Source organism: Pantoea vagans (assembly GCF_004792415.1).
GTDB lineage: Bacteria > Pseudomonadota > Gammaproteobacteria > Enterobacterales > Enterobacteriaceae > Pantoea > Pantoea vagans.
Map to the genome: position 1 here is coordinate 2,180,173 of NZ_CP038853.1, position 228,892 is coordinate 2,409,064.

The following is a 228,892-nucleotide window of genomic DNA, read 5'->3' on the forward strand; positions in this document are numbered from 1 at the left end:
CGGGCGCTGATGTTGATGTTGTCGCGCACCGAATGCACCGGAATAATGCCCTCGGCTTTGCGGTCTTCCGGGCAAAGCATGATGCCCGCACGGATAGCGTCGATGGGTTCGCGCAGCGGCAGCGGTTTGCCGTCCAGAATCACCTGACCGCCACGCAGCCGCGTGCCGCCAAATAACCCTTTCAGCAGTTCACTGCGTCCGGCTCCGACCAGTCCAAACAGCCCGACGATTTCACCAGCATGGACTTTCAGCGAAATCGGCGTCCGCACGCCCTTTGCTTCGACCTTGTCCAGTTCAAGCCGCACGTCGCCTTTAGCGCGTGGTGAGTAGCCATAGATATCACCCAGGTTACGGCCCACCATCGCCTGCACCAGATCGTCGTGATGGGTGTTAGCCATGTCAGTAAAGGTCCGCACGTAGCGGCCATCTTTAAAGACGGTGATGGCGTCACTGAGGGCGAAGATCTCTTCCATGCGGTGTGAAACGTAAAGCACCACCCGGCCCTCCTCGCGGAGCTGACGGATAACGCGGAACAGGTTGTCGATTTCACGCGCCGACAGCGAGCTGGTTGGCTCATCAAAGGCGATAATGCGCGCGTTACGCGCCAGCGCTTTGGCAATCTCTACCATCTGCCACTGCCCCAGCGACAGGTATTTCAGCGGCATATCAGGGTCGATATCCATGCCGAGATTTTTCAGCTGCAGGCCCGCCTCAAAGCGCATCAGCTTACGATTGACCAGCCCATGTTTGTGCGGAATCTGACCGAGGTAGATGTTCTCCGCCACGCTCATTTCCGGCACCAGATGCAGTTCCTGGTAAATAATGGCGACGCCCGCGTCCAGCGCATCTGTGGTGCGCTGAAAGCTCATCGGCTTGCCTTTAATACGAATCTCACCGCCGCTCGGCTGATAACTGCCGCTGAGTATTTTTAACAGCGTCGATTTGCCTGCGCCGTTCTCGCCCATCAGCGCATGGACTTCACCGCCCCGGCAGTCAAAGGAGATATCCTGCAACGCTTTCACGCCAGGGAAGGTTTTACTGATGCCATGAAACGACAGAAATGCTGAATCAGTGTTCATGTTGGTCCTCACTCTTTCGCGCCACCGGCCTGTCAGGGCGGGCGGCGCGAAATCGGCTATTAAGGATGCCGGGCTGCGGACAGCCCGACAGGCTCAGGGTTACATCAGTCCTTTTTTCGCCAGTTCAGTTTTGAAGTTGTCACGGGTAATCAGCACCACATCGGTAACTTCGGTGAATTTCGGTGGCTCTTCACCTTTGCTGACCCAGTTGTAGAGCATCTGGCTGCTTTTGTAGCCGTGGATATCCGGGCTTGGCAGCAGCGAACCGTAGAAGCCGGTCGCTTTGTCTTTTGACAGTTCACTGATGGCATCGACGCCGTTGATGCCGATGCCGATGACGTCAGCCGCTTTGAAGCCCTGTCCTTCGGTGGCACGTACGCCGCCCAGCACGGTGTTGTCGTTCATGCCGACAACCAGCCAGTGTTTGACTTCAGGATGCTGAACCAGCAGGGAGTTACCGGCGTCAAATGCGCCAGGGATATCGTTAGATTTGGTGGGAACCTGGTAGATCTGGGCTGCCGGGAAGCCTGCGGCTTTGATCGCGTCCATTGAGCCGCCGGTACGACGACGTGCGGTATCAAGTTCGTTCGCGGTTATCGCCATCACGCCGGTGGTTTTTACATCCCAGCCGCGTTTCTGCATCTCTTTATAGAGTTCCTGACCCTGGCGCTCACCAATTTTAGTAGCCGCCATCATCACCAGCGGCACGGTGTCCATTGGCTTGCCTTTGGCGGTGACGAACTGGTCATCCACGGCGATGACTTTCAGACCGTAGCCACGTGCTTTCGCCATGATGGCCGAGCCGAGTTTCGGATCGGGGGTACAGATGACAAAACCTTTCGCGCCGTTGGCCGCCAGGCTGTCGATGGCATTCAGGGTTTTTTCACCATCCGGCACGGCAATTTTGATGACATCAAAGCCAAGATCTTTGCCCGCTTTGTCGGCGAATTTCCATTCAGTCTGGAACCAGGGTTCCTCTGGTTGCTTGACTAAAAAACCCAGCTTCATGGTCTCGGCGATAGCGGATTGTGACATAACCGCTGCCAGGCCGATGGCCGCGAATGCTTTAGTGAATTTATGCATGATGCTCTCCGGTACCAGGTTATTTTTCGCTGCTAATAACGAATCGGTGTAAACGCTACCAGTTAATTTTCTTATGTGGGTACAGCCATAAATCAGTGCGTTAGGCTGGCATGTGCTGACAGACTGTCCAGACGCTGGGCTAGTTTTAGCGGTATTAGCGAAGAAAAATGTAGAGCGGTATCACACATTAAAATCACGACAAAATGATCCATATATTCAGCAAATTTAACCGGAGCGTAACTTTTGCAATGGATCACAAAATCACTGCCGATGACAGAAAAGTGCATATTGTCAGCCAGCGATGACTAACTGTTCCGGCGCGCTGAACCCAGGATACAGGAGTTAACTAACTACAGGAGATTCCGATGCGTGCTGGAGCCATCACACTTGGGCTAGACTTTGGTAGTGATTCGGTGCGTGCGCTGGCCGTGGATTGTCATAGCGGCAAAGAGCTGCAGAGTGCGGTGTGCAGCTACCCGCGCTGGCAGCAGGGCTTATACAGCGATCCGCACATGAACCGTTTTCGTCACCATCCACAGGATTACATCGACGCCATGGAGCAGGCGCTGCTCGGCGTGCTGAATGCACTGAGCGACGATCAACGCGCCGCCGTGATCGGCATTGGCGTTGACAGCACCGGTTCAACCCCGGCGCCCATCGACCGCGACGGCAACGTGCTGGCGCTGCGCCCGGAGTTTGCGGAGAACCCCAACGCGATGTTTGTGTTGTGGAAAGATCACACGGCGATAGAAGAAGCCGAAGAGATTAATCAGCTGTGCCACAGCGGCCGCTTCCAGGATTACAGCCGCTATATCGGCGGCATTTATTCTTCGGAGTGGTTCTGGGCCAAGATTCTGCACGTGTCACGTGAAGATGCGGCCGTGCGTGAGGCCGCCGTTTCCTGGGTCGAGCTGTGCGATTGGGTACCTGCCCTGTTAAGCGGCACGACCGCGCCAGATAAGCTGCGCCGTGGTCGCTGTGCGGCCGGGCATAAAGCGCTGTGGCACGGCGACTGGAACGGCCTGCCCGATGTCGATTTCCTTAATGCACTCGACCCGCTGTTAACCCAGCAGCTCGACTCCCCGTTATTCACAGAGACCTGGACCGCGGATCTGCCGGTCGGCACGCTCAGCCCCGAGTGGGCGCAGCGTCTGGGCCTGACGCAGACCGTCACGCTTTCCGGTGGCGCATTTGACTGCCATATGGGCGCAGTCGGTGGCGGAGCTAAACCTTATACGCTGGTGAAAGTGATCGGCACCTCCACCTGCGACATCCTGATTGCTGACACAGAAAAGGTCGGCGATCGCGATATTAAAGGCATCTGTGGTCAGGTCGATGGCAGCGTCGTGCCCGGCGCTATCGGGCTGGAGGCCGGTCAGTCTGCCTTTGGTGATATCTACGCCTGGTTCAGCCGTTTACTGGGCTGGCCTTTACAGCTGGCGGCGCAGCAGCATCCGGAGCTGAAGCCTCAGCTGGCGGAGATGCAGAAAAACCTGATTAAAGATCTGACCGAAGCCTGGGCCGCCAATCCGCAGCTCGACCATCTGCCGGTGGTGCTGGACTGGTTTAACGGTCGCCGCACGCCAAACGCCAATCAGCGTCTGAAAGGGGTAATTACCGACCTGAATCTGGGCACCGATGCACCCGCGCTGTTTGGCGGTCTGGTCGCGGCAACCGCGTTTGGCGCACGCGCCATTATGGAGTGTTTCGAGCAGCAGCAGATCCCGGTCGAGAGCATTCTGACCCTCGGCGGCATTGCGCGGAAATCTCCGGCGATTATGCAGGCCTGCTGCGATGTGATGAACCGGCCACTGGATATCGTCGCCTCTGACGAGTGCTGTGCGCTGGGTGCGGCCATTTTCGCCGCCGTCGCCGCCGGTGTTCACGCCAGCGTGCCCGATGCACAGCAGGTCATGGCCAGCCCGATTGCCGTGACGCTGCAGCCCGATCCGGCGCGCGTCGCACGCTATCAACAACTTTATCAACGCTATCAACAATGGTGCGTGACGGCAGAACCGCAATACGCCGCCCGCCCCGCTTCCGCTACGAGCCTGGCCCAACAGGCGTAATTGTTGCAGGCAGTCTGGACACGGACAGCGCGAAACAGCCAGCGTACACGGAGTACGTGAGGATTACTCGCTGTGCTCGCCCCTTCAGGGCCGCACTTCAGGGCGTTCAGGTTGCTAAAGCAGCCTGTGTGAGCACTGCCCGGGTTCAGACTGACAAATAAATTAGCCTGCTAAGGTAGGCGCTAAGTAAAGGAGTGGTTTTATGGAACAGTCAAACAGTTACAGCGTGTGGTTTGTCATCGGCACGCAGCACCTCTATGGGCCGGAGACGTTACGCCAGGTTGAACAGAATGCACGTCAGGTCGTTGAGGGGTTGAATCAGGCCGGTTTACCCGTGCGTCTGGAGCTGAAACCGCTGGTGAAGTCACCGGATGAAGCGCTGGCCCTGTGTCGCGACGCCAACTATGACAAGCAGTGCGCCGGGATCATTACCTGGCTGCATACTTTCTCTCCAGCAAAGATGTGGATTGGCGGCCTGAGCGTGCTAAATAAGCCGCTGCTGCAATTCCATACCCAGTTCAATGCGGAGATCCCGTGGGACAGCATGGACATGGACTTTATGAACCTGAACCAGACCGCGCACGGCGGCCGTGAGTTCGGTTTCATCGGCGCGCGCATGGGCCTGCAGCACAGCGTGGTGACCGGTCACTGGAAAGATAGCGCCAGTCAGCAGCGTCTGGGTAACTGGATGCGTGCAGCGCTGGCAAAACAGGCCAGCCAGCAGCTGAAAGTCGCCCGTTTTGGCGACAACATGCGTGAAGTGGCCGTGACCGAAGGCGATAAGGTTGCCGCACAGATTCAGTTCGGCTATTCAGTGAATGGCTGGGGTGTAGGCGATCTGGTTGAGGTGATCAATGGCGTCAGCGATGGCGACGTAAATGCGCTGATCGACGAGTACGAAAGCCTGTATCGCTTTACCGATGTTGCTGCATCTGGCGGCGAAAAACGTCAGAACGTGCTGGATGCCGCGCGCATTGAGCTGGGTCTGAAGCGTTTCCTGGAAGCGGAAGGCTGCCACGCTTTTACCACTAACTTCCAGACGCTGCACGGCATGACACAGTTGCCCGGTCTGGCGGTTCAGCGTCTGATGGGTCAGGGTTATGGCTTCGCCGGCGAAGGTGACTGGAAAACCGCTGCGCTGCTGCGCATTTTCAAAGTGCTGGCTGGCGACCGTAAAGGTGGCACCTCATTTATGGAGGATTACACCTATCACTTCTCACCGGGCAACGATCTGGTGCTGGGCTCGCACATGCTGGAAGTCTGTCCGTCGATCGCCATTGAAGAGAAGCCGTTGATTGATGTGCAGTTCCTCGGCATTGGCGATAAAGCCGACCCGGCGCGTATGATTTTCTCAACACCAGCGGGTCGCGCGGTTAACGCCAGCGTGATTGATATGGGTGACCGTTTCCGTCTGCTGGTTAACGTGGTGGATGCTATCGAGCAGCCAAAACCGCTGCCGAAGTTGCCGGTTGCTCGCGCACTGTGGAAAGCGCAGCCTTCACTGGCGACCGCTTCCGAAGCGTGGATTCTGGGCGGCGGTGCGCACCATACCGTGTTCAGTCAGGCGCTCACGCTTGAGGATATGTATCTGTACGGTGAGATGAACGATATCGAAGTGCTGGTGATTGATGAGCACACCACCTTGCCAGCGTTTAAAGATGCGCTGCGCTGGAATGAAGCGTATTACCGGTTGAAACGTTAATAGGTGATTAAGCGGCGCTTTAGGGGTTCTGAAAAGATACTGCTTCAGGATTGATAAAGTGCCGTTTTTTAGAAAATAAGTGCTATTCAGTCGGGAATGGCGGGCGTTCCGTAAAGTCGCCGTAAATACATCCCTGTAGGCTCGGCCGCCGGACTACTCGCCTCATCCATGAGGCTCGCCCGCAAGCGGGCCAACGCTTCGCGTTGTTCAAAAACGCTCCCGGCGTTTTTGTCCATGCGGCGGACGCTTTACTCCACTGCCCGCCATCCCCTCCTTTTTGTGATACCTGAGCGAAAATTTTCAAAGTTCAAAACATCTAGTCTGTAAGCAAAACCTCCTGCGGCGGACGCTTTACTCCACTACCCGTCATCCCCTCCTTTTTGTGGCACCTGAGCGATTTGTTTTAAGGCTCCGACCATTCCTGGCAGCAATTAAAAATCTCATGTACCAGACGCCTTACTTCACTGCTGATTTTAGCCTGCTTAATCTCAACTTTGCGTTCGCACGTTTAATTACAGCAATGATCAAGCCCAACCGGGAAGGAATGGTATGCCTGAAGAGCAAAGCGTCCGCGCCAGGGATGGCGCGGCCGATCCGCATGGATGCGGGAACCCTTTGCGATCAGGCATACCTTTCCTGACCTTACACCTGAGTCCCATAGCGATTGTTTTCCCGGTAATACATAAGAGCACCGGTCTCTTTGCTAAAACTCAACTCTTTCATCATCTTGCACTTTCCTCCACCAGCCTGTATTGCTATATACCTGATAAAAAAAGGTTAAAGCGCCATGCAAATTGCCGATCTGAACCAGCATCCCGACTACGCCTCACAAACTGCACAACTGCTGCATACAGAATGGTCACATCTCCCTGCATGGTCGGATCAGCCCACTCTCCTTACGCGTTTAACAAAACGGAATCAGACCGGCTCGTCGGAATTTACCCTCGTCGCCACATCGGACGGCGAAAAGGTTATCGCGACCTGTAGCGTCATCCGTTTTGAACTGGACGACATCGCGGCAAGGGAATACTGGATTGGCGAAGTGGTGACGGATAAAAAATTCCGGGGCCGGGGCGTGGCGAAAGCCTTGATCCAGCAGGCGATTGCCCGGGCAAAACAACAGCAGATTGGCGAGCTCTGGCTCTATACCCCCGATCAACAGGCATACTATCAGCGTTCAGGATGGCGGGCGGTGGAACAGCGGCAGGTAGCGGGTGAAGACGTCACGGTGATGGTGCTGCATCTGGCACAATAAATGGCGGCTCCTGAGAGCCGCCATTCAGCCATTTATTCAGCCAGGGATTCGCTTAACCGGTGCGTTCTGCTGACGATCCCAGATCACCGTCAGTAACCGCTGCAGCGCGATAAATGCGAACAGCAGAATCCCGATGGCGATCTTGGTCCACCACGAACTCAACGTGCCGTCAAAGTTAATCCAGGTCTGGATCAGCCCCTGAATCAACACACCAAACAGCGTGCCCAGCACCGTCCCAACACCACCCGACAGCAACGTGCCACCGATCACCACCGACGCAATCGCATCCAGCTCCACACCCAGCCCGGCCAGCGCATATCCTGCCGAGGTATAGATCGAGAACACGATGCCAGCCAGCGTCGCCAGCGTGGTGGAAAGCATATAAATCTTGATGGTTGTGGCTCGGGTCGAAACGCCCATCAGCTGAGCCGATGTCATATTGCCGCCGATGGCGTAAACCCGGTTACCAAACCGCGTACGGTGCGCCAGAATAATCCCGCCTAACACCACCACCAGCATAATCACCGCCAGCAGACTGAGACGCCCTCCGCCCGGCACTTTCCACGCCAGACTGGACAGCAGGGTGTAAAACGGATGATCGATGGGAATCGAATTCTCGGACACCAGATAAGAACAGCCGCGCAGGAAAAACATCCCCGCCAGCGTAATGATAAAGGCCGGGATCTTCAGGGCATCAATCAGCCAGCCCATCATGGCACCGAACAGCGCACCCAGTGACAGAATCAGCGCAAACGCCAGCAAGGGATTGATATGGAAATCACCAATTGCCCGCGCCAGAAAAACGCCGGTAAAGGCGATCACCGCGCCAACCGACAGATCGATACCACCCGACAAAATCACAAAGGTCATGCCGACGGCGATAATCCCGAGGAAGGCGTTATCGGTCAGGATATTGCAGATGACCCGGGTTGAGGCAAAGCCCGGGAACTGACTCAGACAAAACAGGTAACCCGCCACAAACACCAGCAGCGTGATCATCAGCGGAAGATGACGTTTAATCATGTCGGGCGTCTCCGTTTCAACATCGCAATAAAGCGCGGTGACTGCAGCAACAGCACACACATCACCACCACCGCTTTCACCACCTGATTCAGCTCCGGCGGGAAGCCGGAGAGCAGAATCCCGGTATTCATCGACTGAATAATCAGTGCGCCAATCAGCGACAACACCAGATTAAAGCGGCCACCCATCAGCGATGCACCACCAATCACCACGGCGAGAATCGCATCCAGCTCCAGCCATAAACCGGCGTTATTGGCATCCGCGCCGCGAATATCGGCCGCGACAATCAGACCCGCAACGGCGGCACAGACGCCACTGATCGCATAAGTCGACATCACCACCAGCCAGCCGGTTACCCCCGCGTTGCGGGCCGCACGCAGGTTAATCCCCACCGCTTCGATAAACAGACCCAGCGCGGTCTTGCGCGTCAGCAGCCAGACCGCCAGCGCCACCACCAGCGTGATCCAGACCGGCACCGGCAACATCCACAGCGAGCCGTTACCAAACCAGCCAAGGCTGTCACTGTCGAACGTCACAATCTGCCCCTGCGTAATCAGCTGCGCGATACCGCGCCCGGCGACCATCAGAATCAGCGTGGCAACAAACGGCTGAATACGCAGCAGCGCCACCAGCACCCCATTCCACAAACCACAGGCTAAACCGGTTCCCAGCGTGCAGAGAATAATAAACGGCACACCGTGTCCGGCGACGGTCAGTGTGGCGGCGGTCGCGCCCGCTATCGCCATCACCGCCCCGACGGAAAGATCGATGCCGCCGGTCGCGATCACCAGCGTCATGCCAATCGCCAGCAGGGCAACCGGGGCCGCACGGTTAAGAATATCGATCGGGCTACCGAACAGACGCCCATCCTGCAGGTGCACGGCAAAAAAGTTATTGGCTACCAGACTGTCGATCAGCAGCACCAGCAGCAGCGCGGCAATTTGCGGCATCCCTGGCGGGAACTTCAGCTTACGACGTGGAGGTTTTTCAGATGTCATAGGAGACTCAAACATGTTTAGCTCCTCCGTCCGCGATAGCATTGACGATCGACGCCACCGAAAGCTGCTCCAGCGGAATTTCGGCCACCTGCTTCAGATCGCGCATGATCAACACCCGATCGGCATAACCGACCAGCTCTTCGAGTTCAGAGGAGATCACCAGCAGCGCCAGACCATCGGCGCAGAGGGATTCAATTAAACGGATAATCTCGGCGTGTGCGCCTACATCAATGCCGCGCGTCGGTTCGTCGAGGATTAAAAACTGCGGTTTAGTCACCAGCCAGCGCGACAGCAACACCTTCTGCTGGTTGCCGCCCGATAACAGCTCCACCGGCTGCTCGGCGTGCGGCGTGCGAATACCCAGGCTCTTAATAAAACGATCGGCAATCGCCTGCTGCTCGCGCTTCTTAATTGGCCGTAACCAGCCGCGCTGCGCCTGCAAGGCCAGAATAATATTTTCGCGAACGGAGGCCGCGCCGATAATCCCATCCGTCTTCCGATCTTCCGGGCAAAACCCCATGCCGAGCTGCGAGGCTCTCGCCGGATTAGTAATCTTCTGCACTTTACCTTTGATCTTCGCGGTCCCGCGATCGGCCCGACGAATACCAAACAGCACTTCAGCGGTCTCGGTGCGGCCTGAACCCAGCAGACCGGCCAGGCCGACGACTTCACCGGGACGCACCGCCAGGTTAAAGGGTTCGATGGTCCCCTTCCTGCCGTAATCTTCAAACGACACCACCGGCTGATTACTGCGCAGCGTGCTGCCCTGACGCTGTAATGCAGTCTCCAGCAGCTCACGACCCAGCATCAGCTTAATCAGTTCAATCTGCGGCAGCGTGGCGGTATCGCGAGTGGCGATAAACTGCCCGTTACGCAGCACGGTAATCCGGTCAGTAATGCGGTAAACCTGGTCGAGAAAGTGGGTCACAAAAATCAGGCTCATCCCTTTGGCTTTCAGCTGCGCCATCAGGGTAAACAGCATTTCGACTTCGCTGGCATCCAGGCTGGCTGTCGGCTCATCGAGGATCAGCACCTGGGCCGAAAGATCCACCGCGCGACAGATGGCAACAATCTGCTGCATCGCCACCGAGTAGTGACCCAGCGGACGTGTCACGTCGAGGGCAAACCCGTAGTTTCGCATCAGCGCATCGGCATCACGCACCATGCGGCGACGGTCGATCATACCAAAGCGACGCGGCTCTCGACCAATATAGAGGTTATCTGCCACCGACATGTTCGGCAGCATATTCACTTCCTGATAAACGGTCCCGATGCCCATCTCCTGCGCCTGCGCGGTGTTATGCGGGGTAATCGGCTCACCATTCAGGGTAATCGTGCCGGCATCACGGCTGTAAACGCCGGTCAGCACCTTAATCAGGGTCGATTTGCCAGCACCGTTTTCCCCCAGCAGCGCCATAATCTCCCCTTTGCGGATATCAAAGGAAACATTGCTCAGCGCTTTAACGCCGGGAAACCCTTTGCTGACGCCGCTGATGGATAACAGCGGTATTTCATTTTGCGTCATCATTCTGCTCACTCCGCCTTACGTCATGAAAAACCGCCCCGGGGGGCGGTCTGCGGCTGGTCTGGGGCGGGTCTGCGGATCAGTAACCCATACCATTTTTCTTATCCAGCTCCGTCTGCGCGTCAGCAGGCAGGAACAGCTTTGACTCGGTCTTGATGACTTTAGGTGGCAGCGTGCCATCTTTTTTGAATTTCTCCAGGGCATCAAACGCCGGGCCAGCCATGTTCGGCGTCAGCTCCACGTTAGCGTTGGCTTCACCTGCCAGCATCGCTTTGTAGATATCCGGCACACCATCAATTGAGCCGGTCAGAATATCTTTGCCCGGTTTCAGGCCCGCTTCTTTAATCGCCTGAATGGCACCGATCGCCATATCATCGTTATGTGCGTAAACCATGCAGATGTTTTTGCCGTTGTTCTCAGCCTTGATAAAGCTCTCCATCACCTCTTTACCCTTGCTGCGGGTAAAGTCACCGGACTGCGAGCGGATCACTTTAATGTTTGGATGGTTGCTGATCGCTTCAGCAAAGCCTTTCTTACGATCGATTGCCACGCTGGCCCCGACGGTGCCCTGCAGTTCCACCACGTTACACTGCTTGTCGCCCACGGTTTTCACCAGCCAGTCGCCAATCAGTTTGCCTTCCAGAACGTTGTCCGCCGTCACCACGGCCTGATAGAGCGATTTGTCTTTCACCACGATGGCGCGGTCCAGCAGGTAAACCGGGATTTTGGCGTCTTTGGCTTCTTCCAGCACCGGCTCCCAGCCGGTCTGTACGACTGGCGCGATGAAAATGGCATCAACGCCCTGGGCAATAAACGAACGTACTGCCTTGATCTGATTCTCTTGTTTCTGCTGCCCGTCGGCGATTTTCAGGGTGATTCCGCGTTTTTTGGCTTCGCTTTTCGCCACGCTGGTCTCAGCCGAACGCCAGCCAGATTCCGAACCGACCTGCGAGAAGCCGACCGTCATATCTGCAGCGAGCACCGGGCCGGTTAACGCGGCGCTGACCAGCGTGGTCAGAAGTAAACGTTTCCACATAGTTTTTAATCCTCTGAAAGGCGTTTGCTGTTTAGGGTAGAGAGCCTGCTTAGACTGGACTAAAAAAGCGTGCATAATGGCGACACACTTCACAAAACAGAGCAATTTAAAGGAGTTACGTGAAGCCGGACGGGTTCGCTGGCTCGCGCGTTATGGATAAAACGGCTGAGTAATAAAACAACGCTAGTTAAATAATTGTAATAAACAGAATCGCTTATGCTTAACGTCACTGGAAACGATTACAGACAGGCGTACAAAATGGGTTATCCGGTCTGCGATGAACAAAAAATGGGTTTTGTGATTGCCCGCACAGTCGTTCACGCGTGCTGATTGGGCGCGAAACGTTTCTATGCGTGTGGTTTCAAAAGGATTAATTTTTCTGCCCTGAAATTGTCACAAAGAAGGCACTGACGCAGCGGCTGGCATGAAGGGACGAAAAATGATATTTAAGATGCGCGTTTAACGCTGCATTCCGGCATGGATATCTGTGAGCTGGTACGCTGTTTAAAAGCATCGCGCGGGCAGGCTGGCAGAGACAGCATTGAAAATAGGAGATTTGGACTTTTAGCGGCTGATAAGGTGCTTTAGTCTGATTTTCGCTTTTTTTAACCCGTCCGATCTGGACAGCCCTGGCTTGCCCCCTATACTGAGCACTCCTTTGTACTTCTATCTGTTATGGCAATGATGACTGCGCACGATTACCTGCTTAAATTCCGCAAAGTAAATAATTCAGACAGTCTGGAAAAGCTTTTCGATCACCTTAACTACTCCCTTACAAATGATATGGAAATCATCAATATGTATCGGGCTGCCGATCATCGTCGTGCCGAACTGGTTTCTGGCGGACGGTTATATGATCTTGGCTGTGTCCCTAAAACGGTGTGGCGCTACGTGGTCTGATTTCCGGCTGATTAATCGCTCTCTTTACCTCTGACCTTGTCCGGATGGGCGTGCCCCTCTGGACATGTTATTCTGCTGCGCTTCGATTCCCCGAGACAGGAATAACCACATGAATGAACAGGTTGCTGCGCCGCGTATTGGTGGCTGGCTTTTGCTGCCGCTGGCCTGGCTGATAATGACCCTGTTAACCACCGTTCTGGTGCTGGCGATGTATCTGACCCCCCTCTTTAATCCGGAATGGCGTGTGGCGCTGTTTTCACACGGCAGCACTCTGCTCTCTTACTGGGCCATTTCGCTGCTTACCGCCGTGGCGGTCTGGGCCTACAGCCTCTGGATCAGCTGGCTTTTCTTTAAGCGCTCGCGCCGTTTGCCGCGCCACTATCTGCTCTGGCTGCTGATAACCGTGCTGCTGGCGCTGAAAACCTTTGCCTTCACGCCGGTTGCCGATAGCCGTGCTCTCCAGACGTTACTGCTGTCACTGCTCGCGGCGGCGATATTTGCGCCCTATTTCAAACGCTCAAAGCGGGTAAAAACCACCTTTATCGCGCCGTAACGCTGTGAGTTATGTCAGGAATTTAATTCTGAGTGCGGTCTGCCGCCTTGCGGGAGGCGCGGGTGTTGAGATACGCCGCGCTATCAATGATAATAAGCCGCTTTCCGGCTCCCAGGCGAAAAAATGACCGATTATCTGCTTCTCTTTGTTGGCACCGTGCTGGTGAATAACTTCGTATTAGTGAAGTTTCTCGGCCTCTGTCCTTTTATGGGCGTTTCCAAAAAACTGGAAACGGCGATTGGCATGGGCCTCGCCACGACATTCGTGATTACGCTGGCCTCTATCTGCGCGTGGCTGGTCAACCATCTGATCCTGCTGCCGCTGGATCTGGTCTATCTGCGCACCATGGCCTATATCCTGGTGATCGCTGTCGTCGTACAGTTCACCGAAATGGTGGTGCGTAAAACCAGTCCGTCGCTCTATCGTTTACTGGGTATCTTCCTGCCGCTGATCACCACCAACTGTGCGGTGCTGGGCGTGCCTCTGCTGAGCGTTAACCTCAACCACACCTTTATGCAGGCCGCGCTGTATGGTTTCAGTGCCTCTATCGGCTTCTCGCTGGTGATGGTGCTGTTCGCCGGGATGCGTGAGCGTCTGGTGCTGGCCAATGTGCCTGCCCCGTTTAAAGGCAACTCCATTGCCCTGATTACCGCGGGCCTGATGGCGCTGGCGTTTATGGGCTTCAGCGGTCTGGTGAAATTCTGATGACCGCGATCTGGATTGCTGTTGCCGTATTAAGTGCCCTGAGCCTGGTGTTCGGCGCCCTGCTGGGTTACGCCTCGCGCCGCTTTGAGGTCGAAGAAGACCCTATCGTTGAGCAGATTGATGCCATTCTGCCGCAGAGCCAGTGCGGCCAGTGCGGCTACCCTGGCTGCCGTCCCTACGCTGATGCGGTCGGCAACAACGGTGAAGCAATCAATAAATGCGCGCCGGGCGGTGAACAGACCATGCTCAAGCTGGCTGCGCTGCTTAACGTTGAACCGCAGCCGATTGATGGCGATGAAACGGCAAAAGAGCCGGTGCGTACTGTGGCGTTTATCGACGAAGCCAACTGCATTGGCTGCACCAAATGTATTCAGGCCTGTCCGGTGGATGCGATTGTCGGCGCAACCCGCGCCATGCACACCGTGCTGAGCGATGTCTGCACCGGCTGCGATCTCTGTGTCGCACCCTGCCCGACTGACTGTATTGAAATGCGTCCGGTCGCCACCACGCCAGCTAACTGGAAGTGGGATTTGAATACCATTCCTGTACGGGTGATCCCGGTAGAAACTCATGCTTAATCTGTTTAACTTCCTGAAAAAAGAGAAGGTCTGGGATTTTCAGGGCGGTATCCATCCGCCGGAAATGAAAACCCAGTCCAACGGCACGCCGCTTAGCGAACTGCCGCTGCCGCACCGGTTTATTATCCCGCTGAAACAGCATATCGGCCATGAAGGTGAGATCTGCGTTGCGCCCGGCGAGAAAGTGCTGCGCGGTCAGCCCCTGACCTTTGGTACCGGCCGCATGCTGCCGGTCCATGCGCCCACCTCTGGCGTGATTGAGGATATCGGTCAGCATATGACCGCGCACCCGTCGGGCCTGTCCGAACTTTGCATCTTCCTGACGCCGGATGGTGAAGACCGCTGGATGCCGCTCGATCCGCTGCCAGACTACCGTCAGCATCCGCGCGCCGACATCGTGCAGCGAATTCACGATGCGGGCATTGCGGGTCTGGGCGGCGCGGGCTTCCCGACCGCCACCAAACTGAAAGGCGGCCTGCGCGGGGTTAAAACCCTGATTATCAATGCGGCAGAGTGTGAACCTTACATCACCGCTGACGATCGCCTGATGCAGGACTACGCCGCCGAAGTGCTGGAAGGCAGCCGCATTCTCGCCTGGGTTTTACAGGCTGAGCGGGTGTTGATTGGCATTGAAGATAATAAACCTGAAGCGATCGCCGCGCTGAAACAGGCGCTGGGTAGCGAGCGCGATCTGCAAATCAGGGTGATCCCGACCAAATATCCTTCCGGCGGTGCCAAGCAGTTGACCCGCATTCTGACCGGCATGGAAGTGCCACACGGCGGACGCTCAACCGATATCGGCGTGCTGATGCAGAACGTCGGTACCGCCTGGGCCGTTAAGCGGGCCATCATCAACGGTGAACCGATCACCGAACGCGTGGTGACACTGACCGGCGAGGCGATTGCCCAGCCGCGTAACGTCTGGAGTCGTCTTGGCACGCCAATCAGCCATCTGCTGCATCAGGTCGGATTTACGCCTGCGCCGCGTCAGATGGTGATCATGGGCGGTCCGCTGATGGGCTTTACCCTGCCATCGCTGGATGTGCCGGTGGTGAAGATCACCAACTGTATTCTTGCGCCCTCTGCCAGTGAGATGGGCAACAATGACGAAGAGCAGTCCTGCATACGCTGTTCCGCCTGTGCCGATGCCTGTCCGGCCAAACTGCTGCCGCAGCAGCTTTACTGGTACAGCCAGGGCGGCGATCACGATAAAGCGCGTGCCCACCATATCGATGACTGCATCGAATGCGGTGCCTGTGCCTATGTCTGCCCGAGTAATATCCCGCTGGTGCAATATTACCGTCAGGAAAAAGCGGAACTGCGCGCCATCGATCTGGAAGCGAAACGCACGCTGGAGGCCAAAGCCCGCTTCGAAGCGCGTCAGGCGCGCCTGGAGCGTGAAAAACAGGCCCGTGAAGCGCGTCATGAAGAGGCGAAACAGCGAGTTGCCCGCACCGATACCAGTGAGCTGGCAGCAGCCAAAGCGCGGGTGAAAGCCCGTCAGGCCGCTAAACCGGATGAAGCGACGCTTGAAGCGCAGCGTGAAGCCCGCCATGCGCAGGCGCGTCTGCGTCAGGCTGAGGCGCAGGCTGAAACCCAGCCGGTAACGCGTCAGTCAGTCGATCCGCGTAAAGCGGCGGTTGAAGCCGCGATTGCAAGGGCAAAAGCGAAGAAAGTCTCACCGGCTGATACAGCAGCTGACGCCAGTGTCGATCCGCGTAAAGCCGCCGTCGAGGCCGCTGTAGCGCGCGCCAAAGCGAAGAAAGCGGCTCAGGCGGAAAGCACTCATGCGACGGCTCCGGCTGCATCGGAGAGTGTTTCAGAAGCCGCACCAGACGCCACTGCTGAAACCGACCCGCGTAAAGCCGCGGTTCAGGCCGCTATCGCCCGCGCCAAAGCGAAGAAAGCGGCTAAGGCGGAAAGCGCTGATGCGACGGCTACGGCTGCATCGATGAGTGTTACAGAAGCCGCCGCCGAAACCGATCCACGTAAAGACGCAGTACAGGCCGCTATCGCAGGTGCCAAAGCGAAGAAAGCGGCACAGGCTGAAGGCGCTGATGCGACGGCTACGGCTGCACCGGAGAGCGTTACAGAAGCTGCCACTGAAACCGACCCGCGTAAAGCCGCGGTTCAGGCCGCTATCGCCCGCGCCAAAGCGAAGAAAGCGGCCCAGGCTGAAGGCGCTGATACAACGACTCCGGCTGCATCGGAGAGTGTTACTGACGCTTTGCCGGACGCCACTGCTGAAACCGACCCGCGTAAAGCCGCGGTTCAGGCCGCTATCGCCCGTGCCAAAGCGAAGAAAGCAGCTCAGGCGAAAGGCGCTGATGTGACGGCTCCGGCTGCATCGGAGAGCGTTACTGACGCCGTGCCGGACGCTGCTGCTGAAACCGACCCACGTAAAGCCGCGGTTCAGGCCGCTATCGCCCGTGCCAAAGCGAAGAAAGCGGCACAGGCTGAAAGCGCTGATACTGCAGCGTCGCAGAGCGTGACTGACGCCGCGCCGGACGCTGCTGCTGAAGCTGCACCGGACGCCGCCGTGGAAACCGACCCACGCAAAGCCGCCGTTCAGGCCGCTATCGCCCGTGCCAAAGCGAAGAAAGCGGCGCAGGCTGAAAGTGACGCCGATGCCGCTTCGCGTGATGCCGCAGCGCTCGCCACCGCCGCACACTTTGCAGTAGAGAAAGCGGAACAGGCGCAGGAGCAGGCAAATAACGCCAATGCTGAACCTGAACAGGCACCTGAACTGAATCAACCTGATGATGCGCGCAAGGCCGCTATTGCCGCCGCCATCGCCCGTGCCAAAGCGCGTAAAGCGCAGTCGTCTACGACGCTTGAGGATTAAATGGCTTTTCGTATCGCAAGTTCTCCTTATACCCATAACCGCCGCAGTACCGGCAACATCATGCTGCTGGTGGTGCTGGCGGCGGTGCCAGGTTTTGCTGCACAGTGTTATTTCTTTGGCTACGGCACCGTTTTACAGGTCTTACTGGCGACCCTTACCGCCTGGCTGACCGAGGCGGCGATCCTGCGTCTGCGTAAAGCACCGGTTGCCAGCACGCTGGCGGATAATTCGGCGTTGCTGACCGCCATCCTGATCGGTATCAGCCTGCCGCCGCTGGCCCCCTGGTGGCTGGTGGTGATTGGTACGCTGTTCGCGGTGGTCATTGCCAAACAGCTCTATGGCGGACTGGGCCAGAACCCGTTTAACCCGGCGATGGTTGGCTATGTAGTGCTGCTGATCTCCTTCCCGGTGCAGATGACCAGCTGGCTGCCACCTGACACGCTACAGGCGATTAAACCCGGCCTGATGGACAGTCTGAGCATGGTGTTCCAGGGCCACACGCTGGCGGGTGACACCATGCAGCAATTGCAGATGGGTGTGGATGGCATCAGCCAGGCGACGCCGCTGGATACCTTTAAAACCGGCTTACGTGCCGGTCACAGTGCCGAACATCTGCTGGCGCAGCCGATTTACAGCGGCGTGCTGGCCGGGCTCGGCTGGCAGTGGGTGAACGTCGGTTATCTGGCGGGCGGCCTGTTCCTGCTGTGGAAGAGTGCGATTCGCTGGCATATCCCGGCCGCTATGCTGCTGTCACTGGCGTTCTGCGCCACGCTGGGCTGGTTCTTCTCACCGGAATCACTGAACAGCCCGCTGATTCATCTTTTCTCGGGCGCCACCATGCTGGGGGCGTTCTTTATCGCTACGGACCCGGTAACCGCGTCGACCACCAATCGTGGTCGTCTGGTCTATGGCGCGCTGATCGGCCTGCTTGTCTGGCTGATCCGCAGCTTTGGCGGCTATCCTGACGGCGTGGCGTTTGCTGTGCTGCTTGCCAACATCTGCGTGCCGCTCATCGATTACTACACCCAGCCGCGCGTTTACGGCCATCAGAAGGATTAAGCGATGCTGGAAACGATTCGCAAAAATGGCGTCACGCTGGCGATTTTCGCCGCGATTACCACGGCCGCTACCGCTGTGGTGAATACGGTCACCAAACCGACGGTAGAGCATCAGACCCAGTTACAGCAGAAAAATCTGCTGGATCAGGTGGTGCCTGTCGAGCTGTATGACAACAACATCCAGCAGGATTGTTACGTTGTCACAGATACAGCGCTGGGTAACAGTGCGCCGCATCATCTCTTTCTGGCGCGTAAAGGTGGCAAACCGGTCGCGGCGGCACTGGAGACAACGGCGCCTGACGGCTATTCTGGTGCGATACAGATGCTGGTCGGTGCCGATTTCCAGGGTAAAGTACTGGGCGTGCGCGTAATCGAACACCATGAAACGCCTGGCCTGGGCGATAAGATCGAACTGCGCATCTCTGACTGGATCAACAGCTTTAATGGCAAAGTGGTTCAGGGTCCGTCTGATAAAGCCTTTGCGGTTAAAAAAGATGGCGGTGACTTCGATCAGTTTACCGGCGCCACCATTACCCCACGCGCGGTGGTCAATGCGACGAAACGCACCGCGCTGTTGATGAAAACGCTTCCGGAGAGACTCTCTTCGTTACCGGCATGTGGAGACACAAATGAGTGAAGCTAAAAGTCTGCTGGTTGGTGGATTGTGGAAGAACAACTCGGCACTGGTGCAGCTGCTGGGTCTCTGCCCGCTGCTGGCGGTCACCGCGACCGCCACTAACGCGCTGGGTTTAGGCCTTGCCACCACGCTGGTGCTGACCCTGACCAACAGTTTTATTTCCGCCTCGCGCCGCTGGGTCCCATCGGAAATCCGTATCCCGATTTATGTGATGATCATCGCCTCGGTGGTGAGCTGCGTGCAGATGCTGATCAACGCCTATGCCTACGGTCTTTATCAGTCGCTGGGGATTTTTATCCCGCTGATCGTGACCAACTGCATCGTGGTGGGCCGTGCTGAAGCCGTCGCCTCTAAAAGCAGCATCCCGCTCTCGGCGCTGGATGGCTTTGCCATCGGCATGGGCGCAACCTGCGCCATGGTGGTGCTGGGTTCGCTGCGCGAAATTATCGGCAGCGGCACGCTGTTTAACGGTGCCGATCAGCTGCTTGGCCCGTGGGCGAAATCGCTGCGTATCGAAGTGGTTCATTTCGACTCACCGATGCTGCTGGCCATGCTGCCGCCTGGCGCGTTTATCGGCCTGGGCATGATGCTGGCGTGCAAATACCTGATCGATCAGAAAATGAAACAGCGTGCAGCGCTAAGTGCTCAGGCGGCTGAAACCGCTGCGCCTCAGAACGCCGTCGGGAAGCCTGTGTGAATCATACCAAACGCACCGAAATCCTTCACCGGCTGCAGCAGAACAATCCGCATCCGACCACCGAGCTGAACTTCAGCTCGCCGTTTGAGCTGCTGATTGCGGTACTGCTCTCGGCGCAGGCGACCGATGTCAGCGTGAACAAGGCCACCGCAAAGCTCTATCCGGTGGCCAACACGCCCGCTGCGATGCTGGCGCTGGGCGTGGATGGCGTAAAGGAATACATCAAAACCATCGGCCTGTTTAACAGCAAAGCGGAAAATGTGATTAAGACCTGCCGCATTCTGCTGGAGCAGCACAACGGCGAAGTGCCGGAAGATCGTGCGGCGCTGGAAGCCCTGCCCGGTGTAGGCCGTAAAACCGCTAATGTGGTGCTCAATACCGCCTTTGGCTGGCCGACGATTGCCGTTGATACCCATATTTTTCGCGTCAGTAACCGCACGAAATTTGCGCCGGGTAAGAATGTGGAAGAGGTGGAACAGAAGCTGCTGAAGGTGGTTCCGGCTGCCTATAAGGTTGACTGTCACCACTGGCTGATTCTGCACGGCCGCTACACCTGCGTGGCGCGCAAACCGCGCTGCGGCTCCTGCCTGATTGAAGACCTCTGCGAGTATCCCGACAAAGTTGAGTGATTTGATAACTGACCCGCTGCGGCGGGTTTTTTATTGTCTGCCTGTGCCCGCTGCGTGACGTCTTCTGCGCGATCCCCCCTTTTCACCACGCTTTCTGACACGAAGGAATACCGGCACAGTTTGTCGGGTTGTTACATTGATGTTGATGATGGAAAATCGCCGCCCCTGACGATAAGAAAATGTTATGACACGGTGAGTAACGTAATGAAGAAAAGTCCTTCTGCTGGAAGGTATCCCCTGCGCCTGTTTCTGGCGCGGCTCTGGCCACATCCGCTGGCAGTGAGTAAAAAGCATATGGTGATCGCCGGACTGGGTGCGGGCATTGGCCTGGTGCTGACCAGCCTGCTGAGCCACTGGATGCTGGGCGAACTGAACCTCTGGTTTGTCGCCCCGGTTGGCGCATCAGCTGTCCTGCTTTTTGGTTTGCCTGCCAGTCCGCTGGCGCAGCCGTGGGCAATCGTTGGCGGCAACAGCCTGTCAGCGCTGGCAGGCGTCACCGTCAGTCAGCTGATACCCGATCCGGCCATCGCCTGCGGCGTCGCGGCCTGTGTGGCGATCCTGCTGATGTTCCAGCTGCGCTGTCTGCATCCGCCGGGCGGCGCGGTGGCGCTGACCGCTATTCTGGGCGGGCCATCGGTGCAGCAGCTGGGTTATCAGTTTGTCCTGACGCCAGTTCTGCTCAACTCACTGACGCTGGCTCTGCTGGCCCTGCTGTTCAACAATCTGGCCGGTCGCCGCTATCCGCATCCGCTGGCCCCTGAAGAAGTCAAACCCGAGCCGGTTGACGTGCCGGTCCCGCTGACGCGCGCCGATCTGCATCAGGCTTTACAGGGCGGCGAACTGCTGGATATTGACGAAGATGATTTGCAGGCACTGCTGCTGCGTGCGGAAGAGATTGCCCAGCGTCGTCAGTTTAGCGGCTGAAGCCTGCCTGCTGTTGACGCGTCCCGTTCTGCCGGCACACTCCGCGTGGCCGAATGACACACACAAGGTTGATCGCTGCCACAGTTTTGCTCAGCCGCTTCGCCTCGCCTTTCCGGTAACATCCTGATAACACACCCCTCCAGGCCGGACGCCCATCCGGTCCTGGGCGGATGCCTATAGAGCCCGCCTTTTCAGCGCCCTACACTTTGCTCTTCTTTACGTTTCTTATGAGGAAGAACGATGGATAGCGCCTTGTCCCCGCAGCACGATGAGCTGATCGCCTCCGCCATCAAAAAATTCTTCACCCATATCATCCCGATGCTGGTGGTGATGCTGATCATTAATCAGATCGACCGCGCCAACATTGGCTTTATTAAAGCCGAACTGCGTACCGATGCCGGGATCAGCGCCGCCGCCTTTGGTCTGGGTGCGGGCCTCTTTTTCATTGGTTATGCGCTGTTTGAAGTGCCGAGTAATCTGATGATGAAACGCTTTGGCGCACGCGTCTGGCTGACACGCATCATGATTACCTGGGGATTGGTGGTGGTCCTGACCGGATTCGTCACCTCACCCATTCAGTTTTACCTGCTGCGCTTCTTACTCGGCGTCGCCGAAGCGGGCTTCTTTCCCGGCGTGCTGTTCTATTTCCGTCAGTGGGTGCCGAATGCCTGGCGCGGCCGGGCTACCGCGATGGTCCTGAGTGCCACGGCTGGCGCCTTTCTCTTCTCCGGTCCGATCACGGGTGCCATCCTGATGATGCACAACTTTCTGGGGATAGCGGGCTGGAAATGGGTGATGTTCCTTGAAGGCGGCGCCTCGGTGCTGGTCGGGATCCTCGCCGCCTGGGTGCTGGTATCGCGTCCTGCTGATGCGCGCTGGCTGAGTGATGCAGAGAAACAGGCGCTGGTGCAGCAGCTGAACAGTGAAGAGGCACAGCGTGACGCGCTTAATCGCGAGCCGGGCAAAATGTCGCTGTTACGCAATCGCAGCCTGCTGTTCTTCTGCGCAATCTTCTTCACCATGACCATGACCGGTTATACGCTGGTGTTCTGGCTGCCGCAGATTATTCAACGCATTCAGGGATTCAGCAGTTTTGGCATCGGGATTCTCACCGCCGTGCCCTGGCTGTGCGCCATTATCGCCATCAACCTGCTGAGCCGCTTTTCAGACCGCCACCGTGACAGACTCGATAAAGCGCTGGGCGTTGCCATGCTGGTCGCCGCCTGTGGCACCTTTATGGCCACGCTGGGTTCCCCGTGGTTTGGATTCCTTGCGATGATCGTGGCCTGTATCGGCTCCAAAGTCAGCGCCACCTTTTTCTGGCCGATGCCGCAGGGAGAACTGCCCGCCTCGATTGTCGCACCGGGCATTGCGCTGGTGAATTCTGTTGGCAATCTTGGCGGCTTCTTCGCACCGACGGTGTTTGGCTATCTGGAGATGAAGACCGGTTCCACTACCGGCGGCCTCTATGCGCTGACCAGCGTTTCGCTGCTGACCGGGCTGTGGCTGCTGCTGCGCCGCAGGCCATCCCCGCCTTCCCTTGATCCTATGGAGAATCACCATGTCAGACAGTCCAGTCATTAAAACAATGCGGGTGGTGCCGGTCGCCGGGTATGACAGCATGCTGCTGAACATTGGTGGCGCGCATAACTGCTACTTTACCCGCATCCTGGTGATCCTGACCGATTCCGCAGGCCGTACCGGCGTTGGCGAAAGTCCCTGTCACGCTTCGACGCTGGCGCTGCTGGCACGTTTTCGATCGCAGATTGAGGGCAGCGAACTGATGCGGCTGAATGCGACGATCGCCACGCTGTTTGCCAGTGACGCACGCCATCAGCAGACCGCGCATACCGATGACATCCACATTCCGCAGATGAACCCGGAGAAGTTCTACAACGCCACCGCGGCGATTGAAGCGGCCCTACTTGATTTGATGGGCCAGCACCTGAATCTGCCGGTTGCCGAATTACTTGCCAGCGGCAGGCAGCGCGATCGGGTGCCGGTGCTCGGCTATCTGTTCTATATCGCCGACCGCAACCTGACCAGCATGAACTATCAGACAGGCCAGTCTGGCGGTGATGCCTGGCTGCAACTGCGCCATGAAAAAGCGATGGATGCGCAAGGCGTAGTGCGGCTGGCTGAAGCCGCAGCGGAACGCTATGGCTTCCGCGACTTCAAACTCAAGGGCGGCGTACACCACGGCGAAGTAGAGGTAGAGACGGTCAACGCCCTGCTGCAACGCTTTCCGCAGGCTCGCGTCACGGTCGACCCCAACGCCAGCTGGTCGCTGGACGAAGCCATTTATTATGGTAAACAGCTGGCGGGCCGCATTCCCTATCTGGAAGATCCCTGTGGCGCGGAACAGGGCTACTCCGGCCGGGAAACGCTGGCCGAGTTTAAACGCGCCACCGGTATTCCGGTCGCCACCAATATGATCGCCAATGACTGGCGACAGTTGCAGCATGCGTTACAGCTCAATGCTATCGACATTCCGCTGGCCGATCCGCACTTCTGGACGATGCGCAGTGCGCATACCGTGGCGCAGCTCTGTCAGGAGTGGGGGCTGACCACCGGCTGCCATTCAAACAACCACTTTGATGTGTCTCTGGCGATGGTGGCGCATCTGGGGGCGGCTGCACCCGGCGATCGTCTGACGGCCTTTGATACGCACTGGATCTGGCAGGATGGACAACAGCTGACGCAGCATGCGCCGCAGATTCGGGATGGGCATCTGGAACTGCCAGAGGGGCCTGGGCTGGGTATTACCCTGAATATGGAACGGGTCGAAGCGGCACATGCCCTCTACAATTCGCTGCCGGATAAAAATCGTAACGATGCGCTAGGCATGCAGTTTCTGATTGATAACTGGTCGTTTAACGCCAAACGCCCGGCGCTGCTGCGCTGAAGAACAGCAGCCTGTGACAGTGTCACAGGCTGCCCACTTTCTAGCGCTGCGCCAGCGCCGCCTGCATCCAGGCAATCACCAGCGGAGACTCTTTTTCCTGCAGCGCAGCGCGTTCTGACTGGAACAGGGTGGCAACAAAGAAAGGATGATCCGGCAGCTCCACACCGCGTACGTCCCCCGCTTCATCCCAGGCAGTAATACGCAGGGTGTTATCGCCCAGCGCCGCGCTGAATTCCGGGTTGACGCCAAAGTTACAGTGATAGCCTTCATCGCTGTCCAGCGTGCCGTAGGCCGCAGCAATACGTGAACCGGGTTCGAACCTGACCGCGCCGCGCTGCTCCACCAGCGAGCAGCTCAGCGGGGCTATGACCATGCGCCCGCCGGTGTCGGTTTCGGCATGACTCGCATCGTGCCAGCCCAGTACATTGCGCGCATACTCGATGACCGCATACTGGAATCCCCCGCACGACCCCAGGAAAGGCTTTCCGCTTTCCCGCGCCCAGCGAATGGTGTCAAAAACGGCCTCATCATTATGGTAGGGACTGCCAGGCACGACCCAGACCGCGTCACTGCGCCTGAGGTCGGATTCAGCGAGTTTTTCGCTGGCAATCCATTCAGCTTCAACCGTAATGTTCAGCAAGCGGGCAGCACGTTCAATAGCAAGAGGAATGGCCTGATGGGCAACCGCATCGGCGCGGTAGTCACCAGCCAGAGATAAACGCAGGGGGGACGACATAAACAGATCCTTCTCGGGGAAATTGAGAGGTTACAGGAATGTTAATTTCAAGTCGAGCATCCTGAACGCCGCGTCATAATGCTGCCACTCGGTACAGAGACCATCACCCCTTCACCAGAGCCTGCTCCCCATTTCTTCTGCGGAAACTTTTTGCCGGTTTATGCTGCCGGCAGGCTTTTCAGCTTCCCTGCGCAGCAACGCAATCGGTTTCTTGTTTTGCTTTCTGAATTAAATCGCGGGTTTGTGCTCTCGATCAGCAATTGTATGCTTTGCCGCCAAAGGGGACGCGTTAACGTTTATTTTTTCGTCACATTGCCTGGATAATGGCCTGAAACCTCCTGTAAATGCTGCTGATAAAATCTGCGGCAAACGTTTCATCTGAATTATTCTCCATTAGCAGTTAATGTTAAATTCATCCAGCGCCTCGCTCGCATTCAGTTGATTTATACTGATATGCTCTTTTTCATCAATATTAAAATCTGATCAACAGTTTGTTATAAGGTTTTTAACCCTGGATTATCAGCTCAGGCCGGTTGTCAGAAAATTCTTGCCCTGTCGCCCGTAATCAGCCAAATTAGTCGCCGCTTTTCCCTTCTAATAACAATCTCGCGCATGAAAAACTCACATGACGCGGACTTAATTGCTGTCCCGAAACAGGGTATGAAAAAACTGAGGTACATGTGTCAACTGCAAACAAACACACTGATGAGGCTGTCAGTCTCAATGCGTTTAAACAGCCGAAGGCGTTCTACTTAATCTTCTCGATTGAGTTATGGGAACGTTTTGGCTTCTATGGCCTGCAGGCCATTATGGCGGTTTACCTGGTGAAGCAACTGGGATTGTCTGAATCAGACTCCATCACCCTGTTCTCTTCATTCAGCGCGCTGGTTTATGGACTCGTCGCCATTGGCGGCTGGCTCGGCGATAAAGTGCTGGGCACCAAACGTGTGATTGTGCTAGGCGTGCTGGTACTGGCACTGGGTTATGCGCTGGTAGCATTCTCCGGTCATAACGTCAGCATCGTCTATATCGGTATGGCGACCATCGCCGTGGGCAGCGGACTGTTCAAAGCGAACCCCTCTTCGCTGCTCTCCACCTGCTACGACAAAGATGATCCGCGTATCGATGGTGCCTTCACCATGTTCTATATGTCGATCAACATCGGTTCACTGTTTTCGATGATGCTCACCCCGTGGTTAGCGGCGAAATATGGTTACAGCGTTGCCTTCTCGCTGTGCGTTATCGGTCTGATCATTACCCTCTTTAACTTCCTGTTCTGCAAACGCATGGTTAAGGATTACGGTTCTAAGCCCGACTTTGCACCGCTGCAGGTCGGAAAACTGCTGATGACGCTGGTTGGCGTTGTAGTGCTGATCGCACTGGCGAACTGGATGCTGCATCATCAGGTCATTGCACGCCTGGTGCTGGCTGTAATTGCGCTGGGTATCGTGCTGGTGTTTGCCAAAGAGGCCTTTGCACTGCAGGGCGCAGCGCGCCGTAAAATGATTGTGGCCTTCCTGCTGATGGTCGAAGCGATTCTGTTCTTCGTGCTCTATATGCAGATGCCAACGTCACTCAACTTCTTTGCTATCCGCAACGTTGAGCACACGATTCTCGGCATTACCTTTGCGCCCGAGCAGTTCCAGGCGCTGAACCCGTTCTGGATCATGCTGGCCAGTCCGCTGCTGGCGGCGCTCTACAACAAGCTGGGCGATAAGCTGCCGATGCCGCATAAGTTTGCCTTTGGTATGGTGCTCTGCTCCGCTGCGTTCCTGGTGCTGCCGGTGGGCGCGAAGTTTGCCAGCGATGCCGGTATCGTTTCTGTTAACTGGCTGATCCTGAGTTATGCGCTGCAGAGTATCGGTGAACTGATGATCTCCGGCCTCGGCCTGGCGATGGTTGCGCAGCTGGTGCCTCAGCGTCTGATGGGCTTTATCATGGGCTCCTGGTTCCTGACCACCGCAGGCGCGGCGGTCATTGCCGGTAAAGTGGCCAACCTGATGGCGGTGCCTGAAAACGTGACCGACCCGCTGATTTCGCTGGCGACCTACAGCCGCGTATTCCAGCAGATTGGTATCGTAACCGCTGTCATCGCTCTGCTGATGCTGATTACGGCGCCGTTGCTGAACCGTATGACGCAGGATCCTGACGCGAAAAAATAACGTGCAGGCGTCATCGCTGCCGTGACACGAATCAGCCGGGCTCTGCCCGGCTTTTTTTATTGCTGACCCTTTCCCCTCATCGATCCCTGATCCTTATCACTGGTAATTCCACCCTGAGCCTTTACTATGCTGTGATCCCATTGCAACAAGGAGTACATGGTCATGAAACTGTTTTGCAAAGCAGGAGCCTGCTCTCTTTCTCCCCACATTGTTATGCGCGAATGCGGGCTGGACTTCACGCAGGTGAGTGTTGATCTGGCCACAAAACTCACTGAACGGGGCGATGATTTCCGCCAGATTAACCCTAAAGGCCAGGTGCCCGCGCTGCAGCTCAGCGACGGCACCGTGCTGACGGAAGGTGTTGCCATTGTGCAGTACCTGGCAGATCTCAAGCCCGATCGCCATCTGCTGGCACCGGTCGGCAGCCTGACGCGTTATCACACCGTGGAGTGGCTCAGCTTCATCGGCAGCGAGCTGCACAAAAGCTTTGGGCCGCTGTTTCGTCCCGGTTACTCCGATGAGGTGAAAGCACAGACGCGCAGCCAGCTGGAAGCGAAATTCCGCTATGTCGATGCGTCACTGCGCGACAGACAGTGGCTGATGGGGCTGCATTTCAGCGTGGCGGATGCGTATCTGTTTGTGGTGACGCGCTGGGCAAAAGCGCTGGGACTGGATCTGTCCGGCTTTACGGCGCTGGAGGCGTGGTTTGATCGCGTTGCCGAACGTCCTGCGGTGCAGGCGGCGCTGAAAGCGGAAGGCTTAGCCTGAGTGAACAGGGCCGGTTAACCGGCCCTTTTGCATTACAGCTTTTCTGCCGCGAAATGCTGCGTCGGACTGGCAATGGCATCCTGGGCCGCCACCAGCTGCAGCTCATACTCGCCCATCTGATGGGTTTTCAGCATCACCTCATAGACCGCCGCAGTGACGTGCTCCAGCGCATCCTGCAATGATTTGCCGTGCAGCAGATTCACCAGCAGCAGACCGCTGGTGAGATCGCCCACGCCGACCGGCTGACGCACACCAAAATCGACCAGCGGACGGCTGATGTGCCAGGCGTCTTCCGCCGTTACCAGCAGCATCTCAAAGCGATCGCTGCGACGACCGGCGCGCGCCAGGTGCTTCACCAGCACCACGCGTGGTCCCTGGGCAATCAGCGCCCGCGCCGCATCGACTGCTGCGTCGACGTCGGTAACGGTGCGTTCGCTCAGCATCTCCAGCTCAAGCAGATTCGGGGCGATAATGTCGCTGGCCGGCATCGCCATTTTGCAGTGAAACTCCGCCACGCCGGGTGCCACGATGCAGCCTTTCTCGGGGTGACCCATCACCGGATCGCAGAAGTACCAGGCATTCGGGTTAGCTGCTTTGACCTGCCGAACAATCTGCAGAATCTGCTCGCCCTGCTCTGCCGAACCCAGATAGCCGCTCAGCACCGCGTCACAGGTCTTCAGGCGGTCAATATCCGCAATACCTTTAACGATGTCGGTTAAATGCGTTGCAGGCATCACCGTGCCGGTCCAGTGGCCATATTGTGTATGGTTGGAAAACTGCACGGTATTCAGCGGCCAGACGTTTGCCCCCAGGCGGCGCATCGGAAACTCAGCCGCCGCGTTACCGGCGTGACCAAAAACAACGTGCGACTGAATCGCTAAAATATTTTTCACTTGTTTGCCCTGTCCTGCCTTGCCATAAAAAAGGGCCGGAAACCGGCCCTGAAATCTTACTGCCAGTTAATCAGGCAGTAATGTTTCTTGCCGCGACGCAGCAGCGTAAAGCGGTTAAACAGTTTGTCGCTGTCGCTGAAGCGGTATTCCGCATCAGACTGCTTTTCACCATTCAGAGAAACGGCATTGGAGCCGATCATGGTGCGTGCCTGACCGCGAGACGGCACCAGCTCAGCTTTCACCAGCGCCTGCTGCAGATCGTCGTCAGCGCCCAGCACGATAGTGGGCATACCATCCTGCGCCAGCTGTTCAAAATCGGCTTCGGTCATGTCGCTTACGGAGCCTGAGAAGAGGCTGGCCGTAATACGTTTTGCCGCCGACAGACCCGCTTCGCCATGCACCAGACGCGTTACCTGCTCAGCCAGTACATACTGCGCACGTGGCGCGGTGCCGCTGTTTTTGTCCTCTTCTTCCAGCGCGTTGATCTCTTCAATGCTCAGGAAAGTGAAGAACTTCAGGAAGCGATAGACGTCAGCATCCGCGGTGTTGATCCAGAACTGATAGAACTTGTACGGGCTGGTTTTCTTCGCATCCAGCCAGACTGCGCCACCTTCAGTTTTACCGAATTTGGTGCCGTCAGACTTAGTGATCAGCGGAACGGTCAGGCCAAACACCTGGTTCTGATGCAGACGACGGGTCAGGTCGATACCGGAGGTAATGTTACCCCACTGATCGGAACCGCCAATCTGCAGCGATACGCCGTGACGCTCGTTCAGGCAGGCAAAGTCATAGCCCTGCAGCAGATTGTAGGAAAACTCGGTAAAGGAGATACCCTGATCGTCACGGTTAAGACGCTGCTTCACCGCTTCTTTATTGATCATCTGGTTAACGGAGAAGTGTTTACCGATATCCCGCAGGAAGGTCAGCACGTTCATGCTGCCAAACCAGTCGTAGTTGTTGGCGGCGATGGCGCTGTTGCTGCCGCAATCGAAGTCCAGGAATGGCGCCACCTGCTGGCGGATCTTCTCAACCCATTCGTTGACGGTGTCGCTGGTATTAAGTTTACGCTCTGCGGCTTTAAAGCTCGGGTCGCCAATCAGGCCGGTTGCACCCCCGACCAGCGCCACCGGCTGATGGCCGGCATCCTGAAAACGCTTCAGGCAGAGCAGCGGTACCAGATGGCCCAAATGCAAGCTGTCAGCAGTGGGGTCAAAGCCGCAATAGAGCGAAATTGGCCCCTGCGCCAGTTTCTCTGTTAACGCGTCTTCATCCGTCACCTGGGCGATAAGGCCCCTCTCCTGCAATTGTTGTATCAGGTTACTGCTGGTCATTACTGACTCCAAATTGATCAGACTGCACCTATGCTGGTACACAGCTTTCCGCTGAGTTGCGGAATCGAAAAAAATGAGGGCTATAGCATAAAGCGCTGACGCCTTCTGTGCCAGCGCTGATAGGGGGAAATCATGCAGATTCAGGGTGCCAGACGGTCGATTTTCCAGCCGTCGTGATCGCGCTGATAGATGAAACGATCGTGCAGACGATGTTCGCCTCCCTGCCAGAACTCCACGGTGTGAAATTTCACCCGGTAGCCACCCCAGAAGCTGGGCAGCGGCACGTCGCCCTGCTGGAACTTCTGCTTAAGCTCAAGGAACTTTCCTTCCAGAATGCCACGGGCCGAAATCCGGCTCGACTGCTTCGACACCCAGGCCCCAATCTGGCTGTCGCGCGGACGGCTGTGGAAATATTTCAGCACCTCCAGCGGCGACAGTTTCTCCACTTCGCCCAGTACCATCACCTGACGCTCCAGGTAGTGCCACGGGAAGTGCAGGCAAATGCGCGGATTGTGCGCCAGCTGCAGCGCCTTGCGGCTGCCAAGGTTGGTGTAAAACACCATGCCCTGCGCATCGAAGTGTTTCAGCAGCACGATGCGCTGCCACGGCTGGCCCTGCTCATCCACGGTGGCCACGGTCATTGCCGTGGGATCGGGCAGTTTTGCTTCACACGCCTGGCTCAGCCACTGTTCAAACAGGGCTATCGGATTATCCGGCAGATCCTTACGACGCAATCCGCCGCGGGTATATTCGCGCCGCAGATGGGCAATGGTGTGTAGCGTTTCGCTGTCGCTCATAATGCTCGCCTATTCAGATAAAGAGTCAGCTGGCAGGTTGCAGCTCACAATCGTTCACGACGATTTTATCGTTACGTTCGATAAATGCGCCGTTTCCTTTGGACCAGAACACATAGTTGTTGTCGCTGTAGCGTGCGCCGGAAGCGGATACCGTCTGCTTCAGCGTCAGCGGCTGGCCATCCATAATGAAGCTCACCTGCTCTTTCGCCTCATCCAGCGTCACGGTCAGGGGCAGGGTTCCGCAGCGATAGTGCAGGGTCTGCGGCGACGGTGGCTGTTTATGCATCAGGCTACAGCCCGAGAGCAGCAGCACCGCGGCAACGGTTAATCCTTTCAACATAAGCGGGTCTCCTTCACGAGTGAAGCTGGCATTATAAGAAGGATTTGGCGCGAAGTAAGTGGGAATCCACGCCAATCTGGTGGATGCTGTCAGGCAGCCTCAATTATTGCGCGTTTTCAGGCGGTTGTCTGAATGCACAGGCCGCGTTCTCAGGCTACGCTCTATAGATCTTAAGCGAGGAAAACAAACATGAAATTTGATAACGAAGATGCATTTAAGCTGGCCGTGGCGTTTATGAACCACAAAGAGAATGCCACCGTCGCCAGCAGCTACTTTAAAACCTTTATCGACACCTACCAGAAATTTGACCGCTGGCTGAGCGCATCCGATCCGGTCAGCGCCATGAAAGCGGAAAAAGCGGCAGCCAAAGCCGGCGAAGACTCCCTTCTTTGATCCCTTTCCTTACTGGCCCGATAGTCATCAGGATATCGGGCCTGCGGACATAATCAGCTGTTAACGCGGGTACAGACGATTACCCCAGCGCGACTCTGGCTTTAACAAAGAATAGCTGTTCCGGCTGCTGTGCTTATTTCCTGCATTGGCGTCACGTTTATTCCGGCCCGGTAATGCCGCTGTTAAAACGGCATAAACAGTCGTGCACATTTGCAATAAATGCTATTCCCTGCCGTCATTCCCCAGAATAATCGCTACACCCCCCTTTTTTTGTCTAAAAAACCGGCAGCGAAGCGTGACAGGACCAGCAAACTCTATAAAGCCGTCTATGCTGTAAACGTCTGGTTATACTTCATGGAGTTGAAAAAAATGAAAATGAAATCCCTGTCAGCCATTGCTTTGCTGGCGCTTTCTTTAGGTACGCTGGCAGGCTGCGCCTCGAATCAGTCGATTAAGACCACTGATGGCCGCACTATTGTCACTGATGGTAAACCGCAGATCGATTCAGATACTGGCCTGGTTTCTTATCGCGATGCTCAGACAGGAAAAACTGAGCAGATCAATCGCAATGAGATCAGTAATATGAGTGAACTCGACAACTAATATAAGGTGAATAAGATGAAAAAAGCGCTGATTTTACCTCTCGCCGCATTGATTGGTATGACCGTATTAACCGGCTGCACCCGTACCAGTTATGCGATTCAGACTAACGATGGACGCACCATTATTAGTGATGGCAAGCCTTCTGAGTCAGATGCTGGCCTGCTGGCCTACACTGACGCCAATGGCGTGAAGCAACAGATTAATAAAGCGGACGTTAAAGCGGTCTCTGAAGTACCGAAGAAATAAACCGGGCACGCTCGTCCAGTTAATAAAGCCGCCCACGGGCGGCTTTATTTTTGCCTGCGCTTAGCACGGCATGTGGCACGACTGAATTTCCCTTACACCTGCCGATTCTAATCAGAAATATCCGTTATGCTTTGGCAATAATATGGCAGGCAGCATAACAATAACCGCGATTCACCTGCCTGTTGCTTATCTGAATTTCAGGCAACCACTATCCTTTTTAACCAGCTTAATAGCTCACGCTGCTTTACCCGTAAAACAGACATCTTTTTTTATTGTTTTTTATTAGAGACTTATCGCTTCGCTTAAAGGTTCATTTTATTTTTAAAAATTTAAACCGCGTTTATCGGCGGTTTCCGATCTTTTAGTCCGGATTGCCTTTAACTAGACTATTCATATCGTTATTCAATCGGGAGGTCGCTGATGGTTTACCATGATAAAACAATCGGTCATAGGATTCTTGGTGAAGCCGCAATCAATCTGGCGTTTGAAGAGCAGGAGATTACCCTGGTATCACTGATTCGCCAGCTGAGTGAAATGGCTGAAAACGAACGCAGCGATGAGCGCGTCGCGCAGATTGCTGATGCACGCAACTGGCTCAAAGGCTTTATCGAGGCCTCAACGCGCGACCGCGCCGAATTAAACTGGCTGGTCGAGACCGGACAGGCGCCGGTCTTCCTTAAAGATTATCGTTAATGATGGCGCTGTCGGTTCAGGGTGCCAGGCCTCGCCTGGTGCCCTTCCGCCTTTCCCTGCACCACGCCAGTTTTTGCATTTTTCCTGTTTATCACTGAACGCTATGCAGATAGCACAAAAACTCCCTCTTCTGCGCTGAAATAGCTATACAGGCTCGCTTTTTTTGTATAACTTTGCCGCGAACCGATCGTTTTTCCATCACCTGACAGGAAATTACCCATGTACCCGAACCAGAGACTGCCGCGGACGGCAGACGATATTGCCCGTTATTTTAATGCGGCAAGCCTGCCCTCACAGCAGGAAACGCTGGGCCAGGTGGTGGTGGAAATTCTGCATGCGGGCGGGAACGTAAACCGTAAAGCGATCTGCACCAAACTTCTTCGTCGGCTGGAAACAGCGTCTACGCTGGAAGATGAGCGCCACTACCGTGCTCTCATCAGCCTGCTGTTTGGCCGTTAAGCAGCAAACGCTCTCTGCCAGCGACTTCCGTTAGTGCGCCAGCGGTTCCCCGCTTTCTGTCACCTGCTGTTGCAGCGGATGTTTCGCTGCGCGGGTTTCAAATCCCCCCTGGGCAGCAAAAACAGAGCAGCCAATAGCGGCTACGAGTGTCAGTAAGATTGAGGTTTTCACGAAGCAGGCCTTAATTATTACGCTACAGAATAAAACGTAAAAGCCTGGCACATAAACAGCGCCGGGAAAAGCGCACTGCAGACTTTCTCTGTCCGACAAAACGCGGGCGGAGAAATGCCGGTTTATTGATTGACCCGCCCCGTAACGATTACCCCAGTACTTTTAATGCCAGCGCCAGCGTCTGCTGTTCGTTGCTCACATCGCTGACCTTGCCTGCCACCCGCATACCGTATGCAATGCAGAGGATTAGACCGGCTGCCGCTTCACTGTCCAGCGTGTTATCGATTGAACCATCCCGTTGCCCCAGCTCCAGCAGCGAGACCAGGAAGCGCTGATTACGCCGGACTACTTCATCAATACGCTGCGCCAGCGCCTGATCCATCGTCTGCAGCGCAATGGCGCTGGCGACGACCAGACAGCCGCGCCGCCCTTCGATAGCACGCGCCGAGTCGAGATAGAACTGCAACAGCTCGGTTATTTTTTCCCGTCCGCTGATACAGGGTGCCAGACGACGGCGCAGCTCGGTATTTCTAAGCAACAGATAACGTTCAAACACCAGCAGAAAGAGCGAGCGCTTATCTTTAAAGGCCTTATAAATGCTCCCTGCGGAGAGGTTCATCGCCTCACCCAGATCGCTTATTGATGTGGCGTGATACCCTTGTTGGCGGAAAACGATCATGGCGTGATCCAGAGCCTGTTCAATATCGAACTCTCTGGGACGTCCCCGCTCTTTGTTTTTATGCGCTGTCGCTGTCGTGATCATTGTTACCGGTCTGGGAGGTACGTTCCTGTCAGAATCAGCCCGGATTCTATCCCAGGCACGGGTAACAAGTATAGATAGCGGCGATCGGCCAGCGACCTGACACTGACGGATGTCCGTTTCTGTCGCCTGATGATCAAGGGAAATAATCAGTTGTGCCCTGCAACCCGACACAGGTTACAGGGCAAACCGGTCACGACTCATTCAGATAATAACGCGGTCTCTTTGCGGCGATCTGCCCGTTGCTGCCTGCGTTGCTGGGCGTTTATTTTGATGAGCCATAACATAAACTGCTTAATAAGCAGGCTGGCGTGGCTCTCATTGTCAGCAAAGCATAAAAAGAGTCGGGTTTTGATATTGCTGTTGTCGTCGACCGCATAAATCTCATAGTCGTCGTGGTGGCGGGATTGAATGATTGCTGTGAAATGTATTGCAGGCCAGAGCATTACTCCGGCTTCAAACTCTCTGAAATCCATTATATTTACCTGGTTATTTTTTAAAATGCCCGATGAAAAACTACTCAATCGGGCCAGGCAAAGCATAACTTCCAGTCACTTTAATCGCGTGATAAAAAAAGCTTTTAACAGACGCTGCTACGTCAGCAACAGAGGAGGCCGGACCCGCGCCTACTTAACCGCCACCACCGGCAAATCCGCTACCCGTGTGGTATAGGCAGGTGACAGCATCTCGCGCTTCATCGCCCAGACCTTGTTGATCCCCTGCCCGGCAAACCACAGCTTTCCGCTGCCGGTTTTGTTAATTTTATCCATCAGCTGCATCAGCTCCTGGCTGTTGCGGCGCGGCTGATGCTCATCAAACAGATCAAGCTGGGCCACGCCCTGACTGAAAAAATCCCCCAGCACGATGCCCGCCTTGATATAGCGATATCCCTTAATCCAGATGTTATCCAGACACGCCATTGCAACGTTGATGATGTCGCGGGTGTCCTGCGTCGGGATCAGCAACTGGCCGGTGGACTGATTGCCATAAAAGGGTTCGTCAGTTGCGTGCGGGCTGGTGCGCAAAAATACCCCTATCTGACGGCAATACTGGTTCTCACGACGCAGTTTCTCTGCCGCGCGCTCCGCATAGGCACAGACGGCTTCGCGCATCTGGTCATAATCGGAGATGCGGCTGCCAAACGAACGCGAACACATGATTTGCTGCTTATCCGGTGTCACTGACTCCAGTTCCAGGCAGGATTCGCCACGCAGTTCCCTGACGGTACGCTCCATCACCACGCTGAACTGTTTGCGAATAGATTCGGTGCTTTGATCGGCCAGATCTTTCGCCGTCATAACGCCCATGGCGTTAAGCCGTTTGCCGATCCGGTGCCCCACGCCCCAGACGTCAGCCACATCGATCAGTGCCAGCAGCTTTTTCTGTCGTTCGGGGTCCGACAGATCGACAATGCCGCCGGTTTTGCTCCACTTTTTGGCCGCAAAATTCGCCAGCTTGGCCAGCGTTTTGGTCTGTGCAATGCCGACGCCGACGGTCAGATGGGTCTCTTTGCGGATCCGTTCTTTGACCTGACGGCCAAAAGTCTCCAGCGCCATGCAGTTCTGCACGCCGGTGAGATCCATAAACGCCTCGTCGATCGAGTAGATTTCTACCGAGGGGGCCATCTCTTCGAGGATGGTCATCACCCGATGGCTCATGTCGGCATAGAGCGCATAATTTGAGCTGAAGACCTGTACCGCGTGACGCGTCAGCTCTTCGCGCATTTTAAAATAGGGCGCGCCCATTTTAATGCCGGCTTTCTTTGCCTCGGCGCTGCGCGCAATCACACAGCCGTCATTGTTGGACAGCACCACCACCGGTTTGCCTTTCAGATCCGGCCGGAAAACGGTTTCACACGACGCATAAAAGCAGTTCACATCGACCAGCGCGAACATGGTCAGTGCGTCGATTTAATAACAAAGGTCACAACACCAAACACCTCCAGCGCATCTTCAGTCTGGATAGCGATCGGTTTAAATTTGGTATTCATCGGCATCAGTTGCAGGCAGGGATGAAGCTGAAGACGTTTAACGGTAAATTCACCGTCGACGGCGGCTACCACGATATCGCCGTGTGAGGCGGTGAGCGAGCTGTCGACCACCAGCATGTCACCATCGTTAATGCCCGCCTCAATCATCGACTCGCCGCTGACGCGAACAAAATAGGTGGCGCTGGGATGCTGCACCATCAGCGCATTGAGATCGATACGTTGTTCGACATAATCCTGCGCCGGGGAGGGAAATCCACACGGCACACGTTCGATATAAAGCGGTAAAGGCATAACGGCGCGAATGTCCGCAGGTTTAATGAATTCCACAATTTCACTCCTTTCTCAGATTACTGTATATAAATACAGTAATAGCTAATCCCCCATTTAATCAAGTGACACGGAACATTTTTAGGCAAAGGAGTTGATGGTAATGCACTTTTTTACCCCTCTTTTTTCTCACTGCTGTGAGAGTAAGCAGAAACGGGTTACTTTTGCCGCAGTACGGGAATATCAGCGTTTTTTTCTTTCAGTAACTAATCTTATAAATTCACCCGCTGATTATTTTTACTTAAGGAAAATCTGACAACGACTCTGTGGCATTCGCTGAGGTTTGAATATTCAACGCGGGCTGGTTATTCTGCCTTTTTTAAGGCCTGGAGGGGTTATGGCAGACAACGATCGAATTAAACATCTGGAAGAGGCAGTTGCGCAGTTAACGGTTGAGACCACGGTATTAAAAGCGATACTCGGTCAGCAAATTGCGCTGAATAATCTCAACTACAAAGGGAAGTTTGACGATGTGCTGGCCGCCCTGGCAAAAGAATATGCCGAACGCGGTCTGGAGGAAGGCAACAATCAGGCAATCCATGACGCCCTGCGCCAGTATATTAAATATGAGCCACCCGCAATGGAATAGGACTTTCCGGCAGCGTCCGCTCACCGGACGTTACCGGCTCCTGAACACTGCCATCCCCTGACCTGCCCCGTCCCCGGGTTAGGGTTTACGCCTGGCTATCACTCTCCAGCGCATCCTGAATCGCATCGGCCAGATTACCAATTTCATTCGCCACGGCCTGCAGGTCCCAGGAGGCTTTTGAGCCGGTTGCTGACGTTGAAGCGCTGACGGACTCCTTTGCCACTGACAGCGCCGCTGCTACAGCCACTGAACGTTTATGTTGTTCCTGAGTCACGCCCGCAGGCGGAATCGCAAAATAGTCGTGAACCATGATCATTTCCTTGTGATGAATAAGGGCTCAACCTTAGCCTTCTGCATCAGGTGTGGGAAGTGAATTATGTGGCATGACCTGTCAGGCGGACAGGATTGCAGCAGTCGTATTGCGTTGTCCGTTTTTCCTGCGCCAAAAACCTGTACGGCCTGTACAGGTTTTTGGCTGAAATGTCTGGCTGAATGGCTATTGTATCGTTTTCGCACGGCGGAAAAAGAGAGGCGTTACGCACCAGCGGCCGCTATCATCCTGCGAAAAAAATCCTTTAACACCCTGAATTAACTCAGATAAAGACTGAAAACCCGACACACTTCCGTTGTCTGCCTGCCCCTCAACACCTCTGACCAGTGATCTTTTGTCAAATTTTATTGTACAACTTTGCCATTCTTGTATAACTTTATCTCGTGATGTTAAATCACTTGTAACGAAAGGTGCTTTGCACCGCATCTGAAGGTGTTGTGGATTTCCACCTTCAGATGCAATTTTTTTTGCGTCAGCCGGTTACCGGATCTGAATCAACGCATACTCCCCCAATTTCTTATGAGGCCTGACATGCAAACAACGATGAATACAGAGTCTCAGATTTCTGATTACTTCATGAACTCTGGTACAGCGCTGACGACTGAAAAACAGGTTATCGCCGCGGTCCATGCTGAACTCGCACGAGCCAAAGCCCATGTCTCCGATAAAGACATCGTGCTGGGCCTGATTCACCACCTGGAGAGCGAGCGCGACGTGGTTAAGCAGGATATTTACCGTCAGGCTCTTGAACATGTTCTGCAGCGTGCAACGGCTACCAGCGAAAGCTAAAAACCTGTGTCTGTTATGACGGAACGCGAATTAGCACGGATGCTTTTCCACTTCGGAATCGGCCCCTTTTAAAGGGGCTTTTTTATTGCTGCTGCACTGCATCACCCGCCTCTTTTTTACCTCCCGCATTGCCTGCCCTGCCGGACCACATATAGCGCTACTATTTACCGTTTTTGCCGCTTATTTCACCTTAAATTGCGATTAATTGCTCTCGGTTCGCTTTATTTATCCAATATCTGTGTCCAGGCTTTTTCTGCATCCACTGCAAACACAGACGAGGAAAATAATCATGTTTCATCATTCATCAAAACTTCAATTCCCGGTTCGTGTAGAGAAGCCCGATCCAGAGTTTGCCATGCTGTTACAGCAGGCAATCGGCGGCGTCGAAGGTTAGATTCGTGTAGCGATGCAATACTTTTTCCAGGCGATGGGCGCGCGGGGCGATGCGCGGATTCGGGATCTGCTGATCTCGACCGCCACCGAAGAGCTGAGCCATATCGAAATGCTGGGCTACGCCGTAGCGCTGAACCTTGAAGGCGCGCCGCTCTCTTACCAGGAAGCGTCAGCGAAAGATCCGGTCGTTAATGCAATTCTGGGCGGCATGAATCCGCGCCATATCCTCTCTTCCGGTCTGGCGGCAATGCCGGTGAACGCCAACGGCATGCCGTTCGACATGAGCCACATCTACGCCTCTGGCAACGTGGCGGCCGATATGCTGGCTAACGTCACCGCAGAAGCCACCGGCCGCGTACTGGCTACCCGCCTCTACAACATGACCGAAGACAAAGGCATGAAGGATTTCCTCTCCTTCCTGATCGCCCGTGACACCATGCACCAGCAGCAGTGGCTGGCGGTAATCGAAGAGATGGGTGGCCTGAACGCGTCACTGCCGATCCCGAACAGTTTCCCGCAGGAACATGAGGCGCAGGAGCACTCTTACTACTGCCTGAATACCTCGCTGGATAAACCGCTGCCGGAAGGACGCTGGAGCAGTGGCCCGGCTTACGATGGTCATGGTCAGTTCAGCGCGAAACAGCAGCCCGAGATTCTGGGTGATGAGCCGCTGCTCGGCAATGCCCGTCCCGGCTCCGGTGCGCAGTCAGAGCAGATTGACGGCGTTACGCCACCGAAACCTTAATTACCCGCCTGTCAGGGATCGATGCCCTGACAGGTTTTTCCCATCTTTTTTATGGAGGAGACGTCATGTCATCCACTCAGCGTCCACAACCCCCTTTCGAAGAGCAGCAGCAGACGTGGCCCGGCAGCACCGCCGCGATGCAGCCACAGCCCGATCATGGTGAAGAGAGTTATCAGGGTTCAGGCCGTCTGGCGGGTAAAAAAGCGATTATTACCGGCGGCGATTCCGGCATTGGCCGGGCCGTGGCGATTGCTTTTGCCCGGGAAGGGGCTGACGTGCTGATCTCTTATCTTGATGAGCATGAGGATGCGCAGGATACCGCCCGACTGGTTGAGGCCGCCGGTCAGAAAGCGGTTTTGGTGCCCGGTGACATTACCGATGCGTCACACTGCAACGCGCTGGTCGATAAAGCCGTTGAAGCCTTTGGTGAAATTAACATTGTGGTGAATAACGCGGCGTATCAGATGACGCGCGAATCGCTGGATGAGATCGGCGACGACGAGTTTGATCGGACGATGAAGACTAATTTGTACGCGATGTTTTACATCACCAAAGCGGCCACAAAACATATGCCTGCAGGCGGGTCGATCATTAATACGGCCTCGATCAATGCTGACCAGCCGAAACCGAAACTGCTCGCCTATTCCGCGACTAAAGCCGCCATCGTTAACTTCTCCGGCGGCCTGGCAGCCCTGCTGGCGGAGAAAGGCATCCGTGCCAATGCGGTCGCACCCGGTCCCATCTGGACACCGCTGATCCCGTCGACCATGCCGGTTGAACAGGTGAAAAACTTTGGCAGTGAAGTACCGCTGCAGCGTGCCGGTCAGCCTGCTGAGCTGGCACCCACCTATGTGATGCTGGCCAGTGATGAAGCCAGCTACATTTCCGGGGCGACCATCGCCGTTACGGGCGGCGTCGCGATTATTTAACGTCCGCCGATTCCCTGGCCCCTTCGGCCAGGGGATCCTTTAGCAGCTTCTGCGCGACGCCCCACTGCCAGAGCGGTTCCCGCGCCAGATTTTTCATTTTCACTTCGCACATGATGTCGAAAGCCTGAAACGACAGCGCCCACCCATTCAGCGTCGGATTGAAGAAGAAGTCAGAGTGCGCCCGCAGTTTGCTTTTGCTCACGCCCAGCTGCTGCTGATCGGGCCAGCCCTCCTGCGGAATAATCCCCTCCTGCGAAATCGAATAGTGAAGCACCGGTCGCACGCCGCGCCAGGAGTCGATTACCCTGGCCACACGCGCGTCATCCGGCTGAATAAACTCGCTCTCTTTCACCCAGTGATGGTGGATATCCAGCACAACCGGACAGAGGGGGGCCGCCTGCAGCACATCATCCAGCGAGCAGGAGATCTCATCATTCTCCACCGTCAGCATCAGCCGCGCCTCCGGGCTGAGCTGATTAAACGACTGCTTAAAGCCGTCGAACCCCGCCTTACCGTTCATATGAATGTTGATTTTAAAATCCTGGAAGGTCTTACCGTAGCCCATCAGACAGGCGCAGAGCGTGTGATACTCCACATCCTCCAGTGCGCGCACCACCACATCGGGATTATCGGAAGCCAGCACGGTATATTGTCCCGGATGGAAGGAGAGCCGGATATCATGTGCCCGTGCCAGCTCGCCACAGCGGGCAAACAGCGGATAGAGCTCAGGCAGGAATTCCGCAAACAGCGGCGTCGCTTCGGGCACCGTGTAAAGTGGCAACAGATCGCTGCCGATACGCATCATTCGCAGCGGCGGCGGTAAGGTGGCCAGATGCTCAAGCGTCAGATAGAGGTTATTGAGATTAGTAACGGTGATCTCATGAACCAGCTGATGACGTTCAGCGTGCGGTAAACTCAGAAATCGTTTACGGGTGGTCGCGCGAAACGGGAAAAACTGTTTGCCATCGCTATTGAGATACTTACATGCAAAGCCTAATTTCATGACTGCTCCTGATTAATGCTTATCAGAAGTGTAACAGGCCTCTGGCGACCAGCCAGTCGCGGGCCACAGCAGCAGACTGAATAATGACAGGGAGAGAGACTATGCAGGGTCACGCGATCCAGCGCATCGCTATCGACGCGGCTGAACGGCTGCCCGCCGCCGAATCAGGCTATCCATTCGGGCCGGAACATCAGGTTTATAAAGTGTGTGGAAAAGTGTTTTTACTGCTGACCGAACTGCGGGGCGTGCCGATTATCACCCTGAAATGCGAACCACAGCAGGCGGAGCTGCACCGGGTGATCTATCCCTCCATCACTGCCGGTTACCATATGAATAAGCGCCACTGGATTACGGTGTATCCCGGCGACGGTCTCTCGCCAGGCCTGATTCAGCAGCTGGTTGAAGAGTCATATCAGCGGGTGGTGCGCGGCATCCCCGCCTCACGCCGCCCGGTGTGGGTGGGATAAAGGCGGCGGAGAGGATGGGCGTTATCCCGCGTCAGCGAGAACGTGTATTTAATGGCAGGGATAATCCAGATCAGGGGCAGAATCGGTTCCTGCCATCATCTGTCGGTCAGAGGGAGATCTGAGGATTTTCAACGCCACAGGCACGGGCATAGCGGGCGAGTGTTTCAACTGTGGCTTTATCTGCGCGGCGTTCGGTGCGTGAAACCGCAGAGGGACTGACACCGAGAGCCTCCGCGACCTGGGCGCTGGTCATTCCCGCACTTTCACGCCATCTGGCTAACTGCTCGCGCAGATGCTCTGCCCTGACTTCAGCCTCATAATGCTCACGAACAACCGGATCAGATAAAATTTCTTTGCGGGCCGTCGTCCACGAAACTGATTTCTTACTCATCGTTCAACATCTCCTCTAAACGGTGCGCCGCGGCGATCATGACTGCTGAGCTGAGCATAACCGCTCTGTACCCGCTGTGACCAGCGGGTCATCAGCCCCGCCCTGGCACTCAGTGGTGCAGCATCTCATCCACCACTTGTGCGTTCGTCATCTGGTAAGGGTAATAGGTTGGCCAGTTGTCCATCTCCGCCAGCAGGGCCTGCTGAGACTGGTTGCCCATAAAAATATGGAAATGGGCGGACTTTCGCGGCCCGATGGTGTGGTCGCTGAACTGCACATATTTCGGCGCCTGACTGCTGGCGTCCTGGCACTCGAACAGGTAGCGCACCCCTTTCTTCCCGGACGTATAGGTCAGGATTTTGTGGCCTGCATAGTGATAGTGGCAGGCGCTGACCTTATCGCCGACGTGGAACTCCATCACGCCATTTTCGATCCCAATGGTTTCGACGTCGGTAGCATAGCCTTTGCGATAATAGGCCTTGTACTGTTCTGCCGTTTTACTGTTGTCCTGCTGCGCTTTCTTCTGCCAGACCGGGTCCAGTTCGCCGCTCTGCAGCAGCGGATAGACCGACTGCCAGATTCCATCCCAGTCAGAGAGCGGACGATCTTTCACATCGCTGTCAGCGAAAACCCCTTCAGCCGCCTTCTGCTCCATCGCTGACAACGGTTTTCCATGGGCATGCGTACCATGTGCCAGCGCCTGCTGACTGATTAACAGCGCGCCGACGATTCCCATCCATTTACCTGCATGATTTTTCAAAGCCCGATCCCCGATTAATGTAACAGCCAGAAATGTTATGATATAACATTTCACAATTCAACCCTGATGAACACTTCCCGGCATTAATTTTATTTAATGGTCAGGGGCCTCTTCTGGTACATCCCACTCACCGGTAACAAGCGGAACTGTCGTGACATAAAAGTGGGTTGTTACTATAGCGGGCGCGGACTGACAGGCCGCTAAGCCAGACGGCACAAGGCGTGAATAAGCGAAGCGATAATGAGGGCTGAGAGATAAGCGTGCGTTTTGAACCCGATAAAAAAGGCGCTGCGGGGTGGTTTAAATCGCGGATTTAACCTCAGCATTGTTCAGGTTGTTCTATATTTAGTGTCGCCGAACGTAAAATAACAGCTGGAGCATGGATTAATGTCGAAAGAAACCGAGAAGAAACCCCTGAGCGAACGCGCGCCGACCACCGGCCCGGAATCATCAGAGCCGGGGCTGGGATCGCTGGCACCGAAAGATGGTTCACATCAGCCCCCAGCCGAACCGACCCCGCCAGGCAAACAGCCTACCGCCCCGGGCAGCCTGAAAGCGCCACAGACACACAACGCCAAACTTGACCAGCTTGAAGCCAGCCGCAAAAACGGCACCGACCGCCCTCTGACCACCAACCAGGGCACACGCATCGCCAACGATCAGAACTCACTGCGTGCCGGTTCGCGTGGTCCGACCCTGCTGGAAGACTTTATTATGCGTGAGAAGATCACGCACTTTGACCATGAGCGTATCCCGGAGCGTATCGTGCACGCCCGTGGCTCTGCCGCACACGGCTATTTCCAGCCTTATCGCTCCCTGAAAGATCTGACCAAAGCGCAGTTCCTCAGCGATCCCGAGCAGACCACCCCCGTCTTCGTGCGTTTCTCCACGGTTCAGGGCGGCGCAGGTTCTGCCGATACCGTGCGAGATATCCGCGGTTTCGCCGCCAAGTTCTACACCGAAGAGGGTGTGTTTGACCTGGTCGGCAACAACACGCCTGTGTTCTTTATTCAGGATGCGCACAAATTCCCTGACTTTGTGCACGCCGTGAAGCCAGAGCCGCACAACGAAATCCCGCAGGGCCAGAGCGCCCATGACACCTTCTGGGATTACGTCTCTCTGCAGCCGGAAACCATGCACAACGTTATCTGGGCGATGTCTGACCGCGGTATTCCGCGCAGCTATCGCACCATGGAAGGCTTTGGTATTCACACCTTCCGCCTGATCAACGCCGAAGGCAAAGCGACCTTTGTCCGCTTCCACTGGAAGCCGGTGGCCGGTAAAGCCTCGCTGCTGTGGGATGAGTCGCAGAAACTGACCGGTCGCGATCCCGATTTCCATCGCCGCGATCTGTGGGAAGCGATTGAAGCGGGTGACTTCCCGGAATATGAACTGGGTCTGCAGCTGATCCCGGAAGAAGATGAGTTCAAATTCGACTTCGATATTCTGGATGCCACCAAGCTGATCCCGGAAGCGCTGGTGCCGGTAGAGATCGTCGGCAAGATGGTGCTTAACCGTAACCCGGACAACTTCTTTGCCGAAACCGAGCAGGTGGCGTTCCACCCAGGTCATATCGTGCCGGGTCTGGATTTCTCCAACGATCCGCTGCTGCAGGGTCGTCTCTTCTCCTATACCGACACGCAGATCAGTCGTCTGGGCGGACCGAACTTCCATGAGATCCCGATCAACCGTCCGACCTGCCCGTACCATAACTTCCAGCGTCAGGGCATGCATCGTCAGGATATCGACACCAATCCGGCAAACTACGAGCCGAACTCGATCAACGACAACTGGCCGCGCGAGACCCCACCTGCTGCAACCGGTGGCGGCTTCGAGAGCTATCAGGAGCGGGTTGAAGGTCATAAAGTGCGCGAGCGCAGCCCGTCGTTCGGTGAATATTATGCGCAGCCGCGTCTGTTCTGGAACAGCCAGACAGAGGTTGAGCAGCAGCACATCATTGGTGCCTACTCGTTTGAGCTGAGTAAAGTGGGTCGCGCCTATATCCGTGAGCGCGTGGTCGATCATCTGGCACGCATCGATACTAAGCTGGCGCAGGGCGTGGCGGATAACCTTGGACTTGCGCTGACTGATGAGCAGCTTAATATCCAGCCGCCGGCAGCGGTGAACGGCCTGACCAAAGATGACAGCCTGAGCCTTTATGCCATCCCGGATGGTGAGATTAAAGGTCGTCAGGTGGCGCTGCTGCTGAGCGATGGCGTGAAAGCCGCTGATGTGCTGGCGATTCTGCAGGCACTGAAAGCGGAAGGTGTGCACACCAAACTGCTGGCACCGCATATGGGCCAGGTGCGCGCGGATGACGGTTCAGTGCTGCCGGTTGATGCCACCTTTGCCGGTCTGCCTTCTCTGACCTTTGATGCGGTCATTGTGCCAAATGGCAATATCGATGCTCTGCTGCTAAGCGGCGATGCCCGTTACTTCCTGCTGGAAGCCTATAAACACCTTAAGGTGATTGGTCTGGTGGGCGACGCACGTCGCTTTAAAGCGCAGTTCGGCCTGGAAGATGCCGATCAGGAAGAAGGCATTGTGCAGGGCGACTCCGCTGAGATCGCGCTGATGTCGGAGTTCACGCAGGCGATGAAAGCGCACCGCGTCTGGTCCCGCAGCCAGAAGGCACAGTCCGTTCCGGCCTGATGCGTTGAGTAAATAAAAAACCGCCTCCAGGGGCGGTTTTTTTATGGCTGCTGATAAACCTGAATCAGGGTAAATCTGGCAGCAACGGCCAGACTCAACGCGCTGGGAACACGGACAGAAGAGGAAAGCGTCCCGCGTCAAGGACGGCGCGGGCCGAGCAGTCATGGATGACATCTTTTGCGTCTTTCCGATCTGACCGTGTTCCCAGTACAGGCACGATCACACAGCCAGAAATCGGTTCACCCTTATTATCAGAAGGTCTGCCAGTTCTCATTGTCTGTCACAGCGACAGGCTGACGTTTTGGCACAGCAATCGCCTTCGCAACCGGCGCGGCAGAGAACGCTGCGTGCAGCGTGCCGGTTTTGAATACCGACACCGTTTTACGCAGGTAGCTCGCCTGCTCTTCCAGCGAGGCGGCGGCAGTGGCGGACTCCTCCACCAGCGCGGCGTTCTGCTGCGTCACCCCATCCATTTCTGAGACCGCAATGCAGACCTGCTCAATGCCCCGCGTCTGTTCGGTCGAGGAGGCCGCAATCTCTTCAATCAGCTGCGTCACACGACTCACCGACTTCACAATGCTCTCCATCGCGGTGCCCGCCTGTGCAGCATGACCGGCACCGGTTTTGATCCTCTCCGCTGAGCGGTCAATCAGTCCGCGAATTTCCTGTGCGGCGCTGGCGCTGCGTCCGGCCAGCGAGCGCACCTCACCCGCCACCACCGCAAATCCACGCCCCTGTTCACCGGCACGCGCGGCTTCAACCGCAGCGTTCAGCGCCAGAATATTGGTCTGGAAGGCGATGCTGTCGATAATGGCGATAATACCGGCGATCTGATTCGAGCTTTCGCTGATCTGATCCATGTTGGCAATCACCCGGGCAACGGTCTCACCGCCCTGCAGTGCCGTAGCTGACGCCTCTTTCGACACCGTGGTCGCCTGCTGTGCATTGTCTGCGTTGAGCTTCACCGTCGAGGTGAGCTGCTCCATGCTGGCGGCGGTCTGTTCCAGCGCGGCTGCCTGCTGCTCGGTACGGGAGGAGAGATCGGTGCTGCCAGCAGAAATTTCCGCGGCACCGGTGAAAATAGAGCGGGTGGCGTCATCGACCGAAGTAATGGTCACGACCAGCGCATCACGCATCTGCTGCAACTCCTGAATCAGCTGGCCCATCTCGTTGCGGCCCTCATGCTGAATCGCAGAGGTTAAATCCCCGGCCGAGATAGCGCGCATGTGAGCGGTCAGTCTGGCCAGGGGGTTAATCAGCAGCTTCTGCAGCCCCACCCAGACTGCCACCCCAATCACGCCGGTGATAAGGCCGATGGCCAGCAGCGCCCAGAGTGCATCCGTCAGGCTGCGCTGGTTGTGCAGAGAGGTATCTTTCATCAGCTGGATGTTCACTGCACGCCAGGCCTCATAGGCCGTGTCGAGCTGATCCTGTGCCGCCTGCGCTTCAAGGTTGCCATAGGCCGGGTAGTTGCCCTGCTTCAGAAAGGTGACAGAGGCCAGCATGGTGTCACGCATCTGCTGATAAGCAGTCTGAACCTGCGTCGACTGGGCTTCACTCTGTCCTGCTTTACGCGGCATCGCCTGCCACGCTTTAAAATCTGCATCCGCCTTTTCCGCTGACTGACCCGCCTGCTCCAGCAGCGCCGCCATCGCCGCCAGCGATTTAGGGTCCTGCTGATTTTTCAGGAAACGGATCGCCACGCGGTTGATGGTGACGCGGGTTTTAATCAGGGTTTTCACCGCATCACTCAGGTGCTGCTGCTGCAGCGTCAGCTGCTCGGCCGCCACGAAGTTTTTGTCGGCTTTTGACACACCGTTGTAGAACAGAAATCCGGTCAGGGTCAGTAACGTAATAAAGACGGCCAGCACCGCCAGAATACCGTGAGTTATTTTAAGATTTTTAAGCATGTCCGCAGACTCATATCAGAGAAGATAAAGCTGTTATCGGCCAGCGAGGAATTTATCTGAGCGCAGTCGCAGAGAAGCCTGCTCTCCGCACCACACCGGATGCTGCCAGCACGTCGTACTGCGCTGAAAAAAGGGTGTGACGCCGCCTGAACGCATTCGGCGCTTAACAAGCGACCCCGTGCTGTGGTTGAATTCGCCCCTTACATTTTTCGCACGTGGTTAACATGCATTACATTCAGAGTCTGATGAGTTTTATTGAGGGAAACCGGGTGCTGTCGATCGGCTTCAGCCTGCTGCTGCTGATCATGGCCGGAATGGTCACTCACCTGATCTGCAAATTTTTCATCGTCAAAGTGATCAGGAAGGTCTTTTTCAGCAGTCATAAAAAAGACGTTCCGCTGGATAAAGATGTCCGCCTCTCTCAGAAGCTGTCAAATTTTGTGCCGGTGATTGTGGTCTACAATTTCCTGCAATTTATGCCCGGCCTGCCTGAAAATCTGAAAGTGGCGATTCAGACCATCTGCGGCATTCTGTTTTTTGTCTATCTGTCGATCTTCTTCAACGAAGTGCTGGAGATTGTTAACAACTCCTACTCGCGCAAATCGAAGCGTAAGAATCACTCGATCAAAGGCTATATCCAGATTGGCAAAATCCTGGTGCATATCATCGCCGCGATCATGATTCTGGCGATTATGTCCAACAAGTCGCCCGCGATTATTATCTCCTCGCTGGGTGCGGTCGCTGCGGTACTGATGCTGATCTTCCAGCATACACTGCTGTCGCTGGTGGCGAATATTCAGCTCTCCTCCAACGATGTCCTGCAACTGGGCGACTGGATTGAGATGCCGGACAGAAACATCAGCGGCGAGGTGATCGATATTGCGCTGCATACCATCACCATCCGCAACTGGGACAACACCATCTCGCGCATTCCGACCAAGAACTTCCTGACCGAAACCTACACCAACTGGCAGGCGATGTTCTCCTCGGGCGCGCGCCGCATCATGCGCAGCTTTTATCTTGATCAGAAGTCGATCACCTTTGTGAATCAGGAGATGCTGCAGGCGATGAGCCAGCTCCGCCTCGCGGGCGAAACGATCACTGAGCTGCTGGATGGACGGGATATCAATGCCGTCGGCGACCGCTGGTTTATGGAGAACGGCATCACCAATCTGATGGTGTTCCGTAAATTCCTGAGTGCCTGGCTGGCCCAGCGCGATGACATTATGAAAGAGATGTATATCGTGGTGCGGCCGCTGAAGCCGTCGCCGGATGGGCTGCCGGTGGAGATCTACTGCTTCACCTCATCCATTTTCTGGGCCGATTATGAAAATACTCAGGCGGCGATTTTTGAGTATATCTATGCCATGTCCCGGTTCTTTGAACTGCAGATTTACCAGCATCCGGCCGGGTCTGATTTCGCCCGTCTGGCGCAGCCGCGTCCCGTCAGCGGAGAGGCAGAGCCAAACGGCATGCCGTAAACCGTGACCTGCTGTGGCGGTCCCGCACCGCCACGGTAGCTCGCTGTGGCTCAGATCATTAACTTTTACTCAGCGCATAGTTCAGCACTTTGTCATTCTTCATCTGCACGGTCAGCGTCTGCCCTTCGGTAGTGTTCAGGGTGCGCGCCTCACTGTAGGTCCACTTCAGCAACCGCTGACCGTCCGGGTAAGGCGTCTCACTGTCAGGCTGACCAAACAGCGAAATCAGCTGGGCTTTGGTCGTCTGACCGGCATGAATGTGCTGCAGATTACGGTTGTCCAGCCGGTGTCCGACCCGGTTAGAACAGGCGGAAATCAACAGCAGCAGCGTGACTAACAGAACGCGTTTCCTCACGTAATATCCTTTTGAAATGTTCAGCGCCGCAGATCCTCCAGCGTGACCTGCGCGATCGCGCTTAAGCTTATAGCGAATCCGCGCCATCCGGCAGGATTTTCTGGGCCTGCCCCCCATGATTTCCCCCGGTCAGAGGCCGATTCAGAGCAATTAACGCAAATTAATGCGCCTGAACGGCCTGCCGCCCTGCGACTGCAACATCTTAGTCTATGATTACTCTCTGTATGCCGCGTGGAAGCGGTCTCACTTTTTCCTTCCCGCCGCATCACGCTGAATACCAGTCCAGCTTCCTGGCTGAAGAGGCGCGCCAGCCCACCTGGCATCCGGGTCTCACTGATTGCTTTACGATTTTTTGACGCTTACGTCATCGACATCCTATTCGCGCGGTGGTCACCATCGCGTATTTCCAGGCTAAATGAGGCAACTGAATGGAATCCAAATCTTTTTCTAAAAGTTGGGGCGCTGAACGGGTTGCCAGTGACGAGGTGCGTTTCCGCCTCTGGGCAACCGGTCAGCAACGCGTGACGCTGCGTCTCGCCGGTAAAGATATTGAGATGACACCGCAGGCTGACGGCTGGTTTGAAGCCCAGGTTACCGGTGTGGCGGCGAATGCCGAATATGATTTTGTGCTGGCGGATGGCACGGCCGTGCCCGATCCCGCCGCCCGCGCCCAGAAAGCGGAGGTTAACGGTCCCTCACTGGTGATCGATCCTGACGCGTATCAGTGGCAGAACACCGGCTGGAAGGGTCGTCCGTGGACGGAGTCAGTGGTCTATGAACTGCACATCGGCACCTTTACCCAGGAAGGCACCTTCCGGGCGGCGATAGAGAAGCTGCCGATGCTGGCCGAAACCGGCATCACCATGATTGAAGTGCTGCCGGTATCGCAGTTTGGCGGCAATCGCGGCTGGGGCTACGATGGCGTGCTGCTCTATGCACCGCATGCGGCTTACGGTTCGCCGGATGATTTTAAAGCCTTTATCGATGCGGCACACGGTCTCGGCCTGTCGGTGGTGCTGGATATCGTGCTGAACCATTTCGGCCCGGAGGGCAACTATCTGCCGCTGCTCGCGCCGGACTTCTTCCATAAAGAGCGCCAGACGCCGTGGGGCGCCGGTATCGCCTATGACGTTGATGCGGTGCGCCGCTATATCGTGGAAGCGCCGCTCTACTGGCTGCAGGAGTTTAATCTGGATGGCCTGCGCTTTGATGCCATCGATCAGATTGACGATCCCAGCGAAAAGCATGTGCTGATTGAGATTGCCGAGCGCATCCGCGCTACCATTACCGATCGCCCCATTCACCTCACTACCGAAGATTGCCGAAACGTCACCTTCCTGCATCCGCGCGACGACAACGGAGATGCTCCGCTGTTTAACGGCGAATGGAACGATGACTTCCATAACGCCGTACATGTGCTGGCAACCGGTGAAACCCACGCCTACTATCAGGACTTCGCTGACCAGCCGGCGCAGCGGGTAGCGCGGGCGCTGGCAGAAGGCTTTGTCTATCAGGGCGAAGTCTCAGCACAGTCGGGCGAGCCGCGCGGCGTGAAGAGCAGCAGTCAGCCGCCGGTCGCCTTTGTCGACTTCATCCAGAACCATGACCAGACGGGCAACCGCGCGCAGGGCGAAAGGCTGGTCTCGCTGGCAGGGGCAGAGCGGACGCAGGTGCTGCTGGCCATGCTGCTGGTCTCGCCACACATTCCGCTGCTGTTTATGGGCGAAGAGTATGGCGAAACCCGACCATTCCTGTTCTTCACCGATTTCCACGGCGATCTGGCTAAAGCGGTGCGTGAAGGTCGCGCCCGGGAGTTTGAAGGCCATGCCGGTCACGGCGAAACGGTGCCGGATCCTAACGATGTCACCACCTTTGAACAGTCGAAACTCGACTGGCAGCGCACAGAAACGCCGGAAGGTCAGCAGTGGCTGGCACTGACGCGTCATCTGCTGGCGCTGCGTCAGGAACATATCGTGCCGCTGCTGCAGACCGCTGGCGGTGATGCCGGTCAGGTGGTGAAAACCGCAGACGATTTCCTGGCGGTGCGCTGGGACTTCCCGCAGGGCACGCTGTCACTGGCGTTGAACGTCGGCGACAGCACGCAGCCGATTCCCGATTTGCCGGGTGAAACGCTGTTTGCCTGGCCGCAGACCGCAACCGAACTGATTCCCAACGCTATCGTGGTGCGTCTGGCTAAGAGAGAAGCAGAATGACTATTCCAACCGCAACGTACCGCATCCAGTTCCGCAACGGCATGACCTTTGACCGTGCGGCGGCGCTGGTGCCCTACCTGAAACAGCTGGGCATCAGCCATCTTTACGCCTCGCCGATCTTCAGCGCCACCGCTGAATCAACCCACGGCTATGACGTGACCGACGTAAACCAGATCGAGCCATCGATTGGTGGCCGGGAAGGTTTTGACCGCATGGTGGCCGCGCTGAAAGCGGCCGGGCTGGAGCTGATCCTCGACATCGTGCCGAATCATATGGCCGCCTCGCTGGAGAACCCGTGGTGGCACGACGTCATTGAACATGGCGAACAGAGTCGCTATGCCACTTATTTCGATATCGACTGGTCTCGTCGCCTGACGCTGCCGTTCCTCGGTGACACCTTTGAGGCGGTGCTGGAAAACGGTGATATCAGCGTGCAGCGCGATCCGCAGACCGGCAAACCAGCGCTGGCCTACTTCGACAATTTCTATCCGCTGAAACCTGAGACCTGGCAGGATCGCGAAGAGGCGGTGCTCGCCCTGCGCGACGCCGCAGAGATCGCCGAGCTGCACGACCAGCAGCCGTGGCGACTGATGTCCTGGCGCGATGCGCCCAGCGACCTCTCCTATCGCCGCTTCTTTGAAGTGACCGGTCTGGTCGGCGTGCGCGTGGAAGACAAAGCCGTCTTTGATGCCGCGCAACAGCTGATCCTCGAACTGGTCCACAGCGGCGCGGTGCAGGGATTGCGCGTCGACCACGTGGATGGTCTGGCCGATCCGCGCGGCTATCTGGAGCAGTTACGCCAGGCTGCCGGTCCCGACTGCTATCTCACCGTGGAGAAAATTCTTGGTGACAATGAACAGTTACCGGACGAATGGCCGGTTTCCGGCACCACCGGCTATGAGTTTATGGCCGCGCTCGCCAATCTGCTGGTCGACAGCGCTCGCCTGAGCGGACTGCGTAAAGCCTATCAGGCCGTGATTGGCAAAACCGTCGACATGAAAGCGGAGCTGCGTGCCGCCAAGCTGCTGATGGCGAACCGCAACTTTGCCGGTGAATTTAACCGCTTACTGCAACTGGCACTGAAGATTGCCGCTGCAGAGGGCACGACTCAGCCGGAAGCGGAGCTGAAAAATGCGCTGCGTGAGCTGCTGGTCGCCTTCCCGGTTTACCGCACTTATGGCACGCCACAGGGCCTGACGCCCGCCGATACCGCGCTGCTGGACCAGGTGGTCAGCGAAGTGAAAGCCAGCGACCACGCGCCGGACACGCAGGCGCTCGATTTCCTGACCCGCATTCTGCGTGCAGAGCTGGGCGATTCCGCCCGTGACGATGCCACGCAGTTCCGCACCCGCTTCCAGCAGCTGACCGGCCCGCTGATGGCGAAATCGGTCGAGGACACCCTCTTCTTCCGCCAGCACATGGCGCTGGCGCTGAATGAAGTCGGCGCTGAACCGCTGGCACGCCACTTCTCGCTGGATCAGTTCCATTCAGAGATGCAGGCGCGGCGCGAACATCAGCCCGATGCGCTGTCGGGTACCTCAACGCACGACACCAAGCGCGGCGAAGATGCCCGTGCGCGGCTCTATACCCTGACCGAAGCGCCACAGCGCTGGGCGGAGTGCGTCAGCCGCTGGCGGGAGATGAACAAAGATCACGTCGTACGCCTGAAAGATGGCCCGGCACCGGAACCGGCCGTGGAGTGGATGCTGTATGAAGCGCTGGCCGGCGTCTGGCCGACCACCCTGCAGCCGCAGGATGCGGAAGGTCTGGCGGCGCTGGAAGCCCGCTTTGTGGTCTATGTTGAGAAAGCGATGCGTGAAGCCAAACTGCGCACCGACTGGGCCGACAATAACGATGACTATGAAGAGGCGGTGCTGAGCTATGCGCGTCATCTGCTTGCGCCTGGCAACAGCGCCTTCCTGAATGATTTCTGCCAGTCGCTGCAACCCTTTATGCGTGCCGGCCTGGTCAACAGCCTGACCCAGACCGTGGTGAAGCTTACCGCACCAGGCGTACCCGATATTTATCAGGGCAGCGAGGCGCTGGACTTCAGCCTGGTCGATCCCGATAACCGCCGCGAACCCGATTTTGATGCGCTGGCGGCGATGCTTAACACGCCGCAGCAGGACGGCAGTGAGGCGCACTGGCTGCGCGGTCAGGTCAATCAACAGGCCATTGTGAAGCTGTTAACGCTGCGTCAGCAGCAGCCAGAGCTGTTCCGCCACGGTGACTATCTGGCGCTGTCGACAGAGGGTGAACATCAGGACAAGGTGCTCGCTTTTGCCCGCACCCGTGAGGATCAGGCGGTCATCGTGATTGTCTCACGCCGGGTCTTTAACTCACTGCCGGAGAATCTCGATCAGCCGCCCGAGGCGCGCTGGGCTGATACCCATATCGCCCTGCCCGCCTCGCTGAGTCAGCGCCGCTATCAGGATGTGCTGAGCGGTAAAACCCTTGATGCAGGCGACAAGCTGCCGCTGACAGAACTGGCGTCGCAGTGGTGCGCCGTGCTGGTGGCACAGTAAATTTCGGGAAGAATTTAGTTTATTACGCGTCAATCTGTTCACTGAATAACGAGGCATAAATGTCAAACAGTCAGCGTTTTGAAATTACGGCGGGTTACAGCCATTTGCTGGGGGCCAATTTTGATGGTCAGGGCGTGAACTTCGCCCTGTTCAGCGCCCACGCCGAGCGGGTTGAACTCTGTCTGTACGATCCCAGCGGTAAAACGGAAATTGCCCGGCTGGAGCTGCCGGAATATACCCACGAAGTGTGGCACGGCTATATTCCGGGCCTGAAGCCCGGCGCGCTCTATGGCTATCGCGTCTATGGCCCTTATGACCCGGAAAATGGTCACCGTTTTAACCCGAACAAGTTGCTGCTCGACCCGTACGCCCGTGAACTTGCGGGCGACATCGCGTGGAACGAGGCGCACTTCGCGTACGATCTCTACCATGACGATAAAGATCTGACGTTCGACACCCGTGACAGCGCCCCGTTTACGCCTAAGTGCCGGGTGATCGACCCGAATGAATTCGACTGGCAGGATAAAAACCGCCCGAATGTGCCGTGGCCGAAAACCGTCATTTATGAAACCCACGTGAAAGGCTTTACGCAGCTCAACACCGCACTGCCGCCGGAGCTGCGCGGCACCTTTGACGGTATGGGTCACAAAGCAACCGTCGACTACATCAAAAGCCTGGGCATTACCTCCGTCGAGCTGCTGCCGGTGCACTGGTTCCCGGACGATCAGCATCTGCTGGATAAGGGACTGAAAAACTTCTGGGGCTACAACACGCTGGGCTTCTTTGCGCCCGCGACCCGCTACTTCGGGCCACGCGGCATTCAGGGCTTCCGTGACATGGTGCGCGCCTTCCATGATGCCGGTATTGAGGTCATCCTCGACGTGGTCTACAACCACACCGCCGAGGGTAATGAGTTGGGCCCGACGCTGTCGTTTAAAGGCATCGATAACTTCTCCTATTATCGTACGATGCCCGACCAGCATCGTTACTACATCAACGATACCGGTACCGGCAACACCGTGAATACCTCGCATCCGCGCGTGCTGCAGATGGTGCTCGATTCGCTGCGTTACTGGTCTGAGTCGATGCATATCGACGGCTTCCGTTTCGACCTCGGCACGATTCTGGGCCGCGAACCGGATGGTTTCGACCCGCGCGGCGGCTTCTTCGATGCCGTGATGCAGGATCCCATTCTGTCGCAGAAAAAGCTGATTGGTGAACCCTGGGATATCGGTCCGGGCGGCTATCAAGTAGGCAGCTTTCCGCCCGGCTGGGCAGAATGGAACGATCAGTACCGTGATACGGTGCGTGACTACTGGAAAGGCAACAACGTCTCCACCGACTTTGCCGCCCGCCTGCTGGGTTCCGGCGATCTCTACGACCAGCACGGTCGTCGTCCGTGGGCCAGCGTCAACTTCATTACCGCCCACGATGGCTTCACGCTCAACGATCTGGTGTCGTACAACGACAAACATAACGATGAGAATGGCGAAGACAACAACGACGGTCACAACGACAACCGCTCCTGTAACTACGGCGTTGAAGGCCCGACCGATGACGAGGGCATTAACGCGGTGCGCGAGCGTCAGAAGCGTAACTTCCTCGCCACGCTGATCTTCTCTCACGGCACGCCGATGCTGCTGGCAGGCGACGAGTTTGGCCGCAGCCAGATGGGTAACAACAACGGCTACTGCCAGGACAGCGAAATCTCCTGGGTACACTGGGACAACCTGCCAGAGTCCGCGGAGGCGCTGCGCGAGTTCACCCGTCAGATCCTGACATTGCGTGCTCAGCAGCCGTTGCTGCGCCGTGAAAACTGGCGTGACGGCATGGATATCAAGTGGTTTAACGCCGGTGGCGGCTTCCAGCAGAGTGAGCAGTGGGATGAAGGCTCAACGCTGGGCGTCTATATCGGCCGGCCGGATCTGCAGACCGAGGAAGGCATCTGGCATGACGTTCTGATGCTGCTTAACCCGTTCGAAGGCAATGTGCCCTTCCGCATTCCGCAGTTTGGCGAAGGTGGCTGGGTGCTGGAGCTGACCACCAGCGATGTGGCGAAGCGGGGTCTGGTGATCACTAAAGAGAAGGATTTCGAGCTGGAAGGACGCAGCTTCGCCCTGTTCAGACGTCCCTAGTCGCTGAGCAGGTTAACAATCCGGCATCAGGCGCAGCGCATTTCGCGCTGCGCTTGTTTTTTTGCCGATCGCTGCCAGGCTTAACCGGTTGTTAACAGTAACAATTGATGCTGATAAGGAGGCATAATGTCCAGATTTACACAGAAAGTTGTGGTTGTGACAGGTGCCGGATCCGGCATTGGCGAAGCCAGCGCGAAGCGTTTCGCTGAAGAAGGGGCATCCGTGGTGCTGGTGGGACGCACCCGCCAGAAACTGGAAAAGACGCTGGCTGAAATGACGGCGGGCGATCATCTGGTGGCGGCCTGCGACGTCTCAGAGGCCGGACAGGTTAAACAGCTGTCAGAAACGGTGCTGAAGAAGTATGGCCGTGTCGACGTGCTGGTGAATAATGCAGGCGTTATCGTGCAGGGCCGTATCCATGAAGTCGACCTCGACGCATGGAAAACCCTGATGAAAACTGACCTTGATGGCGTTTTCCACGGTGTTCACTACTTCATGCCAGCGCTGCTGAAGAGCAAAGGTAACGTCGTCAACATTTCCTCCGTTTCCGGCTTAGGCGGTGACTGGGGTATGAGCATCTACAACGCCGCTAAAGGGGCGATTACTAACTTCACCCGTGCGCTGGCGATGGATTACGGTGCGGATGGCGTGCGGGTCAATGCCATCTGCCCCGGTTTCACCTTTACCGATCTGACCGAAGATGCCAAACAGGATCAGGAACTGCTGGAGCGTTTTTACGATCGCATTCCGCTGCGTCGTGCCGGTGAAGCGGATGATATCGCTCGTGCAATTCTTTTTATTGCCAGCAATGAAGCCAGTTATATTACCGGCGTCAATCTGCCGGTTGATGGCGGACTTACCGCCTCAAATGGCCAGCCTAAACAGGCATAAGTATCAGGGCAGCGTATTACGCTGCCTTTTTTATTCTGAACGCCCCGCCGTGTTAATTCCCTTTATTCTCTTTTACTGCTGCCATTTAATTTCAGTGAATTAATGTTTTGGCGTATGGCGGGTTGGCGTTGCCGCGCGCGCCGGTTTAATTGCCGTACTGGTACTGGTCGGGCAAATAAAGGTGCTCAGGCAGGCATTACACAATATGGCATTAGCGTGATGGACTTTCGCCACCGCCAGCGCCTGCTGTCGGGTATAAAGCGAACCAATAAAAACGCGTTTATCGTTCTTTGACAGATTAACGCAACCTTCTTTGTGTAAAATCCATCCACCCATGGGACGCGGGCACAGATAATAATAGCTGGCTTTGAGCATGGTAGTCATCCTGATAGTTGCTGTATGTGTCGTAAAAAACGAACCAAAATTCGTAAGAGGTTTTATTTGTAATCTGAAGCTTTATTAAACTAACTGAGAATTATCCCTAAAACCACTTTATTGCGTAACTCAAACCGACTTTGAGAATATGCCCTTTTCGGCCCCTGGTATCGCTTCAGTCATTCAGCGCGCTTAACGTTCCCGTCCCGGTTTCCAGCCCCGCTTTCATTTAAGGTACTAATGCATCAGTAAAAAAATTAAATTCAGATTAATCGTTACAAAACAGAAGGTTGATTAGACTTCCGCTGTAAACGGCCAGATATGTTACGGCAGTTATGATTAGAGCCGCAACAAACGACATTAACCGCCGCAGGGGTACTTATGAGTATTGATAAACTGAGGCTGAAAAAGCGTGAACGCGGCAGAGCGCTTCTCGTTTAGCGAAGCGCTAAGACATGCAGAGTCGGGGGTTTATCAATAACGGCGGGCGTAATTAACGGCGACTGGCTTGAAAAAGTAAAACGATCGGTTTACTTTTAAAGAATGAAAAAGAGAGATGATATCCTTCAGGCCGCCGAGCGGCTCTTCTATACCCACGGCTTTCACGCCACCAGTACCGATCAACTCTGTCGCGAAGCGGGCGTTTCGACACGCACGCTTTATCATCATTTCGCCTCCCGCGAAGCACTTACCGCCGCGGTGCTTGACGCCCGCGAGCAGCGCTTTATGGCGGAGTTGCTGCCAGCGCAACAGCCTGAGGCAATCGCCCATCTGTTTATGGTGCTGGGTGAGTGGACGACGTTAAACGGCGCGCGTGGCTGCTTCTTTCTGAAAGCTTGGGGGGAATATGCCGAGCGGGATAGCGGGCTGGCATCTCAGGCACTGGCCTTTCGCGCCACGATGCGCGCTTACATTACGCAATGCGTGACGCATCTGGGCGGCGACGTTAATCAGCAGCTGAGTGATGCCATCTGGATACTCTTTGAGGGAGCGATTACCACCGCGCTGATTACCGGTCCTGCCGCTGTACGACAGGCGGCACAGGTCGCCAGCCAGTTATTGCAGCGTGGTGCGGTCAGATGAGGTCACCCGCCGCGCTGGCGCTGACCGGCTTTAGCCTGATTGCTGTGACTTACGGCATGGCGCGCTTCTCGTGGGGATTGATGCTGCCTTCGATCTCAACCGATATCCCGTTCAGCCCGCAGCAGGCGGGCTTGCTGTCAGCCTGCAGCTTTGTGGCCTACTGCCTCACTATTCTCACCGCGGCCGCACTGGCAGACCGCTATGGTGCCCGACTGACCGCCCTGCTGGCGGCCCTGAGTGCCGCAGCAGGGCTGCTGCTGCTTGCCTGCGCCTCCTCACCGCTACTGCTGGCGACAGGACTGTTTGTTGCCGGATTGAGTTCAGGGCTGGCCTCGCCTGCTCTGGCCGCGGCTGTCAGTAACCGGATTGCGGCTGCCGATCAGCCGCGCATCAATACCCTGATCAACGCCGGCACCAGCGCCGGTATCATTCTGACCGTGGTGATCCTGAGCGTGCTGCCAGGCGGATGGCGGGCCGCCTGCCTGCTATTCGCCCTGCTGTCACTGGCCTGTCTGCTACCGGTGATGCGCGTGCTGTCGGTTCATGCTGCCGGCAGCGCTGCTAAAGCGCGACGCTGGCACCAGCGTCTATACCGTCGCGCTATGCGCCGGCTGATGGCCATAGCGCTGGTTTCAGGTCTGGTCAGTGCGGCCTGGTGGAGCTTTGGGTCGGCGCTGCTGCGCCAGCATGTCGGCGTTGATGCAGAGACCGCCCGTTTACTCTGGCTGGTTGCCGGAGGTGCAGGCATTGTGGGTGCAGCAACCGGCCCGGTCGCTGCCCGTATCGGGCTGAACGCGGTTTACCGGCTGTCACTGTGCGGAATGGCATTGCCACTGCTGGTTCTGGCCTTCAGTCACGGTGAATCTACCGGTTTACTGGTTGCGGTGGCCTGCTGCGGCGCAGGATACGTGACGCTGTCGGGCGTATTGCTGGTATGGGGAGCACAGGCCACGGCTGAAGAGCCCGCGACAGGCGTCGGTATCCTGTTTTTTATGCTGGCAGTCGGTCAGGTTGCGGGCTCTCTGCTGTTTGGTCAGCTTTACGCCGCGCTGGGTGCCGGTACGGCATTAACGCTGTTTGCGCTCAGCGCCCTGCTCCTGCTGTTTATTACACCGTCGCATAATAGTGAAGCATCAGATTAATAGGCCGTAAATAACGAACATCGTCGTAAAGCGTGGCGGGAATTAACTGATAATGTTATTTACCCGACAGCGTGAAACAGAACTGCCCGGCTCATCAGAAATGAAAATGTCACTTTTATAATTAAGCGGATAAAGGCCGCACTGAAGCTTTTCAGATCGCGCGGATATTTTTAATCCGTGGATTCACCTTCTGCTGAAGTAAATCTTCAGCGGGACCCAGATAATAAGGCACCGCACACTGCTTACCATCTTTGGTAAAAATAATCTGGTTATCCTGCAGGAATAACGCCGTAAAATGGCCCAGCACGACGCCATTTAATTCGAAGCAGTGATTTCGTGCTGCACGCAGCCCCTGCTTACTATTCAGAAAATCAACAAATCGCATCACGCTGCGCCTCCCGTTAATTAATTCACCCTATCGGAACGGCACAGATAATAGCCTTAACTCCGGAGCGGATCATCCGGCTGACGCTGTTTTCAGAATAGGCTTAACCGCCATTCAGAAGCGGGACTCAACCGGCGGGGATAACTATTCCCTTTTCACCAGGAATAGTCCTGGAGGAAGCGCCCGTAATAAAATTGCTGACGCGCACGAGATTTATATTGCGCGCTCTGAGCGCCCGCTATACCGTTGTTTTTCAACAGGTGCAGACGATCAGGGCAAACCTCATGATGGAAATTTTTGATGCAGATGAACGCCACATCCCGGCGATTCAGCAGATTTACGCCTGGCATGTCCTTAACGGCACCGGCTCATTTGAGACCGTGCCCCCTGACGCTGCAGAAATGGGCGAGCGGATGCGTAAGATACAGCAGGCGGGGCTGCCGTGGTTCATTGCTGTCAGCGACGGCGACGTACGTGGATTTTGCTATCTGGCACCTTACCGCCCGCGCCACGCCTACCGCCATACGCTGGAAGACTCGATTTATATTGACCCCGGCTTTCAGAAGCGCGGTGCCGGTTCACGTCTGCTGGAGCATGCCATCCAGTGGGCGGAGCAGAAAGGCTACCGCCAGCTGATCGCCAACGTCGGCGACAGCGAGAACCGGGGTTCGATTGCCGTGCACCAGGCAGCAGGATTTGAGATGACAGGTATCCTGCGCTCGGTGGGGTTTAAACAGGGCCGCTGGCTGGATACCGTTTTTATGCAACGTTATCTGGGAACAGGCGATACCACGCCGCCAGTAGACTAAAATATTAGCGTCAGATTAAGAAAGTCATACTGGCCCTCGTTTTCCCCAGGATAAGCTTCTGGTAAGGTGCCTTAACAAAAAATAAAAAATTCCGGAAACCTTTATGTTGTCGACAATCATCTATCGCAGCCACATCACTGAACATGTGCAGCTCGAGACCCTGAATGATTTGGCGCGGAAAGCGAATAAAATCAACAAATCGTCCAGTGTCACCGGAATTTTACTGTTCAATGGCACGCATTTTTTCCAGCTTCTGGAAGGCCCGGAGGCGGCGGTAAAGGCGGTCTATAGCCGGATTTGCCAGGATCCGCGCCACCACAATCTGGTCGAACTGCTGCGCGATTACGCCCCGGCGCGACGTTTTGGTCATGTTGGTATGGAGCTCTTCGATCTGCGTCTGCACGATCAGGAAACCGTGCTGGAGTCAGTGCTGGCAAAATGCACCACGAAATATCAGATGACCTATGCCGATCGCGCACTGCAGTTCCTGCGCACCTTTGTAGAAGCACGCGAAAAAGAGAACTATTTCGAGATCCCTGCAGCAGGCGGCTGGACGTTTATTCGCGATGAGACAGAGCAGCGCGAAGGCGATGCGGCGCTGGTGGCTACGGATGAAGTCAGCTTTGCGTTTCAGCCTATTGTTGATCCCTTCGCCTGCGAGATCGTTTCACTGGAAGCACTGCTGCGCGGTCCGCAGGGAGAATCGCCGCTCGACTATTTTGCCCGACTGACACGCGAGCAGCTTTATCAGGTCGATCTGCAGTCGAAAAAGATCGCTTTTGCTCAGGCGAAGAAGCTGGGGATTGAGGGGATGACCCTGTCGATCAATCTGCTGCCGATGACGCTGGTAGAAGTGCCCGACGCCGTCCCCTTTTTGCTGGATGAGATTGCTGCCCAGGGGCTGGTGCCCGAGCAGGTCATGGTTGAGTTCACCGAGAATGAAATCATCTCGCAGCCGGAAGCGTTTGAAGCCGCCATCAGGCAGCTGAAAGCGGCCGGTATCAGCCTGGCGCTGGATGATTTCGGTGCCGGATTTGCCGGGCTGTCGCTACTGACCCGCATTCAGCCCGACAAAATTAAGATCGATCGCGCCATCATCTCTGACGTGCATAAAAGTGGGCCGAAACAGGCGATCATCCATGCCATTCTGAAATGCTGCGCCTCACTGGAGATTGGTGTGATCGCCGAAGGCATTGAACAACCGGAAGAGTGGATGTGGCTGGAAGCCGCGGGCGTAACCCAGTTCCAGGGATTCCTGTTCTCTGAGCCTGAACTGAATGGCGTTGCGGCCGTGGCCTGGCCAGAGCTGATTTAACCTCCTGCGATTTGGATGATTTTACGCCTCCCTGCCTTGCTGGATCACCCGGCGGCTGCTAAATAATTAACAGCGCCGGAGGATCATCTTTCTGTCATCTTCCCGCGTCACAGTCAGTCATGACCCCATCAGTGATTAAATGTTTAGCAGTCAGATGTTCAGTGTTTAGGCCAGCGCTACGCGCCATGCGTGCGACGTGACTCCAGGGACAGCATTTGAGGAACTGAATGAAGCAAATCATCCGCGGTGATAAAGAACCCTCCCATATTCTGGCAGCGACCCGTGCGCTCGAAGCGCACTACGCCCGCTACGGTGAAGGTAATAAGTACCATCCCATCATCTATTCCATCGCCTACCGCAGCCGGTTTTATCAGGTTGAGGTGATTACCCGACGTGAAACCATGGTTGCCACGGTGATTACCGGGGTTCGTAATCTGACGCATCTCTCCGGCGCTGCCTGACGGCCGCCTGCTCGCCTGCGGGGGCATACTGTCCCCGCATCCCCGCTTAACGCCGGTAGAGGGAATTGGCCGGATAAATTGCGCCTATCACGCTTTTCTCCCGTGCGCCCGTCACCGCAGGCAGATTGCCCGGCAGACCGGAGAGCGTACGAAACGCCAGCCAGGCAAACGCCAGCGCTTCCATGTCATCACCACTGATACCCGCCGCATCGGTGGTCGCCACTTCCGTTCCGGGAAGGTGTGCTGCCAGCCGCGCCATCAGCAGCGGATTGCGACTGCCGCCGCCGCACACCAGCAGACGATCGCAGCCATCATTGAGTAACACCTGCTGTGTAATAGTGATGGCGGTCAGCTCTACCAGCGTGGCCTGCACATCCTGCGGTGCCAGACCCGGGAAATAGCGCAGATGCTGCTCCAGCCAGCCCAGATTGAAGTGTTCGCGCCCGGTGCTCTTCGGCGGCGGCAACGCAAACCAGGGTTCGCGCAACAGCGCCTCCAGCAGAGCCGGGATCACCGAGCCGCTGCGCGCCCACTGCGCATCTTTGTCATAAGGCTGACCCTGATTGCGCCATATCCAGGCGTCCATCAGCATATTGCCGGGACCGGTATCGAAGCCGCGCACCGCCTGTCCAGGGATCAGCAGCGAGAGATTGGCGATGCCACCAATATTCAGCACCATGCGGCGTTCTGCGGCATCCATCAGCAGCGCCTGATGAAAAGCAGGCACCAGCGGCGCGCCCTGCCCGCCCAGCGCCATGTCACGGCGGCGGAAATCACCCACCACGGTGACGCCGGTTGCCGCGACGATCTGATTATTGTCACCAATCTGCAGCGTATTTGGCGCGTCACTCTGGGGCTCATGCCAGACGGTCTGACCATGACAGCCAATCGCCGTGATATCGCTGGCCTCCAGCGATTCGCGCTTCATTAATGTCAACACGGCTTCAGCGAAGAGCTGGCCGAGGCGGGTATCAAGCTGGCCGAGCTGTGACAGGGTCAGGGACTGTCCCTGGCAAATCTCCAGAATGGCCTGACGCAGCGCAGGTGGCATCGGATGGCAGTAACTTGCCTGCTGCGCCACCATATTCTCATCAATGGCGGCCAGCACCACATCCACGCCATCCAGGCTGGTGCCTGACATTACCCCGATATAGCGTCCTGATTTCATAACCATTCCTTACTTCCGGCGGGAAGTGCGATTCATCTGCGGCTAGCCTGACAAATAATGATCGCTAATTCTATGATTAAATTCTTTTTATCCGATCGTGCTGACCCGTAACGTGACGGGACTATTTTTAAACGACGATTGAATTATTGTTGATCTTACATAGTCTATGCTTCGTCCAACCGTGTTTTATTCGGACAGGGATTAATTTGCCAGTTTTGTGTCTTATACTGTGTGCAGGATATAGCGATAAACGTGGCGCCTTCTCGACTAAAGGAGTTTCAAATGATTAAGCGTGTAATTGTGGTCGCTCTGGCCGGTGCGATGCTGGCAGGTTGTAGCAATACCAGTACGCTGTCGGGTGACACCTACAGTGCCAGTGAAGCCAAGCAGGTGCAGAGCGTGTCGTACGGTACGTTAGTCTCTGTGCGTCCGGTGAAAATCCAGGGCGGTGATGAGAGCAACGTCATCGGTGCAATCGGTGGTGCGGTGCTGGGTGGCTTCCTGGGTAACACCATTGGTGGCGGCACCGGACGTAGCCTGGCAACAGCCGGTGGTGCGGTTCTGGGTGGCGTAGCAGGCCAGGGTGTTCAGGGCGCAATCAATAAAACCGATGGCGTTGAGCTGGAAATCCGTAAGGATGATGGCAACACCATCATGGTGGTTCAGAAACAGGCCGCCTCGCGTTACTCTGTTGGCCAGCGTGTTGTTATGGCGTCCAACGGCAGCCAGGTGACGGTTTCACCTCGCTAATGCTGCAAAACAAAAAACCGACGCCCGGGCGTCGGTTTTTTTATTTCTCTTTGTGCTGAAGTTCGAGAATGTTTTTCTCAAGCCGGGCGATCAGCGTCACCATCTGACTAATCTCTTCCCGACTGATGCCGGACAGAATGTCATCCCGCGTCTCATCAATCACACTCTCAACCTGTTCGATAATCGGCTCCGCCTGCTGCGTCAGCTTAATGCGCTTGGCGCGACGATCGTTGGCGCAGGTCGAACGGGTAATCAATCCTTTCTCTTCCAGTTGATCCAGCGTCCGCACCAGTGAAGGCTGTTCAATACCAATCGCCTTGGCTAACTGAATCTGCGACTGTTCGGGCGGCAGTTGATGAATATTGTGCAACGTCACCCAGTGAGTCTGAGTCAGCTCAAGCGGCTTGAGCCGCTGATCAATCAACGCGCGCCAGATGCGCACCAGGCGAGATAAATCCGTTCCGAGGGGCGTATCCATTTCATCTCCTTATAATTAGCTTGCTAGCTATCAAGCCAGATTTTACACTATTCTGCGAGTTTACAGGACAAATTACAAATCCCGGACCAGGCTAGGATTACGCGGCAGCGCGTTCAGTCTGCCGTTTGGGTTAACGAAGGATGTTATCACGTGCTCACTCCTGCTTTTTCAGGTGCGAAACCGCTAACCGATCTGGTCGTGGGCGCCTCGCTTTTTTTCCCGCCGATTTTCAAAGCGGTGCTGCTCGGCTTCTTTTTCTGGCTGCTGATTCACCCGCTGGTACGCGGCTGGATCTACTCCGGCGACGTCTGGCATCCCACCCTGTTTGATCTCTCCCTGTTTGTGCTGTGCGTTACCGCCGCACTCTGGCTCATCGGTCACGGATAATCGATATGAAATTTAACGCGGTAAAATACTTTTCAACGCTGATTGTGTTTGCGCTGGCGCTGCTGGCCGGTGGCTGGCTGTGGAACTACTACATGCAGTCGCCCTGGACGCGTGACGGGAAAGTGCGGGCAGAACTGGTGGATATTACGCCTCAGGTGTCGGGCCGGATTACGCAACTGAAGGTCAGAGACAATCAGTTCGTGCATCAGGGCCAGCTGCTGTTAACGCTGGACCCGGTGCCATGGCAGATTGCACTCGACAACGCTGCCGCCCAGCTCAGCAAAGCGCAGGCGGACCTGGCGAAAGCGCAGCATGAATATCACCGGCGCAGCAGCCTGCCGCGTAACATCATCTCCGCCGAGGATCTGGATGCGGCACGCTTAAGCGCAGAAGCCGCCGCCGCCAGTGCCAAAGCCGCGCAGGCGGAGCTGGAGCGGGCACGCTGGAATCTGCAGCAGACAACGCTGACCGCACCGACAGATGGCTGGATCACCAATCTGACGCTTCGTCCCGGCAACTATGCGACAGCGGGGTCGCCCCTGTTTGCGCTGGTCGACAGCCACTCTTACTACGTCATGGGCTATTTTGAAGAGACCAAGCTGCGCCATATTCACGCTGGCGCGGCGGCTCAGGTGGTGCTCTACAGCAATGGCATGCGGCTGCAGGGCCAGGTGGACAGTATTGGCCGCGCTATCTATGACCAGAGCATTGAGACCGACAGCGGTCTGGTGCCCGATATCAAACCCAACGTGCCCTGGGTGCGGCTGGCGCAGCGGGTGCCGGTGCGCATTCGTCTCGATCCGCTCCCGGCTGATGCCAGCCTGGTTGCGGGCACCAGTTGCACCATCACAATCCAGCCATGAATGTTCAGTGGCTGGCCTGGGATCAACTGCCCTGGATTAAGGCGAACGGCGGTCAGTGGCGCTATGCGTTGCGGAATGCTATCGCGATGTGTCTGGCGCTGAGCATCGCCTATGGCCTGGATCTTGATGAGCCTTACTGGGCGATGACCTCCGCCGCCGTGATCAGCTTTCCTACCGTGGGCGGCGCGATCGGTAAAAGTCTGGGCCGCATCGTCGGCAGTCTGCTCGGGGCCACCGCCGCGCTGTTGATTGCCGGACATACCCTGAATGAGCCCTGGCTGTTTACCTTTGCGATTGCCGGCTGGCTTGCGCTCTGCACCGGCATTGCAAACCACTACCAGAACAATGTCGCCTACGCCTTTTCGCTGGCGGGTTACACCGCCGCTATTATCGCCTTCAGCAGCGTCAATATCACTGATATCACCTCGCTGTGGACGATCGCCCAGGCACGCGTCTGTGAGGTAATCTCCGGTATTCTCTGCGCCGGTTTGATGATGATGGTGCTGCCAAGCACCTCCGATGGCGAAACGCTGATTACCTCCCTGAAACAGATGCATGCGCGATTGCTGGAACATGCGGTATTACTGCTGCAGCCCTCGGCCAGCGATACCATTCGCACCGCACATGAAAACGTCATCAGCCAGATCCTCACCATGAACCTGCTGCGCATTCAGGCGTTCTGGAGCCACTACCGTTTTCGCCGACAGAACAACGTCCTGAACTATGTGCTGCACCAGCAGCTGCGACTTACCAGCGTGCTCTCCAGCCTGCGCCGCATGCTGCTCAACTGGCCTGACGCGCCAGAGGCGCTGTTTGAGGCGCTGCAGCAACTGCTGGCGGAGCTGGCAAAACCGGCATGTGATAAATATCGACTGGCGCAAATCCTGCGCAGCGTGACACCCGCAGCGGATGGCGACTACCGGCAGCGCGCCTTTTGTCAGCGGCTGCGCTACTTCTGCTGGATGTACCTCAACGTGCTGCGCTGGATCCGCCTGCTGGATCGCGCCGATGCCGATACCCGTTTTCAGCCGCCGCCGGTTCCGGCGCTGGCGCGTGACAGTGACAGTGCCGAAGCGGGCTGGAGCGCCCTGCGCACCTTCTGCGTGATCGTCCTGGGCTGCGCCTTCTGGATTAACACGCAATGGTCTTCCGGAGCCTCGGCGCTCACCCTGACCGCCATTGCCTGCGTGCTCTATGCCTCTGCTCCCTCACCCGGCGGCAGCGTGACGCTGCTGCTGAAAACGCTGCTGTGGCTGTTTGCATTTAGTTTTGTGATGAAGTTTGGACTGATGGTGCAGATCGGTCAGCTATGGCCGTTTTTACTGTTTCTGTTTCCGCTGCTGGTGACGCTGCAACTCTTCAAGCTGCAGCAGAAACAGCGCGCCGGGATATGGGGGCAGTTCATCGTCTTTATGGGCTCGTTTATCGCGGTGACTAACCCACCCACCTGGGATTATCAGGACTTTTTTAACGATAACATCGCCAAAGTCTGCGGAGTGCTGCTCGCCTGGCTGGCGTTTCAGATTCTGCGGCCCAGCTCCGATGCGCGGCGCAGCCGGCGGCATATCCGGGCACTGCGGCTGGCGTTTCTCGATCAGCTGCGGCAACGACCCCGGCTCAGCGAGAGCCGCTTTGAATCGCAGATTTATCATCGCATCAGCCAGCTCAGCCATAGCCGGGATGAGCAGGCGCGCGTCTGGCTTCTGCGCTGGGGCGTGGTGCTGCTCAACTGTTCGCATATCGTCTGGCAGCTGCGTGAATGGCGCGCCGGTTCAGCAACGCTGATGGCGTTTCGCGATAACAGCCTGCAAAATTTACAGCAGATTATCAGCAGCCGCGGCGTACGGCACAGTTCGCTGGATCAGATGCTGACGGAACTGGAAGCGACCATTACCGCGTTACTGGCGCTGCAAAACAATGAGGCCAGCGAACTGGCGGGGATTATCTGGCGATTACGCTGTTCGCTGGCACAGCTGAAGCAGGCTGTGCCGGAGTGATTACTGGCAATACTGCTGCTGTTGCCGGTTAAAATCATCCTGCAGCTGTTGCAGCGTTTTATGGCCCTCGAAGCGGGTTTTATCCATCTCGGTCATCGGTTCAATCACCAGCGCTTTCTCATCAGGTGAGAAGATAAAGCGACGCGTCAGTTCGGTGCCGGTGAAACTCTGGCCGTGAATGCCGCCGCACACCATGGTCATGGTGCGACGATAGATCGTGGTGTCAGTGAAATTGGTTTCAGTGGCGCTGCGAAAAACCTGATCGCACCCCTGCGCTTCCAGCTTGCGCACCATGTTGCGACTGAGCCATTCACGACCTTTGGCGATCTTTTCACAGGTGACACGCATCTTGCTGGTATCAATGGTGCGCTGAAGCTCCCGTCCGGTTTCAGTGACCAGCTGCGTATCATTGGGTTTATCGCATCCCACCAGCAGCAGACACAGCAGTAATGCACCCTTGAGTTTCATTTTCCCGCTCCTTTCCTCATCACGCTTTCTTACCTGAATCAATATCATAGGGGGGAAATGACGGGGATGGTATAACAATTCATAAACAGGCGGGATAAAAAGGGCGGCTATCGCCTGCCGCCCGGAAATTCAGATAACGCCGCAGGCATAACGCGCCCCGCCGCCGCCCAGCGGTGCAGGATGATCAGCATGATTATCTCCGCCGGCATGCACCATCAGCGTTTTGCCTTTGATCTCTTTTAACGACTTCAGCCGTGGCGCCAGCACCGGATAGGTGGCACTGCCTTTCTCATCGACATAGATCGCGGGCAGGTCGCCCAGGTGACCTTCAGCATACGGCCCCAGATGTTTGCCGCTGTTAGCCGGATCCAGGTGACCGCCAGCCGCACCGGCGGCGACCACTTTCCCCTCAGATTCACCCGGCTCACAGCTGCCTTTAGCATGGACATGAAAACCGTGAATGCCCGGCTTCAGTCCCTGCAGGTCCGGCGTAAACTGCAGACCATACTGGGTCTCGTCAATCTTAACGGTGCCTAGCGATTTGCCAATCCCTTCAGCGGTAACCTGATGGATTGTAACCTGCTCGCTGGCAGCCTGTGCTGAGCCGCAGGCGATCAGCGCAAAAAGCGCAACTGCTTTCATTTTCATGGTGACTCCATTTGTATCCCAGGGTTTGAGATAAGTCTGGTCGCTGTTGCACTATTTTGCCGAAGATTGACGCAGTTTTACGCTTCAGGGCACATCAAATCCCAGCGCCGCTTTGCGAATACGGAACCACTGCTGCCGCGACAGGGATAAATCCAGTGCTCCGGCGGCTTCGCTGACGCGCGCTGCTTTGCCTGAGCCGATGATCGGCAGAGGCCGCGACGGCAGCATCAGTATCCAGGCATAGACCACCTGCTCCAGACTGGTGGCACCGGTTTCCTGCCGCACCACCTCCAGTTCATTACGCAGGGGCTGGAAGTGAGGATCGTTGAACAGACGTCCGCCGCCGAGACAGGACCAGGCCATCGGACGAATGCGCAGTTGCTGGCACTGATCCAGCGATCCATCCAGCAGTACGCTCTGCTGCACGGGTGAAATCTCCAGCTGATTCGTGACCAGCGAGAACGGCAGACGGGATTGCAGCAGTGAAAACTGGGATGGTGTGAAATTCGAGACGCCAAAATGCAGCACCTTGCCGCTTTGATGAAGTGCCATAAAGGCTTCAGCCACTTCGTCAGCCGCCATCAGCGGATCGGGGCGATGGATCAGCAGCAGGTCGAGACGATCGGTGTGGAAATGGCGCAGCGAGTTTTCAGCACTCTGCAGGATATGATTTTTGTCGGTAATGTAGTGGCCAATCTGATGTTCAGGCCGGGCGCGGGTGGCAATGCCGCATTTGGTCACAATCTGAAGCTGATCGCGCAGTCCGGGAGCCAGCTTTAGCGCCTCGCCAAAGGCCGCCTCACACTGGTAGTCGCCGTAAATGTCAGCATGGTCAACGGTGGTAATGCCGAGCCTCAGATGGTGCTCAATAAACGCAACCCGCTCCTGCGGCGACATGCCCCACTCCATCAGACGCCAGTACCCCATAACCAGCGGTGAAAAATCGGGGCCCTGTAAAGCGATGGCCTGCGGTTCTAACATGACGTTCTCCCTGTTGCGCGTTGGCTGTAATTAGTGTGTCAGAGAGTATAACGGAAAGCGGAAAGTCGTCAGAATAACTCCGGCTGTTGTGGCTCGGGTGGCTCCTCGCCTTTCTGCTGCCGCTGCAGGCGCAGACGACGCTGCTGACAGAGACGAATGACTTCCCGCTTTTGCGCATCGCTGAAGCGCAGCCAGTTGAACCGCTCATCGCGGCTGCGTAAACATCCCAGGCAGTAGCCGCGCGCATCGGTCTGGCAGATGCCGCGACAGGGGCTGGGAACCGGGAAAAACTCAAGCTGCTCGGCCACCATGACTCCGGATTAACAGAATAAACAGTCCAGTAAAAAGCGTAGCCTGGATGCGCAGGAATTAAGCTTTGCCCCGTCAGAATTATCCTTTTCTCTCACGGGTGAGTGAACACTCTGTGCCAAATGCACGGTGCAGCGTTGCATTAGACCAACCGGTCTACTACTCTCTCTGCCATGAATAAGACGCTACAACGCAATGAAACCCGTGAACACCTGCTCCAGACAGGTGAACAGCTCTGTCTGCAACGCGGCTTTACCGGAATGGGCCTCAGCGAACTGCTGACGCAGGCGGCGGTGCCGAAAGGCTCCTTCTACTACTATTTCCGCTCTAAAGAGGCGTTTGGCGTGGCGTTACTGGAACGCTACTTTGCGCGTTATCTGCAGGATGTTGAGTTACAGCTCAACCAGACAGACGGCACATCGCGTGAACGTCTGCTAAATCATTTTCGTGCTGCGGTTGAGCTGTTTGTGCAGCAGGGACACATTGTCGGTTGTCTGGGCGTCAAAGTTTCTGCTGAGGTCTGCGATCTCTCTGAGCCGATGCGTGATGCACTGCAGCAGGGTGCAGGAAAGATTACCGCGCTCTATGCCCGGACGCTGATTGCCGCAGAGCAGCAGGAGTCGCTGAGCCTGCCGCAGCCCCCCGCGCAGATGGCAGAGTTGCTGTCGCTGCTGTGGCTTGGCGCCAGTCTGCAGAGCAAAATTTCCCGCGAGGCGCAGCCACTGCGTCTGGCACTGAGTACCATCGAACAGTGGCTTAAAAGCCACTGATTTTTAAAAAACGTGTTTGTAGACGACTGGTCTACTAATCAGGAGCTATTATGGCGAGTACCCAGCTGTTTCGTCCGCTGAAAGTCGGCGCAATTACCGTCCCAAACCGCGTATTTATGGCACCGCTGACCCGTCTGCGCAGCATTGAGCCAGGCGACATCCCTACCCCGATGATGGCGGAGTATTACCGTCAGCGCGCCAGCGCCGGTCTGATTATCACCGAAGCAACCCAGGTCTCTTTCCAGGCAAAAGGCTATGCCGGTGCGCCAGGCTTACATACGCAGCCACAGATTGCCGCGTGGAAAGTGATTAACGAAGGTGTCCATCAGGCGGGCGGTCATACCGCCGTGCAGTTATGGCACACCGGTCGTATCTCGCATAACAGCGTGCAGCCGGAAGGCAAAGCACCGGTAGCGCCATCCGCCATTGCTGCGGGTACGCGTACGTCACTGCGTGCTGAAGATGGCAGCGTCTATCGCGAAGACACCTCTGTACCGCGCGAACTGACGGTGCCAGAGATCCAGCAGATCGTGGCCGATTTTGGTCAGGCTGCGGCGAACGCACGTGAAGCAGACTTCGACCTGCTTGAGCTGCACTCCGCGCACGGCTACCTGATGCACCAGTTCCTGGCTCCGGGTTCAAACCAGCGTACCGACGAATATGGTGGCAGCATCGAAAAACGCGGTCGCTTTGCGCTGGAAGTGGTCGATGCGGTGATCGCCAACTGGTCAGCCGATCGCATTGGTATCCGCGTCTCGCCTATCGGCAGCTTCCAGAATCTGGACAACGGTCCGGATGAAGAAGAAGCGGCGCTGTGGTACATCGGCGAGCTGGCAAAACGCAACATCGCCTATCTGCACCTCTCTGAACCAGACTGGGCCGGCGGCAAGCCTTACACCGACGCCTTCCGTCAGAAAGTGCGCGATCTCTTCCCGGGCGCCATCATTGGTGCCGGTGCTTACACCGTTGAGAAAGCGGATAATCTGATTGGTCGCGGTCTGATCGATGCGGTTGCGTTTGGTCGTGATTACATTGCTAACCCGGATCTGGTTGAGCGTCTGCAGCAGGATGCCCCACTTAACCCACAGCGCCCGGAAAGCTTCTACGGCGGCGGCGCGGAAGGTTATATCGACTACCCGACACTGTAATCTGTTTGGGCTGCCGTCCGGGACGATGACGGCAGCCATTATTCAATGGCGATTTTCGTCGCTATACTTAGCGCCTGGGTCATCCGGCGATGGCGTTTTATTTAAAAGAGGATGTTATGCGTTTACTTCATACCATGCTGCGCGTTGGCGATCTGCAACGTTCAATCGATTTCTACACCCGTGTGCTGGGCATGCGCGTGCTGCGTCAGAGCGAAAACACCGAATATAAATATACCCTGGCGTTCGTAGGCTACACCGACGAAAGCGAAGGTGCGGTGATCGAGCTGACCTACAACTGGGGCGTTGATAAATATGACCTCGGCGATGCTTATGGTCACATCGCGCTGGGCGTCGATGACGCAGCAGCAGCCTGCGAACGTATCCGCAAAGATGGCGGCAACGTGACCCGTGAAGCAGGCCCGGTTAAAGGCGGCTCCACCATTATTGCCTTTGTTGAAGATCCCGATGGCTACAAAATCGAGCTGATCGAAAACAAAGATGCCGGTAACGGCCTGGGCAACTAAACCTGCCTCTCAGCCCGCCTGACCCGGTGGGCTGAATCCCTTTCTCTGCGCTTCATCTGCTGCACCCGTCCCCGTTTTTTGCCATAATACGCGCTGCCCTTTTTCTGCAACGAGATCCTGATGTCTGAATCGAATTCCCCTAATGCACTCAATCAACGTTTCCGTGGCTTCTATCCGGTGGTGATCGACGTTGAAACCGCCGGTTTCAATGCGCAAACCGATGCGTTACTGGAGATTGCCGCTATCACGCTGAAAATGGATGAAGAGGGATGGATTCAGATTGACCAGACGCTGCATTTCAACGTCGAACCCTTTGTCGGATCGCTGCTGCATCCGGAAGCGCTGGCCTTTACCGGTATCGATCCGAGTAATCCGCTGCGCGGCGCGGTAAGTGAATATGAGGCGCTGCACGCCATTTTCAAAATGGTGCGCAAGGGCATTAAAGACAGCGGCTGCAATCGCGCCATTATGGTGGCGCACAATGCCACGTTTGATCTGAACTTTATGTCAGCGGCAGCAGAACGTGCCAGCCTGAAGCGCAATCCGTTTCACCCGTTTGCCACCTTTGATACCGCAGCGCTGAGCGGACTGGTGCTGGGTCAGACGGTGCTGGCGAAAGCCTGTATTGCGGCGGGAATGGAGTTTGACAGTACCCAGGCGCATTCAGCGCTCTATGACACTCAGCAGACAGCGACCCTGTTCTGCGAGCTGGTGAACCGCTGGAAACGGTTAGGTGGCTGGCCTCTGCCCTTCGCCGGGAGCGACGCAGACGCCACGACATCTGCATAAGGGATGCCACAATGAAAGAGGCCGACATGATGTCGGCCTTTTTTTATTCTGCTTCTTTAAACTTTTCTGCAGTCTCTTTGATCAGCGTCTGCAGTTCACCACGCTGTAACATCTCAACGATGATGTCGCATCCACCGACCAGCTCGCCATCGACCCAGAGCTGTGGGAAGGTCGGCCAGTTGGCGAATTTCGGCATCTCGGCACGAATGTCCGGGTTCTGCAGAATATCCACGTAAGCAAAACGCTCACCGCAGGCTGACAGCGCCTGCACCGCCTGTGCAGAGAAACCGCAGCTTGGCAGTTTCGGGGAACCTTTCATGTACAGCAGGATCGGGTTTTCTGCGATCTGGCGCTGAATTTTTTCTACAGTACTCATAATTGCCTTCCTTAATTCGTTACTTCGTGTTTGTTTATTGTAGCGACTTCGCAGCGTGACTGAAAATGAGATTTTGCTCGCTGCCCGATTAAATGACCATCATTGTTAAGTCCCGCGCGCAGGACATTTAACTTCAGGTATTAACAGCTGGTAACAGTTTAATAATTCGTAATAATTCCGTTGGTATAACATGCTGAAAATGTTCATTTTCAGTGCAATCACGTGGTCTGCAAAGATTAACATTAAAAGGCATTACAGTTTTAGGCGAACTGGACTAGAATGGCCTGGGCACTGATCCTGGATCAGATTAATCTCAACTTTGTCGCGGTGCGTAGTGGCCCTGACAACTTAACTAATTAATGGACTATGCGTTTAATCATTACGCTTTTTATGCTGGCCTTTGCGCAACTGTTTTTCAACATCGCCGCTGCGTCGCCTCACGCGCCGGTGAACGTCAGTACGCATAAAGCAGAGAAAAAGAGTGCGCGCGACGATGAACGCCGCAAGCGTCGCCCGGTAAAAACGGTGACGAAAAAAACTCGTCTCAGCCCTGATCAAAAACTTAAAACGAAAAAACAGAAAAAAGTCGAACTCACTGCAAAACAGACGCCTGCTAAGAAGACCTCGCTCAAAACCGCCCGTATCAGCAAAAGCAAAGAAAAAAATAAAGAGAAGAAACGCTATGGGCATCAGCGCCAGCTGAAAACCGCTGAGGTCACCACCCGCGAGCCAGGCACGATTAAAATGAGCAAATCCCACCGCCAGCGCTATCAGAAGGCGCGTGAGACCGCAATGACCAAGCTGATGGGGCAGTTGGGTAAACCCTATCAGTGGGGCGGCACCTCTCCACATACCGGTTTTGATTGCAGCGGTCTGGTCTGGTATGCCTATAAAGATCTGGTGAAATTTAAGATCCCGCGTACCGCTAACGAGATGTATCACCTGCGTGACGCCGCGCCGATCAAGCGTGAGTCGCTGGAGAAAGGCGATCTGGTCTTCTTTCGTATTAATGGCCGCGGCACAGCGGACCACGTCGGCGTTTACCTGGGCGATGGCAAGTTTATTCAGTCGCCGCGTACCGGCAAAGATATTCAGATCAGTGCATTAGGGGAAGATTACTGGCAGCGCCACTATATTGGTGCCCGTCGGGTGATGACGCCGAAAACGATACGCTAAGCAGCAGAACAGTCAGAAAAAAGCCGGGATAATCCCGGCTTTTTTTATTAGTGCAGAATGGCAGTAAAACTAAAGGCCACGATCATCAGCAGACAGCCGACAGTGGTCATCAAAGCCAGTTTCAAATCGGTACTCATTGCTTGCTCCTTAGTCACACACTTTGCAGGGATATAGCATTTTCCCACAGGGTCCGGTAAAAATCTCGTTTTATCCGTTCAGCCTTGTTAGAATCCCGCCTTTGTTGCGCAACGCGCGCAACCCTGATTCCGTTTGCGCATCTTTTCAGGCGTTTTTTCTCCGCCAGCGGCCTGTTTACCGGCCAGAAAAGCCGCATTTTTGCGGAAAAAACCCTGAGCAGACGCAAACGTTTAACATTACGCTTATCATAGAGTTAGGTAAGCACTGGAGTCCGATTTTCATGGCAACAATTAAAGATGTGGCGAAACGCGCTGGCGTCTCAACGACCACCGTTTCGCACGTCATCAATAAAACCCGCTTTGTCGCTGAAGAAACACGCGAGGCGGTCTGGCAGGCAATTAAGGAACTGCACTACTCGCCAAGTGCTGTGGCGCGCAGCCTGAAAGTAAACCACACCAAAACGCTGGGCCTGCTTGCCACCTCCAGCGAAGCGCCCTATTTCGCTGAAATTATTGAAGCGGTTGAAAACCACTGTTTTGACAAAGGCTATACGCTGATTCTGGGTAATGCGCATAACGACCTGCAAAAACAGCGCGCCTACCTCAGCATGATGGCGCAGAAGCGCGTCGATGGTCTGCTGGTGATGTGCTCTGAGTATCCGGACGATCTGCTGCAGATGCTGGAAGAGAACCGCAATATCCCGATGGTGGTGATGGACTGGGGCGAATCGCGCGCCGACTTTACCGATACGGTTCTTGATAACGCCTTCCAGGGCGGCTATCTGGCGGGACGTTATCTGATTGAACGCGGACACCGTGATATTGGTGCTATCCCCGGTCAGATGGAGCGCAACACCGGTGGCGGACGCCATGCCGGTTTCCTGAAGGCGCTGGAAGAAGCGGGTATTCAGCCGCGTGCCGAGTGGATTGTGCAGGGTGACTTTGAGCCGGAATCAGGCTATCAGGCGATGCAGCAGATCCTGTCGCAGAAGCAGCGCCCTACGGCGGTGTTCTGCGGCGGTGACATCATGGCGATGGGGGCCATTTGCGCGGCCGACGAGATGGGTCTGCGCGTGCCGCAGGATATTTCGGTCATCGGCTATGACAATGTGCGCAACGCCCGCTATTTCGCCCCTGCCCTGACCACGGTGCATCAGCCTAAAGCCCAGCTGGGTGAGAAAGCGCTGGATATGCTGCTTGACCGCATCACCAGTAAGCGCGAAGTATCACAAACGATCGAAGTCCATCCGACGCTGATTGAGCGCCGTTCAGTGGCGGATGGTCCGTTCCGCGACTATCGCCGCTAATCCTCGCTTAACCACTCCTGATTAAGCGTTTGCGCATCACCCAGATAGCTGAGCAACCAGCCTGTTGCCGGTGATGCGCGATCTTCTGCCCAGCTGACGCAACAGGGGCTGTCCGGAAATGCTACCGGCAGCGTCAGTTCAACCAGCTCGCCGCTGTCGAGCAGTGGCCTGGCCAGATGACCCGGCACCATCGCCACACACAAGCCTGCCTGCACGCATTCCAGTCCGGTTTGCCACTCCGGCACCACCAGCCTGCGCTGGTTATCCAGCGTCCATGTCATACGACGCGGCAGTGCGCGTGATGTATCTTCCAGCACCAGTGACGGCCAGCTACGCAGCGTGTCATCATCGATCTGGCTCGCCTGCGTCAGAGGATGATCGGGCGCGACCACGCAGCGCCAGTTGAGCGTACCCATATCGCGAAACGCAAACCGTCCGCCTACCGGAATCGCCTGGGTGGCCCCAATCGCGACTTCCACCCGACCGTCGGCCAGCGCATCCCAGACGCCGTTAAAAACTTCATAGCTGATGATCAGTTCCATATCGGGAAAGTGGCGATAGAAGTCTCTAACCAGCTGCCGGGTGCGCTGAGGTTTGGCGATACGGTCAACGGCAATGCTGAGCTGCCCGCGCCAGCCGTTGGCCAGCTGCTGACACTGCCGCCGGGTGGCAAGCATTTTTTTGATGACGCTGCGCCCTTCCCGGACAAAATGTTCGCCTGCTGGCGTCAGCACCACTTCGCGATGCTGGCGTTCGAACAGCGGCACTGCCAGCCAGTTCTCCAGCTGACGCACCGTGTAGCTAATGGCAGAGGGCACCCGATGCAGCTCCTGCGCGGCGGCGCTGAAGCTGCCCCCGCGGGCAACCGCGTCAACGACCTCTAATGCATATTCTGACCACATAATCTGCCTTCAAAAATTTTAACAGCAACCGGCAAATATTACCGTTTCACAGCGGCAAACGCACCTTTTAAACTCTGCCGCGTTTATCCTGCAAAAATGAGAATGAGATGCTGTCGAATAAAGGATTTATACCCTATCTTGCCCTGCTAAGCATGCTCGGCTTTTTAGCCACTGACATGTATCTGCCCGCCTTTGGTGCGATGCAGCAAACGTTTAATACCTCGCCGGGCCTGATCAGCGCCAGTATGAGTCTCTTCCTGGCGGGCTTCGCCTGTGGTCAGCTCTTCTGGGGACCGCTTTCCGATCGCATTGGACGTAAACCGGTGCTGCTGGCCGGACTGGCCATGTTTGGCATCGGCTGTGCGGGCATGCTGTGGGTGAATGATATCACTCTGATGCTGGCGCTGCGCTTTGTGCAGGCGATTGGCGTCTGTGCTGCGGCCGTGAGCTGGCAGGCACTGGTTGTGGATCGCTATCCTGCCGCGCGCGCTAACAAAGTCTTTGCCACGATTATGCCGCTGGTTGCGCTCTCCCCGGCGCTGGCCCCATTGCTGGGTGCCTGGCTCATCGGCCATTTCCACTGGCGTTCGATTTTCCTGGTGCTGACGCTGATTGCGGTGGCGTTGATTCTGACCACGCTGCGCCTGCCCACCGTACGCCAGGAAGCACGCGAGAAAGGAGCCCAGCCTGGTTTTTTCACCCTGCTGAAATCACGGGTTTACAGCGGCAACGTGCTGATCTACTCCGCCTGTTCAGCCAGTTTTTTTGCCTGGCTGACCGGCTCGCCGTTTATTCTGGCGGATCTGGGCCTTTCACCCGCCGATATCGGCCTGAGTTATGTGCCCCAGACGCTCGCCTTTTTGATTGGCGGATTTGGCTGTCGCGCCCTTCTTAACCGCTTTAATGGCGCTCAGCTGTTACCGTGGCTGCTGGGCATTTACAGCCTGAGCATTCTGGCGCTGTTTGCTGTCGCGCTGTCAGGCGGCAGCACGCTGGTGAGCCTGATGGTGCCGTTCTGCGGTATGGCGCTGGCTAACGGTGCGATCTATCCAATTGTGGTTTCCAGTGCACTGACACCCTTCCCGCACGCCACCGGTAAAGCGGCTGCATTGCAGAACACCTTACAGCTAGGACTCTGCTTCGCTGCAAGCCTGGCAGTCTCTGCCGGATTAACGCATGCACTGTTTACCACTACGCTGATGATGACGGTGACGATTCTGCTGGCGCTGGTGGGTTACGTCATGCAGCGCACTGCGAGCGCACAAACTGTTGTTGCCTCCGCGCAACCTGCCTGCCAGGATAATCACTGACACACTGACTTTTTCGTTAGCATCCTAACAATAAGTCATTGAATATTGACCCGCGTGAGCATATACTCATCCGGGTCAACAAATCTGTAATAAATCAACAATATAATAACGTAATAATCTGATTGGCACCCTGTTGCCGGGACGGTATTCGCGCGCGTTATTCTTACCCTGACCGACCTGCTGCAGGCTATTCCAGTCCTCTGTATCACACAGTCAACCGGTGTGCGGATTCATCCGTACCGTTTCTCAATGCCTGACGAAATTGACTACTCTTTGTTCAGGTTCAGATTGGACAGGTGGTGGAAAAGCTATGAGTTCATCTTATGCAGAAGCAGTGAGCCCTGAAGAAAACCATTGGTATCGCATCGTCCACGAGATGCTGGAAAAAGCGGATATTGAAATTAATGGTTCACGTCCCTGGGATATTCATATTAATCATCCCGGCTTTTTTAAGCGTGTTCTGCAGGAGGGATCGCTTGGGCTCGGTGAGAGCTATATGGATGGATGGTGGGAGTGCGACCGGCTGGATATTTTCTTCCATCAGGTGCTGAAACATAAACTTGATCAGCAACTCCCGCATCACTTTAAAGATACGCTGCGCATTGCCGCTGCCCGCTTAACCAATCTGCAGTCGAAAAAGCGGGCCTGGATTGTCGGTAAAGAGCATTACGACCTGGGTAACGATCTCTTTTCACTGATGCTCGATCCCTATATGCAATATTCCTGTGGCTACTGGAAAGAAGCCACGACCCTGGCGACGGCGCAGGAAGCCAAGCTGGATATGATTTGCCGTAAATTAGCGCTGGAACCCGGAATGTCGCTGCTGGATATCGGCTGTGGCTGGGGCGGACTCGCGGAATTTGCCGCACGTCATTATGGCGTCAACGTGCATGGCGTGACGATTTCCGCCGAACAACAGAAACTGGCGCAGCAGCGCTGTAGCGGATTAGACGTCACGATTCTGTTGCAGGATTATCGCGATCTGAATGAGCAGTTTGATCGCATCGTTTCAGTAGGCATGTTCGAGCATGTCGGGCCGAAGAATTACGCCACCTATTTTGATGTGGTCGATCGTAATTTAAAGCCTGACGGAATTTTTCTGCTTCACACCATTGGCGCGATTAAAACCGATATGAGCGTCGATCCCTGGATCGACAAATATATCTTCCCCAACGGCTGCCTGCCTTCAGTGCGTCACGTAGCGGATGCCAGCGAGCCGCATTTTATTCTGGAAGACTGGCATAACTTTGGGGCCGATTACGACAAAACGCTGATGGCCTGGCATGAGCGCTTTTTGCAGGCCTGGCCGGAGCTGGCTGATAACTATGGCGAACGCTTTAAGCGGATGTTCTCCTATTATCTCAATGCCTGTGCCGGCGCCTTCCGCGCGCGCGATATTCAGCTGTGGCAGATTGTGTTCAGTCGCGGTGTTGAGGGTGGATTACGGGTGGCGCGGTAGGGAGTGTCAGTTTGTTAAGAGGGTGATCCCGTGCTGAAGGTTTTAAAAGACTGGCCTGTTTTGAGAGTGGAACTGCACAGGGAACACAGTAAGATCGGAAAGTCGCAAAACCCGTCATCCCTGACATGCTCGGCCCGCGCGATTACGCACCTCATCCCTGAGGTGCGCCCGTTGCCGGGCCAACGCGTTACGTTGTTCAAAAACGCTCCCTGCGTTTTTGTCCCAGTTGCGGAACGCTTTCCTCTTCTGACGGTGTTCCCTGCGCTTCGGGCTATTATACCGCTGCCAGAATCACACGATTTGGCTTTCCAGCAGTCTTTGCGGGTTGTTAACTCTCGGCGGCAGGCTGGCCGGTCAGCATACTCATCGCCGCCGCGGCATCGCGCTGGGCTAACACCCGCTCAACGGTCTCTACGATTGCCTGTGTGTGCGGATCGATCTCAATGTTGACCCGGTCGCCAAAGGTCTTCGCGCCCAGAGTCGTGCGCTCCAGCGTTTCCGGAATCAGATAGACGCAGAATTTGGTCTTTGTCACATCACCTACCGTCAGGCTGATGCCGTCGATGCCGACGAAACCTTTATGCAGAATATATTTCATCTGCATCGGATCCTGGATTTTAAACCAGACTTCGCGATTGTGTTCTGACTGGATAATCTTGCAGATTTCAGCGGTGGTCATAATATGACCTGACATCAGATGACCGCCTATTTCGTCGCTGAATTTCGCTGCACGCTCAATATTCACCACATCGCCCTGGCGTAAATCACCAAGGTTAGTCACGCGCAATGTCTCTTTAATTAAATCGAAACTGACGCGGTCACCTTCGATTGCCGTTACGGTCAGGCAGCATCCGTTATGGGCTACGGATGCGCCCAGCGCCAGGCCTGGCAGGAGCTCTTCCGGCAGTCGGACAGTGTGGGTACGAAACAGTTCTTTTTCTTCAATGGACACGATTTCTGCGGTGCCCTGCACAATACCGGTAAACATAGTCTTTGCCTCTGCGAAGTTTACGCTAGTTTATCACAGCTCCGGTCGGCTGATAGATTTCACCCCACCTCACCCCATTAATGGGGTTCAAAACTCATTGTGTGACAAAGATTGGCGAATTCTGTTACCCCGGTTACACTGGTTCGCGCTATTCCCCGGGCTTTTCTGCCCTTTTAATTCATTCAATAAGTCAGGTGTTAACGTGCAGAAGTATTTAACAGAAGCGCGTCAATTGCTGGCCCTTGCGATTCCGGTCATCCTTGCTCAGGTGGCCCAAACCGCAATGGGATTTGTGGATACCATTATGGCCGGCGCAGTCAGCGCCACGGATATGGCCGCCGTTGCTGTCGGCACCTCTGTCTGGCTTCCGGCCATCCTGTTTGGTCATGGTCTTCTGCTTGCATTGACGCCCACCGTTGCGCAACTCAACGGTTCAGGCCGCCGCGAACGCATCGGCGAACAGATCCGCCAGGGCTACTGGCTCGCCTTTTTTGTCTCGCTGCTGATTATGGTGCTGCTGTGGCACGCGGGTTATCTTATCCGGGCGATGCATGACATCGATCCCGCGCTGGCGCTTAAAGCCGAGGGCTATCTGCATGCCCTGCTGTTCGGCGCGCCAGGCTATCTCTTCTTTCAGGTGCTGCGAAATCAGTGCGAGGGGCTGTCGAAAACCAAACCCGGCATGGTGCTGGGTTTTCTGGGCCTGATGTTTAACATCCCGCTGAACTATGTCTTTATCTACGGCCACTTCGGCATGCCAGCGTTGGGTGGTGTCGGCTGCGGCGTGGCAACGGCATCGGTCTACTGGGTGATGTTTATCTGCATGCGCTTCTGGGTACGCCGGATGGGCAGCATGCGCGATATCCGGATGGAGAGTCGCTGGTCGCCGCCTTCGCGTCCGATTCTGAGCCGCTTAATGACGCTGGGATTGCCGGTGGCACTGGCGCTGTTCTTTGAAGTCACGCTCTTTGCTGTTGTCGCCCTGCTGGTTTCGCCACTGGGCATCGTTGACGTGGCTGGCCACCAGATTGCGCTGAACTTCAGTTCACTGATGTTTGTGATGCCGCTGTCGCTGGGCGTCGCGACCACCATCCGTGTCGGCTATCGCCTGGGGCAGGGCTCCACCGAGCAGGCAAGAGTCGCCGCCTGGACCGCCCAGGGTGTGGGCATCAGCATGGCAGCGCTGACCGCGATTTTTACCGTGACGTTTCGTCATCAGATTGCCCTGCTCTATAACGACAACCCCGAAGTGGTCACACTGGCGGCGCAGCTGATGCTGCTGGCAGCGATTTATCAATTCTCAGACTCGATACAGGTGATTGGCAGCGGGATTCTGCGTGGATATAAAGACACAAGGTCCATTTTCTTTATTACCTTTATCGCTTACTGGCTGCTGGGACTGCCCGCCGGGTATCTGCTGGCGCTGACCGACTGGCTGGTGCCCCGGATGGGACCAGCGGGCTTCTGGTGCGGCTTTATTATCGGTCTGACCTCAGCGGCGGTCATGATGATCTGGCGCATCAGACGCTTACAGCGGTCACCTGCGGAAATCATCCTGGCGCGCGCGGCGCGATAACCGTAAAAGCGGGTTATTTATGGCCCGCAATGACGAAAAAAACGACGGTTAGCACAGTTGCTGCTCAGTCATGGCGAAAAAACTATTTTCCCCTTGCCAGGCTTCTGCGCTGCCGTTAATATTCGTCCCCGCTGTCGCCCTGACAGCATGTTGCGCTCTTAGCTCAGTTGGTTAGAGCACCACCTTGACATGGTGGGGGTCGATGGTTCGAGTCCATTAGAGCGCACCAAGTGCGTCCGTAGCTCAGTTGGTTAGAGCACCACCTTGACATGGTGGGGGTCGGTGGTTCGAGTCCACTCGGACGCACCAATATTCAGTATGCGCTCTTAGCTCAGTTGGTTAGAGCACCACCTTGACATGGTGGGGGTCGATGGTTCGAGTCCATTAGAGCGCACCACTTTCAGAATTTCTTCAGCTTGCGCAACTCTCCCTTTTATTGATCTGCATCGCTTCCCCCTCTGCTTTTTGATTGGTTTTCGCATACTTAGCGTCTATACTGTCCCGCGTTGCTTACTTGAAAGGTTTCAGCGATCACGTGCTTACTGCGATAACTCAAATGATTTGCGCAACAACAGCGTGGTGGTTACCAACCGTAACCGCACAACTTCCCTGCACGCCTGGCCTTCGTCACCTATTCTTACTCAGTACTGCCCATTTCAGTCTCAATCAGAATTTTCACTTCGATGCGCTGCCATCGGATTTCGCCCTTATTCATCCATCACAACTTACAGAAAATCCGTCATGAAAAAGACTAAAATCGTTTGTACAATCGGCCCGAAAACCGAATCCGAAGAGATGCTGACTCAACTGCTTGAAGCGGGCATGAATGTTATGCGTCTTAACTTCTCTCACGGCGACTACGCTGAGCATGGTCAACGCATTACTAATATGCGTGCCGTCATGCAAAAAACCGGTCGTCAGGCGGCTATCCTGCTGGACACCAAAGGCCCTGAGATCCGCACCATGAAGCTGGAAGGCGGCAACGATGCGGCGCTGAAAGCAGGCCAGACCTTTACCTTCACCACCGACCAGAGTGTGATCGGCAACAGCGAGCGCGTTGCGGTGACCTACCCGGGTTTCACAGCCGACCTGAAAATTGGTAACACCGTGCTGGTCGATGATGGCCTGATTGGCATGGAAGTGACCGAAGTCACCGAAAATACCGTCGTGTGTAAAGTCCTGAACAATGGCGATCTGGGTGAGAACAAAGGCGTTAACCTGCCGGGCGTCTCCATCCAGCTGCCTGCACTGGCTGAAAAAGATAAGCGCGACCTGATTTTTGGTTGTGAGCAGGGCGTAGACTTTGTCGCCGCCTCGTTCATCCGTAAGCGTTCAGACGTGCTGGAAATTCGTGAGCACCTGAAACAGCACGGCGGTGAGCATATCCAGATCATCTCTAAAATCGAAAACCAGGAAGGCCTGAATAACTTCGACGAAATCCTTGAAGCGTCTGACGGCATCATGGTTGCGCGTGGTGACCTGGGTGTTGAGATCCCGGTTGAAGAAGTGATCTTCGCGCAGAAGATGATGATCAAAAAATGTAATAAAGCACGCAAAGTGGTTATCACCGCGACGCAGATGCTTGATTCAATGATCAAGAACCCGCGCCCTACCCGCGCAGAAGCCGGTGACGTGGCGAACGCAATCCTCGACGGTACCGATGCAGTCATGCTGTCTGGTGAGAGCGCTAAGGGTCGTTATCCGCTGGAGTCGGTCACCATCATGGCGACCATCTGTGAGCGTACCGACCGCGTCATGAAGTCACGCATCGACAGCCAGAGCGACACCCGCAAACTGCGTATCACTGAAGCAGTCTGCCGTGGTGCGGTAGAGACGGCTGAGAAGCTGGAAGCACCACTGATTGTGGTCGCGACCGAAGGCGGTAAGTCTGCTAAAGCCGTACGTAAATATTTCCCGAACGCCACCATTCTGGCACTGACGACCAATCAGACCACCGCACGTCAGCTGATCCTGAGCAAAGGGATTGAGACGCGTCTGGTCACTGAAATCGCCTCAACCGATGATTTCTATCGTCTGGGTAAAGAAGCGGCGCTGGAAAGTGGTTATGGTCAGAAAGGGGATGTTGTGGTGCTTGTATCAGGTGCATTAGTACCAAGCGGAACTACCAACACCGCCTCTGTACACGTACTGTAAAACTCTTTTTTGCCATTATTTTAAAGCGCCTTAACGAGGCGCTTTTTTTATTTCTGCTTAAACCAAATCCCGGAAAATTCCAATCGAAAATAACTATTCAAATACTCTTAATATTAAGGTTAATCCGATTAAATCTCTCTGTTTTCGCTAAATTTTTTTATCATATTCTGGGATTCGCTGCTTCTTTGAGCGAACGATCAAATTTAAGCATCTTCTCATCAAAAATTTATTCTCAACTTAAAAAGCTTTGTGTAATACTTGTAACGCTACATGGAGATTAACTCAATCTAGAGGGTATAAATAATGAATCGTACTAAACTGGTACTGGGCGCGGTAGTTCTGGCTTCAACTCTGCTGGCTGGTTGCTCAAGCAACGCTAAAATCGACCAGCTGTCTTCAGACGTTCAGACTCTGAACGCTAAAGTTGACCAGCTGAGCAACGACGTGAACGCAGTGCGTTCAGACGTTCAGGCTGCTAAAGATGACGCAGCTCGCGCTAACCAGCGTCTGGACAACCAGGCTCACTCTTACCGTAAGTAAGAGTTCTGGTTTAAAAATGGCGCCTTTAAGGCGCCATTTTTTTTGCCCAAAATTCAGTACCCTTTCAGGCACTCATCCTTTCAGGGCTGCGCAGCTTTACCTTCGGCCTGCACATCCGGGCTATTCGCGTCTGCAGAGGCACTCTCCAGCCCCGCAGGCGGCACGGTATCACTCTGCACCGGCTCGCCACTGCTGACCAGTACAGGCATGCCTGAGCGTCGCGTTAAGCTGGCTTTAATCAGCGCGCTATCGCTCTTCTCACTCTTCATGAATTTCTTCAGGTCACTGCCGATCGCAATGGGCATAGTCTGCGGATCGTCTTTATCATTGCGCGACAGCGGCTGATGCACTTCCACGTAGCGTTTTCCATCCGGCTCCACCGCGTACTTAACCGGCTGATTGATGATCTGAACACGCGTCCCTTTTGGCGCAGCGTTAAACAGCGCTTCTATGTCCTCTGAACGCAGACGAATGCAGCCTGAACTGACCCGCATGCCGATGCCAAACTTCGCATTGGTACCGTGGATCAGATACTGGCCGGTGCCACGTGCCAGACGCATGGCAAACTGCCCCATCGGGTTATCCGGTCCAGCGGGTACCACGCCAGGTAATGTAATGCCCTCTTTGGCGTAACGCTTGCGGATGTTCGGGGTGGGCGTCCAGGTGGGATTCGGGATTTTCTGGCTGATCTGCGTCACCATGACTGGCGTTGCCGCCCCCAGTTGGCCAATGCCGATGGGATAGACGATGACCTTATCTTCCCCTTTGGGATAGTAGTAGAGACGCAGCTCGGCCAGATTCACCACAATCCCTTCGCGCGGCGTATCAGGCAGGATCATCTGCAGCGGCACCGTCAGCTGGGTACCCGCTTTGGGCAGCCAGGGATCGGTACCGGGATTCGCCTCCAGCATGCCCAGTAGCCCGACCTGGTAGCGGGCCGCGATTGATTCCAGGGGTTGTTTATCATCAGGAACCTGAGTCAGAACGTTTTCGCCAATCAGGCGACTGTCAGGCGGTGGCAGCGGGTATTCGGTGGCGAATGCGGGTGCAGAGAGCCCAAAGCAGGTCAGCAGCAATGCACCGGCTAAACGTAAAGCAGGTTTCATGCAATTTTCTCGTCAGATAAAAAAACAGACGCCGGATGGCGTCTGTCGAGTGTAACTTAGCTGAGGTTCTGAGCGGTATGGCGAATAGACCGAATCATCGCCTCCAGCCCCTGTGACCGGGTGGGCGTCAGGTGCTGCACCAGGGCCAGCTCGCCAAACCAGTGGCGAACATCCAGCGCCAGAATTTCGGCGGGTGGCAGGTTCTGATACAGACTAAATACAATAGCAATCAGACCTTTAACGATAGCGGCATCGCTGTCACCTTCAAATGCGATGGTGCCATCTGCCTGCGGGGTCATTCTGATCCACACCTGACTCTGACAACCCGAAATCGCGTTTTCCGGCTGGTGTAATGTTTCAGAAGATTCCGGAAGCTTTGAACCCAGTTCGATAATGTAGAGGTACTTCTCTTCCCAGTTAGCGCAACGGTTGAAGTTGCGAACCAGTTTCTCTTTTTCAGGCAAATTCGCCATCAGTGACTCCGTAAAAACTGTTCAGCCGCCCAGCAGACGATGAATACGCGTCAAACCGGCAGCCAGACGATCCACTTCCTCTTCACTGTTGTAGAAGGTGAAGGAGGCACGGCACATCGCCGGGACATTGTAGTGCTGCATCAGCGGCATCGCACAGTGATGTCCGGTGCGGATGGCAATACCGTATTGATCCAGGAAACTGCCGACATCGAAGGCATGATGTTTGCCCAGGTTGAAGGCAATAACACCGGCACGTGACTGCGGGCCGTAGATCTGAATATCCGGAACGGTGCCCAGCTTATCGAGCGCATAGTTCATCAGTGCCGTCTCGCGCTGATGAATGGTATCCAGTCCCAGCGCCTGCACATAGGCCATCGCCGCGCCAAAGCCGATAATGCCACCGGTATTCGGTGTGCCTGCTTCAAAACGCCACGGCGCACTGTTCCAGGTGGTGCCGGTGGGCAGCATGACCTGACCGATCATCGAACCGCCGCCTTCCCACGGTGGCATCTCATCCAGCAGCGCTTTGCGCCCATAGAGAATACCGACGCCATTCGGACCGTAGAGTTTATGGCTGGAGAAGACGTAGAAGTCGCAGCCAATATCCTGCACATCCACTTTGTCATGCATCACGGCCTGCGCGCCATCCACCAGCGTAATCACGCCAGCGGCTTTTGCCTGGGCAACGATGGCTTTAACCGGGTTAACGGTGCCGAGCACGTTTGACACGTGCGTCACGGCCAGCAAACGCGTGCGGCTGTCGATCAGCCCCGCCAGTTGCTCCAGCGCCAGTTCACCGTTGTCATTTAAGGGCAGCACACGCACTTCTGCGCCAGTACGCTGCGCCAGCATCTGCCACGGCACGATATTGGCGTGATGCTCCATCTCCGTGATGATCAGGTTGTCGCCAGACCTGAGGTTACTGCTGCCCCAGGTATTCGCCACCAGGTTGATGCCTTCGGTGGTGCCTTTAACGAAGATAATCTCTTCCTGGGACCCGGCATTAATGAAGCGGGCAGCCTGATCGCGCACGTTCTCCATATCACTGGTCGCCTGCTGGCTCAGCGTATGGATACCACGATGCACGGCCGCATAGCCGTGCTGATAGAAATGACTCTCGGCGTTAATCACCGACAGGGGACGCTGTGCGCTGGCTGCACTGTCAAGATAGGCCAGCGGATGACCGTTGACCTCACGCTTCAGGATAGGAAAATCAGCCCTGATGCGTTCGAGATCGAAGTTCATCATACGTCGCCTCCGGGAAAACGTTGTGCGATACGCTGCAGTACGGCCTGACGCATCACTTCATTTTCAAGTGTCTCGGTGAGTTCAGCTGCAAACGCATGAATAATCATGGTCTGTGCCGCATCCTGCTCAATACCGCGAGAACGCAGATAGAACATCTGCTCATCGTCGATACGACCAATGGTAGCACCGTGGCTGCATTTAACGTCATCCGCGTAAATTTCGAGCTGCGGTTTGGTGTCGACTTCAGAAAGCTTGCCCAGTAACAGGTTGTTATTGGTCATCTGCCCGTCTGTCTTCAGCGCATGCTGTGCCACTTTGATATGACCATTAAAGACCGCACGTCCTTTGTCACGCACGATGGTTTTATGCATCTGGCGGCTGACACAGTGGCCTTTGTTGTGCTCCAGGTAAGTGCGGGTATCCGCCACTTCCTGTTTCACCGGCAGTACCAGGCTGTTAATTGCCAGCGTGGTATTTTCGCCATTCAGCTGCGTACTGGTGTTGTGACGCGACAGGCCCGCACCCAGCAGGAAGCTGGTGCTGCTGACCTGGCCATCGTTGCCAATCACCAGATCGTTATGCGCAAAGTGATAGCTGGCGCTGCTTTCAAAGGCGAGCTTGGTGTGAGTCAGTTTCGCATTGTCACCGATCGCAAAGGTAAAGCGCGTGCCAGTGAAATGGGCGCGCTCATCCAGAGAAACGTAGTGCTCAATGACCTCCGCTTCGGCACTCTCTTCCAGCTGCAGGTGATGGCGGTAATGAACCGTGTTCATGCCCGTCTGCTGACCGCTGGTGATGTGCAGCAGATAGACCGGACGTGCAGCGGCTTTACCGCGTGCCAGACGCAGGGTCGTCACCTCTTCTGCCAGGCTCTCAGTCAGATGCAGGAAGACTTCCGGCTGAACCGCAGCGGGCAGCGGACGGCGCTCGGCGGCCACGCTGTGCTGAACCTCAAACAGTTCGACGTCGCGGCTGCTGAAGGCGGGCTGGAACTGACCATCGACATACACCAGACGGATTGCATCCAGCGGCAGCGCCAGTGCATCAACCTGTTCAGCGCTCAGGGTCTGGGGCGCATCGGGCAGCACAAACTGCTGGGACAGCAGGGTGTCCAGCGGGGTGTACTTCCAGTTTTCATGCTTGCGGGTTGGCAGACCAACACGCATCAGTTGCTGCCAGTGCTGCTGTGCCTGCAGAGAACGCACGTCACCGCGCGATTCAAACAGGTGATGCCACTGTTGCAGCGCAGAATCACTCTTCGTCGGTAAGCCAGCCATAACCTTGCTCCTCCAGCTGTTTCACCAGCGAGAAGTCGCCAGATTTCACGATTTTGCCCTGATACAGAACATGAACGAAGTCTGGCTTGATGTAATCCAGAATACGCTGGTAGTGGGTCACGATGATAAAGGCACGCTTCTCATCACGCAGGCTGTTAACGCCATTCGCGACGATTTTCAGCGCATCGATATCCAGACCGGAGTCAGTTTCATCCAGGATGCAAAGCTCAGGTTCAAGCGCCGCCATCTGCAGAATGTCGTTACGCTTCTTCTCACCACCGGAGAAGCCAACGTTAACAGAACGGGTCAGCAGATCTTCCGGCATCTTCAGCAGATGAATTTTCTCTTCAATGAAGTCCTGGAAATCAAAGCGATCCAGTTCGTCCTGCTGGCGATATTTACGCACCGCGTTAACCGAGGTTTGCAGGAAGAACTGGTTGCTGACGCCCGGAATCTCTACCGGATACTGGAAGGCCATAAAGATGCCTTCACCGGCACGCTCTTCAGGGGCCAGTTCCAGCAGATCTTTACCTTTGAAGCTGACCGAACCGCCGGTCACTTCATAATCTTCACGGCCTGCCAGCGTCGCTGACAGCGTACTTTTACCGGAGCCGTTCGGCCCCATGATGGCATGCACTTCGCCCGGTTTAATTTCGAGATTCAGGCCACGCAGAATGGCTTTATCTTCAACACTGACCTGCAAATCTTTAATGCTTAACATTCTTATTCCTTCACATTGCTTCCGGCAAGGCGTGTGACGGCATCAGCCCACACTGTGCTCAAGGCTGATGGCTAACAATTTCTGGGCTTCCACAGCAAATTCCAGTGGCAGCTCCGAGAATACGTCTTTACAGAAGCCGTTCACGATCATCGAGATGGCGTCTTCTTCACTGATACCGCGTTGCAGACAGTAGAACATCTGATCTTCGCCGATACGTGAGGTCGTGGCTTCATGCTCAAGCTGGGCGGTATTGTTGCGGGTTTCAACATACGGGAAGGTATGTGCGCCGCAATCAGGGCCGATCAGCATTGAGTCACACTGCGTAAAGTTACGGGCATTGGTGGCGGTTGGCATGATTTTCACCAGACCGCGATAGGTGTTCTGACTTTTACCGGCCGAAATCCCTTTAGAGATAATGGTCGATTTGGTGTTTTTACCAATGTGAATCATCTTGGTGCCGGTATCGGCCTGCTGACGACCGCTGGTCAGTGCCACCGAATAGAACTCACCCACCGAGTAGTCCCCGCGCAGAATGCAGCTCGGGTATTTCCAGGTGATCGCTGAACCGGTTTCAGACTGGGTCCAGGACATCTTGCTGTGGTCACCTTCACACAGCGCACGCTTGGTCACAAAGTTGAGGATACCGCCCTCGCGTTCGCCGCCAGGGAACCAGTTCTGAACGGTCGAATATTTCACTTCAGCATTTTTATGGATGATCACTTCTACCACGGCGGCATGCAGCTGATAGCTGTCACGCACGGGGGCTGAACAACCTTCGATATAGCTGACGTAGCTGTCTTCATCGGCAATCAGGATGGTGCGTTCAAACTGACCGGTTTTCGCCGCGTTGATGCGGAAATAGGTCGACAGCTCCATCGGGCAGCGCACCCCTTTCGGGATATAAACGAAGGTGCCGTCAGAGGCGACCGCCGAGTTCAGTGCCGCAAAGAAGTTATCGTTAGCCGGAACCACCGTACCGAGATACTGCTTCACCAGCTCCGGGTGTTCCTGAATCGCTTCGCCGAATGAACAGAAGATAATCCCCTGCTCCGCCAGCTTGCCGCGATAGGTGGTTGCCACAGAAACGGAGTCAAAAATGGCGTCAACCGCCACTTCCCGTCCTTCACGTACCGGCACACCCAGCTGATTAAAGGCGTTCTCCACTTCCTGCGTCAGATAGTCGCTGGCTGGCGCACTGCCGGAAGCCTGGGTCACACCCGGCTCTGAGGCACAGGTGTCATCGCAGTTACCGCAGGAGGGGGCGGAGTAGTAGCTGTAATCCTGATAGTCGAGTTTTTCGTAGTGGGCTTTCAGCCAGTGCGGCTCTTCCATTTCAAGCCAGGCACGAAACGCTTTAAGACGAAACTCCAGCATCCACTCTGGCTCGTTACGCTTGGCCGAGATCGCCCGCACCACATCTTCATTGATGCCGTTGGCAAATTCTTCGGTCTGCAGTTGGGTAAAGAAGCCCTCTTTGTAGTTGAGCTTGCCTTCCCAGATTTGTACATCGTCAGATGTTTCGCTGTGTCGTGACATATTTCACTTACTCGACGCCAAAGCTCTCACCGCACCCGCAGGCGTGCTGAGCTTTAGGGTTATTGAATTTAAAAATCTGATTCAGGCCTTCACGAACGTAATCCAGTTCAGTGCCATCAACGAATGGCATCGCCTGTAGTGGCACAAACAGCGTTGCGCCGTGGAATGAGAACTGCAGATCGTCTTCGACGGGTTCTTTCACCAGATCCATGACGTAGCCGAACCCGGCGCAGCCGGATTGTTTTACGCTCAGACGCAGCCCCTTGACTTCAGGGTCCTGAGCCGCCAGATTGAGAATTTGTTGCGCTGCGGTTTCAGTCAGCGTCAGACCTTTCCAGACAAAATCGTCGGGTGAGAAAGAGTCTGTATTAACAGATGCCATGTTGATACCTCTTGAGTCCGGACCTTTTCAGGCTATCCCCCTATGGTAGTGATCTGAACAATCACTTCAACCTCTTGTTTTGCAGGGATAATCATCTTGTGCTGTTTTATTTGCTCAATTATTAAGCATAGCTGCTTCCGTTCATCCTGTGTGAACAGAGTCAGCCACAATAAGCCAGTGATAACCTATTAATAAATCACTCTATTTGAAATAACCATTTTTGATAAAAATGCTTATTGATAGGTTACGCCTTTCTCTGATGTAAACAGATTGTTATTTCCGATTATACCGACAGGCAGGATAAATCGATAAATTTTTCTGTCCTGCAATTGCAATCCCGACATAGATGAATATGATAATTATTATCATTAACATTCAGGGTGATGCCATGATGCTTTCTGTCTCCGCCTGGCTGCAGCATAAAATCGACGAATACCAGTTTTCGGTGCGTGATATCACCGTCGACTTTTATATGGCGCAGGCAAAACTCGACCGGGCCGACTGCACGATTCATCAGCTGCGTCAGTTTAACGATGCCTGTCAGGATATGGCAGAAGTCTGCCAGTTGAACGGTGACGACCAGAGTTACCTTCATGCGATGGGTAAACTGCATCACCGGCTGGTGCAGGAGATGGGAAACAACGATCGCGATCGCCTGTTTCGCCTTCAGGCCTATCAACTGGCGCGATTGTCCCTGACCCGCCTCTGCCATCAACTGGCCATGGTCGGAGAGTGGAACAAAGCCACCGTGCTGCAAAGTGACTTCGTGCGTCACGCAGGCTGGATATTCTAATCCAGCCACGGCGTGACGTCGCGCACAATTTTTTTACATTAGCGTTAACAATGCCTGAAGCGGATGGCGCATGCCGTTGCCTTCCACACGCTTGACCTGGCTGCGGCATGAGTAGCCGGTGGCCAGACAGCGCTGGCGCGGCAGTCGCTGAAGCTGCGGATGCCAGGAGAGCGCATAGATCCCCAGCGAGTTTTCGAGGTTCTGACTTTCGTGGCCATACGTGCCCGCCATGCCGCAGCAACCTACATTGATGTTCTCCAGCTTTGCGCCAAAACGGGAGAATATCGCCTGCCACTGGTTGGGTGCTGAAGGCAGCGCGGTTACCTCGGTGCAGTGCGCAAACAGATACCAGGACTCCCCGCCCGTGGCCTGCACTTCACGTTCTGCCAGGGCACGCTCTAACCATTCATGCACCAGCAATACGCTGAAGTCGCCGCGCGATTCACCCAGCGTCTGACGATACTCATCGCGATAGCAGAGCACGGTAGCCGGATCGACGCCGACCATCGGCAGTTCCAGTTTGGCGACCCGATTAAGAAAATCGGCGGTACGGGCTGCCGTGCGGGCGAAACGTTGCAGGAAGCCTTTCACGTGCTGCGCTTTACCGTTTGGCGAGAAAGGCAGCAGCACCGGGCGATACCCCAGCTTCTCAATCAGCCTGACAAAATCGTTCACCAGCTGTGCCTCATAGAAGCTGGTAAAGGGATCCTGTACCACCAGCACACAGCTGGCGCGCTCCGTGGCTGACAGTCCTTCCAGCTGTTCCAGCGTCATGTTCATGGCGGGATGACCGCTGAGCTGCTGTTTCAGGTTAGGAGACGAAAGCAGCGGCAGATCGACCATGCCGATATGCGTTTTGCTTAACTCTTTCACCCACGGCTGGCGCAGGAAAAAGTTAAATACTTTTGGCGCCTTCGCCATCAGAGGCGCATAGCCTTCGACCGCTGCCACCAGGTGATCGCTGACCGGGCGCAGATAACGGGTGTGATAGAGCTGCAGAAAGCGCGAACGGAATGCGGGCACGTCAATTTTAATCGGACACTGGGTGGAGCAGGCTTTACAGGCCAGACAGCCGGACATCGCCTCTTTCACCTCGTGCGAGAAGTCATACTCCCCTTTGCTGGCGTGCCAGCTGTTGCGGGTACGGGCGATCAGCCCGCGTAGCGACAGGCTGTTTTCCGGCAGCTGCTTTTCCAGTGCCAGCGGATCGACGCCCTGCCCGGCCAGCAGTCGCAGCCATTCCCGCGTCAGCGTTGCCCGCCCTTTTGGCGAGTGAATACGGTTGCGGGTGATCTTCATTGACGGGCACATCGGGCTGCGGGCATCAAAATTGAAACATAACCCGTTGCCGTTACACTCCATCGCTCCACGCCATTCATCCCGGACCGTTAACGGAATCTGCCGATCGAATGTTCCGCGCTTCACCGCATCGACCTGCATCATTTCGTCGTTGCTGTTAAAGGGCGTACAGATTTTGCCCGGATTCAGGCGGTTAAGCGGGTCAAAGGCCGCTTTGATGCGGCGCAACTCATTAAAAAGCGTCTCGCCGAAGAATGCCGGACTGTACTGGGCGCGGAACCCTTTACCATGTTCACCCCACAGCAGGCCGCCATAGCGTGCGGTCAGCGCTACCACTTCGTCGGAGATCTGTTTCATCATCATCTCCTGCTGCGGATCGCACATATCCAGCGCCGGACGCACATGCAGGACGCCTGCATCGACGTGACCAAACATGCCGTAGCTCAGGCCGTGGCTGTCGAGCAGCGCGCGAAACTCGACAATGTAGTCCGCCAGTTTTTCCGGCGGAACGGCGGTATCTTCGACAAACGGAATTGGTTTAGCCCGGCCTTTCGCATTTCCCAGCAGGCCCACCGCTTTTTTACGCATGTTGTAGATGCGCTCAATGCCCGCCAGATCGTTACAGAACTGATAGCCAATCACGCCGCCCTGCTGCTGCTGCATCAGCGCATCAAGCCGGGCACACAGTTTTTCGATCTGCTGATCGATGAGTGCGGCGTTGTCACCGGCGAACTCAACGATGTTCAGACCCAGCATCTCTTTATCGGGTACGTCAGCAATCAATTCACGCACCGAGTGCCACACGATATCTTCCCGCGCCAGGTTCAGCACTTTGGAGTCAACGGTCTCAACTGACAGCGCCTGCGCGTCCACCATAAAGGGCGCGTTACGCAGGGCGGAATCGAAGGAGTCATATTTAATGTTTACCAGCCGCCGCACTTTCGGCAGCGGGGTGATATCGAGACGCGCCTCAGTGACAAAAGCCAGCGTGCCCTCAGCGCCACACAGCAGGCGCGTCAGGTCGAAGGTTTGCATATCGTCGCTGAAGACGTGGCGCAGGTCATACCCGGTCAGGAAGCGATTCAGCTTCGGAAACTTTTCCAGAATCAGATCCCGGTGCTCGCGGCAGCGCGTCAGCACCTGCTGGTAAATACGGCCTTCGGGGGTGGCCGTCTGCGCCAGCGTTTCAGCCAGCGCGGTGGCCATTGGCCGCGTATCAAGAATATCGCCGCCCAGCAGCACGGCGCGCAGGCCCAGTACATGGTCTGAGGTTTTGCCATAGACCAGCGAACCCTGACCCGACGCATCGGTATTGATCATGCCGCCCAGCGTGGCGCGGTTACTGGTGGACAGTTCAGGCGAAAAGAAAAAGCCGAAAGGCTTCAGCCAGGCATTCAGCTGATCTTTGATGACGCCAGCTTCAACCCGTACCCAGCCCTCATCGGTATTGATCTCCAGGATGCGGTTCATGTAACGCGACATGTCCACCACAATGCCCTGATTCAGCGACTGACCGTTGGTGCCGGTGCCGCCGCCGCGCGGGGTAAACACCAGGCTGGCAAAGCGTGCTTCTCCGGCCACGCGGGCGAGCAGCGCAACGTCCGCCGTCGAACGCGGAAAGAGCGCCGCGTCGGGCAACAATTGATAGATGCTGTTATCGGTGGAGAGTGAAAGACGATCGGCATAGCTGGTCGCCATGTCGCCGGTAAAACCCTGCTCTTTCAGCGACTCAAGGAACGTCAGCACCAGTTGAACGAGGCCCGGTGCCTGCGAAATCTGTGGGATCATGATTGTCTGACCGAAGGTGTTGTAAACGTTTGCGTTTATACGTGAGCGATTTCTCGTTTTATCATATTTTTTCTGCGGCTGCCCTTTTTTCAGAAAAGCCAAAAACCTTTCTCCGCGACGCTGTTTAAACCCTGGCAAATAGATCATGATAAAAACGGGCATCCGAATGCCCTGAAATGAAGGATTAAGACGAGGTTATGAGTCAATGATGAAAAGCCAGTACCGGGATATGGATTTACCGCAAATACTCTTCACCCTGATGTTCATTCTGCTGCTGATTGTCGCCTGTTTATGGGTGGTGCAGCCGTTTATTCTGGGCTTTGCCTGGGCCAGCATGGTGGTGATTGCGACCTGGCCATTGATGCTGAAATTCCAGCGCCTGTTGTGGGGACGCCGTTCGCTGGCGGTGATCGTGATGACCATGCTGCTGTTGCTGCTGTTTATCATTCCTATCGCACTGCTGGTCAGCAGTCTGATCGATAACAGTGCCCCGGTCATCGCCTGGGTTACCCAGGGACATACGATGCCGCAGTTGCTGTGGCTCAGGGATGTGCCGATGGTCGGCAAAAAGCTTTATGTCAGTTATGACACGCTGGTGGCGAGCGGCGGTGCCGGCATCATGGCTAAAATCCAGCCCTACATTGGCCGGACTACCGGCTTTTTTGTCGCACAGGCCGGTCATTTCGGCCGCTTTATGATCCATCTGGGCGTGATGTTGCTGTTCAGTGTGCTGCTTTACTGGCGCGGCGAGCAGGCTGCCCAGGGCATCCGTCACTTTGCTTTCCGCATGGCGGGACGACGCGGTGATGCCGCCGTGCTGCTGGCGGCACAGTCCATTCGTGCCGTGGCGCTTGGCGTGGTGGTGACGGCGCTGGTGCAGGGCGTGCTGGGCGGTATCGGTCTGGCGATCTCCGGTATCCCCTATGCCACGCTGTTAACGGTGCTGATGATCCTCTGCTGCCTGGTTCAGCTCGGCCCGCTGCTGGTGCTGGTCCCGGCTATTATCTATCTCTACTGGAGTGGCGATACCACCTGGGGAACCGTGCTGCTGGTCTGGAGTTGTGTGGTGGGTACGATGGATAACGTCCTGCGTCCGATGTTAATCCGGATGGGTGCGGACCTGCCGATGATCCTGATCCTCTCTGGCGTAATAGGTGGCCTGTTTGCCTTCGGCATGATTGGTCTGTTTATCGGCCCGGTGGTGCTGGCCGTTTCCTACCGTCTGGTTTCCGTCTGGGTGCATGAAGCACCCGCGCCAGACAATGATCCGCTGGCCGTGGCTGATGCGCTGGCCGATCACGATGGCACCCCGCCAGCCGTCTGATTCACAGCAATGACACGCTGTGTCACTCTACCCCGTAAGCATTGATTAGTGCGGTTAATGATGATTAACCGCACCCCTTCTCAGAGACTCGTCTAATTTTGTTTTCCATTAGCGATTTTTAAGAAAAAAGCCATCTTTGGCCTTTATTTGACCTTTCTGGCCTAAAAAAGATTACTTTCTGCACTGTTTCTTAAGTCAAACGGCGAAGTAAAGGTGACAAAAGATTATCGGCTTTAAACTAATAAGAGGATTCTTAAAGACGCCAGCCAGCGGTATGAATAACATGTTTCCTATGTTCGAAATCAAGCTATTGATTTTCAGACAACCTGATTCCCCTGAGTAGAGTAAAGAATTGCTGTGTGTAGTCTTTGCCCATCCCCTGTGATGGGCTTTTTTTTTGCCTGAATATGACCAGCTATAAACAGAAAAAGGCCCGCAGTGCGGGCCTTTCATCATTTCTGTAAGTGTTGTCAGGCGGTTTTATTTAACTGTGCCAGACTCACCCACGTTTCCACTACGGTATCCGGGTTCAGCGACAGGCTATCAATGCCCTCTTCCATCAGCCATGCGGCAAAATCCTGATGATCGGACGGTCCCTGCCCGCAGATGCCGACATATTTACCCTGCTGCTTCGCGGCCCTGATCGCCATGGAGAGCAGGGCTTTCACGGCTTCGTTACGTTCGTCAAACAGCGCAGAGACGACGCCGGAATCGCGATCCAGCCCCAGCGTCAGCTGGGTCATGTCGTTGGAGCCGATTGAGAAGCCATCAAAGTGCTGCAGGAACTGCTCTGCCAGCAGCGCATTTGACGGGATCTCGCACATCATGATGATCTTCAGCCCGTTCTCACCGCGCTTCAACCCCTGCCGGGCCAGCTCTTCCACCACGGCCTGCGCCTGATCCACCGTACGCACAAACGGAACCATAATTTCGACGTTGGTCAGGCCCATCTCGTTGCGAACCCGTTTTACCGCTTCACACTCCAGCGCAAAGCAGTCGCGGAAGTTATCCGCCACATAGCGACCTGCGCCACGGAATCCGAGCATCGGGTTTTCTTCTTCCGGCTCATAGCGTTCGCCGCCAACAAGGTTGGCATATTCATTGGTTTTAAAATCGGAAAGTCGGACAATTACGCGTTTCGGTGCAAATGCCGCACCAAGCGTGGCAATTCCCTCCGTCAGGCGAGCGATGTAAAACTCCACCGGATTATCAAATCCTTTCATCATTTTACGGATCTGCTGTTGCAGTTCCGGCGTCTGCTGATCAAATTCAAGCAGCGCTTTCGGGTGGACGCCAATCATCCGGTTAATAATAAATTCCAGCCGCGCCAGGCCAACACCTTCGTTCGGCAGACAGGCGAAATCGAAAGCACGATCGGGGTTACCTACGTTCATCATAATCTTCAGCGGCAGTTCAGGCAGCGAATCGACCTGCGAACTGGTGACGTCGAAGTCGAGCAGCTGATCATAGACGTAGCCGGTGTCGCCCTCGGCGCAGGAGACAGTGACCTGATGGCCCTCTCTCAGCCGATCGGTGGCGTCGCCACAGCCTACTACCGCCGGAATCCCCAGCTCACGTGCGATGATCGCCGCATGGCAGGTTCGTCCGCCGCGGTTAGTGACAATGGCTGATGCTTTTTTCATGATCGGTTCCCAGTCCGGGTCGGTCATGTCCGTTACCAGCACATCGCCTTTTTCAATGCGGTTCATTTCGCTGATATCGTGGATGACTTTTACTACGCCTGCGCCGATACGATGACCGATGGCTCGCCCTTCAACGACGACGCTGCCCTGCCCCTGCAGCGTATAACGCTCCATCACCTGGCCATTTGAGCGCACGGTTTCAGGACGCGCCTGAACAATAAACAGCTTGCCGGTGTGGCCATCTTTGGCCCACTCAATATCCATCGGCCGCTGATAGTGCTGTTCAATCAGCACTGCCTGCTTCGCCAGCGCCTGCACTTCCTCATCGTTCAGGCAGAATCGGTCGCGTTCGGCCTCAGGCACATCTTCGATGCGTACCTGTTCGCCATGCGCCTGAGAATCGGCATACACCATGCGCACCTTTTTCGAGCCCATATTGCGACGCACGATAGAGGGACGATCGGCCGCCAGCGTTGGCTTGTGAACATAGAACTCATCCGGGTTAACAGCGCCCTGAACCACCATCTCGCCCAGTCCCAGCGCGGCGGTGATGAAGACCACCTGATCAAAGCCGGACTCGGTATCAATGGTGAACATCACACCTGACGAGGCCAGGTCCGAACGCACCATGCGCTGTATGCCAGCAGAGAGCGCCACGCCACGATGGTCGTAGCCCTGATGCACGCGGTAGGAGATAGCACGGTCATTAAACAGTGAAGCAAAGACATGCTTGACCGCCACCATCACGGCGTCGATACCCTGCACATTCAGGAAGGTTTCCTGCTGGCCGGCAAAGGAGGCGTCGGGCATATCTTCGGCGGTGGCAGAAGAGCGGACGGCAAACGACGCGGCCGCATCATCGGCAGAGAGTTGCTGATAAGCGTCCAGAATGGCGGACTCCAGTTCCGGCAGAAACGGCGTTTCCACCACCCACTGACGAATCTGTTTACCCGCTTTTGCCAGCGCATCCACATCATCAATATCGGTCTCATCCAGCAGCGCATAAATTCGCTGGTTCAGCCCGCTTTGATCGAGGAACAGGTTAAAGGCGTACGACGTGGTCGCAAAACCATTGGGCACGGAAACGCCCAGCGACGACAGATTCGTTATCATTTCACCTAAAGAGGCGTTTTTGCCGCCTACCCGATCAACATCATGCATACCAAGCTGGTTATACCAGAGCACCAGTGGCTGTTCCTGAGTGGACATCGCGCTTATCCTTTATCAATTATCAATGAATGGACACAGAGAGTGAGCTGTTTTCAGCCTGGCATATCACCCCATCAATAACGATCTGTTGAATCGTTAAAGCAGAATTTCAGCCGCAGTTTCGGAATTGTGAGCGGATTATTTTGCTGTTGCGCAAAGTCGCTAATTTTCGCTAACTGACTGATGTGACAGTAAATGGCAGATTTTCAGCCACTTAAGCATTCTGTTTTGTTGCGCAACAGACGCAGGGCTATTTGTAGCCCGATTGCGGTTTGAAAAGAATTCCGGCGACTCGAAACGCCTTTTCATTTTTATTAGCGTGATGAAACTGCAGACAAATAATCCGGACAGACATTCCAGAAATTAAAATCAGAGATGATTTATTAAGTCGCATCGCTCATGCTGATGGCTCACTCCTGGCTGAGGCTGAATTCATTATGACAACTGACAGAAGCGTTTTTTATATCTCCGATGGCACAGCGATTACAGCTGAAGTCCTGGGCCATGCGGTGCTGTCGCAGTTTCCGGTCAATATCACCAGCCTGACGTTGCCATTTGTGGAAAACGTCCAGCGGGCGCTGGCGGTTAAAGCCCAGATAAACGCGCTCTATCAGCAGAGCGGCGTGCGGCCGCTGGTGTTCTTCTCCATTGTCACGCCAGAGGTGCGAGACATTATCGTGCAGAGTGAGGGGTTTTGTCAGGATATCGTGCAGGCGCTGGTGGCTCCCCTTCAGCAGGAGCTGGGCTTATCGCCTGCGCCGGTGGCACACCGCACCCACGGACTGGACGCCAGTAATCTGGGGAAATATGACGCACGTATTGCGGCGATCGATTACGCCCTGGCGCATGATGACGGCATCTCGCTGCGCGGGCTGGAAGATGCGCAGGTTATTCTGTTAGGCGTTTCGCGCTGTGGCAAAACACCCACCAGCCTCTATCTGGCGATGCAGTTTGGTATTCGTGCCGCCAACTACCCCTTTATTGCCGACGATATGGATAATCTCAAACTGCCGCCCGCGCTGCGCGCCCATCAGAATAAACTGTTCGGGCTGACCATCGATCCGGAACGGCTGGCAGCGATACGGCAGGAACGGGCGGAAAATACCCGCTACGCCTCAATGCGTCAGTGCCGGCTGGAAGTAGGCGAAGTCGAAGCGCTGTTTCGTACCCATCAGATCCGCTATCTCAACAGCACTAACTACTCGGTCGAAGAGATTGCCACCAAAATTCTCGACATCATGGGCCTGACGCGCCGTATGTACTGAAGGGGAATCGGATTGAAGATGTAAAGCGCCGCTGCCGTGGGTTTTGATTTCATTATCAAATCACGGGTTGAATTCGCAGACTAATGGTTTATTGTGACCACCATCACTTCCCGGTATTTCACCGCTGCGAAGAACCGTTTTCGAGAAACTCATGAACAAAACCGACGAACTGCGTACCGCACGCATTGGTAGTCTGATTACCCCCGCCAGTCTGGCGGCTGAACATCCTGTCTCCGCGGCGATTGCCGACAACGTCACCGCTGCCCGTAAACGTATCGCCCGTATATTGACGGGTGAAGATCCCCGCCTGCTGGTGGTGATCGGGCCCTGCTCGCTGCACGAGCCGAAAGCAGCCCTGGAATATGCCGCGCGTCTGAACGCGTTACGCAGCCGCTATGAAGATCGGCTGGAGATTGTGATGCGTGCCTACTTCGAGAAGCCTCGCACCGTCGTAGGCTGGAAAGGACTAATTTCCGATCCGGACCTGGATGGCAGTTACGATGTGAACCGGGGTATCGGCATCGCCCGCAAGCTGCTGATTGATATCAACGCGCTGGGCCTGCCCACCGCCACAGAATTTCTGGATATGGTGATCGGCCAGTTTATTGCTGACCTCATCAGCTGGGGCGCGATTGGCGCACGTACCACCGAAAGCCAGATCCACCGCGAAATGGCCTCAGCCCTCTCCTGCCCGGTCGGCTTTAAAAACGGCACCGATGGAAACGTGCAGATCGCGGTGGATGCGATTCGCGCCGCACGCGCCAGCCATATGTTCCTGTCGCCGGATAAACTGGGCCAGATGACTATCTACCAGACCAGTGGCAACCCGCATGGTCATGTGATCCTGCGAGGCGGTAAACAGCCTAACTATCATGCCAGCGATGTCGCCGCCGCCGCGGAAAGTCTGGCGGCCTTTAATCTGCCGCAGCAGCTGGTTATCGACTTCAGCCACGGCAACTGTCTGAAGCAGCATCGTCGTCAGATGGATGTGGCGGCAGAGGTAGCTGAGCAGATTAAATCAGGATCGCGGGCCGTTGCCGGTGTAATGATTGAAAGCTTCCTGGAAGAAGGCAATCAGAAAGTGGTAAGCGGTGAACCGCTGGTTTATGGCCAGTCGATTACCGATCCCTGCCTCGGCTGGCAGGAGAGCGAACAGGTGCTCGCCCTGCTGGCCGAGGCGGTTTCTCACCGCCTCTGAGTCTTTATTAGCTGGAGCAGCTCACCTCTAAGGTTTTGCCCCAGTCTGGCGGCCGCTGACGATACTCAGCGGCTGTCTGATCACTGAAGGGCTGCTGTAACGCCTGATGCAGACGGGCCAGCGCCCCCTGTTCTCCCCGCTCCGCCTCTTCAATCGCCTGCTGCGCCAGATAGTTGCGCAAAATCACCGCCGGATTCGCCGCCTTCATCACAGCCTGACGCTCCGCATCGCTAACCTGCTCATCCACGAGACGATTGCGGTAGCGCTGATACCAGCCATCAAACGCCTCACGATCGATGAACTCGTCGCGCAGCGGTGAGCGGCTTTCAGCCTGTTGGGTTTCACTCAGCAGCCGGAACGTCAGGGTGTAATCACTGTGCTCCTGCGTCATCAGCGCCAGCAGATCGGTCAGAATCTGATTGTCGCTGCTCTGCTGCGTCAGCAGACCCAGCTTCGCCCGCATCCTCTCACCCCAGACCCGCATCAGTTCAGGTTCATAGGCGCTCAGCGCCGTTCGCAACTGCTCAGTGGTCAGCAGACCCGACAGCGCATGCGCCAGCCGGTTAAGATTCCACATGCCAATCATCGGCTGATTTTCAAAGCTGTAGCGCCCCTGATAGTCGCTGTGATTGCAGATGAAGTCAGGCTGATAATCATCCAGAAAACCAAACGGGCCATAGTCGATGGTCAGGCCAAGAATCGACATATTGTCAGTATTCATGACGCCATGCGCGAAGCCCACGCTCTGCCATAACGCAATCAGGCGCGCGGTGCGTAACACAATGTCGGTAAACCACTGTTGATAGCGGTCCGCTTCCTCTTCCAGATGCGGCCAGTGATGACGAATGGCGTAGTCGGCCAGCTGCTGCACTTTCTCCTGCTGCTGGCTGTAAAAAAAATGCTCAAAATGACCGAAACGCAGGTGGCTCGGTGAAATGCGCATCAGCATCGCGCCACGCTCAGTAGTTTCGCGGTAGACCGGCTCATCGCCTATCGACAGGGTCAGTGCGCGCGTGGTGGGGATACCCAGATGGTGCAGCGCTTCCGAGGCGAGAAACTCACGGACGCTGGAACGGATCACGGCACGACCATCGCCCATGCGGGAATAAGGCGTCAGGCCTGCACCCTTGAGATGCCAGTCAAGTTTGCTGCCATCATCCAGACGCTGTTCACCCAGCAGGATACCGCGCCCGTCACCGAGCTGACCCGCCCAGACACCAAACTGATGGCCACTGTAGACCTGCGCCAGTGGCTGCATGCCGGGCAGCAGTGCCTCACCGTGCCAGACATCGTGACCGTGACCTTCAAAGAGCGCGCTATCGAGCCCCATTGAGGTTGCAAGCGGTGCGTTGTGATACAGCAGGCGTCCGCCTGCCAGCGGCGTGGGGTTCAGCGCGGTATAACACCCGGTCAGCTCACGGAACCAGGTGTTGTCAAAAGAGGCCTTGCCTGCGGACATTGTTTCTCCCATGCGATACTCAGCGATACGTAGGTTAGTCCTTTAGTGTAACGCTGATAGCAGGGATTAACAGGTTCTGTCAGCCGGGATGCTGAGAGGAAGGCATGCGCTCGTCGGCACAGAGCAGTGAACGCAGTGCGTCAGATTTTACCACCGGGAAGAGCGCACCCTGAAAATCGGTACCATTCAGCTGGCTGACTTTATCGAACAGCACTTCGTCATCAATGCCGCAAATAATCAACCGGTCACAATGGGCGCGGAAATTATCAATAATGCTCTGAATAAATGGCACAAATGAAGCGCGTTTTGCCAGCGAGTGAATAAACTCTTTATCCAGACAGATGCAGCTGAATAAATTATCGTAGACCGCATTAGAGGGTGTTTTGCCCGCGCCAAAATGAGAAAGCGCTAAATTAAACTCAGCATGCAGGCTCGCCAGCAGCGGATTATTCTTGCCCAGTTTGAGTTGCGGAAACGTTTCAGTGATATTCAACAGAATGAAGGGAAGCTGTTTTATTTTGCGCATGACTAATTCACTGGCAAGCAGCGTCCGGGCCATGCCTTCATCAATACGGATAAAGGCTGACACGGAATGCGCTTCAAATAATCCGCGATTCTGCTCCAGCAATCCAATCTGGCTTTGCAGCAGGCGTAACTGCTGCGACTCATCAAGCTGGGGAAGCAGCAGATCCTGAGGCAGGGTGATGGGCGCACTTTCATGCACAAACTGCGTTACCAGCTCGACAGCGGTCAACCGTCCGTCAACATCACAGACAGGATAAAACCAGATTTCCGACTGATAGTCGGCCGAGAGATGAATTTTCATTTTAATGCCAGAATATGCGGCGATAGGGATATCGTATAGGAATGGTCAGCCGCAGGCAATAGTGCCAAATCATTGAAGAGACGACCTTCTTTACGCTTCCATTGCCGTTTGGCAACAGCCGAACACGCTTAAGCCAAATAGTAGTGATAAAACACCGGTTATTAGTGGAATAAAATCAGCGATTATTCTGTTTATTAAAATCCCCGCCCTAAACGTTCATTTAAAATAAAACTTTTACTCGTTGTTTTAACTCTATTTAAAATTGGACTTAAGTCTGATTTCGCGAAGCTGCTGTTAAATACGGCGAGCCTGCCAGAACACTTTTCGCCAGTAGACATTGTCGAGTGAGGAGCGAATGACGCCCTGACTGGTCGAGGCGTGGATAAAAGCATTATCGGTATCATAGATGCCCACATGCAGGCCATTTTCACCGCGTCCGGTTTTGAAAAAGACCAGATCGCCTGGCAGCAGTTCATCTTTGCTGATGCGGGTGCCAATATCGCTTTGGGCTGAGGTGGTGCGCGGCAGTTGCAGTGCAAATTTATCGCGGAAGGTCAGATAGACAAAGCCGGAGCAATCAACGCCGTTACGACTCATGCCGCCATAACGATAAGGCGTACCGCGCCAGTGACCGAGCTGATCGTTCAGTTCCGCTATCACGGTGATTGAATCGGAAAGACGGCCATTAATCGGCGGGGCGTGATGACTGCATCCCGTCAGCAGCAGAACTAAAATCAGCAAACCCAGGCGCATCGCCAAATGTCCTTATCAGAAGTTGCAACCGGCATAATGTAGCGGTAAAGCCCGCCAGGTAGCAAGTGTCAGGGCAGAACGGTCAGCAGCGTGCGTCCTTCAAGTTCAATCTGCCGGAAAGCAATCTGGTAGAGCGGTGTCAGGCGCTGCGGCGTCAGAACCTCTGAAGGTTCGCCCTGCGCGATCACCTGCCCGCTATCCATCAGCCAGACCCTGTCTGCCTGCTGCAGGCTGTGGTTAAGATCGTGACTGCTGGCGACAACACTAACACCCGACGCACACAGCGCCGCAATCAGATCGTCCACCGCTTTTTGCTGGCCGATATCCAGCGCCGTCAACGGCTCATCAAGAATCAGCAGCCGCCCGCAGGGGTTGATGTGAGGATCGATCTGAGCACAGACGGCTGCCAGCCGGACGCGCTGCCATTCCCCGCCGGAGAGCCGGGTCAGTGAACGCGATAACTTATCCTGCAGCTGAAGCCGCTGCAGCAGCATGCTGAGACAGGCATCGGCCTGTGGCCCCACCGGTTTCAGGTGCAGACGCAGATAGTGCCAGACCGGCATCTGACTCAGTGGGGCCTGCTGCTGTGGCAGCCAGCCGCGCACCCTTGACAGTGCCGCGCCGTTCCAGTTACTCAGCGGCTGTTCATCCAGCAACACCCTGCCGGAGGCGGATTGCAGCCCCGCAATGACACTCAGTAAGGTGCTTTTACCGGCTCCGTTCGGGCCTGCAATGTGCAGCAGCTGACCGGCGGCAAGCTCGCCGGTCAGTGGCAGCAGCCGTCCGGGGACGGCGGACTGTTGCAGGCGCAACAGCATCTATTTTGCCAGCGCCTGTTTAATCGTTTCCAGAATGATGGGATCTTCCGGCGTCATGTCAGGTGCAAAACGCTGGATCACACTGCCGTCACGGCCAATCAGGAACTTTTCAAAGTTCCACAGGATGTCGCCCTGCTCTTTTGGCGCGCGCCCTTTACTCTCCATACGCTCGTAAAAACCGCTGCCTTCCGGACGCACCGCGTCAGGCCGGGCCGCAATCAGCTGCGCATAGAGCGGATGCCGCGCCGGGCCATTAACCTCGGTTTTGGCAAACAGCGGGAACGTTACGCCATAGGTGGTACTGCAGAAAGTTTTGATCTCCTCACTGCTGCCCGGTTCCTGCTCCAGAAACTGATTGCAGGGGAAGCCGAGGACGCTGAAGCCCTGATCCTGCCAGGCTTTCTGCAGATTCTCCAGCTCTTCGTATTGCGGCGTCAGGCCACATTTCGAGGCAACGTTGACGACCAGCAGGACTTTGCCCTGCCACTGTGACAGCGTGGTTTTTTCCCCGTCGAGCGTAACCAGTTCAGTCTCATAAATGTTCATGCTTTTTCCTGTAATGGATGCGGTTGTGGATGCAGAGCAGCCAGCCGAAGCTAGCGCGAAGATTTCACAAGTAAAATAATAAACAGTGGCGCGCCCAGTGTCGCCGTCACGACGCCTATCGGCAACTCCGCTGACGTCAGTGCCAGACGTGCTACGATATCAGCGGCCAGAAGCACCGCTGCGCCCGCCAGCGCCGATGCCGGCAGCAGATAGCGATGATCGCTGATGCCGCTCAGACGCAGCAGATGCGGGATAACCAGCCCGACAAAGCCAATGGCGCCAGCTATCGCGACGCTGATGCCCACCAGCCAGCCCATCGCCAGCACCAGCAGGTTACGCCAGAAGAAAAGTGACAGCCCGAGCTGACGGGCGGACGTCTCGCCCAGAGCCAGCAGATTGAGAATCGGCCCGGTCGCCCCCAGCGCGAGCATCACCGGCAGCAGTGCCAGCATCATCCAGCCATAGCGCCAGTCAATGCCGCTGAATCCCCCCATCATCCAGTACATCAGCTGACGCAGATCGAGACTGGTGCTGAAGTAGACCGCCCAGGTCATGATGGCACTGCAGATAATCCCCAGCGCCACGCCAGTCAGCAACAGCCGGGTGACCGAGAGCTGACGATGGGCAAAATGCAGCAGGATTAGCGTAATTATCAGCGCACCGGCCATCGCCGCCAGCCCCAGACTCCACAGCGAGCCGCTGCCTAGCAGAACGCCGAGCACCAGGCCGATACCCGCGCCGTTCGAAACGCCGAGCAGACCTGGCTCCGCCAGCGGATTGGTAAACAGCGCCTGCATCACCACGCCGCATACCGCCAGCGACGCCCCCACCAGGACGACCGCCAGACTGCGGGGCAGCCGCAACTGCCAGACAAAGAGCTGTCCGCTATCGCTGAACCACGCAGAGGGCGCGATCCAGCTGTCCCCGGCACAGAGGCTGAGACAGAGCAGTGCAGAGAGCATAAGGGCGAGCGCAATCAGCCATTTCTGGCCGCGTTGATCGGCCTGGCGCGCGAACGTATCGAGCAGAGACATAAGCGGGATTAGCTGGGAAAACAGTGATTTGATTGTAGAGGGATTGGTGAAAAAAGAAAGGCTGATGAGGCGGTCTGCACCGGGATGACGTGAACATTAACGAGCACAGGAAGCAGAATCCCTGTTTAACAGAACCATGAAAAAAGGCCGCTTTCGCGGCCTTTTTGAAACGCTGAAATTCAGTCAGTCTCTTTGGGTGTAGCGTTCTCTACGCGGCTTTTCAGCTTCTGTCCTGGACGGAACGTTACTACGCGACGCGCAGTAATCGGAATATCTTCACCCGTTTTCGGGTTTCTGCCAGGACGCTGGTTCTTGTCACGCAGGTCAAAATTACCAAACCCAGACAGTTTTACCTGTTCTCCATTTTCCAAAGCGCGACGTACCTCTTCGAAAAACAGCTCTACTAACTCTTTGGCATCGCGTTTGCTCAGCCCGAGTTTCTCAAACAGGTACTCTGACATCTCAGCTTTTGTAAGCGCCATAGGTTCAATCCCTCAAGGTTGCCTGGAATCGCTCTTTTAATGCCGCAACGCATTTGCCAACGGTCGCGGCAATCTCCTCTTCTTCGAGTGTCCGGCTGGTATCCTGCAAAATCAGGCTGATTGCGAGGCTCTTGTAGCCCTCAGAAACGCCCTTACCGCGGTACACGTCAAACAAGTTTACGCCAACTACCTGATTTACGCCAACTTTCTTACACTCCGCAATGATATCTGCTGCAGGGACGTTTTCAGCCACTACAACGGCAATATCACGGCGGTTCGCCGGGAAGCGAGAAATCTCGCGCGCGTCAGGCAGGACGCGGTCTGCGACCTTATTCCAAAGCAGTTCAAAGACTAAGGTGCGGCCATTGAGATCAAGCTTACGTTCCAGCTCAGGATGTACAACGCCGATAAATCCGATATGTTCATTACGCAAATAAATCGCCGCGCTCTGTCCTGGATGCAACGCCGGATTCGCCTCAGCCCGGAAGCTAATCTCATCCAGTTTGCCGGTTAAATCGAGCAGCGACTCTAAATCGCCTTTCAAATCATAGAAGTCAACTGTCTGACGCGCCAGATCCCAGTGCTCTTCAACGCGGTTGCCGCTGATGACGCCAGCCAGCATAAGATCCTGACGGATACCTAAATCCGCCTGCGTATCTGGCACAAAGCGTAAGCCGCTCTCGAACAGACGTACACGGCTCTGCTGACGGTTCTGGTTGTAGACCACCGCACTGAGCAGACCGGTCCAGAGTGACAGACGCATGGTCGACATATCACTGGAGATCGGGCTTGGCAGTAACAGCGCCTCTTCACCCGGATGCAGCAGCTGCTGGATTTTCGGATCGACGAAGCTATAGGTAATCGCTTCCTGATAACCTTTATCCACCAGCAGGTTTTTGGCGCGTTTCAGCGACAGATTCGCTTCACGGTGACGGGTCATGACCAGACCGGCCTGAACAGGCACATCAGGAATATTGTTGTAGCCATAAATACGGGCCACTTCTTCGACCAGATCTTCTTCAATGGCCATATCGAAGCGCCAGCTCGGCGCGACGGCCTGCCACTGCCCCTCACCTGCCGTCACGTCACAGCCGAGACGCGTCAGAATGTCGGTAACCTGCTCATCCGCAATCACGTGACCAATCAGACGGTCCAGCTTTTCGCGACGCAGCGTAATGGTCGCCGGGACAGGCAGGGCTGCCTGATGGGTCTGATCGATGATCGGGCCTGCTTCACCGCCGCAGATGGACAGCAGCAGCTGGGTAGCACGCTCCAGCGCGGTATGTTGCAGCGCCGGGTCAACGCCACGCTCGTAGCGATGAGACGCGTCGGTATGCAGACCGTGACGACGGGCGCGGCCGGTGATAGAGAGCGGATCAAAGTAAGCGCACTCGAACAGGATGTTCTGCGTTTCGCCGTTCACACCCGAATGTTCGCCACCAAAGATACCGGCCATCGCCAGCGCTTTCTGATGATCGGCGATCACTAAAGTATCACTCTGCAGGGTGGCTTCAGTGCCATCCAGCAGCGTCAGCTTTTCGCCCTCTTTCGCCATGCGCACCACGATACCGCCATCAATACGGTCAAGGTCGAAGGCGTGCATTGGCTGACCCAGCTCCAGCAGAACGTAGTTGGTGATATCGACGACCGGATCGATAGAGCGAATGCCGCAGCGACGCAGCTTCTCTTTCATCCACAGTGGCGTAGCTGCCTTAACGTTAATTCCTTTCACGACACGGCCCAGATAGCGCGGACAGGCTTCTGGCGCGTCAATCTGAATCGGGAACGTGTCGTTAAGCGTCGCCGCAACCGGCTGCATCTCCGGCACGTTCAGGGGCAGACCGTTGAGCACGGCAACATCACGGGCGATACCGATCAGACCCAGACAGTCAGCGCGGTTAGGCGTGACGCTGATTTCGATGGTGTTGTCGTCCAGCTGCAGATAAGCACGGATATCGGTGCCAACGGGCGCGTCAGAAGGCAGTTCGATAATACCGTTGTGATCGTCGGAAATACCCAGCTCGGAGAACGAGCAGAGCATCCCTTCAGAGGGCTCGCCACGCAGTTTAGCCGCTTTGATTTTGAAATCACCGGGCAGCACAGCGCCGACGGTCGCGACGGCAACTTTCAGTCCCTGACGGCAGTTCGGCGCGCCACAGACGATATCCAGCAGGCGATCGCCACCGACGTTGATTTTGGTGACACGCAGCTTGTCGGCATTGGGGTGCTGACCGCACTCAACGACTTCACCAACCACAACGCCGTGGAACGCACCGGCGACGGCATCAACGCCGTCCACTTCCAGACCGGCCATGGTGATTTGTTCAGACAGCGCAGCGCTGTCCAGGGCTGGATTTACCCATTCGCGTAACCAGAGTTCACTGAATTTCATTGGATATCCTGCCCTTACTTAAATTGTTTGAGGAAACGTAAATCATTTTCGAAGAAAGCACGCAGATCGGTCACGCCATAGCGCAACATGGTCAGACGCTCCATGCCCATACCAAAGGCGAAACCGGAATAAACTTCCGGATCGATGCCGACGTTGCGCAGCACGTTAGGGTGCACCATGCCGCAACCCAGCACTTCCAGCCACTTACCGTTTTTACCCATAACATCCACTTCTGCCGATGGCTCAGTGAACGGGAAATAAGAAGGACGGAAGCGAATCTGCAAATCTTCTTCGAAGAAGTTGTTCAGGAAATCGTGCAGCGTGCCTTTCAGGTTGGTGAAGCTGATGTTTTTATCCACGATCAGCCCTTCCATCTGATGGAACATCGGCGTGTGCGTCTGGTCGTAATCGTTACGGTAGACGCGGCCTGGCGCAATAATGCGGATAGGCGGCTGCTGAGCCTGCATGGTACGGATCTGCACGCCAGAGGTCTGCGTACGCAGCAGACGCGTGGCGTCGAACCAGAAGGTATCGTGATCGGCACGCGCCGGGTGGTGCGCAGGAATATTCAGCGCATCGAAGTTATGATAATCATCTTCAATTTCCGGCCCTGTTACCACGCCAAAGCCTAACTCGCCAAAGAAGGTTTCAATGCGATCCATGGTGCGGGTGACCGGATGCAGACCGCCATTCTCGATACGACGACCCGGCAGAGAGACATCAATGGTCTCTTCAGCCAGACGGGCATTCAGCACCGCGGCTTCCAGTGCATCTTTACGGGCATTCAGTCGATCGGTAACCTGCTGTTTCGCTTCGTTGATTACCGCACCCGCTGCAGGACGCTCTTCTGCTGGCAGCTCGCGTAGCGTCGTCATCTGCAGTGTCAGATGTCCTTTCTTACCCAGGTATTCGACGCGCACCGCGTCAAGGGCGGCGATATCCGTCGCCCCGTCGATGGCCGCCGTGGCGCTGGCCACCAGTTCTGCGAGTTGGGACATAGTTTCCTCTTTTTCCAGTCAGGCTGGTCAGTTCTCGTTGGGACCTGCCGGTCCAATATGCTAGCGCCAGAAACAAAAAAGCCTCCACGAGGGAGGCTTTTAGCGCGATTTTTCGTTTCTTCTCTTATGCGCAAAAGCCCCCGAATGTCAGGCGCTAAAGTAAAAAAAGAAACGGAAAATAGCAGCATTCATGCTTGCGGTTACCTTGTCATGCGATACAGGGGGTCTATTGAAAAGCTCAGCGACGAAAATGTCAATCTTTTGCGTAAGTTACAGGCAATAAAAAAGGGAGCAAGCTCCCTTTTCCATCTGACTTACGCCAGGGCTGATTTCGCTTTTTCGACCAGTGCAGAGAATGCCACTTTGTCGAATACTGCGATGTCGGCCAGGATCTTACGGTCAATCTCAATGGCTGCTTTTTTCAGACCATTGATGAAACGGCTGTAAGACATGCCGTTCTGACGCGCCGCTGCGTTGATACGCGCGATCCACAGCTGACGGAACTGACGCTTACGCTGACGACGGTCACGGTAAGCATACTGACCAGCTTTGATAACAGCCTGGAAAGCAACACGGTAAACACGTGAACGTGCACCGTAATAGCCTTTAGCTTGTTTTAAGATTTTTTTGTGACGTGCGCGAGCAACTACACCACGTTTTACACGAGCCATTTAGCTCTCCTGTTTAATATTCTGAATTAATAAAAAAAATTTACTTATGCGTACGGCAGGCAGGCAATAACCAGACCCAGATCGCCTTTTGACACCATGCCTTTAGGGCGCAGGTGACGTTTACGCTTAGTAGATTTTTTAGTCAGAATATGACGCAGGTTTGCGTGTTTACGCTTGAAGCCGCCAGAAGCGGTCTTCTTGAAGCGCTTAGCCGCGCCACGTACAGTTTTAATCTTTGGCATTTTAAAAATATCCACTTCGCATTGTTAATAACATGACCCAGACAGGCGAACAGATAACCGCTCAGCGCGAACGCTGCGCGGTTATTGCTACTTGAAAGCCTACTGTTTCTTCTTAGGAGCGAGCACCATGATCATCTGGCGGCCTTCGATCTTCAAAGGGAAGGATTCGACAATGGCCAAATCCAGATCTTCACACAGGTCTTTACGGACGCGGTTAAGCACTTCCATACCGATCTGCTGGTGCGCCATCTCACGACCGCGGAAGCGGAGCGTGATTTTGGCTTTATCGCCATCTTCCAGAAAGCGAATCAGGTTGCGTAGTTTGACCTGATAGTCGCCATCATCGGTTCCAGGACGGAATTTGATTTCCTTAACCTGAATAACTTTTTGCTTCTTCTTCTGTTCCTTAGAAGATTTGCTTTTTTCATAGAGGAACTTGCCGTAATCCATAATACGGCAGACCGGCGGTTCGGCATTCGGGCTGATTTCGACTAAGTCGCCGCCCGCTTCCTCGGCTTTTTCCAGAGCTTCGCGTAATGTGACAATGCCAATCGGCTCGCCATCCATGCCCGTTAAGCGCACTTCAGTTGCGCGGATTTCACTGTTAATTTTGTTCGGACGCGTCGGTAGTACTCGTTTTCCGCCTTTAATACTTTATTCCTCCAATTGGTGAAGATTTCGGCTGCGAATCTCTTGTTGAAGTTTCTCAACAAACAGATCGACATCCATCGATCCCAGGTCTTTACCACGGCGGGTGCGAACGGCAACTTTGCCAGATTCCACCTCTTTATCACCGCAGACCAACATATAAGGGACGCGACGTAATGTGTGCTCGCGGATTTTAAAGCCTATCTTCTCATTTCTCAAGTCTGCCTTCACACGAATGCCAGCATTCTGCAGCTTACGCGTCAAAGACTCAACATATTCCGCTTGTCCGTCGGTAATATTCATTACCACAACTTGCAGCGGTGCCAGCCAGGTTGGGAAGAAACCGGCGAATTCTTCGGTAAGAATACCGATGAAGCGCTCCATCGATCCCAGAATCGCACGGTGAATCATCACTGGCGTCTGACGGTCGTTGTTTTCACCCACGTAGGTTGCTTCAAGGCGTTTTGGCAGGGAGAAGTCTAGCTGAACTGTTCCGCACTGCCAGGCGCGATCAAGACAATCGTACAAAGTGAACTCAATTTTAGGGCCATAGAACGCGCCTTCGCCGGGCTGGAACTCAAACTCAATGTTGTTTTCGTTCAACGCAGCGGCCAGGTCTTCCTCGGCACGATCCCACATCTCATCTGTACCAATGCGCTTATCAGGACGGGTGGATAACTTCACCACAATCTTTTCAAAGCCGAAGGTGCTGTACATGTCATAAACCATGCGGATACAGCTGTTCACTTCGTCACGCACCTGCTCTTCTGTACAGAAGACGTGTGCATCATCCTGGGTAAAGCCGCGAACGCGCATCAGACCGTGCAGCGCACCCGATGGCTCATTACGGTGACAGCTACCAAACTCTGCCATACGCAGCGGCAGGTCACGGTAGGATTTCAGACCCTGATTAAAGATCTGAACGTGTCCAGGACAGTTCATCGGTTTGATGCAGTATTCACGGTTCTCAGATGAGGTGGTGAACATTGCTTCTTTATAGTTTTCCCAGTGCCCGGTTTTTTCCCACAGGACGCGGTCCATCATGAACGGACCTTTCACTTCCTGATACTGGTACTCTTTTAATTTGCTGCGGACAAACACTTCCAGCTCGCGGAAGATAGTCCAGCCGTCATTATGCCAGAAGACCATACCAGGTGCTTCTTCCTGCATGTGGTAGAGATCCAGCTGCTTACCAATCTTACGATGGTCACGCTTCGCCGCCTCTTCCAGACGCTGCAGATAGGCTGCCAGCTGCTTTTTGTCTGCCCATGCGGTGCCATAAATACGCTGCAGCATTTTGTTGTTGCTGTCGCCGCGCCAGTAGGCACCGGAGATCTTCTGCAGTTTAAAATGATGGCAGAACCGCATGTTCGGCACGTGCGGACCGCGGCACATGTCGACATATTCTTCGTGATGATACAGGCCAGGCTTATCGTCATGGCTGATGTTTTCATCAAGAATGGTGGTCTTGTAGATTTCGCCGCGCGCCGCAAAGACGTCGCGTGCTTCCTGCCAGCTGACCTTTTTCTTCACCACATCGTAGTTGGTTTCAGCCAACTGATGCATGCGTTTTTCCAGCAGGTCGATATCTTCCTGGGTCAGGGTACGATCGATGTCGACATCATAATAGAAGCCGTTATCAATGACCGGGCCAATCGCCATTTTGGTATCCGGCCACAGCTGTTTAATTGCGTGCCCTAACAGGTGCGCACAGGAGTGACGGATGATTTCCAGACCCGCTTCATCTTTTGCGGTAATGATCGCAACAGCGGCGTCGTCGGTGATGGGATCAACAGCATCAACCAGTTCACCGTTAACACGGCCAGCGATACAGGCTTTCGCCAGACCCGGACCGATGTCCAGCGCAATATCCATGACACTGACAGGGCGGTCAAACACGCGCTGGCTGCCATCAGGAAGCGTAATTACAGGCATTTCATGTCCTTATTTGCAGTGGTAAGCCACACGAAAGCTTACATGCAACGTAATGTAAAATGAGTGACCTGGCGTGATATCAGACCCACATTGTCGGAATGTCGCCAGGATTGCAGTGCGGAGCAGATGATAGCAGTTTTCGCCGACGAGAAAAACCATCCCCTTTTCGCTAAGCCATGGAGCGAACAAAAAAAAGCGGCCTGACACACAGTGTCAGACCGCCGGGCATGGCGCAGGCAAAAATGCGCTTACATAGCGTAAGAGAGCATGATTGAGGTTTTGGTGTCGGTGCGATCTGGCGCAGACTCAGCCGGATTGTTGTTCCAGGTGACGTTGTAAGCCAGCTTCAGCGCGAAGTGGCTATTGATAGCGACCTGCAGGCCGGTTTCAGAGTTCACCGTGGTGTCTTCACCGAAGCTGCTCAGCACGGATACGCCCTGAATAAATTTGGTGGTATCGGTCAGCTGCCACTGATAGCTCACAGCGCCATAGCCCAGCGCCTTGGTCTGATGACCGCCAGCGTGGTAATCGTCATAACGTACACCCGGACCAAATTCCGCACGCAGCGAGTGCACCGGACCGTTCAGGATCTGACGACCGTAACCGGCAGTCAGCACGTCACGTGAATCGTAACCATTGAAACGATCGCTTAACCAGCTCGCCTGGCCAAACAGGTAGTCATAGGAGTTGAGGTTATAGCGTGAACGACCACCGATGTTGTACGTCTCTGAAGAGCGTTCATCATTTGACGAGGTGTTCGCTGCGTTACCCCACAAGCTGTAGGCCATAGATGACTGATACCAGGTCATATTGGTCTGAGCAGTCAGCGATGAACTGGTGGTGTTACCGGTTTGCGCCAGGTATCCCGCAGAAGCAGAACCTTCAAATGGCTTTTTAGCCGTGGAAGGGTCATCCATTGAGGTGAATACGGCGTTATCGGCCAGTGCCTGGTGACAAAACGCTCCGGCGGAGAGCAAAAGAACAGCAGACAGCTTGTTATAGGCTTTCATTAAATGTGATCCGTGCGACTGTTTAAAAAACGGAGAGTCTGAAGCGTTTTGCCGGGCATTCAATGCAATTTACGGTAAGTTTTGTAAAAAATTATTAACTTACACAAAATGCCTGGAATCACCCTGACAACCCATGTTAATTGGGAATCATCTTATTAACGTCGCGCATTATAGTGCTGCCCAAATGAAAAGCCAGACGTAACGGCAGAAAGATTTTTACGTCATGGGCAGGGCTCCTGACACTGATTTACGCTGTGCGTCACGACAGATACCCAGCATCTCTTTCATAATTCGCCTGAATTTTCACCATAGTCTACGCTCAGTTCAGTTTCTCTTTCCCGGAGGTGCCTTATGAGCAATACTGCCCTGACCCGCTATATCGTGGCCTTTCATTATCAGGAGTCGGGATTAAGTGACATCCTGGAGCTGACCAGCGCGATGACCGCCGCCGGTTTCACCACCACGCTGGCCGATGAAAATGGCCATCCCCATGAGCTGGGCACGAACAGTTATGGCATTGTCAGTACGCTGGACGCTGAGGATCTGCGACAGCAGGTTGCAGCTGCCGGTGAAAACGCCCTGGGTCAGAAACCGGATGTGACTGTCATGACCTTTGAAGAGTATCTGCGGGACACTGCCAGTCATCGCCCCGCCACCTCAGCGCCGGAATAAAAAGGTGCAATCACGCAGGTTTTAGTGAATATTCAGGCATCAGCATCGGACTTACGCAGCGAACAACGAGGATAGCCCTATGTGGTCAGCCATCAGTCGTCTGTTAAGCGAGCAGTTAGGCAACGCCGAAATCACTCAACGTCACGCCCTTGCAGGTGGTGATATCCATCCCACCTGGCATATTCGCTACGGTGACCATGATGTCTTCGTTAAAAGTAACAGCCGCGAGATGCTGTCGCTTTTTACGTGGGAAGCCGACCAGCTTGCCTTGCTGGCGCGCACCGGCACGGTTCGGGTGCCAGAAGTGTATGGTGTGGGTCATCATCGCGAGGAAAGCTTTCTGTTGCTGGAGTACATCAGGCCACAGCCCTTTGATGAGCAGAGTGCATATCAGCTGGGTCAGCAGCTGGCGCACCTGCACCAGTGGAGCGAACAGACGCAGTTCGGCCTCGATTTCGACAATAACATCACCACCACGCCCCAGCCCAATAGCTGGCTGCGGCGCTGGTCGGTCTTTTTTGCCGAACAGCGCATTGGCTGGCAGCTGCAGCTGGCGGCCGAAAAGGGGATTCAGTACGGGGATACCGAGCTGATTATCGCCTCCGTGCAGCGGGTGCTTGCGTCACATCATCCGCAGCCGTCGCTGCTGCATGGCGATCTCTGGCCCGCTAACTGCGCCAGCAGCGGCAATGGCCCCTGGCTGTTCGATCCCGCCTGCTACTGGGGCGACCGTGAGTGCGATTTAGCCATGCTGAGCTGGTACCCTGACCTGCCCCGCCAGATTTATGACGGTTATCAGGCCGTGTGGCCCCTGCCGGATGGTTTTTCGCAGCGTCTGCCGGTCTACCAGCTCTACTATCTGCTGAACCGGGCTAACGTGTTTGGCGGGCACTGGCCTGGCGATGCGCAGTTCGCCATTGGCCAGTTGCTGGATGAGGATGCGCTCGGCACCCGTCAGGCCAGGCCGGCCTGACGGCGTTCACGGTCAGATAAAGCCCAGCAGCGACAGCGCAAAATATCCGGCTATCGCAATCACCACTGGCAGGACATAAAGCGGGAAGATCTGCAGGAAGATGGTGTGACGAGGAACGCGCACCTTCTCTTCCAGTTGCTGACGGCTGCGTCCTTCACTGCCCTTTGCCTGCTCCAGAATCATCTGATCTTCAATGCCCTCTTTGACGTGACGTGCCTGCCGTCCCATCCGCGCGCCTGATGATTCCAGCGCCAGCCCGACAAAAATCAGAATGTAGATCAGCCAGAAACCCAGATTCATCTGACCGTTAAATTCCGGTACCGGCGAGTTATGCCAGAAAACGTTCAGGAATGGCGTGTTGAAGCGCAGCATATCGACAATGACATGGACGAAATCAAGCATAACGGCGTCAATGCCCGGCTGCTTCTCGCTGTGCTTAAACATAAAGCTCAATACCGAAATAATGGTCGACAACAGTGCCACTAAAAAGAGCACCCAGCCCACCACGCGCTTAAGGATGGCGATACGGCCAGCCTGTTGATAGGTCATAATATCTCCTGAAACTGGAATCCAATTTGCCGTCAGTCTACCTGCCAACGGAGAAATTTCCCAAATAAAGCGTGGTCAATCGGATGAAGCATGCGTCAGCAGAGAATGATGTTATGGTTAAACCGACTTTATTTATAAGGAGACCGCTGATGACCTGGCACCGCCCTGTCCTTGCTGCCCTGTTTGATATGGATGGCTTACTGATCGATTCTGAACCGCTGTGGGATCAGGCTGAACTGGATATCTTTTCAACGCTGGACGTCGACCTGTCACGACGCAGTGAAATGCCCGATACCCTTGGCCTGCGCATCGACCAGACTGTGCGGATGTGGTACGAAACGCTGCCCTGGCAGGGCCCCTCTCAGCAGGAGGTTACTGACCGTATTATTGCGCGCGCCATGACGCTGGTGGATCAGACGCGGCCGCTGCTGCCTGGCGTGGAAACGGCGCTGCAACTCTGCCAGGAGCAGGGAATGAAAATCGGCCTTGCCTCAGCATCGCCGCTCATGATGCTGGAACAGGTACTGGAGATCTTCAACCTGCGCCGCTATTTCGATGTGCTGGCTTCAGCAGAAGCACTGCCCTACAGCAAGCCCCATCCGCAGGTCTACCTTAACGCCGCCGCCAGCCTGGCGATTGATCCACTCAACTGCGTCACGCTGGAAGACTCTTTCAATGGCATGATCGCCACCAAAGCGGCCCGCATGCGGTCGATTGTGGTGCCCGCCGCTGAACATCGCGACGACCCGCGCTGGGCGCTGGCAGATGTCCGGCTGGACAATCTGACCCAGCTTAGCCTGCAGCATCTGCAGGGATAACAAACAGCCCGCACATAGCGGGCTTTTTTTTGCCCGCTGCGCCTGCCGGTTGATCTACTCCGCAAAAAATAAAACAACGTTTCATTTTTATTGAATTCCCATCCCGCTCTGCCTAAGATGCCCGAAGCGTCCCCATTCGGGGCATGAATAACCTGACCTGCAGAGAGGCCTGAGATGGACGTTCGCCAAAGCATTCACAGCGATCACGCTAAACAGCTCGACACTGACGCGCTGCGCCGCGAGTTTCTGATTGAGACGATTTTTTCCGCTGACAATTACACCCTGACCTACAGTCACATCGACCGCATCATTATTGGCGGCGTAATGCCGGTTAATAACCCAGTCACTATCGGTGATGAGATAGGAAAGCAGCTGGGCGTCAGTTACTTTCTTGAACGCCGCGAGCTGGGCATGATCAACATTGGCGGCCCGGGTCTGGTTGAGGTCGACGGTAAAGCCTGGGAGATCGGTCATGAAGAGGCGCTTTACATTGGTAAAGGTGCGCGCAACCTGCTGTTCCGCAGCCTGAACCCGGCCCAGCCCGCTAAATTCTATTACAACAGCGCACCCGCACACTGCACCTTCCCTGATAAGAAGATTACGTTACAGGAAGCCGCAACTGCCACGCTGGGTGATGCTGCTACTGCCAATCGTCGCACCATTAACAAATTTATCGTGCCGGATGTGCTGCCCACCTGCCAGCTCACCATGGGCTTAACCCGACTGGATGAAGGCAGCCTGTGGAACACCATGCCCTGTCACACCCATGAACGGCGCATGGAAGTCTATTTCTACTTCGATATGAGCGAAGAGAGCGCGGTCTTCCACATGATGGGAGAACCCCAGCAAACCCGCCATCTGCTGGTACATAACGAGCAGGCGGTCATCTCACCCAGCTGGTCAATTCATGCCGGCGTCGGCACCCAGCGTTACACCTTTATCTGGGGCATGGTGGGTGAGAATCAGGTCTTTGATGACATGGACCACGTCAAAATCAGCGAAGTGCGTTAAGCAGAGGAGAAGCATAAATGGTACTGAATACGTTTGATTTAAAAGGCAAAGTGGCAATGGTGACCGGTTGTAATACCGGTCTGGGTCAGGGTATGGCTCTGGGGCTGGCTCAGGCTGGCTGCGACATTGTCGGCGTTAACCGTTTCGAACCTGACGAAACGCAGCGTAAAGTTGAAGCACTTGGCCGCCGTTTCTGGTCGATATCGGCTGACCTGATGAAATCTGATGTTGCGTCGCAGGTTGTTGAGCAGGCGGTCGCAGCCGCGGGCAGAATTGATATTCTGGTCAACAACGCCGGGATTATCCGTCGTGAAGATGCACTGAACTTCAGCGAGCAGGACTGGGATGATGTGATGAACATCAACAGTAAAACGGTCTTTTTCCTGTCACAGCAGGTAGCACGGCAGTTTATTGCTCAGGGTAACGGCGGCAAGATTATCAATATCGCCTCTATGCTGTCGTTCCAGGGCGGCATCCGCGTGCCTTCATATACAGCGTCGAAAAGCGCAGTCATGGGTTTGACGCGTCTGATGGCAAACGAGTGGGCGAAGCATGGCGTTAATGTTAATGCGATTGCCCCAGGTTATATGGCTACCGATAACACTGAACAGCTGCGTAAAGACCAGGCCCGAAGCGATGAGATCCTGGGGCGTATCCCGGCAGGACGCTGGGGCGTGCCTGATGACATGATGGGCCCGGTAGTTTTCCTGGCCTCTTCCGCGTCTGACTACGTTAATGGCTATACACTGGCGGTAGATGGCGGCTGGCTGGCCCGTTAATCTTTCTGGCAGAACGGGCGGACAGTGTTTCATCGCTGTCCGTCTTGTTAAAAATATTCATGCTTCGTTACAGCGTCACATGTTCTCATTTACTGGATAAATCCCTATACTGGATGCATCGACAGCTTTCTTTGCAACCAGGTTCTATCATGACGGGCGAAGGCCACATCATTTTTGCCATTGCCAGCGCTATTTTTGCCAAACGTGCTGAGCTGACACCCGTACTGGCGCAGGCCGACTGGTGGCATCTCGTTCCTTCAGCCCTGCTGACATGCCTCCTGCCCGATATCGATCACCCCAAATCTCTGCTGGGACAGCGACTACGCTGGCTTTCTCATCCTATTGCGCGCGCGTTTGGCCATCGGGGCTTTACCCATAGTCTGCTGGCAGTGGCGGCCGGTTTATGGCTTTTTCAGATAAACCTGCCCCAGTCGTCGCCGATACCGGCAGACGTACTGCAGGGTCTGACGCTGGGCTACCTCAGTCATATTGTGGCCGATATGCTGACGCCCGCCGGGGTTCCGTTGCTGTGGCCCTGCCGCTGGCGCTTCCGTCTGCCGATTCTGCGCAGTCAGAAAGGAAATCAGCTTGAGCGGGCATTATGTCTGGGACTGGTAGGCTATGCGCTGTGGTTCCCGGTCGGCATGCCATCTTTTGGTGCAAACGGCTGGCCGGCTCAGCTGTTTGATACGCTACAAAATGGCGTCGGACGGTTAATTTCCAGTCATACTGCGCAATAAATCCGCACAAAACGCCATTAAGTTATAAACCATGCCATTTGGATATAAGGCACCCTCTCCGCCTGCTGTTACCATTCCCGCTGTCTTAATTCGTGATTAACATTATGCGGCTTTCCCGGGTGGGAAGGCCGCATTACTCTGGAGTTTCAGTATGGACCTTCCTCTTACGCTCAATATCGTGGCCTTTGTGGTGCTGCTGGTATTGCTCTCCCGCTTCAGCCGTCAGAACTGGAGCCTGTCGAAAAAAGTGCTGACCGGTCTGGTGATCGGCGTGCTGTTCGGCCTGGTTTTGCAGTTGATCTACGGCGAAAACAGCGCAGTGGTAAAAGAGTCTATCAGCTGGTTTAACATCGTCGGTAATGGCTATGTCCAGTTGCTGCAGATGGTGGTGATGCCGCTGGTGTTCGTTTCTATTCTGAGTGCGGTGGCCCGTCTGCATAACGCCTCGTCGCTGGGGAAAATCAGCGTACTGACCATTGGCGTACTGCTGTTTACTACCGCGATTTCCGCGCTGGTCGGCGTCTTCGTCACCGGCCTGTTTGGACTGAGCGCGGAAGGTCTGGTACAGGGTGTGCAGGAAACCGCGCGTCTGAGTGCGATCCAGAGCAACTATGTTGGCAAAGTCTCTGACCTGAGCGTGCCACAGCTGGTGCTCTCCTTTATCCCGAAAAACCCGTTTGCCGATCTGACCGGCGCTAATCCAACTTCGATTATCAGCGTCGTCATCTTTGCCGCCTTCCTGGGTGTGGCTGCCCTGCAGTTGCTGAAAGATGATGAAGTGAAAGGTCAGCGCGTGCTGGTCGCCATCGACACGCTGCAGTCGTGGGTTATGAAGCTGGTGCGTTTAGTGATGAAACTGACGCCCTACGGTGTGCTGGCGCTGATGACCAAAGTGGTTGCCGGTTCAAACCTGCAGGACATCATCAAGCTGGGCAGCTTTGTGGTCGCCTCTTACCTCGGTCTGGCCATCATGTTCGGTGTCCATGCCCTGCTGCTGTCGGTGAATGGCATCAACCCGCTGCGCTTCTTCCGTAAAGTGTGGCCGGTGATCACCTTCGCCTTCACCAGCCGCTCCAGCGCAGCGAGCATTCCGCTGAGCGTAGAGACGCAGACCCGTCGTCTTGGCGTGCCGGAGTCGATTGCCAGCTTCGCGGCATCCTTTGGTGCCACCATCGGCCAGAACGGCTGTGCCGGTCTCTATCCGACCATGCTGGCCGTGATGGTTGCGCCAACCGTCGGGATCAACCCGTTTGACCCGTTGTGGATTGCAACCCTGGTCGGGATCGTCACGCTGAGCTCTGCAGGTGTGGCGGGTGTCGGCGGCGGTGCCACCTTTGCCGCCCTGATTGTTCTGCCTGCGATGGGCCTGCCTGTTACCCTGGTGGCGCTGCTGATCTCCATTGAGCCGCTGATTGATATGGGTCGTACGGCACTGAACGTCAATGGTTCGATGACCGCCGGTTCTCTGACCAGCCGCTGGTTAGGTCTGACCGATAAACGCGTACTGGAAAGTGACGACAACGCCGAGCTGGCGCACCGTTAATCTGCTGTAAACCTGGCGCGCCCGCGCCAGGTTATTTCCGCCCTTCCTCTCCATAATCCTCCTCATTGATGGCGACGCCGTTAAGAAAGCGTTAAGCATGGTAAACAGGCGAAAAATCGCCGCTTTAGTGCTTGTCTTTACCCGGTAAAAAGCGAATTCTGCATCCAGTCTTATGAGGAGGACATCCGATGAAAAAAATTATTGCCTCGCTTCTGACGCTGGCGCTGTTGACGCCCACGCTGGCTTTCGCCCACCCTGGCGACTGGGGCCCGGGTGGATGGGGCCGACATGGCGGACCCGGCCCCCACTGGGGCGGTCCTGGGCCAGTGCGTTTTTTACCTGAAGCCGCTACCGCGGTGCTGATTGGCGGACTGACCTACTACCTGCTGAACGGCAGTTATTATCAGCGTCATGGCGAAGAGTATGTGGTGGTTGAGCCGCCAGCAGAGTCGCGGGTCAGCAGTGAAATGCGGGTACTCGACTTTAATGGTAAACGTTTCTATGTGCAGGACGGCCACTACTACCAGCGGCAGATAGACGGCGATTATGTTGAGGTGCCGCGTCCGGCGGGATTGTAGTCCGCGCCACAACGAAAAACGGCCCGTCATGACGACGGGCCGTTTGCTATTCAGGAGTGCTACGTATTACTGCTGAACCTGCGGATCGGTGTCATATTCCGCACAGCTCTGGAAGCCGTAGTTCATCACACGGCCAGTGTCGTTATAGCTCACGAAGTAAGTCTGTGCTTTACCGTCGCGCTGACCCAGTACGTAAGTCTGGCAGGTGCCGCGCGCGTGAACCATGGTGATTTCAGTAGACGGCGTACCGGCGATCTGACGAACCTGATCGCGGGTCATACCTTTTTTAACATCCTTAACGACTGGCTTAGTCACGTAGCTTTCAGCACGATCGTAAGTCGTACAACCAGACAGTGCAGCCAGCGTCAGCGCCGCAGCGATACATCCCATCACTTTATTCATCTTGTTGTTCCTCATTGATTGTCCATGTGGAAACAAGCCTGGAACATAAATGCTGATTTATCAAGTTTATGAGCAACAATTCATGGCATGGCAAATGTCAGGATATCGTAAAGAAGGCTGTTTTGCTGTCAACGCAGACGTATACTTCCCCGCAAAACAGACACCCTGTAACGATTCGTTTTCAGACCCATCGGCCATCATCAGTGAGGGCGTTGATCAGTGTGATAGCGGCGTTACGGGTCTCTGCAATTTACTGCCTTGCCCGCTTTCTGTTCACCCCACCGCTGACGACTCCGAGGATAAATGACCCCTGTACATTCTAACCGCCTGGTTTACGCCATTACGCTCGGCCTGCTGGCCGCACTGGGTCCGCTCTGCATTGACCTCTATCTGCCCGCACTGCCACAAATGGCGCAGGATCTGCACACTGAAACCGCAACCGCGCAGCTGAGTCTGACCGCCGGTCTGCTGGGTCTGGGCGTTGGCCAGCTGCTGTTTGGCCCGATGAGCGATAAGTTTGGTCGCCTGCGCCCGCTGACCCTGTCACTGGTGCTGCTGTTTATCGCCTCAATGGGCTGTGCGCTGGCGCAGGATATTAATCAGCTGCTGCTGGCACGACTGTTCGAGGGACTGGCTGGTGCAGGTGGTGCAGTGCTGTCACGGGCGATTGCGCGTGACATGTATAGCGGTCATGAGCTGACGCGCTTCTTCGCGCTGCTGATGCTGGTCAACGGTCTGGCGCCGATTGGTGCACCGGTACTGGGGGGTGTGCTGATGACGATAGTCAACTGGCGCGGCATCTTTATGGTGCTGGGCGGCATTGCCATTCTGCTGATCCTGCTGGCACGCTGGAAGCTGCATGAAACGCTGCCAGACGAACGGCGCAGTAAAGGATCGATTTTCTCCGCTTACGCCGCGCTGGGTCAGGTGATAACCCATCGCCCCTTTATGGGCTTCTGCCTGACGCAGGGCTTTATGATGTCCGGGATGTTCGCCTATATCGGTGCCTCACCGTTTGTGCTGCAGCAGATTTATGGCCTGTCGCCTCAGGCCTTCAGCTTCTGCTTTGCGGCCAACGGTTTTGGTCTGATCATTGCCTCGCAGACCAGCGCCCGTCTCTGTCCGCTTTGGGGCGAGTATCGGGTGCTGAAAGGCGGGCTGACGCTGGCCTTTGTCGCCTCCAGCCTGCTGCTGCTGACTGCGCTGCTCCATGCACCGCTGGCACTGCTGCTGGTCGCACTGTTCTTTACCATCGCCAGTAATGGCGTGATCGCTACCACCGCCTCATCACTGGCGATGCAGAGTCAGGGCCACCGCGCGGGCAGCGCCTCTGCGGTGATTGGCGTCACCATGTTCACGCTGGGCGCGATTACCGTGCCGATCACCGGCATCGGCGGCACCTCGGTACTGAGCATGTGTGCCACCATTTTCGGCTGCTTTATGATGGCAATTCTGATGTTCAGCGTGCTGGCGAAAAAACCGCTGCCGCAGGTAAAAACTCACTGATTTCGCAACGTTAAGCCGCAATCAGTTGCCGCTTAAGCTTGTTGTTTTGGCGAAGGCACGTTAGCTTTATTAAAACGTTCGCATCGAGCCGACAGGCCACTGACCTGAGGAGAAGTTCATGTCACTGCAGCAGGAAATTATTGAAGCACTGGGTGTGAAACCCGCTATCGACGCCGACCAGGAAGTGCGCGTCAGCGTCGATTTTCTGAAAGCCTACCTGAAACGTCACAGCGGACTGAAAACGCTGGTGCTGGGGATCAGCGGCGGTCAGGATTCAACGCTGGCGGGTAAGCTGGCGCAAACGGCGATCAGCGAGTTGCGTCAGGAGAGCGGTGACAACGACTATACCTTCATTGCCGTGCGTCTGCCCTATGGTGTGCAGGCGGATGAGCAGGATTGTCAGGACGCGCTGGCTTTTATCAAGCCTGACCGTTCGCTGGTGGTCAATATCAAAGAGTCAGTGCTCGCCAGTGAGCGCGCGCTGAAAGACGCAGGTATCACGCTTTCTGACTTCGTGCGCGGCAACGAAAAAGCGCGCGAGCGAATGAAAGCGCAATACAGCATTGCCGGCATGACCAAAGGGGTAGTGGTTGGCACCGATCACGCGGCGGAAGCGGTCACCGGATTCTTCACCAAGTATGGCGATGGCGGCACTGACATCAACCCGCTGTTCCGCCTGAACAAGCGTCAGGGCAAACAGTTGCTGAAGCATCTTGGCTGCCCGGAACATCTCTACCTGAAGAAGCCGACTGCCGATCTGGAAGATGATCGTCCCGGCCTGCAGGATGAAGTGGCGCTGGGTGTTACCTACGAGATGATCGATGATTATCTGGAAGGGAAAACCATCAATCCTGATAACGCCCGCATCATCGAAGGCTGGTATCTGAAAACCGAGCACAAACGTCGCCCGCCGATCACGGTATTCGACGACTTCTGGAAGTAATCCCGCGCCTCCTTTGCCCTGGCAAGGGAGGCTTCTCTCACTCACCTTGTTGATCGCTGTATGCCTGCCACCGTTTCGCGCGCCACCCTTATCGGGCTTATCGCCATTCTGCTCTGGAGCACCACCGTCGGCCTGCTGCGCAGCGTCAGTGAAGCCTTTGGTGCTACCGGCGGCGCGGCGCTGATCTACAGCACCACCGCCATGCTGCTCTGCCTGACGCGCGGCCTGCCAAAGCCCGGCGCAATGCCTGCAATCTATTTATGGCTGGGCGGCATCCTCTTCGTGGGCTATGAAATCTCTCTGGCGCTGGCTATCGGGCTGGCCAGCGATCGCAGTCAGTCGCTGGAGCTGGGGATGATTAACTATCTCTGGCCCTGCCTCACCATCGTGCTGGCTATTCCATTTAATCAGCAACGTTTCCGCGTCTGGCTCTGGCCCGGACTGCTGCTGTCGCTGCTGGGGATCGTCTGGGTGATGAAAGGCAGCGGCAGCGGCTCGCCTGCGCTGCTATGGCAGAACATGCTGCGCAATCCTGTCGCCTATGCACTCGCCTTTATCGCCGCCCTGACCTGGGCGCTCTACAACAACGTTACCCGCCGCTTTGCCCGGGGTTCGAACGGCGTTACGCTGTTTTTTATCCTGACCGCGCTGGCGCTGTGGATCAAATATGCCATCAGCGATCGTTCTGCGCCGATGACCTTTGCGTTGGTCCCGCTGCTGGAGGTGCTGTTTGTCGGCCTCTCTACCGCCATCGCCTACTCCGCCTGGAACCACGGGATTCAGCAGGGCAATCTGACGCTGCTGGCCACTGCCTCCTACTTTACGCCGGTGCTGTCGGCCCTGCTGGGGTCGCTATGGCTTGGCCTGACGCCGCCGCTGGCCTTCTGGCAGGGGGTCGCGATGATTACGCTGGGTTCGCTGATCTGCTGGCTGGCAACACGGCGTCTTTAACCAGACGGCTGGCGATCATTTCGCCTGCCTGTTATGCTGTATGGACAACCAGTAAGTGGAGTCCATTTTGGCCAGACGTGCTGCCATTCTTCGCCCCGAACCTGACGCGAATACAATTTATCAATATCCTGAACACCTGCGTGAATGGCTGGAAGGTCTGCCGAATCACCCTGGCGTTTATACCTTTCACGGCGAAAGTGAGTCGCTACCGCTCTATATCGGTAAAAGCGTCAATCTGCGTTCGCGGGTGATGTCCCATTTTCGCACCCCTGATGAGGCGAAAATGCTGCGTCAGTCGCGGCGAGTCAGCTGGATCCCTACCGCAGGCGATCTTGGCGCCTTGCTGCTGGAAGCGCAGATGATCAAAACCCAGCAGCCACTGTTTAATAAGCGACTGCGCAAAAACCGGCAGCTCTGTTCGCTGCAGATTACCGATGGCAAACCCAATGTGGTTTACGCAAAAGATCTCGATTTCAGCCAGTCTCCCAACCTGTTTGGTCTCTATCGCAGTCGCTTTGCCGCCCTTGAACGACTGAAGCAGCTTGCGGATGAGTATCAGCTCTGTCATGGCCTGCTGGGTCTGGAGGCGCTGAGTGCGGGACGAGGCTGCTTCCGTTCAGCACTGCGCCGCTGCGCCGGTGCCTGCTGCGGTAAAGAGCCGGTCAGCGATCATCAGGATCGTCTGCTGGAAGCGCTGGAAAATGTCCGGGTCTTTTGCTGGCCGTGGCAGGGTGCCGTAGGTCTGGTGGAGGAAGGCAAAGAGATGACGCAGATCCACGTCATCGACCACTGGTTCTATCTCGGTTCGGTCAGCAGCATGGATGAAGCCAGAAAACTGCAGCGACCCAAAGGCGGTTTTGACCACGACGGCTACAAAATTCTCTGCCGCCCGATTCTGTCGGGTGCCTACCCTATTCTTCCGCTATAAAAAAAACCGCCGATGCTGTCCACTATTTTCAGTGGACAGCGTCGGCGGTCTCAGGCCATTGGCTTAATTAAGGTTATTCAGCCGGTTCTGCTGGCGGTGCCATTTTTCCTTCATGCGGGCCTTTCTCAGTCAGACGCTTTTCAAAGTTCGCGTTGTACTGTTTTTTCTGCTCCGGCGTCAGCACGTTATAGAGCTTGTTCTGCGTTTCCAGCATCTTCAGCGCATGCTCTTTCGCATTGGCGGACATTTTTTCTGCCTGCGCTTCTGCTTTGCTCTGATCAAAGCTGTCAGAGGCAATGATGCTGTGGGCTGCGCGACGCTCATCCAGCGACGGACGCTGCATATCTTTGTGGCTCTCTTTCATGATGTCGCGCATCTGCGTTTTCTGCGCGTCGGTCAGGTTCAGACCTTTAAACATCATCTCCGGGCCGTGACGCATTGGCGGTTTGTGCATCGCTTTTTCGCTGCCTGCTGGCGGTGGAGTCAGGTTATCTGCTGCTGCATGGACGGCGGTGGCTGCACCAAACGCCAGCGAAGAAGCCAGTAAAAGGGAAGTCAGTTTGCGCATAATCGTGTCCTTATAATTCATGATAATGACGACAGCACTCTGTCGCGTCTTCGGAAACAAGCATACGACGCTGAACGTCAACTACTCAGAGCCTGAGTAAAGCCGTGAAAGCATAAAAGATAAAAATCGGGCAATCATGAAGAGAATAAGAAGAAAGGCGTGAGGAATTGAAAACGTTTATGAATTTACAGCGAATTTCGCAGAAATCATGGAGGAGTGTAATGGTTACGACAGGAAAGCGGAAGGCTCTCACCCGCTTTTCCTGCCGATTTTTTAGCACCGATGAGCGGCGCCGGTAACTTCAGGCCTCAGACCGGCAATGCCTGGGTCTGTTCGCCCTCTTCTATCAGCATCAGCCCGGCACGCAACCCGGCTGCTACGTTGGGGTTCGGGAACAGCACATATTCCCGTGCCTGCTGCACGTAATAGCGGGTGTTGCCATCTTCCGCCAGCAACGTCCCCTGTGGAAAGGCGGTAAAGTTCAGCGTTTCCGGTGACATATGCAGCGTAAAGTGCTCACTCAGCCGGGTGATCTGCTGCGCGACCCGATAATGGCGCGGCTTAACCGTAGTGACGGGCATGGCTTCACCATAGAGTAATGATGCCAGCGCCTGCTGTGCCGCACTGAACTGACTGAGATCGTTCTCGCCAAACGGCAACGCTTTGCCCAGCTCCAGGGTGCAGCTGGCCGCACCGAAGTGCTCGCAGCTGAAATGAGTAAAGGTGCCGCCCGGCGCACGATGAAATACCAGCGCTTCCAGACCGGCTGCGGCCAGCCAGTCGAGAAATCCGGGCGGCCAGGGGCGCTCGTTATGCGGCATCACGCCGAACTGAGGATGGTAAGAGCCGCGAATCGCCGTGTGCATGTCGAGATGCCAGCGCGTCTCATCGCACTCGCCCAGCTGCCAGAACGTTTCCAGCGTCTGCTCCAGCCGCAGCACGCGGCGGGCCTCATCGCCATCGTCAATCTGCTGCCAGCGTCCGCCAAACAGCCGGTTGATGTCATAGCGCACATAGCGCTTGCCGGCCCGCAACGCTGATGGGTTACCCAGAATCACCAGCATGCGCTGCTGCAGCGGTTTTTCGCCGCGCAGCAGGGGATTAATCAGCTGGTTCACGATTTCAACCGGGGCGGTTTCATTACCGTGGATCCCGGCGGAAAGCACCAGCGCCTGTTTAACCGGCACCGTTGGCTCCATTAACAGTATGCCGTGATACAACCACTGCCAGCGAAGATGCGCCGTTTCACCACTACGCTTACGCGGTACTTCGCCGGAGAGCGTTTGCTGTAAAAAGTCCTGCATCGTTCCTCCTTTTCGCCCTGAGCAGGCGGCAGCCTGAGCTGCCCCCTCCTTCACTGCTGAAATGCATATACATTTCCTAAGTCTAGCAGCTTCGTCAGTTCATCCAGCGCGTCACGTCCCTCACGCAGCAACTGCGGGTCGACCAGGTCGGCCTGGGTCAGGCGATCGCGGTAGTGACGGTCAACCCAGTGATTCAGCGTATTGAAGAGCCTGTCGTTCATCAGCACCGCCGGATTGACTGCCTGCTGCTCCTGAGGCGTCAGCACCACCCGCAAACGCAGGCAGGCCGGGCCTCCCCCGTTATACATGCTTTCGCGCAGATCAAACACCTTCAGGGCTTTCAGTGGCGTGTCACCTTCGACCTGTTCGCACAGATAGCGCCAGACACCCGGATGCTGACGTGACTCTTCCGGCAGCACCAGCATCATGCTGCCGTCAGGACGGCTAAGCAGCTGGCTGTTAAACAGATAGGTCTCTACCGCCTCTTTTACCGAGACCCGATCTGCTGGTACTTCCAGTGCCACAAAGCCGGGCACGCGCGCCCGAAGCTGCGCCAGCAGCTCAGGCTGATTAACAAAGGCGTGCTGATGACAGAACAGCATCTGCTGGTTGCTGACCGCAATCACATCGTTATGAAACACGCCCTGATCGATCACCGCAGGATTCTGCTGTGCGAACAGCACGCTTTCGGGCGAAAGCTGATGCAGACGGGCCACCGCCTCGCTGGCCTCACGGGTCTGTCGCGCCGGATAACGCTGCGGAGCGTTGCCCTCATGGCTGCTGTCGCGGCCATAGACAAACAGCTGCACGCCGCGCTCGCCATAGGCGCCGCCGAGCCGGTTGTGGTTAGCCGCCCCTTCGTCACCAAACATCGCCACTTGCGGTAGCGCATCGTGCACCGCAAAATGGCGATCGTCGCGGAAGATGGAACGCAGCAGCCAGGCGGTTTCCGGCGCTTCCATCGCCCGGTGGAATTTGTTGTTAAGGTTTGCCACCGTCAGGTGAACCCGGCCATCCAGGCTGTCCGCGGACGGCGAAACCGTAGCGGCATTGGCGACCCACATCGCCGACGCTGAGCTGCAGGCGGAGAGTAATCCCGGCGCAGTTTTCCCGGCTGCCGCCAGCACCTGCTCATCGCTGCCGCTGAATCCGAGCTGACGCAGCGCCGCAATATTGGGCCGCTCATGTGGCGGGATCACGCCCTGCACGTAGCCCATATCGGCCAGCGCTTTCATCTTCAGCAGCCCCTGCTTTGCCGCCAGACGGGGATTCGAGGGCTGCAGCTGGTTGCGGGTTGAGGCTTCATTACCAAACGACAGCCCGGCATAGTGGTGCGTTAATCCCACCAGTCCATCAAAGTTGGCTTCAGTTGCCTTCATGATGTTTTCTCCGGCGCGGAGAAATCCAGGCCCGGCGACAGCGTAGCGGGCAGCGTCAGGTCCGGCGTCTCCAGTGAGGCCATCGGCCAGGCGCAGTAATCCGCCGCATACCAGGCGCTGGCACGATGGTTGCCCGACGCCCCAATGCCGCCAAACGGTGCCGTACTGGCTGCGCCCGTCAGCGGTTTGTTCCAGTTGACGATACCGGCACGCGCTTCCAGCAGCAGCTGATCGAACTGCTGGCGCGAAGGCGAGATTAATCCGCACGACAGGCCGTAACGGGTCTGGTTCGCCAGCGTAATCGCCTCATCAAAGGTGTCATAGCGGACGACGCCCAGCAGCGGGCCAAAGACCTCTTCATCCGGGATGCCCTGCACACCAGTTAAATCGATAATGCCTGGCGTCAGTATGGCGCTGTGGCGATCCGGCCAGCGCATCACCAGCAGCACTTCGCCACCCGCCTCCACCCGACGTTGCCACTCACCCATAATCTTCTCTGCCGCGCCGGTAGAGATCACACTGCCCATAAAGGGTTGCGGCTCAGCATTCCAGGCGGCCGGTTGCAGTCGCCCCGCCACCTCAGCCAGCCGCTGCAGGAACGCATCACCCGCCTCGCCACGTTTAACCAGCAGACGCCGGGCGCAGGTGCAGCGCTGACCGGCAGTAATAAAGGCGGACTGCAACGTGATGTTGACGGCCGCATCCAGGTCAGCAGGGTCTTCTACAATCAGAGCGTTATTGCCGCCCATCTCCAGCGCCAGCATCTTCTCAGGCTGACCGGCAAACTGGCGATGCAGCTGATAGCCGGTATGGGCGCTGCCGGTAAATAGCAGGCCATCAATCTGACTACAGGTGGCCAGCGCCTGACCGGTTTCACGTCCGCCCTGTAACAGCGCCAGCACGCCAGCTGGCAGGCCCGCGGCCAGCCAGATCTCAACCGTTTTCTCGGCGGTCAGCGGCGTCAGTTCACTGGGTTTAAAGACCACGCAGTTGCCCGCCAGCAGCGCCGGAACGATATGCCCGTTTGGCAGATGACCGGGGAAGTTATAGGGACCAAATACCGCCAGCACCCCGTGCGGACGATGGCGCAGCGAGCTTTCGCCTTCATGCTGCTCACCGGTGCGGCTATGGTACGCCTTCACCGAAAAGCCGATTTTATTGATCATCGCGCCGACTTCAGTCAGCGCTTCCCAGCGCGGCTTGCCGGTTTCGCGGGCGATGGTTTCTGCCATGTCTGTTTTGTGCGCTTCAAGCCCGGCGGCAAATTTCTCAATGATCGCCTGCCGTTCCGCCAGCGGGCGTCTGGCCCAGGCCGGAAAGGCGGCGCGCGCCGCGTCACAGGCCGCCGTGACCTGTGCGGCCGATGCCGCCTGGCCCTGCCATAGCGTCTCGCCGCTGACCGGATCCGCTTTGGTCAGGATCTCCGCGTCGCCGCTCAGCCATTCTCCCTTTATCAGGTGCGTCATGCTGTTTTCTCCTCTTTGCAGAGCGTCACCACGCGCAGGCTGTCGCCCGGCTGGCAGTGAAGCGCCCGCATCTGTTCATCCGTGAGTTGCACGCTGTCGCTGTCGGCATGGGCCGGGATCAGCGCCACACGGAACTGGCAGTAATGGTTATTGGCAACCAGGCAGAGCGGCGCATCAGCCGGATTTTCGCCTGGCTCTGCGCTGCGCAGACGGCTTTTGCGTACGGCGCGAATGTGGTCGATATCGCACTCCAGCGTCGGGCCGCCATCAAAAATGTCGACATAGTTAAGGTAGCGGAAGCCCTCTGCCTCCAGCACGGCACGGGCCGGTGCGGTGTGTGGATGCACCTGTCCGATGACGGCCTGCGCCTCTGGCGTCAGGTAGTCGATATAGAGTGGATGCTTCGGCATCAGCTCCGCGATAAAGGACTTCTGGCCGGTGCCGCTGAGGAAATCGGCCTTACTGAACTCCATTGAGAAGAAACGGCTGCCGACGCTCTCCCAGAACGGCGAATGGCCCTGCTCATCGCTGACGCCACGCATCTCAGCCACCACCCGGTTGGTGAAGCGTTCACGGAAACTGGCCATAAACAGGAAGCGGGACTTCGACAGCAGATAGCCGTTTTTGCCGTCACGGTAATCGGGATCGAGAAACAGCGTGCAGAGCTCACTGCTGCCGGTGTGATCGTTACTCAGCGACAGGGTGGGCAGCGCGGCATAAACATTCAGCTCTTTCGAAGCGTGCACCTGGGTGCCGACGCGAAAGTTGTACCAGGGATCCTGCAGGCCGACCGCCACCTCAATGGCACAGATGCCCACGGCGCGGTTATCTTCACTGTCCGCCAGCACGAAGACATAGCCCTGCTCTGCGCGCGGCAGCGTATCCTCCCAGGTCTGCAGCGATCGATCGATACGCGCCTGTAACGTGGCGCTATCAACGGGCAGCGAGGTCAGCCCGCCGCCGGTTTTACCGGCCAGCGCCATCAGCTGGCTTAAATCATCGCGTTCAACCGGACGGATTACCATCATGATGCGGACCCTCGAACCAGGCGTTCACATACCTCAGCAAAGCGTGCCATGCCGAGCTTCACTTCCTGCTCACTGATATTCAGCGCGGGGGCAAAACGGACCACGTTAGCCCCGGCAATCAGCACCATCACGCCCATCTCAGCGGCGGCCAGATTGATCTCTTTGGCTTTACCGGCAAAGTCATCGCTGAGCACCGCGCCAATCAGCAGACCCAGACCGCGCACCTCTTTAAACAGATGCAGGCGCTGATTGATCTCATCCAGGGCCGCGACAATCCACTCGTGACGCTGCGTGACACCCGCCATCATGTCAGGCTGGTTGATCAGCTCCATCACTTTACCGGCGACCGCGCCCGCCAGCGGATTGCCGCCATAGGTGGTGCCATGGGTACCGACGCCCATCACCCGCGCCAAATCGTCGCGGGTCAGCATCGCCCCTATCGGGAAGCCGCCGCCCAACGCTTTGGCGCTGGTGAGGACATCCGGCGTGACGCCATAATGCATATAGGCGTAGAGCGAACCGGTACGACCCACGCCGCTCTGCACCTCATCAAAAATCAGCACGGCCTGATGCTTATCACAGAGTTCACGCAGTCCACGCAGGAACGCCGGATCGGCAGGCAGCACGCCGCCCTCACCCTGGATCGGTTCAACAATGACGGCGCAGGTATGGTCATTAATCAGTTCAGCGGCTGCAGCCAGATCGTTAAACGGCGCATGCTGGATCTCAGGCGGCAACGGCGCAAAATCTTTTGAATAGGCGGGCTGACCACCGGCTGACACGGTAAACAGGGTGCGCCCGTGAAACGCATTCTTAAACGCCACGATACCACTTTTATGCGGGCCGACACGGTCATGTGCCACTTTACGGGCCAGCTTCAGCGCCGCTTCGTTCGCTTCCGCCCCGGAGTTACAGAAGAACACCCGGTCAGCGAAGGTGGCGTCGATCAACTGCTTCGCCAGACGCAGGATCGGTTCGTTAGTGTAGCCATTACCGGTGTGCCATAACCGTGCGGCCTGTTCCTGCAACGCCTGCTGCAATGCCGGATGCGCATGCCCTAACGCATTAACAGCGATGCCACCGGCAAAATCGATGTAATCTTTACCGTTTTGATCCCAGACGGTGGAGCCTTCTGCGCGAACCGGTATAAAGGTCGCAGGTGCATAAACCGGCATCATCCATTGATCGAAATCGTGACGTGAAACGTGCAGTGCCATAACCCACTCTCCTGCTTTACTTTACCGGCCAGGTAAAGCTTATGTTTTAAAATTGTTAAAGGATGTTGTAGTGCAGCCCTACTGTAGAGTGCAGTTAACGTGCCAGCCAGAGAATAAATGCATAAAATGGTCTTCACAACGGAATATCAATGGGTTACACACTGACAATATTCACTTAATTTGCATATATAGTGAATAATTGTCTGATTGCAGCGGCAAAGCCGGGTTTTAAACAGCAGAATTATGCATTCGCGGGATGAAATATCGCTTTTGTGATCGCTGATAAATTATCTCTCCATAAAAACCCATTTCCTGCCCTGTTTTAGCGCAGTTTGCCTCTCACTGGTGCAGCGGTGGTCGCCGGATTTTGCCTGAACTAAGAGCGCTAAAAAGCAAAACTTAACAAACTATTTTCATTTATCACGTCGGGCGGATTAATTTTCCCATCTTTTATCGATTAATTAATGAGCAATGTGATGGCACTTTAATCAGTGTCGTGCAGATTATTTCTGTCGTGATTATCGGGCGGGAAATAATATTTCTGACAAGATGAACAGATATTAATATGCAGACTAATGATTAGAAGGTAATCCTTGTGGAATTATCACTTTCATAAAACTCACTATAATGAATACAGAGAGTGACGTGATTCAATTATATACAGTTAACTTATGGATTATAGTGTGTTTTTTTAACTAATTTATTGATTATAATGTAATTTCACACCATGCCCCTTAAGGTTTTATTAGAAGAAAATCTTATTACCTTGTCATTTAATCTTCTGTCCCCCGCTGTTATTCATTAGCTGAATATAGACATCACATTTTGTTACTTTTATTACGCTTTGTAATTTTAACTTTTTGTGTCATTTTCATTTCACCCCGAAACAGGGGAATAATAATTAATGAATACAGGGTAATAATTAAATGATGAAGCGCACTTTACTGACGGCTATTATGCCGTTACTGATCGGTCTTTCTTCCGCACAGGCCGCAGAAATTTATAACAAGGATGGCAATAAGCTGGACCTGGTCGGCAAGATTAACGTGTCACACCTTTTTTCCGACGACGATAACAACAACGGTGATACCTCTTCTTATGCCCGTTTTGGTTTCAAGGGCGAGACGAAGATTACCGATCAGCTCACCGGTTATGGCTTCTGGCAGTATCAGTACAGCCTTCACAACTCTGAAGGCAGTGACGCACAGGCCACCAACCGTACCCGTCTGGGCTATGCTGGCCTGAAATTTGGTAAGGCCGGTGCGCTGGATTACGGACGTAACTATGGCCTGGTCTATGACGCGCTGAGTTACACCGATATGCTGCCGTTCTTCGGCGGCGATTCCGGTTATACCGACGCCTTCCTCTCTGGCCGCTCAACCGGCGTGCTGACCTGGCGTAACAGTGATTTCTTTGGTCTGGTAGACGGGTTAAACCTTGCTGCACAGTATCAGGGTAAAAACGACCGCAGCAGTAACATCGACGGCGTGCGTCGTTCGAATGGCGATGGTTTTGCCCTCTCCGCGTCTTATGACTTCGATTTCGGCCTGAGCTTCGCTGGCGCGTTTGCCAGCCTGGATCGCACCACGGCGCAGAACGCAGCCGCACGCGGTGAAGGCGAAAAAGCCCAGCACTGGGCAACCTCAGTTAAATATGATGCGAACCAGGTTTATCTGGCCGCAATGTACGGCGAAACGCTGAACGCCACGCCGATCAGCGGCGGCTTCGCCAACAAAGCGCAAAACTTTGAAGCCGTGGCGCAGTATCAGTTCCTGAACGGCTTCCGTCCATCCGTGGGTTACGTCTCATCGAAGGGCAAAGAAATTGAAAATATCGGCGATGCCGACATTATTAAGTACACCGCCGTGGGTGCCACCTACTACTTCAACAAGAACATGTCGGTCTATGGTGAATACCGCATCAACCTGTTGAAAGATAACAACCCGCTCGGTCTGGCGACCGACGACATCACCGCGCTGGGTCTGATTTACCAGTTCTGATGAGACAGCAGGCCCGGTGCTTCCTGCCGGGCCTGTTTACTGACTCACCAGACATAATCCGTTCTCACGCCGGTTTAGCCCAGCGCCCTGACTAAGTTAACCGCCACAGCCTCTTCCTGCATCAGCTCTTCCACGTTGGCCGATGCCAGCAGCGTGGTTGCCTGCCCGGCAGGCACCGGACGGCTGAAAAGATACCCCTGACCATAATCACAGCCGCGTTTTCTCAGCCACCGCAGCGTGGCGACATCCTCGATGCCCTCTGCCGTAATCACCACATTCAGCCCCTGACAGAGCGCCAGCAGCGTTTCCACGACTTTACGCTGCTCCGACCCGGTCACAATTCCGGCAATAAACGTCTGATCAATTTTGATTTTGGTAATGCCCAGACCCAGCAATACGGAAAGGTTGGAATAGCCAGTGCCGAAATCGTCCAGTACCACGCCGATACCGGCCTCTTTCAGCAGGCGGATCGCCTCGCGGGCATCATCAGAGATAGCCATGACGTTCTGTTCCGTGATCTCCAGTTCCAGCATGACCGGTCCGGCATGCTGCATGATGCGGGACAGACAGGTGGTCAGCGACGGTCTCAGCAGCTGCTCCGGGGTAATGTTCAGCGACAGGCAGAGCCCGGCAGGCCATGCCCGTGTTGCACTGACCGCATCCTGCAGCAGCGCCACGGTCATGCTGTCCATCAGCCCCAGCCGTTCCACCACCGGCAGAAACTCAGCGGGTGAAACCGTCTGCCCCGACGCGGTGATCCAGCGTGCCAGTATTTCAAAGCCGGTAATGTTTCCGCTTCGCAGCGACACCAGCGGCTGCAGAAAGGGAACGATGGCGTGGCCGCTGACGGCAGCAACGACCTCCTGCTCCAGCCTTTCCCGCTGGCGAAAGCGCAGCTCCATGTCTGGTGTGAATCGCGCCAGATGAGAACGCGTGTTCTGTTTAGCTTCGTACAGCGCCAGATCCGCCGCCCGCACCACATCGGCCTGCCCGGTGCAGGCTGAACTGGCAATGCCTGCAGAGAGACTGAGGAAGGTATGCGGACCGGTCCGGATGGATGCCGCATGCTGACAAAGACTTTCCGCGGCGGTCAGCGCCTGCTCAGCCTGCGACGCCGCGGTTACGATAGCAAACTCATCCCCACCAATGCGAAACACCTGGCTCTGCGTGCCCGCCGAGGTGGTCAGCAGCCCGGCCAGCGCAACCAGCGTGGCATCGCCCTGACGATGACCGTTCAGGTCATTAATACTTTTGAAATCGTTGATGTCGAGCAGCGTCAGGGTATAAGGCACCTCGCCGGTATTCAGCGCAGCAAGGTGTGCGGTGAATGATCGGCGATTCATTACGCCGGTCAGCGCATCCGTGCCGGCCAGCCTGAGTGCGTTTTTTTCTGCACTCAGTGATTTGCGGATCAGATTCACGATAAACAGCGCCGGAATAATCATTGCCAGCCCGGCAAATGCCGTCGCAGTCAGGATAAACCGCACCCGCTCACTGGTTTCGAAATCGGGATCGTAGCCCAGGCCCAGCAGGCTGGAAATCCGCGCCTCAAGCCCGAATTCCCACAGTATGGAGAGTAAAATGATGGTCGCAATATTCAGCACTGCGAGCCAGAAAAGTTTCAGGCGCATGCGTTCATTCCCGGTGATGGAGAGTGTCAGAGTGTTGTTTTAATTATCAGTAAAAACCCGGGGTGTATTTCTCATAGCCTGTCAGCTTAACTGCCGACGATAATCACCCCTCCGCTATTTCTGCTCATAGAAATCACGCGTTCTCACCCGCCTCGCGCCAGCACAACAGAAGACCTGCTCTGCGCGGCGCGTGCCGGTGACGTCATCAATATCGATGAGTGTTCTATCGGCAGCGGCGGCCAGATTAACAGGCCGGTCCGGTTATATTTATGCATTACGACGGTTTCGACGGGTTATGCGACCGGGAAGGTGGGACACCACACAGCGCATCAGGACATACTAAGTAAGGGACGTGAACTTACGAATTAACAAGAGTTTGCCCTGTTATTGCTGCTGTAAGTCGTTGCGCAAATTTGCGTGAAAAAGCCTGGAAGCACGACACTTTTTTATTTATTACCGGCGGTCTGACTGCATGGGAGACATTCCGGCAGATCGTAATTTTGTCGCACAAAACTAAATAGTGCTCAATTTAGTTAAGCACAACCCTACAGAACCCTCTCCGGCTGCCGATACCGGGTTACACAACGAACTCTTCCGGAAGAACGATGAAAATCTCAACGCGCCTTAGCGCAGGTTTTGGCCTGCTGATTTTGCTGTTTATTATTTGTGCCGGTACCGCGATTCAGGCGCTGAACAGCGCCCGTAATAGCATGGACGAGGTGGTCAATGTCCGGCTGAAAAAGTACCAGACCGTGCTGGATATGCGTGGCGGCGTGCGGGATATGGCCATTGCGGTGCGTAACCTGGCCCTGATGACCGACCCTGTTGCGATGAAGCCAGAATGGGAACGTCTGCAAAAACAGCGGGCGCTTTACATCAGCAATCGTGAAACGCTGTCGCGCATGATGCAGACTGACGCTGGCCCCGCGGGACGCGAGGCGATGAGCAGAATTGAATCTGCTGAAGAGGCCGCGTTATCCACCCTGATGAACGCCGGGAAGCTCGGGCTGGAAAACCGTCAGCAGGAGGTTACCGACTATCTGTTAACCGTAGCGCGTCCTGCGCAGCAGACTCTGCTTAAAGCGATCAACGATCTGACTGAGCTGGAGATGCGCAACAGCCGGGATGCGGTGGTGGAAAACGGGAACGCTATCGCCCGCACCACCTGGATACTGATCATCCTGGCAGCGATCTCCGTGCTGGCTGCGGTCGCCACCTGCGCGTTTATTGTGCGTATGCTGATGCGTCAGCTGGGCGGTGAACCTGTTCAGGCACAGGCGCTGGCTGCCGCGATCGCGGCTGGCGATCTCACCTCCGCAGTTACGCTGCGCGGTGGCGACAGCACCAGCCTGCTTGCTTCGTTAAGCGGTATGCAGACCAATCTTCGCGGGCTGGTAACGCAAATCAAGGATGCTTCCGCTTCGGTGGCGCTGGCGGCCGATGAGATTTCCCAGGGCAACAGTGAGCTGTCATCCCGTACCGAGCAGCAGGCTGCTGCGCTGCAGGAAACCGCAGCCAGCATGGAGCAGCTCACTGCCACGGTAAAAAGCAATGCGGCAGGCGCGCAGCAGACGGCGGGTTCAGCGCGTGAGGCCGCCACACTGGCTCATGCAGGCGAAGCGGATGTTCAGCGCCTGTCAGAAACCATGCATGACATTTCGCTGAGTGCCGTGCGGGTGCGTGACATTACGTCGGTGATTGAGGGCATCGCTTTCCAGACCAATATTCTGGCGCTTAACGCCGCAGTAGAAGCAGCACGTGCCGGGGAAGACGGTCGCGGATTTGCCGTGGTCGCGGGCGAAGTCCGATCGCTGGCCCAGCGCAGCGCCACTGCGGCACGCGACATCAAGCAACTGATTGAGCAGGCGGTGACGCAGGTCGAGGAAGGTGTCACGGTGGCCGCAGGAACGGGTGAGCGCATCCTGAAAATTGTCAGCCGCGTAGGTGAACTGGCCGATGCCATGGACAACCTTTCACTCTCCTCCGGTGAACAGATGCAGGGTATTTCCCAGGTCAGCATTGCGGTGAGTCAGATGGACGGCGTCACGCAGAATAACGCCGCGCTGGTAGAAGAGTCCTCTTCTGCGTCACAGTCCCTGCTGGCGCAGGCGCGCGACCTGCGTGGCATGGTCGGGACCTTCACCGTATGAATCTTCCCGGCGGACACCGTTCCGCCGATACGGCTGATCTTATCAGCCGCATCAGCGGGCTAAAACAGGATGTGGATATTCTGCTGCAGCAGCTCAGCGAAGGGGAGTATCTGAGCGTGGATACCTTCGCCAATAACTGGATACATCTGACCGAGCTTTACAGCCGGATTCAGGCGCACATGAGTGACCGCGCCCTGATGGATAAACTGGTGCGCAGCGACCTGCTACTGGCCGCTGACCTGCTGGCAGTAGGAAGAATGATTGCGGTCATGGATAACTTTCTGCGCTGCGCGGTCATTACCCGATGACCGGATCGTGGCGCTGACAGTGTGCGACATTCGCATCTGCGTTAAACGCTGAAATATTGCGGCAAATATCAGCCGTTTTGCCCCTGGCGCACGTTGTGTGCCAGGGGCTACTCCCGGTTATGTTGACTTCAATTTAATTTGACTCAATACTGAGCCACCTTTCACCCGGAGGCGCAGCCAACGGCTTTTCCTCTCGCCGCGAAAGCGCCTGTAAGTTGGATGTCTGACACCCGACAAGAGATGCTGCCGCAGTCCGCATCTTCCCGATACACGCTTAGCAAGACTCCAGGGCTGACAAGCCGCCGGTGGTCTGGCTCTCCTGCCCCGGACTGAGAATGAGTAAAGATATGAATGATGAAACCGTGGGGATCGCTGATACTTCTCCCGCCAATGCAGCGCCTGAAACCATCGACCAGTTTCTCTGCTTTGCGCTCTACTCCGCATCGCTCGCCATGACAAAGCTCTATCAGTCGCGGCTGAAACCGCTGGGGCTGACCTATCCGCAGTATCTGGTACTGCTGGTGCTGTGGGAAAAAGATGGCCTGACCGTCTCCGATATTGGCGCGCGCGTCCGGCTGGATTCCGGCACGCTCAGTCAGCTTCTGAAGCGGCTGGAGAGCGCAGGCATCATCTGTCGGCAGCGTGACACCGGGAAGGATGAGCGCCGGGTTGTGGTCTCCCTGACGGAACAGGGGCACCAGCTCAAAGTCGCGGCGGCGGGCGTCCCGGCCGATATGGTCTCCGTAATGGATACCGCCTGCAGTGAGCTTGGTGAACTGACGACCCAGGTTGCCACGCTGCGGGAAAAACTGCTTAAGGCCCTGCCATGAAGCTGGCTTTTGATAAACGTGCGGGCAGGCTGAATCACCGAAGCGTTGTCCGTTCAGATGCTTTTCAGCAGAATTGCTGCACTGGAGTTTCTTTTGAGCACCGATAAACCGGCGGATATGGATGATGTCCATGCCGTGGTAGGACAGGCTGTTTCCAGCCTGCTGAAGTCAGGCAAGACGGCAGGCATACAGGAAATCATCGCGTTTCTGAAACAACAGGAAGCGCGATCGGTCAACGGTCAGAGAGAAGTCTACGCCAGAGCCGTTCGTGTCGTGACGAAACTGGTTAACTGACCCTGCCGGGCTGAGCGACGCTTTTAAGATAAGCGTCACATCCGCCGTTCCTTATTCTCCTGTTCGTAACAACGCCGGACCTGGCCCAATGAATCCCTGTTCTTCAGGGCCACGCCTTCACCGGCCCTGTTTATCCGGCCGGTTCAGACGTCGTTATTCGCTATGCGCCGCCCGGGCAACGTCTCTGACGGCGCTTTCAACCCGCTCTGAATCTCTCTGAATGCTGGCGATCACGTCTCCCGCCTCACGCATCAGCAGTACCCCCTGACCGGTGTTCGCCAGCGAAGTTTCAATTCCCCGCAGCACCTCTCTGGCCAGTTGATTATTCCCTGCTACCACCCGCTCAATCTCTTCGGTCGCACTGCTGACGCTGGCCGCCAGGCTGCGAACCTCTGCCGCCACGACGGCAAAGCTGCGGCCCGACGTGCCTGCGCGCGCCGCTTCAATGGCGGCATTCAGTGCAATAAGGCGGGTCTGCATGGCAAAGCGCCGGATGGTTTCAACCATGCCATCAATGCTGTCAGACTGGCTGTTCAGGCGCGTGACGTCTGCCGACACCACGCTCATCTCTTCAGCAATCCGGCTGATCATCTGAATGCTGTTGTCGATAACATCCGCGCCCGCCTGTGCACTTCCCCGCGTCTGGACAGCCATGTTCCAGGCATTTAACGCCGCGTCATATTCCTGCTGATTACGCAGCACCTGTTCCGTCACATCGGTGGCGAATTTAACAATTTTAGTAAGCTGTCCATCGCTGTTGAATACCGGATTGTAAGTGGCCCTGAGCCAGAGCGGTTCGCCACGCCGGTTAAGACGGGGAAACTGGCCTGAAAAGAACTCGCCCTGATTCAGCCTCAACCAGAACTGCCGGTACTCCTCACTCTGAGAGAGTTCATCCGAACAGAAAAGCCGGTGATGCTTTCCTGTGACTTCAGCAGCCTGATAGCCGGTAGCCTTAAGGAAGTTATCATTTGCCTCCAGCACGTGGCCGTCAGGACTAAAGGCGATCACGGCCATGGAGCGGCTGATCGCATTGATAATCGACTCCTGCTCCAGTGATGACTGCATTCTCTCTGAAATATCCGCGGCTATTTTCACGATTTTGAATACCCGTCCGCGCCGGTCAGTCACCGGAATATAGCTCGCCTCCAGCCAGACTGGCCGCATGCCGTTAGCCAGCCGCAGATATTTATCACTGAAGCTTTCACCTGCCGCCAGACGCTGCCAGAAACGACGATATTCTGGCGAGTTCACCAGCGCGGGCGGACAGAACATGCTGTGGTGCTGACCGACAATTTCGTCCGCCCGGTATCCCATGGCCGCCAGAAAGAGCGGGCTGGCTTTCTGAATAATGCCCTCAGGCGTGAACTCAATCACGGGCATAGCGCGCCCCAGCGATCGGAATGACGCGGCGGCGTGCAGGCCACGCTGACGGAGAAAAGAAGGGACAAGATATTTCAGTAAACTCAGGCGCATCAGCAGGACCAGTAAGCGGTGGAATTGCTTTTGTTATCGGCATTTTGCCGGCGTCCCTTACGCATCGCTGCAATAGTTGCGGCTGATGATTGCAACATGATGTTACTACTGACACATAAGCCTGACGTTAGCCTGTGATCACTTCTGGTGGACGTGCCATGCACCGCGCCGGCCGGATTTACCCGCCAGAGCGCCGTGCTGGCAGGTGTCCGCTAGAGCGCCGTGCCGGTGGGTGCCATTAAATCGTAACGATCGTTCTGTGGGGATGCATCCATGGCCATCGGCGGCTCAATTTTCAGGGTGATCCAGTTAGAGGTGACACGCTGCTGTTTGCTGTCCTCAAGGGTGACCGACAGCCGGTATTCGTTGCTGGCGTCTGGCGACGGATCCCACTGCGGTAAGATCACACTCCAGCCCTGCGGATCGGCGTTATTAGCCGGTGGCGTCAGGCTCAGCGCCTGCGTGTTACCCTGCCAGCTTACTGCCTTGATGTCATTGCTGGCGCGCACCTGCAGCTTCAGCGGCAGGCTCTCGCCACTGCTTAACTGCCAGGGAGGTGTCGCCAGGAACACCGACAGCGTTTTACGCTGACGGAATGCGAGCACCGGCGTATCGCTGCGGGTCACGGTATCGTAACGGCTGCCGCGCAGGGAGCGCGCTTCCGCGACGTTACCGGCATCAAGCTGACGGCTAAGCGCCACGCCAAAGCGGTAGTTCAGTTTCAGCCCCAGCTGATCCTGGCTTTCACCGGCACTGCTGGTTTTGTGGGTGGCAGACAGCGTCACCAGCGGCACCGGCGTGTAAGAGAGGCCAAACGACATAGCGGAGGGATTGTGATAGCGGTTGCCGCTGTTAAACAGATCGACATTCTCACCCAGATATTGCTGATAGCTCACCGAGACGCCCAGCTGACGATAAAAGGGCAGATAGCTCTGGCTGGTGATGTCATAGCCGCGCGCCATGCGCTGCTGCTGCGAGTTGCCCAGATTTTTCCAGCCGGAAAGCGGCTGATAGTAGTTGGCAGAGAAACGCATCGAATCACTCCAGGCCTCAGTCCCCACCGAGGCGCGCTGCAGTCCGCTGCTGAAGACATGATCGACAAAGCCGTTGTAGCCCAGCAGCCAGTTACCGGCGTCCCAGCGTTGTCCCAGTCCCGCATTGCCGACCAGACCCTCGCCGGTATCATGCAGGCCAAGCTGGCTGAAGGTAAGCAGGCTGTTCTCGTCGGCCAGTGCGCTGAAGAGATCGCCGCCCGTGCCGGCAAAGTTGCCGTTCATGTCGACTTTCAGATCGAGCTGCGCGGTGCCGTAAGGGGAAAGCAGTGACTGCCCTTCACTCTCGACCCGGTCGGCCACTTCATCGCGCAGATGATTGAAGGCCCAGACGCCCGCCTGCTGGCCAAACGTCACATTGCTGTCGCTGTTGTTACTCGCCTCACCGATGCTTTTTGCCACGGCTGCCAGCTTTTTGCTCCACGCTTCATCCTCGTCGCGGGTGCTGCCAAGCGTCGGCAGCGACTCACTGTAGCGCGCAGGATTGTCGAACGGCGTTTCTGACACTGCCGTTTCAGTCTGAAACGCGCGGGCGCTCTGCAAGGCAGAGAGCGACAGCGCAATCAAAGAGAGAACCCCTGTTTTCCGTATCATGTCACCCGGCACGTTGATTGATTTGTTGCTGCGATAAAGTCAAATTCATTGACAGTTACCTTAACATATTGTGACGGCGATGCAGGACAGCAGAGGAAAATTGTGCATATACCAGAAAAGTCTGGCACAAAAAAAGGCCTGCTGTGCAGCAGGCCCGGGGTTATCTCTGGCATCCTCAGGAGAAGATTAAGCCGCCATCCACGTTAATTGTCTGTCCGGTGATATAGCGCGCATCGTCTGAAGCCAGAAACGCCACCAGCCCGGCCACATCCTCCGGCTGACCGGCACGCTTCAGCGGAATGTTTTTCACCCACTCCGCCATCAGCTCACCTTTGCCGTAGGTTTTCTCCTCGCTGCTGAGGATCTCGCCCCAGACGCGATCGTTGTAATCCCACATCTCACTCTCAATGATGCCGGGACAGAAGGCGTTGACCGTAATGTCCCACGGTGCCAGCTCCAGCGCCAGACTCTGCGTAATGCCGATGATCCCCATTTTGCTGGCGGCATAGTGCGGCGTGTAGATAAAGCCCTGTCGTCCCTGCCCGGATGAAGTGTTAATCAGACTGCCGCTGCCCTGCTTCACCATATATTTCGCCGCTTCACGACAGCAGAGCCAGACGGCAGTGGTGTTCACGGCCAGAATCCGTTCAAAGTCGCTTTTCGGCATGGTGTCGAAGCGGTCAATGGTGATCACGCCAGCATTCTGAATCGAGACGTCAATCTGACCAAAGCGTTCAAAGGCCTGCTGATAGAGCTGCTGCACCGCCGCTTCATCTGTGACGTCGACCTGCAGCGCCAGAATCTCACTGCCATACTGCTGCGAAAGCTGGTCAGCGGTGGCAAAGACCCGATCGGCATTCGACACCATCACCAGCCTGGCCCCATCGCGGGCGAATCGCGCCGCGATCCCGGCACCGATGCCGCGACAGGCACCGGTAATCACTACTGTTTTTCCACGTTGTTCGCGGCTCATAATCGCTCCTGTTAACTGTGACGGATATCAGTGAGAGGCACTGCCTGCTGCTTTTTTTCATGGCGACGCAGCAGCACCACTTTGCTTTGCAGACGTTGCTGGAACTGGTCGATCACGACGGCTGTGACAATCACCAGACCTTTAATCACCATCTGCCAGAAATCGCTGACGCCCATCATCACCATGCCATCCGCCAGGAAGACGATCACGAACGCGCCAATAATCGAGCCGGACACCCGCCCACGCCCGCCCGCCAGCGCCGTGCCGCCCAGCACCGTGGCACCGATGGCGTCCATCTCAAACATGTTGCCGGTCATCGGGTGTGCGGTCTGCAACTGAGACGCCACCACCAGCCCGACCAGACCAGCGCAGAGGCCGGAAAAGGCGTAAACAAAAATTTTCACTTTGATAATCGGCACGCCCGCCAGCCGCGCGGCGGACTCATTGCCGCCAATGGCGTAGATGTAACGGCCCAGCGGGGTTTTGCGCGTCAGGTAGAGGCCAAGCAGTAAGAAGCCGAGCATCAGCCAGATCGGCAGATACACGCCCAGCACGGTACCGGAACCCAGCAGGGCAAAACCGGTGTTGCCCAGCGCGGGCATCCCGACCAGATTGGCGTAGGTGCCGCCGTCGTTGAACAGCAGTGCCGCACCGCGCGCCACATACATCATGCCCAGGGTACAGATAAAGGGGGCCACGCCCAGTCGGGTGATCACCGTGCCGTTAATCAGCCCCACCAGCACGCCAAAGATCGCCACCACCAGAATCACTTCAGGCACGTTGAGAAACAGCGTATTGCCGCCCCATAACGGAATGCCACTGGTCAGCAGCGCACCCGCCACCATGCCGCAAATCCCGGCGACCGCGCCTACCGAGAGATCGATACCGCCGGTGAGGATCACCAGCGTCATCCCTATCGCCAGCAGCCCGGTAATGGCGACGTGCTGCGTCATAATCAGCAGGTTAGAGGGGGTCAGAAAGTTCGGCACCATCACGCTGAAGAAGCCGACCACAATCAGCAACGCAATAAAGGTGCGCGCCTTGAGCAGGTACATATAAAGCAGATATTTTTGGTTCATGACATTCTCCGGCCAGCTTAGCCCAATGGGCCAGGCGCTTAATCCTGCGGGGTTGATGCCGCGATCAGATGTTCTCTCGTTGCCGCTGCGCGGGGCAGATCGGCCGTTATCCGGCCATCGGCCATCACTAAAATGCGGTCCGCCAGCGCCATCACCTCATCCAGCTCTGACGATGAGAACATCACGGCCAGCCCCTGTTGCGCCAGATTGCCAATCAGGTGATAGACGTCGGTTTTGGCACCGACATCGATGCCGCGCGTCGGCTCATCCAGCAGTACCACCTGCGGCCCGGTCATCAGCGCCTTACCCAGCACCACCTTCTGCTGATTACCGCCACTCAGCGCCGTGACCGGCAGATCGGGATCGCTGACTTTAATCGCCAGATGGCCGATCATCTCACTGACCCGCTGCTGCTCCCGCCCCGGATTCAGCAGCCCCAGCGCCCGACGAAAACCGCGCAGGCTGAAGTCAGAAAGCGTCATGTTGGCAGTAACCGACATCAGTTCAATCACCCCTTCGCCTTTACGATCTTCGGGCACCAGCGCGATGCCGCTTTTCAGCCGCTGCTGAAAACTGCGTTTCGCCAGATCCTTACCGGACAGCCGGACCCGGCCCGACTGACAGGACATCAGCCCAATCAGCCCCTTAAACAGCTCCGTGCGTCCCGCGCCCAGCAGGCCATAAATGCCGATCACCTCGCCTTTACGCAGGCTGAAACTGACCTCATTCAGCTTGTAGCCGCCGTTCTGATGCAGCGCGGTCAGCCCCTCAACCTCCAGCACCGTTTCCCCTTGTGGCGCAGGCTGATAGTCGAACTGTTTTTTCTTATCGCCCACCATCTGGGCGATAATCCACGGCACGCTGGCGTCGCGCACCTCGCGCTCACTGATAAAGCGCCCATCGCGGAAAATGGTGATGTGATCGCCAATCTCCATCAGCTCTTCCAGCCGGTGTGAGATATAGATAATGGTGACGCCGCGCCGCTTTAGCTGGTCGATGACATTGAACAGCACTTTCACTTCCGACTGGCTCAGGGCGCTGGTGGGTTCATCCATGATCAACACCCGGGTATCCTTCGACAGCGCCCTGGCAATCTCCACCAGCTGCTGATGCCCGATGCCCAGCTCGCCCAGCGGCGCATAGGGATCAACATCAAGCTGCAGCCGCTGCAGTAGCGACTTCGCCAGCGCGTACTGATACTTTTCATTGATGACGCCGCGCTGGAAAAACTCGTTGGCGATAAAAATGTTGTCCATCACGTTCATGTTGGGAAACAGATTCAGCTCCTGGAAAATGATGCTGATCCCCTGCTTCTCCGCCTGATGGGTGGAGTTCAGCGAGACCACCTGGCCATCCAGCAGGATCTCGCCCGACGACGGCGTTTCCACCCCGGCCAGCATCTTCATCATGGTGGACTTACCGGCCCCGTTCTCCCCAATCAGCACATTCACTTTGTTGCGATAAACGCGATAGCTGACCTGATCGAGCGCGGTCACACCAGGATAGAGACGCGACACGTTGCGCGTTTCGATAATCACGTCGCCGGACGTTTGCGGTTGCGGATTTTGCATCTGCCGCTCCTTATTGCCGGGTGATGGCAGCCGGAGTGATATCCGGCAGCTGTTGCGGAATGTCCCAGCTGCTGAACACGCCAGCAACACTCACTTTGTCGCCGACCTTCGGCGCGAACTGCTGCATCAGGGTTGAGGCGTGCTGGTTGATCGCCTTGCCGTAATCACCAAACAGCACCTGATCGTTGAAGTCCTGATAGCTCGCGCCTTTATAGACATCGCGCAACGCCGTGCCACGAATGATTGGCCCGACCTGGATAGTGACACTGTCACCTGATTCATCCTTCACGGTCATCTTTCCGCTGCGGGAAGTGGTATTAACAGCCGTTACCTCGCCGCGAACGGAAACGCTGAAGACACAGGGATTCTCAGCCTGACTGCGATAGCCGTAGGTCTGGCAGGCGCTGTCAAAGTCTTTGGCAGATTGCAGCGACGACATCAGCGTCGCCAGCGGTTTAGCCTCGGCCCGGACCTGCGGCACCAGCTTCTGCTGCCAGAGCTGGTCGATGTTGGCCATCTTCGGATTGGGGGGATTCTTCAGGTCAGCCAGCTCCTGCTGCGACACAATTTTGCAGCCACCTGACAGCATGACCACCAGCGTCAGCCAGACTCTTCGTGACATCTTCTTCTCCCTGGCGCCCGCTTTCGCAGGCGCGGCAGCGGTTAATTACGACTTGTAGTTAAAGTCCTGGACGCCTTTGGCGTTTTCCGGAGTAATCAGAATGCCGCGGAACATCACCCGCTGTTTTTCCGGCTTCACGCCTTTCTGAATGAAGTTATCGAGATCGGTCACACCTTCGGCGGCGATCGCCTGGGCCTGCAGCATCACCGTGGCTTTCAGCGTGCCTGCTTTCACCGCATCGCGTTCATCATTGCTGCCATCAATCCCTACCACGATCACATCGTTGCGACCGGCGGCCTTGAGTGCCGCAATCGCGCCCAGCGCGACCGGACCGTTACCGCAGATCACCCCTTTCACATCGGGATGCGCCTGCAGGATGCTGTCCATGATGCGCTTGCCGTCGATCAGAGTGCCTTTGGCATCCTGACGCGCCACGCTCTGCATATCGGGATATTGATCCAGCACCTGATGGAACGATTTTGAGCGGGTCACACAGTTATTGTCGGCCAGGTTACAGGCGAGCTCGGCGTATTTGCCTTTTTCCCCCATCTTCTCGACAAAGACGTTGGCCACATCGGAACCCGCCTGGAAGTTGTTGTGGGTGATCTGCGCCAGCGCCACGTCATCCACCGGGATTTCACGGTTGATCAGCACCACCGGAATCCCGGCATCTTTGGCTTTTTTGATCGCCGCCACGCTGGCGGTGGAGTCGGCGTTATCCAGCACGATACCCTGCACTTTCTTACCAATAGCGGCGTCGATCAGTTCGCTCTGCTTCTTCACATCTTCGCCGTGCGACAGCACCGTGGTTTTGTACCCCAGCGCCTGTGCTTTGAGATTGGCGCCTTTGGCTTCAGAGGCGTAGTAGGGATTATCGAGTGAGTTAACCAGAATCATAATGGTGCCTTTTTCGGCGGCCAACGCCGCCTGAGAAACCAGACAGGCAGCCACGGCAGTGCACAGCAGGGTACGGTTTTTCATGATGTTCTCTCTTATCGTTATGGCAGGGTATGAAGTCCCGGGTGTTGGGTTGGCCTTACCAGATGGTGAAGCCACCATCGATCATCAAATCTGCGCCGGTAATCATGTCGCTGCCGTTGCTGGCGAAGAACAGCACGGCGGCGGCGATCTCATCGGTATAGGCAAAGCGACCGAGCGGAATCAGCTTTTTCATCTGCTCGCCTTTCTCGCCGCGCCAGGCTTTCTCGCCCATCGGCGTCAGTACCACGGTGGGCGACAGGGTATTCACGTTGATGCGGTGCGGAGCAAACTCTTTGGCCATCACTTTGGTCATGCCCAGCAGGCCCGCTTTGGCGGAGGTGTAGGCGACATGGTTGTCGATCGCGATGGACGCCGCCTGGGAGGCGATATTAATAATCTTGCCGCCCGCACCGGCACGAATCATCAGCCGTGCGGCCGCCTGCGAGCAGAGGAAAGGTCCGGTGAGATTTACCGCGATCTGCTTCTGCCACTCGGCAAAATCAGTCTCAATCACCGGCTGCAGCATCACGTAGCCTGCGCAGTTGACCAGGATATCGATCCGGCCATAGTGGGCAACCACCGCGTCAAACGCCTCTTCCACCGACGCGGGATCGGTAACGTCACAGCAGACAAACTGCACCCGATCGGCCGCGAAGTCCGCCTGCAGACTGGCAACTTTCTCTGCTTCAAATGGCGGATAGAGCAGTGCCAGACGCGCGCCCTTCTCCAGCAGCATGCCATTGGTCGCCATCGCGATGCCGCCCAGCCCGCCGGTCACCACCGCCACCTTACCGGCCAGGTTCATTGCGGTATCCACGCCGTAGCGCAGGTTTACGTCATATTCACCACTCATCCCACTCTTCCCCTCATTTTTTTGCTGATGCCGCTGACTCAATCATTTTCGAACAAAAATATAAGCTATCGAAAAGAAATGATATGTGGGGCAGATCAAATTTCGACCATCTGCCGTTCAAAGCGGCTTATCTGATTGAAAAGACGTGATCTAGCTTCCAGTCCCGAAATAAAGCCTGCCGACTGCAATCCGGTAACCCTGAGAGATTCAATAACCTGCGGATTATTTGTTTTCGTTCGAAAATCAAAGGCAATTCAGGTCATCTCGCATTCATAAAAATGGCGCGTTAAACTCAGCCACAGAGACCGTGTTCGCCCAAGCCATCAGGTTACTGGAAAAGGGAGCATTTCGATTGAAAAGCAAAAGTGAGCAGTTCGCTGACATGCAGCAACGCCGCGAGAAAATTCTGGAGATGATCCGTGAGGATGGGACGGTCACGGTCAAAGCGCTGACCGAGACCTTTGGACTGACTGAAGCCACATTACGCAGCGACCTGCGCATGCTGCAAAAACAGGGGTTTGTGCAGCGCTATCACGGTGGCGCAACGCTGATGACGGGCAAGCAGAATACCGGCGCGATGCTGCTGGAGCGGCAGACCCATCTGGAGGAGAAAGAGGCGATTGGCCGACTGGCGGCGCAGCATATCGAAAATGGCGACACGGTGATTTTCGATTCCGGTACCACCACCACCGCGATTACCGACGCCATCAGCCATATCCGCCGCTTATCAGTGGTGACCACCGCGGTCAATATCGCCCTGAAACTGGGCGGCGAGCCGGGCATCAATATCCTGCTGACCGGCGGCACCTTTAAATTTCCGACGCTCTCCACCTCGGGCGAGAAGGCGGCCAGTTTTTTTGAAAATGTGCTGGCCGAAAAACTCTTTCTGGCCACCGCCTGCATCTCACCGCGTCTGGGCCTGAGCTTTCCCAGTGAAACGGACATTAAAGTCAAACTGGCGATGATCAAATCCGCCAGCACGGTTTACGTGGTGGCGGACTCCAGCAAAATCGACAAGGTGTCGATGTTCGCGCTGCCCTGTGACTGGAGCAACATCCACTATCTGATCACCGACAGCGGCATCAGCGCCGCGCAGGTTAAAGCGTTTGAAGCCTTAGGCGTGAAAGTGCTGGTGGCCCCGCTGCCGCTGAAGCGGGCGATGTAATTGAGCATCATATGCGAGCCAGGGAGGCGACCCAGCCCGCAGGGATGCGGGATTCTTTAGCGGTCAGGCAGGCTTTTCCTGCACGACGCACCGTCCTGCCGCAACATCATTACCAGACTCACCTGAACCCTGAGCTACATCACCTGGATACACTCTGTATTGTGGCAACCTGAATCTCTAATGTGTATCGGAGACGATTTAAATGATTCGAGGAAATGTCCGGCGCTGGGGTAATTCTCCAGCGATACGCATCCCGGCGACATTAATGCAGGCACTCAATCTTAGTATTGATGACGAAATCAAAATCTATCTGGTTGAAGGAAAACTCATCATTGAGCCTGTAAAACAGGAAATGAGCTCTTCTCTTACAATGCTGCTTAAAGGCGTGACAGATGAAAATCTGCACGGCCATATCGCGTGGGGAGAACCTGTCGGCAAGGAGATTTGGTAAATGCTGAGTCGTTTGGTCCTGATACATTTGTCTGATGTAAAGAAGAACCCGCTCAGGAAAATATCAGTTATATCAGTCGGTTACATGATTAATGGGCGTTACGACCGGCAAAGACAGCTCAATCAGACACGAACCTCAGGAACCGGCAAGTGAGGAGAATGGAAAACCGGTTGCCTGAACGACGCTGCGAAGCGTTTTCAGGGTTGGATTACCGGTCGGAGAGAGTGTGCGATAGAGCGATTCACGCGAGACGCCGGCTTTCCGGGCAACCGTGGCCATTCCTCCCCGAGCCTCGACAACATGGCGTAACGCCAGTAAAAAAGCTTCCTGACCACCCTCTTCGTCAATATCCAGAAATGCCTGATGCAGATAAGCCTGAGCAAACTCCGGATCTTCCCGAAGAGCATCTACCATGACGTCATCATATAAACGTTCTTTAGCCACACATCACCTCTTTAAATAATCTTTAAGGCAATCAATAGCCTCATTGATATCAGCATCCTGCGTTCGTTTATCACCCGCCATAAGCAACAAAATTATCTCCCCGGCAACAAGGCTGTAATAAACGCGATAGCCGGCCCCCTGATCAATTCGCAACTCCCAAACCCCATCCCGACAGGGCTTGTGATCGCCAAAGTTATCAGAGGCCATCCGGTTAATCCGGGAAGCAATTTTCGCTTTCGCAATGGGATCACGGAGCTTTTTAAAAAACTCAGCATACAGATCCTGTCCATCTGCGGTGATGTAAGTCCTTATTGTTTTCATCGGAGATGACTTTAGCTTAAAAGCTACAGTTCAGCTACATTTTTAAACTCACATCACCCGCACCAATGCCACCCGTGCAGGAATGGCCTGCCTGAAGAGCAAAGTGTGCGAGTGCGGGAGGGCGAGCCAATCCGCAGGGATGCGGGATCCCTTTGCGATCAGGCAAGCTTTTCCTGCACGACGCACCGTACTTCCTGCACGACACAACGGCTCTTCAAACCATTCCTGCCTTCTCCCCCAAACCGACCTGCACCTAATCGCGACCCGCATCAGCCAAACCCCGCACCAATGCCAGCCGTGCAGGAATGGCCTGCCTGAAGAGCAAAGTGTGCGAGCCAGGGAGGGCGAGCCCAGTCCGCAGGGATGCGGGATCCCTTTGCGATCAGGCAGGCCTTTCCTGCACGACGCACCCTGCTTCCTGCACAACGCACCCGACTTCCTGCACAACGCACCCGACTTCCTGCACGTCGCACCGGCTCATCATCGCATCCCCCCGCACCTGCAAATCCGCCCGATAAAACCGCACGACCTCACCCACCACCAGCAGCGATGGCGACACCGGCTGATCCCGCGCGACCGTCTCCGCCAGGCCACCCAGCGTGGTAATCAGCACCCGCTGGTCCGGCCGGGTGCCGTTCTCAATAATTGCTACCGGCGTCGCCGCATCCCGTCCCTGCGCCTGCAACTGCGCACTGATCGACGCACTCCAGCTCAAACCCATATAGAACACCAGCGTCTGATTCACCGCTGCCAATGCGGCTGCATCCAGCTGCGGCTCGCCACTCCGGCCATGCCCGGTAATCAACCGCAGCGACTGCGCACAATCCCGATGCGTCAACGGAATCCCGCTGGCGGCCGCACAGCCCACCGCCGCTGTAATTCCTGGCACCACCTCACAGCGGATCCCGGACTGCTGCAGACTCACCATCTCTTCGCCACCGCGCCCAAAAATAAAGGGATCCCCTCCTTTCAGCCGGATCACATTGCGTCCGCTGCGCGCCAGATCTACCAGCAGCTGATTAATCTGCGCCTGCTTCAGCCCATGCTGCCCCGGCTGTTTACCCACATCAATGCATAATGCGCGCTCCGGCACCTCCGCCATCACGGCTTCACTCACCAGCCGGTCATACACCACCACTTCAGCCCGCTGCAGCAACCGCAACGCCTTCACCGTCAGCAACTCCACATCGCCAGGGCCTGCGCCCACCAGCCACACCGCACCCTGCTGCTTTGCTACACCGGCCGGAGCCAGTAACTTATCCAGAGAATCAATTGCTCGCGTCATCATTCCTCCACAACCACGTCGGACAGCAACAACTGCTTCAGCTCCGGAATACAGGAGCCGCACTGCGTGCCGCACTTCAGCTTCTCGCCCAATGCCTGAGTGCTGCGACACCCCTGCGCTATCGCCTGCAAAATCGTCTGTTCACCCACCGACATACAACTACAGATAATCCGGCCCGCTGCACTGCGCTGCATCGCCTGACCTGCCAGCACGCTATGCCGCCCGGCAGCATCCTGCGGCGCATCCGCAAAGGCCGCCGCGACAAATGCGCTATCCAGCGATGGCAACGCGCTACCGGCATAGAACGCCAGCTGCAACTCACCGTCACGCCATGCCAGCAGCCGGTAATCACGGCCGCTGCCTGTGGCGACCTGCAGATAACAACCTGACAAATCCATCTGCCCGGCCAGCCACGCCTGCGGTGATCCCTCGCCCGCGACCGCATAACGCTGCACCGCCGCATAGGGCGCACGCGACCAGTAACGCAAACCTGCGGGCTGTGTCATCCCGCGCTGCCACAACCAGCCCTGCCAGCTCACCGCCAGCGGCAGAATCCGCACCGGCGTCTGCTTCAGCGCAGGCTGCCCTGAAAACGGACAGGCGCGGGCGGCGACCAGCATATCGACGTGACTCTGCTGACTGAACTGCCGGTTCCAGTGCATCGGCACAAACAGCTCGCCGCGCCGCATCCCGGCATCAGCGCGCACCCGCGCGCTGATCCAGCCCTGCACCGACTGCACCCGCGCCAGACCGCCCGCCGTCACGCCATACTGCGCGGCATCAGCGGGATGCAGCGCCACAAATGGCTCATCACAATGCTGCATCAGACGCGGCACCAGCCCGGTGCGCGTCATGGTATGCCACTGATCGCGCACCCGACCGCTGTTCATCAATAGCGGATAAGCCGCATCACGCGGAGTTAAGGTGGGCGTGGCCGGGACAAGCAGCCGGGCTTTGCCGTCCGGGTGAAAAAAGCGGCGATCGCCAAACAACCGCGCACAGCCCTGCGGATGAGCAGCATTTACCGGCCACTGAACCGGACGCAGCGCATCCCATTCGGCCTGGCTCAACTGCGCCAGCCCGCTGATATCAAACGCCCGCTGGCCCTGGTTCTCAAAGCCCGACAGCGCCGCGTGCTCGCGGAAAATCTCCGACGGATGCTGCCAGTTAAACCCCTCACGGAACCCCAACCGCTGCGCCACCTGGGCCAGCAGCCACCAGTCAGGTCGGGTATTACCTGGTGCGGCGGCAAAGGCGCGCTGCCGCGAAATACGCCGCTCTGAATTGGTCACGGTGCCGTTCTTCTCGCCCCAGCCCTGGGCGGGCAGCAGAATATCGGCAAAGGCGCTGGTATCGGTCTGCGCCATCACATCTGAGACAATGACCAGCGGACAGGCCGCCAGCGCCTGCGCCACACGATTGCCTTCCGGCATCGACACCGCCGGATTGGTGCCCATAATCCACACCGCCTTCACCTCGCCTTCAGCAATCGCCCTGAAGAGTTCCAGCGCCATCAGCCCCGGCTGGCGGGCCATCGACGGGCTGCGCCAGAAACGCTGCACCCGATCGCAATCCTCGTCAGTAAAACTCATGTGCGCCGCCAGCTGATTCGCCAGACCGCCCACTTCGCGACCGCCCATCGCATTTGGCTGTCCGGTCAGCGAAAAAGGCCCGCAGCCCGCACGGCCTATTTTGCCCGTCAGCAGATGCAGGTTAAGGATCGCCTGGTTATTGTCGCTGCCGGTGGCGGACTGATTGATCCCCATGCACCACAGCGTCAGCACCCGATCGTGCTGGCTGAACAGCCGGAAAAAATGCGTCACCTGCTGTTCCGTTAAATCACAGGTCTCTGCGACCCGCGCGACATCCCACTGCGCGGCGGCGGCCAGGGTTTCACTCACGCCATTCAGGTGCGGCAGCATGCTGGCATCAAGGCCATCGTTCTGCGCCAGCCAGTGCAGCAGCCCGGAAAACAGCGCCGAATCGCTGCCGGGCCGCAGCGGCAGATGCTGATCGGCCTGATCACAACTGGCTGTGCGGCGCGGATCGATAACGACTATGCACATCGCCGGTCGCTGCTGCTTCGCCTGCATCAGCCGCTGCCAGACCACCGGATGTGCCCAGGCAGCATTGGAACCTACCAGCAAAACCAGCTCGGTCTGCTCCAGATCCTCATAACAGCAGGGCACCGCATCCGCCCCCAGCGCCCGCTTATAACCGACTACGGCTGATGCCATACAGAGCCGCGAATTGGTATCAATATTGGCAGCGCCGATGTAGCCCTTCATCAGCTTATTGGCGACGTAGTAATCCTCGGTCAGCAACTGGCCGGAACCGTAAAACGCCACCGCCTGCGGGCCATGCTCATCAATCACCGCGCGCAATCCTGCCGCCGCCGCATCCAGCGCGGCGTCAAGGCTGACCTGCTGGCCGTTAACCTGAGCGGTAAGAAGACGCCCCTGTGGCGTCAGCGTCTCACCCAGCGCCGCGCCCTTAACGCACAACCGGCCTGCGTTAGCGGGATGATGCGGATCGCCGATCACCGTTGCCTGATGATTGCCCTGCGGCGTGACGCAGACGCCACAGCCGACGCCGCAATAGGGACAGGTGCTGTTCATGATGCCTGTGCCAGCGGATTTTGCGGGCGGTTTGCCAGCCAGATCTGCCCCGCTTCGAGCTTCACCGGCCAGCAGCGCAGCTGATGCTGCGGATTATCCAGACTCTGTCCGTCACGCAGCCGCACCCGCTGCTTGTAGAGCGGAGAGATCACCACCGGCTCGCCGCCGACGTCACCCAGAATCCCGCGCGACAGCACGCTGGCATCGCTGCCAGGCTCACGATCCTCCAGCGCATAGAGCGCGTCGCCAAAGCGGAACAGCGCAACACGCTCGCTGCCCAGTCTCGCCCCGATCCCTGCTTCAGGCGGAATCGCCTCCAGTGCGCAGACGGCGCTCCACAGCTCAGCGGGCAGCTGCAGCAGCGGGCGCGCAGCCACGGCTTCAGGCTGCCGCTGGCCGCGTACCCGGCTGTAGTGCAGGGTTTCATCGGGCTGCTCGCTGTTGATCGTCGGCGTAAACAGCGCGAGCCGCGACGGGTCCGCCAGCGTGGTCTGCCACTCACACTGCCAGGCGTCAACCACCCGCTGCATCTCCTGCTCCAGCGTCTCGCCCAGCCCAAGGCTGTCCTCAATCACCACCTGGCGCAGGTAATCAAGACCGCCTTCCAGATTGTCCAGCCAGACGCTGGTGCGCTGCAGACGATTAGCAGTACGGATATAGAACATCAGCAGGCGATCGACATAGCGCAGCAGCGTGGCGTCGTCGAGGTCGCTGGCGAACAAATCGGCGTGGCGCGGCTTCATGCCGCCATTGCCGCAGACATAGAGGTTCCAGCCCTTTTCGGTGGCGATCACGCCGATATCTTTGCTCTGCGCTTCCGCACACTCGCGGGTACAGCCCGAAACCGCCATTTTGATTTTGTGTGGGGCGCGAAGTCCCTTGTAACGGTTCTCCAGCGCGATGGCGAAGGCGGTCGAATCCTGCACGCCGTAGCGGCACCAGGTCGATCCGACACAGGACTTCACGGTGCGCAGCGACTTGCCGTAGGCGTGACCGGTTTCAAAACCGGCCTCAAGCAGCGTCTGCCAGATAGCGGGCAGCTGATCAAGGCGCGCGCCAAACAGGTCGATACGCTGCCCGCCGGTGATTTTGGTGTAGAGGTCATAACGCGCGGCCACTTCACCAATGGCGATCAGTCCCTGTGGCGTGATTTCGCCAGCCGGGACGCGTGGCACCACCGAATAGGTGCCATCTTTCTGGATGTTGGCGAAGTAGCGGTCGTTGGTATCCTGTAACGGCAGGTGCGCCGGTTTCAGCAGATAGTCATTCCAGCAGGAGGCAAGAATCGACCCCACCAGCGGCTTGCAGATCTCACAGCCCTTCCCCTGACCGTGCGAGGCCAGCAGCGCCTCAAAGGTTCTGAACTCACCGGCCCGTACCAGGTGATAAAGCTCCTGGCGTGAATAGCTGAAGTGGTCGCAGACATCTTTTTTCACCTCGACGCCGAGAGTTTCCAGCTGAAACTCCATCACCTGTTTCACCAGCGCCGCACAGCCGCCGCAACCGGTGGCCGCTCTGGTGCAGCTTTTGATGCTGCTCATCTCACCGCATCCGCCTTTCACCGCTGCGCAGATATCACCTTTGCTGACGTTGTGACAGGAGCAGACCTGGGCGCTGTCGGGCAATGCCGCGACGCCCGGCACTTTCGGCGCACCGGCCAGCGCAGGCAGGATCAGGCTCTCCGGCGCGGCAGGCAAGGGTAAAGCGTTGAGCATCATCTGCAGCAGCGTGGCGTACTCGCTACTGTCCCCGACCAGCACGCCGCCCAGCAGTCGGGTGCCCTCCGCAGAGACCACGATTTTCTTGTAAATGCCTTTTGGCCCGTCGGTCCAGTGATAGTGCTGGCTGCCCGGCGTGCGGCCATGGGCATCACCGAACGACGCGACCTCCACGCCCAGCAGTTTCAGCTTAGTGCTCATGTCCGCGCCGCTGAAGGCAGCCGGTTCAGCCGCCAGATGTCCGGCCAGCACCCGTGCCATCTGATAACCCGGTGCAACCAGCCCAAAGATCTGGCCGTTCCACAGCGCGCATTCCCCAATGGCAAACACGTCGTCATCACTGGTCTGGCAGCGATCGTTAATCTCAATGCCGCCGCGCGGCCCGAGCGTCAGGCCCGCCTCGCGCGCCAGCTCATCGCGCGGACGGATACCGGCGGAGAACAGCACCAGATCGCCAGGTAAATGGCTGCCATCGGCAAAGCGCAGCACCACGCTGCCGTCGGGCTGACGCTCAATCAGCTCGGTCTGTTTTGAGGTATGAACCGTCACGCCCAGCGCATCGATCTTCTGACGCAGCATCAGCGCCCCACCCTCATCGAGCTGCACCGCCATCAGGCGCGGCGCGAACTCCACCACGTGCGTCTCCAGCCCGAGCTGCCGCAGCGCATTCGCTGCCTCCAGACCCAGCAGGCCGCCGCCAATCACAATCCCGCGCTGGCTATGACGGGCGCAGGCGGCAATGGCATCCAGGTCATCCAGCGTGCGATAGACAAAACAGCGTTCGCCGTCGTGGCCCGGCACCGGCGGCACAAACGCGCGTGAGCCGGTCGCCAGCACCAGCTTATCCCACGCCAGCTCATTGCCCGCGCTGTCACGCAGGCTGCGCTGCTGGCGGTCGATCGCCACAACCGTGCAGCCGCTGCGCAGTTCAATACCTTGCAGGGCAAAGAAGTCCGCGCCCACCAGCGACAGATCGCCGGCCGTTTTGCCGTTGAAATAGTCCGACAGATGCACGCGATCGTAAGCCTGCTGGCGCTCCTCGCCATAAACCACGATGTGATAGTGCTGATGCAGTTCGCGGGCAACCAGCTGTTCAAGAAAGTGGTGACTGACCATGCCGTGACCAATCACGGCTAAAACCGGTTTACTCATCTCAGGACTCTCTGCAGCCTGTGGCTGCGGTTCAGGTTGATCGTGATCGAACAGGGCATCGAGCGTGACAGAGTCGGCGCGCTGCAGACGTTCCAGCAGCACAGGGCCCTGCCGGGTGTCGCCGGAGAGCAGTACGCCACAGAGGCGGCCCTGACGGAGAAAAAGGCGGCGGTAGTCGCCGGAGAGCGGATCAAAACTGCTGATGGAGGGTGCCTCGCTGACGTCGCCGGCGCTGAACAGCGAAATGCCGCTGACTTTAAGCCGCGTCGCCAGCTGCTCACTGACGAAATCTGCCAGCGGCGATCCCGCCAGCTGCGCCGCCAGAATCTGTGCCTGCGCCAGGCAGGGCGCGACCAGGCCAAAGGTTTCGCCCGCGATTTCGCAGCACTCGCCCACGGCGTAAACCTCGGGAATGGCGCTGCGCAGCTGACCATCGACCAGAATGCCACGCTGACACTGTAGCCCTGCCGCCTGCGCCAGCGTGATCTCCGGCTGCACGCCGATGGCAATGACCACCTGCGTGGCGGCCCAGTGACGCCCGCAGGTCAGCGTTACGCCCGCCTCATCAATCGCCGTGAACCCACTGTTGAGTTCGCAGCGAATGCCGCGCTGTTCTAATGCCGTCAGCAACAGCTCGCCCGCTTTGGCATCCAGCTGGCGATCCAGCAGCCAGGGTTTGTGATGCACCAGCGTCACCTCACGGCCACGGGCGCGGAGTGCCGCCGCCGCTTCAATGCCGAGAAAGCCGCCGCCCAGGATCACCACCGGTCCCTGGCCCGCCAGCAGTCGCCGGACGTCGGCGATGCTGCGAAAACCCATGACGCACTCTGCGTCGATGCCGGGAATCGCGGGCAGACGGGGCTGCGATCCGGTGGCAAACACCAGCCGATCCCAGTCGAGCTGGCGCTGATCGGTCTGCACCGTCCGCGCCGCCAGATCGACCTGCTGCACGGTTTCACCGTTCAGCAGCGTCACGCCGTGCCGCTGATACCAGTCGCGATCGTGGATCAGGGTGTCACTGAAGGACTTTTCACCGGCCAGCACCGGCGACAGCAGCACGCGGTTGTAGTTGCCGTGCGGCTCGCGGCCAATGACCGTGATGGCGTAACGCAGCGGCGCGAGCTGCAGCAGGCTCTCCACCATCTGCATTCCCGCCATGCCATTGCCTATCACCAGCAACCGTTGCCTCATGGTCTGCTCCTTAGGCTGCTGTGGTCTGTTTTTCATAGAGGAAATGCAGCACTTTCTGGCGCAGCTGGTGATAGCGCGGCTCATCCGCCAGCGCGACCCGCGAGCGCGGACGCGGCAGATCGACGGTGAGGATCTCCCCGACCTGTGCCGCCGGGCCGTTGGTCATCATCAGCACCCGATCGGAAAGCAGCACCGCTTCATCCACGTCATGGGTGATCAGCACAATGGTGGTGTTCAGCTCCTGCTGAATGCGCATCACGCTGTCCTGCAGGTGGGCGCGGGTTAAGGCATCCAGCGCGCCGAATGGCTCATCCAGCAGCAGCACGCGCGGCTTCATCGCCAGCGCCCGCGCAATGCCGACGCGCTGCTTCATGCCGCCGGAGATTTCGCCAGGCCGCTTGTGCATGGCGTGACTCATCTGCACCCGATTAAGGTTGTGCTCGATCCAGTCGCGCATCTCCGCTTTGCTGAAGCGCCCTTTAAACACCTGCTGCACCGCCAGTTCGACGTTCTGAAATGCCGTCAGCCACGGCAGCAGCGAATGGTTCTGAAACACCACCGCGCGCTCCGGGCCAGGTCCGGTGATTTCGCGGTTATCACACAGCAGCACGCCGCTGCTGGGACGGGTTAATCCGGCAATCAGGTTCAGCAGCGTCGATTTGCCGCAGCCGGAGTGGCCGATCAGGCTCAGGGTTTCCCCTTCATGGATATCAAAACTGACGTTGTCCAGTGCCAGAAACTCGCCGCTGGCAGTGTTGAAACGCTGGCTCACCTGCTGAACGCGAATAATGTGTTGCATGGTGTTCTCCTTATTTTTCCCAGCTGAAACGACGGACCAGCAGCATCAGCGCCTGCTCCAGCAGCAGCCCGACGACGCCGATAATCAGAATGGCGATCAGAATGTTTGCCACGTTGAGGTTGTTCCACTCGTTCCAGATCCAGAAGCCAATCCCCAGCCCGCCGGTCAGCATTTCGGCGGCGACGATCACCAGCCAGGCGATGCCGATAGAGAGACGCACCCCGGTAAGCACCGCAGGCAGCACGGCGGGCAGCAGGATCCGGCGCATCACCGTCCATTCAGAGAGCTGTAGCACCCGCGCCACGTTGAGGTAATCCTGCGGGATGCGCTGCACCCCTTCGGCGGTGTTGATGATCATCGGCCAGATCGAACAGATGAAAATGGTCCAGCTGGCAGCAGGTTCGGCGCGCTGAAACAGCAGCAGTCCAATCGGCAGCCAGGCCAGCGGACTGACCGGACGCAGTAAGGCGATAATCGGATTGAACATCCGCGCCATAAAGGTAAAGCGCCCCAGCAGAAAACCGGCCGGAATGCCCACCAGCGCGGCGAGGCCGAAGCCGATGGCGACGCGCTGCAGCGAGGCCAGCACGTTCCAGCCGATGCCCTGATCGTTGGGGCCATTGCTGTAGAACGGGTCAGCGAACAGCACCTGCGCGGCCTGCCAGGTGGCATACGGCGAAGGAAATGAGGGTTCGGACAGCGCCGCGAGCTGCCATACCAGCAACATCAGCAGCAGGCCGCCCGCGGCGGGAATGGCGCGCTGCAACAGCGGACGCAGCCGCGCCGGACGAATCGCGGCTTTCGGGGTGATCTGTAGCGGAATAACGGTGGCACTGCCGGGGGTTTGATCCGGCTGCGCCAGGGCGCGCGCGTCAGTTTTCATAGCAACCTCTCTTAACGTTTGATAGCGAAACTGGCGGCGTAGGCGGCAGGATTGCTGCCATCCCAGACTTTGCCGTCGATCAGGGTGCTGCTGCGCATCTCACTGGCGGGCAAGGCAATCTGCCCGACGGCGCTGGCGGCCTGTTTATAGATGTCGATGCGGTTGATCTGGCGGGCCACGGCGAGGTAATCGGGATTGCTGGTGAGCAGTCCCCAGCGTTTCATCTGGGTCAGAAACCACATGCCATCCGAGAGCCACGGAAAACTGACGTTGCCGTTGTCGAAGAAGCGCATCGGATGCGCGTCCTGCCACGACTGTCCCAGCCCGTTCTCGTACTGACCAAGCATCCGCCCCTGCAGCGTCTCCACTTTGGTGTTGATCCAGGCTCGACCGGCTAACACCTGCGCGGTTTCACGGCGGTTATCGTCTGAGGCATCGATCCAGCGCGCCGCCTCCAGCACCGCGGCGGTTAGCGCGCGGGCTGTGTTGGGATTCTCTTTCACCCACTGCGCGCGGGTGCCGAGCACTTTTTCCGGATGCTCCGGCCAGATCTGCTGGCTGGTGGCGGCGGTAAAGCCGATGTTGTCGCTGATGGCACGCTGGTTCCACGGCTCGCCGACACAGTAGCCGCTCATGTTGCCAATCTTCATGTTCATCACCATCTGCGGCGGCGGCACGACCACGGTGCGCACATCGTCAAACGGATGAATGCCGGCATTGGCCAGCCAGTAGTAGAGCCACATGGCGTGCGTACTGGTGGGAAAGGTGTGGGCGAAGGTCAGGCTGCCTTTGGGGCTGCCATCAACGGCTTTTTTCAGGCTGGCCGCATCGGTAACGCCACTGGCTTTCAGCTGGTTCGACAGGGTGATCGCCTGGCCGTTATGATTGAGCGTCATCAGGTTCGCCATGTCGTGCTGTGGCCCCGCTACGCCAAGCTGCAGCGCGTAGATCATGCCGTAAAGCACATGGGCCGCATCCAGCTCGCCGGAGGTCAGTTTGTCGCGCACCGCCGCCCAGCTTGCCTCTTTGCTGACCTGCAGTGTCAGGCCATACTTTTTGTCGAAGCCTTTTACCGACGCCATGACGACCGGCGCGCAGTCGGTGAGCGGGATAAAGCCGACCCGCACCTGCGCCTTTTCTGGCGCATCGGAGCCTGCTGCCCAGACTGCATTTCGTAATCCCGGCACGATCCAGGCCGCACCCAGCGCTGCACCGGAGATCAGCGCCTGACGTCGTGTCAGTGAAAATGGCGTTTTGCTCATCATGTTGCCCCTGAACAGAAATAAAAAAAGGCGTCCTCCGACAAGCCGAAGCCTGCGGATGGACGCCTTTATCCAAAGCACTGACCCCACCGCCATTGGCGGGAGCAATGCGTACTCTCTGTAAGGTTAAAGCAAAGGGTGTGCCAGATCGCAGAAGCCGCGTTAAAGCCGACGTGCGGTGATTCGCTGCTGAATAATTAACCTTTTTTGCACGTTTCTGACGCAGATCACGCACAAAGGTTGTGCAGCTACCTCGTCCGGGTTAGTTGCTCAGGGTCTTCGCGACGGCCAGCACCGCCTGCGCGATCTCCAGTACGCGCTTATTCTGATTCATCGCACTTTTGCGCAGCGCCTGCCAGGCGGCCTCTTCGGTGAACCCCTGCTGCTGCATCAGCCAGTGTTTGGCCTGATCGATTACCCGTCGCTCGTCGAGTGAAGCGCGCATCGATGCCAGCTCATCCGCCTGCTGCTGCAGGCGCTGCGACTGTTCACCAATCAGCGACAGCACCGAGCGCCCGAGCTGCGGGGCCAGCCCGTCACTGCTGAGCGTTAACGCGCCGGGCAGCCAGTCAGCTCCGCAGACGTAGAGCGAGAAGTTGCTGTCACCCTGCACGACCGGCGATGCCGCCTGTTGCTGCGCCTGCTCAATCGCCTCACGACAGCGCTGCATCAGCGTGGCCGTCAGGGCATCCTCCAGCGTTTTCATCTGGTCCAGACGGTCGGAGAGCAGGGAAAACCACTCCAGCGCGCCGGTTTCATCATACTGGCTACCGGTGCAGGCGATGCGCCGCAGCCGTTCGATATCCCGGCTGGCCTGAGACAATGGCTGCCAGCTTTCACAGGCGGCGCTGTCGGCAAACTCCCGGAAGGTGGTAAAGCTCTGCTCCTGAGCCGCAATCAGCGCCACCATCTGGCTGCGCTGCTCAGGCGTGAAGTGCCGCGCCGCAAAGCCGGCTGAGCCGACGGCCCGCTCCTGTCCGGCCAGCTCTTTGCCCTGCATAAAGCTGAACAGCGCGATCAGTGCACGCGAGATATCGGGATCGCTGGCGGTGTCGGCTGCCTCAAAAACCAGATTGAGTAAGGTGCGGATAACCTGATTAAACGCCGCCATCGCCGTCGCCTGATCCCGCTCATGCTGGCTGATTTGCTGACGCAACAGCGGTAATCCCGCCAGCGCCTGCAGGGCAGCCGCAATCAGGTTGCAGAAACGACTGAAGCCGGGCTGTGCGGTGGCGGGCGGCAGCGCCTGATAGAAATGGTGCAGGCCGGCGCTGACCTCCTGCTGACGGGCGTGACGCTCGGCGCTGAACAGCGTGCCACCGGAGCAGATCCAGAGATTGTTTGCGCCGCGTTCCCGCTGCAGCCGATGAACCAGCTCACTGACGGCAGCCATCAGTTCGCCGGTCTTAAGCAGCCGTTGCAGGCTGGCAATATCGCTGTCACGCGATGCCTGCAGCCAGATCAGGGCATCCATGGTTCACCTCTCCGCCGTTAAAACTTTTCTGAAGCAAAAGGCGTGCCGCTTTCCGGAAAAAAGGCGGGCATATCCGGCGCGTAAATTCTGATTTTGATAAGATTCTTTATGTGAAGAGATAAATTTTATCGGTAACGAACGATTAGAAAGGCTTAATAGTTTCCAATCGGATCCATTGCATGTCAGAATGCGCGGCAATGTTCTCAACCAGTTTGTCTCTGCGATAATTCAGTTCGCTTTAACTATCACATTGTCTGGCGCTTTTCTTATATCGCAGCCTGCCCCGAAAGCGCCTGCTATCACGCATCGCCAGTGGGTGCAATGGTTTGAATTCTCAAAAGTCTTAGGTAGACTAAACGCGTAACTATCCTGATGTAATCTGAACTTTTTTTGAAAAACAGACTTTCGGCACGATGCGGCGCGAAAAACAGCGCCTCCTGCATCGGGCCTGGCAATATGCAGATACTTTGATGAGATCACGAGGAACATGGTGAAAAAGAGTCTTGCGTTAACGCTGCTGGCGGTGCTTACCCTGGCAGGCTGTAAGGCCCCGCCGCCGCCCGTCACTGACGATACGCTGGTCACCAGCGAAATTAACGGCGTCAAACTGGTCCATCGACACGCTGTCGCGGCACCGACTGAATTTGAGCCGGTCAATCAGACCTGGCGGGCGCTCTATGGTGCCTCGGTCATGACCTCACCGGATTACGGCGGCAAAGTCGTTCGCTATCTCGAAACGGGTAAACCGTTTGAAGTATTGGGTAATGTGGAGCACAGCTGGCTGGCGATTGCCGATCAGGCTGATGGCCCGTTGATTGGTTATGTACCGTTAAAAGCGGGCGTAGAGAGCAGTCGTTACGATGCCACGCTGCAGAGCGATCGTCCCCGTCCGCGGAAAGCGAAACAGGTCTGTGTGGCTGTCGGCGGCGCGAGTAAAGCCTGTCGGACTAACGATACCGCGACCTGGATCTTAGACTGAATATGAAATCCGGCGCATATTGCCCGCAGCACCGTCCTGTGCTGCGGGTACAGGGATTTGCCATTGGCTGGAAGATCACGAATTAATGACTGTGGAATCCCCTGCGCGTGAGGCGACCCCCTCAGGCAATGAGAATCTATTACTTCAGGCTGCGGCACCACTGCTGAATGCGGTGGTGCAGATTCGTCGGGCAGCCACCCATGACGACCCTGCGGGTCTGCGCCAGTCTCTGATCGATGAAATTCGCCAGTTTGAACAACGCTGTAAACAGGCAGGGCTGCCGTTTGAGATGATTATCGGCGCGCGTTACTGCATCTGCAGCGCGCTGGACGAAGCCGCAGCGCAAACCCCCTGGGGCACGCGTGGCGTCTGGTCGGGCAACGGTATGCTGGTGACCTTTCACAATGAAAGCTGGGGCGGCGAGAAATTCTTTCAGCTGCTGTCGCGCATTTCACAAAGTCCGCAACAACATCTCTGGCTGCTGGAAGTGGTGCAATATTGCCTGCTGCTGGGCTATGAAGGCCGCTATCGCGGCAGTGAAAATGGCCGCGCCCAGTGCGACGGTATCCGTAAGCGCCTGAAAAGCCTGATTGACGAGACGCGCGCCCAGCGTCAGACGCCGCAACCCCCGCTGGTCGAGGTGCATCCGCTGGTCAGTACCCTCGCCCGCCCGATGGTGCCGCTCTGGGCCTGCGCCATGCTGGTCGCGCTCATCGGCTGCCTGATCTACAGCGGCCTGAACTGGCGGCTCGGCAACGCTGCCGAACCGCTGCTGCGCACCATCTATCAGACCCCGCTGCCGCAGATTACTGCAGGCCGCCGTCCCTCTTCTCCGCAGGCGCTGCTCGATCTGCGTCAGCGACTGAACGATGTGATCGCTGCCGGGCAGCTCGAAGTCAGCGATGGTGCCTTTGGCAGTAAAGTGATTATTCCCGCAGACAAACTGTTTGCCGAGCAAGGCACGGTGATTAACCCGGTGGGCCGCGCGCTGCTGGCCCGCGTCTCAACCGCGATGAAAGATGTCAAAGGCACCATTCTGGTGTCCGTGTTTACCGACGATCATCCGGTGGATAACAGCCGTTTTGCCTCCAGCTATGAGTTCTCATTCGCCCGCGCCCGTGCCATCACCCAGCTGTTGCAGTTGCAGCTGGAGGACGGTCATACGGTACGCTCTGAAGGCCGTGGTGACAGCGACCCGCTGCTGCCCAACGACAGCAGCGAAAACCGGACCCGCAACCGCCGCGTTGAGATCACCCTGTTTGCCGCGCCTGAAACGCTCAGTAATCATCAAGGAGCACAATAATGCGCGCTTCCCTTCGCCTGCTGTTAACGCATCGCCTGCTGTGGAGCTTTATTGGCGTCACGGCGCTGAGCTGTCTGGTCTGGATGCTGGGGCCGTTCTGGACATGGGGCGAGTCGCGTCCTCTGGAACCGGTGCTCCCTCGCCAGCTCACCGTGAGCGCGCTCTATTTTCTCTGGATCCTGTTCCAGCTGATCCCCTCACTTTATCGTGCCTGGTTTAACAGCCGCTTACTGACCCAGCTTCAGCTGGCGGGCAACGACGATCCGGCGGAACGTCAGATGACTGAGGAGCGGCTTAATCAGCGCTTCAGCGAAGCAGCGATGCAGCTGAAACGCACCCAGTTTGGCCGTCGTCACAGCGGCAATCTGCTCTCGCGCTTTAATGCCAATTATCTCTACCAGTTGCCCTGGTATCTGGTGATGGGTGCGCCCGGTGCCGGTAAAACCACCGCGCTGTTTAATGCGGGCCTCGATTTCCCGCTGACCGATACGCTGGGTAAACAGGCGATTCGTGGCGTCGGCGGCACCCGCAACTGCGACTGGTGGTTTACCGACAGCGCAGTACTGATTGATACCGCGGGGCGGTATGCGCTGCAGGAGAGCCAGCGCGTGCGCGATGCCGCGGAGTGGCACAGCTTTATCAATCTGCTGAAACGCTATCGCACCCGCCAGCCGATTAACGGTGTCATCATGACGATCAGCGTGGCCGATCTGCTGAGCGATTCTGCCGAAGCGCGTTTTGCCCAGGCCAGCGCGCTGCGTGAGCGAATGGCGGAACTGCATCAGCAGACCGGTATTCATTTCCCGGTCTATGTGATGGTCACCAAAACCGATTTGCTGAAAGGTTTCATGAGCTACTTTGGCAACATCGATAAAGCGCGGCGTGACGCTATCTGGGGCTTTACGTTTAACCGTGAGATGGGCAAGCCGCACAAAGATGACTGGCATCATCATTTTGGCCAGCAGTTTCAGCGGCTGGAAGAGCAGCTACAGCAGCAGCTGGCGGAGCAGATGACCCAGGAGCGCGATCTGAATGAGCGCGCTGAATGCTTCCTGTTCCCGCAGGAGTTCGCCTCACTGCGCCCGCTGCTGAACGAGTATCTCGATATCGTCTTCTCTGATCATCAGGACGCCGTTGCCTGGAGCCCGCGCGGCCTCTTCTTTACCAGCGGCACGCAGGAAGGCCTGCCGTTTGATCGGGTGATGGGTGAACTGAGCCGTAAACTGCAATTACGTCAGGCGGGCGAACATTCAATTGCCGCCTGGGACAGCGTTAACCGCAACAGTCCGATTCCCGGCAACAAAGGCCAGAGCTTCTTTATTCGTGACCTGCTGAGCGATCTGATCTTTAAAGAGAGCGGACTGGCGGGCAGTAACCGCCGCTGGGAGTATCGCAATCAGCTGTTCCACTGGATTGGCTACGGCGTGCTGGCAGGCGCGCTGCTGATTGCCTCCAGCCTGTGGAGCATCAGCTACTACCAGAATCAGCACTATCTGCAGCAGGTGGCCGCACGGGTGCCGGCCATTCGTGAGCAGAGTCAGCAGGTGATTCATCAGCCTGCTGATAATATTTTTGATCTGCTACCCTTTCTGAACAACCTGGTGAAGCTGCCGCTGTCGGAACGTTTTTCTCTCGATAATCCGCCGCTTACTATGCGGGCTGGCTTATATCGCGGCACCCAGGTCAGCGACGCCGCCTGGGTGCTTTATCAAAACGCGCTTAAGTCTTTGCTGCTGCCGCGCGTGGCCCAGCAGATCACCAACATTCTGCGCAACGATCCGGGTGATGATAACGCCTACAGCCGCAATGCGCTGCGCGCCTATCAGATGCTCTATCAGCCGCGCAATTACGATGGCGAATTTTTACGGGCCTGGCTGCTGCAAAACTTACAGCGCTCGCTGCCCGATACGGTCAGTGCCCGCGATCTGCAGCAGCTCGACTGGCACCTGAGCCAGCTGCTGGATCAGCAGATTCAGTCATCGCCTTATGCGCGTGACAATGCACTGATGATGCGCAAGCTGGCAGACAATCTTAAAATCGCGGGCCAGGCGGGCAGCGTGCTGGCGGCAGCACCGCTGCACCCGGCCGCGCGATCACACTCGCAAAGCGAGTAATGGTGAGGTGAACATGGCTGCTTACACCGCCCCCGGCTGGTATGGCAAGCTGCCGTCGACCGGTGACTTTCTGCACCGTCGTCTGAGTGAGCAACAGATTAGCCCGTGGAATCACTGGTTCCAGCAGGGATTAATGCACTGGCATCAGCAGGCCTGGTCATACAGCGCGAACTTTCTTCACGCGCCGGTATGGAACTTTGTCCTGCCGGTGACCGCGACCCGGCAACACGTACAGATGGGCTGTCTGCTGCCCTCCTGTGACCGCGTCGGCCGCGCCTGGCCACTGCTGGCACTGCACAGCTTTCCGCTGGCGCAGTGGCATCCGGCTCAGCTGACCATCTCCGGTGACTGGTTTCAGGATCTGGGCGCAACTCTGTTACGGGCGGTTCAGACGCCGCTGGACGGCGAGCAGTTAGAGCAGCAGATACAGGCGCTGCCGCCGCTGCTGGTGCCCGCCCGCAAGCCCTCAGAAATTATGGATGTGATCGGTTTTCAGGATCTGCCCTGCACGCTGAGCTGGCGTGAAGTGGCCGAACGTTTCGACCCTCAGCAGCATATGAGCTACTGGTGGAGTAATCGCAGTGATGGTTTTGCCCATGCGACCCACAAGCACAGCGGCAACCTCACGGCGCAACTGTTTTCGTTACTGTTTAACCCGGCGGCAGGTGCACAGCCGGGACGTAATGGCCTCTATCCTCCGATGTTCGAGTGAGGCCGGATGCGTTTGCCGTTCAATCTGGGATAACTCATGCAATTTACCATCGTGCAATGCACTACGGATGTTCCGGTCAGAAGCGTCGCGTTTCAACCGCCTGGCGGCACTATTGGCCGCAGTCAGGACAACGATCTGGTGCTGCCGGATGAGACGCGGGCTATTTCGCGCCTGCAGGCGCTGGTTCACCTGTCGCATGACGGGGAGTGCCGGCTGACCAACCAGGGCAGCGTAACGCCGGTCGAGCATAACGGCATTACGCTGGGTCGCGGCATGCAGGTGCTGCTGAAGCACGGCGACGCCTTGCGCATCGGTGATTATGCGCTGGAAGTGCGCGATCCCGCCTGCCAGAACGCGCAGAGCGATCCGCTGGCGCTGTTTGCGGGTGACAGCGCCCGGCCTGCGAATCCTTTGGGCATTCACGAACATCATGAGGTTGAGGATCGGCTGCTGGTCAACGACGTGCCGCCTTCACGACACGAGCGGCACAGTGATGCGCGGCTGGCGATCGATCCGCAGGCCAGTGAGCCGCGCCGGGCGCTGGCGGCACAGCCGGTAGATCAGGATCGGCTCATCGCCGCTCTGCTGGACGGCATGGGGCTGAGCAACGGTCACGCCACGCCGGTTGACGAAGAGCAGATGCGCATTACCGGCCGGATGCTGAGCCTCTTTTCTCAGGGCACCGTGGCGCTGCTCTCATCACGTTCCATTCTCAAACGGGGCGTGAAAGCGGACATGACCATGATTCTGAATGAGGCCAACAATCCGTTCAAGATCCTGCCCTCCGGCAAAACCGTGCTGATGCAGATGTATCAGAGCCAGATGCCCGGCTTTATGCCGCCGGAGCAGGCGGTGCGCGATGCGCTGGTCGATCTGCAGGCCCACCAGCTGGGCATGATTGCCGGAATTCGCGCCATTATTGCGGCGATGCTGCAATCCTTTAATCCGCAGCGGCTGGAAGAGCAGGCGCGTGCCGATGGCCTGGTGTCAAAACTGCCGTTTTCCACCGCGAAGAAAGCGGCGTTATGGGACTACTTCATGCGGAATTACCAGCGTACGGCCGGTGAGATAGAAGATGATTTCCATACGCTGTTTGGCGAAGCTTTCCTTCATGCCTACGACATGGAAGTGAATCAGTATAAAGATTCTCAGACGCGGGTGGACGACGCATGAAAATCGTTTTTGCCAGCCGCTGCCAGCAGGGGCTACGCGATGAGAATCAGGATCGCACAGGTGCCGAGCTGGATGAGCGAAAAGCCTGTTTTGTGGTCTGCGATGGCGTGGCCGGGCTGCCCGGCGGCGAGATGGCGGCACAGCTGGTGCGCGACACGCTGCTAAGCCAGATACAGGCGAATACCGACTTTACGCCGGAAATCACCCACCAGGCGATCGAACAGTGCCGCTTAGCGCTGCATGAGGCACAGGGTAAAAATCCGAAATATTCCCGCATGAGCACCACGCTGGCAGCCCTGTTTATCGACCGCCAGAAACAGCGTGCATGGTGGGCGCATGCCGGTGACAGCCGGGTTTACCACTTCCGGCGGGGCGTGCTTCACGAGGTGACCCGGGACCACAGTCTGGCCCAGCAGCTGAAAGAAGCGGGCTATGAAAATACCGGCATTAACAGTAATTTACTCTATAATGCGCTCGGCGCTGAGCCGCCTCGCTTAGTCAGCTTTTCGCAGGAGATTGCGCTGGAGGATGGGGACGCTTTTCTGGTCTGCACCGATGGCTTCTGGCTGAATCTGAACAGTAGTGAAATGGAACAGGCGCTGCGCATGGTGAATGCCTGCGAAGAGTGGCTGGCTCTGATGGAACAGGCGGTAAGCCGCAACGTTAAGAAAGATAATCTCAGCGCACTGGCGGTCTGGATTGGTGAGCCGGAGGAGGCAACACTGCTCTATTCACTGGCTGATTCGGCGCGCTTTCTGCCGCCTCGTTTTTGATTCCAAGGATCCTTATGAAACTGTGGTTGCCCGGCATCATCACTCTGCTGATTGCCTTTAACGCCCAGGCTGAAAATTATCGTGTGGTCTACTCCCCCAGCCTGGCGCTGGAGGTTTATATCGATAATGTGGTGAGTAAAGCGCCTGACGACTGGTGTAAAGAGACGCTGCCGCTGCGTATCGTCTCTGGCAAAAGCAAGGATTCGGCCGTGCTGACCACCTTTTTACCGCGCGTGGGCACCCTGCTCGCGAATCAGTGCGGCTTACTGGATGAACTGCCCTGGCAGATGACCAACAAAGAGGGTGGCGTCCTGGCCAGCGGCAGCGCCAGCAAGTTGCAGAACTGGCGGCCGATTGTGATGGCGGATGCAACCGCCAGCGCCAGTGACAGCAATGCCGCCCCGCTCGACCTGTCACGGCCCGCCAACAGCACGCCGCTGCAACATTTTGATCTCCCCAGCGGCTGTCATTTCCGCACCGCCTGGGATGAGAATGCGCAGACCCTGTTTATCCCGGATGTCAGCAAGCAGCAGTGCTCGCCTGACGGCTGGGCAGAAGGCAAAAGTGAACTGACGCTGGCGACGGCGGATCACCCGACGCCGGTTGCGGTCACCTTTTATCAGGGTTACCCCATCGCCAATCTGACCATTCCGGACAGCAAGCTGGAAGTCATTGCCGCGAATAATCAGCGCATGATTGTGACACGCCCGGATACGCCGGATAGCTGGCTGGTGCTGCCCTTTGATGCCCGGCAGCATGTCTGGCGCTTCAATGGTGCGCTGTTAATAAAGATGGATAAGAATGCTGCGCAGCAGGATGCTGACGCTGTGAAATCGCGAGTCGATACATTGCGCAGCCAGTGGGCGCCCTATTTCATGCCACAGCAAAAAGTGAATGTGTTACTCATCGACACCCTGCACGCGGATCTGGTTGATCCTGCCATTGGTGCCTGGCGTAACATCAATTAATTACCGCGCAGCCTGACGACCAGGCCGTGTACAGAGAGTTCACTATGTCGGCAAATGATAATCCGAAAACCGTTCCGAATGCCCTGCCTGACGGATACCGTTTTAATGAATTTGAGATCAAGGAAGTGATCGGAGGCGGCGGCTTCGGCATCGTCTATCGCGCGTGGGATCACCAGCTTGAACGTACTATTGCCATTAAAGAGTATATGCCCGTGTCGCTGGCTGTCCGTGCCGCCGACTTAACGCTGGAGCTGCGCGGTGAACGTTTCCAGAAGCTGTTTAATGCCGGGCTGACCAGCTTTATTCAGGAAGCGCGTCTGCTGGCTCGCTTCAATCATCCCGGTCTGCTGCACGTGCTGCGCTTCTGGGAGCAGAACGGCACCGCCTATATGGGCACGCTTTACTACAGCGGAATGACGCTGAAAGAGTGGCAGCTGACCAGCCCGGCCTCGATCTCTGAAGCCTGGATCCGCCGCCTGCTGCCGCCGCTGCTGGGAGCCATCAGCACCATCCATCAGGCCGGCTATCTGCATCGCGACATCTCGCTTGATAATATCCAGATTCAGGAAAACCAGCTGCCGGTGCTGCTGGATTTCGGCTCGGCGCGTAAAGAGATTGGCAACCTCTCTGACGAAACCGAAATCATGCTTAAACCGGGCTTTGCGCCGATTGAGCAGTACAGCGAAGAAGGCGAAGTCGAACAGGGACCGTGGACCGATATTTATGCGCTGGGCGCGGTGCTGCACAGCCTGATTACCGGTAATCCACCGCCAGTCAGTGTGGTGCGCTGTATTGAAGATAATTATCAGCCGCTGGTGGAACGTCAGCCAGAAGGCTACTCGCTGCCGCTGCTGCATGCCATTGACTGCGCGCTGGCCATGAAACCCGGCGATCGTCCGCAAACGATTGACGCCTTTGCGGCGCTGATTGATCTGCCGGTCAGTGATGTGGAAGCCGTGGTAAACAGCTTCCCGGTGCCGGGCGAGCCGCCTGTGCTACCCATCGAGGAGCCGGTTGAAGCGGCCCCGCCGGTGGTGATGGCAATGAATCACGCTGCCGCGTCAGCGGAGCCGGTAACGCCGCGCACGGTGCGGCGGCTGTCGCCAGGCTTGCTGGGGCTGGCTGCCGTGGCGCTTCTGGCCGTGGTCGTCACCGTCTGGCTGGCTAATCGCCACAGTGCCACACCGGAGGTCGTTAACAACCCGGCAGCCGCGACGCAGGCACCTGCATCAGCTCCGCCGGCAGCCGCCGTGCCTGCTGCCCTGGCGACGGTTTATCTTAAGCTGGAAAGCGGTGAAAGCGTGGTGCTGAATGGACAGCCGGTTGAGGTCAAACCCGGCAGCAGCGGCTTTGCGGCGCTGAATCTGGCGGCAGGACAGTATAAAATTGATGTCAAAAATGGCAGCGAAATGCACACGCAGTCCCTGACGATTGATAAGCCGGGCACCTGGCTGATAAATCCGGATAACTAATCCCCGGATCGATCGTAAAAGGGCGCGACATTGTCGCGCCCTTTTCTTTGCGGCCGACCCTGCTCAGGCCTGCCTGAGGCAGGATTGCTGCAGCGTCCGCACCTGATGCGCCAGCCGGCTCAGACTCTCTTCTTCCATGCCGCGCCGGGTCAGTTCTTCTTCCAGCGCAAACAGATACTGTGCATTCGATCCCAGCGGGCCACTCGCTGCGGCAATTAAAGGCGCAATCGCCTCCGGGCAGGAGTCCGATTCATAGAGCGGATGGCGCGGGTCCATAATAAAGGTCAGCGCAGTGACGCTGCGGCCATCCTCCAGCTGTAACTCACACCATGTCGGTAAATAACAGCCGGTGATCATTTCCCGCTTCCACAGCAGCGCCAGCTCTTCATGTAACCGCGCTTCCGGCAGACGAAACGCCAGTCCCGTCGTGCGGCCACCCTGCTTCAGCGCCAGCATGCGGCCAGGATGCGTGGCGGTGCCACGTCCGGCAATCAGCCGCAGACAGAAAGCGCGATGCCAGCCTTCCAGCGAACCGGATGCGACTTCGTCCGCCTCAAAAATCGGGTTCCACATCAGCGAGCCGTAACCAAAGATCCAGACCGGGCTGTGATCGGGACGGCAGGCCAGCGTGGCTGCCAGCGAAGCCGCGCGCTGCTCGCAACTCCAGAGCAGCGTCTCATCGATATCCCCGAATGACGTTTTACAATCCGCTTTTAACAGAAATTCCCGGGTAAGCAATGCGACCTCCTCGACTTCAACAGCGTCCTGCAGAATGGCTCCTGTAACATGACGTCAAAACGGCACTGCGTTTCGATCATCAAATTGACATTAATCTATTTACGCGCGGGGTTTCAAGCGTGATTCCGGTCGCAGGTTAAAAAAAACCAGATAAACCTGATAGCGCAGATGAAAAAAAGGACCCGATACTCCTGGCCCTTTACCGCAAACCGGCTAGCCGCCGGGTTAACGTTTAGGGTGCCACTTATCATCATCGCCTTTTTCATACTCTTTCTTCACGGCGGCCCAGGCGACTTTATGCGCGACCTCTTCCCGTGAATCATCGCCGCGGCGATCTTCAGCCTCTTTATACTGATCCCATGCGCTGTTAAAGGCCTGCTGATAGATATCCTGCGCGTGTGCAGGAAGCACGTGTTTTACATTGTCAGGTAAGTCGGCTCGGTTAGCGTAAGGCATAACGGCTCCTCAGTTTATGGATTCACACTAAGCCTGGCGCAGGACAGCAAAAATACAAACAGCGACTTATTAGCGCTTCAGATGAAAAAGCAGGTGCTGACCCTGCAAATCATAATGATAAGCCAATTTTCCGGCAGAATGAGACTAGATAGGTGCATAAGTCATAATTGTTGTAGACTGATTACTATTGCAATATTTGAGATAACGTCAGGTTAATACCCCTTCGGCACTTTATTGCATTTAAGTAAAAAGCAGTAAATTTTTCCCGCCCGGGCCGGTGAAAAGATAAACTGCGCCCTGCCTTAAAACTGATTATATTTCTAACAGCAGCATACGCTGCGTCCGGATAATCATTAACCAGAGAGGATGGTGAATGCCTTCACATGAAAAAACACGTCACAAGGAATTCTCGCTGATATTTCCCATTATCACGCTGGGTATACTCTATTTTTTTGGTGCAAATACCTCATTTCCGGTCGTAGTCGGTATTAACTTACTGGCGCTGGTTGCCATTCTGAGCAGCGCATTCAGCGTTGTGCGTCACGCTGACGTGCTGGCCCATCGGCTGGGTGAGCCTTATGGCTCGCTGATCCTGAGTCTGTCGGTGGTGATTCTGGAAGTGAGCCTGATCTCCGCGCTGATGGCGACCGGCGATGCCGCACCCGGGCTGATGCGCGATACGCTTTATTCGATAGTGATGATTGTGACCGGCGGGCTGGTAGGTTTCGCGCTGCTGCTGGGCGGTAATAAATTTGCGACGCAGTACGTTAATCTGGCTGGCGTAAAGCAATATCTCATCGCTATCTTCCCGCTGGCGATTCTGGTGCTGGTGTTTCCCAACGCGCTGCCGGGCGGAAATTTCTCGGTGACGCAGGCGCTGCTGATTGCGGCGATTTCCGCGGCGATGTATGGCGTATTCCTGCTGATTCAGACCAAAACGCATCAGAGCCTGTTTGTCTATGAGCATGAAGATGATAGCGATGATGGTGATCCGCACCATGGTAAGCCCTCGGCGCACAGCAGCGTCTGGCACACCGTCTGGCTGATCGTGCATCTGATTGCCGTTATTGCCGTGACCAAAATGAACGCCAACACGCTGGAAAGCCTGCTGACGGAGATGAATGCACCGGCACAGTTCACCGGTTTCCTGGTGGCCCTGCTGATCCTCTCCCCTGAAGGTCTGGGCGCGATTAAGGCGGTGCTGATGAATCAGGTGCAGCGTGCCATGAACCTGTTCTTTGGTTCGGTGCTGGCAACCATCTCCCTGACGGTGCCTGCGGTGACCATTATCGCCACGCTGACCGGACAGGAGCTGATATTCGGGCTGGAGCCGCCGCAGATGGTGATTATGATGGCATCGCTGATCCTCTGTCAGATCTCCTTCTCAACCGGCCGCACCAATGTTCTGAACGGTGCTGCGCATCTGGCGCTGTTTATTGGCTATCTGATGACTATCATGCTGTAACGTCACCGGATTTCAGGCGAAAAAAAAGAGCGATTAATCGCTCTTTTTTTGTCGTTAAAAACTCAGGTCAGGATGAATCTGACAGCAACTGATGAACTGAACGTGAAGGGAACAGGGGCAGAGGAGAAAAGCGTCCCGCGCCATGGACGGCGCGGGCCGAGCGGCCATGGATGGCTTTAGCGTCTTTTCGATCTGGCCCTGTTCTCTGAACTGGCTCAATTTCACAGCGAATCGAGCCGGAATTTCACACAATCTTATTAGGCGATTCAGTGCTTTTTTGCAGCAAACTTACTTGCTGGTATCGAGTTCCGGGAAGCTCTTCACCAGATCGTCAATCGCTTTCATCTGCACCAGGAACGGCTCCAGCTTATCCAGCGGCAGCGCGGATGGGCCATCACACAGGGCGTGCTCCGGATCCGGATGCGCTTCGATAAACAGACCGGCAATGCCGACCGCCATACCGGCACGCGCCAGCTCTGCCACCTGCGCACGACGACCACCGGATGCCGCGCCAAACGGATCGCGCGTCTGCAGCGCATGGGTCACGTCGAAAATTACCGGGCTGTTTTTGGTGACTTTCTTCATCACGTTAAAGCCAAGCATGTCGACAACCAGATTGTCATAGCCAAAGTTGCTGCCGCGATCGCACAGGATAACCTGCTCGTTGCCGCCTTCCGCGAACTTATCCACGATGTTGCCCATCTGACCCGGGCTGACGAACTGGGGCTTCTTCACGTTGATGACCGCACCGGTTTTCGCCATCGCTTCCACCAGGTCAGTCTGACGCGCCAGGAAGGCCGGCAGCTGAATCACATCAACCACTTCGGAGACGGGCTGCGCCTGTGCCGCTTCATGGACATCAGTGATAATCTTCACGCCAAATGTCTGCTTCAGCTCCTGGAAAATCTTCATCCCCTCTTCGAGGCCTGGGCCACGATAAGAGTGAATAGAGGAGCGGTTCGCTTTATCAAACGACGCCTTAAACACGTAAGGAATACCGAGTTTATTTGTCACGGTGACATAGTGCTCGCAGATGCGCATCGCCAGGTCGCGCGACTCCAGCACGTTCATCCCGCCAAACAGTACAAATGGCAGATCGTTTGCAACGTTGATATCGCCAATACTCACGACTTTCTGTGTCATGCCCTTTCCTTTTCAGTGGGTCCGCTTAGTGCAGCGTGACCTGTTTTTGTTCGATTGCGTGAATCTGAACTTTGATCATTTCGCTGACCGGGTCTTCAGGACACTGCTCAACGAAATAGTTTAAATCACTCAGGGCGATATGTTCGCACTCCAGCTGCGCGTAGATCAAACCGCGATCGCGGATTTCATAGGGATCATCCGGATCGATACGCAACAGCACCTGACTGACGTTCAGCGCCAGCTCCATCTTCTGCTCTTCCATCAACGCCGCTTTCAGCGTGTCGAGCATCTTGCGCATCACGGTGACGGTTTTGGCTTCGTCGAGATCATCGTCATACAGACGCGCGGTGGGGCTGATATTGCCTTTCAGCCACACCTCCAGCGTATGCCGGTCAAGGGTTTCACCATTGAACGGGTTAATCATCCACTTGTCGCCATCAATCCAGTCGGCGCGCAGAATCAGCTGCGTCGGGAAGATCACCGGCATCAGCGGCAGTTCCAGCTCGGCGGCGATGTGCAGCAGAATCACACCCAGTGACACGGCGGTGCCCTGACGGGTCTTTAAGACATTGTCGATCCAGAGCGCATCAGAAAGTTTGTAGACGCCGCTGGCGCCGCAAAATCCCCACTGGCGATAAAACAGCTCAAGCAGCTTTTCGAGCTGCATGTCAGCATCTTCGATATCACTGACATAGTCACGCGCTTCGGCGACTAACGCCGCAAGCTGCGCTTCCACCGACACCGCCGGGAAATCGGCGCGGATGGCAAGCGTGGCACCAATCACCGCTTCACACAGCGGTGTCTGGCTGAAATCTAATTGTTCGGTCGAGGTCATGCTATCCCCATAACGGCATTTTGGTCAGCGCCAGCGTAATGATGGTCACCAGGGCGATTAACGCCACCAGAAAAGCGATCCAGCGGGTGCGATCAGTGCGTGGACGGCGACTCAATGCCACAAATCCTAAGGCGATGTAGATGATAACCGCTAAAAGCTTCTCCGTCAGCCAGCTTCCTTGTGGCGTGAAGGGATAGAAGTGGGTAATCACCACCAGCAGGACGCCGGTCACCAGTAACAGGGTGTCGTTGACGTGCGGCACAATGCGGACCCAGCGTTTTGTCATCATCGCCGAACCACGGCGTAGCCAGTAAAACCGCAGCAGGAACAGCGTCACGGTCAGCACGACCGTTAAGATATGCAGATTTTTAATCAGGGGATAAAAAGCAAACATCATGAATCCTTTTCAAAGCGCTTTTATGAAGGGAACTGGCCCAGCGTCACACGCGGATTACCGCCGTAATCCCTGACGGTTTCAACGGCGTCATAGCCATTATTCCGCATCAGCGTGGCCACCGCCTCACCCTGCTGCCAGCCATGTTCCAGCAGCAGCCAGCCACCCGGCAGCAGCCACGCGGGCGCCTGCTCAATCAGCGTGCGCAGATCGGCCAGCCCCGCTTCATCCGCCACCAGCGCGCTGCGCGGTTCGAAACGCACGTCGCCCTGCTCCAGGTGACTGTCGCTGGCATCAATATAAGGCGGGTTGCTGACGATAAGCGTAAAGCGCTGCGGCGTCAGCGCCTGAAACCAGTGACTGAGCAGAAAGGTGGTATTAGAGAGGTTGAGCTTTTCTGCATTGCTGCCTGCCAGCTCAACGGCGGCTTCAATGCGATCCACGCCGGTCACCTGACAGTCGGGCCGCTCGCTGGCCAGCGCCAGCGCAATCGCCCCGGTGCCGGTGCCCATATCCAGAATGGTCGAGGGAGTCGCGGGCAGATGCGCCAGCGCCTGCTCAACCAGCAGTTCGGTGTCCGGGCGCGGGATCAGCGTGGCGTCACTGACACGTAACGGCAGCGACCAGAACTCACGCTCGCCTACCAGATGCGCCACCGGTTCACCCCGGGCGCGACGCGCCAGCAGGCTGTCCAGCTGTGCGAGTTGCGCATCGCTGAGCACCGTTTCATCGAAGGCAATTAACCAGCTGCGCGATTTGCCGGTCACGAAACCTAACAGGATCTCTGCGTCACGCTTCGGACTGTCACCACCACACAGCGTGGCGACCGCCTGCTTCAGCCAGTGACGAATATCCATTAATCCTGACCAGCCAGTGCCGCCAGCTGATCCGCCTGGTACTCCTGCACAATTGGCTCAATCAGGCTGTCGAGTTTGCCTTCCATTACTTCGTCCAGACGGTAGATCGTCAGATTGATGCGATGGTCAGTCACGCGGCCCTGCGGGAAGTTATAGGTACGGTTACGGTCAGAACGATCGCCGCTGCCCAGCAGGTTGCGGCGGGTACTGGCCTCGGCGGCGTGACGGCGTGCCATCTCTGCCGCATGAATACGCGAACCCAGCACCGCCAGCGCTTTGGCTTTGTTTTTATGCTGTGAACGTTCGTCCTGACACTCCACCACGATGCCGGTTGGCAGGTGGGTAATACGGATCGCGGAGTCGGTGGTGTTAACGTGCTGACCGCCTGCGCCGGATGAGCGGAAGGTATCGATCTTCAGGTCACCAGCGTTGATTTCCGGCAGTTCCGCTTCCGGAATTTCCGGCATCACGGCAACGGTGCAGGCTGAAGTATGAATACGGCCCTGGGATTCGGTCTCCGGCACGCGCTGCACGCGGTGTCCGCCTGATTCGAACTTCATGCGGCCATAGGCACCGTCGCCGGTGACGCGGGCAATCACTTCTTTGTAACCGCCATGCTCGCCTTCGTTGGCGCTGACGATCTCCACCCGCCAGCGACGCGCTTCGGCATAGCGGCTGTACATGCGGAACAGATCGCCGGCGAAGATCGCGGCTTCGTCGCCGCCCGTTCCGGCGCGTACTTCAATAAAACAGGCGCGCTCATCGTCGGGATCTTTCGGCAGTAACAGCACCTGTAACTGCTGCTCCAGCGCTTCGCCCTTCTCACGCGCTTCCTGCAACTCTTCCTGCGCCATATCGCGCATTTCAGGATCGTCGAGCATCTGCTGCGCCGTTTCGATATCTTCCTGAACCTGCTGCCAGTCGCGGAAGCAACGGGTCACATCGGTCAGTTGAGCATATTCGCGTGACAGCGCACGGAAACGCTCCTGATCGGCGATCACGCCAGCATCACCCAGCATCGCTTCCACTTCTTCGTGGCGCTCCTGCAGGGCTTCCAGTTTGGCAACTATAGAGGTTTTCATTTAAATGTGGGATTCCCGTAAACAGGTGGCGACAGCGTTGTGCCTAATCGAGACCCAGGCTGTCGCGTAAAATCTGCAGGCGTTCATTATCGCCGTCGCGGGCGGCCTGCTGAAGTGATTTGGTTGGAGCGTGTATTAAACGGTTAGTCAGCTTGTGCGCCAGTTCCTGCATGACTTTCTGCGGATCGGCACCCTGCTGCAGCGCCTGCAGCGCACGGCCTTCCAGCTCAGCACGGATATCCTCCGCCTGAGAACGATATTCACGGATGGTATTCACCGCGCCCTGTGAGCGCAGCCACGCCATGAACTCGCTGCTTTCCTGAACCACGATGCTTTCGGCCTGAACCGCGGCCGCTTTGCGCTGCGCCAGGTTCTGCTCGATGATCGCCTGCAGGTCATCCACGCTATAGAGATAGGCGTTAGGCAGATCGCCCACTTCCGGCTCCACGTCGCGTGGCACCGCAATATCGACCAGCAGCATGGGTTTGTTACGTCGCGCTTTCAGAGCGCGTTCCATCATCCCCTTACCGATAATCGGTAGCGGACTGGAGGTTGAGGAGATAATAATGTCGGCTTCGGCCAGGCGGGCATCAATCTCCGCCAGCGTAATCACCTCTGCACCCACTTCCGACGCCAGCGCTTCAGCACGCTCGCGGGTACGGTTCGCGATGATCAGATTTTTGACCTGATGTTCACGCAGATGACGTGCCACCAGCTCAATGGTTTCACCCGCGCCAACCAGCAACACATTAACGGAGGAGAGGGATTCGAAGATTTGGCGGGCCAGCGTACAGGCGGCAAACGCCACTGACACCGCATTGGCACCGATATCGGTTTCCGTGCGCACGCGTTTGGCGACAGAGAAGGTTTTCTGGAACATGCGTTCCAGTTCACTGCTCAGCGCATGACCACGTGAGGAGTCGGCAAACGCTTTTTTTACCTGACCGAGGATCTGAGGTTCGCCCAGCACCAGTGAATCGAGTCCGCTGGCGACGCGCATCAGGTGGCTGACCGCCTCGTTATCCTGATGCCAGTAGAGGCTGTTGCGCACATCCTCTTCATCCAGCTGATGATAATTGCATAACCAGCTCACCAGACGCGCCTGTAAATCGGCCTGCTGCTCTACACTCAGGTAGAGTTCCGTCCGGTTACAGGTGGACAACACCACGCCGCTCTGCACCATTGGCTGTGATAACAGGCTGTTCAGCGCCTGCTCAAGCGTCTCCGGCCCGAACGAAACGCGTTCGCGCAGAGCAATGGGGGCAGTCTTGTGGTTGATTCCGAGAGCGAGCAGCGTCATGGCGGTTTTGGTTGGGATGTCCCAATAATGTCAGGGTTTTGTGAGGCGCATTCTACAAGATGCGGCAGATCAAGAAAAGCCATACAAAGGCTATGACTGTAATAAGATTAACCTGTTCGTGCTCAATTTGCTGCATAACAGCATTGACGGTTAAAACCGGGACGGTTAGCGTTATCCGTTACGAATAATAAATGTGTCCGAGGAGATGACCACTTGATGCTTAATTCACCACGCAATCTGTTGCGCCTTTTGCCCCTTGCCAGCGTGCTGCTGGCGGCCTGTAGCGTCAACAAACCGCAAGGTCCCGGCCCCAGCGTTACCGCGCCACAATGGCAACAGCATCAGCAGGCGGTCTCAAAGGTCACGCACTACCAGACCCGCGGCGCCTTTGCCTACCTCTCTGACAAGCAGAAAGTCTACGCTCGCTTCAACTGGCAGCAGACCGCACCCGATCGCTATCGCCTGCTGCTGACCAATCCGCTCGGCAGCACCGAGCTGCAGCTCGATGCGCAGGGCTCGGTAGTGCAGATCGTCGATAACAAAGGCAAGCGCTACGTCAGCAACGATGCGCAGAAAATGATCTCGCAGCTGACCGGCATGAACATTCCGCTGGCGAATCTGCGTCAGTGGATGATGGGTCTGCCGGGCGATGCCACGGATTATAAGCTTAACGATAGCTATCAGCTGAGCAGCCTCAACTACAGCCGCGACGGTCAGAACTGGCAGGTTTCGATTGCGGGCTACGACAGCAAGGTTACCCCGCCGCTGCCGTCCAGCCTGGAGCTGAAAGAGGGCGACCAGCGGATTAAACTGCGTATGGACGGCTGGACCGTTCAATGATCACCCACTGGCCTGCCCCGGCAAAACTGAATCTTTTTCTCTACATCACTGGCCGTCGTCCCGACGGCTATCACAACCTGCAGACGCTGTTTCAGTTTCTCGACTACGGGGATGAATTGCAGATTAGCGTCGATCACAGCGATTCTGTTCAGCTGTTAACGCCGGTGCCGGGCGTCGCAGATGCGGACAACCTGATTGTGCGCGCCGCGACCATGCTGAAGCAGGCGGCACAGGACAACCATCGCCTGCCCGCACGCGCAGGTGCGCAGATTGCTATCGAGAAAAGGCTGCCTATGGGCGGCGGCATCGGTGGTGGCTCTTCTGATGCGGCGACCGTGCTGGTGGCGCTGAATCATCTGTGGCAAACCGGCTTCACACCGGATGAGCTGGCGGCAATCGGCGTGAAGCTGGGCGCGGATGTACCGGTCTTTGTGCATGGCTTTGCGGCCTTTGCAGAGGGTGTGGGTGAACAACTTCAGCCCGCAGCGCCGGAAGAAAAGTGGTATCTTGTCGCCCATCCTGGTGTGAACATCAGCACACCCGTGGTATTCAACGACCCCGGGCTGACGCGGGATACGCCATCGCGCAGTTTATCGACGCTTTTAGCCTTACCCTTCACCAATGATTGTGAAGCAGTGGTAAGAAAACGTTTTCGTGAGGTTGATGCGCTTGTTTCCTGGCTGCTAGAATACGCGCCGTCACGCCTGACTGGCACAGGCGCTTGTGTGTTTGCTGAATTTGACACCGAGTCCGCCGCCCGCCAGGTGCTGGAGCTTGCCCCGAATGGGGTACGCGGATTTGTAGCCCGGGGCGTTAATGTCTCGCCGTTACAGCGTACCCTGCGAGGCGATTAGCGAATGCGTGACAGTGTCACCCCGTTCCAGACACTGCACGTTTCGCATTAACACACCCGTGTGAACGTCTATGACCGTACGCGCCGGTTACAGTCATGCCGTTCATTCTCTGGACGCAAAGCCTGAGGTTCTTCTCGTGCCTGATATGAAGCTATTTGCTGGTAACGCCACCCCGGAACTAGCACAACGTATTGCCAATCGCCTTTACACCAGCCTGGGAGACGCCGCTGTAGGCCGTTTCAGTGATGGTGAAGTGAGCGTACAGATTAATGAAAATGTACGCGGTGGTGATATTTTCATCATCCAGTCCACCTGTGCTCCCACCAACGATAATCTGATGGAACTGGTTGTGATGGTCGACGCGCTGCGTCGTGCTTCTGCTGGTCGTATTACCGCAGTCATCCCCTACTTTGGTTATGCCCGTCAGGACCGCCGCGTGCGTTCCGCGCGTGTGCCTATCACCGCAAAAGTAGTGGCAGACTTCCTTTCCAGCGTCGGTGTTGACCGTGTTCTTACGGTTGACCTGCACGCCGAGCAGATCCAGGGCTTCTTCGACGTCCCGGTTGATAACGTATTTGGCAGCCCGATCCTGCTGGAAGATATGATGCAGATCGGTCTGGAAAACCCGATTGTTGTTTCTCCCGATATTGGTGGCGTAGTACGTGCCCGTGCTATCGCTAAACTGCTGAACGACACCGATATGGCTATCATCGATAAACGCCGCCCTCGCGCGAACGTTTCTCAGGTGATGCACATCATCGGTGACGTTGCTGGCCGCGACTGCGTGCTGGTCGACGATATGATCGACACCGGCGGCACGCTGTGCAAAGCGGCTGAAGCGCTGAAAGAACGTGGTGCCAAACGCGTATTTGCTTACGCGACCCACCCGATCTTCTCCGGCAATGCGGTTGAAAACCTGCGTAAATCTGTACTCGACCAGGTCATCGTCTGCGATACCATCCCGCTTTCTGACGAGATTAAGTCACTGCCGAATGTGCGCACACTGACCTTATCTGGCATGCTGGCCGAAGCGATTCGCCGCATCAGTAACGAAGAATCGATCTCGGCGATGTTCGAGCATTAATCTTCGCGGAACCGGGCCCTGTGCCCGGTTTTTTTATCTCTGCCGTCTGGATTAACGCGCTTTTTTTTCTGACTTTTCCCCGATAAATTTCCTTTTAATCCCCTATTTTCAACGCCACCCACTCTTTTACTAAAACGCGATGTTCCCCTGCTTCTGCCGTTTAGCGTTAAGTGGTAATTTGCTGCGCATTTCCCATCAGAATTCAGCCACCATGAGCCTCGATATCTACACATTGTTTGTCTGCGAGCTCTATGTGCTGGGGTTTCTGAGCATCATTATGGTTTTTGCCTGGGTCGGGTCGCACTATGACCGCGTTCTTGGCTTCACCTGTCTGTCACTGGTTTTCACCCTGATTGCCGTATTCTTAAGCAGTCTGCGCAGCAGCGGCCTGCATTTCCTGCCGGTTGCGGTGGGCAATGTGTTAGTGATGCTGGCTTATGGCGGATTATTAAATGCGTTCCGGCGCTTCTGCGGTAAACCCATCGGCACGCACTGGCTATTGGGTGCCCTGCTCTGGGCACTCCTCTGCTACTTTCCGGCGTTTTATCACAGCTTACCCAAACGGGTACTGGTATTGTGCATCGCCTGCGTCGCCTATACCGCCGCACTGATCCAGCTGGTCTGGCAGGCGCGTGACACGCTGAAAGCCACTTTCTGGCCTGCCCAGTTGCTGCTGTGGATCCACCTGCTGTTTCATCTGGCGCGTCTGTTTCTGGATAGCGCCATTCCCAGCACGCAACCTGGGGCGATTGGCGGGTCGGATTTCTCGGTTTACGTGATTCTGGAATCCATTCTGTTTGTCATCGGCCTGACGTTTACCATTCTGGCCATGGTGAATGAGCGGATGCAGATCGCGTTAAAACACACTTCCCTGCACGATCCGCTGACCAGCGTCTGGAATCGCCGTGCCTTATTTACTGAAGCAGAGAAAATAGTGGCGCGCTGCCGCCGTCAGAACCGGCCGTTCAGCGCGATACTGTTCGACCTCGATCATTTTAAAAGCATCAACGATCGGTATGGCCATCATCAGGGCGACCAGATTTTGATTCACTTTTGCGAAATAGTCAGAGGATTGATACCGGCTGAGGGGCGTTTTGCACGACTGGGCGGAGAAGAGTTTGCGGCCATCATTCCGGCGGGAGCACGGGATGCAGAGGCATGGTGTGAGGCGATCCGGCTGGCGGTCTGTGCATCGCAACCCAATGAAATTGCTTATTCAGTCAGCATTGGCTTTGCCACGGTCACGCAGGGACAGCAGGATTTTGAGAGTTTACTGGCGCTGGCAGATGCGGCGCTCTATCACGCCAAAGCCAGTGGCCGGAACTGCACTGCGCAGCATCCGGTCCCGGCAGCCATCAGTTAGTGGTGTGAATTGTGTGACCGGCGGCAGCGATTGTCATAACGACGATGCCAGTAATAACGATCTTCCACCCTTTCACGACCACTCAGACCCGCTCCCACCAGCCACAGCAGTGCACCGATAAAGATGCCTAACATCGCGGCCTGCGCCAGCAACGGCGGCAAATCGAGTGTCGGCAGCTGGTTCATGATTGAAAACCCAACACCCAGCACCATTGTGACTAATCCCAGTACCATCAAGCTGTTACCCGCTACGCGGCAGTGTTGATGTTTCATGCTGCACCTCCATCCATATGAGTTAATAACCGCACACAATGTTAAGTGCCATAAGTTTAGGCAATGGCTGGGGTCCACGTTGCGGACTGGATCACACATCAGCTATAAAGAATGACCTGGCCCTGAATGCAGCCTGTTGATTTAGATAGAAAATGATTAATCACCGTTCTGAACCATTTCAATGCTTGTGCTTTGTCATCTCGCCTGTGGCGAAGTAAACTAACGCCCTTTCGCGATAACAGCAGGATAATCATTGTGAGCAGCATTAAACTGATTGTGGGACTGGCCAATCCGGGCGCTGAATATGCCGCCACACGCCACAATGCGGGTGCCTGGTATCTGGATCTACTGGCTGAACGCCACAATCAGTCACTGAAAGAGGAAAGCAAATTCTATGGCTACACCGCCCGCCTGGCGATAGCCGGTGAGGATGTGCGCCTGCTGGTGCCGACCACCTTTATGAACCTGAGTGGTAAAGCGGTGGCGGCGATGGCGACCTTTTATCGCATCGCGCCAGAAGAGATTCTGGTAGCGCATGATGAACTCGATTTGCCGCCCGGTGTGGCAAAATTCAAGCAGGGCGGCGGCCATGGCGGCCATAACGGCCTGAAAGACATCATCAGCAAGCTGGGCAACAACAATAATTTCCATCGGCTGCGCATCGGTATCGGGCATCCCGGCGATCGCAACAAGGTGACCGGATTTGTGCTGGGCAAGCCGCCCGCCAGCGAGCAGAAGCTGATTGATGATGCCATTGATGAGGCGGCGCGCTGCACCGAACTGTGGCTGAAAGAGGATCGCATCAAGGCAATGAACCGGTTGCACGCCTTCAGGCCTGCTTAAACGCCCGAATCGTCGTGATTCCGTGTATAATGCGCGAAATTTTTCCATTCGTCTCCGACAGTCCGCCCTCTGGCGCGCTGTCCATCCAGTTATAAAGGGTATCAAACCATGGGATTCAAATGCGGTATCGTGGGCCTGCCGAACGTCGGTAAATCCACTCTGTTTAACGCGCTGACTAAAGCGGGCATCGAAGCGGCTAACTTCCCGTTCTGTACCATTGAGCCAAACACCGGCGTGGTGCCCATGCCTGACCTGCGTCTGGACCAGCTTTCTGAGATTGTTAAGCCACAGCGCGTGGTGCCGACTACCATGGAATTCGTCGATATCGCGGGCCTGGTGAAAGGTGCATCCAAAGGTGAAGGCCTGGGCAACCAGTTCCTGACCAACATCCGCGAAACCGAAGCGATCGGCCATGTAGTGCGCTGCTTTGAAAACGACAACATCATCCACGTCGCGGGGAAAGTGAACCCGGCGGAAGATATTGACGTCATCAATACCGAGCTGGCACTGTCCGATCTGGAAACCTGTGAGCGTGCGATTCAGCGTGTGCAGAAGAAAGCCAAAGGCGGCGATAAAGATGCCAAAGCCGAGCTGGCTGCGCTGGAGAAGTGCCTGCCACATCTTTCTGAAGCGGGCATGCTGCGTTCACTGGATCTGGATGCTGACGACAAAGCGGCCATCCGCTATCTGAGCTTCCTGACCCTGAAACCAACGATGTACATTGCTAACGTCAATGAAGATGGTTTCGAGAACAACCCATACCTGGATCAGGTGCGTGCGATTGCTGAAGCAGAAGGTTCAGTCGTTGTGCCGGTGTGCGCCGCCGTTGAGTCGGACATTGCCGAACTGGAAGATGAAGATCGTGAAGAGTTCATGGCAGAACTGGGACTGGAAGAGCCGGGCCTGAACCGCGTTATCCGTGCCGGTTACTCGCTGCTGAACCTGCAGACCTACTTCACCGCTGGCGTGAAAGAAGTGCGTGCCTGGACCATCCCGGTTGGCGCCACTGCTCCACAGGCAGCCGGTAAAATCCATACCGACTTCGAGAAAGGCTTTATCCGCGCCCAGACTATCGCGTTTGAAGACTTCATCGCTTACAAAGGCGAGCAAGGCGCGAAAGAAGCCGGCAAAATGCGCTCAGAAGGCAAAGAGTACATCGTGAAAGATGGCGATGTGATGAACTTTTTGTTTAACGTCTAAATAAAATGTGTTGTCTCATGAGGCTTCAACGAATCTCATGAAGACGCGAAAATATTTAAAATCCACGCCCTGGCGTGGATTTTTTATTTCATAAAGTCTGACTTCATTTCGTAACAACGCAATCAAAAATGAGTACATGGATGAGTACAATATTCTTCCACATTCATTTAAGTGAGTTCAAGAACGATATTAAAAATAAACAAGGCACCGTTATGCTCACAAATAATCACTGCCGCACTACCCAGCCGAAATAAAAAACCATCGACTCAAGGATTTCAGCGGTCTTTATCTCGAAGTAAAATTCAATGGCAGTAAGGCAAGATACTATCAGTTTAAAAAGCGGTAAATCCAACATATTTGCGGTGGGTGAGCACCCGACGTTTAAACCAGCCTAAACTCGCGATAAATGCAATCAAGCATGTAAAGTAGGTATATTGTTTTTCAAATAGAAATATAATAAAATTTAAATTCATTTCTCCGATAGCATTTATTTTGACCATAAAATATAACATCAAATGACAAGTTATATATCTCAAAAAACCAAACCATAGCATCTTCTTGGAATATTTAAAATGAAAAGATTTTTTATACTCACTTTAAAATGGCTGTATGAAAAAAGGCATAATGTCATTACATTTGCAGCATATATGATTATTGCTGCCCTCCTATTAAGGCAACATGTTTATTGTGCTTTTGTACTGATGTTTTTAATCAGCCTTAAAGAAATTTACCCCATCAGCAAAAAATTAATAATAATAACTAAAAGTGCATTCATGATAAAATTTTACAATATCTTTATTTGGTTTTTATCGTATATCTTATCACTTAAAATATTAAGTTACTCAATTGGTATAAGCGAGGACAAGTTAAAATATGCACCTGCAATTATGGCGATACCTATGTCCATCATATTAGTTTATATACTAATAGCCTTTATTTCTCTTTTTTTGTTATTATCAATACAGGTCTTAGCTCAACTATCCTTTTTCATGACCGCCAATTTAAAAAATAAAATCACAAGTTCAGAATATTATATTTTCGCAAGTAGGTTTTATTTTCTAATGATTTTACTTATTCCCTTCTCAATAGGCGCTGCTTATATTTCACCCTATTTTATAAGACTGGCGTTGCTTGCAGATTCAACGTTCATATCGGACTGTGGTGCAAAAGAGAAAAATAGAACTTATTTAAGGGTTGATGATAAATCCTGCCTAGCATTTGATTTAAACTGGTCAGTGTTCACTAAAACACCAAAAAAGATAATAATTGATGAAAAAAAATAAGTATTAAAATGCTGTAAACCATGTGCTTCTATTTTTTATATTCAGTGGGCTTAATAAAATTAAGCCCTTCCATTGACGTTACCCAAGACTTGCCATTTTTTGTTTAAGAGAAAATTCAAGCCCCTCCCGGAAACGCACCTGTATCATTTTTCTTGCATCTGATAAAGATTTATCACCCTCACGGAAAGAGGATATTTCTTCCTCAAGAATATTAATAAGAATATCAACATTGCATGATGGATATTTGCTAATCATATAAACTAAATAATAAATTTTTTGCTCCATAAAAACGACATCAGGCCGATTATAATATGCTGCAATTGAATTTTTATATTTATTGATAATTTCAAGTGATTCGGAAACATCAAAGCCATTTAAGAAAAGATCATCATAATATTTACTGAAAATGTATTGCTTATGATTTGATGATTTATCTGGCTCTCCTTTTTTAATCGCTAACAAAAGCTGACCAAATTTCTCCATTGTGATTTGATAATTGTAATTTTTATCGCTATCGCCTATATCGCCACTCTTCCTAGAATAAAGGATGTCATAATTAGATAAATAGTTTTCAATATCGATCTGTTCTGAACTTAAAGATTTTAGATCGGCGGTTGAAATTGAGTTTTGGCTGTTTGTATATTCCGCAATCTTATTTATCGTATTGTCATTGCCGCTAGATGAGAAAATTCTCACAAGAATTTCACATTCATTAAGAATATCAGCTATATTTTTTTCCGACTCTTTATTAAAATCGTGAATAGTCCTTAATGTTTGCCCACCATTCAAAACCTGAAAATCATTTATCCTCATCTTTTGCTTTCTGTTACCATTGATACCTTCAGAATGAATTTCTTTAGCTACCATTGTAATGCCATTATTATACATAAATAACTTTGACGGACTATTGCTTAGTGTTTTCTTTATGTTTACATTATATTTTGAGTTCATAACAAAACCACGAACATTATCAAACAAAACACCATAATCTAATTCAGTTTTTGATAAAGGATGTATATCTTCAATATTATAATCATCTCTTAAAGAAGAATTCCTTGAAGTAATTCTTATTAATTCACTGGCTTTCATTCTAACTATATAGGATTTTGAAGATGACAACTCATGCTCAACATAAGGCATAATACAATTTGAATCGAATAGTATTGATGCGCATATTGGCTCTGGCCTTAAAGACATCATATCTGAAATATAATCTAATGATATTGACTTCACCTCAAGATCATATATATCCCTCAGTCTATCCAAGTGAGGATCGTTTAGCCGTATGTTATTACTCTCATTACTTACTGCGTAAAAAGTTATTTTCCATATATTATTGCCATTTAATAACTCGATAATTCTTTCTAACGAATCCTTTACTTTTCCATTGACACCAGATAAATTTTCAGTTTCAATTGCGTTGAAATACTTCGAGCTTATAAAAGGATCATTAATAGCTTGGGTAGATGTTGCGCTAAACTTTTCTCTGTATTTAAAGTTGAAGAGGTTTATCTCTTGATTTTCGTCATCAAACAGGACAGCATCAATACCAAGATCATCATGCCCCACGCCATAAACAATATCATTAAAATCAGAATCAATAATACATTGTGAAAGATCAACGATATCTTTCCCTCTGCCAAAAGACTCTAAAATAAAAAGATAGAACCCAATCCTGCGCTTATCAATTACTTTTTCTTCTGATAATACTTTTTTAATGGGAATCGTTTTTGTAAGAAGATTATAATACTTCTCACATTTAACATTCAAATTTTTAAACGTATTTAATCCTGCCATCTTAACCACCTCTATCCATAACAATTGGGTTAACTATACACCTGAAATAACAAAAAACAAAAAACTTAGCACTTCACTTTAATGTAATGTAGGAATTAATTTAAAGTAAAAGCATTAATAATATAGTCAAGAAGTTTAGTTGAAAAAAAACACTCAAATAAACTATAGCAGAACTTCTGCTGTCAATTACATAATCATTATTCTTATCTAATAAATTCATTATCCATTTCAATCAGCTTCCATGCCATATTTCCGTTATAATGGGTGTTGAACACCCTATCTCCGATGTCATAAATGACTCCCAGTTATATTGACTTCCTGCCCTTTCTTGTATTTCATGATTTCTTCATACTGATCAACGCAGTAAGATACCAGAACAGCACCACCACAGTAGCTGGTTTCAGATGTTTGAAAGATGATATCGTAGGTTTTATGATCACGCTGTACACCTCATTTAACTTTGTTGGCTTATGGGATTTAGCAACCCCTTGAAGTCTGAAAGATTCCCTAAAATCCACACCGTAGCGTGGATTTTTTCATTTCAACGCCGTCTCAATAATCTCTGTCCGCACATTCCAGCAACGCTGGAATCATCACCTTAAAAAAGGTCTGTTGTTCCAGCTCCGCTCTTTTATTCTCCAAAACCCGGTGAACAAATCTGATGCAACTTAAGCGCCACCCTCTCACCTGCTCTTCACCCGAAATCGGCACGTATTCAGCCCCCCATGAACTGCGTCTCACACTGCCGGGCTATCTCCCACAGTCTGTTACGGATCACCTGCTTCAGTTGCAGCGTAGACTGCGACTGAGGCTGGTCACGACGGCTGATCAGCATTACTTCAAACGGCAGAGGTTGCGCGATGGGCAGCAGCTTTAGCTGTTCGGCATAGCGACAGGCGGTGAAGAGGTCCACGACGCCCACGCCGCCGCCTGCAAGCACCATATCTGCAATGACCGAATAGGTTTTGATCGATAACGACACGGCGGGATTCAGTTTCTTATCACGCAGCGCACGATGCAGGACGCGTCCCAGAGGATCCTGCGCCTGCATCATCAGTAAATTATTGTCGCATAACCATTGCAGCGTAACGGGTTCATGCCGGGGATGATGACGCGGTAGCAGCGCCACCATGGAAGACTGAAAAAGAGGTTCAGCCAGCAAATCCGCATCGACCTGCTGACCGAAGACCAGCGCGAAGTCGAGCTGATTGTCCAGAATCATCTGGCATAAGGTACTGAAGTGCTCGGTGACCAGTTCGACACTGACCGAAGCCATCTGTTGCCGCCACGTGACCAGCGCCGGGGCCATCACCATCTGACCAAAGGCGTGAGCCGCGCCAACGCGCACTAACTGCCCTTCACCACGCCGCAGCTGTTCGGTGAGCTGGGTAATGGATTGCAGGCGCTGGCAGAGATCGTCGATTTCAGGCAGGAGTCGTCGCCCTTCTGCTGTCACGCTCATTCCCTGTATACGTCGCTCAAACAGCGCAAATCCCAGTTGCTGTTCAGCGTGATTCAGCACACGGCTGATATTCGGCTGCGACACATTCAGCAGCCGCGCCGCTGCGCTGATGCTGCCGGTCTGTACGATGGCCTGAAAGACCTCTATATGGCGGAGCCGCATGATGATTTACCCTGGATGGAATACCGGACCCGGAGGCCTCTCCGACAGGCTGCACCGGCGGAGAGTGAAAGTAATTGTTCCCCTGTTGCAAAAACTGTACCGCAAAACCAGCGCAGGCTCAGCGACCTGTCACGCACCTTTTTGCATCCGGCAGTCCCGTCTGAAGCCTCTACAGAGAGCGGGGCTCGCGCTGCCGTGGTGCAGCTTTGGTTCAGAAGTATGGGTTCATCAGGCTGAAGCCAGCAGCGATCCTGACTCGTCCGGGGGATGGGGCATATGTACAGATATCAGGCGAAAAGAAAGGCGGGATAAACGGGCTGACGTTACAGGCAGCCCTGGAATGATGTCGCTACGACTGGGTACTCGCCAGATAGGAGAAGGCACTGAGTAAGCTGATTAACGTCTCCATCTTCTCCGCCTGATAGCCCACGGTAACGGCGTCAAGGCGCGTGACGCCAGGGATCAGGCTGAACAGATCGGCCAGCACCGGTTTTGTGGCCTGAAGCCGCATAGCGTAAGGCGCTGTAAGGCGGGTCGTGTTCACCTGAGAAGGATGCTGCAGTGCAGCGCTCGCTGCGGCCGCGATCGCACGCTGTGCCGCCAGTGGACTGATGGATTCCGCGCAGGTATGCGAAATGGCGCGTTTTACACAGACATAATCGACCGCCGGGTAGTGGTCCGCTATCCAGCTCTGTAACTGATCGTCGCCGGTGACCAGCAGCAATGGCGTACCCTGTTCAGCGGCGGCGGCGGCATAGATATCGGTTTCGCCCATCACCAGGCCATTGATATGGATTCGCCAGAATGCCCGACCGTTAATGGTATGCGCCAGTACGCCGGATTCACCTGCTGCACTGTGAAACCCCACCAGAAACAGTCCGTCGAACCGCTGCTGTTCTATCCCTTCCACCATCGACAGGCAGCGAGGTTTGCCCTGCACCAGTCGGGCGCGGGGATCGATATTTTCCGCACGTAAATTGGTCATCTGCGCATGGCTGTCTGCTACCACCACTTCCGTTGCCCCGCCTGCGAACGCCCCCTCAATCGCGGCATTCACTTCCTGCTCCATCAGACCACGGGCGATCTGATGCTCCGGGTGACCAAGTGTACACTGCTCCGGGCGCATGACGCCCGCAATACCTTCAATGTCGGCCGAGATAAAAATTTTCATGAGGTTAACCTGTCCAGAATCTGCGTCAGTGAGGGGCGATGGTGACCGCGAAAGCCGGTAACGGCCTCGGCGCTAAGTAAGGCATCCAGTACCGCCTGTTCAGTTGCATCTGCTGCCGCGGCAAGCAGCGGCTCCAGCGTGTCGTCCTGCGGCGGTTGCGGCAGCGGTTGCGTGGAAAACGCCACCGCGATATCCCCTGAGCCGTGGCCCCAGTAACTGCCCAGCCGTCCCAGACCGGCACCGGCCCGCTTCGCGATGCGCTTCAGCTGACGGGCATCCAGCGGTGCATCTGTGGCCATAATGATGATGACAGAACCGGCATCCAGCTGCGATGTGTGCCCCGTCAGCAGCGGCGCAATCATCTCCCCCGCCCGCACGCCATCGATCGTTAAGGCTTCCAGTGCGCCGAAATTGGCCAGCACCAGCACGCCAAGCGTGGCGCTGAGCGAGGGAATCACCCGCGAGGCGGTGCCGATGCCCCCTTTCAGGCTGAAACAGCTCATCCCGCGTCCCGCGCCGACGCTGCCGCGTGCGAAGTCAGCGGAGGCCGTCTGCAGCGCCGCCTGCGCCATCATCTCACTGACAGCCAGCGCCTGAATATCATTCAGCCAGCCATCGTTGCACTCCAGCACCAGCGGGTTGACCGTGGGTAACGTTCGTCCCAGTTCCGGGTTACGACGGATAGCCTCCCGCACCAGCGCGGTAAACAGCGTGCCGACCGCCAGCGTGTTACTGAGCAGAATCGGCGTCTGAAGCACGCCAAGTTCCTCTATCTGCACCAGTCCGACGGGTTTCGCAAAGCCGTTCAGGACCTCAGCTCCGCACGGCAGCGGTGTGATAAACAGATTGTCGCCCGGCGGTACGATAGCGGTGACGCCCGTCTGCTTTTCACCTTCATTCAGCGTGTCATGTCCGACACGCACACCCGCAACATCGCTGATGCGATTCGTGGGTCCGCATGCGCTTCGCGGTTGCCCAAGCTGACGCCTGTCACGCCAGCGCTTCAGCAGCAGGTCGCGCTGCAATTGTTGGAAATCCATCGTCAGCCCTTGAGTTTAGGATCGAGCGTGTCACGCAGTGCGTCGCCAAGCAGATTAAATGCCAGCACGGTGATAAAGATCGCCAGCCCCGGAAATACGCTCATGTGCCAGGCACCGGCCATCATCATGCTACGGCTCATTGCCAGAATATTGCCCCATTCCGGCACGTCTGGCTCCGGGCCCAGTCCGATAAAACTCAGACCTGCCGCCGTCAGAATACTGGTGCCGATGCGCATAGTGAAATAGACAATCACGCTGGAGAGCGTGCCGGGCAGAATATGCCGCAGAATAATCACGCGGTCTGGCGCACCGGCACAGCGCACGGCTTCAACATAGGCAGCCTGCTTCAGAGAGAGCGTCGACGCCCGCACGATACGGGCAAATACCGGTACGCTGAAGACCGCAACCGCGATAATGACGTTGTTCAGACCCGTTCCCAGCAGCGCCACTACCGCAATGGCCAGCAACATGCCGGGAAACGCGAATAGGACGTCGGCACCGCGCATGATCAGCATATCGATCCAACCGCCGTAATAGCCCGCCAGTAAACCCAGCATCACCCCGACCAGCATGCCCATCGTCACGGACAGCACGCCGATATAGAGCGAGATACGCGCCCCATAGATAATGCGGCTGAGCAGGTCGCGCCCCAGCTCATCGGTCCCCATCCAGTGTGCCGTGGAAGGCGGCGACGACAGCGCCATCCAGTCCGGGACCATGGGATCCCAGGGTGCCAGCCAGGGGGCAAAAATCGCCACCACCATTAACAGCAGCACAAAACCACCAGAGACCAGCGCCAGCGGGTTACGCACAAAGGCATGCAGGAAATCACGCCACGGCGAACGAATGATCTGAGGCGGGTTTTCGGTCAGCGATTGACTACTCATTTCGGCTCCTGTCGCAGACGAATGGTCGGATTGACCACCGCGTAAAGCAGATCGACCAGCAGATTAATGACAATAAACTCAAACACGAACAGCATCACCAGCGCCTGAATCACCGGCTGATCCTGCGCTTTGATCGATTCAATCAGTAACCAGCCTAATCCCGGCCAGTTGAAAACACTCTCCACGACGATGGATCCGCCCAGCAGAAAACCGAACTGCAGACCCAGCATGGTAATCACCGGGATGAGCGCATTGCGCATCACATGTTTCCACGTCACCAGGCGGTTGCGCAGCCCTTTGGCTTTAGCGGTACGCACGTAATCTTCCTGCGCCACCTCCAGGAAGGCCGAACGGGTAAAGCGCGCCATGACCGCTGCCACCGATGAACCCAGCGTGATGGCGGGCAGAACAATATCGCTGGCCCTGTTAAAGCCGCTGACGGAGAACAGCCCGAAAGGCATCGCGACGAACTGGATCAGTAGCAGCCCCAGCCAGAAGGCCGGCATCGAAATGCCGCCGACCGCTACGCTCATCAGCGTCCAGTCCTGCCATTTCCCCCGTTTCAGGGCCGCCATCACGCCAAACAACAATCCGAGCATAACGGACCAGGTGAAACCCGCTAAGGCGAGCCACAGCGTCGGCATAAAGCCCTCCCTGATCACTTCCTGCACCGGTTGCTGGGTGCGATAGGTCGTGCCCAGATCGCCCTGCAACAGGCTGCCGATCCAGTGGATATACTGCTGCGGCAGCGGGTCGTTCAGCCCGAGATGCTGACGCGCCGCCTCGACCGCCTCAATGGGCGCATCCGGTCCGGCATAAATGCGCGCCGGATCGCCCGGCATGAGCTTGATAAAACCGAAAACCAGCAACGAGACCACCAGCAAAACCGGGATCATCTCCAGCAATCGGCGAAGGATGTATGCAAACATGCCATTCCCTGAAATGAGGTGCGACTGGCCTCCTCACGTCCCCGACCGGTTCCGGACAGGGGACGATGAAGAAGGAACCGTCTTATTTAAAGGACGCCTGAGTGAACAGCAAATTGCCGTCAGGCAGCATCGAAACGCCGCTCAGCGTGTTGCGCTTGCCCACCAGGTTGTCTGGCGTGCCAAGGAACGCCACCGGTGCCTCTTTCCACAACACCGTCTGCGCCTGTGCATAGGCGATGCCGCGCTTTGCCGGATCGGCGGTCGCCAGTCCGGCCGCAATCGCTTTGTCTGCATCCGGGTTGCTGAAGTAGGAGACGTTGTAGGAGGTCGGCACCCAGGATTCGGTGGCAAACAGCGGACGCAGCGCCCAGTCGGCGTCGCCTGTAGAGGTCGACCAGCCGCCATAATAGAGGTCAAACTCCGCCATTTTCGGATCCTTTACGCCCCACAGCTTCGCGTTGCGCGTGCCGGAATCCATCGGTGTTACGGTGGCACGAATGCCCACGGTGGCCAGCTGCGCTTTCAGCACCTGTGCGGCACGGACGCTGGCCGTGGCATTGGTCACCCAGAGCTTAAGATCCAGACCATTCGGATAGCCCGCGGCTTTGAGCAACGCTTTAGCCTCGTCCGGTGCATAGCGATAGTCAGGGTCGGTTTGTTTCTGATAAAACTGCACCCCTTCCGGCATCGCGGAGGTGGCCGGTTTGCCCAGTCCGGCAAAGGCCACTTTCAGCCACAGATTACGGTCAATCGCATAGTTGATGGCCTGACGCACCCGCACATCGGCCAGCGGCTTATGCTGCGTGTTGATCGCCATGTAGTAGAGATAGATGCTGGGGTCGCGCTGAATCGAAAGGTGACTGTCCTGCTTCACCGCCGCGATCAGGTCTGACGGCAATGGCCAGATGGCATCCACCTGCCCCGATTTTAACGCGGCGACGCGGGTCGCATCTTCCGGACTCGGCGAGAAGATCACATGGTCGACTTTAGGCCATCCCTGCTGCCAGTAACCATCATACTTTGCCAGAGTGACCGCTTTGCCCGGTGTCCAGTTGACGAATTTAAACGGACCGGTTCCCACCGGATGCAGCCGCAACTGCGCTTCGTCCGGATATTGCTTAAGAACGGACGGGCTCCACATCACCGCCGAAGGATGCGCCAGCGTGTTGATAAAGGCGCCGAACGACTGATTGAGATCGATTTTTACCTGGTCGGGTGCCAGCACCGTGACCTTATCGATCATCTTGTAGAGGCTGTTACGCTTCAGCCCTTTTTTCTGGTCTGCCAGCCGATCAAGGTTAGCTTTGACAGCGTCCGCATCAAACGGGGTACCGTCCTGAAAGGTGACGCCTTTGCGCAGCGTCAGCGTAAATTCGGTGGCACTGTCATTGGAGGTATAACCGGTCGCCAGCCAGGGCTGCAGCTTCATCTGCGGATCAAACTGGAACAGCCGCTCAAAGATGCCGCTCTGCACCGAGTAGCTGACATTATCCGAGGTGTCGTGCGGATCCAGTCCCGTAATATCGGCATACATGGAGATGCGCAGATCCTGTGCCTGCGCAGTCATGACCAGCGTCGTCGTCAATGCGAGGGCCAGCGAAGTACGGCGAAACAGCGTTTTCATATATTCTCCTGGGCGTTGAGGATAATTACAATGCAATGCCGTCAGCGACCCAGTGCAGGGGCGCAACCTGGCGATAACGGGGTTTAGTGACCGTTTCGCCCACCTTACGTAACGGCGAAGGGATTTCGCTGTCATCGAAAAGACGGGGCTGACGGTTCTCTGGATCGGCGACCGGCACGGAGGCCAGCAGACGCCGGGTATAGGGGTGTTGCGGCTGATTAAAGACCGACTGGCGCGGGCCAAGCTCGACAATCTGGCCGAGGTACATCACCGCGACGCGATTCGCAATGCGCTCGACGACCGCCATGTCGTGAGAGATGAAGATCCATGCCACGCCCGTCTGCTGCTGCAGGTCCATCATCAGATTCACCACCTGCGCCTGAATCGAGACGTCCAGGGCTGATACCGCTTCATCCGCAATAATCACTTTCGGTTTCAGCGCCATGGCGCGGGCGATGGCAATACGCTGACGCTGACCGCCAGAAAATTCGTGCGGATAACGACGCGCGTGCTCAGGCAGGAGGCCGACGCTCTTGAGCAGCGCATCGATCTGTGGAGAAGCCTGTTCAAGCGAAGAGACCATGCCATGTAGCAGCAACGGCTCGGCAATGGTGAACCCAACTGTCAGACGGGGATTCAGAGACGCATAGGGATCCTGAAACACCATCTGGATTTCACGGCGCAGCGGCTGGAACTCTGCCTCTTTCAGGTCAGAGATCTCCTTTCCTTCAAAATGAATGCTTTCAGCGTCACTGTTGATGAGGCGCATCAGCGCCCGTCCGGTTGTCGATTTGCCGCAGCCGCTTTCACCCACGATGGCCAGGGTTTCACCCGGCCACAGCGTGAAATCAATCTGCTCCACCGCATGCACATGATGCGTCAGGCCCGATAAAATGCCGCTGCGAATCGGGTAATAGACTTTCAGCCCACGCACATCCAGCAGCGGTGCCGTGTCATAGCGAGCGGTTTGCTGTTCGCTTTGCGCAGCATCCCGCGCACCAGGCAGAGGAAAGCGATGCGGCCATGCGTGCTCCCGCATATCGCCGAGTCTGGGTACGGCCGCCAGTAACGCTTTGGTATAAGCGTGCTGCGGGGAGGCAAAAATCTCAGACACGGTTCCCTGCTCGACCACTTCGCCACGCAGCATGACCACCACGCGATCGGCGATTTCCGCGACCACGCCCATATCATGGGTAATAAACAGCACCGCCATCTGTTTCTCACGTTGCAGCTCACGCAGAATATGGAGAATGCGCGCCTGTACGGTGACATCCAGCGCAGTGGTAGGCTCGTCGGCAATCAGAAGTTGCGGATCGCAGGCCAGCGCCTGCGCAATCATCACACGCTGCCGCATGCCGCCGGACAGCGAGTGCGGATAGCTTTTCATCACGCGGTCTACATCGGCGATACGCACCTGTCGCAGCAGTTCACGTACGCGGGCATGGGCCTGTTTTCTGTCGCACTGCTGATGATCGCGTAATGCCTCGGTGAGCTGATCGTCAATGCGCAGCACCGGATTCAGCGAGGTCATCGGCTCCTGAAAGATCATCGCCATTTCATTGCCACGCAACGTGCGGCGCTGTGCTTCGTCCAGGGTTTCTAACGCGTGCAGGTTTCCGCTGCGATCACGAAACTGCATGCTGCCGCGATCGACACGTCCATTGCCGGACAGCAGACCCATCACCGCCAGCGACGTGACCGATTTACCTGAACCGCTTTCACCCACCACGGCGACAATTTCACCCGGATTAATGGCAAAGCTGATGCCCTTGAGTGCCTGATTCTCACCGCTGCGTCCATGAAATGAGACGTTAAGGTCCTGAATCGCCAGCACGGGAGATGGCGAGGCCGCGCGGGTTGCCGGGGAAGTACGTTGTGTGTCCGTCATCGTCGCCTCAAAGTGTTATAGCCAGATACGGCCCTGGGAGTAGCTCAGAAAAGGAGAACTGTCGGCGGCAAGCCAGATGGGGCCGTCCAGATCAACGAATTCAGCGTTAACCGCGACGGGCAATGCCGCCTCCATCGCCAGTGACGAGCCCAGCATGCAACCGACCATGATGCGCATTTTGTGGACGCGGGCTTCTTCCACCATCGCCAGCGCTTCGGTCAGGCCACCGCACTTATCCAGTTTGATATTGACCATCTCGTAGCGGTCGCGTAATCCGGCAATATCCGCCCGCGTATGGCAGCTCTCATCGGCACAGACCGGTATGGGATGCTTAAAGCGTTGCAGGTCATGATCCTGCCCCGCGGGAAGGGGTTGCTCCACCATCGCGATGTTGAAGGTTTTCAGTGCCACCAGCAGGCTTTCCAGTTCCAGCCCCGACCAGGCTTCATTGGCATCGATAATGAGCGTGGCATGCGGTGCCGCCGCGCGGATCGCCGCCATTTTTTCCAGAATCTCACTGCGGTCGAGCTTAATTTTGAGCAGGATGGCACCACGTGAGACGGCATCTGCCGCCGCGATAGCCATGTTTTCCAGCGTATCAAGGCTAAGGGTCTCTGCCGTCACCACCGACGGTGGCTGAGCACATTGGCTCTTTTGCCACAGCGTCTGATTCGCCCGTGCGGCATCAAGTCGCCATAGCGCACAGTCCAGCACGTTGCGCGCAGAACCGGCCGGTAAGTGGTGTTGCAGATCGTGACGGCTCAGGCCCGATTCCACCTCAGTACGAATCGCTTCGAGCAGGGCCTGAACGCTGTCGGGCGTCTCATCGTAGCGGGCCGTCGGGGTACATTCGCCCTGCCCGATGAACCCGTTTTGTTCCAGCGTGACCCGGACGACCGTCACGGCGGTGCGGGTACCGCGTGCGATAGCAAAGGGTCGCGCCAGCGGCAGCTCCACCACCTCAATCTGCAACTGTCGCATTTCAGCCACGCTCCTGAAGCAGTGCGGCGATCTCATCAATACCAAAACGCACAGGATCCGTAGCCGGTAAGCCGAACTCCGCGCTGATTTCGGCGCAATAAGCGAGCGCCTCTTCTTCACTGTAACTGGAGGTGTTGATCGCAAAGCCCGCCAGCTGAACAGACTCACTGGTCACTTGTGCGGCACGCAGATTGGCTTCCACGCACGCCTGCAGGCTGACCATTGGCTGGTGTGGCAGATGACGCATATGAGGACGTCCCATTTCATGGCACATGACCAGCCAGTGTGGTTGCGCACCGTGCATCAGCCCCATGCTGACGCCCGCATAAGAGGGATGGAACAGCGAGCCCTGCCCTTCGACGATATCCCAGTGATCAGCGTCATTCGCCGGTGACAGCGCTTCTGCTGCACCGGCAATAAAATCAGCGATGACCGCATCCACAGCAATGCCCTCTCCTGCGACCAGAATGCCGGTCTGCCCCGTGGCGCGAAAATCAGCCTTCAGGCCGCGCGCACGCATCGCCGCTTCCAGCGCCAGGGAGGTGTACATCTTGCCTACTGAGCAGTCCGTGCCGACGGTCAGGATGCGCTTACCTGTGCGCTTCTTGCCGCTGCCAACATTAAGCGCCGGACGCATATGACGCAGGTCAAACAGCTCGACGCCAGAAGCCTGCGCCAGCGCGACCAGTTCCGGCTCATCCACCAGCCGATGGTGCAGACCACTGGCAACATTCATGCCTGCTTTGATGGCGCTTTTGATGGTTTCCAGCCAGTGCGCTGGCAGATAGCCGCCGGCATTGGCCGTACCCAGCACCAGGGTTTTCGCACCGCGCGCTTTGGCACCGGGAATATCCAGTTCATCCAGACCCAGACTGACCGTGCAGCCCGGCAGTTTAATTTCGCCAACGCACTGCTCAGGCCGCCAGATATGAATACCGCGCGCCGTTTTTGCCGCAAGGGGATCGGTAACATCGCCAAGAAAGAGTAAATAGGGTTGTGGGATTAGCATGTTGTCTCTCGTTTCAGCCAAAAGATCAGGTTCTGAAACCACTATTTCATGCGTTCTGAAAGGTGACGAATGCTTGTTTAGCAGGAGGGTATAACGGCAGGTTATAGCCAGAGGTAATAGTGATGATGGGTGGGTTTTTCAGGGGGTTTGGGACAGGGAATGAAGTAAATGGAGGGGTGGGTCATAGGAAAAAGATTGTGTTGGAGGTGGAGAGATGGATATGGGCAAGGGGAAAAAATGGCTTACGGAGTAACTGACGCCGGGCCGCTGGTGAGAGCATTCATGACGAATGCCAGCGACCCTGCCGGGTTATATCAGCGAATTACCTACTGAAATACAGGATGTCAGAATTAATCCGTTTCTTCCGGTGCAAGGTGAAACAGCTCTTCTGCCATCGAAAGAATTCTGTCTTTATCGACTATTTTATTAACCCATTCCTGAGGAATGCCTGACAGTCCATACAATGCGCCCGCTAGCTGACCTGCCGTCGCCGCTACACTATCAGCATCATCAGCAAGATTTGCCGCCAGCAGAATGGCATCTTTGAAATTGTCTGTATGCCAGACGGCCCATAATGCTGCTTCCAGGGTGTCGATGACATAGCCAGAAGAACGGATTTGATCACGATGCTTTTCTTTATATTCACCGGCATTGATGATCAATACACGTAATGTTGATCCCATAAGATGAGGAGCAAAGCTCTCACTCTTACTGTAACCATTTAAGATGTAATGAAGCATAACATTAAAAAAGCGACAGCTATCTATAGACTCTGCGGCACAATGTGTAGCCTCACTCTGTAGTATCGCATCTCGCCAACCGGCAATAAACGATTTCCTTCTGAAAATAGCAGTAGGTGCATGGCGAATTAATGCTGCATTCCCTGCAGTCTCAGGAGAAGTATTCCCCATCCAGGTTGGTCCATGAAGGACAAACTGCTCAAGTGCATAGCGCGTTGTATTACCTATATCAAAGCATACGCCATTAGAACTATTTGTCCCATCCTTATACCAGTTGAGTAGCTTTTGTCGGAACAATGTAATATCACATTTATTGCTTTCAATATAAGTTTCAGCGAGACACAGCGCCATTGAGGTGTCATCAGTCCACTCACCGGGTTTAAGAGAGAAAAGTCCCCCGCCAACCATGTCATCAACGCGAGCTTTATCTCTTGGCATAAATTCTAGCGTTGTGCCTATAGCGTCTCCAACCGCCAACCCCATTAAAGCGCCCTGACATTTATCTAATGCCTGTTCATCAGTAATTTTCTGAGGTAAAGATTTTGCCCATTCTGGCTTGAGAGCGTCCTCAGGTTTAGCGCGTAAAGGTTTTTGTTCATAAGACATTCTATTCATCAACTGCCGTGACGCCTGGGGTATTAAATGAGCGTAACGTCTGGCATAAATGAAAAGCACATCATCATCAGACCTAAGATCAATCATAGAACCTTCTTATAAATTTACATCCTCAACAAAATTGAAAGAACACAACCAAATGAAATTAAATAAACAGGAATAAATTTTATATCATCACCGCATTTTATTTACTTACGCTCTTATTAAACATAAATATATCAATACCCATTTAATTCCGGGGTTTTAAATATCTTTTTTTACGTTTTTCATATTCTGGATCGGTTTGATGAGGAAGGCTAACTTTTAGCCCAGCACCTATTTGAGAGGCAATATAATTTGCGTTTGAAAGATGTTTAGCAAGCTCTGGGTCAGTTGTATCAAACTCTTTGGAAGCCAGACTCCCCAGATTCATACTATGCAGAACACTTTTATCATTTTCTTCACCAGTTAATATTTTTTTACATAAACAAGCTGTTTCAGAGCAACCTGAAAAACTGTAAAATCAGGCTTATCTAAGGCTCTTTGATTAGTGATATCAATAGCATCGTTAATGTAGTCAAGAGCGGTATATTCTCCTTTATTTATCATAACCAAAATGTATCATTCTCGTTTGAGAGCAAAGGCAGATCTAAATTAAAAATTACTAGTCCCAACTTGTTTATATATAAAGACCAACCAAAAGCTCACTCTATAGTAACTTAATATAAAAAACCATTAGAATTAACCCTTAACACCAAAGTCAAGATAACCCTCTGCAGTAATAGCAAAACACCAATTCGCTCCCTCATCAAAAAAATAATGATGCTGAGGGATGTTATCTATTACATAGATCACAAAAGACAGGAATATTTTCGAACCAAGCGAAACTGCAAAATCAAGCGACGAGTCATTAACATAATAAATTATCTCACCCTCATTTATAAATTTATATAACCCACTTTCTTTAATGAATTCTTCAACTTCTTTTTCAATTTGGGTAGATTTGAAATCAATCGGCTTATCAATATGTAACTCCAAACACTTCCAGTCTATTTTTGAGCCTTTCCAATTAAACGACTCAGAGAGCACATCAGCAATTGGCTCCCATTCATTAATTATTGTTGGCTTGGGATGAAAATTATCCATCGCCAACAATACCTCTTGCTCTAAATTCATTTTCCTCTCCACGACTTTGACGGTAAGTTAAACAATTTTTATAGTCTTTTCACTGATGATTCTGTCGCTTCAAAAAGATAGTGTTCACCTTTTTCTTTTCCACTGAATACATTTATATGAGCGCCGCTACGCTCGTCATACTCGATTCTAAATCCAGTTTTGCCGTCAGCGGTTGTCATTCCTACAGGCTTGCCTTTAGTAGCGCCGAATTTTCCAGTATTAACTTTCTCAGCCTTAAAGCCTCTTTCTTCAAGCCATTTTAATGCTTTGTTTCTAGCTTGTTCGTAACTATCTTTACATCTACTCAACCCCAGCGGATCCACCCAGCTCAGCGGATTCGGCGCATACTGATAAAGGTTAACCCCGCCAGCAAGCCCTATCGGATCCTGGCTCACAAACCTGCCCGCATCCGGATCATAATAGCGAAAGCGGTTATAGTGCAAACCTGTTTCCGCATCGAAATACTGACCCTGATAGCGCAGCGGCTGCCAGACCGGTTCTGCATTCTCCACTGCGGCCTGCTCTGTGCGCAGCGTATTACCCCAGGCACGATAGACGGCACGCCAGACCACACTGCCATCAGCACCGGTCAGCTCTCGTGGCAGACCAGACACATCGTTGTGATACCAGTTAACCTGAGCTTCATGCTCCGTCTCGCCCTGCTGCAGACTGATCTGCGCCAGGGGAGCAAAGCTGTCATCCTCGTGAATCCGGAGGTGCTGACGCGAGCCTCTCACCTCACTCAGCAGGCGATTGCCTTCCCAGATAAAGCGCGTGATACCAAAAGCATCGCGTTTCCAGCTTCGACGTCCAAACGCATCATAGCCGTAGGTGGTTCGCTGCTCGCTTCCGTTTCGGATGCTCAGCGATTCGGTCAGCTGATGTTCAGCGTTTATCTTCATAAACCCTGAGTCGGTTATCCTGGTGTCACGATGCTGCTGATCCTCAACGATCTCAGCATGGCCTCGTTGCATGAGGAAGTGGCCCGCTACGTTCAGAAGAAACGGGACATATTACCGGGAAGTCGCTGACTGAGATGAGATTTGAGGTCGGTCAAAAGGAAACCATGAAGGTTGAATATGGGTGACTGATTCTGACCGCAGACAGCTAAAATTAAAAAGACAGAAGGATCGTTAAGATCGCTTCCGTTTTATTATTCATTCTCAATTTCGTTTATCCAGTGGCGAAGATCATCATCCGTATATAAAAAATCCCGATCTGAAGAAGGTAAATCCACAGCTCCTAGCAATTTTAAGTATTTTAAAATAATGGGATCTTCTAATCTTAATGAGTCATCATCAAAAATATTAAATGCCCATTCAGACACATCATCTCTCTTAGCATTACCTGCCAATATATCTGATATTTTATCAATTATATCAATACGTTGAATTTTAATACTCAAAAATCACCTCCTTCCTTTATAATTGCCATCAATATCAAATATATGATGGTTCTTCTCATGAGTAACAGGTTTTGGAGCCACACTTCTTATATTTTCAGCATGGTCTACCGTTTCATACCATGTACGTTTATTACCTGTAGAAGGATCCCATTCTCTGACTAACCTAGCACCTTTCATCTCACCTGGGTTTCGAGATGGTTTTATGTCGTCATAAAAACGATAACGGCCATTCTGTAATTTTTTTACGCCCCCAGCACCATATTTTTCATGTTGGGTATAATAATCTTTAAGCTTCTGATAGTCCGCTGCATTGTGAGCACTATTATCTTTCCCTGCCGAACATTTAGTAAGACCCAGCGGATCCACCCAACTCAGCGGATTCGGCGCATACTGATAAAGGTTAACCCCACCAGCAAGCCCTATCGGATCCTGGCTCACAAACCTGCCCGCATCCGGATCATAATAGCGAAAGCGGTTATAGTGCAAACCTGTTTCCGCATCGAAATACTGACCCTGATAGCGCAGTGGCTGATAAACCGGCTCTGTATTCTCCACTGCGGCCTGCTCTGTGCGCAGCGTATTACCCCAGGCACGATAGACAGCACGCCAGACCACACTGCCATCAGCACCGGTCAGCTCTCGTGGCAGACCAGACACATCGTTGTGATACCAGTTAACCTCAGCTTCATGCTCCGTCTCGCCCTGCTGCAGACTGATCTGCGCCAGGGGAGCAAAGCTGTCATCCTCGTAAATCCAGAGGTGCTGACGCGAGCCTCTCACCTCACTCAGCAGGCGATTGCCTTCCCAGATAAAGCGCGTGATACCAAAAGCATCGCGTTTCCAGCTTCGACGTCCAAACGCATCATAGCCGTAGGTGGTTCGCTGCTCGCTTCCGTTTCGGATGCTCACCGATTCGGTCAGCTGATGTTCAGCGTTCCAGATAAACCGCTGGTCTGTGTGGCGGCCACTCTGTTTGCGCGTCACATTACCAAAGCCGTCATAGGTCCAGCGTTTATCTTCATAAACCCTGAGTCGGTTATCCTGCAGGGGCTGCGCCTGCGAATCACTCAGCAGATTGTGTGCCGGATCAAAGGTGAAATGCTCATCACGTGCCCGCGTCATCCGTCCCAGGGCGTCATATTCGTAGCGATAATCGCCCGTGTATTTGTCCGTCATCTGCGTCAGCTGGCCATCGTGCCGCCAGACATACTCGCGTGCCACCGCTGACTGCGCGCCACGGCCAGCACGCTGGCTTATCAGCCTTCCCATCTCGTCGTGCAGATATTCACTGGTGATTGCGCCCTGGGTGCGATGCACTTCACGGTGCATAACGTCACGTTCGCTTTCACTGATGACCCGGTTACCAAAGTTAACCTGGACCCGATGTCCGCTGCCGTAGTAAAAATGCTTTAGTTCCCGCCCATCCGGTAAGATAGTGTGCGTCCGGTTACCCAGCTCATCATAGCTGTGGCGCAGTTCGTAACGGTGACCCCGAACCAGCGTCCGCTCAGCGAGTAACTGCCCGGCATCGTCCCATTCCAGCTCAGAGCGACCGCCGTGATTGACACCTGCAGTCAGGCGTCCCAGTGCATCGTAACGATAGCGGGTACGTTGCCATGTGGCATCTCCACCGCGCGACACCAGTTTCTCCAGCAATCGCCCGGCGGGATCCCGTTGGTAGTAGGAGTGGATTACCTGCCCGCTGCCATCGCCTTCTTCAATACGAGCCAGCGGCCAGCCACTGTCATCATATTTATAACGCGTTTTACAACCATCAAACCCGCGCTCCTCCACCCGGTTATTCCGGGCATCGTAGCGAAAGGTATATCGCGCACCGTTCTCATTAATCAGTATGGTCAGGCGACGGGCCAGATCGTATTCGTAGCCAATGCTGTGGCCGAGTGCATCAGTGCGTGATAGCGGCAAGCCATCAGCAGCCAGCGTCCAGCGCGTAACCTGCCCCAGAGGATCCTGCCAGGAAATCAGACGTTTCCAGCGGTCAAACTCAAAGCTTTCCGTTCCACCATCGGCATGCACAATACGCTGGGGCAGGCCATTCCATTGGTTATAGAACCGGGTATGATTTCCTGCCGCATCCGTCTGCTGCTTCATCCAGCCATATTTGTCATAGTCAAATGTCGATGTGCGACCTGAGCAATCGGTATGACTGATAAGAAAGTTGGCCTGGTTCCAGCATAACGTTTGTATGCCCGCCGCAGCATCACGTACCCTGACCAGATTGCCACGGTCATCATGGTTGTATTCTGTAATGCGTCCTATCTCATCCGAAAAACGGATTAAGTTTCCTGCTGAGTCGTAGATAAATTCACGTGTGCCGCCCAGCATGTTGATCACACGAACCGGCGTGTTCCAGCGTTCGTGATAATCAAAACGTGTAGTCTGACCATCTGGCTCAATGATGGCCGTACAGTTGCCGCGTTCATCATAGCGGTAGCGTGTAATTCGGCCGCTCTGGTCGGTGAGTTGTGTCATCTGACCGCGGGCATTACGTCTGATACGAATATGCCCTTCCATCGCATCCTGATAGCCAACCAGTTCCTTATTGTCGTCAAAGTCATAGCGTGTCACGCGTCCCAGTGCATCAGTGACCGTTGTAGTCTGACTGCTATATTCAAAACGCCATTCCCCGCCGAGGCTGTCGCGATGTGCCAGTACCTTTCCTTCAGGAGCATAGGTGTCATAGTGATAAAAACACTCCATTTCGCCCGCGCGGCGATGCGCCACCATAATATGGTTACGGTACCGGAATTCACGCAGCACCTCGTTGAGCTCATTGCGCACGGTAATCAGGTCACCCTGAGGTGAATAATCGTAGCGGCACAGAATTTCGGCATTCAGAGGATCAGACGGATAACAGACGCTGACGCTGGTGATACGGAAAAAAGCGCTCCCCGTGTCCGATTCAAACTGAGAGAAGTTGATATTAAAACGACGTCCGGCGCTGTCTTCAATCTGCACCGGCAGATGCAGAATGTTGTAACGAATAATAAGGCGGTTGCCGTGACGGTCGCTGATGGCGGATAGCAGCCAGCGGTCAGATTCAGCTTTATGTGTAAAGTGCCAGTGCTGACTTTCATCTGCGTCGGAAATGCAGAATTCCTCTGCCTGTGGCTGTGAGATATAGAGTTGTTCGTAACGATGAAGTTGTGGCCTGCGTCCTGTATCAGGATAAGGAAACTCTATTTCGCGCCCCTGCTCATCGATCAATATCAGCAGATGATTTTTCTTACGCACTTCCTGTGAGATGGGCAGTGACCAGCCCTGTCCCAGCCAGCCATTGCCGATTTCATCGGAAAAATAGTAGCGTTGCCAGTTAAGAGGGACCGAGGCTGGAAAAGAGAAATCATTATCTTCAGGGCCGAACAGCAGTTTGATACCCAGTACAGGGTTAACCGGACTGCCAATCGCCATATCGACTTGCGGCAGAGGCCTTGCCGGAATTTTGCACGGCTCAGTCTTTTTCTGCGCATGTCCTTTGTCACTGCCTCCCTTTTCGCTACCCGCTTTCTTAGCGCTGATAGCTTCATTAGCTTCTTTTTTAGCGGCTTTAGCTTCAGCTTTAGCGGCGGTTGTTTCAGCTTTGACGGCTGCTTTTTCTGCCAGTTCAGCACCTTCTTTTACAATACCCTTGCCCACTTTCGCGGCTTCTACTGCTTTACCAGCCTTTGCTGCCAGCTTACCGGCTTTAAACGCTGCCCCACCACCGGGTACAAAGTTAGCCGCCGCCGATGCAGCTGAAAGTGCTGCGTTACCATAATCGCCTTCTGCGGTGTAAATTGCAGCATTCGCGCCATCAGCCACCGTGCCGACAATTGGAACTGCGCCTAACACGTCCAGACCGGTATGAACCCAGTCGCCATAACTGCTCCACCAGCTTTTCTTTTTCGGCGGGTTGGCACTGCCCGCCGCCACATGGCCTTGTGGCGCAGGCGCATATTGTAATTTACCAATCGTATTTCCGGTTGCCATTGGAGCTCCGTGCGAATATTTACAGGATGAAGAATAAAGGTATTGATAAAACGAATTTAGCCGGAAATTAGATGATCACATCAGGCGGCGCGATAATATGAAAAGTCAGCCCAGTCTGCATTTAATCATTGCGGGAGCGAGGTGAGAATAAAAGCGCAGTAACCAGAGTTTGCCACAAAGGCTAGCCGATGCAGAATCAAAGAACTTATTCCGAATAGTGACAGTGACGCTGTTTTTGTAGTCTGACTATAGTGGTATGGGTTAGTTGCACTAAAATAGTCTGACGATTTTAGTGCAACTAACCCATACCACTCAGCCTGTCCCAAAACCCTATCGGTTTGCTTGTGCCAGCGCTTTTATCTCTTTCAACTTATCAATAGCTTTTACATTATCTTTATTTGTATTACTCATTACTTTATCCAGTAGCTGATTAAAAGTTACATTGTTAACATCAGTAATATTTGCATCGGCGCCATGATTGAGAAGGTATTCAACCTGATCATATTGTTGACCATACAGACCTTGAAAAATTGCCGTTTGACCTAAGCTATCTTTTGCATTGACATCAGTACCAATCTCTACAAGATATTTCAGAGTCGGGAAGGCTTTTTCATTAGTTGCATAAAATATTATCGGCGTGCTGTCAAATCTCGCATTTTTATCCATCCCTCCTTTAATCAATGCTTTGACAAAAGCAGGATCTGAATATCCCGCTGTGTTACTTGCCACAGAACCCATATCGGCAACGTATTGAACAGGATCGGCGCCATGCTTTACCAGAACACTCATTACATTGAGTCTGTTAACGTCCTTTTTTGAAGCTTCACTGAGGGCATAATACAAAAGCGTCAAATCCTTCTCGCCAGGTTTATTAAGATCAGTCTGCGTTGATAACTTTTCCACCTCATCAACATTACCATCTTCAATTGCCTGCGCGAGTTGTAACTGACTGCCTGAGAAATATTCTTCCGGATGGATCTTTTTCATATCACCACAAGCCTGTAATGTTAAAAACGAAAATAAAAAAGGCAAAAAAATCATCTTTCTTAGAATGTTCAAATTTTTCCTCCTGTAATCGTTGCTATATCGTGGCTCTTTTCTAACTCCAGACAATGTATCACCTGCTCCATGCCGTGCAACGTGACAGGATTGCCTTCTCCGCCGGATAGATTGTGCCTGATACCTACAGAGTCAGGCGCCTTTCCTGCAATATAAGCTTTTAACATAGCCAGCCCTGGCCCATACTTCATTCCAAACTCCAGCAACCTTCCAGGACTATTCTCCTGAACATCAGTCAGTATCTCTCCTTTCACTCTGAATGCATCGATATTCTTTGCATCCCCGGAACCCGGTGAACCGGAATATCGTGAGACAGTATTCTGGTTTAATCCTGCAGCATTAAATGTCCATCCTTTAACCTTCCCCGCTTCTGACGCAGAAGATGCTAACCCACCGCCCAGAGAGTGCCCTACAACATCAACGTTATCCGCTGTAGATAAACGCGAGCCGATCTTAACCGCCTGACTATAATAGCCCGTTTCTTTGTCAACTCCCTGATTGAAATTCGCCTTCCAGTCTTCAATCTCACTCTGCCTTGTACCTCGGAAAACGACAGATGTTTTCATATCATCACCAAATACAGCCGGATCCGGCGCATAAACTCTGGCTCTGAACCCCGGAGCCCCGTCAGCAATAAGATTTTCAGGTTTCAAATTTATTTTACTTAATGCCTCTGAATCATTACTTATATCAGTCCATCCTTCAGGCATACCGGGAGTTGGTTCCGATGGATCTCCTCCATCATAAATCACTGAGGCTAAACGAGCTTTTTCAACGGCGGTGTTATCCAGTTCGAGACGATTTGCTGCAGCCTGCACATCCTTGTTGCTACTGCTCTTTCCTAATTCAATCAGATGCTTACGATATTTCCATCGTTGACTTTTGGACATTCCGAGCATGCCTGGCAAGAAACTGCCATTCATGAAAAACATATCCTGAACTCTGATAATTCTGAAACCGCCTATGTTGGTATCAGGACTGTGTTCAATCGGCCAACAATTGCCCTCCACCGTTCCGCTGGTAACACCCTTGTTAGTTCCTGCTGCATCTCCAATCGTTTTGGGCACAAAACTTTGATTGAATACAAAGGCAGGATGCCCATTAAATTTGACAGAATTGATTGTGGACGCAGATGAGCCAAGCGTGGTCTGTACAGGATAGGGGACGGGAGATTGCGATCCCGGCGTAAAACAAAGGTCAGGTGCCATGCCTACTACTTTGTATGCACCATCTTTACGGGCAGCGTAATTTTCAGCCATTCGTTTTCACCTGGTGTAATTTCGCCAACAGACTCGGTGGTAACGGCACAAACTGGCGTGAAGCAGAGTGACTATTATGGCTTGCGGCAAGCTCCAGCTGTTGCTGGCGTTGTTCCGCTTTGATGAAACGCAGTTCGGTCATGGCCGGCTCCATAAGTTCCGAAATTACAGTACGATAGCTACAATGTACTTTTCGCTCATTCAGGTCGATAACCAGCGTATCAAGGACCATATCTTTTGCCACTCCAGCCCCTTTCTCCGTGGTAATAAAGACAAAAAGTGACTCCACGGGGACCTGCAAATGAATTTGCTGATTCTCAATCTCACGGGATGAAATAAAATAACGCAGCGTTACAGGTACACTTTTGAGTGGTTCCGGTAGGGGAAATTGCATTAAGGGATGCGCGCCATTCCAGTAAGCAAAGTTAAAATCCTGCGGCAGCAAAGGATGACGGTCTTTTCGCCATTTTTCATCGTAGCGTCCAGCCAGTTCAATCCTTCCTTGCCAGCCCCGTCCAAAAAAGCCAAAACCCGCAGGTGATGACTGTTGATCAATTTTTTGTACTGGCTGTGTTGGCCACTCGATCTGTGGGGCAGTCAGGCGCTGGGCTTTCAGGTTTTTCAGTACTTCGGGAGGATACCATCCCATCCCAACACTGTTTACCGGAGAGGCAATAATTTTTTCACCTTCTGAAGAGTAGAATCCCCCCGCGGCGTATTCATAGCGAAGATCCAGCGATGTTATCGGTTGAGATTCACTCAGCTGCCAGGTCGCAATCATCTTTCGCCATTCACGCGGCCCATTAATTTTGATGAGACGGGTAAAATCCCCTAACTGAACGCCAGCGGTAAAACTTTTTACTGGCTTATCTTCAGGTGCCCAGGCCGTCGCATTAATGACCACATCCATACGTGGTTTATAGGGGGCCAAATCGCTTTCAAATCGGACACTACTCCGGCCCTGCTCAGCGAAATAGCTGTCCTGCTCAACCAGCTCACCCTGATCCTCACAGAAAACCAGTTCGCCACTTTTTATATCCAGATCATAGCTAAGACGGGCAACGACTGTTGAAAAGCCGTGGTCGTGTTGATCTAAGGAATCAAAGAGTAATGCAGGAAAGGCTGTTAAATTGGCAAAGTTTTCCATAATCAGTTGATGTCTATCTGTGTTCCGTCGATATCAATCACCTTCTCACCAACCAGCTTGATTTTATTCGCGCTGATGGTAATGGTGCCATTCTGCTCAAGCACAATCATCGATTCGCCACATACCAGGGTGATTTTGTCTTCCGCACTGAACTCTGCATTTGTTCCGGCAGAAAGTGCGATATCCCGCCCGGCATTGAGCGAATATTTCATAGCGACATTGTGCATCTGCATTGCGCCGACATTAGTCATCCAGCCAGCGCCGACATTGAGCACATAGGCTGCCCCGATATTTGTGTTCTGCGCCAGGCCGACATTGAGCATTGATGCCAGAGCAATCGTTTCAGTTTTCGCCTGATCCACTTTCAGTGTCTGATTGCCATTTATCGTTACCGACTGATTCTGGCCAATCCGCACTTTCTCATTCTGATCGACCGTTTCGGTGCGATTGCTATGCACGGTGATGGTTTCATTACCATCCACCGTCTCAGTGCGGTTCTGATGAACAGTAATGGTTTCATTCTGATCGACTGTTTCAGTGCGGTTTTTCTTCACCTCGGTGGTTTCATTGCCGCCGATGGTTTTGGTCCGGTTGCTGCCAACACTGTGGGTTTCATTGTTTTCCACCTCAGTGTCCATGTTCTTTTCAGCATGCAGCCAGACCTGTTCCTCACCCGCCTTATCCTCAAACCTCAGCGCGTTCGCGGTGTCCGCCGTGCCATCCTTCGACCGGCTCAGAAAACCCATCTGCGTCGCTGCCGCTGGCAGCGCCCACGGCGGCATGCTTGCCTCGTTATACACGCGGCCGATGATCAGCGGACGATCCGGGTCGCCGTTAATAAAGTCCACCACCACTTCGTCGTTAACACGCGGGATCTGCACCCCGCCGAACCCCTGACCGGCCCAGGCGCTGGAGACGCGCACCCAGCAGGAGCTGGTGTCGTCGCCCTTCGCCAGCCGGTCCCAGTGAAACTTCACCTTTACCCGGCCATAGCGGTCGGTCCAGATCGACTCACCTTTCGGCCCGACCACCTTCGCGGTCTGAGGGCCGTGCGTTTTCGGCCACGGCGTCTCCGGCGGCGTGCGGTACGTCACCGACGACGGCAGCACCGTGAAGCTGATGTTGTGGCGGCTGTCGCCGGTATCGCCACTGGCGTAACTGTTCTCGGCGAAGTCATAGGTTGCTGAAGTGACCAGGTACTCGCCGTTGTCGCTGAAGTGCGGAGCGTTAATGATGGAGAAGGTAAAGCCCGGCGTGATGCCGGTGGCCGTGCCCGACCCGCTGACGCTGTGGTGCTCGGCCTGCCACACCTCCTGGCGGATGCGCGCGTAAGACTCACCGTGGCTGTGGTCGACAAAGTGACCCGGCCAGTCATAAACGTCCACCGAGCCCGGCACCGGCGACGCCGGGTTCTGCCGCGCCTGCAACATCCACGCGTTCGGCTTGCGGAAGTCGTAGTCGTCGGTACTGTAGATGCCCGGCGTCACGCTCTCGGCCAGCGACCACTGGCTGATGCCCTCTTCCGTGACCACCCCGCCCGACGGGGTGACGTGATAGGCGATGGTCTCATAGCCCGGAAACGCCTGATGCTGGTCCGGCGCGTCGCACAGCACCAGCGTATGCTTGTCCGCCTCGTGGCGGAAGAAGTAGTAAATCCCCTCCAGCTCCATCAGGCGGCTGATAAAGTCCAGGCTGCTCTCCTGATACTGCACGCAGTACTCCCACACCCGGTAGTTACCCGCCAGCCGCGTCTCAACGTTGACCGCGTACTCCTTCAGCAGCGTCTGCACAATCTGCGGCACCGTCTGGCTCTGGAAGATGCGCAGGTTGCGGTCACGCCGCATCGGCCACAGGTCCGGCTCGACCGTCAGCTGGTAGACCGCGTAGCGCGTGCCGCTCAGCTCCTGGCTGCGCACCGCCACCCGGGTGATTTTGCCGTTGAGGTAGCGCGGACTCAGCGCGCTCATCAGGCCATCGGTCGGCAGCGAAAAGGTGACCGGCTTGCCCAGCAGGGCGTGACGGTCGATGCGCGCGTCGGTGGCCAGCAGTTCGGCGGTGAGTACAAACGGACGGGACAGCGTCTCGGTGCCCGTGAGCGTATGGAACAGCAGGCCGTCCGCCGGCAGCTGTGCAGTAATGCGTGAGAACATAAGTAATCCCTGACTATTAACTGTGTGGATCGAGTAACCAGACGCCTTCTTCGCTGATGTTCAGCGTTTGCTGGCGGGTGCCACTCTGGCCACTAATGGCAAAGGTGTAGTTACCCGGTGCCAGCTGCAGCGTGGCAAAGCCGTTCACCGCAGGGACCAGCGCCTGAGGCTGACCGTTGACCTGAACGCGTTCACCCTGCTGCAGACGGATATAGACCTGGGCGACCGGCGCGGGTGGCGGTGCCGGTTGTGGATCGGGTTCACGTGCGGCGGTCTGCGCAGGCTCAGCAGTCTGAGCCGGGGCGCTGGCAACGGTATCCGGCGGGGTGTCAGGCTGCGTCGGTGGCGCAGCCACCGGCTGGTTAACTGGTGCAACGGTGACGGCAGGCGCGCTGTTTTGCGCGGTCTCAGCCGGCGCCGTCTGTTCATCACCACGCGACATCAGCAGACCGGCGCACAGACCCACCAGCACGCCCGCGGCCACCAGGCCCGGCAGTGCAAAGCGGTGTCCCAGCAGCGTTTTCAGCGGCGAGGCGGGCGGGATGACCGCCTCCTCTTCAATCGGCACCAGCATGGTACCCGGCCCGCTCATTTTTGCGCTGAGCAGCGGTTCCGGTTCGCGCTCCGGCAGCGCCATCAGCACCGCAAAATCATCAATGCTCTGCGGACGATCTTCCGGTTTCAGCGCCAGCGCGCGATCCACGGCGCTGAGCAGCGCGGTGGAGTAGCCCGCCAGACGACGCTGCACCAGCGGCTGATAGTTATCTTCGATGCTGCGCACCACGCTCACCGGCGGTGGCGCACCGGTAATCAGCGTATGCAGCACCGCGCCCAGCGCGTAGATATCGGTCCACGCGCCCTGCTCGCTCTCGTCGTTGTCGCTGTACTGCTCAATCGGCGCATAGCCGGGACGCAGCATAGTCTCGCTCTCATCCGACAGGTTGCCGATGGTTTTACGCGCCGACCCGAAGTCCAGCAGGATTGGCTCGCCGCTGCTCTGGATCTGGATGTTATCCAGCGAGATATCGCGATGCAGATAACCCGCTTCATGGATGGTTTTAATCGCGCCCAGCAGCGGCGGCAGCATGCGACGGATCCAGGCCTCATTCACCGACTGCGGATTACGTTCGCGGAAGTTCGAGAGCGTGGTGCCGCTGTAGAACACCGTGCCCATGTAGGCGGTGTCGTTCTGCACCCAGAAACGCAGGACATGCAGCAGGTTCGGATGGTTAAAGCGCGCCAGCAGCCGCGCCTCCTGAATAAAGCTGTTCAGGCCGGCGTGAAAGGTTTTGCTGAACCGCTCGCTACGCAGCACCAGATTCAGGTCATCGCTGCGCACCGCCAGCGAGGCGGGCATAAATTCTTTAATGGCGATATCACGCTCAAGCTGGTGATCCCAGGCGCGATAGACGATGCCAAAGCCGCCACCGCCGATGACCTCTTTGATTTCAAACTCATTGAAGCGGTAACCCAGCGGCAAGGCGTTGGGGACATTCAGGGGTTGATCATGTTCCGACATATTCGAAAACTCTCTGATGACTAGGCTTTAAACAGCGAACTGGCAGACAAATTCGCCCTGCTCACAACGCACCTCAACGCGGCGATAGCGCTCATCGCGGGCGTGGGCGCTCAGCAGTATCTGGCTCATCTGCGGCAGCAGTGTGTTGGTGAGGATGGCATCGACCATGCGACCGCCCGACTCCACCTCGGTGCAGCGCTGCACGATCTGGCTGACCACTGACTCGTCGATCTGCGCCTCAATGCCGTGGTTGTCGGCCAGACGACGCACAATGCGCGCCAGCTGCAGCCGCACGATCTCAGCCAGCATGTCATCGCTGAGCGGGTAATACGGCACCACCAGCAGACGACCCAGCAGCGCAGGCGGGAACACCTCCAGCAGCGGCTTACGCAGTGCGGTACTCAGGGCATCGGGATCCGGCATCAGTTCAGGATCGGCGCACATGGCGCTGATCAACTGCGTGCCGACGTTCGAGGTCAGAATAATGATGGTGTTGCGGAAATCGATGTGGCGGCCTTCGCCATCCTCCATCCAGCCTTTGTCGAACACCTGGAAGAACAGCTCATGCACATCCGGATGGGCTTTCTCAATCTCATCCAGCAGCACCACGCTGTAAGGCCGACGGCGAACGGCTTCGGTCAGCACGCCGCCCTCGCCGTAGCCGACGTAGCCCGGCGGGGCACCTTTCAGCGTCGAGACGGTGTGCGCCTCCTGAAACTCGCTCATGTTAATGGTGATGATGTTCTGCTCGCCGCCATACAGCGACTCGGCCAGCGCCAGCGCGGTCTCGGTTTTACCGACACCGGAAGGGCCGCACAGCATAAAGACGCCTGCGGGCTTGTTGGGGTTGTCGAGACGCGCGCGCGTGGTGCGAACCCGTTTCGCGATCAGCTCCAGACCGTGACGCTGACCGATGACGCGCTGGTTCAGGGTATCCGCCAGATTCAGGACGGCGTCGATCTCATTCTTCACCATCCGGCCCAGCGGAATGCCGGTCCAGTCCGACACCACGGCCGCTACCACGCCCGCATCGACAGCGGCAAACAGCAGCGGCGTGTCGCCCTGCAGCGCAGTCAGTTGCTGCTGTGTCGCATCGCGCTGTTCACGCAGCGCCACATCCTCTTCAGTCACACAGCGGGCGCGCAGCGTAATCAGGGTCTCAACCAGTTCGCGCTCCTGCAGCCAGCGCTCCTGCAGTGCATCGCGTTCGGCTTCCAGGGCAGTGCGCTCTCCGGCAATCGCCTGCTGGCGGGTGACGTCACCGAGGCCGACTTTAATTTCTCGTTCAATGATCTCTGCTTCAATCTCCAGCGCGGCCAGACGGTGCAGGCAATCTTCCAGCGCCGCAGGCTGCGCACCCTGACTGACCGCCACGCGGGCGCAGGCGGTATCCAGCAGCGCCACGGCTTTATCGGGCAGCTGGCGCGCCGGAATGTAGCGATGCGACAGTTTCACCGCTGCACTGACCGCATCATCCAGCAGCAGCACCCGATGGTGTTTCTCCAGCGCGCTGACGGTGCTGCGCAGCATCAGAATCGCTTTGGCTTCATCCGGCTCCTGCACCTGCACGGTCTGGAAGCGACGGGTCAGCGCCGGGTCTTTCTCGATGTACTTTTTATATTCGGCCCAGGTGGTCGCGCCGATGGTGCGCAGCTGGCCGCGCGCCAGCGCCGGTTTCAGCAGGTTGGCGGCATCGCCGGTGCCCTGCTGACCGCCCGCGCCGACCAGGGTGTGGATCTCATCGACAAACAACACAATCGGCGTCGGGCTGGACTGCACCTCATTGATCAGCGCCTGCAGCCGTGCTTCGAACTCCCCTTTCATCCCGGCACCCGCCTGCAGCAGGCCGATATCCAGTAGCCAGAGCTGCACATCGCGCAGCGGCGCAGGCACATCGCCCGCCGCGATACGCAGCGCGAGGCCTTCGACCACCGCGGTTTTGCCGACACCCGCTTCGCCGGTCAGCAGCGGATTGTTCTGACGGCGACGCATCAGAATATCCACCATCTGACGGATCTCATCGTCACGGCCGGTCACCGGATCGATGCGGCCTTCACGTGCACGTGCGGTCAGATCCTGACCGTACTGCTCCAGCGTGCTGCCGCTGGCGGCAGGCGGTGCGCCAGCGGCATCCGCCGGTGCGATCATCGCCTGCTGCGCTTCTTTGCTGTTGCTGAGCAGCGTATCGAACTGCTCCAGCAGGGCATCGGCGTTGACGCGGCTGAACTGGCCGGAGATGCCTTTCAGTACGCTGGCCAGGTTGAAGGTTTTCAGCATGCCGATCAGCAGATGGCCGCCGCGAATGCGGGTCGCGCCATATTTCAGCGAAGCATAAACCCATGCCCGCTCCACGGCGCTGTCGATATGCTCGGAGAGGTCAGAGACCGCACTGGCACCGCGCGGCAGACGATCCAGCGCGGCAACGATGTCCTGAGTCAGGGCCTTTTCATCCAGTGAAAAATGTGTGATGACCTGCTGTAAGTCGCCATCCTGCTGCTGCATCAGCTGATGCAGCCAGTGCACCAGTTCAACATAGGGATTGCCGCGCAGTTTGCAAAAGGCGGTGGCGCTTTCCAGCGAGGTAAATAACAGCGTATCCAGTTTGCCGAATAGCACGGCACGGCTGATTTCTGACATAGGGGGCTCTCTTCAATGAAAGACGCAGGCTGTGTAACAGGGAAAGCGGCTGGGCTAGCGCGAAGCTGCCTCAACCTCAAACATAAAATCTTCTCGATCCTGCGGCTGCGGCATCTGCCCCAGCCAGCTGGTGTAACCAAGCCGGGCAGCGCCGCCCAGCGCCACACCCTGCACTTCGTCAGCGGCCAGGATCAGGCTGAGATCCCACTGCATTTCGATGCCAAGGTAGTGACGCACCCAGTCGCGCACTTCCTGCGCGCCGGGAGCATCCGGCAGAAAACGGGCATACTGCGCGGCGCTGAGCGGGCCCAGGTGCAGGCGAAAACGGTGCTGCACGTCGCGCACCGCCACGCCGAGAAACGCGGAGGCACCCAGCCGGGGCATGTGGCGTCCCGCGCCGAGCCGGGCCTGATCGCGGCTGTCCAGCGTCAGCCAGTGCGGCAGGTTCTGCGTCAGCCGGACCGGCACGCCAAAGTAGTGGCGGAGAATGCGCACCAGCCCTTCGGCATCGTGACCGTGACGGCTGAGATGACCCACCAGCATCAGTCGGGCATGAAGACTCAGCGAACTGGCCTGCTGCTGCGCCGGTAAACCGATGCCCGCCAGGCAGGCGAGATAGTTCAGAAAGCGGCTGTCGTCGGGGCGATCCAGCGATACGGTCGGCTGCGCATCGGCCCAAGCGCGATAGAACAGCAGCGTGGCGCGATGGTGAAACAGATCCGCAAACGCCGACAGGCTGTGATCCTGATGATGCACAATCCGTTCATGCACATATTCAGTCAGATGGGTCGGCAGCGGCCCGTTGGGGCCAAACAGGCCAAAGCTGTAGATCGACAGCTCATGACGTCCGGACTCTTCACGTGGCGTGGCACTGGCGACGGTGGCAGGCGCAAACGCCAGTGACGGCGTCTGACCGATGCGCACCGATTCGAACTTCGGCAGCGGCGCACGGCCCAGCGGATAACGCTGACCGCCCTGCGCATCCAGCCGCCGCAGCAGCTGGAACAGATCGTAGCGCCACGGCGCGGCCATCACTTTTTGCCAGAAATCATCCGGCAGTCGGGTCAGCCGCGGCAGCGTAATGACTTTTTCGCCACTCATATCAGAGCTTTCCGGCCCATGCGCGGTGGCCAGTAGCCCACTTCGCCGCGCTGCTGGCTGTTCAGAGTGAACTCCGTGAAGCTGTTCAGCGCTACAAGGCGGCCACAGACCCGCTCCAGTACGCTGCCAAACAGCCACGGGCTGGCACCCGAAAACGCCTGCTCATCCACTTCCAGCGTGATGCTGACACCGCGCGCAAACACTACCGGGCCCGGCTCCGGCACGCGGCGGTTGACCGCGCTGAGCGTACAGTGGCGGATGCCGTCAATCTGGCGGGCAACCGGCGCTTCCGCCAGGTTGGCGTAGAGGCTCAGCAGCTGGCGCAGCGCCGCCGCGCCTTCCCCGTCGCTGCTGTCCATCAGGCTGAGGTAGTTCATCTGCAGATGGCTGATCAGCCGCCACGCAGAAAGGCCTTCGGCCAGCGCCGGACGCGGTGGCGTCGGCCCTTTGCACAGCTTCAGCTCCGACACCGGAATAGAATCCGGCATCACGAAGTTGCCCTGATCCTGCTGCAGCATCAGCGGCAGATCGCGGCTGGTACACATCACCTCGGCGGAGAGATAGCGCACGTCATCGCGCCACGGCGCGTGATGCTCATCCACCAGCGACAGAAAGACTTCGGAACCGATGTACCCGGTGCGGGTGCCATAGCGCTGCGCCTGCTCTGACAGGGTGCGCTGTTCGCGGCGCAGCGAGAAGTAAGCACCGTAATCACCCTGGTCACCGCTGAAGGTGCTCCAGAACGGACGGAAAACCTGCTCTTCCCGCTGGCCTTCTACGGTGGCGAACAGCCGCTGCACTGAATGCACCTCATAATCCAGCGGCCGGATGTTATCCACCACCAGATGATATTCATGCTGGCTGTCGCTGACCTTCAGGCGCTCGGCGGTTTTCGGGAACAGGTTGATGACCGGCGTGCAGTGCAGCGCCAGATGGCTGTGATCGACCACGCTTTCCAGCGCGCTGTCCGCTTTGTCGAGCAGGATAATGATGTCGAACGCCGTGGCGTTGTCACAGCGGCGCAGGAACGGGCCGAGCTGACTCAGGCTGATAAACTGGAAGCGCGCCGGAAACGCAAAATACTCCTGCAACAGACGATAACCGTCGAAGTTGCGCAGATCGTCCGGCAGCAGCGCCTGCTCCGGCGCAAAGCCCTCCTGCTGCAGGGCCTCATCCGTCAGCACCTGACGCTGTGGCCGCTGCTCTGCGGACTGCAGCACGATGCCGACCCGGTGCTGCATCAGCAGCTCCAGCAGCTTCAGCGCCTGAATATCGGGCCCGCTGAGGAACAGCATCAGGTCATCCACACTGAGCTGACTCAATGAGGAAATCCCTTCGCAGCTGATGCGGATGCGCAGCGCACTGGCCGCGCCCAGACCACCCAGTTTTAGTTCGCCAGAGGGCAGATCGCCGGGCACGCCACCGAGAGTGACTTCGCTGATGCGCAGCGGATGCAGCACCACATCGTGCGCGGTGGTGTAGCTGCAGGTCACCCCGGTTTTTTTCAGGTTCTGGCTCTCCATCATGGTGCCGCGCGGCACGCGAAAGCCCTGGGTGATGTCACCCTTGCGGCTGTCCGGCGTCAGCTGCGCGATCGCCATTGACGGCGTTGGCGAGAGATAGGATGGCGCAATCATCTCCAGCAGGCGCTGTGAGAAGCGCGGAAACTCTGCATCCATCTTCAGCTGCACGCGCGACGTCAGGAAGGCAAATCCCTCCATCAGTCGCTCGACATAGGGGTCCGCGACGTCGATGCCATGCATGCCAAGACGCCCTGCCACTTTCGGGTAACGCGTCGCGAACTCCGCCCCCATCTCGCGCAGGTAAGCCAGTTCACGGTTGTAATAGTCGAGCAGATTGCTGTCCATGATTACCCTGCATCCTGAAGTTCGAAATGGCCGCTCTCCAGATCAACCTGAGTGCGGAACAGAAACGCCAGCGGATAAGGCACGCACCAGAGCCGCCCTTTGATCTCAATCGACAACACGTTGTGCAGACTAAGCGAGCCGAGATCGCTGACGCAGCGCACCTGCAGACCCTGCGGCAGAATGCGCGGCTCGAAGTGCAGAATGGCGTTGGTCATTTTGCGTTGCATATCCTGCCATTCGATATCGGAGACGTTCTGTCCGGCCAGCGGTGCCACGCCGAAATTCCAGACAGAGCGCTGCACCTGATCAAAACCGTCCAGATCCTGCTGCGCTTCGTTGTTGATGGTGTTAAACAGCCACTGCAGATCGCGCAGCACGTGGCGGCGCAGCGTACTGTGGCTGATCAGCATGCTGTTCTCCGGCTCCTGCTGCCTGTCCGGCGCGTTGTCGGTCAGGCGGTCCAGCAGCGAGGATTGCAGCTTGTCGCGGGCGGTCAGCGCATCGCGCTTTTTGCGCGCACGAAAGCCGCCATGCAGCTGGGCATAGCCGTCGTTGTGCGCGCCTGAATCATGGCTCATCGGCGGACTCAACGTTATCGAACGCGACCTGCTGCAGGCTCAGCAGCGAGAACTCCGCGCTGTCGCTGAGCCACATTTTTTGTCCCTGGCCGATAAACTGGTCCGGATCGTTGCCCAGCGGCTGCCATTCGGTGACGCTGGCGCGCAGAAAACGCTCGTCCGCACCCGCCAGCAGCGGATAGCGCGCCGGGATCTGACACACCTGTTCGCTGCCATCCACCAGCTGCACCCGAGTATGACGCCACACCAGATCGGTGACGCTGGCGGGTGCCTGGAACTGCATCTCACGAATGGCGGCGAACGGGATCCAGTAATAACGGCCCTGATTGATCACTTCACACACCGGCCCGAAACGGCTGTCGCCATCCATCAGCCAGCTGAAGGCGGTCGGCTGATCCTGCCCGGTCGCGGTGCCGGGATTGGCGGCGGCAAGCTCCAGCGCGTCGGCACGCAGTGCGCTGCCGCGCGCGACATCACCCGCGGTTTCGGCCTGTAATGCGGCCAGCAGTGTGTCGCACCAGTGCCAGGCGCTGCCAGGCAGCACGGGTTGTGCCTCGCCACGCAGCACCGCATCACGCTGCCGCTCACCGGCAATCGCCTGCTGCAACAGATTGACGGTCGGTTGCGCCTGCGGGCTTAACGCCAGCCAGGATTGCAGCTGCGTCTGCGCACGTGCCCAGTTGCCTGACAGGCAGAGCAGCTGCACAAAGGCAGCCCGCAGATCGGCGTTCGCCGGACTGGCCTGAATCTGGCGGGTAACGTCAGCCAGCGTCTCGCTGAGCGTGGCGTTCGCAAGATGATGTTGTAAGGATTCCATGCAAACTCCTTTTGCGTCAGTTAAGGGTGCGATAAACCGCAGCGGCGGGATCTTTCAGTTCAGGGTGCAGTTTTTCCACCAGCTGTACGCTCAGCGTGGTATTGCCGCTGACCCACGGTGACCAGACTTTACGGACTTCCTGCAGACGTGCCTGCAAAGCACTCTCATCAGCGGCTTCACTGGCGGGCATCAGCACCACCACCTGACGGGCCGCCTGCCAGCCGTTAAAGCGGTTGCTGAACGGCAGAACCAGCCAGCTGTCCGGGGATTTCTCGTTACTCAGCACCATGCGCTCGCTATTAACGGTGGTGATGTGCAGTTCGGCGGTGGGCGACTGACTGTTCAGTCCCATCACCGGGAAGCCCTGCAGGAAGGTCACGCCGACGGCCGCCGGTGCGCCGTTACCCTGCTGCGTCAGACGACTGTGTCCGCTGAGCCAGCCATCGGAACCGCAGACCAGCCCCTGCTTAGCAGGTACAAACAGCGCGCTGCCCTGCGCCGGATGCTGCCACCAGGTGCGGAAATGGCAGCCGTCAAGCAGGCTGAACTGCAGCCATGGCGAGGTATCCGCCTGGGCGGCATTGACC

General features: G+C 55.8%; 211 protein-coding genes, 3 tRNA genes, 1 other RNA gene, 3 pseudogenes and 1 other annotated feature (2 of these 219 running past the window's edge). Of the genes and pseudogenes, 98 read left to right on the forward strand and 120 right to left on the reverse strand.

All coding sequences use genetic code 11. The features are described 5' to 3' along the window. Both araG and EGO56_RS10155 read right to left on the reverse strand, forming a co-directional pair. Positions 1 to 1,079, reverse strand: the 5' portion of a protein-coding gene (araG, locus tag EGO56_RS10150; RefSeq protein ID WP_033783010.1) for an L-arabinose ABC transporter ATP-binding protein AraG. It extends 442 nt beyond the left edge of the window; only the first 1,079 of its 1,521 coding nucleotides appear in the window; it begins with the start codon at positions 1,077 to 1,079; its stop codon lies off the left edge, out of view. Between the two features lie 99 nt (positions 1,080 to 1,178). Next, the gene (locus EGO56_RS10155; RefSeq protein WP_013357782.1) at positions 1,179 to 2,162 is read right to left on the reverse strand and encodes an arabinose ABC transporter substrate-binding protein; all 984 of its coding nucleotides are present in this window, start codon (positions 2,160 to 2,162) and stop codon (positions 1,179 to 1,181) included. Positions 2,163 to 2,527: 365 nt separating this feature from the next. Between EGO56_RS10155 and EGO56_RS10160 the strand changes: the two genes are divergently transcribed. The 3 genes from EGO56_RS10160 (at position 2,528) to EGO56_RS10170 (ending at position 7,188) form a co-directional block, all read left to right on the forward strand. Then, positions 2,528 to 4,231: a ribulokinase gene (locus tag EGO56_RS10160; RefSeq protein ID WP_135908910.1), complete on the forward strand. Its 1,704-nt coding sequence runs from the start codon at positions 2,528 to 2,530 to the stop codon at positions 4,229 to 4,231. Positions 4,232 to 4,433: 202 nt separating this feature from the next. Then, complete coding sequence (gene araA, locus EGO56_RS10165; protein WP_135908912.1) at positions 4,434 to 5,933, forward strand: L-arabinose isomerase; 1,500 nt, start codon at positions 4,434 to 4,436, stop codon at positions 5,931 to 5,933. A gap of 787 nt (positions 5,934 to 6,720) precedes the next feature. Further along, entirely contained in the window at positions 6,721 to 7,188 is a 468-nt protein-coding gene (locus tag EGO56_RS10170) for a GNAT family N-acetyltransferase (protein ID WP_135908914.1), read from the forward strand. A gap of 36 nt (positions 7,189 to 7,224) precedes the next feature. Here the strand turns inward: EGO56_RS10170 and yjfF are convergent, their stop codons facing one another. The 4 genes from yjfF to ytfQ all read right to left on the reverse strand — a co-directional run bounded on the left by yjfF (position 7,225) and on the right by ytfQ (position 11,770). After that, positions 7,225 to 8,211 (reverse strand): galactofuranose ABC transporter, permease protein YjfF, encoded by a 987-nt coding sequence (yjfF, locus tag EGO56_RS10175; RefSeq protein ID WP_135908916.1) that lies wholly within the window; start codon positions 8,209 to 8,211, stop codon positions 7,225 to 7,227. Beyond that, positions 8,208 to 9,224, reverse strand: a complete 1,017-nt coding sequence (gene ytfT, locus EGO56_RS10180) for a galactofuranose ABC transporter, ATP-binding protein YtfT (protein ID WP_135908918.1) — start codon at positions 9,222 to 9,224, stop codon at positions 8,208 to 8,210. Before ytfT ends, yjfF begins: the two co-directional genes overlap by 4 nt. After that, positions 9,217 to 10,737 (reverse strand): sugar ABC transporter ATP-binding protein, encoded by a 1,521-nt coding sequence (locus EGO56_RS10185; RefSeq protein ID WP_135908920.1) that lies wholly within the window; start codon positions 10,735 to 10,737, stop codon positions 9,217 to 9,219. Before EGO56_RS10185 ends, ytfT begins: the two co-directional genes overlap by 8 nt. 76 nt (positions 10,738 to 10,813) lie before the next feature. Continuing rightward, positions 10,814 to 11,770, reverse strand: coding sequence for a galactofuranose ABC transporter, galactofuranose-binding protein YtfQ (gene ytfQ / locus EGO56_RS10190; RefSeq protein WP_033732575.1), 957 nt, complete (start codon positions 11,768 to 11,770; stop codon positions 10,814 to 10,816). Between the two features lie 684 nt (positions 11,771 to 12,454). Here ytfQ and ydgT point away from each other — a divergent pair. The 12 genes from ydgT (at position 12,455) to EGO56_RS10255 (ending at position 24,201) form a co-directional block, all read left to right on the forward strand. Then, the gene (ydgT, locus tag EGO56_RS10200) at positions 12,455 to 12,670 is read left to right on the forward strand and encodes a transcription modulator YdgT (protein WP_033782999.1); all 216 of its coding nucleotides are present in this window, start codon (positions 12,455 to 12,457) and stop codon (positions 12,668 to 12,670) included. A gap of 109 nt (positions 12,671 to 12,779) precedes the next feature. After that, a complete protein-coding gene (locus EGO56_RS10205) occupies positions 12,780 to 13,223 on the forward strand; it encodes a DUF2569 domain-containing protein (protein WP_013357773.1) in 444 nt (147 codons plus the stop codon). Between the two features lie 123 nt (positions 13,224 to 13,346). Next, entirely contained in the window at positions 13,347 to 13,928 is a 582-nt protein-coding gene (rsxA, locus tag EGO56_RS10210) for an electron transport complex subunit RsxA (RefSeq protein ID WP_003853423.1), read from the forward strand. Further along, the gene (gene rsxB / locus EGO56_RS10215; RefSeq protein WP_010245386.1) at positions 13,928 to 14,506 is read left to right on the forward strand and encodes an electron transport complex subunit RsxB; all 579 of its coding nucleotides are present in this window, start codon (positions 13,928 to 13,930) and stop codon (positions 14,504 to 14,506) included. The genes rsxA and rsxB overlap by 1 nt, the downstream gene beginning before the upstream one ends. After that, entirely contained in the window at positions 14,499 to 17,351 is a 2,853-nt protein-coding gene (rsxC, locus tag EGO56_RS10220; RefSeq protein WP_135908922.1) for an electron transport complex subunit RsxC, read from the forward strand. Before rsxB ends, rsxC begins: the two co-directional genes overlap by 8 nt. Continuing rightward, complete coding sequence (gene rsxD, locus EGO56_RS10225; protein ID WP_135908924.1) at positions 17,352 to 18,410, forward strand: electron transport complex subunit RsxD; 1,059 nt, start codon at positions 17,352 to 17,354, stop codon at positions 18,408 to 18,410. Positions 18,411 to 18,413: 3 nt separating this feature from the next. Further along, positions 18,414 to 19,046, forward strand: a complete 633-nt coding sequence (rsxG, locus tag EGO56_RS10230) for an electron transport complex subunit RsxG (RefSeq protein ID WP_135908926.1) — start codon at positions 18,414 to 18,416, stop codon at positions 19,044 to 19,046. After that, entirely contained in the window at positions 19,039 to 19,743 is a 705-nt protein-coding gene (locus tag EGO56_RS10235; RefSeq protein WP_135908928.1) for an electron transport complex subunit E, read from the forward strand. Before rsxG ends, EGO56_RS10235 begins: the two co-directional genes overlap by 8 nt. Further along, positions 19,740 to 20,372 carry an endonuclease III gene (nth, locus tag EGO56_RS10240; protein WP_135908930.1) on the forward strand — a complete coding sequence of 211 codons (633 nt, stop codon included), beginning with the start codon at positions 19,740 to 19,742 and terminating at the stop codon, positions 20,370 to 20,372. Before EGO56_RS10235 ends, nth begins: the two co-directional genes overlap by 4 nt. A 204-nt stretch (positions 20,373 to 20,576) precedes the next feature. Next, positions 20,577 to 21,296 carry an HPP family protein gene (locus EGO56_RS10245; protein WP_135908932.1) on the forward strand — a complete coding sequence of 240 codons (720 nt, stop codon included), beginning with the start codon at positions 20,577 to 20,579 and terminating at the stop codon, positions 21,294 to 21,296. Between the two features lie 240 nt (positions 21,297 to 21,536). Further along, a complete protein-coding gene (locus tag EGO56_RS10250; protein WP_135908933.1) occupies positions 21,537 to 22,880 on the forward strand; it encodes an MFS transporter in 1,344 nt (447 codons plus the stop codon). Further along, a complete protein-coding gene (locus tag EGO56_RS10255) occupies positions 22,858 to 24,201 on the forward strand; it encodes an enolase C-terminal domain-like protein (RefSeq protein WP_135908935.1) in 1,344 nt (447 codons plus the stop codon). The genes EGO56_RS10250 and EGO56_RS10255 overlap by 23 nt, the downstream gene beginning before the upstream one ends. A gap of 40 nt (positions 24,202 to 24,241) precedes the next feature. On the opposite strand, the gene EGO56_RS10260 is transcribed toward EGO56_RS10255, so the two are convergent. Continuing rightward, complete coding sequence (locus EGO56_RS10260) at positions 24,242 to 24,937, reverse strand: CTP synthase C-terminal region-related (seleno)protein (RefSeq protein ID WP_135908937.1); 696 nt, start codon at positions 24,935 to 24,937, stop codon at positions 24,242 to 24,244. 680 nt (positions 24,938 to 25,617) lie between these two features. Between EGO56_RS10260 and dtpA the strand changes: the two genes are divergently transcribed. Further along, positions 25,618 to 27,099 carry a dipeptide/tripeptide permease DtpA gene (gene dtpA, locus EGO56_RS10265; protein ID WP_033782990.1) on the forward strand — a complete coding sequence of 494 codons (1,482 nt, stop codon included), beginning with the start codon at positions 25,618 to 25,620 and terminating at the stop codon, positions 27,097 to 27,099. A 162-nt stretch (positions 27,100 to 27,261) separates the two neighbouring features. Further along, entirely contained in the window at positions 27,262 to 27,867 is a 606-nt protein-coding gene (gene gstA, locus EGO56_RS10270) for a glutathione transferase GstA (RefSeq protein WP_135908939.1), read from the forward strand. 32 nt (positions 27,868 to 27,899) lie between these two features. Here the strand turns inward: gstA and pdxY are convergent, their stop codons facing one another. The 4 genes from pdxY to EGO56_RS10290 form a co-directional block, all read right to left on the reverse strand. Next, positions 27,900 to 28,760 carry a pyridoxal kinase PdxY gene (gene pdxY, locus EGO56_RS10275; RefSeq protein ID WP_061062385.1) on the reverse strand — a complete coding sequence of 287 codons (861 nt, stop codon included), beginning with the start codon at positions 28,758 to 28,760 and terminating at the stop codon, positions 27,900 to 27,902. Between the two features lie 56 nt (positions 28,761 to 28,816). Then, positions 28,817 to 30,091: a tyrosine--tRNA ligase gene (tyrS, locus tag EGO56_RS10280; protein ID WP_033732557.1), complete on the reverse strand. Its 1,275-nt coding sequence runs from the start codon at positions 30,089 to 30,091 to the stop codon at positions 28,817 to 28,819. Between the two features lie 140 nt (positions 30,092 to 30,231). Next, entirely contained in the window at positions 30,232 to 30,888 is a 657-nt protein-coding gene (gene pdxH, locus EGO56_RS10285) for a pyridoxamine 5'-phosphate oxidase (RefSeq protein ID WP_135908941.1), read from the reverse strand. A 25-nt stretch (positions 30,889 to 30,913) separates the two neighbouring features. Then, the gene (locus tag EGO56_RS10290; protein ID WP_135908943.1) at positions 30,914 to 31,228 is read right to left on the reverse strand and encodes an MliC family protein; all 315 of its coding nucleotides are present in this window, start codon (positions 31,226 to 31,228) and stop codon (positions 30,914 to 30,916) included. Between the two features lie 189 nt (positions 31,229 to 31,417). Here EGO56_RS10290 and EGO56_RS10295 point away from each other — a divergent pair, with 189 nt between their 5' ends. From EGO56_RS10295 to ycgZ, 5 genes are all read left to right on the forward strand, one after another. Continuing rightward, on the forward strand, positions 31,418 to 31,621 hold the full coding sequence (locus EGO56_RS10295; RefSeq protein ID WP_013357757.1) for a hypothetical protein: 204 nt from the start codon (positions 31,418 to 31,420) through the stop codon (positions 31,619 to 31,621). Between the two features lie 369 nt (positions 31,622 to 31,990). After that, positions 31,991 to 32,224 carry a YgdI/YgdR family lipoprotein gene (locus tag EGO56_RS10300; protein WP_010245442.1) on the forward strand — a complete coding sequence of 78 codons (234 nt, stop codon included), beginning with the start codon at positions 31,991 to 31,993 and terminating at the stop codon, positions 32,222 to 32,224. Between the two features lie 15 nt (positions 32,225 to 32,239). Continuing rightward, positions 32,240 to 32,470 carry a YgdI/YgdR family lipoprotein gene (locus EGO56_RS10305; RefSeq protein ID WP_010245445.1) on the forward strand — a complete coding sequence of 77 codons (231 nt, stop codon included), beginning with the start codon at positions 32,240 to 32,242 and terminating at the stop codon, positions 32,468 to 32,470. Between the two features lie 420 nt (positions 32,471 to 32,890). Then, positions 32,891 to 33,163 carry a hypothetical protein gene (locus EGO56_RS10310; protein WP_135908945.1) on the forward strand — a complete coding sequence of 91 codons (273 nt, stop codon included), beginning with the start codon at positions 32,891 to 32,893 and terminating at the stop codon, positions 33,161 to 33,163. A gap of 219 nt (positions 33,164 to 33,382) precedes the next feature. Beyond that, positions 33,383 to 33,622 (forward strand): regulatory protein YcgZ, encoded by a 240-nt coding sequence (gene ycgZ, locus EGO56_RS10315; protein WP_013357752.1) that lies wholly within the window; start codon positions 33,383 to 33,385, stop codon positions 33,620 to 33,622. Between the two features lie 30 nt (positions 33,623 to 33,652). On the opposite strand, the gene EGO56_RS10320 is transcribed toward ycgZ, so the two are convergent. From EGO56_RS10320 to umuD, 5 genes are all read right to left on the reverse strand, one after another. After that, entirely contained in the window at positions 33,653 to 33,793 is a 141-nt protein-coding gene (locus tag EGO56_RS10320; protein WP_238348963.1) for a hypothetical protein, read from the reverse strand. Between the two features lie 148 nt (positions 33,794 to 33,941). After that, positions 33,942 to 34,556 (reverse strand): TetR/AcrR family transcriptional regulator, encoded by a 615-nt coding sequence (locus EGO56_RS10325; protein ID WP_135908947.1) that lies wholly within the window; start codon positions 34,554 to 34,556, stop codon positions 33,942 to 33,944. A gap of 197 nt (positions 34,557 to 34,753) precedes the next feature. After that, entirely contained in the window at positions 34,754 to 35,029 is a 276-nt protein-coding gene (locus EGO56_RS10330; protein WP_135908948.1) for a hypothetical protein, read from the reverse strand. A 150-nt stretch (positions 35,030 to 35,179) separates the two neighbouring features. After that, positions 35,180 to 36,448, reverse strand: coding sequence for a translesion error-prone DNA polymerase V subunit UmuC (gene umuC, locus EGO56_RS10335; RefSeq protein WP_135908950.1), 1,269 nt, complete (start codon positions 36,446 to 36,448; stop codon positions 35,180 to 35,182). A 2-nt stretch (positions 36,449 to 36,450) separates the two neighbouring features. Continuing rightward, the gene (umuD, locus tag EGO56_RS10340) at positions 36,451 to 36,870 is read right to left on the reverse strand and encodes a translesion error-prone DNA polymerase V autoproteolytic subunit (RefSeq protein ID WP_013357748.1); all 420 of its coding nucleotides are present in this window, start codon (positions 36,868 to 36,870) and stop codon (positions 36,451 to 36,453) included. Between the two features lie 337 nt (positions 36,871 to 37,207). On the opposite strand from umuD, the gene EGO56_RS10345 reads away from it, so the two are divergent. Beyond that, positions 37,208 to 37,459, forward strand: a complete 252-nt coding sequence (locus tag EGO56_RS10345; protein WP_033732547.1) for a hypothetical protein — start codon at positions 37,208 to 37,210, stop codon at positions 37,457 to 37,459. Positions 37,460 to 37,544: 85 nt separating this feature from the next. On the opposite strand, the gene EGO56_RS10350 is transcribed toward EGO56_RS10345, so the two are convergent. After that, positions 37,545 to 37,769, reverse strand: coding sequence for a hypothetical protein (locus EGO56_RS10350; RefSeq protein WP_033732545.1), 225 nt, complete (start codon positions 37,767 to 37,769; stop codon positions 37,545 to 37,547). Between the two features lie 552 nt (positions 37,770 to 38,321). Here EGO56_RS10350 and EGO56_RS10355 point away from each other — a divergent pair. From EGO56_RS10355 to EGO56_RS10365, 4 genes are all read left to right on the forward strand, one after another. Next, positions 38,322 to 38,579, forward strand: a complete 258-nt coding sequence (locus tag EGO56_RS10355; protein ID WP_013357745.1) for a biofilm development regulator YmgB/AriR family protein — start codon at positions 38,322 to 38,324, stop codon at positions 38,577 to 38,579. A gap of 289 nt (positions 38,580 to 38,868) precedes the next feature. Further along, positions 38,869 to 38,973, forward strand: a complete 105-nt coding sequence (locus EGO56_RS22650) for a manganese catalase family protein (RefSeq protein ID WP_337692679.1) — start codon at positions 38,869 to 38,871, stop codon at positions 38,971 to 38,973. A 12-nt stretch (positions 38,974 to 38,985) separates the two neighbouring features. Further along, on the forward strand, positions 38,986 to 39,717 hold the full coding sequence (locus tag EGO56_RS10360) for a manganese catalase family protein (RefSeq protein ID WP_337692680.1): 732 nt from the start codon (positions 38,986 to 38,988) through the stop codon (positions 39,715 to 39,717). A 65-nt stretch (positions 39,718 to 39,782) separates the two neighbouring features. Continuing rightward, positions 39,783 to 40,646, forward strand: a complete 864-nt coding sequence (locus EGO56_RS10365; RefSeq protein WP_135908952.1) for a glucose 1-dehydrogenase — start codon at positions 39,783 to 39,785, stop codon at positions 40,644 to 40,646. Here the strand turns inward: EGO56_RS10365 and EGO56_RS10370 are convergent. Then, a complete protein-coding gene (locus EGO56_RS10370; protein ID WP_013357742.1) occupies positions 40,639 to 41,649 on the reverse strand; it encodes an apurinic/apyrimidinic endonuclease family protein in 1,011 nt (336 codons plus the stop codon). The two genes, EGO56_RS10365 and EGO56_RS10370, sit on opposite strands and share 8 nt — an antisense overlap. Positions 41,650 to 41,750: 101 nt before the next feature. Between EGO56_RS10370 and EGO56_RS10375 the strand changes: the two genes are divergently transcribed. Then, complete coding sequence (locus EGO56_RS10375) at positions 41,751 to 42,116, forward strand: MmcQ/YjbR family DNA-binding protein (protein ID WP_110331864.1); 366 nt, start codon at positions 41,751 to 41,753, stop codon at positions 42,114 to 42,116. A gap of 106 nt (positions 42,117 to 42,222) precedes the next feature. On the opposite strand, the gene EGO56_RS10380 is transcribed toward EGO56_RS10375, so the two are convergent. After that, complete coding sequence (locus tag EGO56_RS10380; protein ID WP_135908954.1) at positions 42,223 to 42,507, reverse strand: helix-turn-helix domain-containing protein; 285 nt, start codon at positions 42,505 to 42,507, stop codon at positions 42,223 to 42,225. A gap of 109 nt (positions 42,508 to 42,616) precedes the next feature. Further along, positions 42,617 to 43,267, reverse strand: coding sequence for a metal-binding protein ZinT (gene zinT / locus EGO56_RS10385; RefSeq protein WP_135908956.1), 651 nt, complete (start codon positions 43,265 to 43,267; stop codon positions 42,617 to 42,619). A gap of 387 nt (positions 43,268 to 43,654) precedes the next feature. Between zinT and katE the strand changes: the two genes are divergently transcribed. Then, a complete protein-coding gene (katE, locus tag EGO56_RS10390; protein ID WP_135908958.1) occupies positions 43,655 to 45,919 on the forward strand; it encodes a catalase HPII in 2,265 nt (754 codons plus the stop codon). A 251-nt stretch (positions 45,920 to 46,170) separates the two neighbouring features. Here katE and EGO56_RS10395 read toward each other — a convergent pair whose 3' ends face one another. Beyond that, a complete protein-coding gene (locus tag EGO56_RS10395; protein WP_135908960.1) occupies positions 46,171 to 47,829 on the reverse strand; it encodes a methyl-accepting chemotaxis protein in 1,659 nt (552 codons plus the stop codon). A 224-nt stretch (positions 47,830 to 48,053) separates the two neighbouring features. On the opposite strand from EGO56_RS10395, the gene EGO56_RS10400 reads away from it, so the two are divergent. After that, positions 48,054 to 49,310, forward strand: a complete 1,257-nt coding sequence (locus EGO56_RS10400; RefSeq protein WP_135908962.1) for a mechanosensitive ion channel family protein — start codon at positions 48,054 to 48,056, stop codon at positions 49,308 to 49,310. Positions 49,311 to 49,368: 58 nt separating this feature from the next. Here the strand turns inward: EGO56_RS10400 and EGO56_RS10405 are convergent, their stop codons facing one another. Continuing rightward, positions 49,369 to 49,665, reverse strand: coding sequence for a hypothetical protein (locus EGO56_RS10405; RefSeq protein WP_135908964.1), 297 nt, complete (start codon positions 49,663 to 49,665; stop codon positions 49,369 to 49,371). Positions 49,666 to 50,093: 428 nt separating this feature from the next. Between EGO56_RS10405 and treZ the strand changes: the two genes are divergently transcribed. From treZ to budC, 4 genes are all read left to right on the forward strand, one after another. Next, positions 50,094 to 51,878: a malto-oligosyltrehalose trehalohydrolase gene (gene treZ / locus EGO56_RS10410; RefSeq protein ID WP_135908966.1), complete on the forward strand. Its 1,785-nt coding sequence runs from the start codon at positions 50,094 to 50,096 to the stop codon at positions 51,876 to 51,878. Next, positions 51,875 to 54,403, forward strand: a complete 2,529-nt coding sequence (treY, locus tag EGO56_RS10415; RefSeq protein WP_135908968.1) for a malto-oligosyltrehalose synthase — start codon at positions 51,875 to 51,877, stop codon at positions 54,401 to 54,403. The genes treZ and treY overlap by 4 nt, the downstream gene beginning before the upstream one ends. 59 nt (positions 54,404 to 54,462) lie before the next feature. After that, a complete protein-coding gene (glgX, locus tag EGO56_RS10420; RefSeq protein ID WP_135908970.1) occupies positions 54,463 to 56,538 on the forward strand; it encodes a glycogen debranching protein GlgX in 2,076 nt (691 codons plus the stop codon). A gap of 126 nt (positions 56,539 to 56,664) precedes the next feature. Next, complete coding sequence (budC, locus tag EGO56_RS10425) at positions 56,665 to 57,429, forward strand: meso-2,3-butanediol dehydrogenase (protein WP_135908971.1); 765 nt, start codon at positions 56,665 to 56,667, stop codon at positions 57,427 to 57,429. Between the two features lie 99 nt (positions 57,430 to 57,528). On the opposite strand, the gene EGO56_RS10430 is transcribed toward budC, so the two are convergent. Next, on the reverse strand, positions 57,529 to 57,804 hold the full coding sequence (locus EGO56_RS10430; protein ID WP_041456833.1) for a hypothetical protein: 276 nt from the start codon (positions 57,802 to 57,804) through the stop codon (positions 57,529 to 57,531). A gap of 543 nt (positions 57,805 to 58,347) precedes the next feature. Here EGO56_RS10430 and EGO56_RS10435 point away from each other — a divergent pair. After that, positions 58,348 to 58,887 carry a TetR/AcrR family transcriptional regulator gene (locus EGO56_RS10435; RefSeq protein WP_135908975.1) on the forward strand — a complete coding sequence of 180 codons (540 nt, stop codon included), beginning with the start codon at positions 58,348 to 58,350 and terminating at the stop codon, positions 58,885 to 58,887. Further along, positions 58,884 to 60,029, forward strand: a complete 1,146-nt coding sequence (locus EGO56_RS10440) for an MFS transporter (protein WP_135908977.1) — start codon at positions 58,884 to 58,886, stop codon at positions 60,027 to 60,029. Before EGO56_RS10435 ends, EGO56_RS10440 begins: the two co-directional genes overlap by 4 nt. Positions 60,030 to 60,180: 151 nt before the next feature. Here the strand turns inward: EGO56_RS10440 and EGO56_RS10445 are convergent, their stop codons facing one another. After that, the gene (locus tag EGO56_RS10445) at positions 60,181 to 60,414 is read right to left on the reverse strand and encodes a hypothetical protein (protein WP_041456831.1); all 234 of its coding nucleotides are present in this window, start codon (positions 60,412 to 60,414) and stop codon (positions 60,181 to 60,183) included. 287 nt (positions 60,415 to 60,701) lie between these two features. Between EGO56_RS10445 and EGO56_RS10450 the strand changes: the two genes are divergently transcribed. The 3 genes from EGO56_RS10450 (at position 60,702) to EGO56_RS10460 (ending at position 62,999) form a co-directional block, all read left to right on the forward strand. After that, a complete protein-coding gene (locus EGO56_RS10450; RefSeq protein ID WP_135910559.1) occupies positions 60,702 to 61,223 on the forward strand; it encodes a GNAT family N-acetyltransferase in 522 nt (173 codons plus the stop codon). Positions 61,224 to 61,326: 103 nt separating this feature from the next. Beyond that, entirely contained in the window at positions 61,327 to 62,538 is a 1,212-nt protein-coding gene (locus EGO56_RS10455) for a diguanylate phosphodiesterase (protein ID WP_135908978.1), read from the forward strand. 227 nt (positions 62,539 to 62,765) lie between these two features. Further along, positions 62,766 to 62,999, forward strand: a complete 234-nt coding sequence (locus EGO56_RS10460) for a DUF4060 family protein (RefSeq protein WP_013357724.1) — start codon at positions 62,766 to 62,768, stop codon at positions 62,997 to 62,999. 46 nt (positions 63,000 to 63,045) lie between these two features. Here the strand turns inward: EGO56_RS10460 and anmK are convergent, their stop codons facing one another. Continuing rightward, the gene (gene anmK / locus EGO56_RS10465) at positions 63,046 to 64,167 is read right to left on the reverse strand and encodes an anhydro-N-acetylmuramic acid kinase (RefSeq protein WP_135910560.1); all 1,122 of its coding nucleotides are present in this window, start codon (positions 64,165 to 64,167) and stop codon (positions 63,046 to 63,048) included. Between the two features lie 282 nt (positions 64,168 to 64,449). Here anmK and slyB point away from each other — a divergent pair, with 282 nt between their 5' ends. Then, positions 64,450 to 64,917 carry an outer membrane lipoprotein SlyB gene (gene slyB, locus EGO56_RS10470; RefSeq protein WP_013357722.1) on the forward strand — a complete coding sequence of 156 codons (468 nt, stop codon included), beginning with the start codon at positions 64,450 to 64,452 and terminating at the stop codon, positions 64,915 to 64,917. A 40-nt stretch (positions 64,918 to 64,957) separates the two neighbouring features. Here the strand turns inward: slyB and slyA are convergent, their stop codons facing one another. Continuing rightward, the gene (gene slyA, locus EGO56_RS10475; RefSeq protein ID WP_010245551.1) at positions 64,958 to 65,395 is read right to left on the reverse strand and encodes a transcriptional regulator SlyA; all 438 of its coding nucleotides are present in this window, start codon (positions 65,393 to 65,395) and stop codon (positions 64,958 to 64,960) included. 150 nt (positions 65,396 to 65,545) lie between these two features. Between slyA and EGO56_RS10480 the strand changes: the two genes are divergently transcribed. Genes EGO56_RS10480 through EGO56_RS10490 form a run of 3 tightly spaced genes read left to right on the forward strand, consistent with a single transcriptional unit; the run spans position 65,546 to position 68,642 of the window. Then, positions 65,546 to 65,782: a DUF1656 domain-containing protein gene (locus tag EGO56_RS10480; protein WP_013357721.1), complete on the forward strand. Its 237-nt coding sequence runs from the start codon at positions 65,546 to 65,548 to the stop codon at positions 65,780 to 65,782. A gap of 5 nt (positions 65,783 to 65,787) precedes the next feature. Then, the gene (locus EGO56_RS10485) at positions 65,788 to 66,645 is read left to right on the forward strand and encodes an efflux RND transporter periplasmic adaptor subunit (protein ID WP_135908980.1); all 858 of its coding nucleotides are present in this window, start codon (positions 65,788 to 65,790) and stop codon (positions 66,643 to 66,645) included. Next, entirely contained in the window at positions 66,642 to 68,642 is a 2,001-nt protein-coding gene (locus EGO56_RS10490) for an FUSC family protein (protein ID WP_135908982.1), read from the forward strand. Before EGO56_RS10485 ends, EGO56_RS10490 begins: the two co-directional genes overlap by 4 nt. On the opposite strand, the gene EGO56_RS10495 is transcribed toward EGO56_RS10490, so the two are convergent. The 4 genes from EGO56_RS10495 to EGO56_RS10510 all read right to left on the reverse strand — a co-directional run bounded on the left by EGO56_RS10495 (position 68,643) and on the right by EGO56_RS10510 (position 71,047). After that, on the reverse strand, positions 68,643 to 69,110 hold the full coding sequence (locus EGO56_RS10495) for a hypothetical protein (protein ID WP_135908984.1): 468 nt from the start codon (positions 69,108 to 69,110) through the stop codon (positions 68,643 to 68,645). 129 nt (positions 69,111 to 69,239) lie between these two features. Next, positions 69,240 to 69,758, reverse strand: a complete 519-nt coding sequence (gene sodC / locus EGO56_RS10500) for a superoxide dismutase family protein (protein WP_135908986.1) — start codon at positions 69,756 to 69,758, stop codon at positions 69,240 to 69,242. Positions 69,759 to 69,842: 84 nt separating this feature from the next. Further along, positions 69,843 to 70,739, reverse strand: a complete 897-nt coding sequence (locus EGO56_RS10505) for an aldo/keto reductase (protein ID WP_107319623.1) — start codon at positions 70,737 to 70,739, stop codon at positions 69,843 to 69,845. A gap of 68 nt (positions 70,740 to 70,807) precedes the next feature. After that, positions 70,808 to 71,047 carry a DUF1289 domain-containing protein gene (locus EGO56_RS10510; RefSeq protein ID WP_107320176.1) on the reverse strand — a complete coding sequence of 80 codons (240 nt, stop codon included), beginning with the start codon at positions 71,045 to 71,047 and terminating at the stop codon, positions 70,808 to 70,810. Positions 71,048 to 71,221: 174 nt separating this feature from the next. Between EGO56_RS10510 and EGO56_RS10515 the strand changes: the two genes are divergently transcribed. The 4 genes from EGO56_RS10515 to rnt all read left to right on the forward strand — a co-directional run bounded on the left by EGO56_RS10515 (position 71,222) and on the right by rnt (position 74,279). Then, positions 71,222 to 71,818, forward strand: a complete 597-nt coding sequence (locus tag EGO56_RS10515) for a TetR/AcrR family transcriptional regulator (RefSeq protein ID WP_135908988.1) — start codon at positions 71,222 to 71,224, stop codon at positions 71,816 to 71,818. 50 nt (positions 71,819 to 71,868) lie between these two features. Next, complete coding sequence (gene nemA / locus EGO56_RS10520; protein ID WP_135908990.1) at positions 71,869 to 72,966, forward strand: alkene reductase; 1,098 nt, start codon at positions 71,869 to 71,871, stop codon at positions 72,964 to 72,966. 116 nt (positions 72,967 to 73,082) lie between these two features. Continuing rightward, positions 73,083 to 73,490 (forward strand): lactoylglutathione lyase, encoded by a 408-nt coding sequence (gene gloA, locus EGO56_RS10525; RefSeq protein WP_010245580.1) that lies wholly within the window; start codon positions 73,083 to 73,085, stop codon positions 73,488 to 73,490. 120 nt (positions 73,491 to 73,610) lie between these two features. Further along, positions 73,611 to 74,279 (forward strand): ribonuclease T, encoded by a 669-nt coding sequence (rnt, locus tag EGO56_RS10530; protein ID WP_135908992.1) that lies wholly within the window; start codon positions 73,611 to 73,613, stop codon positions 74,277 to 74,279. A gap of 43 nt (positions 74,280 to 74,322) precedes the next feature. Here rnt and EGO56_RS10535 read toward each other — a convergent pair whose 3' ends face one another. Then, positions 74,323 to 74,658, reverse strand: coding sequence for a Grx4 family monothiol glutaredoxin (locus tag EGO56_RS10535; protein WP_170933470.1), 336 nt, complete (start codon positions 74,656 to 74,658; stop codon positions 74,323 to 74,325). 363 nt (positions 74,659 to 75,021) lie between these two features. Between EGO56_RS10535 and EGO56_RS10540 the strand changes: the two genes are divergently transcribed. Then, complete coding sequence (locus EGO56_RS10540; RefSeq protein ID WP_135908994.1) at positions 75,022 to 75,831, forward strand: C40 family peptidase; 810 nt, start codon at positions 75,022 to 75,024, stop codon at positions 75,829 to 75,831. 47 nt (positions 75,832 to 75,878) lie between these two features. Here EGO56_RS10540 and cydH read toward each other — a convergent pair whose 3' ends face one another. Further along, positions 75,879 to 75,968 carry a cytochrome bd-I oxidase subunit CydH gene (cydH, locus tag EGO56_RS10545; RefSeq protein WP_095707274.1) on the reverse strand — a complete coding sequence of 30 codons (90 nt, stop codon included), beginning with the start codon at positions 75,966 to 75,968 and terminating at the stop codon, positions 75,879 to 75,881. A 281-nt stretch (positions 75,969 to 76,249) separates the two neighbouring features. Between cydH and purR the strand changes: the two genes are divergently transcribed. After that, a complete protein-coding gene (purR, locus tag EGO56_RS10550) occupies positions 76,250 to 77,275 on the forward strand; it encodes an HTH-type transcriptional repressor PurR (RefSeq protein ID WP_013357708.1) in 1,026 nt (341 codons plus the stop codon). Here purR and punR read toward each other — a convergent pair. Next, positions 77,272 to 78,177: a DNA-binding transcriptional activator PunR gene (gene punR, locus EGO56_RS10555; protein WP_135908996.1), complete on the reverse strand. Its 906-nt coding sequence runs from the start codon at positions 78,175 to 78,177 to the stop codon at positions 77,272 to 77,274. The two genes, purR and punR, sit on opposite strands and share 4 nt — an antisense overlap. A gap of 107 nt (positions 78,178 to 78,284) precedes the next feature. Here punR and punC point away from each other — a divergent pair, with 107 nt between their 5' ends. Together punC and cfa are read left to right on the forward strand one after the other, a co-directional pair. After that, complete coding sequence (gene punC / locus EGO56_RS10560; RefSeq protein WP_135908998.1) at positions 78,285 to 79,487, forward strand: purine nucleoside transporter PunC; 1,203 nt, start codon at positions 78,285 to 78,287, stop codon at positions 79,485 to 79,487. A 310-nt stretch (positions 79,488 to 79,797) separates the two neighbouring features. Beyond that, positions 79,798 to 80,946 carry a cyclopropane fatty acyl phospholipid synthase gene (gene cfa / locus EGO56_RS10565; RefSeq protein ID WP_033782942.1) on the forward strand — a complete coding sequence of 383 codons (1,149 nt, stop codon included), beginning with the start codon at positions 79,798 to 79,800 and terminating at the stop codon, positions 80,944 to 80,946. A 328-nt stretch (positions 80,947 to 81,274) separates the two neighbouring features. Here the strand turns inward: cfa and EGO56_RS10570 are convergent, their stop codons facing one another. Beyond that, a complete protein-coding gene (locus tag EGO56_RS10570; RefSeq protein ID WP_013357704.1) occupies positions 81,275 to 81,934 on the reverse strand; it encodes a riboflavin synthase in 660 nt (219 codons plus the stop codon). 202 nt (positions 81,935 to 82,136) lie between these two features. On the opposite strand from EGO56_RS10570, the gene EGO56_RS10575 reads away from it, so the two are divergent. The 6 genes from EGO56_RS10575 to EGO56_RS10600 all read left to right on the forward strand — a co-directional run bounded on the left by EGO56_RS10575 (position 82,137) and on the right by EGO56_RS10600 (position 86,204). Further along, a complete protein-coding gene (locus EGO56_RS10575) occupies positions 82,137 to 83,510 on the forward strand; it encodes an MATE family efflux transporter (protein ID WP_013357703.1) in 1,374 nt (457 codons plus the stop codon). Between the two features lie 152 nt (positions 83,511 to 83,662). Further along, positions 83,663 to 83,739, forward strand: a tRNA-Val gene (locus EGO56_RS10580). Positions 83,740 to 83,742: 3 nt separating this feature from the next. Further along, positions 83,743 to 83,819: transfer RNA gene (locus tag EGO56_RS10585), tRNA-Val, on the forward strand. 11 nt (positions 83,820 to 83,830) lie between these two features. Then, positions 83,831 to 83,907 (forward strand) — tRNA-Val (locus EGO56_RS10590). A 344-nt stretch (positions 83,908 to 84,251) separates the two neighbouring features. Beyond that, positions 84,252 to 85,664 carry a pyruvate kinase PykF gene (gene pykF, locus EGO56_RS10595; RefSeq protein WP_013357702.1) on the forward strand — a complete coding sequence of 471 codons (1,413 nt, stop codon included), beginning with the start codon at positions 84,252 to 84,254 and terminating at the stop codon, positions 85,662 to 85,664. 303 nt (positions 85,665 to 85,967) lie between these two features. Then, positions 85,968 to 86,204 (forward strand): major outer membrane lipoprotein, encoded by a 237-nt coding sequence (locus tag EGO56_RS10600; RefSeq protein ID WP_009090492.1) that lies wholly within the window; start codon positions 85,968 to 85,970, stop codon positions 86,202 to 86,204. 80 nt (positions 86,205 to 86,284) lie between these two features. Here the strand turns inward: EGO56_RS10600 and EGO56_RS10605 are convergent, their stop codons facing one another. The 7 genes from EGO56_RS10605 to sufA are packed head-to-tail and all read right to left on the reverse strand — an operon-like array spanning position 86,285 to position 92,947. Then, positions 86,285 to 87,310, reverse strand: coding sequence for a L,D-transpeptidase family protein (locus EGO56_RS10605; protein ID WP_135909000.1), 1,026 nt, complete (start codon positions 87,308 to 87,310; stop codon positions 86,285 to 86,287). 56 nt (positions 87,311 to 87,366) lie between these two features. Then, a complete protein-coding gene (gene sufE, locus EGO56_RS10610; RefSeq protein WP_033732484.1) occupies positions 87,367 to 87,783 on the reverse strand; it encodes a cysteine desulfuration protein SufE in 417 nt (138 codons plus the stop codon). Positions 87,784 to 87,804: 21 nt separating this feature from the next. Continuing rightward, positions 87,805 to 89,028, reverse strand: coding sequence for a cysteine desulfurase SufS (gene sufS, locus EGO56_RS10615; protein WP_041457209.1), 1,224 nt, complete (start codon positions 89,026 to 89,028; stop codon positions 87,805 to 87,807). Beyond that, the gene (gene sufD, locus EGO56_RS10620; RefSeq protein ID WP_013357698.1) at positions 89,028 to 90,308 is read right to left on the reverse strand and encodes a Fe-S cluster assembly protein SufD; all 1,281 of its coding nucleotides are present in this window, start codon (positions 90,306 to 90,308) and stop codon (positions 89,028 to 89,030) included. The genes sufS and sufD overlap by 1 nt, the downstream gene beginning before the upstream one ends. Further along, positions 90,283 to 91,029 carry a Fe-S cluster assembly ATPase SufC gene (sufC, locus tag EGO56_RS10625; protein ID WP_013357697.1) on the reverse strand — a complete coding sequence of 249 codons (747 nt, stop codon included), beginning with the start codon at positions 91,027 to 91,029 and terminating at the stop codon, positions 90,283 to 90,285. Before sufC ends, sufD begins: the two co-directional genes overlap by 26 nt. 42 nt (positions 91,030 to 91,071) lie before the next feature. After that, on the reverse strand, positions 91,072 to 92,565 hold the full coding sequence (gene sufB / locus EGO56_RS10630) for a Fe-S cluster assembly protein SufB (RefSeq protein ID WP_135909002.1): 1,494 nt from the start codon (positions 92,563 to 92,565) through the stop codon (positions 91,072 to 91,074). A gap of 7 nt (positions 92,566 to 92,572) precedes the next feature. Further along, complete coding sequence (gene sufA / locus EGO56_RS10635) at positions 92,573 to 92,947, reverse strand: Fe-S cluster assembly scaffold SufA (RefSeq protein WP_135909004.1); 375 nt, start codon at positions 92,945 to 92,947, stop codon at positions 92,573 to 92,575. Positions 92,948 to 93,335: 388 nt separating this feature from the next. On the opposite strand from sufA, the gene EGO56_RS10640 reads away from it, so the two are divergent. After that, positions 93,336 to 93,740 carry a hypothetical protein gene (locus EGO56_RS10640; RefSeq protein WP_013357695.1) on the forward strand — a complete coding sequence of 135 codons (405 nt, stop codon included), beginning with the start codon at positions 93,336 to 93,338 and terminating at the stop codon, positions 93,738 to 93,740. A 33-nt stretch (positions 93,741 to 93,773) separates the two neighbouring features. On the opposite strand, the gene ydiJ is transcribed toward EGO56_RS10640, so the two are convergent. Then, a complete protein-coding gene (ydiJ, locus tag EGO56_RS10645; protein WP_135909006.1) occupies positions 93,774 to 96,827 on the reverse strand; it encodes a D-2-hydroxyglutarate dehydrogenase YdiJ in 3,054 nt (1,017 codons plus the stop codon). Between the two features lie 205 nt (positions 96,828 to 97,032). On the opposite strand from ydiJ, the gene ydiK reads away from it, so the two are divergent. Beyond that, positions 97,033 to 98,151, forward strand: a complete 1,119-nt coding sequence (gene ydiK / locus EGO56_RS10650) for an AI-2E family transporter YdiK (protein ID WP_033732482.1) — start codon at positions 97,033 to 97,035, stop codon at positions 98,149 to 98,151. 292 nt (positions 98,152 to 98,443) lie between these two features. Continuing rightward, an RNA gene (gene rprA, locus EGO56_RS10655) (antisense sRNA RprA) lies at positions 98,444 to 98,551 on the forward strand. 70 nt (positions 98,552 to 98,621) lie between these two features. Here the strand turns inward: rprA and ppsA are convergent. Beyond that, positions 98,622 to 101,003: a phosphoenolpyruvate synthase gene (gene ppsA / locus EGO56_RS10660; RefSeq protein ID WP_135909008.1), complete on the reverse strand. Its 2,382-nt coding sequence runs from the start codon at positions 101,001 to 101,003 to the stop codon at positions 98,622 to 98,624. Between the two features lie 437 nt (positions 101,004 to 101,440). On the opposite strand from ppsA, the gene ppsR reads away from it, so the two are divergent. Both ppsR and EGO56_RS10670 read left to right on the forward strand, forming a co-directional pair. Next, a complete protein-coding gene (gene ppsR, locus EGO56_RS10665) occupies positions 101,441 to 102,268 on the forward strand; it encodes a posphoenolpyruvate synthetase regulatory kinase/phosphorylase PpsR (RefSeq protein ID WP_013357691.1) in 828 nt (275 codons plus the stop codon). Positions 102,269 to 102,419: 151 nt separating this feature from the next. Continuing rightward, a complete protein-coding gene (locus EGO56_RS10670) occupies positions 102,420 to 103,466 on the forward strand; it encodes a 3-deoxy-7-phosphoheptulonate synthase (RefSeq protein WP_135909010.1) in 1,047 nt (348 codons plus the stop codon). 7 nt (positions 103,467 to 103,473) lie between these two features. On the opposite strand, the gene EGO56_RS10675 is transcribed toward EGO56_RS10670, so the two are convergent. The 15 genes from EGO56_RS10675 to EGO56_RS10745 all read right to left on the reverse strand — a co-directional run bounded on the left by EGO56_RS10675 (position 103,474) and on the right by EGO56_RS10745 (position 117,280). Continuing rightward, complete coding sequence (locus EGO56_RS10675) at positions 103,474 to 104,925, reverse strand: protein adenylyltransferase SelO (protein ID WP_135910561.1); 1,452 nt, start codon at positions 104,923 to 104,925, stop codon at positions 103,474 to 103,476. Positions 104,926 to 105,004: 79 nt separating this feature from the next. After that, on the reverse strand, positions 105,005 to 105,751 hold the full coding sequence (locus tag EGO56_RS10680) for an EAL domain-containing protein (RefSeq protein WP_135909012.1): 747 nt from the start codon (positions 105,749 to 105,751) through the stop codon (positions 105,005 to 105,007). Between the two features lie 294 nt (positions 105,752 to 106,045). Next, positions 106,046 to 106,504, reverse strand: coding sequence for a C40 family peptidase (locus EGO56_RS10685; protein WP_013357687.1), 459 nt, complete (start codon positions 106,502 to 106,504; stop codon positions 106,046 to 106,048). Between the two features lie 68 nt (positions 106,505 to 106,572). Beyond that, the gene (btuD, locus tag EGO56_RS10690) at positions 106,573 to 107,322 is read right to left on the reverse strand and encodes a vitamin B12 ABC transporter ATP-binding protein BtuD (protein ID WP_135909014.1); all 750 of its coding nucleotides are present in this window, start codon (positions 107,320 to 107,322) and stop codon (positions 106,573 to 106,575) included. Beyond that, on the reverse strand, positions 107,323 to 107,868 hold the full coding sequence (locus tag EGO56_RS10695) for a glutathione peroxidase (protein ID WP_013357685.1): 546 nt from the start codon (positions 107,866 to 107,868) through the stop codon (positions 107,323 to 107,325). 50 nt (positions 107,869 to 107,918) lie between these two features. Beyond that, positions 107,919 to 108,902 (reverse strand): vitamin B12 ABC transporter permease BtuC, encoded by a 984-nt coding sequence (gene btuC, locus EGO56_RS10700; protein ID WP_135909016.1) that lies wholly within the window; start codon positions 108,900 to 108,902, stop codon positions 107,919 to 107,921. Positions 108,903 to 109,081: 179 nt separating this feature from the next. Further along, positions 109,082 to 109,384, reverse strand: a complete 303-nt coding sequence (gene ihfA / locus EGO56_RS10705; protein ID WP_003853259.1) for an integration host factor subunit alpha — start codon at positions 109,382 to 109,384, stop codon at positions 109,082 to 109,084. A 4-nt stretch (positions 109,385 to 109,388) separates the two neighbouring features. Further along, on the reverse strand, positions 109,389 to 111,776 hold the full coding sequence (pheT, locus tag EGO56_RS10710; protein ID WP_135909018.1) for a phenylalanine--tRNA ligase subunit beta: 2,388 nt from the start codon (positions 111,774 to 111,776) through the stop codon (positions 109,389 to 109,391). Positions 111,777 to 111,790: 14 nt separating this feature from the next. Beyond that, on the reverse strand, positions 111,791 to 112,774 hold the full coding sequence (gene pheS / locus EGO56_RS10715; RefSeq protein ID WP_033732472.1) for a phenylalanine--tRNA ligase subunit alpha: 984 nt from the start codon (positions 112,772 to 112,774) through the stop codon (positions 111,791 to 111,793). A 71-nt stretch (positions 112,775 to 112,845) separates the two neighbouring features. Then, positions 112,846 to 112,971 (reverse strand) — a sequence feature (Phe leader region). Further along, positions 112,922 to 112,966, reverse strand: coding sequence for a pheST operon leader peptide PheM (pheM, locus tag EGO56_RS22295; protein ID WP_106120997.1), 45 nt, complete (start codon positions 112,964 to 112,966; stop codon positions 112,922 to 112,924). It overlaps the preceding feature by 45 nt. 117 nt (positions 112,972 to 113,088) lie before the next feature. Then, a complete protein-coding gene (rplT, locus tag EGO56_RS10725) occupies positions 113,089 to 113,445 on the reverse strand; it encodes a 50S ribosomal protein L20 (RefSeq protein WP_003853267.1) in 357 nt (118 codons plus the stop codon). A gap of 44 nt (positions 113,446 to 113,489) precedes the next feature. Then, on the reverse strand, positions 113,490 to 113,687 hold the full coding sequence (rpmI, locus tag EGO56_RS10730; RefSeq protein WP_004157374.1) for a 50S ribosomal protein L35: 198 nt from the start codon (positions 113,685 to 113,687) through the stop codon (positions 113,490 to 113,492). Positions 113,688 to 113,786: 99 nt separating this feature from the next. Next, entirely contained in the window at positions 113,787 to 114,338 is a 552-nt protein-coding gene (gene infC / locus EGO56_RS10735) for a translation initiation factor IF-3 (protein WP_135909020.1), read from the reverse strand. 3 nt (positions 114,339 to 114,341) lie between these two features. After that, entirely contained in the window at positions 114,342 to 116,270 is a 1,929-nt protein-coding gene (thrS, locus tag EGO56_RS10740; protein ID WP_135909022.1) for a threonine--tRNA ligase, read from the reverse strand. A gap of 248 nt (positions 116,271 to 116,518) precedes the next feature. Continuing rightward, a complete protein-coding gene (locus tag EGO56_RS10745) occupies positions 116,519 to 117,280 on the reverse strand; it encodes a DUF481 domain-containing protein (RefSeq protein WP_013357679.1) in 762 nt (253 codons plus the stop codon). Between the two features lie 351 nt (positions 117,281 to 117,631). On the opposite strand from EGO56_RS10745, the gene ghoS reads away from it, so the two are divergent. Further along, entirely contained in the window at positions 117,632 to 117,952 is a 321-nt protein-coding gene (gene ghoS, locus EGO56_RS10750) for a type V toxin-antitoxin system endoribonuclease antitoxin GhoS (RefSeq protein WP_135909024.1), read from the forward strand. 79 nt (positions 117,953 to 118,031) lie between these two features. Next, the gene (locus EGO56_RS10755) at positions 118,032 to 118,925 is read left to right on the forward strand and encodes a fructosamine kinase family protein (protein WP_135909026.1); all 894 of its coding nucleotides are present in this window, start codon (positions 118,032 to 118,034) and stop codon (positions 118,923 to 118,925) included. A gap of 12 nt (positions 118,926 to 118,937) precedes the next feature. Here the strand turns inward: EGO56_RS10755 and EGO56_RS10760 are convergent, their stop codons facing one another. Continuing rightward, a complete protein-coding gene (locus EGO56_RS10760; RefSeq protein WP_013357676.1) occupies positions 118,938 to 119,474 on the reverse strand; it encodes a YniB family protein in 537 nt (178 codons plus the stop codon). A 149-nt stretch (positions 119,475 to 119,623) separates the two neighbouring features. Here EGO56_RS10760 and hxpB point away from each other — a divergent pair, with 149 nt between their 5' ends. The 6 genes from hxpB (at position 119,624) to EGO56_RS10790 (ending at position 124,943) form a co-directional block, all read left to right on the forward strand. Next, the gene (hxpB, locus tag EGO56_RS10765) at positions 119,624 to 120,292 is read left to right on the forward strand and encodes a hexitol phosphatase HxpB (RefSeq protein ID WP_135909027.1); all 669 of its coding nucleotides are present in this window, start codon (positions 119,624 to 119,626) and stop codon (positions 120,290 to 120,292) included. A 174-nt stretch (positions 120,293 to 120,466) separates the two neighbouring features. After that, entirely contained in the window at positions 120,467 to 121,303 is an 837-nt protein-coding gene (gene kduI, locus EGO56_RS10770; RefSeq protein ID WP_135909029.1) for a 5-dehydro-4-deoxy-D-glucuronate isomerase, read from the forward strand. A gap of 17 nt (positions 121,304 to 121,320) precedes the next feature. After that, on the forward strand, positions 121,321 to 122,082 hold the full coding sequence (gene kduD, locus EGO56_RS10775; RefSeq protein ID WP_033782919.1) for a 2-dehydro-3-deoxy-D-gluconate 5-dehydrogenase KduD: 762 nt from the start codon (positions 121,321 to 121,323) through the stop codon (positions 122,080 to 122,082). 149 nt (positions 122,083 to 122,231) lie between these two features. Then, positions 122,232 to 122,822, forward strand: coding sequence for a metal-dependent hydrolase (locus EGO56_RS10780; RefSeq protein ID WP_033782918.1), 591 nt, complete (start codon positions 122,232 to 122,234; stop codon positions 122,820 to 122,822). Between the two features lie 151 nt (positions 122,823 to 122,973). Then, complete coding sequence (locus tag EGO56_RS10785) at positions 122,974 to 124,365, forward strand: L-cystine transporter (protein WP_033732462.1); 1,392 nt, start codon at positions 122,974 to 122,976, stop codon at positions 124,363 to 124,365. Positions 124,366 to 124,553: 188 nt separating this feature from the next. Next, a complete protein-coding gene (locus tag EGO56_RS10790) occupies positions 124,554 to 124,943 on the forward strand; it encodes a DUF6515 family protein (protein ID WP_135909031.1) in 390 nt (129 codons plus the stop codon). Between the two features lie 66 nt (positions 124,944 to 125,009). Here the strand turns inward: EGO56_RS10790 and osmE are convergent, their stop codons facing one another. After that, positions 125,010 to 125,345, reverse strand: a complete 336-nt coding sequence (gene osmE / locus EGO56_RS10795) for an osmotically-inducible lipoprotein OsmE (protein WP_010245718.1) — start codon at positions 125,343 to 125,345, stop codon at positions 125,010 to 125,012. A gap of 49 nt (positions 125,346 to 125,394) precedes the next feature. Here osmE and EGO56_RS10800 point away from each other — a divergent pair, with 49 nt between their 5' ends. The 5 genes from EGO56_RS10800 to cho all read left to right on the forward strand — a co-directional run bounded on the left by EGO56_RS10800 (position 125,395) and on the right by cho (position 129,673). Next, positions 125,395 to 125,652: a hypothetical protein gene (locus tag EGO56_RS10800; RefSeq protein WP_135909033.1), complete on the forward strand. Its 258-nt coding sequence runs from the start codon at positions 125,395 to 125,397 to the stop codon at positions 125,650 to 125,652. Further along, complete coding sequence (locus EGO56_RS10805) at positions 125,649 to 126,851, forward strand: multidrug effflux MFS transporter (protein WP_135909035.1); 1,203 nt, start codon at positions 125,649 to 125,651, stop codon at positions 126,849 to 126,851. Before EGO56_RS10800 ends, EGO56_RS10805 begins: the two co-directional genes overlap by 4 nt. Before the next feature lie 118 nt (positions 126,852 to 126,969). After that, a complete protein-coding gene (gene nadE, locus EGO56_RS10810; RefSeq protein WP_013357668.1) occupies positions 126,970 to 127,794 on the forward strand; it encodes an ammonia-dependent NAD(+) synthetase in 825 nt (274 codons plus the stop codon). A 60-nt stretch (positions 127,795 to 127,854) separates the two neighbouring features. After that, positions 127,855 to 128,745, forward strand: a complete 891-nt coding sequence (gene yddG / locus EGO56_RS10815) for an aromatic amino acid DMT transporter YddG (protein WP_135909037.1) — start codon at positions 127,855 to 127,857, stop codon at positions 128,743 to 128,745. A gap of 67 nt (positions 128,746 to 128,812) precedes the next feature. Next, complete coding sequence (cho, locus tag EGO56_RS10820; protein WP_033782915.1) at positions 128,813 to 129,673, forward strand: excinuclease Cho; 861 nt, start codon at positions 128,813 to 128,815, stop codon at positions 129,671 to 129,673. A 73-nt stretch (positions 129,674 to 129,746) separates the two neighbouring features. On the opposite strand, the gene spy is transcribed toward cho, so the two are convergent. From spy to EGO56_RS10850, 6 genes are all read right to left on the reverse strand, one after another. Further along, entirely contained in the window at positions 129,747 to 130,241 is a 495-nt protein-coding gene (gene spy, locus EGO56_RS10825; RefSeq protein WP_033732453.1) for an ATP-independent periplasmic protein-refolding chaperone Spy, read from the reverse strand. 308 nt (positions 130,242 to 130,549) lie between these two features. Next, positions 130,550 to 131,545 carry a succinylglutamate desuccinylase gene (gene astE, locus EGO56_RS10830; RefSeq protein WP_033732451.1) on the reverse strand — a complete coding sequence of 332 codons (996 nt, stop codon included), beginning with the start codon at positions 131,543 to 131,545 and terminating at the stop codon, positions 130,550 to 130,552. Between the two features lie 50 nt (positions 131,546 to 131,595). Beyond that, positions 131,596 to 132,924, reverse strand: a complete 1,329-nt coding sequence (gene astB, locus EGO56_RS10835) for an N-succinylarginine dihydrolase (RefSeq protein ID WP_135909039.1) — start codon at positions 132,922 to 132,924, stop codon at positions 131,596 to 131,598. After that, on the reverse strand, positions 132,921 to 134,390 hold the full coding sequence (astD, locus tag EGO56_RS10840) for a succinylglutamate-semialdehyde dehydrogenase (RefSeq protein WP_135909041.1): 1,470 nt from the start codon (positions 134,388 to 134,390) through the stop codon (positions 132,921 to 132,923). The genes astB and astD overlap by 4 nt, the downstream gene beginning before the upstream one ends. After that, entirely contained in the window at positions 134,387 to 135,418 is a 1,032-nt protein-coding gene (astA, locus tag EGO56_RS10845) for an arginine N-succinyltransferase (RefSeq protein ID WP_135909043.1), read from the reverse strand. The genes astD and astA overlap by 4 nt, the downstream gene beginning before the upstream one ends. After that, the gene (locus tag EGO56_RS10850) at positions 135,415 to 136,635 is read right to left on the reverse strand and encodes an aspartate aminotransferase family protein (protein ID WP_135909045.1); all 1,221 of its coding nucleotides are present in this window, start codon (positions 136,633 to 136,635) and stop codon (positions 135,415 to 135,417) included. Before EGO56_RS10850 ends, astA begins: the two co-directional genes overlap by 4 nt. A 926-nt stretch (positions 136,636 to 137,561) precedes the next feature. On the opposite strand from EGO56_RS10850, the gene EGO56_RS10855 reads away from it, so the two are divergent. After that, positions 137,562 to 138,635 (forward strand): porin, encoded by a 1,074-nt coding sequence (locus EGO56_RS10855; RefSeq protein WP_033782909.1) that lies wholly within the window; start codon positions 137,562 to 137,564, stop codon positions 138,633 to 138,635. 74 nt (positions 138,636 to 138,709) lie between these two features. Here EGO56_RS10855 and EGO56_RS10860 read toward each other — a convergent pair whose 3' ends face one another. Next, the gene (locus tag EGO56_RS10860) at positions 138,710 to 140,266 is read right to left on the reverse strand and encodes a putative bifunctional diguanylate cyclase/phosphodiesterase (protein WP_135909047.1); all 1,557 of its coding nucleotides are present in this window, start codon (positions 140,264 to 140,266) and stop codon (positions 138,710 to 138,712) included. A gap of 605 nt (positions 140,267 to 140,871) precedes the next feature. On the opposite strand from EGO56_RS10860, the gene EGO56_RS10865 reads away from it, so the two are divergent. The 4 genes from EGO56_RS10865 to EGO56_RS10880 all read left to right on the forward strand — a co-directional run bounded on the left by EGO56_RS10865 (position 140,872) and on the right by EGO56_RS10880 (position 143,848). Then, positions 140,872 to 142,416: a methyl-accepting chemotaxis protein gene (locus EGO56_RS10865; protein WP_135909049.1), complete on the forward strand. Its 1,545-nt coding sequence runs from the start codon at positions 140,872 to 140,874 to the stop codon at positions 142,414 to 142,416. Next, the gene (locus EGO56_RS10870; protein WP_135909051.1) at positions 142,413 to 142,724 is read left to right on the forward strand and encodes a hypothetical protein; all 312 of its coding nucleotides are present in this window, start codon (positions 142,413 to 142,415) and stop codon (positions 142,722 to 142,724) included. Before EGO56_RS10865 ends, EGO56_RS10870 begins: the two co-directional genes overlap by 4 nt. 335 nt (positions 142,725 to 143,059) lie before the next feature. Continuing rightward, complete coding sequence (locus EGO56_RS10875) at positions 143,060 to 143,554, forward strand: MarR family winged helix-turn-helix transcriptional regulator (protein ID WP_135909053.1); 495 nt, start codon at positions 143,060 to 143,062, stop codon at positions 143,552 to 143,554. A 93-nt stretch (positions 143,555 to 143,647) separates the two neighbouring features. Beyond that, a complete protein-coding gene (locus EGO56_RS10880; RefSeq protein ID WP_226892928.1) occupies positions 143,648 to 143,848 on the forward strand; it encodes a hypothetical protein in 201 nt (66 codons plus the stop codon). Between the two features lie 153 nt (positions 143,849 to 144,001). Here the strand turns inward: EGO56_RS10880 and EGO56_RS10885 are convergent, their stop codons facing one another. The 8 genes from EGO56_RS10885 to EGO56_RS10920 form a co-directional block, all read right to left on the reverse strand. Continuing rightward, entirely contained in the window at positions 144,002 to 145,324 is a 1,323-nt protein-coding gene (locus tag EGO56_RS10885; protein WP_185948858.1) for a methyl-accepting chemotaxis protein, read from the reverse strand. Positions 145,325 to 145,536: 212 nt separating this feature from the next. Beyond that, the gene (locus tag EGO56_RS10890) at positions 145,537 to 146,970 is read right to left on the reverse strand and encodes a YchO/YchP family invasin (RefSeq protein ID WP_185948859.1); all 1,434 of its coding nucleotides are present in this window, start codon (positions 146,968 to 146,970) and stop codon (positions 145,537 to 145,539) included. A 175-nt stretch (positions 146,971 to 147,145) separates the two neighbouring features. Further along, positions 147,146 to 147,943, reverse strand: a complete 798-nt coding sequence (locus EGO56_RS10895) for a glucose 1-dehydrogenase (RefSeq protein WP_135909055.1) — start codon at positions 147,941 to 147,943, stop codon at positions 147,146 to 147,148. An 11-nt stretch (positions 147,944 to 147,954) separates the two neighbouring features. After that, positions 147,955 to 149,022, reverse strand: a complete 1,068-nt coding sequence (locus EGO56_RS10900; protein ID WP_013357650.1) for an ABC transporter permease — start codon at positions 149,020 to 149,022, stop codon at positions 147,955 to 147,957. A 38-nt stretch (positions 149,023 to 149,060) separates the two neighbouring features. Next, positions 149,061 to 150,593 (reverse strand): sugar ABC transporter ATP-binding protein, encoded by a 1,533-nt coding sequence (locus EGO56_RS10905; protein WP_135909057.1) that lies wholly within the window; start codon positions 150,591 to 150,593, stop codon positions 149,061 to 149,063. A gap of 10 nt (positions 150,594 to 150,603) precedes the next feature. Continuing rightward, complete coding sequence (locus EGO56_RS10910; protein ID WP_135909059.1) at positions 150,604 to 151,215, reverse strand: DUF2291 family protein; 612 nt, start codon at positions 151,213 to 151,215, stop codon at positions 150,604 to 150,606. Positions 151,216 to 151,260: 45 nt separating this feature from the next. Continuing rightward, a complete protein-coding gene (locus tag EGO56_RS10915) occupies positions 151,261 to 152,196 on the reverse strand; it encodes a D-ribose ABC transporter substrate-binding protein (RefSeq protein WP_033732417.1) in 936 nt (311 codons plus the stop codon). 55 nt (positions 152,197 to 152,251) lie between these two features. Next, on the reverse strand, positions 152,252 to 153,049 hold the full coding sequence (locus tag EGO56_RS10920) for a GolD/DthD family dehydrogenase (protein WP_135909061.1): 798 nt from the start codon (positions 153,047 to 153,049) through the stop codon (positions 152,252 to 152,254). A gap of 352 nt (positions 153,050 to 153,401) precedes the next feature. Here EGO56_RS10920 and EGO56_RS10925 point away from each other — a divergent pair, with 352 nt between their 5' ends. Both EGO56_RS10925 and mazE read left to right on the forward strand, forming a co-directional pair. Next, the gene (locus EGO56_RS10925; RefSeq protein WP_095707297.1) at positions 153,402 to 154,214 is read left to right on the forward strand and encodes a DeoR/GlpR family DNA-binding transcription regulator; all 813 of its coding nucleotides are present in this window, start codon (positions 153,402 to 153,404) and stop codon (positions 154,212 to 154,214) included. A gap of 202 nt (positions 154,215 to 154,416) precedes the next feature. Next, the gene (gene mazE / locus EGO56_RS10930) at positions 154,417 to 154,665 is read left to right on the forward strand and encodes a type II toxin-antitoxin system antitoxin MazE (RefSeq protein ID WP_135909062.1); all 249 of its coding nucleotides are present in this window, start codon (positions 154,417 to 154,419) and stop codon (positions 154,663 to 154,665) included. Positions 154,666 to 154,800: 135 nt separating this feature from the next. Here the strand turns inward: mazE and EGO56_RS10935 are convergent, their stop codons facing one another. The 9 genes and pseudogenes from EGO56_RS10935 to EGO56_RS10975 form a co-directional block, all read right to left on the reverse strand. Then, positions 154,801 to 155,109, reverse strand: a complete 309-nt coding sequence (locus EGO56_RS10935; RefSeq protein WP_185948860.1) for an addiction module antidote protein — start codon at positions 155,107 to 155,109, stop codon at positions 154,801 to 154,803. A gap of 3 nt (positions 155,110 to 155,112) precedes the next feature. After that, complete coding sequence (locus tag EGO56_RS10940; protein WP_135909064.1) at positions 155,113 to 155,430, reverse strand: type II toxin-antitoxin system RelE/ParE family toxin; 318 nt, start codon at positions 155,428 to 155,430, stop codon at positions 155,113 to 155,115. A 469-nt stretch (positions 155,431 to 155,899) separates the two neighbouring features. After that, a pseudogene (gene cobA, locus EGO56_RS10945) lies at positions 155,900 to 156,715 on the reverse strand (uroporphyrinogen-III C-methyltransferase); the annotation flags it as partial. Then, positions 156,715 to 159,333 carry a nitrate reductase gene (locus EGO56_RS10950; protein ID WP_135909066.1) on the reverse strand — a complete coding sequence of 873 codons (2,619 nt, stop codon included), beginning with the start codon at positions 159,331 to 159,333 and terminating at the stop codon, positions 156,715 to 156,717. The gene EGO56_RS10950 and the pseudogene cobA, both read right to left, overlap by 1 nt. Next, on the reverse strand, positions 159,330 to 163,394 hold the full coding sequence (gene nirB / locus EGO56_RS10955; protein WP_135909068.1) for a nitrite reductase large subunit NirB: 4,065 nt from the start codon (positions 163,392 to 163,394) through the stop codon (positions 159,330 to 159,332). Before nirB ends, EGO56_RS10950 begins: the two co-directional genes overlap by 4 nt. A 10-nt stretch (positions 163,395 to 163,404) precedes the next feature. After that, the gene (locus EGO56_RS10960; protein ID WP_013357640.1) at positions 163,405 to 164,193 is read right to left on the reverse strand and encodes an ABC transporter ATP-binding protein; all 789 of its coding nucleotides are present in this window, start codon (positions 164,191 to 164,193) and stop codon (positions 163,405 to 163,407) included. Positions 164,194 to 164,203: 10 nt separating this feature from the next. Beyond that, positions 164,204 to 165,076, reverse strand: a complete 873-nt coding sequence (ntrB, locus tag EGO56_RS10965; protein WP_033732406.1) for a nitrate ABC transporter permease — start codon at positions 165,074 to 165,076, stop codon at positions 164,204 to 164,206. Positions 165,077 to 165,087: 11 nt separating this feature from the next. Beyond that, positions 165,088 to 166,338: a CmpA/NrtA family ABC transporter substrate-binding protein gene (locus EGO56_RS10970; protein WP_135910565.1), complete on the reverse strand. Its 1,251-nt coding sequence runs from the start codon at positions 166,336 to 166,338 to the stop codon at positions 165,088 to 165,090. Positions 166,339 to 166,600: 262 nt separating this feature from the next. Beyond that, a complete protein-coding gene (locus EGO56_RS10975) occupies positions 166,601 to 167,812 on the reverse strand; it encodes a nitrate regulatory protein (RefSeq protein WP_135909070.1) in 1,212 nt (403 codons plus the stop codon). A 487-nt stretch (positions 167,813 to 168,299) separates the two neighbouring features. Here EGO56_RS10975 and EGO56_RS10980 point away from each other — a divergent pair, with 487 nt between their 5' ends. The 8 genes from EGO56_RS10980 to EGO56_RS11015 all read left to right on the forward strand — a co-directional run bounded on the left by EGO56_RS10980 (position 168,300) and on the right by EGO56_RS11015 (position 177,306). Continuing rightward, on the forward strand, positions 168,300 to 168,791 hold the full coding sequence (locus tag EGO56_RS10980) for a hypothetical protein (RefSeq protein WP_013357636.1): 492 nt from the start codon (positions 168,300 to 168,302) through the stop codon (positions 168,789 to 168,791). A gap of 85 nt (positions 168,792 to 168,876) precedes the next feature. After that, positions 168,877 to 170,094, forward strand: coding sequence for a type IVB secretion system protein IcmH/DotU (gene icmH, locus EGO56_RS10985; protein WP_135909072.1), 1,218 nt, complete (start codon positions 168,877 to 168,879; stop codon positions 170,092 to 170,094). Continuing rightward, a complete protein-coding gene (tssM, locus tag EGO56_RS10990) occupies positions 170,094 to 172,208 on the forward strand; it encodes a type VI secretion system membrane subunit TssM (RefSeq protein ID WP_135909074.1) in 2,115 nt (704 codons plus the stop codon). The genes icmH and tssM overlap by 1 nt, the downstream gene beginning before the upstream one ends. A gap of 13 nt (positions 172,209 to 172,221) precedes the next feature. Continuing rightward, positions 172,222 to 172,920, forward strand: a complete 699-nt coding sequence (tagF, locus tag EGO56_RS10995) for a type VI secretion system-associated protein TagF (RefSeq protein ID WP_135909076.1) — start codon at positions 172,222 to 172,224, stop codon at positions 172,918 to 172,920. A gap of 36 nt (positions 172,921 to 172,956) precedes the next feature. Further along, the gene (tagH, locus tag EGO56_RS11000) at positions 172,957 to 174,093 is read left to right on the forward strand and encodes a type VI secretion system-associated FHA domain protein TagH (protein WP_135909078.1); all 1,137 of its coding nucleotides are present in this window, start codon (positions 172,957 to 172,959) and stop codon (positions 174,091 to 174,093) included. Next, positions 174,090 to 174,866 (forward strand): PP2C family protein-serine/threonine phosphatase, encoded by a 777-nt coding sequence (locus tag EGO56_RS11005; RefSeq protein ID WP_013357631.1) that lies wholly within the window; start codon positions 174,090 to 174,092, stop codon positions 174,864 to 174,866. The genes tagH and EGO56_RS11005 overlap by 4 nt, the downstream gene beginning before the upstream one ends. A gap of 14 nt (positions 174,867 to 174,880) precedes the next feature. Further along, positions 174,881 to 175,834 (forward strand): hypothetical protein, encoded by a 954-nt coding sequence (locus EGO56_RS11010; RefSeq protein WP_135909079.1) that lies wholly within the window; start codon positions 174,881 to 174,883, stop codon positions 175,832 to 175,834. A gap of 44 nt (positions 175,835 to 175,878) precedes the next feature. Continuing rightward, entirely contained in the window at positions 175,879 to 177,306 is a 1,428-nt protein-coding gene (locus EGO56_RS11015; protein ID WP_135909081.1) for a serine/threonine protein kinase, read from the forward strand. 63 nt (positions 177,307 to 177,369) lie between these two features. On the opposite strand, the gene EGO56_RS11020 is transcribed toward EGO56_RS11015, so the two are convergent. Both EGO56_RS11020 and chaB read right to left on the reverse strand, forming a co-directional pair. Further along, complete coding sequence (locus EGO56_RS11020) at positions 177,370 to 178,044, reverse strand: gamma-glutamylcyclotransferase (RefSeq protein WP_167493432.1); 675 nt, start codon at positions 178,042 to 178,044, stop codon at positions 177,370 to 177,372. 225 nt (positions 178,045 to 178,269) lie between these two features. Then, the gene (gene chaB, locus EGO56_RS11025) at positions 178,270 to 178,500 is read right to left on the reverse strand and encodes a putative cation transport regulator ChaB (RefSeq protein ID WP_135909083.1); all 231 of its coding nucleotides are present in this window, start codon (positions 178,498 to 178,500) and stop codon (positions 178,270 to 178,272) included. 373 nt (positions 178,501 to 178,873) lie between these two features. On the opposite strand from chaB, the gene chaA reads away from it, so the two are divergent. Then, positions 178,874 to 179,965, forward strand: coding sequence for a sodium-potassium/proton antiporter ChaA (gene chaA, locus EGO56_RS11030; protein ID WP_013357625.1), 1,092 nt, complete (start codon positions 178,874 to 178,876; stop codon positions 179,963 to 179,965). A gap of 288 nt (positions 179,966 to 180,253) precedes the next feature. Here chaA and kdsA read toward each other — a convergent pair whose 3' ends face one another. From kdsA to hemA, 6 genes are read right to left on the reverse strand one after another with little or no spacing between them, the layout of a single operon-like run. Then, complete coding sequence (gene kdsA / locus EGO56_RS11035) at positions 180,254 to 181,108, reverse strand: 3-deoxy-8-phosphooctulonate synthase (protein ID WP_033732390.1); 855 nt, start codon at positions 181,106 to 181,108, stop codon at positions 180,254 to 180,256. Between the two features lie 25 nt (positions 181,109 to 181,133). Further along, positions 181,134 to 181,943: an invasion regulator SirB1 gene (sirB1, locus tag EGO56_RS11040; RefSeq protein WP_033732389.1), complete on the reverse strand. Its 810-nt coding sequence runs from the start codon at positions 181,941 to 181,943 to the stop codon at positions 181,134 to 181,136. A 1-nt stretch (position 181,944) separates the two neighbouring features. Continuing rightward, positions 181,945 to 182,337, reverse strand: coding sequence for a SirB2 family protein (locus tag EGO56_RS11045; RefSeq protein ID WP_135910566.1), 393 nt, complete (start codon positions 182,335 to 182,337; stop codon positions 181,945 to 181,947). 23 nt (positions 182,338 to 182,360) lie between these two features. Then, positions 182,361 to 183,194, reverse strand: coding sequence for a peptide chain release factor N(5)-glutamine methyltransferase (prmC, locus tag EGO56_RS11050; RefSeq protein ID WP_135909085.1), 834 nt, complete (start codon positions 183,192 to 183,194; stop codon positions 182,361 to 182,363). Further along, on the reverse strand, positions 183,194 to 184,276 hold the full coding sequence (prfA, locus tag EGO56_RS11055) for a peptide chain release factor 1 (protein ID WP_135909087.1): 1,083 nt from the start codon (positions 184,274 to 184,276) through the stop codon (positions 183,194 to 183,196). The genes prmC and prfA overlap by 1 nt, the downstream gene beginning before the upstream one ends. A 43-nt stretch (positions 184,277 to 184,319) precedes the next feature. Continuing rightward, positions 184,320 to 185,576, reverse strand: coding sequence for a glutamyl-tRNA reductase (gene hemA, locus EGO56_RS11060; RefSeq protein ID WP_013357619.1), 1,257 nt, complete (start codon positions 185,574 to 185,576; stop codon positions 184,320 to 184,322). 216 nt (positions 185,577 to 185,792) lie between these two features. Between hemA and lolB the strand changes: the two genes are divergently transcribed. The 4 genes from lolB (at position 185,793) to EGO56_RS11080 (ending at position 189,717) form a co-directional block, all read left to right on the forward strand. Then, entirely contained in the window at positions 185,793 to 186,416 is a 624-nt protein-coding gene (lolB, locus tag EGO56_RS11065; protein ID WP_033782873.1) for a lipoprotein insertase outer membrane protein LolB, read from the forward strand. Then, positions 186,413 to 187,270 carry a 4-(cytidine 5'-diphospho)-2-C-methyl-D-erythritol kinase gene (gene ispE / locus EGO56_RS11070; protein ID WP_135909089.1) on the forward strand — a complete coding sequence of 286 codons (858 nt, stop codon included), beginning with the start codon at positions 186,413 to 186,415 and terminating at the stop codon, positions 187,268 to 187,270. The genes lolB and ispE overlap by 4 nt, the downstream gene beginning before the upstream one ends. Positions 187,271 to 187,406: 136 nt before the next feature. Further along, a complete protein-coding gene (gene prs / locus EGO56_RS11075) occupies positions 187,407 to 188,354 on the forward strand; it encodes a ribose-phosphate diphosphokinase (protein WP_003850825.1) in 948 nt (315 codons plus the stop codon). 211 nt (positions 188,355 to 188,565) lie between these two features. Further along, the gene (locus EGO56_RS11080; protein WP_135909091.1) at positions 188,566 to 189,717 is read left to right on the forward strand and encodes a GGDEF domain-containing protein; all 1,152 of its coding nucleotides are present in this window, start codon (positions 188,566 to 188,568) and stop codon (positions 189,715 to 189,717) included. Here EGO56_RS11080 and ychH read toward each other — a convergent pair. Beyond that, entirely contained in the window at positions 189,714 to 189,989 is a 276-nt protein-coding gene (gene ychH / locus EGO56_RS11085) for a stress-induced protein YchH (RefSeq protein ID WP_135909092.1), read from the reverse strand. The genes EGO56_RS11080 and ychH overlap by 4 nt on opposite strands. A gap of 255 nt (positions 189,990 to 190,244) precedes the next feature. Between ychH and pth the strand changes: the two genes are divergently transcribed. From pth to EGO56_RS11100, 3 genes are all read left to right on the forward strand, one after another. Further along, positions 190,245 to 190,832: an aminoacyl-tRNA hydrolase gene (gene pth / locus EGO56_RS11090; RefSeq protein WP_135909094.1), complete on the forward strand. Its 588-nt coding sequence runs from the start codon at positions 190,245 to 190,247 to the stop codon at positions 190,830 to 190,832. A gap of 108 nt (positions 190,833 to 190,940) precedes the next feature. After that, on the forward strand, positions 190,941 to 192,032 hold the full coding sequence (gene ychF, locus EGO56_RS11095) for a redox-regulated ATPase YchF (protein ID WP_013357612.1): 1,092 nt from the start codon (positions 190,941 to 190,943) through the stop codon (positions 192,030 to 192,032). A 572-nt stretch (positions 192,033 to 192,604) separates the two neighbouring features. After that, a complete protein-coding gene (locus tag EGO56_RS11100) occupies positions 192,605 to 193,315 on the forward strand; it encodes a hypothetical protein (RefSeq protein WP_135909096.1) in 711 nt (236 codons plus the stop codon). A gap of 78 nt (positions 193,316 to 193,393) precedes the next feature. Here EGO56_RS11100 and EGO56_RS11105 read toward each other — a convergent pair whose 3' ends face one another. The 27 genes and pseudogenes from EGO56_RS11105 to EGO56_RS11240 form a co-directional block, all read right to left on the reverse strand. Next, entirely contained in the window at positions 193,394 to 195,112 is a 1,719-nt protein-coding gene (locus EGO56_RS11105) for an AIPR family protein (RefSeq protein ID WP_135909097.1), read from the reverse strand. 715 nt (positions 195,113 to 195,827) lie between these two features. Then, on the reverse strand, positions 195,828 to 196,736 hold the full coding sequence (locus EGO56_RS11115) for a LysR family transcriptional regulator (protein WP_135909099.1): 909 nt from the start codon (positions 196,734 to 196,736) through the stop codon (positions 195,828 to 195,830). Positions 196,737 to 197,085: 349 nt separating this feature from the next. After that, positions 197,086 to 197,907 carry a M55 family metallopeptidase gene (locus tag EGO56_RS11120; RefSeq protein WP_135909101.1) on the reverse strand — a complete coding sequence of 274 codons (822 nt, stop codon included), beginning with the start codon at positions 197,905 to 197,907 and terminating at the stop codon, positions 197,086 to 197,088. Beyond that, entirely contained in the window at positions 197,904 to 198,947 is a 1,044-nt protein-coding gene (locus tag EGO56_RS11125; protein WP_135909102.1) for a DmpA family aminopeptidase, read from the reverse strand. Before EGO56_RS11125 ends, EGO56_RS11120 begins: the two co-directional genes overlap by 4 nt. Positions 198,948 to 198,949: 2 nt before the next feature. Further along, on the reverse strand, positions 198,950 to 199,834 hold the full coding sequence (locus EGO56_RS11130) for an ABC transporter permease subunit (RefSeq protein ID WP_135909104.1): 885 nt from the start codon (positions 199,832 to 199,834) through the stop codon (positions 198,950 to 198,952). Beyond that, positions 199,831 to 200,763 (reverse strand): ABC transporter permease, encoded by a 933-nt coding sequence (locus tag EGO56_RS11135; protein WP_135909106.1) that lies wholly within the window; start codon positions 200,761 to 200,763, stop codon positions 199,831 to 199,833. Before EGO56_RS11135 ends, EGO56_RS11130 begins: the two co-directional genes overlap by 4 nt. A gap of 82 nt (positions 200,764 to 200,845) precedes the next feature. After that, a complete protein-coding gene (locus EGO56_RS11140; RefSeq protein ID WP_135909109.1) occupies positions 200,846 to 202,387 on the reverse strand; it encodes a glutathione ABC transporter substrate-binding protein in 1,542 nt (513 codons plus the stop codon). 25 nt (positions 202,388 to 202,412) lie between these two features. Further along, entirely contained in the window at positions 202,413 to 204,275 is a 1,863-nt protein-coding gene (locus EGO56_RS11145) for an ABC transporter ATP-binding protein (protein ID WP_135909111.1), read from the reverse strand. A gap of 15 nt (positions 204,276 to 204,290) precedes the next feature. Further along, on the reverse strand, positions 204,291 to 205,256 hold the full coding sequence (gene dgcA / locus EGO56_RS11150; RefSeq protein ID WP_135909113.1) for an N-acetyl-D-Glu racemase DgcA: 966 nt from the start codon (positions 205,254 to 205,256) through the stop codon (positions 204,291 to 204,293). Between the two features lies 1 nt (position 205,257). Then, positions 205,258 to 206,265, reverse strand: a complete 1,008-nt coding sequence (gene dgcN / locus EGO56_RS11155) for an N-acetyltransferase DgcN (protein WP_135909114.1) — start codon at positions 206,263 to 206,265, stop codon at positions 205,258 to 205,260. A 350-nt stretch (positions 206,266 to 206,615) separates the two neighbouring features. Further along, a complete protein-coding gene (gene tri1 / locus EGO56_RS11160; protein WP_135909116.1) occupies positions 206,616 to 207,707 on the reverse strand; it encodes an ADP-ribosylarginine hydrolase Tri1 in 1,092 nt (363 codons plus the stop codon). Between the two features lie 142 nt (positions 207,708 to 207,849). Further along, positions 207,850 to 208,208: pseudogene (locus EGO56_RS22695) on the reverse strand (immunity protein Tsi6 family protein). Positions 208,209 to 208,340: 132 nt separating this feature from the next. After that, positions 208,341 to 208,775, reverse strand: a complete 435-nt coding sequence (locus EGO56_RS11170; RefSeq protein WP_238348968.1) for a type IV secretion protein Rhs — start codon at positions 208,773 to 208,775, stop codon at positions 208,341 to 208,343. 38 nt (positions 208,776 to 208,813) lie between these two features. Then, positions 208,814 to 209,668: pseudogene (locus EGO56_RS11175) on the reverse strand (RHS repeat domain-containing protein); the annotation flags it as partial. Between the two features lie 260 nt (positions 209,669 to 209,928). Continuing rightward, positions 209,929 to 210,180, reverse strand: coding sequence for a hypothetical protein (locus EGO56_RS11180; RefSeq protein ID WP_135909118.1), 252 nt, complete (start codon positions 210,178 to 210,180; stop codon positions 209,929 to 209,931). A gap of 3 nt (positions 210,181 to 210,183) precedes the next feature. Then, a complete protein-coding gene (locus EGO56_RS11185) occupies positions 210,184 to 214,170 on the reverse strand; it encodes an RHS repeat-associated core domain-containing protein (protein WP_238348973.1) in 3,987 nt (1,328 codons plus the stop codon). Positions 214,171 to 214,500: 330 nt separating this feature from the next. Next, a complete protein-coding gene (locus tag EGO56_RS11190; protein WP_238348975.1) occupies positions 214,501 to 215,229 on the reverse strand; it encodes an ankyrin repeat domain-containing protein in 729 nt (242 codons plus the stop codon). Continuing rightward, entirely contained in the window at positions 215,226 to 216,488 is a 1,263-nt protein-coding gene (locus EGO56_RS11195) for a Tle-like phospholipase domain-containing protein (RefSeq protein ID WP_135909129.1), read from the reverse strand. Before EGO56_RS11195 ends, EGO56_RS11190 begins: the two co-directional genes overlap by 4 nt. After that, positions 216,481 to 217,635: a DUF2169 family type VI secretion system accessory protein gene (locus EGO56_RS11200; protein ID WP_135909131.1), complete on the reverse strand. Its 1,155-nt coding sequence runs from the start codon at positions 217,633 to 217,635 to the stop codon at positions 216,481 to 216,483. Before EGO56_RS11200 ends, EGO56_RS11195 begins: the two co-directional genes overlap by 8 nt. Positions 217,636 to 217,637: 2 nt before the next feature. After that, positions 217,638 to 219,785 carry a type VI secretion system Vgr family protein gene (locus tag EGO56_RS11205; RefSeq protein WP_135909133.1) on the reverse strand — a complete coding sequence of 716 codons (2,148 nt, stop codon included), beginning with the start codon at positions 219,783 to 219,785 and terminating at the stop codon, positions 217,638 to 217,640. 16 nt (positions 219,786 to 219,801) lie between these two features. Then, a complete protein-coding gene (locus tag EGO56_RS11210; RefSeq protein ID WP_135909135.1) occupies positions 219,802 to 221,304 on the reverse strand; it encodes a serine/threonine protein kinase in 1,503 nt (500 codons plus the stop codon). A gap of 27 nt (positions 221,305 to 221,331) precedes the next feature. Further along, entirely contained in the window at positions 221,332 to 223,941 is a 2,610-nt protein-coding gene (gene tssH, locus EGO56_RS11215) for a type VI secretion system ATPase TssH (protein WP_135909137.1), read from the reverse strand. Positions 223,942 to 223,995: 54 nt separating this feature from the next. Beyond that, positions 223,996 to 225,042 (reverse strand): type VI secretion system baseplate subunit TssG, encoded by a 1,047-nt coding sequence (gene tssG / locus EGO56_RS11220; protein ID WP_041456810.1) that lies wholly within the window; start codon positions 225,040 to 225,042, stop codon positions 223,996 to 223,998. Then, positions 225,039 to 226,910, reverse strand: a complete 1,872-nt coding sequence (gene tssF, locus EGO56_RS11225) for a type VI secretion system baseplate subunit TssF (RefSeq protein ID WP_110331763.1) — start codon at positions 226,908 to 226,910, stop codon at positions 225,039 to 225,041. The genes tssG and tssF overlap by 4 nt, the downstream gene beginning before the upstream one ends. Before the next feature lie 2 nt (positions 226,911 to 226,912). Beyond that, positions 226,913 to 227,488 carry a type VI secretion system baseplate subunit TssE gene (gene tssE / locus EGO56_RS11230; protein ID WP_061062261.1) on the reverse strand — a complete coding sequence of 192 codons (576 nt, stop codon included), beginning with the start codon at positions 227,486 to 227,488 and terminating at the stop codon, positions 226,913 to 226,915. Further along, the gene (locus EGO56_RS11235; protein ID WP_135909138.1) at positions 227,478 to 228,305 is read right to left on the reverse strand and encodes a type VI secretion system accessory protein TagJ; all 828 of its coding nucleotides are present in this window, start codon (positions 228,303 to 228,305) and stop codon (positions 227,478 to 227,480) included. Before EGO56_RS11235 ends, tssE begins: the two co-directional genes overlap by 11 nt. A 16-nt stretch (positions 228,306 to 228,321) precedes the next feature. Continuing rightward, positions 228,322 to 228,892: the 3' portion of a hypothetical protein gene (locus tag EGO56_RS11240; protein WP_095707332.1), read on the reverse strand. It continues 407 nt past the right edge of the window; only the last 571 of its 978 coding nucleotides appear in the window; the start codon falls outside the window, past its right edge; it ends in the stop codon at positions 228,322 to 228,324.

What these genes read in the sequence shown, in the direction of transcription:
- EGO56_RS10870 (WP_135909051.1), top strand. Translation starts at nt 142,413, where the DNA reads ATGAATCTTCCCGGCGGACACCGTTCCGCCGATACGGCTGATCTTATC.
- astE (WP_033732451.1), bottom strand. Translation starts at nt 131,545, where the DNA reads ATGCAGGACTTTTTACAGCAAACGCTCTCCGGCGAAGTACCGCGTAAG.
- EGO56_RS10980 (WP_013357636.1), top strand. Translation starts at nt 168,300, where the DNA reads ATGGTGAAAAAGAGTCTTGCGTTAACGCTGCTGGCGGTGCTTACCCTG.
- EGO56_RS11005 (WP_013357631.1), top strand. Translation starts at nt 174,090, where the DNA reads ATGAAAATCGTTTTTGCCAGCCGCTGCCAGCAGGGGCTACGCGATGAG.
- kduD (WP_033782919.1), top strand. Translation starts at nt 121,321, where the DNA reads ATGGTACTGAATACGTTTGATTTAAAAGGCAAAGTGGCAATGGTGACC.
- EGO56_RS10295 (WP_013357757.1), top strand. Translation starts at nt 31,418, where the DNA reads ATGAAATTTGATAACGAAGATGCATTTAAGCTGGCCGTGGCGTTTATG.
- EGO56_RS11015 (WP_135909081.1), top strand. Translation starts at nt 175,879, where the DNA reads ATGTCGGCAAATGATAATCCGAAAACCGTTCCGAATGCCCTGCCTGAC.
- EGO56_RS10600 (WP_009090492.1), top strand. Translation starts at nt 85,968, where the DNA reads ATGAATCGTACTAAACTGGTACTGGGCGCGGTAGTTCTGGCTTCAACT.
- cfa (WP_033782942.1), top strand. Translation starts at nt 79,798, where the DNA reads ATGAGTTCATCTTATGCAGAAGCAGTGAGCCCTGAAGAAAACCATTGG.
- EGO56_RS10450 (WP_135910559.1), top strand. Translation starts at nt 60,702, where the DNA reads ATGGAAATTTTTGATGCAGATGAACGCCACATCCCGGCGATTCAGCAG.
- EGO56_RS11170 (WP_238348968.1), bottom strand. Translation starts at nt 208,775, where the DNA reads ATGAATTTAGAGCAAGAGGTATTGTTGGCGATGGATAATTTTCATCCC.
- EGO56_RS10445 (WP_041456831.1), bottom strand. Translation starts at nt 60,414, where the DNA reads ATGCGATTTGTTGATTTTCTGAATAGTAAGCAGGGGCTGCGTGCAGCA.
- pykF (WP_013357702.1), top strand. Translation starts at nt 84,252, where the DNA reads ATGAAAAAGACTAAAATCGTTTGTACAATCGGCCCGAAAACCGAATCC.
- EGO56_RS11235 (WP_135909138.1), bottom strand. Translation starts at nt 228,305, where the DNA reads ATGGAATCCTTACAACATCATCTTGCGAACGCCACGCTCAGCGAGACG.
- EGO56_RS10680 (WP_135909012.1), bottom strand. Translation starts at nt 105,751, where the DNA reads ATGAAAATTCATCTCTCGGCCGACTATCAGTCGGAAATCTGGTTTTAT.
- sufA (WP_135909004.1), bottom strand. Translation starts at nt 92,947, where the DNA reads ATGGCATCTGTTAATACAGACTCTTTCTCACCCGACGATTTTGTCTGG.
- EGO56_RS10310 (WP_135908945.1), top strand. Translation starts at nt 32,891, where the DNA reads ATGGTTTACCATGATAAAACAATCGGTCATAGGATTCTTGGTGAAGCC.
- ytfT (WP_135908918.1), bottom strand. Translation starts at nt 9,224, where the DNA reads ATGTTTGAGTCTCCTATGACATCTGAAAAACCTCCACGTCGTAAGCTG.
- EGO56_RS10975 (WP_135909070.1), bottom strand. Translation starts at nt 167,812, where the DNA reads ATGGATGCCCTGATCTGGCTGCAGGCATCGCGTGACAGCGATATTGCC.
- tyrS (WP_033732557.1), bottom strand. Translation starts at nt 30,091, where the DNA reads ATGACCAGCAGTAACCTGATACAACAATTGCAGGAGAGGGGCCTTATC.
- EGO56_RS10780 (WP_033782918.1), top strand. Translation starts at nt 122,232, where the DNA reads ATGACGGGCGAAGGCCACATCATTTTTGCCATTGCCAGCGCTATTTTT.
- EGO56_RS10910 (WP_135909059.1), bottom strand. Translation starts at nt 151,215, where the DNA reads ATGTCACGAAGAGTCTGGCTGACGCTGGTGGTCATGCTGTCAGGTGGC.
- EGO56_RS10370 (WP_013357742.1), bottom strand. Translation starts at nt 41,649, where the DNA reads ATGAAATTAGGCTTTGCATGTAAGTATCTCAATAGCGATGGCAAACAG.
- ntrB (WP_033732406.1), bottom strand. Translation starts at nt 165,076, where the DNA reads ATGAAAACTGACGCGCGCGCCCTGGCGCAGCCGGATCAAACCCCCGGC.
- EGO56_RS10290 (WP_135908943.1), bottom strand. Translation starts at nt 31,228, where the DNA reads ATGTTGAAAGGATTAACCGTTGCCGCGGTGCTGCTGCTCTCGGGCTGT.
- EGO56_RS11135 (WP_135909106.1), bottom strand. Translation starts at nt 200,763, where the DNA reads ATGTTTGCATACATCCTTCGCCGATTGCTGGAGATGATCCCGGTTTTG.
- sufC (WP_013357697.1), bottom strand. Translation starts at nt 91,029, where the DNA reads ATGTTAAGCATTAAAGATTTGCAGGTCAGTGTTGAAGATAAAGCCATT.
- sodC (WP_135908986.1), bottom strand. Translation starts at nt 69,758, where the DNA reads ATGAAAATGAAAGCAGTTGCGCTTTTTGCGCTGATCGCCTGCGGCTCA.
- osmE (WP_010245718.1), bottom strand. Translation starts at nt 125,345, where the DNA reads ATGAATAAAGTGATGGGATGTATCGCTGCGGCGCTGACGCTGGCTGCA.
- EGO56_RS10860 (WP_135909047.1), bottom strand. Translation starts at nt 140,266, where the DNA reads ATGCGCCTGAAACTTTTCTGGCTCGCAGTGCTGAATATTGCGACCATC.
- purR (WP_013357708.1), top strand. Translation starts at nt 76,250, where the DNA reads ATGGCAACAATTAAAGATGTGGCGAAACGCGCTGGCGTCTCAACGACC.
- EGO56_RS10915 (WP_033732417.1), bottom strand. Translation starts at nt 152,196, where the DNA reads ATGAAAAACCGTACCCTGCTGTGCACTGCCGTGGCTGCCTGTCTGGTT.
- EGO56_RS10360 (WP_337692680.1), top strand. Translation starts at nt 38,986, where the DNA reads ATGCAATACTTTTTCCAGGCGATGGGCGCGCGGGGCGATGCGCGGATT.
- hemA (WP_013357619.1), bottom strand. Translation starts at nt 185,576, where the DNA reads ATGACGCTGCTCGCTCTCGGAATCAACCACAAGACTGCCCCCATTGCT.
- tssG (WP_041456810.1), bottom strand. Translation starts at nt 225,042, where the DNA reads ATGAGTGGCGAAAAAGTCATTACGCTGCCGCGGCTGACCCGACTGCCG.
- kdsA (WP_033732390.1), bottom strand. Translation starts at nt 181,108, where the DNA reads ATGACACAGAAAGTCGTGAGTATTGGCGATATCAACGTTGCAAACGAT.
- rsxG (WP_135908926.1), top strand. Translation starts at nt 18,414, where the DNA reads ATGCTGGAAACGATTCGCAAAAATGGCGTCACGCTGGCGATTTTCGCC.
- EGO56_RS11200 (WP_135909131.1), bottom strand. Translation starts at nt 217,635, where the DNA reads ATGGAAAACTTTGCCAATTTAACAGCCTTTCCTGCATTACTCTTTGAT.
- EGO56_RS10905 (WP_135909057.1), bottom strand. Translation starts at nt 150,593, where the DNA reads ATGCAAAATCCGCAACCGCAAACGTCCGGCGACGTGATTATCGAAACG.
- ydiK (WP_033732482.1), top strand. Translation starts at nt 97,033, where the DNA reads ATGATGAAAAGCCAGTACCGGGATATGGATTTACCGCAAATACTCTTC.
- EGO56_RS10760 (WP_013357676.1), bottom strand. Translation starts at nt 119,474, where the DNA reads ATGACCTATCAACAGGCTGGCCGTATCGCCATCCTTAAGCGCGTGGTG.
- prfA (WP_135909087.1), bottom strand. Translation starts at nt 184,276, where the DNA reads ATGAAAACCTCTATAGTTGCCAAACTGGAAGCCCTGCAGGAGCGCCAC.
- rsxD (WP_135908924.1), top strand. Translation starts at nt 17,352, where the DNA reads ATGGCTTTTCGTATCGCAAGTTCTCCTTATACCCATAACCGCCGCAGT.
- tssM (WP_135909074.1), top strand. Translation starts at nt 170,094, where the DNA reads ATGCGCGCTTCCCTTCGCCTGCTGTTAACGCATCGCCTGCTGTGGAGC.
- yddG (WP_135909037.1), top strand. Translation starts at nt 127,855, where the DNA reads ATGCCTGCCACCGTTTCGCGCGCCACCCTTATCGGGCTTATCGCCATT.
- EGO56_RS11120 (WP_135909101.1), bottom strand. Translation starts at nt 197,907, where the DNA reads ATGAAAATTTTTATCTCGGCCGACATTGAAGGTATTGCGGGCGTCATG.
- lolB (WP_033782873.1), top strand. Translation starts at nt 185,793, where the DNA reads ATGCTTAATTCACCACGCAATCTGTTGCGCCTTTTGCCCCTTGCCAGC.
- EGO56_RS10570 (WP_013357704.1), bottom strand. Translation starts at nt 81,934, where the DNA reads ATGTTTACCGGTATTGTGCAGGGCACCGCAGAAATCGTGTCCATTGAA.
- EGO56_RS10400 (WP_135908962.1), top strand. Translation starts at nt 48,054, where the DNA reads ATGCATTACATTCAGAGTCTGATGAGTTTTATTGAGGGAAACCGGGTG.
- EGO56_RS10940 (WP_135909064.1), bottom strand. Translation starts at nt 155,430, where the DNA reads ATGAAAACAATAAGGACTTACATCACCGCAGATGGACAGGATCTGTAT.
- rsxC (WP_135908922.1), top strand. Translation starts at nt 14,499, where the DNA reads ATGCTTAATCTGTTTAACTTCCTGAAAAAAGAGAAGGTCTGGGATTTT.
- EGO56_RS10300 (WP_010245442.1), top strand. Translation starts at nt 31,991, where the DNA reads ATGAAAATGAAATCCCTGTCAGCCATTGCTTTGCTGGCGCTTTCTTTA.
- punC (WP_135908998.1), top strand. Translation starts at nt 78,285, where the DNA reads ATGCTGTCGAATAAAGGATTTATACCCTATCTTGCCCTGCTAAGCATG.
- EGO56_RS10205 (WP_013357773.1), top strand. Translation starts at nt 12,780, where the DNA reads ATGAATGAACAGGTTGCTGCGCCGCGTATTGGTGGCTGGCTTTTGCTG.
- EGO56_RS10920 (WP_135909061.1), bottom strand. Translation starts at nt 153,049, where the DNA reads ATGAGTGGTGAATATGACGTAAACCTGCGCTACGGCGTGGATACCGCA.
- treY (WP_135908968.1), top strand. Translation starts at nt 51,875, where the DNA reads ATGACTATTCCAACCGCAACGTACCGCATCCAGTTCCGCAACGGCATG.
- thrS (WP_135909022.1), bottom strand. Translation starts at nt 116,270, where the DNA reads ATGCCTGTAATTACGCTTCCTGATGGCAGCCAGCGCGTGTTTGACCGC.
- EGO56_RS10515 (WP_135908988.1), top strand. Translation starts at nt 71,222, where the DNA reads ATGAATAAGACGCTACAACGCAATGAAACCCGTGAACACCTGCTCCAG.
- chaA (WP_013357625.1), top strand. Translation starts at nt 178,874, where the DNA reads ATGCCTTCACATGAAAAAACACGTCACAAGGAATTCTCGCTGATATTT.
- EGO56_RS10755 (WP_135909026.1), top strand. Translation starts at nt 118,032, where the DNA reads ATGTGGTCAGCCATCAGTCGTCTGTTAAGCGAGCAGTTAGGCAACGCC.
- tri1 (WP_135909116.1), bottom strand. Translation starts at nt 207,707, where the DNA reads ATGATTGATCTTAGGTCTGATGATGATGTGCTTTTCATTTATGCCAGA.
- EGO56_RS10455 (WP_135908978.1), top strand. Translation starts at nt 61,327, where the DNA reads ATGTTGTCGACAATCATCTATCGCAGCCACATCACTGAACATGTGCAG.
- rpmI (WP_004157374.1), bottom strand. Translation starts at nt 113,687, where the DNA reads ATGCCAAAGATTAAAACTGTACGTGGCGCGGCTAAGCGCTTCAAGAAG.
- btuD (WP_135909014.1), bottom strand. Translation starts at nt 107,322, where the DNA reads ATGCTGTTGCGCCTGCAACAGTCCGCCGTCCCCGGACGGCTGCTGCCA.
- nirB (WP_135909068.1), bottom strand. Translation starts at nt 163,394, where the DNA reads ATGAGGCAACGGTTGCTGGTGATAGGCAATGGCATGGCGGGAATGCAG.
- EGO56_RS10325 (WP_135908947.1), bottom strand. Translation starts at nt 34,556, where the DNA reads ATGATCACGACAGCGACAGCGCATAAAAACAAAGAGCGGGGACGTCCC.
- EGO56_RS10380 (WP_135908954.1), bottom strand. Translation starts at nt 42,507, where the DNA reads ATGAGTAAGAAATCAGTTTCGTGGACGACGGCCCGCAAAGAAATTTTA.
- EGO56_RS10745 (WP_013357679.1), bottom strand. Translation starts at nt 117,280, where the DNA reads ATGAAAGCCTATAACAAGCTGTCTGCTGTTCTTTTGCTCTCCGCCGGA.
- EGO56_RS10170 (WP_135908914.1), top strand. Translation starts at nt 6,721, where the DNA reads ATGCAAATTGCCGATCTGAACCAGCATCCCGACTACGCCTCACAAACT.
- EGO56_RS11130 (WP_135909104.1), bottom strand. Translation starts at nt 199,834, where the DNA reads ATGAGTAGTCAATCGCTGACCGAAAACCCGCCTCAGATCATTCGTTCG.
- EGO56_RS10260 (WP_135908937.1), bottom strand. Translation starts at nt 24,937, where the DNA reads ATGTCGTCCCCCCTGCGTTTATCTCTGGCTGGTGACTACCGCGCCGAT.
- gloA (WP_010245580.1), top strand. Translation starts at nt 73,083, where the DNA reads ATGCGTTTACTTCATACCATGCTGCGCGTTGGCGATCTGCAACGTTCA.
- ispE (WP_135909089.1), top strand. Translation starts at nt 186,413, where the DNA reads ATGATCACCCACTGGCCTGCCCCGGCAAAACTGAATCTTTTTCTCTAC.
- EGO56_RS10670 (WP_135909010.1), top strand. Translation starts at nt 102,420, where the DNA reads ATGAACAAAACCGACGAACTGCGTACCGCACGCATTGGTAGTCTGATT.
- EGO56_RS11105 (WP_135909097.1), bottom strand. Translation starts at nt 195,112, where the DNA reads ATGGCAGGATTAAATACGTTTAAAAATTTGAATGTTAAATGTGAGAAG.
- EGO56_RS10495 (WP_135908984.1), bottom strand. Translation starts at nt 69,110, where the DNA reads ATGAAACTCAAGGGTGCATTACTGCTGTGTCTGCTGCTGGTGGGATGC.
- EGO56_RS10250 (WP_135908933.1), top strand. Translation starts at nt 21,537, where the DNA reads ATGGATAGCGCCTTGTCCCCGCAGCACGATGAGCTGATCGCCTCCGCC.
- astA (WP_135909043.1), bottom strand. Translation starts at nt 135,418, where the DNA reads ATGATGGTAATCCGTCCGGTTGAACGCGATGATTTAAGCCAGCTGATG.
- EGO56_RS10895 (WP_135909055.1), bottom strand. Translation starts at nt 147,943, where the DNA reads ATGAGCCGCGAACAACGTGGAAAAACAGTAGTGATTACCGGTGCCTGT.
- EGO56_RS10890 (WP_185948859.1), bottom strand. Translation starts at nt 146,970, where the DNA reads ATGATACGGAAAACAGGGGTTCTCTCTTTGATTGCGCTGTCGCTCTCT.
- glgX (WP_135908970.1), top strand. Translation starts at nt 54,463, where the DNA reads ATGTCAAACAGTCAGCGTTTTGAAATTACGGCGGGTTACAGCCATTTG.
- pheT (WP_135909018.1), bottom strand. Translation starts at nt 111,776, where the DNA reads ATGAAATTCAGTGAACTCTGGTTACGCGAATGGGTAAATCCAGCCCTG.
- EGO56_RS10305 (WP_010245445.1), top strand. Translation starts at nt 32,240, where the DNA reads ATGAAAAAAGCGCTGATTTTACCTCTCGCCGCATTGATTGGTATGACC.
- EGO56_RS11125 (WP_135909102.1), bottom strand. Translation starts at nt 198,947, where the DNA reads ATGGATTTCCAACAATTGCAGCGCGACCTGCTGCTGAAGCGCTGGCGT.
- EGO56_RS10800 (WP_135909033.1), top strand. Translation starts at nt 125,395, where the DNA reads ATGCTGATTTATCAAGTTTATGAGCAACAATTCATGGCATGGCAAATG.
- araA (WP_135908912.1), top strand. Translation starts at nt 4,434, where the DNA reads ATGGAACAGTCAAACAGTTACAGCGTGTGGTTTGTCATCGGCACGCAG.
- sufS (WP_041457209.1), bottom strand. Translation starts at nt 89,028, where the DNA reads ATGAACTTCGATCTCGAACGCATCAGGGCTGATTTTCCTATCCTGAAG.
- EGO56_RS11185 (WP_238348973.1), bottom strand. Translation starts at nt 214,170, where the DNA reads ATGGCAACCGGAAATACGATTGGTAAATTACAATATGCGCCTGCGCCA.
- umuC (WP_135908950.1), bottom strand. Translation starts at nt 36,448, where the DNA reads ATGTTCGCGCTGGTCGATGTGAACTGCTTTTATGCGTCGTGTGAAACC.
- EGO56_RS11115 (WP_135909099.1), bottom strand. Translation starts at nt 196,736, where the DNA reads ATGCGGCTCCGCCATATAGAGGTCTTTCAGGCCATCGTACAGACCGGC.
- EGO56_RS11145 (WP_135909111.1), bottom strand. Translation starts at nt 204,275, where the DNA reads ATGACGGACACACAACGTACTTCCCCGGCAACCCGCGCGGCCTCGCCA.
- EGO56_RS10785 (WP_033732462.1), top strand. Translation starts at nt 122,974, where the DNA reads ATGGACCTTCCTCTTACGCTCAATATCGTGGCCTTTGTGGTGCTGCTG.
- ydgT (WP_033782999.1), top strand. Translation starts at nt 12,455, where the DNA reads ATGACTGCGCACGATTACCTGCTTAAATTCCGCAAAGTAAATAATTCA.
- EGO56_RS10485 (WP_135908980.1), top strand. Translation starts at nt 65,788, where the DNA reads ATGAAATTTAACGCGGTAAAATACTTTTCAACGCTGATTGTGTTTGCG.
- EGO56_RS10330 (WP_135908948.1), bottom strand. Translation starts at nt 35,029, where the DNA reads ATGGATTTCAGAGAGTTTGAAGCCGGAGTAATGCTCTGGCCTGCAATA.
- ihfA (WP_003853259.1), bottom strand. Translation starts at nt 109,384, where the DNA reads ATGGCGCTTACAAAAGCTGAGATGTCAGAGTACCTGTTTGAGAAACTC.
- EGO56_RS10430 (WP_041456833.1), bottom strand. Translation starts at nt 57,804, where the DNA reads ATGCTCAAAGCCAGCTATTATTATCTGTGCCCGCGTCCCATGGGTGGA.
- EGO56_RS10685 (WP_013357687.1), bottom strand. Translation starts at nt 106,504, where the DNA reads ATGCGCCTGGGTTTGCTGATTTTAGTTCTGCTGCTGACGGGATGCAGT.
- EGO56_RS10855 (WP_033782909.1), top strand. Translation starts at nt 137,562, where the DNA reads ATGATGAAGCGCACTTTACTGACGGCTATTATGCCGTTACTGATCGGT.
- pdxH (WP_135908941.1), bottom strand. Translation starts at nt 30,888, where the DNA reads ATGAGCGACAGCGAAACGCTACACACCATTGCCCATCTGCGGCGCGAA.
- EGO56_RS10395 (WP_135908960.1), bottom strand. Translation starts at nt 47,829, where the DNA reads ATGCTTAAAAATCTTAAAATAACTCACGGTATTCTGGCGGTGCTGGCC.
- EGO56_RS11210 (WP_135909135.1), bottom strand. Translation starts at nt 221,304, where the DNA reads ATGTCGGAACATGATCAACCCCTGAATGTCCCCAACGCCTTGCCGCTG.
- treZ (WP_135908966.1), top strand. Translation starts at nt 50,094, where the DNA reads ATGGAATCCAAATCTTTTTCTAAAAGTTGGGGCGCTGAACGGGTTGCC.
- kduI (WP_135909029.1), top strand. Translation starts at nt 120,467, where the DNA reads ATGGACGTTCGCCAAAGCATTCACAGCGATCACGCTAAACAGCTCGAC.
- EGO56_RS10885 (WP_185948858.1), bottom strand. Translation starts at nt 145,324, where the DNA reads ATGCGCCTGAGTTTACTGAAATATCTTGTCCCTTCTTTTCTCCGTCAG.
- EGO56_RS11100 (WP_135909096.1), top strand. Translation starts at nt 192,605, where the DNA reads ATGAAAAGATTTTTTATACTCACTTTAAAATGGCTGTATGAAAAAAGG.
- astB (WP_135909039.1), bottom strand. Translation starts at nt 132,924, where the DNA reads ATGAAGGCAACTGAAGCCAACTTTGATGGACTGGTGGGATTAACGCAC.
- yjfF (WP_135908916.1), bottom strand. Translation starts at nt 8,211, where the DNA reads ATGATTAAACGTCATCTTCCGCTGATGATCACGCTGCTGGTGTTTGTG.
- rsxA (WP_003853423.1), top strand. Translation starts at nt 13,347, where the DNA reads ATGACCGATTATCTGCTTCTCTTTGTTGGCACCGTGCTGGTGAATAAC.
- ychH (WP_135909092.1), bottom strand. Translation starts at nt 189,989, where the DNA reads ATGAAACATCAACACTGCCGCGTAGCGGGTAACAGCTTGATGGTACTG.
- mazE (WP_135909062.1), top strand. Translation starts at nt 154,417, where the DNA reads ATGATTCGAGGAAATGTCCGGCGCTGGGGTAATTCTCCAGCGATACGC.
- EGO56_RS10970 (WP_135910565.1), bottom strand. Translation starts at nt 166,338, where the DNA reads ATGAGCAAAACGCCATTTTCACTGACACGACGTCAGGCGCTGATCTCC.
- EGO56_RS10640 (WP_013357695.1), top strand. Translation starts at nt 93,336, where the DNA reads ATGATGCTTTCTGTCTCCGCCTGGCTGCAGCATAAAATCGACGAATAC.
- ppsA (WP_135909008.1), bottom strand. Translation starts at nt 101,003, where the DNA reads ATGTCCACTCAGGAACAGCCACTGGTGCTCTGGTATAACCAGCTTGGT.
- chaB (WP_135909083.1), bottom strand. Translation starts at nt 178,500, where the DNA reads ATGCCTTACGCTAACCGAGCCGACTTACCTGACAATGTAAAACACGTG.
- slyB (WP_013357722.1), top strand. Translation starts at nt 64,450, where the DNA reads ATGATTAAGCGTGTAATTGTGGTCGCTCTGGCCGGTGCGATGCTGGCA.
- ycgZ (WP_013357752.1), top strand. Translation starts at nt 33,383, where the DNA reads ATGTACCCGAACCAGAGACTGCCGCGGACGGCAGACGATATTGCCCGT.
- rplT (WP_003853267.1), bottom strand. Translation starts at nt 113,445, where the DNA reads ATGGCTCGTGTAAAACGTGGTGTAGTTGCTCGCGCACGTCACAAAAAA.
- EGO56_RS10355 (WP_013357745.1), top strand. Translation starts at nt 38,322, where the DNA reads ATGCAAACAACGATGAATACAGAGTCTCAGATTTCTGATTACTTCATG.
- EGO56_RS10695 (WP_013357685.1), bottom strand. Translation starts at nt 107,868, where the DNA reads ATGAACATTTATGAGACTGAACTGGTTACGCTCGACGGGGAAAAAACC.
- sirB1 (WP_033732389.1), bottom strand. Translation starts at nt 181,943, where the DNA reads ATGACCTCGACCGAACAATTAGATTTCAGCCAGACACCGCTGTGTGAA.
- EGO56_RS10490 (WP_135908982.1), top strand. Translation starts at nt 66,642, where the DNA reads ATGAATGTTCAGTGGCTGGCCTGGGATCAACTGCCCTGGATTAAGGCG.
- slyA (WP_010245551.1), bottom strand. Translation starts at nt 65,395, where the DNA reads ATGGATACGCCCCTCGGAACGGATTTATCTCGCCTGGTGCGCATCTGG.
- spy (WP_033732453.1), bottom strand. Translation starts at nt 130,241, where the DNA reads ATGCGCAAACTGACTTCCCTTTTACTGGCTTCTTCGCTGGCGTTTGGT.
- nadE (WP_013357668.1), top strand. Translation starts at nt 126,970, where the DNA reads ATGTCACTGCAGCAGGAAATTATTGAAGCACTGGGTGTGAAACCCGCT.
- EGO56_RS10875 (WP_135909053.1), top strand. Translation starts at nt 143,060, where the DNA reads ATGAGTAAAGATATGAATGATGAAACCGTGGGGATCGCTGATACTTCT.
- EGO56_RS10460 (WP_013357724.1), top strand. Translation starts at nt 62,766, where the DNA reads ATGAAGCAAATCATCCGCGGTGATAAAGAACCCTCCCATATTCTGGCA.
- EGO56_RS10365 (WP_135908952.1), top strand. Translation starts at nt 39,783, where the DNA reads ATGTCATCCACTCAGCGTCCACAACCCCCTTTCGAAGAGCAGCAGCAG.
- ychF (WP_013357612.1), top strand. Translation starts at nt 190,941, where the DNA reads ATGGGATTCAAATGCGGTATCGTGGGCCTGCCGAACGTCGGTAAATCC.
- EGO56_RS10440 (WP_135908977.1), top strand. Translation starts at nt 58,884, where the DNA reads ATGAGGTCACCCGCCGCGCTGGCGCTGACCGGCTTTAGCCTGATTGCT.
- EGO56_RS10675 (WP_135910561.1), bottom strand. Translation starts at nt 104,925, where the DNA reads ATGTCCGCAGGCAAGGCCTCTTTTGACAACACCTGGTTCCGTGAGCTG.
- dgcN (WP_135909114.1), bottom strand. Translation starts at nt 206,265, where the DNA reads ATGCTAATCCCACAACCCTATTTACTCTTTCTTGGCGATGTTACCGAT.
- sufB (WP_135909002.1), bottom strand. Translation starts at nt 92,565, where the DNA reads ATGTCACGACACAGCGAAACATCTGACGATGTACAAATCTGGGAAGGC.
- ydiJ (WP_135909006.1), bottom strand. Translation starts at nt 96,827, where the DNA reads ATGATCCCACAGATTTCGCAGGCACCGGGCCTCGTTCAACTGGTGCTG.
- btuC (WP_135909016.1), bottom strand. Translation starts at nt 108,902, where the DNA reads ATGTCTCTGCTCGATACGTTCGCGCGCCAGGCCGATCAACGCGGCCAG.
- budC (WP_135908971.1), top strand. Translation starts at nt 56,665, where the DNA reads ATGTCCAGATTTACACAGAAAGTTGTGGTTGTGACAGGTGCCGGATCC.
- tssE (WP_061062261.1), bottom strand. Translation starts at nt 227,488, where the DNA reads ATGAGCCATGATTCAGGCGCGCACAACGACGGCTATGCCCAGCTGCAT.
- EGO56_RS10155 (WP_013357782.1), bottom strand. Translation starts at nt 2,162, where the DNA reads ATGCATAAATTCACTAAAGCATTCGCGGCCATCGGCCTGGCAGCGGTT.
- EGO56_RS10865 (WP_135909049.1), top strand. Translation starts at nt 140,872, where the DNA reads ATGAAAATCTCAACGCGCCTTAGCGCAGGTTTTGGCCTGCTGATTTTG.
- EGO56_RS10960 (WP_013357640.1), bottom strand. Translation starts at nt 164,193, where the DNA reads ATGCAACACATTATTCGCGTTCAGCAGGTGAGCCAGCGTTTCAACACT.
- EGO56_RS10505 (WP_107319623.1), bottom strand. Translation starts at nt 70,739, where the DNA reads ATGTTAGAACCGCAGGCCATCGCTTTACAGGGCCCCGATTTTTCACCG.
- EGO56_RS10900 (WP_013357650.1), bottom strand. Translation starts at nt 149,022, where the DNA reads ATGAACCAAAAATATCTGCTTTATATGTACCTGCTCAAGGCGCGCACC.
- ppsR (WP_013357691.1), top strand. Translation starts at nt 101,441, where the DNA reads ATGACAACTGACAGAAGCGTTTTTTATATCTCCGATGGCACAGCGATT.
- EGO56_RS10350 (WP_033732545.1), bottom strand. Translation starts at nt 37,769, where the DNA reads ATGGTTCACGACTATTTTGCGATTCCGCCTGCGGGCGTGACTCAGGAA.
- EGO56_RS10850 (WP_135909045.1), bottom strand. Translation starts at nt 136,635, where the DNA reads ATGGCACTGCACGTTTCACGTCACGATTTCGATCAATGGATGATGCCG.
- EGO56_RS10345 (WP_033732547.1), top strand. Translation starts at nt 37,208, where the DNA reads ATGGCAGACAACGATCGAATTAAACATCTGGAAGAGGCAGTTGCGCAG.
- ytfQ (WP_033732575.1), bottom strand. Translation starts at nt 11,770, where the DNA reads ATGTGGAAACGTTTACTTCTGACCACGCTGGTCAGCGCCGCGTTAACC.
- nemA (WP_135908990.1), top strand. Translation starts at nt 71,869, where the DNA reads ATGGCGAGTACCCAGCTGTTTCGTCCGCTGAAAGTCGGCGCAATTACC.
- hxpB (WP_135909027.1), top strand. Translation starts at nt 119,624, where the DNA reads ATGACCTGGCACCGCCCTGTCCTTGCTGCCCTGTTTGATATGGATGGC.
- EGO56_RS10805 (WP_135909035.1), top strand. Translation starts at nt 125,649, where the DNA reads ATGACCCCTGTACATTCTAACCGCCTGGTTTACGCCATTACGCTCGGC.
- EGO56_RS10605 (WP_135909000.1), bottom strand. Translation starts at nt 87,310, where the DNA reads ATGAAACCTGCTTTACGTTTAGCCGGTGCATTGCTGCTGACCTGCTTT.
- ghoS (WP_135909024.1), top strand. Translation starts at nt 117,632, where the DNA reads ATGAGCAATACTGCCCTGACCCGCTATATCGTGGCCTTTCATTATCAG.
- punR (WP_135908996.1), bottom strand. Translation starts at nt 78,177, where the DNA reads ATGTGGTCAGAATATGCATTAGAGGTCGTTGACGCGGTTGCCCGCGGG.
- EGO56_RS11080 (WP_135909091.1), top strand. Translation starts at nt 188,566, where the DNA reads ATGAGCCTCGATATCTACACATTGTTTGTCTGCGAGCTCTATGTGCTG.
- EGO56_RS10950 (WP_135909066.1), bottom strand. Translation starts at nt 159,333, where the DNA reads ATGAACAGCACCTGTCCCTATTGCGGCGTCGGCTGTGGCGTCTGCGTC.
- sufE (WP_033732484.1), bottom strand. Translation starts at nt 87,783, where the DNA reads ATGGCGAATTTGCCTGAAAAAGAGAAACTGGTTCGCAACTTCAACCGT.
- EGO56_RS10375 (WP_110331864.1), top strand. Translation starts at nt 41,751, where the DNA reads ATGCAGGGTCACGCGATCCAGCGCATCGCTATCGACGCGGCTGAACGG.
- EGO56_RS10160 (WP_135908910.1), top strand. Translation starts at nt 2,528, where the DNA reads ATGCGTGCTGGAGCCATCACACTTGGGCTAGACTTTGGTAGTGATTCG.
- EGO56_RS10185 (WP_135908920.1), bottom strand. Translation starts at nt 10,737, where the DNA reads ATGATGACGCAAAATGAAATACCGCTGTTATCCATCAGCGGCGTCAGC.
- icmH (WP_135909072.1), top strand. Translation starts at nt 168,877, where the DNA reads ATGACTGTGGAATCCCCTGCGCGTGAGGCGACCCCCTCAGGCAATGAG.
- EGO56_RS10245 (WP_135908932.1), top strand. Translation starts at nt 20,577, where the DNA reads ATGAAGAAAAGTCCTTCTGCTGGAAGGTATCCCCTGCGCCTGTTTCTG.
- EGO56_RS10255 (WP_135908935.1), top strand. Translation starts at nt 22,858, where the DNA reads ATGTCAGACAGTCCAGTCATTAAAACAATGCGGGTGGTGCCGGTCGCC.
- katE (WP_135908958.1), top strand. Translation starts at nt 43,655, where the DNA reads ATGTCGAAAGAAACCGAGAAGAAACCCCTGAGCGAACGCGCGCCGACC.
- pheS (WP_033732472.1), bottom strand. Translation starts at nt 112,774, where the DNA reads ATGTCCCAACTCGCAGAACTGGTGGCCAGCGCCACGGCGGCCATCGAC.
- tssH (WP_135909137.1), bottom strand. Translation starts at nt 223,941, where the DNA reads ATGTCAGAAATCAGCCGTGCCGTGCTATTCGGCAAACTGGATACGCTG.
- EGO56_RS11195 (WP_135909129.1), bottom strand. Translation starts at nt 216,488, where the DNA reads ATGGCTGAAAATTACGCTGCCCGTAAAGATGGTGCATACAAAGTAGTA.
- rsxB (WP_010245386.1), top strand. Translation starts at nt 13,928, where the DNA reads ATGACCGCGATCTGGATTGCTGTTGCCGTATTAAGTGCCCTGAGCCTG.
- anmK (WP_135910560.1), bottom strand. Translation starts at nt 64,167, where the DNA reads ATGAAATCAGGACGCTATATCGGGGTAATGTCAGGCACCAGCCTGGAT.
- EGO56_RS11045 (WP_135910566.1), bottom strand. Translation starts at nt 182,337, where the DNA reads ATGTTTGCTTTTTATCCCCTGATTAAAAATCTGCATATCTTAACGGTC.
- EGO56_RS11140 (WP_135909109.1), bottom strand. Translation starts at nt 202,387, where the DNA reads ATGAAAACGCTGTTTCGCCGTACTTCGCTGGCCCTCGCATTGACGACG.
- EGO56_RS10235 (WP_135908928.1), top strand. Translation starts at nt 19,039, where the DNA reads ATGAGTGAAGCTAAAAGTCTGCTGGTTGGTGGATTGTGGAAGAACAAC.
- gstA (WP_135908939.1), top strand. Translation starts at nt 27,262, where the DNA reads ATGAAACTGTTTTGCAAAGCAGGAGCCTGCTCTCTTTCTCCCCACATT.
- tagH (WP_135909078.1), top strand. Translation starts at nt 172,957, where the DNA reads ATGCAATTTACCATCGTGCAATGCACTACGGATGTTCCGGTCAGAAGC.
- sufD (WP_013357698.1), bottom strand. Translation starts at nt 90,308, where the DNA reads ATGGCTGGCTTACCGACGAAGAGTGATTCTGCGCTGCAACAGTGGCAT.
- tagF (WP_135909076.1), top strand. Translation starts at nt 172,222, where the DNA reads ATGGCTGCTTACACCGCCCCCGGCTGGTATGGCAAGCTGCCGTCGACC.
- dgcA (WP_135909113.1), bottom strand. Translation starts at nt 205,256, where the DNA reads ATGCGACAGTTGCAGATTGAGGTGGTGGAGCTGCCGCTGGCGCGACCC.
- EGO56_RS22650 (WP_337692679.1), top strand. Translation starts at nt 38,869, where the DNA reads ATGTTTCATCATTCATCAAAACTTCAATTCCCGGTTCGTGTAGAGAAG.
- EGO56_RS11010 (WP_135909079.1), top strand. Translation starts at nt 174,881, where the DNA reads ATGAAACTGTGGTTGCCCGGCATCATCACTCTGCTGATTGCCTTTAAC.
- EGO56_RS10540 (WP_135908994.1), top strand. Translation starts at nt 75,022, where the DNA reads ATGCGTTTAATCATTACGCTTTTTATGCTGGCCTTTGCGCAACTGTTT.
- astD (WP_135909041.1), bottom strand. Translation starts at nt 134,390, where the DNA reads ATGACGCACCTGATAAAGGGAGAATGGCTGAGCGGCGACGCGGAGATC.
- EGO56_RS10435 (WP_135908975.1), top strand. Translation starts at nt 58,348, where the DNA reads ATGAAAAAGAGAGATGATATCCTTCAGGCCGCCGAGCGGCTCTTCTAT.
- rnt (WP_135908992.1), top strand. Translation starts at nt 73,611, where the DNA reads ATGTCTGAATCGAATTCCCCTAATGCACTCAATCAACGTTTCCGTGGC.
- EGO56_RS10790 (WP_135909031.1), top strand. Translation starts at nt 124,554, where the DNA reads ATGAAAAAAATTATTGCCTCGCTTCTGACGCTGGCGCTGTTGACGCCC.
- tssF (WP_110331763.1), bottom strand. Translation starts at nt 226,910, where the DNA reads ATGGACAGCAATCTGCTCGACTATTACAACCGTGAACTGGCTTACCTG.
- EGO56_RS11205 (WP_135909133.1), bottom strand. Translation starts at nt 219,785, where the DNA reads ATGTTCTCACGCATTACTGCACAGCTGCCGGCGGACGGCCTGCTGTTC.
- prmC (WP_135909085.1), bottom strand. Translation starts at nt 183,194, where the DNA reads ATGGATATTCGTCACTGGCTGAAGCAGGCGGTCGCCACGCTGTGTGGT.
- cydH (WP_095707274.1), bottom strand. Translation starts at nt 75,968, where the DNA reads ATGAGTACCGATTTGAAACTGGCTTTGATGACCACTGTCGGCTGTCTG.